161 protein-coding genes and 1 other annotated feature (2 of these 162 only partly in view) are annotated in these 230,686 nt (G+C 66.6%); of the genes, 87 read left to right on the top strand and 74 right to left on the bottom strand.

Annotated features, from left to right (window positions below; genetic code table 11):
• The 3 genes in view from FHW94_RS17995 to FHW94_RS17985 are tightly spaced (at most 21 nt apart) and all read left to right on the top strand, a layout consistent with a single transcriptional unit that may run on beyond the window.
• Positions 1-324, top strand: partial view of a gluconate 2-dehydrogenase subunit 3 family protein gene (locus FHW94_RS17995; RefSeq protein WP_168557194.1) — the 3' portion only. It extends 321 nt beyond the left edge of the window; 324 of the gene's 645 nt are visible here — the last part of the coding sequence; the start codon falls outside the window, past its left edge; it ends in the stop codon at positions 322-324.
• Between the two features lie 21 nt (positions 325-345).
• The gene (locus FHW94_RS17990; protein WP_168557193.1) at positions 346-2,031 is read left to right on the top strand and encodes a GMC family oxidoreductase; all 1,686 of its coding nucleotides are present in this window, start codon (positions 346-348) and stop codon (positions 2,029-2,031) included.
• Positions 2,032-2,033: 2 nt separating this feature from the next.
• Positions 2,034-3,449, top strand: coding sequence for an MFS transporter (locus FHW94_RS17985; RefSeq protein ID WP_349237551.1), 1,416 nt, complete (start codon positions 2,034-2,036; stop codon positions 3,447-3,449).
• Between the two features lie 52 nt (positions 3,450-3,501).
• On the opposite strand, the gene FHW94_RS23380 is transcribed toward FHW94_RS17985, so the two are convergent.
• Complete coding sequence (locus tag FHW94_RS23380) at positions 3,502-7,209, bottom strand: hypothetical protein (protein ID WP_246866239.1); 3,708 nt, start codon at positions 7,207-7,209, stop codon at positions 3,502-3,504.
• A 261-nt stretch (positions 7,210-7,470) separates the two neighbouring features.
• Here FHW94_RS23380 and FHW94_RS17975 point away from each other — a divergent pair, with 261 nt between their 5' ends.
• Entirely contained in the window at positions 7,471-9,378 is a 1,908-nt protein-coding gene (locus FHW94_RS17975; protein WP_168557192.1) for a sialate O-acetylesterase, read from the top strand.
• Between the two features lie 84 nt (positions 9,379-9,462).
• Here FHW94_RS17975 and FHW94_RS17970 read toward each other — a convergent pair whose 3' ends face one another.
• Positions 9,463-11,982, bottom strand: a complete 2,520-nt coding sequence (locus FHW94_RS17970) for a glycoside hydrolase family 3 N-terminal domain-containing protein (protein WP_349237550.1) — start codon at positions 11,980-11,982, stop codon at positions 9,463-9,465.
• Between the two features lie 87 nt (positions 11,983-12,069).
• On the opposite strand from FHW94_RS17970, the gene FHW94_RS17965 reads away from it, so the two are divergent.
• The 7 genes from FHW94_RS17965 to FHW94_RS17935 all read left to right on the top strand — a co-directional run bounded on the left by FHW94_RS17965 (position 12,070) and on the right by FHW94_RS17935 (position 25,599).
• A complete protein-coding gene (locus tag FHW94_RS17965; protein ID WP_168557191.1) occupies positions 12,070-13,137 on the top strand; it encodes a LacI family DNA-binding transcriptional regulator in 1,068 nt (355 codons plus the stop codon).
• Positions 13,138-13,237: 100 nt separating this feature from the next.
• Positions 13,238-14,875, top strand: a complete 1,638-nt coding sequence (locus FHW94_RS17960) for a family 43 glycosylhydrolase (protein WP_168557190.1) — start codon at positions 13,238-13,240, stop codon at positions 14,873-14,875.
• A 554-nt stretch (positions 14,876-15,429) separates the two neighbouring features.
• Entirely contained in the window at positions 15,430-18,354 is a 2,925-nt protein-coding gene (locus tag FHW94_RS17955) for a TonB-dependent receptor (RefSeq protein WP_168557189.1), read from the top strand.
• A gap of 98 nt (positions 18,355-18,452) precedes the next feature.
• Positions 18,453-19,946 carry a tryptophan halogenase family protein gene (locus tag FHW94_RS17950; protein ID WP_168557188.1) on the top strand — a complete coding sequence of 498 codons (1,494 nt, stop codon included), beginning with the start codon at positions 18,453-18,455 and terminating at the stop codon, positions 19,944-19,946.
• A gap of 1 nt (position 19,947) precedes the next feature.
• Positions 19,948-21,486, top strand: a complete 1,539-nt coding sequence (locus FHW94_RS17945) for a tryptophan halogenase family protein (RefSeq protein ID WP_168557187.1) — start codon at positions 19,948-19,950, stop codon at positions 21,484-21,486.
• 148 nt (positions 21,487-21,634) lie between these two features.
• Complete coding sequence (locus FHW94_RS17940; RefSeq protein WP_168557186.1) at positions 21,635-23,959, top strand: glycoside hydrolase family 31 protein; 2,325 nt, start codon at positions 21,635-21,637, stop codon at positions 23,957-23,959.
• A 14-nt stretch (positions 23,960-23,973) separates the two neighbouring features.
• Entirely contained in the window at positions 23,974-25,599 is a 1,626-nt protein-coding gene (locus tag FHW94_RS17935) for an alpha-L-fucosidase (RefSeq protein ID WP_168557185.1), read from the top strand.
• Here the strand turns inward: FHW94_RS17935 and FHW94_RS17930 are convergent.
• The 4 genes from FHW94_RS17930 to FHW94_RS17915 all read right to left on the bottom strand — a co-directional run bounded on the left by FHW94_RS17930 (position 25,596) and on the right by FHW94_RS17915 (position 30,381).
• Entirely contained in the window at positions 25,596-25,997 is a 402-nt protein-coding gene (locus FHW94_RS17930; RefSeq protein ID WP_168557184.1) for a VOC family protein, read from the bottom strand. The two genes, FHW94_RS17935 and FHW94_RS17930, sit on opposite strands and share 4 nt — an antisense overlap.
• 69 nt (positions 25,998-26,066) lie before the next feature.
• On the bottom strand, positions 26,067-27,545 hold the full coding sequence (locus FHW94_RS17925) for a PepSY-associated TM helix domain-containing protein (protein ID WP_168557183.1): 1,479 nt from the start codon (positions 27,543-27,545) through the stop codon (positions 26,067-26,069).
• Positions 27,542-28,108 (bottom strand): hypothetical protein, encoded by a 567-nt coding sequence (locus FHW94_RS17920; protein WP_168557309.1) that lies wholly within the window; start codon positions 28,106-28,108, stop codon positions 27,542-27,544. Before FHW94_RS17920 ends, FHW94_RS17925 begins: the two co-directional genes overlap by 4 nt.
• Positions 28,102-30,381, bottom strand: a complete 2,280-nt coding sequence (locus tag FHW94_RS17915) for a TonB-dependent receptor (protein WP_168557182.1) — start codon at positions 30,379-30,381, stop codon at positions 28,102-28,104. Before FHW94_RS17915 ends, FHW94_RS17920 begins: the two co-directional genes overlap by 7 nt.
• A 229-nt stretch (positions 30,382-30,610) precedes the next feature.
• Here FHW94_RS17915 and FHW94_RS17910 point away from each other — a divergent pair, with 229 nt between their 5' ends.
• Positions 30,611-31,417 carry a FadR/GntR family transcriptional regulator gene (locus FHW94_RS17910; protein ID WP_168557181.1) on the top strand — a complete coding sequence of 269 codons (807 nt, stop codon included), beginning with the start codon at positions 30,611-30,613 and terminating at the stop codon, positions 31,415-31,417.
• The gene (locus FHW94_RS17905) at positions 31,407-32,483 is read left to right on the top strand and encodes a hypothetical protein (RefSeq protein WP_168557180.1); all 1,077 of its coding nucleotides are present in this window, start codon (positions 31,407-31,409) and stop codon (positions 32,481-32,483) included. The genes FHW94_RS17910 and FHW94_RS17905 overlap by 11 nt, the downstream gene beginning before the upstream one ends.
• A gap of 44 nt (positions 32,484-32,527) precedes the next feature.
• On the opposite strand, the gene FHW94_RS17900 is transcribed toward FHW94_RS17905, so the two are convergent.
• From FHW94_RS17900 to FHW94_RS17870, 7 genes are read right to left on the bottom strand one after another with little or no spacing between them, the layout of a single operon-like run.
• On the bottom strand, positions 32,528-34,615 hold the full coding sequence (locus tag FHW94_RS17900) for a beta-galactosidase (protein ID WP_168557179.1): 2,088 nt from the start codon (positions 34,613-34,615) through the stop codon (positions 32,528-32,530).
• A gap of 28 nt (positions 34,616-34,643) precedes the next feature.
• Complete coding sequence (locus tag FHW94_RS17895; protein ID WP_168557178.1) at positions 34,644-35,711, bottom strand: Gfo/Idh/MocA family oxidoreductase; 1,068 nt, start codon at positions 35,709-35,711, stop codon at positions 34,644-34,646.
• Positions 35,708-36,901, bottom strand: a complete 1,194-nt coding sequence (locus FHW94_RS17890) for an extracellular solute-binding protein (RefSeq protein WP_168557177.1) — start codon at positions 36,899-36,901, stop codon at positions 35,708-35,710. Before FHW94_RS17890 ends, FHW94_RS17895 begins: the two co-directional genes overlap by 4 nt.
• Positions 36,898-38,010, bottom strand: coding sequence for an ABC transporter permease (locus tag FHW94_RS17885; protein WP_168557176.1), 1,113 nt, complete (start codon positions 38,008-38,010; stop codon positions 36,898-36,900). The genes FHW94_RS17890 and FHW94_RS17885 overlap by 4 nt, the downstream gene beginning before the upstream one ends.
• Positions 38,007-39,500: a sugar ABC transporter ATP-binding protein gene (locus tag FHW94_RS17880; RefSeq protein ID WP_349237549.1), complete on the bottom strand. Its 1,494-nt coding sequence runs from the start codon at positions 39,498-39,500 to the stop codon at positions 38,007-38,009. Before FHW94_RS17880 ends, FHW94_RS17885 begins: the two co-directional genes overlap by 4 nt.
• Positions 39,497-40,504 carry a sugar ABC transporter substrate-binding protein gene (locus FHW94_RS17875; protein ID WP_168557174.1) on the bottom strand — a complete coding sequence of 336 codons (1,008 nt, stop codon included), beginning with the start codon at positions 40,502-40,504 and terminating at the stop codon, positions 39,497-39,499. The genes FHW94_RS17880 and FHW94_RS17875 overlap by 4 nt, the downstream gene beginning before the upstream one ends.
• Before the next feature lie 4 nt (positions 40,505-40,508).
• Positions 40,509-40,961 (bottom strand): MaoC/PaaZ C-terminal domain-containing protein, encoded by a 453-nt coding sequence (locus FHW94_RS17870; protein ID WP_168557173.1) that lies wholly within the window; start codon positions 40,959-40,961, stop codon positions 40,509-40,511.
• 127 nt (positions 40,962-41,088) lie between these two features.
• On the opposite strand from FHW94_RS17870, the gene FHW94_RS17865 reads away from it, so the two are divergent.
• The 5 genes from FHW94_RS17865 to FHW94_RS17845 all read left to right on the top strand — a co-directional run bounded on the left by FHW94_RS17865 (position 41,089) and on the right by FHW94_RS17845 (position 52,942).
• Positions 41,089-42,180 (top strand): extracellular solute-binding protein, encoded by a 1,092-nt coding sequence (locus FHW94_RS17865; protein WP_246866238.1) that lies wholly within the window; start codon positions 41,089-41,091, stop codon positions 42,178-42,180.
• Positions 42,181-42,302: 122 nt separating this feature from the next.
• The gene (locus FHW94_RS17860; RefSeq protein WP_246866237.1) at positions 42,303-43,904 is read left to right on the top strand and encodes an alpha-L-fucosidase; all 1,602 of its coding nucleotides are present in this window, start codon (positions 42,303-42,305) and stop codon (positions 43,902-43,904) included.
• Positions 43,905-43,961: 57 nt separating this feature from the next.
• Entirely contained in the window at positions 43,962-46,556 is a 2,595-nt protein-coding gene (locus FHW94_RS17855; RefSeq protein ID WP_168557171.1) for a TonB-dependent receptor, read from the top strand.
• A 93-nt stretch (positions 46,557-46,649) separates the two neighbouring features.
• Complete coding sequence (locus FHW94_RS17850; RefSeq protein ID WP_168557170.1) at positions 46,650-50,129, top strand: glycosyl hydrolase; 3,480 nt, start codon at positions 46,650-46,652, stop codon at positions 50,127-50,129.
• Positions 50,129-52,942 (top strand): family 78 glycoside hydrolase catalytic domain, encoded by a 2,814-nt coding sequence (locus FHW94_RS17845; RefSeq protein WP_168557169.1) that lies wholly within the window; start codon positions 50,129-50,131, stop codon positions 52,940-52,942. The genes FHW94_RS17850 and FHW94_RS17845 overlap by 1 nt, the downstream gene beginning before the upstream one ends.
• 21 nt (positions 52,943-52,963) lie before the next feature.
• Here FHW94_RS17845 and FHW94_RS17840 read toward each other — a convergent pair whose 3' ends face one another.
• Both FHW94_RS17840 and FHW94_RS17835 read right to left on the bottom strand, forming a co-directional pair.
• On the bottom strand, positions 52,964-54,169 hold the full coding sequence (locus tag FHW94_RS17840; RefSeq protein ID WP_168557168.1) for an SGNH/GDSL hydrolase family protein: 1,206 nt from the start codon (positions 54,167-54,169) through the stop codon (positions 52,964-52,966).
• Positions 54,170-54,177: 8 nt separating this feature from the next.
• On the bottom strand, positions 54,178-55,125 hold the full coding sequence (locus FHW94_RS17835; protein WP_168557167.1) for an IclR family transcriptional regulator: 948 nt from the start codon (positions 55,123-55,125) through the stop codon (positions 54,178-54,180).
• 171 nt (positions 55,126-55,296) lie between these two features.
• Between FHW94_RS17835 and FHW94_RS17830 the strand changes: the two genes are divergently transcribed.
• The 4 genes from FHW94_RS17830 to FHW94_RS17815 are packed head-to-tail and all read left to right on the top strand — an operon-like array spanning position 55,297 to position 59,826.
• Positions 55,297-56,496, top strand: a complete 1,200-nt coding sequence (locus FHW94_RS17830) for a CaiB/BaiF CoA-transferase family protein (protein WP_246866236.1) — start codon at positions 55,297-55,299, stop codon at positions 56,494-56,496.
• A 30-nt stretch (positions 56,497-56,526) separates the two neighbouring features.
• Positions 56,527-58,146 carry a DUF5597 domain-containing protein gene (locus tag FHW94_RS17825; RefSeq protein ID WP_168557166.1) on the top strand — a complete coding sequence of 540 codons (1,620 nt, stop codon included), beginning with the start codon at positions 56,527-56,529 and terminating at the stop codon, positions 58,144-58,146.
• A gap of 31 nt (positions 58,147-58,177) precedes the next feature.
• Positions 58,178-58,921 (top strand): SDR family oxidoreductase, encoded by a 744-nt coding sequence (locus tag FHW94_RS17820; RefSeq protein ID WP_168557165.1) that lies wholly within the window; start codon positions 58,178-58,180, stop codon positions 58,919-58,921.
• A 59-nt stretch (positions 58,922-58,980) separates the two neighbouring features.
• Positions 58,981-59,826, top strand: coding sequence for a fumarylacetoacetate hydrolase family protein (locus FHW94_RS17815; RefSeq protein ID WP_168557164.1), 846 nt, complete (start codon positions 58,981-58,983; stop codon positions 59,824-59,826).
• A 58-nt stretch (positions 59,827-59,884) separates the two neighbouring features.
• On the opposite strand, the gene FHW94_RS17810 is transcribed toward FHW94_RS17815, so the two are convergent.
• Positions 59,885-61,603 (bottom strand): DUF5597 domain-containing protein, encoded by a 1,719-nt coding sequence (locus tag FHW94_RS17810; RefSeq protein WP_210425737.1) that lies wholly within the window; start codon positions 61,601-61,603, stop codon positions 59,885-59,887.
• A gap of 154 nt (positions 61,604-61,757) precedes the next feature.
• Between FHW94_RS17810 and FHW94_RS17805 the strand changes: the two genes are divergently transcribed.
• The 4 genes from FHW94_RS17805 to FHW94_RS17790 are packed head-to-tail and all read left to right on the top strand — an operon-like array spanning position 61,758 to position 66,000.
• Entirely contained in the window at positions 61,758-62,888 is a 1,131-nt protein-coding gene (locus FHW94_RS17805; protein WP_168557163.1) for a fumarylacetoacetate hydrolase family protein, read from the top strand.
• Between the two features lie 17 nt (positions 62,889-62,905).
• Positions 62,906-63,679, top strand: coding sequence for an SDR family oxidoreductase (locus FHW94_RS17800; RefSeq protein WP_168557305.1), 774 nt, complete (start codon positions 62,906-62,908; stop codon positions 63,677-63,679).
• The gene (locus tag FHW94_RS17795) at positions 63,670-64,566 is read left to right on the top strand and encodes an SMP-30/gluconolactonase/LRE family protein (RefSeq protein WP_210425736.1); all 897 of its coding nucleotides are present in this window, start codon (positions 63,670-63,672) and stop codon (positions 64,564-64,566) included. Before FHW94_RS17800 ends, FHW94_RS17795 begins: the two co-directional genes overlap by 10 nt.
• A 21-nt stretch (positions 64,567-64,587) precedes the next feature.
• Positions 64,588-66,000 carry a sugar porter family MFS transporter gene (locus tag FHW94_RS17790; protein ID WP_168557162.1) on the top strand — a complete coding sequence of 471 codons (1,413 nt, stop codon included), beginning with the start codon at positions 64,588-64,590 and terminating at the stop codon, positions 65,998-66,000.
• 34 nt (positions 66,001-66,034) lie between these two features.
• On the opposite strand, the gene FHW94_RS17785 is transcribed toward FHW94_RS17790, so the two are convergent.
• Positions 66,035-66,694 carry a TetR/AcrR family transcriptional regulator gene (locus tag FHW94_RS17785; protein WP_246866235.1) on the bottom strand — a complete coding sequence of 220 codons (660 nt, stop codon included), beginning with the start codon at positions 66,692-66,694 and terminating at the stop codon, positions 66,035-66,037.
• Between the two features lie 143 nt (positions 66,695-66,837).
• On the opposite strand from FHW94_RS17785, the gene FHW94_RS17780 reads away from it, so the two are divergent.
• The 11 genes from FHW94_RS17780 to FHW94_RS17730 all read left to right on the top strand — a co-directional run bounded on the left by FHW94_RS17780 (position 66,838) and on the right by FHW94_RS17730 (position 79,305).
• A complete protein-coding gene (locus FHW94_RS17780) occupies positions 66,838-68,031 on the top strand; it encodes an amine dehydrogenase large subunit (RefSeq protein ID WP_246866234.1) in 1,194 nt (397 codons plus the stop codon).
• The gene (locus FHW94_RS17775) at positions 68,028-68,516 is read left to right on the top strand and encodes a MauE/DoxX family redox-associated membrane protein (protein ID WP_168557161.1); all 489 of its coding nucleotides are present in this window, start codon (positions 68,028-68,030) and stop codon (positions 68,514-68,516) included. The genes FHW94_RS17780 and FHW94_RS17775 overlap by 4 nt, the downstream gene beginning before the upstream one ends.
• The gene (locus FHW94_RS17770) at positions 68,516-69,106 is read left to right on the top strand and encodes a redoxin family protein (RefSeq protein ID WP_246866233.1); all 591 of its coding nucleotides are present in this window, start codon (positions 68,516-68,518) and stop codon (positions 69,104-69,106) included. The genes FHW94_RS17775 and FHW94_RS17770 overlap by 1 nt, the downstream gene beginning before the upstream one ends.
• A gap of 3 nt (positions 69,107-69,109) precedes the next feature.
• Positions 69,110-69,676: a methylamine dehydrogenase light chain gene (locus tag FHW94_RS17765; protein WP_168557159.1), complete on the top strand. Its 567-nt coding sequence runs from the start codon at positions 69,110-69,112 to the stop codon at positions 69,674-69,676.
• Positions 69,673-70,146: a cytochrome c gene (locus FHW94_RS17760; protein WP_349237548.1), complete on the top strand. Its 474-nt coding sequence runs from the start codon at positions 69,673-69,675 to the stop codon at positions 70,144-70,146. The genes FHW94_RS17765 and FHW94_RS17760 overlap by 4 nt, the downstream gene beginning before the upstream one ends.
• The gene (locus FHW94_RS17755; protein ID WP_169475057.1) at positions 70,143-70,613 is read left to right on the top strand and encodes a cytochrome C; all 471 of its coding nucleotides are present in this window, start codon (positions 70,143-70,145) and stop codon (positions 70,611-70,613) included. The genes FHW94_RS17760 and FHW94_RS17755 overlap by 4 nt, the downstream gene beginning before the upstream one ends.
• A 29-nt stretch (positions 70,614-70,642) precedes the next feature.
• Positions 70,643-72,841 carry a TonB-dependent receptor gene (locus FHW94_RS17750; RefSeq protein ID WP_168557158.1) on the top strand — a complete coding sequence of 733 codons (2,199 nt, stop codon included), beginning with the start codon at positions 70,643-70,645 and terminating at the stop codon, positions 72,839-72,841.
• Between the two features lie 74 nt (positions 72,842-72,915).
• Positions 72,916-74,319, top strand: a complete 1,404-nt coding sequence (locus tag FHW94_RS17745; RefSeq protein WP_168557157.1) for an aldehyde dehydrogenase family protein — start codon at positions 72,916-72,918, stop codon at positions 74,317-74,319.
• Positions 74,316-75,959, top strand: a complete 1,644-nt coding sequence (locus FHW94_RS17740) for an AMP-binding protein (RefSeq protein ID WP_168557156.1) — start codon at positions 74,316-74,318, stop codon at positions 75,957-75,959. Before FHW94_RS17745 ends, FHW94_RS17740 begins: the two co-directional genes overlap by 4 nt.
• Positions 75,960-76,452: 493 nt before the next feature.
• Positions 76,453-77,439 (top strand): sensor domain-containing diguanylate cyclase, encoded by a 987-nt coding sequence (locus tag FHW94_RS17735; RefSeq protein WP_349237547.1) that lies wholly within the window; start codon positions 76,453-76,455, stop codon positions 77,437-77,439.
• 147 nt (positions 77,440-77,586) lie between these two features.
• Positions 77,587-79,305 (top strand): tannase/feruloyl esterase family alpha/beta hydrolase, encoded by a 1,719-nt coding sequence (locus FHW94_RS17730; RefSeq protein ID WP_168557154.1) that lies wholly within the window; start codon positions 77,587-77,589, stop codon positions 79,303-79,305.
• Positions 79,306-79,309: 4 nt separating this feature from the next.
• Here the strand turns inward: FHW94_RS17730 and FHW94_RS17725 are convergent, their stop codons facing one another.
• Positions 79,310-79,822 carry a DUF3237 domain-containing protein gene (locus FHW94_RS17725; protein ID WP_168557153.1) on the bottom strand — a complete coding sequence of 171 codons (513 nt, stop codon included), beginning with the start codon at positions 79,820-79,822 and terminating at the stop codon, positions 79,310-79,312.
• A 121-nt stretch (positions 79,823-79,943) separates the two neighbouring features.
• Here FHW94_RS17725 and FHW94_RS17720 point away from each other — a divergent pair, with 121 nt between their 5' ends.
• From FHW94_RS17720 to FHW94_RS17705, 4 genes are all read left to right on the top strand, one after another.
• A complete protein-coding gene (locus FHW94_RS17720) occupies positions 79,944-80,996 on the top strand; it encodes an alpha/beta hydrolase (RefSeq protein WP_168557152.1) in 1,053 nt (350 codons plus the stop codon).
• Positions 80,997-81,032: 36 nt separating this feature from the next.
• Positions 81,033-82,022, top strand: coding sequence for a LacI family DNA-binding transcriptional regulator (locus tag FHW94_RS17715; protein ID WP_168557151.1), 990 nt, complete (start codon positions 81,033-81,035; stop codon positions 82,020-82,022).
• Positions 82,023-82,269: 247 nt separating this feature from the next.
• Complete coding sequence (locus FHW94_RS17710; RefSeq protein ID WP_168557150.1) at positions 82,270-84,645, top strand: TonB-dependent receptor; 2,376 nt, start codon at positions 82,270-82,272, stop codon at positions 84,643-84,645.
• A gap of 35 nt (positions 84,646-84,680) precedes the next feature.
• A complete protein-coding gene (locus tag FHW94_RS17705) occupies positions 84,681-85,700 on the top strand; it encodes an alpha/beta hydrolase (protein WP_168557149.1) in 1,020 nt (339 codons plus the stop codon).
• A gap of 326 nt (positions 85,701-86,026) precedes the next feature.
• On the opposite strand, the gene FHW94_RS17700 is transcribed toward FHW94_RS17705, so the two are convergent.
• On the bottom strand, positions 86,027-86,548 hold the full coding sequence (locus FHW94_RS17700) for a hypothetical protein (protein ID WP_246866232.1): 522 nt from the start codon (positions 86,546-86,548) through the stop codon (positions 86,027-86,029).
• Positions 86,549-86,897: 349 nt separating this feature from the next.
• Between FHW94_RS17700 and FHW94_RS17695 the strand changes: the two genes are divergently transcribed.
• Positions 86,898-88,082, top strand: a complete 1,185-nt coding sequence (locus FHW94_RS17695) for a GGDEF domain-containing protein (RefSeq protein WP_210425735.1) — start codon at positions 86,898-86,900, stop codon at positions 88,080-88,082.
• A gap of 72 nt (positions 88,083-88,154) precedes the next feature.
• Positions 88,155-89,321, top strand: a complete 1,167-nt coding sequence (locus FHW94_RS17690; protein WP_168557146.1) for a lactonase family protein — start codon at positions 88,155-88,157, stop codon at positions 89,319-89,321.
• 16 nt (positions 89,322-89,337) lie between these two features.
• Here FHW94_RS17690 and FHW94_RS17685 read toward each other — a convergent pair whose 3' ends face one another.
• Positions 89,338-90,456, bottom strand: a complete 1,119-nt coding sequence (locus FHW94_RS17685; protein WP_168557145.1) for a Gfo/Idh/MocA family oxidoreductase — start codon at positions 90,454-90,456, stop codon at positions 89,338-89,340.
• A 189-nt stretch (positions 90,457-90,645) separates the two neighbouring features.
• Here FHW94_RS17685 and FHW94_RS17680 point away from each other — a divergent pair, with 189 nt between their 5' ends.
• From FHW94_RS17680 to FHW94_RS17665, 4 genes are all read left to right on the top strand, one after another.
• Positions 90,646-91,596 (top strand): sugar phosphate isomerase/epimerase, encoded by a 951-nt coding sequence (locus FHW94_RS17680; RefSeq protein ID WP_168557144.1) that lies wholly within the window; start codon positions 90,646-90,648, stop codon positions 91,594-91,596.
• Between the two features lie 66 nt (positions 91,597-91,662).
• Entirely contained in the window at positions 91,663-93,003 is a 1,341-nt protein-coding gene (locus tag FHW94_RS17675; protein ID WP_168557143.1) for a glycoside-pentoside-hexuronide (GPH):cation symporter, read from the top strand.
• Positions 93,004-93,013: 10 nt separating this feature from the next.
• A complete protein-coding gene (locus FHW94_RS17670) occupies positions 93,014-94,669 on the top strand; it encodes a GMC family oxidoreductase N-terminal domain-containing protein (protein ID WP_168557142.1) in 1,656 nt (551 codons plus the stop codon).
• A gap of 65 nt (positions 94,670-94,734) precedes the next feature.
• Positions 94,735-95,763: a LacI family DNA-binding transcriptional regulator gene (locus FHW94_RS17665; protein WP_168557141.1), complete on the top strand. Its 1,029-nt coding sequence runs from the start codon at positions 94,735-94,737 to the stop codon at positions 95,761-95,763.
• Here the strand turns inward: FHW94_RS17665 and FHW94_RS17660 are convergent.
• A complete protein-coding gene (locus tag FHW94_RS17660; RefSeq protein ID WP_168557140.1) occupies positions 95,760-97,046 on the bottom strand; it encodes an amidase in 1,287 nt (428 codons plus the stop codon). The genes FHW94_RS17665 and FHW94_RS17660 overlap by 4 nt on opposite strands.
• A 76-nt stretch (positions 97,047-97,122) precedes the next feature.
• On the opposite strand from FHW94_RS17660, the gene FHW94_RS17655 reads away from it, so the two are divergent.
• On the top strand, positions 97,123-98,415 hold the full coding sequence (locus FHW94_RS17655; protein ID WP_246866231.1) for an MFS transporter: 1,293 nt from the start codon (positions 97,123-97,125) through the stop codon (positions 98,413-98,415).
• Positions 98,416-98,475: 60 nt separating this feature from the next.
• Here the strand turns inward: FHW94_RS17655 and rutA are convergent, their stop codons facing one another.
• From rutA to FHW94_RS17605, 10 genes are all read right to left on the bottom strand, one after another.
• A complete protein-coding gene (gene rutA / locus FHW94_RS17650; protein ID WP_168557139.1) occupies positions 98,476-99,555 on the bottom strand; it encodes a pyrimidine utilization protein A in 1,080 nt (359 codons plus the stop codon).
• Positions 99,556-99,581: 26 nt separating this feature from the next.
• The gene (locus FHW94_RS17645; RefSeq protein ID WP_168557138.1) at positions 99,582-100,997 is read right to left on the bottom strand and encodes an amidase; all 1,416 of its coding nucleotides are present in this window, start codon (positions 100,995-100,997) and stop codon (positions 99,582-99,584) included.
• A gap of 142 nt (positions 100,998-101,139) precedes the next feature.
• Entirely contained in the window at positions 101,140-103,287 is a 2,148-nt protein-coding gene (locus tag FHW94_RS17640) for a TonB-dependent receptor (RefSeq protein ID WP_168557137.1), read from the bottom strand.
• Positions 103,288-103,721: 434 nt separating this feature from the next.
• Entirely contained in the window at positions 103,722-106,817 is a 3,096-nt protein-coding gene (locus tag FHW94_RS17635) for an efflux RND transporter permease subunit (protein WP_168557136.1), read from the bottom strand.
• The gene (locus FHW94_RS17630; RefSeq protein ID WP_349237546.1) at positions 106,817-107,764 is read right to left on the bottom strand and encodes a hypothetical protein; all 948 of its coding nucleotides are present in this window, start codon (positions 107,762-107,764) and stop codon (positions 106,817-106,819) included. Before FHW94_RS17630 ends, FHW94_RS17635 begins: the two co-directional genes overlap by 1 nt.
• A 44-nt stretch (positions 107,765-107,808) precedes the next feature.
• Positions 107,809-109,200 (bottom strand): TolC family protein, encoded by a 1,392-nt coding sequence (locus tag FHW94_RS17625; protein WP_168557135.1) that lies wholly within the window; start codon positions 109,198-109,200, stop codon positions 107,809-107,811.
• A 167-nt stretch (positions 109,201-109,367) separates the two neighbouring features.
• Entirely contained in the window at positions 109,368-111,743 is a 2,376-nt protein-coding gene (locus FHW94_RS17620) for a TonB-dependent receptor (RefSeq protein WP_168557134.1), read from the bottom strand.
• Positions 111,744-111,774: 31 nt separating this feature from the next.
• Positions 111,775-112,467, bottom strand: a complete 693-nt coding sequence (locus FHW94_RS17615; RefSeq protein ID WP_246866230.1) for a phosphatase PAP2 family protein — start codon at positions 112,465-112,467, stop codon at positions 111,775-111,777.
• A gap of 155 nt (positions 112,468-112,622) precedes the next feature.
• Positions 112,623-113,999 carry a HAMP domain-containing sensor histidine kinase gene (locus tag FHW94_RS17610; protein ID WP_349237545.1) on the bottom strand — a complete coding sequence of 459 codons (1,377 nt, stop codon included), beginning with the start codon at positions 113,997-113,999 and terminating at the stop codon, positions 112,623-112,625.
• 10 nt (positions 114,000-114,009) lie between these two features.
• A complete protein-coding gene (locus FHW94_RS17605) occupies positions 114,010-114,702 on the bottom strand; it encodes a response regulator transcription factor (RefSeq protein ID WP_168557132.1) in 693 nt (230 codons plus the stop codon).
• A gap of 162 nt (positions 114,703-114,864) precedes the next feature.
• On the opposite strand from FHW94_RS17605, the gene FHW94_RS17600 reads away from it, so the two are divergent.
• Positions 114,865-116,538 carry a family 43 glycosylhydrolase gene (locus FHW94_RS17600; protein ID WP_168557131.1) on the top strand — a complete coding sequence of 558 codons (1,674 nt, stop codon included), beginning with the start codon at positions 114,865-114,867 and terminating at the stop codon, positions 116,536-116,538.
• 9 nt (positions 116,539-116,547) lie between these two features.
• Here the strand turns inward: FHW94_RS17600 and FHW94_RS17595 are convergent, their stop codons facing one another.
• From FHW94_RS17595 to FHW94_RS17585, 3 genes are all read right to left on the bottom strand, one after another.
• Positions 116,548-118,122, bottom strand: coding sequence for a sulfotransferase (locus tag FHW94_RS17595; RefSeq protein ID WP_168557130.1), 1,575 nt, complete (start codon positions 118,120-118,122; stop codon positions 116,548-116,550).
• Between the two features lie 50 nt (positions 118,123-118,172).
• Entirely contained in the window at positions 118,173-119,054 is an 882-nt protein-coding gene (locus tag FHW94_RS17590) for a sterol desaturase family protein (protein WP_168557129.1), read from the bottom strand.
• 125 nt (positions 119,055-119,179) lie between these two features.
• The gene (locus tag FHW94_RS17585) at positions 119,180-121,627 is read right to left on the bottom strand and encodes a TonB-dependent receptor (protein WP_349237544.1); all 2,448 of its coding nucleotides are present in this window, start codon (positions 121,625-121,627) and stop codon (positions 119,180-119,182) included.
• Positions 121,628-122,357: 730 nt separating this feature from the next.
• Here FHW94_RS17585 and FHW94_RS17580 point away from each other — a divergent pair.
• From FHW94_RS17580 to FHW94_RS17540, 9 genes are all read left to right on the top strand, one after another.
• Entirely contained in the window at positions 122,358-123,440 is a 1,083-nt protein-coding gene (locus FHW94_RS17580) for a putative urea ABC transporter substrate-binding protein (RefSeq protein WP_168557128.1), read from the top strand.
• Between the two features lie 74 nt (positions 123,441-123,514).
• The gene (locus FHW94_RS17575; RefSeq protein ID WP_168557127.1) at positions 123,515-124,330 is read left to right on the top strand and encodes an ABC transporter permease subunit; all 816 of its coding nucleotides are present in this window, start codon (positions 123,515-123,517) and stop codon (positions 124,328-124,330) included.
• A complete protein-coding gene (locus FHW94_RS17570; protein WP_168557126.1) occupies positions 124,327-125,118 on the top strand; it encodes an ATP-binding cassette domain-containing protein in 792 nt (263 codons plus the stop codon). Before FHW94_RS17575 ends, FHW94_RS17570 begins: the two co-directional genes overlap by 4 nt.
• A 16-nt stretch (positions 125,119-125,134) precedes the next feature.
• A complete protein-coding gene (locus tag FHW94_RS17565; RefSeq protein WP_168557125.1) occupies positions 125,135-125,614 on the top strand; it encodes a CopG family ribbon-helix-helix protein in 480 nt (159 codons plus the stop codon).
• Complete coding sequence (locus tag FHW94_RS17560) at positions 125,611-126,450, top strand: urea amidolyase associated protein UAAP1 (RefSeq protein WP_210425734.1); 840 nt, start codon at positions 125,611-125,613, stop codon at positions 126,448-126,450. The genes FHW94_RS17565 and FHW94_RS17560 overlap by 4 nt, the downstream gene beginning before the upstream one ends.
• A gap of 17 nt (positions 126,451-126,467) precedes the next feature.
• Positions 126,468-127,106, top strand: coding sequence for an urea amidolyase associated protein UAAP2 (locus FHW94_RS17555; RefSeq protein WP_168557124.1), 639 nt, complete (start codon positions 126,468-126,470; stop codon positions 127,104-127,106).
• Complete coding sequence (gene uca / locus FHW94_RS17550) at positions 127,103-130,699, top strand: urea carboxylase (protein ID WP_168557123.1); 3,597 nt, start codon at positions 127,103-127,105, stop codon at positions 130,697-130,699. Before FHW94_RS17555 ends, uca begins: the two co-directional genes overlap by 4 nt.
• Positions 130,696-132,468: an allophanate hydrolase gene (gene atzF / locus FHW94_RS17545; protein ID WP_168557122.1), complete on the top strand. Its 1,773-nt coding sequence runs from the start codon at positions 130,696-130,698 to the stop codon at positions 132,466-132,468. Before uca ends, atzF begins: the two co-directional genes overlap by 4 nt.
• A 162-nt stretch (positions 132,469-132,630) precedes the next feature.
• Positions 132,631-133,551 carry a YncE family protein gene (locus tag FHW94_RS17540; protein ID WP_168557121.1) on the top strand — a complete coding sequence of 307 codons (921 nt, stop codon included), beginning with the start codon at positions 132,631-132,633 and terminating at the stop codon, positions 133,549-133,551.
• 4 nt (positions 133,552-133,555) lie between these two features.
• On the opposite strand, the gene FHW94_RS17535 is transcribed toward FHW94_RS17540, so the two are convergent.
• Genes FHW94_RS17535 through FHW94_RS17510 form a run of 6 tightly spaced genes read right to left on the bottom strand, consistent with a single transcriptional unit; the run spans position 133,556 to position 140,978 of the window.
• Positions 133,556-134,191 (bottom strand): N-carbamoylsarcosine amidohydrolase, encoded by a 636-nt coding sequence (locus FHW94_RS17535; RefSeq protein ID WP_168557120.1) that lies wholly within the window; start codon positions 134,189-134,191, stop codon positions 133,556-133,558.
• Between the two features lies 1 nt (position 134,192).
• Positions 134,193-135,380, bottom strand: a complete 1,188-nt coding sequence (locus FHW94_RS17530) for a CoA transferase (RefSeq protein WP_168557119.1) — start codon at positions 135,378-135,380, stop codon at positions 134,193-134,195.
• A gap of 2 nt (positions 135,381-135,382) precedes the next feature.
• Positions 135,383-137,272, bottom strand: coding sequence for a hydantoinase B/oxoprolinase family protein (locus tag FHW94_RS17525; RefSeq protein ID WP_168557118.1), 1,890 nt, complete (start codon positions 137,270-137,272; stop codon positions 135,383-135,385).
• 15 nt (positions 137,273-137,287) lie between these two features.
• Positions 137,288-139,336: a hydantoinase/oxoprolinase family protein gene (locus FHW94_RS17520; protein ID WP_168557117.1), complete on the bottom strand. Its 2,049-nt coding sequence runs from the start codon at positions 139,334-139,336 to the stop codon at positions 137,288-137,290.
• 53 nt (positions 139,337-139,389) lie between these two features.
• Positions 139,390-140,304 (bottom strand): hydroxymethylglutaryl-CoA lyase, encoded by a 915-nt coding sequence (locus FHW94_RS17515; RefSeq protein ID WP_168557116.1) that lies wholly within the window; start codon positions 140,302-140,304, stop codon positions 139,390-139,392.
• Entirely contained in the window at positions 140,304-140,978 is a 675-nt protein-coding gene (locus FHW94_RS17510) for a GntR family transcriptional regulator (RefSeq protein ID WP_168557115.1), read from the bottom strand. Before FHW94_RS17510 ends, FHW94_RS17515 begins: the two co-directional genes overlap by 1 nt.
• 171 nt (positions 140,979-141,149) lie before the next feature.
• On the opposite strand from FHW94_RS17510, the gene FHW94_RS17505 reads away from it, so the two are divergent.
• Complete coding sequence (locus FHW94_RS17505) at positions 141,150-143,669, top strand: TonB-dependent receptor (RefSeq protein WP_168557114.1); 2,520 nt, start codon at positions 141,150-141,152, stop codon at positions 143,667-143,669.
• Between the two features lie 318 nt (positions 143,670-143,987).
• On the opposite strand, the gene FHW94_RS17500 is transcribed toward FHW94_RS17505, so the two are convergent.
• Positions 143,988-147,710 carry an RNA-directed DNA polymerase gene (locus FHW94_RS17500; RefSeq protein ID WP_168557113.1) on the bottom strand — a complete coding sequence of 1,241 codons (3,723 nt, stop codon included), beginning with the start codon at positions 147,708-147,710 and terminating at the stop codon, positions 143,988-143,990.
• Between the two features lie 320 nt (positions 147,711-148,030).
• Here FHW94_RS17500 and FHW94_RS17495 point away from each other — a divergent pair, with 320 nt between their 5' ends.
• The 6 genes from FHW94_RS17495 (at position 148,031) to FHW94_RS17470 (ending at position 156,886) form a co-directional block, all read left to right on the top strand.
• Positions 148,031-149,494 carry a PLP-dependent aminotransferase family protein gene (locus FHW94_RS17495; protein WP_168557112.1) on the top strand — a complete coding sequence of 488 codons (1,464 nt, stop codon included), beginning with the start codon at positions 148,031-148,033 and terminating at the stop codon, positions 149,492-149,494.
• Between the two features lie 75 nt (positions 149,495-149,569).
• On the top strand, positions 149,570-150,205 hold the full coding sequence (locus FHW94_RS17490; RefSeq protein WP_168557111.1) for an FMN-binding negative transcriptional regulator: 636 nt from the start codon (positions 149,570-149,572) through the stop codon (positions 150,203-150,205).
• Positions 150,206-150,244: 39 nt separating this feature from the next.
• On the top strand, positions 150,245-152,473 hold the full coding sequence (locus tag FHW94_RS17485; protein ID WP_168557110.1) for a TonB-dependent receptor: 2,229 nt from the start codon (positions 150,245-150,247) through the stop codon (positions 152,471-152,473).
• Entirely contained in the window at positions 152,473-155,610 is a 3,138-nt protein-coding gene (locus FHW94_RS17480) for an amidohydrolase family protein (RefSeq protein ID WP_168557109.1), read from the top strand. Before FHW94_RS17485 ends, FHW94_RS17480 begins: the two co-directional genes overlap by 1 nt.
• On the top strand, positions 155,607-156,713 hold the full coding sequence (locus tag FHW94_RS17475) for a PepSY-associated TM helix domain-containing protein (protein ID WP_168557108.1): 1,107 nt from the start codon (positions 155,607-155,609) through the stop codon (positions 156,711-156,713). Before FHW94_RS17480 ends, FHW94_RS17475 begins: the two co-directional genes overlap by 4 nt.
• On the top strand, positions 156,710-156,886 hold the full coding sequence (locus FHW94_RS17470) for a hypothetical protein (RefSeq protein ID WP_168557107.1): 177 nt from the start codon (positions 156,710-156,712) through the stop codon (positions 156,884-156,886). Before FHW94_RS17475 ends, FHW94_RS17470 begins: the two co-directional genes overlap by 4 nt.
• Here the strand turns inward: FHW94_RS17470 and FHW94_RS17465 are convergent.
• The 6 genes from FHW94_RS17465 to FHW94_RS17440 form a co-directional block, all read right to left on the bottom strand.
• A complete protein-coding gene (locus tag FHW94_RS17465; protein WP_168557106.1) occupies positions 156,876-158,549 on the bottom strand; it encodes an amidohydrolase in 1,674 nt (557 codons plus the stop codon). The genes FHW94_RS17470 and FHW94_RS17465 overlap by 11 nt on opposite strands.
• A gap of 78 nt (positions 158,550-158,627) precedes the next feature.
• Entirely contained in the window at positions 158,628-160,133 is a 1,506-nt protein-coding gene (locus FHW94_RS17460; protein WP_168557105.1) for a SulP family inorganic anion transporter, read from the bottom strand.
• Positions 160,134-160,200: 67 nt separating this feature from the next.
• Positions 160,201-160,256 (bottom strand) — a sequence feature (sul1 is cis-regulatory element that is thought to sense ions involved in sulfur or methionine metabolism; They are found in Alphaproteobacteria).
• 38 nt (positions 160,257-160,294) lie between these two features.
• Positions 160,295-161,794, bottom strand: a complete 1,500-nt coding sequence (locus tag FHW94_RS17455; RefSeq protein ID WP_168557104.1) for an MFS transporter — start codon at positions 161,792-161,794, stop codon at positions 160,295-160,297.
• Between the two features lie 241 nt (positions 161,795-162,035).
• Complete coding sequence (locus tag FHW94_RS17450) at positions 162,036-163,697, bottom strand: M20/M25/M40 family metallo-hydrolase (protein ID WP_168557103.1); 1,662 nt, start codon at positions 163,695-163,697, stop codon at positions 162,036-162,038.
• Positions 163,698-163,757: 60 nt separating this feature from the next.
• The gene (locus FHW94_RS17445) at positions 163,758-165,242 is read right to left on the bottom strand and encodes an alginate export family protein (RefSeq protein ID WP_168557102.1); all 1,485 of its coding nucleotides are present in this window, start codon (positions 165,240-165,242) and stop codon (positions 163,758-163,760) included.
• A 28-nt stretch (positions 165,243-165,270) separates the two neighbouring features.
• Positions 165,271-166,602, bottom strand: coding sequence for a dicarboxylate/amino acid:cation symporter (locus tag FHW94_RS17440; RefSeq protein WP_168557101.1), 1,332 nt, complete (start codon positions 166,600-166,602; stop codon positions 165,271-165,273).
• Between the two features lie 219 nt (positions 166,603-166,821).
• Here FHW94_RS17440 and FHW94_RS17435 point away from each other — a divergent pair, with 219 nt between their 5' ends.
• The 3 genes from FHW94_RS17435 (at position 166,822) to FHW94_RS17425 (ending at position 170,247) form a co-directional block, all read left to right on the top strand.
• Positions 166,822-168,540 carry an ATP-binding protein gene (locus FHW94_RS17435; protein ID WP_168557100.1) on the top strand — a complete coding sequence of 573 codons (1,719 nt, stop codon included), beginning with the start codon at positions 166,822-166,824 and terminating at the stop codon, positions 168,538-168,540.
• On the top strand, positions 168,537-169,823 hold the full coding sequence (locus FHW94_RS17430) for a sigma-54 dependent transcriptional regulator (RefSeq protein ID WP_168557099.1): 1,287 nt from the start codon (positions 168,537-168,539) through the stop codon (positions 169,821-169,823). The genes FHW94_RS17435 and FHW94_RS17430 overlap by 4 nt, the downstream gene beginning before the upstream one ends.
• Before the next feature lie 127 nt (positions 169,824-169,950).
• Positions 169,951-170,247, top strand: a complete 297-nt coding sequence (locus FHW94_RS17425; protein WP_168557098.1) for a hypothetical protein — start codon at positions 169,951-169,953, stop codon at positions 170,245-170,247.
• 108 nt (positions 170,248-170,355) lie between these two features.
• Here the strand turns inward: FHW94_RS17425 and FHW94_RS17420 are convergent, their stop codons facing one another.
• Positions 170,356-172,272 (bottom strand): NPCBM/NEW2 domain-containing protein, encoded by a 1,917-nt coding sequence (locus FHW94_RS17420; protein WP_168557097.1) that lies wholly within the window; start codon positions 172,270-172,272, stop codon positions 170,356-170,358.
• An 806-nt stretch (positions 172,273-173,078) separates the two neighbouring features.
• Here FHW94_RS17420 and FHW94_RS17415 point away from each other — a divergent pair.
• The 4 genes from FHW94_RS17415 to nagE are packed head-to-tail and all read left to right on the top strand — an operon-like array spanning position 173,079 to position 179,590.
• A complete protein-coding gene (locus FHW94_RS17415; RefSeq protein WP_168557294.1) occupies positions 173,079-174,113 on the top strand; it encodes an SIS domain-containing protein in 1,035 nt (344 codons plus the stop codon).
• Entirely contained in the window at positions 174,110-175,246 is a 1,137-nt protein-coding gene (gene nagA / locus FHW94_RS17410; protein ID WP_168557096.1) for an N-acetylglucosamine-6-phosphate deacetylase, read from the top strand. The genes FHW94_RS17415 and nagA overlap by 4 nt, the downstream gene beginning before the upstream one ends.
• Positions 175,247-175,295: 49 nt before the next feature.
• On the top strand, positions 175,296-177,851 hold the full coding sequence (ptsP, locus tag FHW94_RS17405; RefSeq protein WP_348981787.1) for a phosphoenolpyruvate--protein phosphotransferase: 2,556 nt from the start codon (positions 175,296-175,298) through the stop codon (positions 177,849-177,851).
• Between the two features lie 20 nt (positions 177,852-177,871).
• Positions 177,872-179,590 carry an N-acetylglucosamine-specific PTS transporter subunit IIBC gene (gene nagE, locus FHW94_RS17400; RefSeq protein WP_168557292.1) on the top strand — a complete coding sequence of 573 codons (1,719 nt, stop codon included), beginning with the start codon at positions 177,872-177,874 and terminating at the stop codon, positions 179,588-179,590.
• Positions 179,591-179,616: 26 nt separating this feature from the next.
• Here nagE and FHW94_RS17395 read toward each other — a convergent pair whose 3' ends face one another.
• From FHW94_RS17395 to FHW94_RS17385, 3 genes are all read right to left on the bottom strand, one after another.
• The gene (locus tag FHW94_RS17395; RefSeq protein ID WP_168557095.1) at positions 179,617-180,387 is read right to left on the bottom strand and encodes a FadR/GntR family transcriptional regulator; all 771 of its coding nucleotides are present in this window, start codon (positions 180,385-180,387) and stop codon (positions 179,617-179,619) included.
• A gap of 123 nt (positions 180,388-180,510) precedes the next feature.
• Positions 180,511-181,761, bottom strand: a complete 1,251-nt coding sequence (locus FHW94_RS17390; RefSeq protein WP_168557094.1) for an MFS transporter — start codon at positions 181,759-181,761, stop codon at positions 180,511-180,513.
• Positions 181,762-181,764: 3 nt separating this feature from the next.
• Positions 181,765-184,533, bottom strand: coding sequence for a glycoside hydrolase family 2 TIM barrel-domain containing protein (locus tag FHW94_RS17385; protein ID WP_246866229.1), 2,769 nt, complete (start codon positions 184,531-184,533; stop codon positions 181,765-181,767).
• A 236-nt stretch (positions 184,534-184,769) separates the two neighbouring features.
• Here FHW94_RS17385 and FHW94_RS17380 point away from each other — a divergent pair, with 236 nt between their 5' ends.
• Positions 184,770-187,094, top strand: a complete 2,325-nt coding sequence (locus FHW94_RS17380) for a TonB-dependent receptor (RefSeq protein WP_168557093.1) — start codon at positions 184,770-184,772, stop codon at positions 187,092-187,094.
• Positions 187,095-187,160: 66 nt separating this feature from the next.
• On the opposite strand, the gene FHW94_RS17375 is transcribed toward FHW94_RS17380, so the two are convergent.
• Complete coding sequence (locus tag FHW94_RS17375) at positions 187,161-187,853, bottom strand: peroxiredoxin-like family protein (protein WP_168557092.1); 693 nt, start codon at positions 187,851-187,853, stop codon at positions 187,161-187,163.
• A gap of 148 nt (positions 187,854-188,001) precedes the next feature.
• Positions 188,002-188,835 carry a LysR substrate-binding domain-containing protein gene (locus FHW94_RS17370; RefSeq protein ID WP_168557091.1) on the bottom strand — a complete coding sequence of 278 codons (834 nt, stop codon included), beginning with the start codon at positions 188,833-188,835 and terminating at the stop codon, positions 188,002-188,004.
• A gap of 342 nt (positions 188,836-189,177) precedes the next feature.
• On the opposite strand from FHW94_RS17370, the gene FHW94_RS17365 reads away from it, so the two are divergent.
• The 5 genes from FHW94_RS17365 to FHW94_RS17345 all read left to right on the top strand — a co-directional run bounded on the left by FHW94_RS17365 (position 189,178) and on the right by FHW94_RS17345 (position 194,141).
• Complete coding sequence (locus FHW94_RS17365; protein WP_168557090.1) at positions 189,178-189,954, top strand: ABC transporter permease; 777 nt, start codon at positions 189,178-189,180, stop codon at positions 189,952-189,954.
• A 29-nt stretch (positions 189,955-189,983) separates the two neighbouring features.
• On the top strand, positions 189,984-190,787 hold the full coding sequence (locus FHW94_RS17360; RefSeq protein WP_168557089.1) for an ABC transporter ATP-binding protein: 804 nt from the start codon (positions 189,984-189,986) through the stop codon (positions 190,785-190,787).
• A gap of 4 nt (positions 190,788-190,791) precedes the next feature.
• Positions 190,792-191,427 (top strand): cysteine dioxygenase, encoded by a 636-nt coding sequence (locus FHW94_RS17355; protein ID WP_168557088.1) that lies wholly within the window; start codon positions 190,792-190,794, stop codon positions 191,425-191,427.
• On the top strand, positions 191,424-192,683 hold the full coding sequence (locus FHW94_RS17350) for a rhodanese-like domain-containing protein (protein ID WP_168557087.1): 1,260 nt from the start codon (positions 191,424-191,426) through the stop codon (positions 192,681-192,683). The genes FHW94_RS17355 and FHW94_RS17350 overlap by 4 nt, the downstream gene beginning before the upstream one ends.
• A gap of 93 nt (positions 192,684-192,776) precedes the next feature.
• The gene (locus tag FHW94_RS17345; RefSeq protein WP_168557086.1) at positions 192,777-194,141 is read left to right on the top strand and encodes an FAD/NAD(P)-binding protein; all 1,365 of its coding nucleotides are present in this window, start codon (positions 192,777-192,779) and stop codon (positions 194,139-194,141) included.
• Between the two features lie 109 nt (positions 194,142-194,250).
• On the opposite strand, the gene FHW94_RS17340 is transcribed toward FHW94_RS17345, so the two are convergent.
• The 5 genes from FHW94_RS17340 to FHW94_RS17320 all read right to left on the bottom strand — a co-directional run bounded on the left by FHW94_RS17340 (position 194,251) and on the right by FHW94_RS17320 (position 199,427).
• A complete protein-coding gene (locus FHW94_RS17340; RefSeq protein ID WP_168557085.1) occupies positions 194,251-195,066 on the bottom strand; it encodes a class II aldolase/adducin family protein in 816 nt (271 codons plus the stop codon).
• A gap of 13 nt (positions 195,067-195,079) precedes the next feature.
• Positions 195,080-196,165, bottom strand: coding sequence for an LLM class flavin-dependent oxidoreductase (locus tag FHW94_RS17335; RefSeq protein ID WP_168557084.1), 1,086 nt, complete (start codon positions 196,163-196,165; stop codon positions 195,080-195,082).
• A gap of 125 nt (positions 196,166-196,290) precedes the next feature.
• Positions 196,291-197,256: an NAD(P)-dependent oxidoreductase gene (locus FHW94_RS17330; protein ID WP_168557083.1), complete on the bottom strand. Its 966-nt coding sequence runs from the start codon at positions 197,254-197,256 to the stop codon at positions 196,291-196,293.
• A complete protein-coding gene (locus FHW94_RS17325; protein WP_168557082.1) occupies positions 197,253-198,425 on the bottom strand; it encodes an acyl-CoA dehydrogenase family protein in 1,173 nt (390 codons plus the stop codon). Before FHW94_RS17325 ends, FHW94_RS17330 begins: the two co-directional genes overlap by 4 nt.
• Positions 198,426-198,428: 3 nt before the next feature.
• Positions 198,429-199,427 (bottom strand): ABC transporter substrate-binding protein, encoded by a 999-nt coding sequence (locus FHW94_RS17320; protein WP_168557081.1) that lies wholly within the window; start codon positions 199,425-199,427, stop codon positions 198,429-198,431.
• 176 nt (positions 199,428-199,603) lie between these two features.
• On the opposite strand from FHW94_RS17320, the gene FHW94_RS17315 reads away from it, so the two are divergent.
• The 5 genes from FHW94_RS17315 to FHW94_RS17295 all read left to right on the top strand — a co-directional run bounded on the left by FHW94_RS17315 (position 199,604) and on the right by FHW94_RS17295 (position 208,011).
• Positions 199,604-202,018, top strand: coding sequence for a TonB-dependent receptor (locus tag FHW94_RS17315; RefSeq protein WP_168557080.1), 2,415 nt, complete (start codon positions 199,604-199,606; stop codon positions 202,016-202,018).
• A gap of 133 nt (positions 202,019-202,151) precedes the next feature.
• The gene (locus FHW94_RS17310; protein ID WP_168557079.1) at positions 202,152-203,489 is read left to right on the top strand and encodes an LLM class flavin-dependent oxidoreductase; all 1,338 of its coding nucleotides are present in this window, start codon (positions 202,152-202,154) and stop codon (positions 203,487-203,489) included.
• A 17-nt stretch (positions 203,490-203,506) separates the two neighbouring features.
• Positions 203,507-204,361 carry a TauD/TfdA family dioxygenase gene (locus tag FHW94_RS17305; protein ID WP_168557078.1) on the top strand — a complete coding sequence of 285 codons (855 nt, stop codon included), beginning with the start codon at positions 203,507-203,509 and terminating at the stop codon, positions 204,359-204,361.
• Between the two features lie 47 nt (positions 204,362-204,408).
• Positions 204,409-205,338 carry an ABC transporter substrate-binding protein gene (locus FHW94_RS17300; protein ID WP_210425746.1) on the top strand — a complete coding sequence of 310 codons (930 nt, stop codon included), beginning with the start codon at positions 204,409-204,411 and terminating at the stop codon, positions 205,336-205,338.
• 174 nt (positions 205,339-205,512) lie between these two features.
• Positions 205,513-208,011 carry a TonB-dependent receptor gene (locus tag FHW94_RS17295; RefSeq protein WP_168557076.1) on the top strand — a complete coding sequence of 833 codons (2,499 nt, stop codon included), beginning with the start codon at positions 205,513-205,515 and terminating at the stop codon, positions 208,009-208,011.
• A 49-nt stretch (positions 208,012-208,060) separates the two neighbouring features.
• Here FHW94_RS17295 and FHW94_RS17290 read toward each other — a convergent pair whose 3' ends face one another.
• The 5 genes from FHW94_RS17290 to FHW94_RS17270 form a co-directional block, all read right to left on the bottom strand.
• Positions 208,061-208,441: a ferredoxin family protein gene (locus FHW94_RS17290; RefSeq protein WP_168557075.1), complete on the bottom strand. Its 381-nt coding sequence runs from the start codon at positions 208,439-208,441 to the stop codon at positions 208,061-208,063.
• A complete protein-coding gene (locus FHW94_RS17285; protein ID WP_168557074.1) occupies positions 208,438-210,027 on the bottom strand; it encodes an FAD-binding protein in 1,590 nt (529 codons plus the stop codon). Before FHW94_RS17285 ends, FHW94_RS17290 begins: the two co-directional genes overlap by 4 nt.
• Positions 210,024-211,361 (bottom strand): LLM class flavin-dependent oxidoreductase, encoded by a 1,338-nt coding sequence (locus tag FHW94_RS17280; RefSeq protein WP_168557073.1) that lies wholly within the window; start codon positions 211,359-211,361, stop codon positions 210,024-210,026. Before FHW94_RS17280 ends, FHW94_RS17285 begins: the two co-directional genes overlap by 4 nt.
• A 93-nt stretch (positions 211,362-211,454) precedes the next feature.
• On the bottom strand, positions 211,455-212,432 hold the full coding sequence (locus FHW94_RS17275; protein WP_168557072.1) for an ABC transporter substrate-binding protein: 978 nt from the start codon (positions 212,430-212,432) through the stop codon (positions 211,455-211,457).
• The gene (locus tag FHW94_RS17270) at positions 212,407-214,974 is read right to left on the bottom strand and encodes a TonB-dependent receptor (protein WP_168557071.1); all 2,568 of its coding nucleotides are present in this window, start codon (positions 214,972-214,974) and stop codon (positions 212,407-212,409) included. Before FHW94_RS17270 ends, FHW94_RS17275 begins: the two co-directional genes overlap by 26 nt.
• 277 nt (positions 214,975-215,251) lie before the next feature.
• Here FHW94_RS17270 and manD point away from each other — a divergent pair, with 277 nt between their 5' ends.
• Complete coding sequence (gene manD / locus FHW94_RS17265; RefSeq protein WP_168557070.1) at positions 215,252-216,460, top strand: mannonate dehydratase; 1,209 nt, start codon at positions 215,252-215,254, stop codon at positions 216,458-216,460.
• Between the two features lie 28 nt (positions 216,461-216,488).
• The gene (locus tag FHW94_RS17260) at positions 216,489-217,376 is read left to right on the top strand and encodes a sugar kinase (protein WP_246866226.1); all 888 of its coding nucleotides are present in this window, start codon (positions 216,489-216,491) and stop codon (positions 217,374-217,376) included.
• A gap of 36 nt (positions 217,377-217,412) precedes the next feature.
• On the opposite strand, the gene FHW94_RS17255 is transcribed toward FHW94_RS17260, so the two are convergent.
• The 9 genes from FHW94_RS17255 to FHW94_RS17215 form a co-directional block, all read right to left on the bottom strand.
• Complete coding sequence (locus FHW94_RS17255; protein ID WP_168557069.1) at positions 217,413-218,108, bottom strand: YoaK family protein; 696 nt, start codon at positions 218,106-218,108, stop codon at positions 217,413-217,415.
• 11 nt (positions 218,109-218,119) lie between these two features.
• Positions 218,120-219,544, bottom strand: a complete 1,425-nt coding sequence (locus FHW94_RS17250) for an alginate export family protein (protein WP_349237543.1) — start codon at positions 219,542-219,544, stop codon at positions 218,120-218,122.
• Positions 219,541-219,966, bottom strand: coding sequence for a DoxX family protein (locus tag FHW94_RS17245; protein WP_168557068.1), 426 nt, complete (start codon positions 219,964-219,966; stop codon positions 219,541-219,543). Before FHW94_RS17245 ends, FHW94_RS17250 begins: the two co-directional genes overlap by 4 nt.
• Positions 219,967-219,970: 4 nt before the next feature.
• The gene (locus FHW94_RS17240; protein WP_168557288.1) at positions 219,971-220,855 is read right to left on the bottom strand and encodes a glyoxalase; all 885 of its coding nucleotides are present in this window, start codon (positions 220,853-220,855) and stop codon (positions 219,971-219,973) included.
• 14 nt (positions 220,856-220,869) lie between these two features.
• Positions 220,870-222,717 carry an amidohydrolase gene (locus tag FHW94_RS17235; RefSeq protein WP_168557067.1) on the bottom strand — a complete coding sequence of 616 codons (1,848 nt, stop codon included), beginning with the start codon at positions 222,715-222,717 and terminating at the stop codon, positions 220,870-220,872.
• 4 nt (positions 222,718-222,721) lie between these two features.
• On the bottom strand, positions 222,722-222,976 hold the full coding sequence (locus FHW94_RS17230; RefSeq protein WP_168557066.1) for a XapX domain-containing protein: 255 nt from the start codon (positions 222,974-222,976) through the stop codon (positions 222,722-222,724).
• 65 nt (positions 222,977-223,041) lie between these two features.
• Complete coding sequence (locus tag FHW94_RS17225) at positions 223,042-223,719, bottom strand: hydrolase (RefSeq protein ID WP_168557065.1); 678 nt, start codon at positions 223,717-223,719, stop codon at positions 223,042-223,044.
• A gap of 29 nt (positions 223,720-223,748) precedes the next feature.
• On the bottom strand, positions 223,749-224,231 hold the full coding sequence (dps, locus tag FHW94_RS17220; RefSeq protein ID WP_168557064.1) for a DNA starvation/stationary phase protection protein Dps: 483 nt from the start codon (positions 224,229-224,231) through the stop codon (positions 223,749-223,751).
• A gap of 4 nt (positions 224,232-224,235) precedes the next feature.
• On the bottom strand, positions 224,236-225,066 hold the full coding sequence (locus tag FHW94_RS17215) for an alpha/beta hydrolase (protein WP_168557063.1): 831 nt from the start codon (positions 225,064-225,066) through the stop codon (positions 224,236-224,238).
• 165 nt (positions 225,067-225,231) lie between these two features.
• Here FHW94_RS17215 and FHW94_RS17210 point away from each other — a divergent pair, with 165 nt between their 5' ends.
• Positions 225,232-225,885 (top strand): response regulator transcription factor, encoded by a 654-nt coding sequence (locus tag FHW94_RS17210; protein ID WP_246866225.1) that lies wholly within the window; start codon positions 225,232-225,234, stop codon positions 225,883-225,885.
• Positions 225,875-228,874 carry a sensor histidine kinase gene (locus tag FHW94_RS17205; RefSeq protein ID WP_168557062.1) on the top strand — a complete coding sequence of 1,000 codons (3,000 nt, stop codon included), beginning with the start codon at positions 225,875-225,877 and terminating at the stop codon, positions 228,872-228,874. Before FHW94_RS17210 ends, FHW94_RS17205 begins: the two co-directional genes overlap by 11 nt.
• Here FHW94_RS17205 and FHW94_RS17200 read toward each other — a convergent pair.
• Positions 228,871-229,782 (bottom strand): VacJ family lipoprotein, encoded by a 912-nt coding sequence (locus tag FHW94_RS17200; protein WP_168557061.1) that lies wholly within the window; start codon positions 229,780-229,782, stop codon positions 228,871-228,873. The two genes, FHW94_RS17205 and FHW94_RS17200, sit on opposite strands and share 4 nt — an antisense overlap.
• 160 nt (positions 229,783-229,942) lie before the next feature.
• Positions 229,943-230,686, bottom strand: the 3' portion of a protein-coding gene (locus FHW94_RS17195) for a bifunctional nitrate reductase/sulfite reductase flavoprotein subunit alpha (protein ID WP_168557060.1). 3,051 nt of this gene lie beyond the right edge of the window; the window shows 744 of its 3,795 coding nt (coding positions 3,052-3,795); its start codon lies off the right edge, out of view — the gene reads right to left on this strand; its stop codon occupies positions 229,943-229,945.

Raw genomic sequence — 230,686 nt, 5'->3', positions numbered from 1 at the left:
CGTCCCGATGGCAGCCTCGATCACGCGAGCTGGCTGGCAGCCGAACTTGCCAAGCGCGCCGGGCGTCCGTTTGCCGTGGCAACGCCCGCGCAACGCCAGTCCGCGCTGGCCGCACTCGATCACGATGCCTTTGCCAAGGTGCCTGCTGCGCAGCCCTGGCACCCGATCAAGAACCTGATCCTGACCGGTTACTACACCAGCGAGATCGGCGGTTCCAAGGAACTCAACTACGAACTCGTGCCCGGCCGGTGGGACCCCGACCTGCCGGTCACCCCCACCACGCGCAGCTATTCCAGCGACTGGACGGCCATCGATTTCGGCTGATTTGCGGACAGGATGTTTCCCATGGATTTCGATGCGATTGTGGTTGGCTCGGGCATCAGCGGTGGCTGGGCGGCCAAGGAATTGACCAAGGCTGGGCTCAAAGTGCTGATGATCGAGCGGGGCCGCGAGATCCGCCATCAGCAGGACTATGATACGGAAATGAAAGCGCCCTGGGAAATGCCGTTCCGGGGCGAAGGCGATGCCGCGCTCTATGAACGGGAATATCCCGTGCAGATGCTCAATCGCCATTTCAACGAATTCACCCAGGGCCACTTCGTCAACGACGCGCAGAACCCCTATCAGACCACGCCCGAAACGCAGTTTACCTGGTTCCGCAGCTATCAGCTGGGCGGCCGCTCGCTCACCTGGGGCCGGCAGTGCTATCGCTGGTCGGACTATGACTTTGCCGCCAATGCGCGCGATGGCCACGGCACCGACTGGCCGATCCGCTATGCCGACTTGGCCCCATGGTACGACAAGGTGGAAAGCTTCGTCGGCGTCTCGGGTGCCAAGGAAGGCCTTAAGCAATTGCCCGACGGGCAATTCCAGCCGCCCATGGCGCTCAACGTGGTGGAGCAGCACACGCGCGAAGCGATTGCGGCGCGCTGGCCCGATCGCTGCCTTACCGTGGGACGCACCGCGAACCTGACCCAGGCCAAGGAAGAAGAAGGCCGGGCGCCGTGCCAGTATCGTTCGATCTGCGCGCGCGGGTGTTCTTATGGCGCCTATTTCTCCACGCAGTCGAGCACTTTGCCGGCCGCCATGGCCACCGGCAACCTGACCGTGATTACCGATGCCGTGGTCGAAGCGGTGGACTATGACCCGGCCACGCGCCGGGCTACCGGGGTGCGCTACATCGACACCAAGACCCGCACCCGCAAGAGCGCCACGGCGCGGCTGGTCTTCCTGAACGCCGGGGCGTTCAATTCGGTGCACGTGCTGCTCAATTCCACCACCGAGGCGATGCCACAGGGCCTGGCCAATTCCAGCGGCGTGCTGGGCACGCACATCATGGACCATGCCAACACGCTTTCGGCAGCGGCGATCATGCCCGGCTTCGACGCGCATACCTCGTTCGGCAACCGGCCGACCGGCATTGTCATTCCGCGGTATCGCAACATGGAAACGCTCGACGGCGTCGGCCACACGCGCGGCTTTTCGTTCCAGGGCGGCGCGTTGCAAAGCACCTGGACGCAGGGCAAGCGGATGGAAGGGATCGGTGCGGACTACAAGAACACGCTGCACCGTCCCGGCCCGTGGCGCATGGTGCTGGTGGCCTTTGCCGATTGCGTGCCGCGCGCCAGCAATCGCCTGACGCTCGATCGCAGCAAGACCGATGCCAACGGCCTGCCGCAGCTCAAGATCGAGTTCGCCTTTGGCGCGGAGGAACACGCCGCACTTGCCCAGGCCAAGGCCGAGGCGGCCGAAATGCTCACCGCCGCGGGCGGGCAGGTCATCATGGGCTTTGACCGGCCGGGTGCGGGCGGCACCGCGATCCACGAGATGGGCGGCGCGCGCATGGGCAACGATCCGGCCACCAGCGTGCTCAACAAGTGGAGCCAGGCGCACGATGTGGCCAACCTGTTCGTCACCGATGGCGCGCAGATGAGTTCGTCGGCGTGCCAGAACCCGTCGCTCACCTACATGGCCTTGACTGCACGCGCTGCCGATGCGGCCGTGGGCATGCTGCGCGAAGGCAAGATCTGAGCGTGCCAAAGTCCACCGGTCGAGACCCGCAAAGCCTGACGCATCGCCAGAAAACCTTCGCGTTGATCACCCTGATCACGGCGCTGGTGCTCGAAATCGTCGACATGACGATCGTGAACACCGCGCTGCCGGCGATCAAGGCCAGCCTGGGCGCCGATGCCCAGGCATCGCAATGGATTGTGGCGGGCTATTCCCTGGCCTTTGCCGTGCTGCTCATGGCCGGTGGCCGCCTGGGCGATACTTTCGGCTATCGCCGCATGTTCCTGATCGGGGTGACGGGTTTCACCCTTGCTTCGGCGGCCTGCGGGCTGGCCACGACCGGCACGGCGCTGGTGGCGGCGCGGCTGCTGCAGGGCGCGACGGGGGCGGTGATGGCGCCCCAGGCGATGGCCATGGTCCAGGTCATGTTCTCCCCGCTCGAACGCGTTTCACGCATGGCGTTGTTCGGCGTGATCGGCGGCCTGGCAGCGATCGCCGGCCCGGTGCTGGGCGGCATCCTGATCGAGGCCAACCTGTTCGAACTTGGCTGGCGCGCGGTGTTCCTGATCAACCTGCCGGTGGGGATCGGCGCGGTGATCGCCGGCCTGGTGCTTTTGCCCGAGGCACGGTCAAGCCGGCCGGCCGGCTATGACCTGCTCGGCATGGCATGGTTCGGCCTGGCCATGGCGGCGCTGTTGCAACCGCTGATCGGCGCGGCCGAAAGCGGCCATAGCGGGGTGAACCTGTGGCCGCTGCTCGCCGTGATACCTTTGGGGATCATGGCCTGGCGCCACGCCGGGCGGCGCGTGCGCGAGGGGCGCCCGGCGCTGTTCGATCCGGCCTTGTTCAACATTGCCAGTTTCCGGCTGGGGCTGGCGCTGGCAATCGTGTTCGGCGGGGTGGGATCGGGCTTCCTGCTGGTCTTTGCCTTTGCCTGCCAGGCAGAGCGCGGCCAGACGCCGCTGTTCACCGGCTTGCTGCACATGCCCTATGGCCTGGGCGCGATGTTCGGCATCGGGGTGATGAGCCGCAACCTTCTGCCAAGGCTGGGCCGCTGGGTGCTGGTGCTGGGCGCGGCGACGATGCTGCCCGCCACCGCGCTGGTGCTGTGGGGCATTACCGTTGCGCACCTGCCATGGCTGCTGGTGGTGCTGGCGCTGATGATGGCGGGCGCGGGCATGGGCATGACATCGGGCTGCGTTGGGCCCGTGGTGGTTTCACGCGTGGATCGCGACCACGCCGGGGCGGCCAGTGCCCTGCTCAAGACCAGCCAGCAATTCGGTGCGGCGCTGGGCGTGGCGCTGGTGGGCAGCCTCTATTTCGCCAGCGGCGCACGCCATTATCCGTTTCCGGCCATGGCCGCGCTGGCGGCGATCGTCGTGCTGCTGGGCCTGTGCATGGCGATTGCCTGGCGCCTGCCGCACAAGCTGTTTGATTGAAGCAGCGGGCGGGGGCGCCGCTGCGCCACCCGCCCGCTGGTGAGAACCGGGCCTAGCCCTGGGGTTCGAGCGTGGCGAGCGCCACGTCGTTGCTGTGCATCGGCACTTCGCGCACGAAGGCGCCATCGCTGCCAACGGTAACCGTCTCGCTCGCTTCCGGCTTGTCTTGTGCCTGGGCCTGAAGGCTGGCCAACTGCGCCGGGGTGAGCTGTTCCGGGGCGCCCATGTCGATATAGGCGGAATAGGCATCGTTGGCGCGATAGCCGGTGCGATGCAGGGTATAGCGATAGCGACCCGGCTTGAGGTGGTTGAACGCCAGGCGCACCGGCGCGACCGGCGCATTGGGCACCAGCTTGCCAAAGAAGCTGCGGTTGCTGGTGGGCTGGTCGGGCTGCCGGAAATCCCACACCAGCGCGGTGATCTTGCGGCCATCGCTGGCGATCCAGCTTTGCCCGTCGGCCGAGGGCACGCGGTGGCCCTGCAGGGCATGGAGATACTTGTAGGCGAACCACGCGGGCTTGCGGATGCCGTCCTTGGTCATCAGGCCAAAACCGCCGTGAAACTCGGTCGTCGGCGGGCCGGGTTCCTCGAACAGATCGGAATAGACCCAGTAGCTCATCCCTTGCGCCGCGCCTTCCACGGCTTTCAGCTTGGACAGAATATAGGGCGCGCTGACATAGGAATCGTGCACCAGGTCACGCGGGGTATAGCTGGTGCTCCATTCGGTGAAATAGAGCGGCAGGCCAGGGAAGGGCGAAGCCTCGATCTGCTGGCGCACGCGCAGCACGTCACCCGTGATCGCCTGCGCCGAAGGATCGAGCTTGGTATCGTCCTTGCCCATTTCGTCGAGGAAACCGCCGTTCACGCCATAAGTATGCGTGGTGACGAAATCGATCGTGCCGCCCTTGGCCTTCACATAGGCGAGCAGTTCGGGCACCCACGCCGCGCCTGCCGTCGAAGGACCGCCCACGCGCAGTTGCGGGTCGATCGCCTTGATGGTTTGCGCCGTCTGCAGGTAGAGGTCGAAATAGGCCGGTTGATCGGCTTTTTCCCAGAAGCCGGCCAGGTTGGGCTCGTTCCACACTTCGAAAAACCACTGCCGCACTTCCTCCCGGCCATAGCGCGCAATCGCATGGCGCACGAAGGCGTCGACCAGATCGCGCCACGGCCCCGGCTGGGGGTGCGAGGTGTTGCCCTTCCAATAGAAGATCGTCTGGTCCGAGGTCTTGATCGCATCGGGGGTGAAGCCGAGTTCGACGAAGGGGCGCAAGTTGCGCGCCTTGAGATCGTCGTAGAGCGCGTCGATCGCGGTCCAGTCATAGACGATCTTGCCGTTCACGCGCTTTACCGTGCCCAGCGCATCGTGGAAAATGTCGTGAAAGCGGATGGTGCGGAAGCCCAGTTCCTCGCTCGCGATCTTGAGCTGCGCCATGTTTTCCGGGCGGCGCAGCGTGCCGGGATAGTCCGACCCGATCGAGAGATCGAAGAAGCGGTCGATCGGCCCGCCATCGCGCGCTGCGTCGATGGCGATCTGGCGCACGGCCGGCGGCCCGTCGGGAAGCGCGTTGGCCTGCGGCGCGCCCGGCGCGGGCAGCGCTTTGTTGGCCGGCATGCCGACGACCAGGCCGCGCCCGTGCGGCGCGAGGTAAATCGTGCCGGGATCGAGCATGTCGCCAGCGATCGCGCGCAGCGTGCCGAACTGCTGGTCCGCGCTGTTGATCCGCACCCAGTTGGCGCCGGCATCGTCGGACCGCCACAGCCCTTCCTGGCCCATGACCTTGCCCCACAGGAACACCGCCGGATAGCCATCCTTGACCGTGGGCGCGCCAAAGCTGACCAGCCAGGCCTCGGTCACCTTGCGGTTCTGGGTGACCTTGGTCTTGCTGTCGGGCGAATGGAACAGGCCCATCGGTAGCGCCAGCCACAGATCGCGCACGCGGCCTGGCACCACCGCCAGGCGGCCCTGCTGCCAGGATTCAAGCTTGGGCAGCCCTTCGATCAGCGGCTTGAACGTGGCGCCGCCATCGCCGCTGGCCAGCACGGCGGAGGCCGCACGATCATAGACATAATAGATGCCGTCGGCGGCCTTGTCCGCCACGGGCAGGTAGGAATCATCGGCGCGCGCGGTGATCCCGGACGAAGGCTTCCAGGTGCGGCCCGTGTCGGTCGAGAAATAGAGGCCATCCTTTTGCGGCGCCCAGACGAGCGACGTAGCCTTGGCCGAAATGGCCGCCACGCCCAGCCCGCGCCATGGCTCGCCCGGTGCCGGCGGTTGCCAGGCAGAAGCGCCGAACGGGGTCCAGCTGGCGCCGCCGTCGGCCGAGACATAGCCGTGGGTGGGCGCGCGATCGACCAGGCGGACCAGGCTGCCGGGCTTGAGGCCGGCATAATCGATGCTGAAGTTGGTTTCGCTGGCGGGCGTGAACAGGCCCTTGCGCGGCGGCGTGCGCGCCAGGTCTTCCCAGGCACCGCCGCCGACATCGCCGAACGCGGCGAGGATTGCCGCCCCGCCGGTGGGCGAGACCATTTGCAGCGTGGCGGCCTCTTCCAGGTTGGCGACGGTGAAATCGAATTGCACCGGCTCCTGGCCCTTGGCGCTGGCAAGGTTGCGGCTCATCCACAGGCCATAGCCGGTGCCGTAGACCAGTTCGTCGGGCTTGAACGGATTGAACTTGAGATCGGCCATCCAATGGCCCATCCGATCCTCGCCCTTCATGTAGTCGACCAGCCAGGGATAGCCCTTGGGATCGTGGCGTGCGTGCGCGGACAAGGCGGTCCAATGCGCGCCGCCGTCACGCGAAAGGTAGATATCGTCGCCAGGTGCCCAGCGATCGATGGTCGATACCGCCAGGGTGCCATCGCTCGACAGGTCGATGCCCGAAAAGCCGCCGGGCAGGCCCGGAGCGGGCGGGGTGGGGGTGATATCGTGCCACGCGCCGTCCTTGCCGTCGCGCTTCCACACCGCGCCGGTCTTGACGTTGGCGGGGTTGAGCGTGCTGGCCTGGTCGCCGCCGGCGAACGTCACGTAGAGGCTGCCGTCGGGGCCGAAGACCAGGTGCTGGGGCACCAGCGCGGGCAAACCGGGCACGGGGGCAAAGCTGGCGCCGCCGTCGCGGCTCACCACCAGCGCGCCGGTGCCGTCGGTCGATCCGGCCCAGACCTGGTTGGCCACGGCGGGATCGACCGCGACCAGGCTGAATCCGGCGACACTGGCGCCGGTGCGGGCAAAGCTGCGGCCGCGATCGGTGCTTTTCCACAAACCGTCGCGGTTCGACCCGAAATAGAGCACGTCGCCCTGGCGCGGATCGACGGCCAGCCGCTCGCCCGAGCCGCGGCCATCGCTGTTGCCGCCCACGCCGATCGGCAGTTCGGTTTTCTGCCAGGTGCGGCCGCGATCGTCGGAACGCAGGATCGCGCCCTTGCGGCTCCATTGCGAAAGATAAAGCCCCGTTGCGGCATAGATCCGATCGGGCGCCTGGGGATCGACGGCAAAGCTGAGCACACCCATCAGATCGCCATCGTCATGGCCCAGGTGATCGAGCAGGGGCAGCCACCGCTTTTTTTCGAAATCAAAGCGATACATGCCGCCGATATCGGTGCGGGCATAGAGGATGCTGGGCTGGCGGGGATGATAGAGGAACCCGTCGATGAACCCGCCCGCGCCGAACGGCACGGTCTGCCAGTGATAGGGCCCACTCGCCAGCGGAACGGGCGCTGCGGTGGCGGCGGCGGGTGCCGGTCCCTGGGCATGAGTCGGCATGGATAGGGCAAGGCTTGCGGTGATAGCGCCCAAGGCGGCCATGGTCCTTCGCGCGGGGCACGTTGCGGGCATGTCTCTCTCCTTCCCTGGCCGGCTGCGGGGCACGGCGGGTTATGGTTTTTGCGCTGGATTTCGCTTCCTTGCGGCAGGGCATAAATTGCGCTCGAATTGCCGTCAAGATAGCGCTAACAATACACCATCAAAAACGCGGCGCGCACCCCGTCGGGCGCGTGCCGAGCATCGAGAGGAGCCTTGCCGGGCATGTTCCACCCTGGTTTTTCATTGCGCCTGGCGCCCTTCGGCGCGTCTTGCGGCGCGCTGGCCCTGGCGCTTGCCGCCGCGCCCACGCTGGCGCAGGCGGCGCCCTTTGCCCTGGCACCGATTCTTACCGACAACGCCGTGTTCCAGCGCGGCGTGCCGACACCATTGCGCGGCACGGGCGAGCCGGGCAGCGTTGTCCATGTGCGGCTGGATGATGGCGTGGCCCAGGATGCCACCGTGGCCGCCGATGGCACATGGCAGGTGGCGCTGCCCGCGCATGACGCCGGCACCGGCCATGTCCTGCATTTTGCCGCGTCCACCGGGCAGCAGGCCCACCTGGCCAATGTGGCGTTTGGCGACGTCTTTCTGTGTTCGGGGCAATCGAACATGGAATTCACCCTGCGCCATGCCACCAATGCCGATACGGTGATCGGCAACAGCGCCAATGCCGACTTGCGCCTGTTCAACGTGCCCAAGCAAAGCAGCCTGGCGCCCCAGGCGCAATTTGGCGCGCCGGTGGCGTGGGCAACGGCCGGGCCGACGAGCGTGCCCGATTTTTCGGCCGTGTGCTATTTCATGGGGGCCGATCTCCAGGCGACGCGCAAAGTGCCGGTGGGCCTGATCGCAGCCTCGTGGGGCGGATCGATCATCGAGGATTGGCTGCCGCAAGCCGCTGCCCAGCGCTTGGGCACGTATACCGACGAACTGGCCTTGCTGGCACTGCGCCGGCGCGATCCGGCGGCCGCCCAGGCGGCGTGGAGCGAGCGCCTGGGCCGCTATTTCGCGCGCACGGTGCGCAAGGGAGCGGGCCGCCCCGCCGATGTTTCGCGCGTGTGGGAGGAATGGGGCGATCCCGCGTTCGCCCAGTTCGATGGTACGGCGACCTATACCGCCACAGTGCAACTGACCAGGCAGCAGGCGGGCGCCGTGCAGGCGCTGCGCCTGGGCGTGGCCGACGATATCGACCAGACCCTGGTGAACGGGCGCGTGGTCGGGGCAGACGTGGGTTGGAACAACCAGCGCCGCTATGCCCTGGCGCCCGGCGTGTTGCGCGCCGGGGCCAATACGATCACGGTCAACGTACTCGACAGCGGGGGCGGCGGCGGGCTGCATGGCGCGGCGCCCCCGGCGCTGGAACTGGCGGGCGGCCCGGCGCTGCCGCTCAAGGATTGGACTGTGGTGCAGGGGGCACCGCTGGGCGGTTCCGGCCGCGTGCCGATGCCGCCATGGATCGCCGCGAGCGGCCTTACGACGCTGTACAACGGCATGATCGCGCCACTGGGCGATTATCCGTTGGCGGGCATCGCCTGGTACCAGGGGGAATCGAACGCCGGCGATGCGCAGGGCTATCGCGCTTTGCTGCGCGGCTTGATTGCCGCCTGGCGCAGCCAGTTTTCCACCCGCCGTTTCGGCATCGTGCAGATCGCCGGCTATGGCCCGCTCGCCACTGGTCCGGTTGCGGCGTTCTGGCCGCAGATCCGCGAGGCGCAGCGCGAGGTAGCTGCCACCGATGCCGAAGCCGGGCTGGCCGTGGCAATCGACGTGGGCGATCCCGACGATATCCACCCCACGCGCAAGAAGCCGGTGGGCCATCGCCTGGCCCTGGCGCTTGCCGGCAAGGACGTGGCGGCGCTGCCCCAGGCCGGGCGTGACGGCGCCACGCTGCGGCTGCGTTTCAACCGGCCCTTGCGCGTCATCGGCGACAGTGTGCCGATCGGCTTTGAACTGTGCGATGCGGCGGCCCATTGCCGCTATGCTGAGGCGCGGCTGGATGGGGCGGAAACGGTCGTCTTGGCGACGCAGGCAGGCGATGCCAGTCTGCGCTATCTCTGGGCAGACAGCCCGGTGGTGAACCTGTTCGACGCCGATGCCAGCCCGGTTGCACCGTTCACGATGCCTTTGCCGTGACAGCGAACGCGACCGGCCGGGTGGATGGCCCGGCCGGTCGTGCCTGCGCCCCTCGAGGGAAGGGGCGGGTATGCGTTCACGCGCCTAGTCCTTGGGGCAGACCGCGCCGGTGGGATCGCCCGACAGGCGCGCTTCGGCCAGGGCGATGGCAAAGGGGCCAGTGCTGGCAAGGCCCAGCACTTCGTCCACCTTGCTCATGTCGAGCCCGCGCGCGGCAAAGCACGAGAGCGGCACGCGCAGGGTGTGCCATTGGCCATCGGCGGGGGCGAGCACGCCGTTGAGCGGCACGCCGGCCGCTGAACCATGGGCCGCGAGTTCCAGAGTGACCGGCGCTTGCGGCGCCTGCTCCACCCGATATGTGAGTTGCAGCACCATTTGCGCGTTCAATTCGCGCATCCAGTTCAGCGGTGCGCCACGCACGCGCAGTGCGCCCTCTTGGCCCGCCTTCCAGGCCAGGCGCAACGCGCCTTCCTGCGTGGTCGCGCTATCGACCTTGCGGGCGTCGAGGCCGGGCGCCAGGTCCAGCTTGAACGGTGCGGGCGCCATCGCGCGGCTCAAGAACAGCGTGGTATTGGCCGCCCCGGCATCAAGCCCCGGTGCTTCGTCGAGCGCGCCGACCTTGCCGCCGTGGGCATAGCTAAGGCCATAACCCAGCGGAAACAGCGGATCATAGCCCGGCTTGCCCTGGTTGAGGGTGAACTGGCCTGCCGTCCTGGGCCAGGAAAACGACAGCCGCCCGTGGAAATCGCTGCGCGGCGCCCCTTGCGCGGTGCCGACCAGCACATCGGCAATGCCGCCGCCCTCGCTGCCCGGCAGCCAGGCGGCGACAAAGGCATCGGATTGGTTGAGCTCAGGGTTCACCCACAGCGGGCGGCCCGAGAGGAAGACCGAGACGGTGGGCACGCCCGCTGCGCGCAACCTCTTGAGCAGGGCCAGTGCCTGCTTGTCGCCCGCCTGGAATTCCAGGGTTTTCACATCGCCCACGCCTTCGGCATAGGGGGTTTCGCCAAAGACGACGATCGCCACGTCGGGCTTTTGCGTGAATGTGCCATCGCGGCTGAGCATGGCCGTGCCGCCGCCGGCCTGCACCGCCTGGGCAATCCCGGCATAGATCGATTGGGCATTGGGAAAATCGGCATTGGTGTTGCCTTCGCCCTGCCAGCTCAGTGTCCAGCCGCCCGATTGCAGGCCGATATCGTCGGCGGCAGGGCCGGCTACCAGCACGCGCGCGTTGGCGCGCACCGGCAGCACGCCGTCATTCTTGAGCAGCACGAGCGACTTGCGCACCGCCTCGCGTGCCAGGGCGCGATGGGCCGGCGATCCCAGCACGCCATCCTGCCCCGCGAGCGGCCGGGCCGGATCGAACAGGCCAAGGCGAAATTTCACGCGCAGGATGCGGCGCACGGCGTCATCGACCCGCGCCATCGGAATCTGTCCGCTGCGCACCTCGCGCAGGGTGTTGTCGAACAGGCCTTTCCAGCCGTCAGGTGCCATCGCCATGTCGAGCCCGGCGTTGAAACTGGCGGGGCAATCCACGTTGCTGCAGCCGGGCACCTGGGCATGGCCATTCCAATCGCCCACGATGAACCCGGTAAAGCCCATGCGCCCCTTGAGCACATCGGTCAGCAGGCTGCGATTGCCATGCATCTTCTGGCCGTTCCAGCTGTTGAACGACGCCATGACTGTCATTGCGCCAGCGCGGATGGCGTTGGGGTAGCCGGCGTTATGAATGGCGATCAGTTCGCTTTCGGGCACTTGTGTGTTGCCCTGGTCCGCCCCGTCGGTGGTGCCGCCATCGCCCAGGAAATGCTTGACGCTGGCCGCCACGTGCCCGGTCTGGATGCGGTTGTCGGCGCCCGGCTTGCCCTGCAGGCCTTCCACCATGGCGCCGGCATAGGCGCGCACGATTTCGGCCCGTTCGGAATAGCCTTCGAACGTGCGGCCCCAGCGATCGTTCTGTGGCACGGCCAGCGTCGGGCCAAACGCCCAGTCGATATCGGCCGCCGCCGTTTCGCGCGCCGTCGCCTCGCCGATGCGGCGGACCAGATCGGGGTCGTGCGCTGCACCGAGCGCGATGTTGTGCGGGAAAAGCGTGGCGCCCACCACGTTGTTGTTGCCGTGGACCGCATCGATGCCGAACATCAGCGGGATGGGCTGGTGGCCCGGCCGCCGCTCCATCGCCACGGCGCGAAAGGCGCGGGCGGTGGCCACCCATGGCCCGGCGGGGGAGCGATCGGGCGCATCGAGCGGCGGCGTGCTGCCGCCGGCCAGGATGCTACCCAGGGGGTATCGGCGCAGGTCATCGGGCCGGATGGTGGAAAGATCGGCCTGGATCATCTGGCCGATCTTTTCCTCCAGGCTCATCGCGCGCAGCAACGCGGTGATTTTCCGCTCCGTCGCGGGATCGAGCGCCAGGCCGCTTTTGACCACTGGCCACAGCGCGGGATGGGCCTGCGCGGCAGCAGGGGTTGCCGTGTCTTGTGCAGCCACCACGGCAGGGCTGGCAACCAGTGCGCCCGCAAGCAGGCAGGCGGTGAAACTGATGGTCTTGCGGTGCATCCTGATCCCGATCTCGATGGCGGCGGCGCTTGCTTCGTCCGACACGGAATGCAATAGTTAGCGTTACCAAGCAGACGCGCGCAAGCGTTGTTTTGCTTGCATGGCGCCGGAGCCGCGCGTAGGAGCCGGAAGATGGCAGAGCAGGACAATGGGCGCGCAAAGCGGGGCCAGCGCAGGGGCGCGCGCGGGCCCACCGTTGCCGACGTGGCGCGTCTCGCCCAGGTTTCGCCGATGACCGTGTCGCGGGTCGTCAACAGCGATCCCAAGGTTCACGAAACCACCCGGGCCAAAGTGGAAAAGGCGATTGCCGAACTGGGCTATGTGCCCAACCTGGCCGCGCGCAGCCTGGCCGGCGGGCGGCAATGCCGCATCGGCCTGCTCCATTCCAACCCGAGCGCCGCCTATCTCAGCGAATTCCTGGTGGGATCGACCGAACAGGCCAACGCCATGGGCGCACAGCTTCTGGTCGAACATTTCGAGGAAGAGGCGAGCCGCGATGCGCTGGCTGCCAAGCTGTTGCTGCATCGGGTGGATGCCGTGCTGCTGCCACCACCGCTTTCCGATGACGTGCTGCTGCTGGAATGCATCAACCGGGCGGGCATGGTCATGGCGCAAGTGGCCACGGGTGCGCCCTCGCCGCTGGCCCACGCCGTGACGATCGATGATGAAGCCGCCGCCTTTGCCCTGACGGCGCGCCTCATTGCCCTGGGGCACAAGCGCATCGGTTTTATCGGTGGCGCGCCCAACCAGACGGCCAGCGCCCTGCGCCGCAACGGCTATCGCCGTGCCTTGGAAAGCGCGGGCATCGACGCCGACCGACGCCTGGAAACCACCGGCGATTTCACGTTCCGCTCCGGCATGGATTGCGCGCTGGCATTGCTGGCTTTGGACGAGCGGCCCTCGGCGATCTTTGCCAGCAACGATGACATGGCCGCCGCCACGATCGCGGCGGCGCATCGCATGGGATTGGACGTGCCGCGCCAGCTTTCGGTCTGCGGGTTCGACGATACCGCCTCGGCCACCAATGTCTGGCCTGAACTCACCACCGCGCGCCAGCCCGTGGCCGACATGGCGCGCGAGGCGGTGCGCCTGCTGGTGGACAGCGTGTTCGATGCCAAGGCGCGCACGCCGCGCCACGTGCGCGTGGATTTCTCGCTGGTCTTGCGCCAGTCCGATACCGGCGTTGCCGTTTCGGCCTGACATCGGCCGGCTTGACCGAACATATCGCTGTTGATAGCGCTACCAAGGTAAAAGCGCCCGGCTGGCTGGCAGACCGGGGCGCGCCATGGGAGCCGTGCCGATGACCGATCCGACCCGCCGCGATGCGTTCAAGGCCCTCGCTGTTGCCGGATTGGTTCCGGCTGGGTTGCCCGTCGCCGCCTCGGCATGGGCCGCAGCACCCGGCGCGGCCGCCGCGTGCCACCCTGCCGCTGCCGCACCGGCGTGGGCGCGCGGGCAAGAAGGGCAGCGCCGTGCCGACTTGGGCAACGGCACCTATCGCAATCCCATCCTTGGCGGCGATCATCCTGATCCCACCGTGCTCAAGGATGGCGATACCTATTACATGACGTTTTCGTCGTTCTATTCCTATCCGGGCCTCATCATCTGGAAATCGACCGACCTGGTGAATTGGGCGCCGGTCGGCCCAGCCCTGCACAAGCCGCTCGGGACCGTGTGGGCGGTGGACCTGTGCAAGCATGCCGGGCGCTATTTCATCTACATACCCGCCGCGCCTGATGGCGATCGCTGGTCGATCTATGCGATCCATGCCGAGCGGATCGAAGGGCCATGGAGCGACCCGGTGGATCTGAACATCCCCGGCTGCATCGATCCGGGGCACGTGGTGGGCGAAGACGGTGAGCGCTATCTCTTCGTCAACGGCATTCGCAAGATCCGCCTGGCGCCCGACGGCCTTTCGACCGCCGGGCCGCTGGAGCCGGCCTATGCGCCGTGGGTCTATCCGCAGGACTGGATCGTGGAAGGCTTTTCGCCCGAAGGGCCCAAGCTGCTGCGCCGCAACGGTTGGTTCTATATCACCACGGCCGTGGGCGGCACGGCCGGGCCACCCACCGGGCACATGGTCATCGTGGCGCGTTCGCGCTCGGTGCACGGCCCGTGGGAGCATTGCCCGCACAATCCGATCGTGCGCACGGTCGATGCAGCCGAGCCGTGGTGGTCGCGCGGGCACGCCACCATGGTGGAAGGGCCGGGCGGCGATTGGTGGATGATCTATCACGGCTATGAAAATGGCTATCGCACGCTGGGCCGGCAAACCTTGCTTGAACCGATCGTGTGGACCGCCGAAGGCTGGCCCAAGGCAATGGGGGGCGATCTTTCGCGCCCCTTGCCCAAGCCGCGCGGTGGGCGCGCGGGTCCATCCGGCATGGCCCTGTCGGATGATTTCGCCCACGATCGTTTCGGCCTGCAATGGGCGTTTCACGAACCTTCCCCGCACGAGATGGACCGCGTGGCGCGCCCCGGTGCCGGCCTGGTGCTGGCCGGCAGCGGCAAGACGCCGGGCGACAGCAGCCCGCTGACCATGGTCGTGCCGGATCGTGCCTTTGCCGTGGAGGTGACGATCGACCGGCACGATGGCGGAGAAGGCGGGCTGCTGCTGTTCTACAACCACCAGGCCTTCGTGGGGCTGGGCTTTACCGCCGATGTCGCCAAGCTGTGGCAATATGCGCAGGAAATGGCCTGGGCCCGTGCACCTTTGCCCGCCGGGCCGCTGCGCGTCAGGCTGACCAGCCAGGACCAGATCGTGACGTTCTGGCTGTCACACGACGGGGGACAGACCTGGGCGCAGCACGGTTTGCGCATGGATGTTTCGGGCATGCATCACAACACCTTCGGCGGCTTTCTCAGCCTCAAGGTCGGGCTTTACAGCGCCGGTACGGGCCAGGTGCGCTTCAGCGACTTCGCCTATCGCGCGTTGTAACGCGCCGCGCGCAGCGCGGAAAACCAAATTGGAATAAAAATACAGTTTTGTCCGTTGCTCTTGTGCAACACTTCAAGGCCCCCTCCTGGGGCTCTTTTGCGGGCGTTTTGCGCACTATCGCAATGCACCATGGTGGGGTGCGAAACGCCCTTATCTCATTGATATTATAATTCCAAGATATTGAAAATAAAGAAATGATGCGAAGCAGAAAAATCGCTCGTTTCCGATGCCTTCACACCCACCCTCGCCGCCAGGGGCCGAATGTGTCGATTTGTTGATAATCGGATTTGCGAATCACGCGGTGTAATGGTAGCGTTAACGCAGATGATGTGCACGGAAACGCGGCGCAATCAGGAGAGGAAATCGGGGGTTCAGTTCCAGTTCTTGGCAGAGGTCGTGTCGGGCTTGGGGTTCACGCGGCCTGTAAATGTCTAAAAATTCGTCGAAATTTCAAATATAGCCTGCAATTGGGAGGGGTTATGCACCAAGTTGTTGTGCGCAGCACGCGCCGAAACACACGTAAGATCGGGTTCCTTGTCACCTCCAGCCTGGTGATGGCCGCGTCGCTTGCGGCAGGGTCCGCGCATGCGCAGGAAGCCGCGCAAGCTGCTGCAGACAAGGCCGAAGCGGCCGAAGAACCCAGCGTCCCCTCGATCATTGTTACCGGTATTCGCGGCTCGCTGAGCAATGCGCTCAACACCAAGCGCAATTCGCAGGTGATCGTCGATTCCATTTCCGCTCAGGACATCGGCGCCCTGCCCGATCGTACCGTGTCGGAAGCGCTTCAGCGCGTGCCTGGCATCACCATCCAGCGTACCGGTGACGTCAACACGCTCGAAGGCAGCGACCCCGGCCGTGTCCCGGCCGAAGGCGGTGGCGTGTTCATTCGTGGCCTCTCGTGGACGCGCAGCGAAATCAATGGGCACGACGTATTCTCGGCCAACAGCGGCCGTGGTCTGAGCTTTGAAGACGTCTCGCCCGACCTCATGGGGGCGGTGGACGTCTACAAGACGCCATCGGCCGATATGGTCGAAGGCGGGATCGCCGGTATCGTCGACCTGCGCACGCGCAAGCCGCTCGATTCCAAGAACTTCATCGCCGTTTCGGGCGATTGGAACTATGCCGACAAGCGCAAGGAAGGCTTCTTCTCCGGCAACGCCGTGATCAGCCACCGCTGGGACACGCCCGGCGGCACGGAAATCGGCCTGCAGCTGTCGGCGTCCACCGGCAAGACCGGCAACCGCACCGACGCGATCCAGACCGGTTCCATCAGCACCACGACGCTGACGTCGGCGCAATCGGGCCTGCCCGCCGGCACCACCGTGGCGCTGCCCAGTGGCTTGGGCTATCGCTCGGTGGAATGGACGCAGGTGCGCCACTCCTATGACGCCGTGCTGCAGATCAAGCCTTCGTCCAGCCTGCTGTTCACGTTCGAGGGCATGGTCGCCAAGGTGACGCCGCGCGACACCGAAAACGCTGTGGGGATCAACGACCAGAACGGTGGCTTCGCCCTCGACCCCAGCTTCACCTTTACCGGGCCGCAACATACCCTGGCCACCGGCACGTTGACCAACGCACAGCTCACCTATGACACCCGCGTCGGCCAGCAGGACAAGGTGACGCGCGAATTCTATGGCAGCATGTTCTGGACGCCGACCGATCACCTGACGGTGAGCGTGGACGTCGATCACGTCAATTCGCACGCCAGCGTCTACAGCCTGACGGCGTTCGACGGGTTCGGTCTCAACGGCAATCGCCCCTCGGTGTCATTCGACCTGACCGGCAAGACGCCCAGCCTCAATTTCATCGAAAACGGGTTGAGCCTGAACGATCCGGCGAACTATTTCTGGTATGCTGCCATGCAGCACAACGAGAACAACCGCGCGTCCTCGTGGGCAGAGCGGGCCGACGTGACTTATACGCTTGACGAGGGCAACTTCTTCAAGGCGTTCAAGGTTGGTTTCCGCAACACGTCCAAGGACCTGGTCACGCAGTCGACCAACTATAACTGGGGTCTGCTCAGCACCGCCTATTGGGGTGGCGGCACGCCGGTCTATCTCGACCAGGATCCTGGGAACGTCGGCCTGACCGGCCAGACCACGCGGCTCGCCTTCAACAACTTCATGGGCGGCAATGTCAGCGTGCCGGGCGGCTGGTTCGCCAAGAGCGGCTTGCTCGACAAGGGCGCGGCCAATGCCTACAAGTATCTGGTGACGACGCAGAGCGGCAATGGCGGCTGGTCGCCGCTGACCGACGCTGCGTTCGACGGCAGCGCCGGCTCGAACAACGCCTATGGCACCAACACCCAGACCGAAAAGACTCTGGCCGGCTATGCCATGGCGCGCTTTGGTGACGAAGGTGGCTTGCTCGGCCGGTTTGATGGCAACATCGGCGTCCGCGTGATCCGCACCCGCACCACCGCGGTGGGCGCGATCTTCCTGCCCACGCTCAATTCGTCCTCGTCCAACTCGCAAACGGCGGCCGCGTGCGTCGCGACCAACGGCGCGGCAGCGTGCCAGGCGCTGGTCAATGCCGCCACGTTCGTGGGCGATGGCAGCAAGACGCCGGTCGATGCCCGCAACAGCTATACCGACGTGCTGCCCACCTTCAATTCGCGGTTCTATCTCAACGACAAGACCATCCTGCGCTTTGCGGTGGGCAAGGCGATCTATCGCCCGAGCTTTACCGATCTCCAGGCCAACCAGACGTACAACTTCAGCTTCCAGTCCGACGGTTATACGCCTGCCGTCACGGCGCCGCGCACGCTCACGGGTGGCAATCCCTACCTCAAGCCGATCCGCGCGTGGAACTTCGACGCCAGCTTCGAATACTACTTCGGCAAGGCCAACGCGGTAACGCTGGCAGCGTTCTTCAAGGACGTTACCAACTATATCAGCCCGCAGGCCAGCACCGTTACGTTGACGCGCAATGGCGTGACCCAGGATTTCCAGGTCAACATTCCGGTCAATGGCGGGCATGGCACGATCAAGGGCGTGGAAGCGGGTTACACAATGTTCTTCGACAGCCTGCCGGGCGCGCTGTCGGGCCTGGGCTTCAACGGCAACTATACCTTCATCCAGAGCACCGGCGGTCGCAACCCGGCGAACCCGCAGCTTGCCCCGGGCAGCCTGCTGCCGGGCGACCTGCCGATGCAGGGCCTGTCCAAGCATTCGTTCAACGCGGCGCTGCTCTATGAAAAGTATGGGGTTTCGGCACGCCTTGCCTACAACTGGCGTTCGGAATACCTGGCCAATGCCAACGGCGCCAACGTCAACCAGCCGGTGTGGAACGAAGCCTATGGCCAGCTCGACGCCTCGTTCATCGTGGACGTCAACAGCAACGTGAAGGTGGGCCTGCAGGCGCAGAACCTGCTCAAGGCCAAGACCTATATCGACGTTGGTCCGGCCAGCCTGCACCCGCGCTATGCCTGGGAAGAAACCGATCGCCACATCGCTTTCCTGATCCGTTCGAAGTTCTGATCAGCTAGCATCTTGCCCACGGGCTTGGGCTCTGGTTATCTCCCCGCGCTGCCCCAGGCAGGCGCGGGGATGACCGGCCGAGGCAGGGGGAGGCACCAATGAACAAAGCAGCCATCCGATCGATCACCATCCTGGGCGGTGGAACGGCCGGTTGGATGGCGGCGGCCATGCTGGCCAAAAAGCTCGATCCGCGCACCGTGAACATCACCTTGGTCGAATCCGAAGAGATCGGCACGGTGGGTGTGGGCGAGGCCACCGTGCCGCTGTTCTGCCATTTCAACGCAACGCTGGGCGTGGACGAGCACGCGTTCATGCAGGCGACCCAGGCCAGCTACAAGCTGGGCATCGAATTCTGCGACTGGGGCGTGGCGGGCAACACCCATTTCCATGGCTTTGGCGATTATGGCGAGCCGATCGATGGTATTGCCCCGCACCAGCACTGGCTGCGCCTGCATCGGGCCGGTGACACCGCCCCGATTGACGATTATTCCGCGCCTTATGCCTTGGCGCGACGCGGCAAGTTCATGCCGACCGATCCGCGCCAGCCGCGTTATCTCCACGCCTATCATTTCGATGCCGTGCTCTATGCGCGCTATTTGCGCGGTCTTGCCGAAAGCCGCGGCGTGGTTCGCGTCGAAGGCCGCGTGGTGGATGTGCCGCTCGATGCCGAAACCGGCCACATCCGGGCACTGGTGCTGGCCGACGGGCAGGTGGTGGATGGCGAACTGTTCATCGATTGCACCGGTTTTGCGGCCGAATTGATCGGCCGGCGGCTGGGAACGCCCTATGTCGATTGGTCGCACTGGTTGCCGTGCGACAGCGCGATCGCCGTGCCTTGCGCGAGGGCCGAAGCCCCCGCGCCGTTTACCCGATCCACCGCGCTGGCGGCGGGTTGGCAATGGCGCATTCCGTTGCAGCATCGCGAAGGCAACGGCGTGGTCTATGCCAGCGCCCACATGCGCGATGACGAGGCGGAGGCCACGCTGCTGGCCAACCTGGCCGGGGCGCCGCTGGCAACCCCGCGCCGTTTCCGCTTCACCGCCGGGCGGCGCGAAGCGTTCTGGCGGCACAATTGCGTGGCCCTGGGTTTTGCCAGCGGGTTTCTCGAACCGCTCGAATCAACCGGCATCCAGTTGATCCAGAATGGCATCGGCCGCCTGCTGGAATTTTTCCCCGATCGTCATTTCGATCCGGCGGTATGCACCGAATACAACCGTGTGTGCGGCGCGGAATGGGATCGCATCCGCGATTTCATCATCGCGCATTACTGCGTTTCGCAGCGGCCCGAGCCGATGTGGCAAGCCGCGCGCGCAATGGATCTGCCCGATACCCTGCGTCACAAGCTGGACACTTGGCGCGCCACCGGCCGCGTGCCGCTGCTGGACGGGGAATCCTATTCTGAATCCAGTTGGGCCGCGATCCTGCTGGGCAATGGCTTTCTACCCCGGCGGCACGATCCCCTGATCGACGCGTTGCCGGTCGAGGCCCTGCGCGCCAGCATGGCGCGCCGGCGCGAGGACATGGCCCGGTTGGGCAGGGCCGCGCCCGATCACCAGGTCTATCTCGACCGCAATTGCAAGGCAGCAGCTTGACATGGTGGATAGCGACACCGCACCCCGGCATATCCGTTCGATCGTCATTGCCGGGGGAGGCACTGCGGGTTGGATGGCGGCCGTGGCGCTGTCGCGCACGATTGCGCCGCATCGCTGTGCGATAACCCTGATCGAATCCGAAACGATCGGCACGATCGGTGTGGGCGAAGCGACCATTCCACCGATTCTATCGTTCAACCAGATCATCGGGCTGGGCGAGGCCGAGTTCGTTCAGGCCACAAAAGCGACGTTCAAGTTGGGCATCGAATTTGCCTGCTGGCGCGACCGTGGCCACCGCTATTTTCATCCGTTCGGGCGTTACGGCAACGATTTTGCCGGCACGAATTTTCATCAGCACTGGCTGCGTGCCCAGTCATTGGGCGACACGACGCCGTTCGGGGACTTTTCCTTGAACGAAAAGGCCGCCTATTCGGGCAAGATGGGCAAGCTCGACAGCGATCCACGGTCGGTGTTCTCGACGTTTTCCTACGCCTATCATTTCGACGCCGCACTCTATGCCCAGCATCTGCGCAGCATGGCCGAACAACGCGGGGTGGTGCGCCGCGAGGGGCTGATCGAGGACGTCGTGCTCAACGGCGAAAGCGGCCATATCGAAGGCTTGCGCCTGGACGATGGCGGGTTGGTGGAAGGCGATCTGTTCATCGATTGCACGGGCTTGCGCAGCCTGTTGCTGGGTGAGGCGCTGGGCGTGCCATTCGTGGATTGGACGCATTACTTGCCCTGCAATCGCGCGCTGGCGGTGCCGACCGACAGCATCGACCTGGACCGACCCTATACGCGATCCACCGCGCATGAAGCGGGCTGGCAATGGCGCATTCCGCTGCAGCATCGCATGGGCAACGGCATGGTCTATAGCGCGGCGTTCTGGAGCGACGATCAGGCCCATGACGCGCTGATGGCCAACCTGGAGGGCAAGCCGCTGGCCGATCCGCGCCCGATCCGCTTCACCACCGGGCGGCGCGCGCAAAGCTGGGCGAAGAACTGCGTGGCCATCGGCCTTTCCGCCGGATTCCTCGAACCGCTGGAATCCACCAGCATCCATCTCATCCAGATCGCGGTTGCAAAACTGTTGAACTGGTTTCCCGACCTGGATTTCGATCCGATGACGATGGGTGAGTTCAACCGTCAGATCATCAACGAATATGATCGCATCCGCGATTTCCTGGTGCTGCACTATCACGCCAATGCCCGGCACGACGACGCTTTCTGGCGGCACTGCGCCACGCAGCCGATTCCCGATACCCTGGCCGAGAAGATCGCCATGTTCCGCCGAACCGGGCGGCTGCTTTCCCGCGAGAGCGACTTGTTCCAGGACGCCAGTTGGCTTGCGGTGATGCTGGGCCAGGGGATCATGCCGCACGGCCACGACCCGCTGACCGAAAGCCTGCGCCCGACCGACCTGGACAAGCTGCTACGCGGGATGCGCCAGCTGATCGCCAAGGCAGCCGATGCCATGCCGACGCAGCGCGCCCATCTGGCGCAGATGGGCCAGGCGCCGCGCCAGATGGCGCTGGGCTGAAGCGCCGGGGCTTCGTACGACAATCCGCAGAAGCTGTTGCAAAGCCTCGCGAGGCGTTTTAATGATAGCGCTATCACAACAAGTGCCGCGCGAGCGACGCGGCCAGCAACAACGCAAAGACGCAACGACACGGGAAGGGACCGTTTGCATGAAGGCCAAGGCACGTACTTTCACGCTCGCGCTGCTGCTGCAGGCTGGCTGCGCGATTCCCGCGCTGGCCGCCCCCCTGGCCGTGCTCGATCGCAACGGCGCGGCCGTGAGCATCGAACCATATGCGCCCAATATCGTGCGCGTCACTATCGCCACCGATCCCGACCTCGTCCGCGCGGGCCCGGGTGAAGGCCCCAATGCCAAGCCCGATGCGGCGGGGTGGACGCGCGCCAGCGAGAACGGGGCCGACGTGTTCCGCTCCGGCGACCTGGAAGTGCGCGTGGATGCGCAGCCCTGGCCCAAGGCGCCCACGATGATGGAGCGCTATTTCGCGCCGTCGCTGCCCAATGTCACGATCGGCTTCGGCCGTCCCGGCGGCGCTACGCTGACCCGCATGAACGGCTGGGAAATGAGCCCGCACGACGTGGCGGGCGAGCATACGTTCCGCGTCGGCGCCAGTTTCTCGACCACTGCGGACGAGCACTTCTGGGGCCTGGGCCAGAACCAGCAGGGCTTTGCCGACCTGCGCGGGCGCACCATCGATTGCCGCCACAATTACGACGCGCCCGAGGGCGAAAGCGTCTGCGTTCCGTTCATGGTGACGAGCAAGGGCTATGGCATCGTCTGGGACAATCCCTCGGCCACGACGGTTTCGGCCGGGGTCAATGGCAAGACCCGCTGGCAATCCAACGTGGGCGAACGGGTCAGCTTTTTCCTGATCACGGGCAAGACCACTGACGAGATCTATGCCGGCTATGCCCGCCTGACCGGGGCCACGCCACTGCCGCCCAAGGCCGCGCTGGGCCTGATCCAATCCAAGGCGCGCTATGAGACGCAGGCCGAACTGCTCGATATCGCCAAGGGCTATCGTGCGCGCAACCTGCCGCTCGATGTCATGGTGCTCGACTGGTTCTATTGGACCGCGCTGGGCAACCTCGATATCGATCGCGCTGCCTTTCCCGATCCCAAGGGCATGAACGCCCAGCTCAATGCCATGGGCATGCGCTCGCTGATCAGCGTGTGGCCGCGGTTCGAAAAGGTTTCCAAGAACTTCGATATGCTCGCCGCCAAGGGCTGGCTGCTGCACGACAAGGACGGCAAGCCGGTCGATGGCCTGCCGATCCGCGCCGATCGCGCCGGTGCCCTGATCGACCCCACCGTGCCGGCCGCGCGCAAGTGGTTCTGGAGCCAGGTGCGCGACAATATCCTGAGCCAGGGCTTCGACTGGACCTGGCTGGACGAGACCGAGCCGGATCTGGTGCCCGACGGCTATTTCTATTCGATCGGCTCGGGCGACCGCTATCACAACCTGTTCCCGCTGCTGCATACGCAGAGCGTGGCCGAAGGGTCTGCGCAGGACCGCCCCGACAAGCGCAACCTGATCCTGTGCCGCGCGGCGTACCTGGGGGCGCAGCGCAATGGCTGCCTGTTCTGGTCGAGCGACGTGGACGCAACCTGGGAAGCCCTGCAGCGCCAGATTCCCACCGGCATCAACGCTGCGGCTTCGGGCCTGACGTATTGGAGCAGCGACACCGGTGGCTGGCAGTGGCCGGGCGGCGCGGGCGAAGCCACGACCGCGCCGTTGGTCGATCCGGCCGGGGCCACGGCCATGGCGCCCGATTACAAGGACTATCCCGAACTGTTCGTGCGCTGGTTCCAGTACAACGCCTTTACCCCCACGTTGCGCATCCATGGCCAGCGGCCGGGCACCGCGCTGTGGCAATATGGCCCTGCGGCCGAGGCGATCCTGGCCGACACGCTGCGCCTGCGCTATGCCTTGCTGCCTTACACCTATGCCGCCGCGCGCCATGCCTATGACACGGGTGCGCCGATCATGCGCGGGCTGTTCATGGATTTTCCGGGCGATGCGCAGGCCCTGGCCGTGAAGGACCAGTACATGTTCGGCCCCGCGTTCCTGGTGGCGCCGGTCACGAAGCAGGGCCAGACGCACCGGCCGGTCTATCTGCCCGGCGGCACGGACTGGTATGACTGGTGGACCGGACGCAAGTTCAGCGGCGGCCAGACGATCGAGGCGGATGCGCCGATCGCGCATATTCCGCTGTTTGTGCGCGCGGGCAGCGTGGTGCCGCTGGGCACGCCGATCCTGTCCACCGCCGAAAAGCAAGGCATCGCCAAATTGCGCGTGTTCGCCGGGGCAGATGGCGAAGCCATGCTTTATGATGACAATGGTATCACAAACGACTATAAATCATCTTCATCTGGAAAGACCATTTTGCACTGGAACGACAAAGCCGGCAATCTGGAATGGCCGCAAGGTGTGGGCAAGGGTGCTCGCCCCCCGATCGAGGTGATACACGGATGACGCAACGAACCCTGATGGCGAGCCGGCGAACCATGCTGAGCGGCAGCGCCGCCGCGCTCGCTGTCGGGGGCATTTCCAAAGCGCAAGGCAGAAAAGCCGGCACGCTCAAGGCCGACTGGAACACGCTGGCGGATGGCTATCGCGTGCCGGCGTGGTTTGGCGTCGCGCGCTTTGGCATCTGGGCGCATTGGGGGCCACAATGCCAGCCCGAACGCGGCGACTGGTATGGCCGGTCGATGTATATTCCGGGCACGCCGGCCTATAAGCATCACGTCAAGACTTATGGCCATCCGGCCGACCATGGGTTTATCGACGTGATCGGCCAATGGCGTGGCGAGCATTGGGACCCTGATTTCCTGGTGCGCCGCTACAAGGCGGCAGGTGCGCGCTATTTCATGGCGATGGCCTGCCACCACGACAATCTCGACCTGTTTGCCAGCGATCACCATGCGTGGAACAGCACGCGCGTGGGCCCCAAGCGCGATCTGATCGCCGGCTGGGAAAAGGCCGCGCGCGGCCAGGGCCTGAAATTCGGCGTATCCAACCATGCCAGCCATGCCTGGCACTGGTGGCAGACGGCCTATGGCTATGACGCGGAAGGGCCGCGCGCGGGGCAGCGCTATGACGCGTGGAAGCTGCGCAGCAAGGATGGTCAGGGTACCTGGTGGCAGGGGCTTGATCCGCAGGCGCTCTATACCGGCCCCAACATGGCCCCGCCCGATGGCATCACCACCGAGGCCGCGATGGGCAAGTGGCACGATGCCAACGACGGGCAGTGGTTGGAAAACATTCCCCCCACCAATCCCGCCTTTGCCGCGCGCTGGCTGGCGCGGCAAAAGAACCTGGTGGAGCGCTATCGCCCCGACATGGTCTATTTCGACGATTACAGCCTGCCGTTCGGGCAGTACGGGCTCGATGCGTTGGCGCATTACTACAACCAGGCGACGGCCTGGCACGGTGCGCCCGACGTGGTGCTGACCGCCAAGCGCCTGAGCGATGACCAGCAACGCGCGGTGGTGGAAGACGTGGAGCGCGGCTTTGCTGCCGACATCCGCCCGCGCCCCTGGCAGACCTGCACCTGCATCGGCGATTGGCATTACAACCGCGACCGGTTCGAGCAGAAATCCTATGTGCCAGCCCACCAGGTGATCCAGCGCCTGCTCGACGTGGTATCGAAGAACGGCAACCTCCTGCTGTCGATCCCCCTGCGCGGCGATGGCACCTATGATGCTGAGGAAGACAAGATCCTGGACGGCATCACGGCGTGGATGGCCGTGCATGGCGACGCGATGATCCACGGCAGCCGCCCGTGGCGCCGCTATGGCGAAGGGCCGACCAAGCTGGACACCGGCCTGATGGCCGAAGACAAGGCGGGGGCGTTTACCGCACAGGACATTCGTTTCACCACCAAGGGCGGCGCGCTGTTTGCCGCGATGCTGGTGTGGCCCGATGCGCCCGTGCGCATCGCATCGCTGCCGCGCGCGCAGGGGCAGGTCGTCTCGGCCCGCCTGCTGGGCGGCGGGGCAGTGCCGTTTCGCCAGGATGACGATGGATTGACTGTGACGTTGCCGCCGCGTCCGACTGGCGGGATCGTGCCAGTGGTGCAACTGGACGGGCCGGGGCTGGTGCGCGGCGCTTAAGGATAGGACGCGATCTCGATCAGGTTGCCATCGGGGTCGCGCACATAGACCGAACGGATCGGGCCGCGCGCGCCCGCCCTGGTCACCGGGCCAAGTTCCACCGCGACGCCGTGCTGGGCCAGATCGGCGATCACGGCTTCCGGGCTTTGCTGGGTGAGAAAGCACAAGTCGTCGCTGCCCGGACAGGGCGAAAGGCCGGTAAACCAGTCTTCCTGCGTGGCCGTGATCGGGCGCAGGTTGATCTTGTTGTGGCCGAAATGCATTGCCGTGCGGGTGGCGCCGCCGGGCGCGGCACGATCTTCGCGCGCCATGCCCAGCACTTGGCCATACCAGCGGGCAGCGGCGTCCACGTCGCGAACGTTGAGCACGATGTGGTCAAAGGCATCGACAAGCGGCATGGGCGTGGCTCCGGCTGCGAAAGGATGGCCCTGTCCCAACGTGGCGCTGCGCGCAAGGTTGCCACGATCTTACGCTGCGCTGCGCCGTGCTACCGGCCAGGTCAAGGCGAGCAAGGCTGCGCCGCCAAGGCATAGCACGCCGTCGATCGGCCCGAGGCCGACCGTGGCCGCATGGACAAAGCCGAGTGCGACCAGCCCGGCCCCCAGCGCGCGGCGCAGGCCCACAGCCAGTCTGGCGCCGTCGATGCGGACCAGCGCCGCGCCCGCCACGATGGCGATGGTCAGAACGAGCCAGGTGATGGGCAAAGGTGCGCGGGGTGCCACCATGGCGATCATGGCCGTGATCATCAGCACCAGCGGCTGGCCCCAGCACACGGCGGCCCAGATGCGTTCCCACTGCGGCGCCGCGCGGCCGCGATCGCGCCGCCGCGCCAGCCAGATGGTCACCCCGCTGGACGTGACGACGCACAGCGCCAGCCCCAGCAGGCCATAGGCCACGCGCACCGCCGCGCCGCCGAACCAGCCGAAGTGCACCTGGCCGATGCCGCCCAGCACTTTGGTGCCGAGCGCGAGATCGGCGGGATGTTCTTCGGCCAGCACCGTGCCATGCGCGTCGAACTGCACTTCGTCTTGCGGCACCAGCAGGCGTGGCCGGGCGCTGTTGACCGTGATGCGCATGTCGGCGCGGCCGTGGCGCGCGATCGACACGGTCTGGGGCGCGGCCTCAGGCGTCCTGGCGCGCGCAATCGCCAGCAGGGCGGCGATATCGGGCATCGGCACGGCCCGCGCGTCTGCCGGCGGGGGCGGATCGATGAACAGGCCATAGACCTTTTGCGTGTCGCCCCGATAGAGCAACAGCGCCAGCGCGGCGACGATCAGCGTGCTCAGCCCCAGCAACGCACCGGTGAGCGCGAGGGTAAAATGAAACGGCAGCGCCCATACGCCCAGGCGGTTGTGCAGGTCTGCTTCCTGCAACCGGCGCGATCCGCCCAGCCGCAGGTGAAACGCATCGCGCACCACGCGCGGGTGGGCAAGAATGCCCGACACCAGCGAAGACAGCAGCGCGACGCCGGTAAGCCCGACGATGAACCCGCCCCAACTGCGCGGCAGATGGAGATTGACGTGGAGGTGGAGGAGAAATTCGGTCCACGGCGCATCCATCGGTACGAGCGCGCCATCGGGCGCCACGGCCCAGGTCTGCTCTGCGCGCTTGTTGCCATAGGCCATCAGCGTGGCGCCGGCCCTGGCCGGGCCCGGCAGGCTGAGCGAGAGCGTGGCATCGGGCGCGGCCTGGCGTTCGGCCAGCAACACGGCGCGCCCGGCGGCGCGATCCGACAGGCTCGGCACCACGGGTGCCTGGGGTACTTCCCAATGCTGCAGATCGGGCGAAAACACCACCAGCGTTCCGGTGAGACAGACCAGGTAGATCACGGCGGCAAAGGCCAGCCCCAGCACCGAATGGCTGCTCAGCACGGCGCGCACCGTTTCGGGTGAGAGCGGCCAGCGCCATTGCTTGCTGCGTGTGTTGCGCGGCGTCTGCTCGGTCATGCTGCCCCTCCCAATGCGGCGATGCCCAGGCCGAGCAGGCTGGTGCCGACCAGCACCGCCAGGGCCCGCAACAGGCGGCGGTCAGCCAGGGTCCAGGTCATCGCCAGGCCCCACAGCACCGGCATCAGCAATCCGCTCAGCACGATGCGGGTGCGCGGATCGCCCGGCAGGTAGACCGCCACGCACAACGCCACGGCGAGCGCGGCGACCATGCCCAACGGCCCGGCGAGCAGGGCGCGCAGCACGCCGCGCCATACGCGGCCTGGCTGTTCCAGCGGTTCGGGTGCGGCTTCCCCGGCGCGCGGGCGCGCGGCCTTGCGCTGCACCCGGCCCTGCCAGACAACACCCAGCGCGCCGATCGCCTGCATGGCGAGGGCAAGGGCCATGCCCTTGACCGGGCCAAAGGCCTGGATCGCCAGCGCCAGGGCAATGGCCGGCAGGCCCCATCCAGCAGCCACCAGCGCCAGGGCCATGCCATCGCGCCGTTGCCAGGATCGCCGCAACAGCGCCGCCCCCGCCGCGCCCGTGGCCAATAGCGCCAGGCTTGCTGGCGCGATCACCAGTGCAGCCCCGCGCCGACGCCGAACGTCTGTGGATCGCCCAGGATCGCCAGGCCCGCCGCGGTATAGTTGTACTGCCGGTATTTGGCGTTCAGTAGATTGCGCGCAAAGACGAACAGATTCCAATGATCGGCCTGATAGCCGATCTGGCCGTTGACCACAGTGCGCCCGCCGACGCGCGAACTGGCCTGGCTCTGGCCCACCCCGGTGAACACCGCGCTGCGATAGTTGGCGTTGAGATTGCCGCTGATCGGGCCGCGGCGGGCATTCACCCCCGCCGCCAGCGTCCAGCGCGGGGCATAGGGAAATTCGGTGCCATCGAGTTTGAGCGAACTCGTCGCCCCGGTGGGCAGGGTGAAATCATCGAAACGGGTGCGCGTGTGCCCAACCGACGCATAGAGATCGACCGCTGGCGAAAGGCGGCCGCTGGCCTCGATTTCAAAGCCATAGAGATGCGAACTGGCCGCGTTGACGGTGTTGTAATCGTAATTGTTGTCGCTGAAATAGGCGATGACCTGCTGGTTCTTCCACGTCATGTAGAACGCATTGGCGTTGATCAGCAGTTTGCCACCGAACCACTTGGACCGCAGCGATCCCTCGTAATTCCAGCTGAATTCGGGATTGTAGGGCACCAGGGTGGCGCGTGCCGGGTTCTGGCTCGACCCACCCGAACGATAGGCGCGCTGCACGGTAAAGGCGGTGGTCAGGCGCGGCGTCCAGTCCATGCTGATCCCCGCCTTGGGCAGGAAGGCGTGGAACGTGCGCGTGTTGGAGGCCATGGCCGAACTGGCGTCGTCGACCAAGCCCAGTACGCCGCTGTTCACCGCCGCAACCAGCGGGGCATAGCGCGTGCCGAGGAAATTGACGTCAGGCAGCGTGCCGGTGAACGTGGCCAGGGTTTGCGCGGCATAGCGGTTGCGTTCGCGGTCGAGGCGGAAACCACCAATCAGCGTCAACCGGTCAGCCACCTTGAAGCGCGCGTCGCCGAACACGGCCATCGTTTCCACCCGTTCCGGCTGGTAAGAGGTGTAGGCGACCGGAATGACGGGCAGAGCCTGGGCATAAGCGGCGGCGATGGTCCCGGCGGCCGTGGCGCCGACATAGGGCGTCAGCAGGCTGGTGATCGTGCCGGTGGGCGTGGTCACATTGACCTGGCTGTTGGCATCGAGCGCGCCGGTGCGGCGATAGTACCAGGCCCCGAGGAGGCCGCTCAGGCGATCGTCTTCGTAATTGAGGCGAAGTTCCTGCGTCAGCGTCTTGTAGCGATAATGGTTGTCGATCGCCGACAGGTTGACGGGCGTACCGTCCGAATCGGCGAGCGAGCGCACATCCGACCGGTTCCACGAGGTGGCGCTGGACAGCTTGAGATGATCGGTCAGCCGATAGCCGAGCTGGACCACGGCAATATCGCTCGCCACCCATCCCCGGTTGGGCTGATCAGAGGTGGACGTGCGGTTGTCATAGTAATCGGCCACGTCGGTGCGGGCATATTGGTAGAGATAGCCACCTTCGCGGCGGACGCGGTTGTAGCTGGCTGTTGCCTCGAAGCCGGGCAGGGCGGCCGGCGTCCACTTCAGCTTGCCGCGCAGGTTGAGCGATTGCATGGCATCATCATAGCCGCCGCGCGTGATGTTGCGGATCACGCCGCGGTTGGCGCGGCGCTCGGCCGAGAGGCGCAGGCCAAGTTCGTCGGTGATGATCGGGCCACCCACGGCCGCCGAAAAGGTGCGGTCGTTGCGGTCGGTCCACAAGACGCGCGCGTCACCGGTCCAGCTTTCGAGCGATGGGTCCTTGGTGGTTATGACAATGCCGCCCGCCATCGCATTGAGGCCTTGGATCGTCGATTGCGGCCCGCGCAGCACTTCCACCTGCTGTACATCCCACAGATCGGTGGGGCCGCCATAGAGCGCCTGGCGCGAGACCGGCGCGCCATCGACATAGACCGTTGCGGTATCGGATTGCCCGCCCCCGCCAACGCCCGAATTGGTGATGCCGCGAATGGTAAAGCCGGCCGCACCATAGGTGTCGGAAAGATTCGCGGTGCGCGCATAGACATCCTGGATCGACAGCAACGTTTCGCGCGCGATCTTGTCCGCAGCGGTCACGGCGATGCTGGTCGGCGTGTGCTGCAAGGTGCGCGCCGCCTTTTCCCCCGTGACGACGATTTCGCCGGGCGCGAACGCCGGCGGCGCCTCCGGCTCTTCGGCACGCGCAGCGGTGGGGATGGCAAGCGCGGCGAGTGCGCCACCGGCGAGCAAGGCGTGAATACGGATCAAAAAAGCCTCCCTGTTGCGGTTCGGCTCCTGACGCGAATAGTAATGAGAGTCAATCGCAATAAACCAAGGGCGGAAAATTCCGTGGTGGCGGATGTTTAGCCGCTTGGCGTGGCGCCGGCGGATTTCTGTGTGACCTCCGCGCGCTCGCACACATCGCACGGCAGCTAAAATATCATATAATCATATAATATGACTATTCGTCGGTCGCCGGTTGCCGTAGTCTGCTGCCATGTCGATTCTGGACAACTTGCTGGCGGATTCGCTCCAGCCGCGGCGCAACAACCATCTTGCCAGCCGCGGCGGCGCGCAGGCGTTGCGCAACAGCCATGACCAGGTCGTTACAGCGCTCGGCAGCGCGATCGTATCGGGCGCCTTTGCCCAAGGTGCTCATCTTCCCGGAGAGGACGCATTGCTTGGCCGCTTCGGGGTTTCGCGCACGGTGCTGCGCGAAGCGCTCAAGACGCTTGCCGCCAAGGGCCTGATCGTCTCGCGCACGCGGGTGGGCACCCGCGTCCTGCCGCGCCAGCACTGGAACCTGTTCGATACCGACGTGCTTTCCTGGCATGTGGTCGAAGGTGTCGAGAGCAGCCTGCGCGCCGAATTGACCGACTTTCGCTTTGCCATCGAGCCGGCCGCCGCAGCCTTGGCCGCGCGGCATGCCACGGCCGGGCAGATCGCGCAGATGCGCGAGCTGGTCGCTGCGATGGCCGCCGCGCAGGATTCGCGCCTGGCCTTTGCCCAGGCGGACCTGGCGCTTCACCAGTTGATCGGCCAGGCATCGGGCAACCGCCTGATGGCCGGGACCGGAGCCGTGATCGAGACGGCGCTGTTCGCCTCGTTCACGTTGAGTTCGCCGGTGGACGACCGGGCCGACCACGCCGCGAGCGTGCGCGGCCACGCGGCCATTGTCGAAGCCATTGCCGCGCGCGACGGCGTCGCTGCGGCAGAGGCTGTGCGCGGGGTGATCCGCCACGGCCAGGAGAGGATCGACGCTGTCGAACAGCGCCAAGGGGAGATCAAAAAACATGAACGATAGCCTTTCCCGCCGCGCCCTGCTGGCGGGGACTTCGGCCACGGCCGGCACGCTGCTGCTGCCGGGGGGCGCCAAGGCCACGGCGCGCGGTGCGCGCGACGCGGTCGCGCCCTTTCGCACGCCCTACAAACTGGGCCGCCTGGTTCTGGGCGGGTCCAAGGTGGCCGGCAGCTTTGATGAAAAGGCGGTCGATTGCCCGTTCGTGTTCCGGCACGATGGCCGCTTCTATCTGACCTATGTGGGCTTTGACGGCACCGGCTATCAAACCGGCATCGCCGTGTCCGACGATCTGGTGCATTGGCAGCGCCAGGGCGTGATCCTGGCGCGCGATCCCCAGGATCCGGTGACGCGGTTCAACGTGGCATCGGCGTCGATCCTGCGGGAAACCGCGATGGACGCGCCGGGCGCGCTGATCAAGGTGAACGGCGAATATGTCTGCGCCTGGCACGCCTATCCCAGTCCCGGTTATGAAGAGGGGGCGGCGGTGATCGGCCTGGCGTTCAGCCGCGATCTCAAGACCTGGCGGCGCGGCCCGCCGATCTTGCGCTCGGAAGACGGCGCCCCGTGGGAGCGCGGCGGGTTGTACAAGCCCTACCTGGTCAAGCATGGCGACCAGTTCCTGCTCTACTATAACGCCAAGACCGCCGAGAAGGACTGGCACGAACAGACCGGGGTGGCGGTTTCGTCTGACCTCAAGACCTGGCGCCGCCATCCGGGCAATCCGATCCTGCGCAACGGCGCACCGCCGGCACCGGATTCGCGGTTTGCCAGCGATCCGGTGGTGATGACGCACCAGGGCAAGTGGGTGATGTTCTACTTCGGCCTGTCGGGAACGGACTTCAAGGCGCGCGAACTGCTGGCGATCGGCGACGATCCGTTCACCTTCCGCAAGGTGGACGAAGTGCTGGTTGATGTCGGCAAGCCGGGGTCGATCGACGATGGCTATGCCCACAAACCGTCGGTGATTGTCTGGAAGGGAGACCTCTACCACTTCTATACCGCAGTGGGCGGGCCCTATCCCAACGATGTGCGGGGCATTTCGGTGTGCCGCTCGCGCCCCTGGGGTTGACCTGAAGCCTGGCGGCGCGCCAGCGATCGGGCGCGCTGCCGGGGTCACGGCACTTGCGCCACCAGCACGCCGTGCCCGCCCAGTTGCCCGCTGTCCAGGCGGCCGACCAGTGCCTTGGCACCGGCGGGCAGGGTGAGCGGCCGGGCGGCATCGGCATGATTGATCGCGATCAGTAAAGTGCGCCCGGCGCCGCGGCGCAGCCCGATTTCCACGTCCGACGCTGCCCACGGCACGATCGGCGCGACGCCCGCCTGCGTCACGAGCAGGCCGGCCAGGCGCGAGAGTGCATCGGGTTCGAGCCAGGCGCCGACATAGACCACGCGCCCGCGCCCGACCTTGCGCGAAACGACGGCCGCCTTGCCATCAAGCCAGCCGCCCGGTTGGGCATAGCGCGCCAGGATTTCCACGCCCGGCGCGTCGGGCACCAGTGCCTCGGCCCAGATCGCGGCCTTGGCTTCGCCCGATGGACCGGCCAGTGGACCGGTCAGCGCCACCGTGCCGTCCTGGACATAGAACTGTTCGACATGGGCGCCGAGCAGATCGCGCAAGGGGCCAGGCTGGCGCGCGTCCCACAAGGCGTTGGCATCGTCCTTCTGGCCTGTGCGCGGGCCAAGCACGAGCGTGCCGCCGTTGCGCACATAGGCGGCGAGGTGCTGTGCCTCGGGCGCGGTGAGCACGTTGAGGCTGGGCGCCACCACCAGGCGATAGCCGGCCAGGTCCGCCATGGGCGAAACCACTGCCGCCCCTTGCGCGGCGATGCGGAATGGGCGGTAGAAATCGGTGAACTGGCGGATCGGATCGAAATCCTTGTGCATGCGCTGGAGATCGATTGCCCAGCGGCTGTCATAGGAAAAGAGAAAGGCCATGTCCGCCACCGGATCGGTGCCGGCCAGCGCCTTTGAGGCCTGGGCCAGTTCGCCACCCAGGCCGGCGATTTCCGCAAAGATCGGCGCCGGTGTGCCATCGGGCGCCAAAAGCGTTCCGTAGTTGGTTTCCTGTCCGTTGGGGGCGGGGCGGAATTCCCAATAGAGGATGGCGTCGGCGCCGTGCTGCACCGCTTGCCAGCCCATCTCGCGCACTTGGCCCGGCTGCATCGCGCGGTTGACCGGCACCCAGTCGATCCGCCCGGCCTGCGTTTCCATCAGCCAGAAGTTCTTCTGCTTGTAGCCGCGCACCAGATCGTGATCGGCGCCGTTGGCGATCCAGTCCGGCTCGGCATCCTGGATGTAATTGTCCCAGGCTGCGATATCGAGGCCCTGGTGCAAGGCGAAATGATCGAAACCATCGTTCCAGAACATCGTGTTGGTGGTGATGAACTGGCGTGGATCGGCCAGGCTGCGGATCGCATCGGCCTGGTTCATGACGTAGCTGGTCCAGGTGGCGGTCAGGAAATGGCGGAAATCGAGCAGCAGGCCGGGGTTCTGCTGGCCGGTCAGGTGCATGGGCACCTGGTCGAACCGCTGGTAGCTCTGGCTCCAATAGGCCGTGGCCCAGCGCTGGTTCAATGTGTCGATCGTGCCATAGCGTTGCGCCAGGAACGCGTGCCAAAGCTTGGCCGCTTCGGGATCGAACGAGGGCAGGCCGATTTCGTTGTCGATCTGCCAGCCGATCACGGTGGGATTGTGGCCATAGCGGCGGCCCATTTCCGTGGCGATGCGCCGGGCGAACTGGCGATAGCGCGGGCTGGCGAACGAGAAATGCCGGCGGCCGCCGTGACCGGCGCGGGTGCCATCTTCATCCACGCGCAGGATATCGGGATAGCGTTCGCTCATCCAGATCGGCGAGGCGGCCGTGGGCGTGCCCAACACCACGCGAATGCCGTGCCGCGCCGCCGCGGCAATCGCGCGATCGAGCCAAGCGAAATCGAACCGGCCTTCGTCGGGCTCCATCCGGCTCCAGGCGAATTCGGCAATGCGCACGGTGTTGATGTGCGCCTGCTGCATCAGCACCAGGTCAGTGTCCCAGCGGCTTTCGGGCCACTGTTCGGGATACCACGCCGTGCCAAAGGCGATGCCGGGCGCTGCGGGCAATGATGCGGCAGGCGCAGGGGCCGCGCTGGCGGACGTGGCGGCGGCGCCAAGGGGCGATAGCAACAGGCCAAGCGCCAGGATGCGGTGGGCAAAGGTGATCATGATAACCCCGTGTTTGCAGGCGGGTGATTCAATCCTGCGGGATGGGAAAAGCGGGCTGGCGCGCCGCGGCATAGCAGGCCTCGACCAGCGCCATCGTCTGCCAGGCATCATCGACCTGGGTGGCAAGGCGGGTGTCTTCGCCGCTGGCAAAGCGTTGCAGGTTGCACATCGGACCCAGGAATGCGTCGGGAAACCAGCCGCCGGCCAGCGGCACCTGTTGCCAATCGCCGCCGCGCCGCACGATCCACAGTTCGTCGGGCTCTCCCACCGGATAATCGAGCAGCAGGCCAAGCTTGACCATCGCGGCGCCTTCGGTCCCCTCCACGCGGAAGGCGGCATCCTGGAACCGCCGCGCGAAATCGTGGTGATGGTTGATCGACAGCGTGACGCGCAGCGGCGCGGGGTAATCGAGGATGATCGTGGTGCGCGTATCGGCGAGCGGGCTGCCGGGATAGCCAAAGCCGCGCGCAAAGACGCCGCGCGGATTGCCGGCCAGCGCGCGGATCGCATCGAGGTAATGGATCGAGTGCGACACGATTTCGACGCGCGGGTTGGGCACGAGGTGCGGAAACAGGTGCCAGGGCGTAGCCAGGTTGAGATGCACTTCGATTTCCAGCAGCATGCCCAGATCGCCGCGCGCGAGGCAGTCTGCCAGGGCCAGCATCATCGGCGCATAGCGCAACTGGAAATTGACGGCGGCGGTCTGGCCCCGCGCGTGCACCGCGCTGCGGATGGCCCGCGCGGCGTCGAGGTCAAGGCCCATCGGCTTTTGCAACAGCACTGTGGCGCCCGGCGGCAGCGCTTCCAGGATGGCAAGGTGCGCCATTGGAGGTGCGGCCACGTCGAACACGGCGTCGGCTTGTGCGGCGGCGCTGGCGAGCGTGGGATAGACGTGCGCGACGCCGAATTCCGCAGCGAGGGCAGCGGCGCGGGCCTGATCGGGATCATAGACGCCGCACACCGGCAGGCCAGCCTTGCGATAGGCGGGAAGATGGGCATCGCGAGCAATGCCGCCCGTGCCGATCACCACGATCGGCCGGGGATTTGCGGGCCGATCCCATGCCTGGCGCAGCGGCGGGGCCGATGGCGCGGTCATGCCAGCGCCTCCGCCCGGCGTTGCGCCTGCGCCAGCAGATCGCCGGTCGGCCGATCGCCGGTGACCGCCTGGCCCAGGATATCGTCGATGATGTGCGAGATATCCGCCAGGCGCGTGGTGCAGGGCAGGGTGCGCGCGCAACTGTGCAGCCATTCCAGGCGATGGTAATAGGGAATGGCGGCGTTGACGGCCGGATCGGCCCAGGTCGATCGCCGCGTGCCAATTGCGCCATGGGTGGTGGTGAGCAAGTCCATCTCGGGCCGGGTGCAATGCCGCATGAAATCCCAGGCCAGGGCCGGGTTGGCTGACCCGCTGCCCAGGGCCAGCACCCAGAACACGTTGAGCGAAACGGTGCCGCCGCCCGGTCCGGCCGGCAGCGGCGCCACATCGACCAGGCCGCGCACCGCGCTGTCGGGCGCGGTGTCGGCATAGGCGGCAAAGCCGAACCAGTTGGCCATCATCGCCACCTGCCCGGCAGCGAACATCATGCCCGATCGCACGCTGTCGGTGGCGCGGGCCTCGGCCGCGACCGCCTGATCGTCTCGCGCCAACGCGCGCAGGAAATCGAGCGCGGCGTGGGCCTGCGGAGAGGCGAAATCGGGCCGGCCTGCGGCGGTGAACGGCTCCCCGCCGCGCGACCAGATGTGGATGCAGAAATCGTAGAAGCCGTTGTGGCCATCGGGAAACAGCGCCAGCACCGAGCCGTTGACGCCCCGCGCGGGATCGTGCAGCCGCCGTGCGGCGGCGTGGTATTGCGTCCAGGTTTGCGGCACCGCAAGGCCCGCCGCCGCGAGAAGATCCTTGCGATAGACCAGGCATTCCGGGCCATCGTGATAAGGCAGGCCCCAGACGCCGCCCGCGAACGCCTGCATCGTGGTGAGCGAGGGGCTCCACCCTTGGGGATAATCGCAGGCCGGGCGCCGGGCCATCCACGGGGCCAGGTCGGCGAGTTGGCCCATGGCCTGCGCCTGTGCCAGCCAATCGGTACACAGGAACGCGATGTCATAATCCCCACGCGCCAGGCCGCCCTGCGCTATGGCGTTGTGATGCAGCGCGTTGAGATCGAGCACGTCCAGTTCGATCCGGGCGCTGACGCCGGCGTGGCGCGTAAAATCGGCGAACTGGGCGGCAATCGCGCTTTCGAACGGGGCGAATTCCCGCACGGCAATGCGCAGAACGGTTTCGGTCATCGTGTTTCCCCGCGTTTGCGGTTGCCCAGGGTATAGATCGCGGCGGCAATGATGATCACTGCCCCTTCGATGATGCCCTGGTAGTTGGCGCCCAGGTTGAGAATGTTGAAGCCGTTGGTCAGGGTAAAGAGGATCAGCGCGCCCGCAACGGTCTTGATCACGCTGCCTGCCCCGCCATAGAGCGAGGTGCCGCCCAGGATCGCGGCGGCAATCACGGTCAATTCCGCGCCCTGCATCGCGGTGGGATTGATCGCGCCGAGCCGGCAGCCGAACAGGCACCCGGCAAAGCCGGCGGCCAGGCTCGACAGGACGAATGCCCCGATGCGATAGGCGCGCACATCGATGCCGGAAAGGCGCGCCGCTTCGGCATTGCCGCCCACGGCCTGAAGCCGCCGCCCCATCATGGTGCGCTCCATCACGAACCAGGCCGCGGCAGTAAAGGCAATGAGGTAGGCCACCGGTGCGGCCACCGTGAAGCCACGCCCCACCACGGCGGCAAGGCCGAGCAGGGCCGCCCCGGCGAGCGCTATTCCCCAGGCCCGCCGCAGCGTGGCGAGGCCAAGGGCCACCGCGCCCAGCACCAGCAGCGCCCAGAACAGCGGCACCCGCGTGCTTTCGAACGCGAGCATCTGCGCCAGCACCTGCGGATCTTCCACCATCAGCGAGCGTCCGTCGGTGACCACCAATACCAGCCCGCGCACGGCAGTCAGCGTGCCGAGCGTGACGATGAAGGCGTTGATGCCAACCAGTTCGACGATCACGCCGTTGAATATGCCGATCATCGCCGCCGTGCACAGCGCGCAGCCGAGCGCCGGAACAAAGCCAATCTTCCCGGCCAGGCCGACCAGCACCGCCGCCGCTAATGCGGCGACCGATGCCACGCTCAGGTCGAATGCGCCGGTGATCAGCATCACCGTCATGGCCACGGCCATGATGCCGACGAGCGAGGCCTGATAGGCGATATTACCGAGGTTCGAGGGCGCGAGATAAGGCGGCAGGCCGCGGCTTGCTGCCAGGGCGGCAAGAATACCGAGCAGAACCAGCAGCGCATAGAACACACCGGCCTGGCGCAGGCCCAGGCTCTGCCGCCAGGGTGAAGAGGCGATCATGCAGGTGCTCCATCGCAAGGCGGCGCACTGCCGCTTGCCAAAAGGGTAAGGTCGATTTCGCTCGTCCGCGCCGGATCTGCGCAGGCCACCACCGCGCCATCGCGCATCACCAGGATGCGATCGCTCAAGGCCAGCAGTTCTGCAAAATCCGACGAGACCAGCACGACGGCGAGGCCCTGGTCGGCCAGCCGCCGCACTTGTTCGAGGATATCGATACGCGCACCGATATCGATGCCGGCAGTCGGCTCGTCCAGCAGCAGAACGCGGGTTTGCGGCGTCAGCCACTTGGCCAGCACCACTTTCTGCGCATTGCCGCCCGAAAGCGTGCCAACCGGCCGCTGCGCATCATCAGCCTTGATGCCCAGCGTGGCGATCGCATGATCGGCCCGCTGCCGTTCGGCGGCGCGGTCGATACGCCAGCCGGTGCCGGGCAGGGCGATGTTGTCGGCAATGCTAAAACCGGCCACGAAGCCCTGGCGCTTGCGGTCTTCGGGCACCAGCGCCAGGCCAGCGGCGACCGCCGCGCCGGTTTCCGCCACAACCGGCACGCCATCGACCAGCACTTGCCCGCGCGCTTGCGGATCTGCGCCGAACACGGCGTGCAGCAGTTCGCTGCGACCCGCGCCCAGCATGCCGGCGATGCCCAGGATTTCCCCCGCACGCAGATCGAACGTGGTGGGCGAAAGGCCCGCGGGCGAGGCCAGGTCGCGCACGGCCAGCCGGACCTCTGTTCCCACCTGGCGTTGCCGCCGTGCCAGCATGGCAACGTCGCGGCCGCTGATCGTGGCGGCGAGGCTGGCTTCGTCCAAGTCGCCGGTGGCGCGGTGAAGCACGTCGCAGCCATCGCGCAGGATCGTGACGTGGTCGGTCAGGGCCAGGATCTCGTCCAGGAAATGCGAGACAAATACGATCGCCTTGCCTTCCTGGTAGGCCAGGCGACGCACCACGTCATACACAGCGGCCCGGTCACTGGCGCCAAGCGAAGCGGTGGGTTCGTCCATCACCAGCACTTGCGCGCCGCCAAGCAGCGATTGCGCGATGCCGACCATCTGCCGCGCGCTGATCGGCAGGTGGGCGACAAGGGCATCTAGCGCGAAGGGATCGCCCAGCTGCGCCACCACCGCGCGGGCGCGGGCGCGCTGGTCACGGTCATGGCGCTGCCAACCCGGCGCATCCAGCAGGATGTTTTCCAGCGCGGAAAGCGTCGGCACCAGGGGGATGTGCTGGTAGAGCGTGGAAACGCCGCTGCGCCGCGCATCGGCCGGGCGCCGCCAGCGGACGGGCTGGCCCTGCCACACGATCTCGCCCTGCGTAGCAGCGGTGGCGCCGGACAGGATAGCGATCAGGGTCGATTTGCCCGCGCCGTTCGCGCCCAGCAAACCGTGCACGGCGCCCGCATGGATTTCCAGCGACGCATCGACCAGCGCCTGCGTGCCGTTGGGATAGCGCTTGGCGATATGGCGCAGCGCAAGCAGGGGGGACGCGCTCACCATTGTCCGGTGCAATCGCTGGCGGTGGCGCGGGTGACGGCGTGGATCGGATAAGTGCGAAACCGTGGCGTGCCCGGCGCGGGCGGGCGCTGCAGAGCCGCAAAGGCGAGCGCGCCCAACGCCTCTGGCTGAAAGCACACCGTGCCATTGATCGCGCCGGCCTTGAGCGAGGCGATGGCGAGGCGCGAGCCGCCGATGCCGATCAGCCGCGCTTTCGAACCGGCCGCCCTGACCGCTCGCGCGCAGCCGATCACCATGTCATCGGCCTGGTTGAAGAACAGGTCGATGCGCGGATTGGCGGCAAGCATGTTCTGGCAGACGGCCTCGCCCCCTTCGGGTGTCCAGTTGCCGGGCTGGGTTGCCACGATGGCGTAGGGAATTCGCCGCGCCGCAAGGCCGGCCAGAAAGCCGCGTGTGCGCTGCTCCACTTCGGGAAAGCCGGCTGCCCCTTCGACGATGGCGATCCTGGCGGTTTGCCCGGCGGGCAGGATGTCTGCCGCCAGATCGCCTGCCGCGCGCCCGGTGGCGACCTCGTCTTGCGAGACGAGCGCGGCAAGGCCCGGATAGACATCTGTCACAGCCCGGCGGCGGGGATCGCCCACCAGGGCGGCAACCGCCACGACCGGCACCTGGGCCGCCTGGGCGCGGCCGACCCAGCCTTGCGCGACGATCGAATCCAGCGGCATGATTGCCAGGCCCTGCGGGCGCTGGGCGATCAGGTCGTCGATATCGTTGGCCTGCTTCTGGATATTGGCCTTGCCATCGAGCACGATGGCCTGGGCACCGGCCTTCTGCGCAGCCTGGCGAAACCCCTTGGCGATCGCGGCGGCGAACGGAAAGCTGATGCCCACGGTGGACAGGGCATAGCGCGGCGCGCCGGGCGGTGGGGCGACAAGGCCGGTGTCGCCGGCATCGCCATGGCGCGCCAGCGCCACCAGCGAAAGACCGCCCACCGCGACGATCGCGGCTGCCACCAGCAGGGGGATGGGGCGAACCGGGCGCACCGGATCAGGCCGCAGCCTGGCGGCGGTTGACGAGGTAGAGATGCTCGCACGCCAGCACGGTCTCACCGCGCTGGTTGCGGATGTCCACCGCCTCGGTCACCACGCCCTGCGCCGCGCGCTTGGGATGGTCGCGCTTGTCGGTAATGCGGGTGATCGTGGTGATCGTGTCACCGATATGGACCGGCCGGATGAAGCGGAGCCGGTCATAGCCATAAGACATCGCGCAAGGATTGATCACCGTGGCCGTCAGGCCGATGCCGATGCTGAATATCAGCGTGCCGTGGGCGATGCGCTGGCCGATGTCTTGCGTGGCGCACCAATCGGCGTCCATGTGATGTGGAAAAAAGTCTCCGGTGTGGCCGGCGTGAACGATGAAATCGGTTTCGGTGATCGTGCGGCCAAAGCTGCGCCGTTCCGTGCCAAGAACATAATCCTCGAAAAACTGCTCGACTACCATCTCTCGACCCTCTCCGAAATCTATTTTGTCATTTTTATAATATTTATATTATGAATATGCTGTAGCATATCGCGAGTCAACCAGTGTTGTTGATGGCAACATCGAGCAGGAGGATGGGATGAAAGGCATGACCTGGGACCACGCGCGCGGGTTCGAACCGCTGGTGGCCGCATCGCGCGAATGGGCGCGCAAGACTGGCGTGGCGATCACGTGGGAACGGCGCTCCCTCCAGGATTTCGAAACCCATCCGGTTGAAGACCTGGCGCAGGCGTATGACCTGGTGGTGATCGATCACCCCCACGTCGGCATCGCGGCGCAATCTGGCGCGCTGCTGCCGTTCGATGGCGGTGATGCCGACGCTGCCGCCGGCAGCGTCGGCGGCTCTTACGAAAGCTATGCCTGGGATGGGTGGCAATGGGCGCTGCCCATCGATGCGGCGGCGCAAGTGCAGGCCTGGGTACCGGAACGGATCGCGGCGCCCTTGCGCGATTGGGACAGCGTGTTGCGCCATGCCGAAGCAGGCCAGATCGGCCTGCCGCTGCGCGCGCCGCACAGCCTGATGAGCCTGATGACGCTTTGCGGCCTGATGGGCATCGCCTTGCGGCCAGAGCCGCGCGTGCTGTTTCCGCAAGCGGCGGTGCGCGCGGTGGAGCACCTCTATGCCCTGGCGGAGCGCGTGGCGCCCGGCGCGGACCAGAGCGATCCCATTGCGGTGCTGGAGGATATGGCTCACCCGGATTCCCCGCTCGTCGCCGCGCCGCTGATCTACGGCTATGTCAGCTATGCCGAGGCGGATTTTCGCCCGGTTCGACTGGCATTTGCCGATCTGGCACCGATCGCCGGCGCCGTGCCGACCGGCTCGGTTCTGGGTGGCACCGGGATTGCCGTGTCCCGCCTGAGTGCCGATCCTGCAGGAGCGATGGCGTTCGCGCGCTGGCTGGCAAGCGGGCCCGTTCAGGCCGGCATCATTGCCACTTGCGGTGGCCAGCCGGCACACGCCCGGGCCTGGGACGATGGTTGGGCCAACGCGGCGACGCGGGATTTCTACCGGGCGACTCGGGCCACGCTCGACCACGCGTGGATACGCCCGCGCCACCCCGGATACATGCCGTTCCAGGACGAGGCGTCGGGCCTGATCATGGCCGCCATCGCCGGCAAACAGCCCGCCGAATCGCTGGTTCGCGCGCTCAATCACCGCTTTGCGCAAAGCCTGCGGTAACGTTTGGCAACGTGTGAATGTGTGTTCGGTAAAAAACATCTTGTTCATATACGAACAATCTGCCAAATAGTCCACAGCCCGCGCAGAGGGGCGACGAAAGGATTGAGGATATGGCTACGGCCATGAAGGGTCTCTCTCGCATCATGCTGGTGTCCGCGCTTGCCGGGGGATGTGCCTTGGCCGCGCCGGCACAGGCGCAGCCGGGGATTTCGTCCGATCCCAAGGCGGCAGCGGCGCAAATCGCGCGCATGGATCGGGAAGTGGCAAAGGGCACGTTCAAGGCGGACTGGCAGTCCTTGGCTGCGTATCGCGTGCCGGAATGGTACCGTGATGCCAAGTTCGGCATATTCGTCCATTGGGGCGTCTATGCCGTGCCTGCGTCCGGCAGCGAATGGTACTCGCGCAATATGTATGTGCCCGGGCACGCCGATTTCGCGCACCAGCGCAGCGTGTTCGGTGACCAGACAGTGACCGGATACAAGGATTTCATCCCGCAGTTTCGCGGGCAGCGCTTCGATCCCGCCGCATGGGTCGCGTTGTTCAAGCGGGCGGGCGCCCGCTATGTCGTGCCGGTTGCCGAACACTGCGACGGATTTTCGATGTATGGTTCGGCCATCAACCGCTGGAACGCGGCGGCGATGGGCCCGCAGCGCGACGTGGTGGGCGAACTGGCCAAGGCGGCCCGTGCGGCCGACCTGCATTTCGGCCTGTCGTCACACCGGGCGGAACACTGGTGGTGGTATGGCCAGGCGCCGGCCGGCAGCGACGTGTGGAACCCGGCCTATGCCGACCTCTATGGCCCCGCCGCCTCGCGCACCCTGGCCGGGGCCGATCCGGGCGTGGAGCCCGATCCCAACCACCTGGAGCAGTGGAATCCGCCGTCCAAAGCGTTTCTCGATGATTGGCTTGCCCGAACCGGCGAAGCGATCGAGAAGTACAATCCCGAATTCGTCTATCTCGATTGGTGGATCAACCAGCCGGCTTTCACGCCTTATCTGCAACGGCTGGCGGCCTATTACTATGATAGCGCGGCGCGACGCGGCGTGGGGCCGGTGCTGAGTTACAAGGAAGAAGCGTTTCCGGCCGGTTCGGCGCTGTTCGATATCGAGCGCGGCCGCCTCGATGCGCTGCGGCTGCTGCCCTGGCAGACCGACACTTCGATCAGCATCAAGAGCTGGGGCTATGTCGAGAACGACAATTATCGCACCGCGTCCAGCCTGGTGGCGACGCTGGTGGACGTGGTGTCCAAGAACGGCAACCTGTTGCTCAATGTCGGCCCCAAGGCCGATGGCACGATCCCTGACCAAGCCACCAAAGTGCTCAACGAGATCGGTGGCTGGCTCGCCGTCAATGGCGAGGCGATCTATGGCACGCGGCCCTGGGTGATGTTTGGCGAAGGGCCTACGCGCAACGCTGTCGGCTCGCTCCAGGAAGGCGGCGATCCTGCCTATACGCCGGCGGACATCCGCTTCACCACGCGCGCCGGGCGGCTCTATGCCCTGGGCCTGGCGCATCCGGCCGATGGCAAGGTGCGCATCGGCGTGCTCTATGCCGGCAACCCTTATGCACCGCCGATCGCGTCCGTGCGCCTGCTCGGCAGCGAGGCACCGGTCGCCTGGCACCAGGAAAAGGACGGGCTGCACCTGACCTTGCCGGCCACCTCGGCAAAGCCCGCCATGCCTTATGCGCTGCGCATCGAATTCACGCCCTCGAAGCAGACCTGACGGGGCCATCGAACACCACAAGCTGACACAAGTTTGGGACAATGGGGAGGTTATGCAATGAAGAACGTGGGAGCCTATCTCTGCACCGCGGCGCTTGGTGCGCTGATCGTGCCAAGCGCATCAGCCCTGGCGCAGACCGCGGCGGGCACGGCCACCGATGCCACTGCCGCTGCTTTGAACACCGACGATAGCGGCATTGTGGTCACCGGCGTGCGCGCCAGCTTGCGCAGCGCGCAGGAACGCAAGGCCAACGCGAGCCAGATCGTGGATTCGATCGTGGCCGAAGATATCGGCAAGCTGCCTGACCAGAACACCACCGATGCCCTGCAGCGCGTGACCGGCGTACAGATCGAGCGCGATTACGGCGAAGGTTCGACCGTCTACGTGCGCGGCCTCGCCCAGGTGAACACCACGCTGAACGGGCGTGAGATCTTTACCGCGCAGGGTTCGCGCGGCCTCAACCTACAGGATATCCCCGCCGAACTGCTGGCCGGGCTGGACGTCTACAAGTCGCCCTCGGCCAATCTCATCGAAGGCGGGCTGGGCGGGTTGATCGACCTGCGCACGCGCCGTCCGCTCGATTTCAAGGGGTTGACCGTGGCCGGCAACGTGCGCGGCATCTATTCCGATCTCGCCAAGGAACTGACCCCAGCCATATCGGGCCTGATCGCCGATCGCTGGGACACCGGCGCGGGCGAGATCGGCGCCCTGGTCAGCGTATCGTACCAGCAGCGCAAGTTCCGTTCCGACCTCATTTCCACCGGCACGCCGGCCAGCAGCACCACGATCGTGCCGGGCCAGACAGTGGTTGCCCCCAACGGCGCCTATGATGTGACGCCTTACGGCGATCGTCGGCGCCTGGGCATCAGCGGAACGTTGCAGTGGAAGCCGTCACCCAATCTCGAAATCTATTTCGAAGGGCAATATGCCCGCTTCAACAATCTCAACGACAATTACGGCGGTTCAGTGGGCCTGGGCGGGCTGACGGCGGAACCGGGCGCCACCGTGGCGGCCAATGGCGATGTGACCAAGGCGACCTATCTCAACGCCCCGCTCACCGTGCTGTCCTATGCCTATGACACGCGCGACCGCATGACGCAGTTTGCTGGCGGCGGCAAATGGACCAACGACAAGCTGACCGTGTCGACCGACATCAGCTATACCAAGGCCACCGGTTCCGTGGTGTTCAACAGCGGCTTCACCGGCGCCACGATCCCGCGCTTCTCGGTGGACAACACCGCGTTCGTGCCCGGTTCGAGCGCCAATGGCTATGACCTGCTCAGCCAGTCCAACACCAATTTCCAGTTCCTGCTCTACCAGGGCACGCAAAATAAGGCTGACCAGTTCGCCGGTACGCTCGATGCGTCCTATGCCGTGGATGGTGGCTTCCTCAAGGCGATCGATGTCGGTTTCCGCTATGGCAACCGCTCGGCGCAATCCAACCAGACCAGCTTCTTCCTGTTCAGCGGCGCACCGGGCACGGCGGCTCCGTCGATCCTGGCGGCTAACCCTGCCAGCGATTTCTTCAGTCGCGCCTCGCAGGGCACGCCGCTGCTCTCGAACTACTTGGTCATCCCCGTGCCCATGCTGCGCGATCACCTGAGCGAAGTGCAGACGGCGCTGGGCTTTACCGCCACCGATCCGGTCGATGGGCCGCTGGCGTTTTACCGTGTCACGGAAAAGACCACGGCGCTGTATGCCATGGCGCGCTTTGGGACGCCCAATGGCCTAGTCGATGGCAATGTCGGCCTGCGCTATGTGCACACGCAGACCGCGCTCAATGGCAATCGCACGCTTTCGGGCGGCGGGGTCGGGCCGATCTCGGTCAATTCCAGCTACGACGATTTCCTGCCTTCGGCCAATATCCGCTTCAACCTGACCGACAAGCTCAAGCTGCGGCTGGCCGCGTCGAAAGTGGTCACACGGCCCAACTTCAGCGATCTTTCGCCCTCGCTCACGCTCAATTCGGTGCAGCAGAACGGATCGGCCGGCAATCCCTATCTCAAGCCGCTCAAGGCCGACCAGCTCGACGCCTCGCTAGAATACTATTTCGCGCGCGGCTCCTCGCTCTACGGCGCACTGTTCTACAAGAAAGTGCGCAACTTCATCTCGGTCAATCCGTCGGTCGAAGTCTATGACGGCATCACTTATACGATCAGCCGACCTGACAACAACCAGGGTGGCGAGATCAAGGGCGCCGAAGTGGGCTACCAGCAGTTCTTCGATTTCCTGCCTGGCGCGCTGTCGGGTCTGGGTCTCCAGGCCAACTATACTTATGTCGACAGCAAGACGACCTCGTCGATCGTGGGGCAGACCACGCCATTGCAGGGCCTGTCCAAGCACACCTACAACTTGGTGGGGATGTACGAGAAATATGGCGTTTCCGCCCGCGTCGCTTATAACTGGCGTAGCACCTATTTCGACAGCACCTATCTGTTCAATGGGGTGGGGCAGCCCAGCTTCCGGCGCGGCTATGGCTGGCTGGCCGCTTCGATCGGTTATGACGTGACGCCCCGCGTGACGATCAGCCTGGAAGGCAACAACCTTACCCGCGTGATCCGCCGGTCCTATTACAACAATATCGACAGCCGGCCGCACGAAACCCAGATCGACGATCGCCAGATCATCTTCGGGGTTCGCTTCAAGTTGTGATGCGCACCTCTATCGGGCAGGCTTTCGCCATGAGAGCCTGCCCGTGCGGAGCGCCGGCAGGCGCACGAGCTTTGGCCCAGACAAAGGCAATTCATGTCAGCAACGCCTGAATTCCAGAACCCAGGGCGCGGTATCAACCTGGATCGCCGGTCTGCCCTGGTGGGTGGATCGGCGGCGTTGCTTTATGCGGGCACAAGCCATGCCGTACCGGCCAAGGCGGGCGACGATGCGGCAGCGCCGGCCGGCGATTGGGCCAGAGCCTTTGATACCCCCCCGCGCGAGGCGGGGCCGGGCGTCTATTGGTACTGGCTGGACGGCGCGGTGACCAGCGCAGGCATCACTGCCGATCTTGAAGCGATGCACGCCAACGGTATTTCCACCGCGATGGTCTTTGCCATTGGCGCATCGCCCAAGCCGCCGCTAGTCGATCCTCCCGCCGATGCCCTGACCCCGCAATGGTGGGGCTTGATCGACCATGCCGTGGCGCAGGCCGAGCGGCTGGGCATCACCCTTTCGCTCAATATCTGCGATGGCTGGGCCACGGCGAGCGGGCCCTGGATCACGCCCGATCTGTCGATGCAGGTGCTGACGTTCTCCGAAGCGCGCGCGATCGGCCGGCAGCAGGCGATCCGGTTGGCGCCGCCGCCGATGCGCCGCAACTGGTATCGCGACGTCGCCGTGCTGGCCTTTCCCTGGCCCGAGGCGCTGGACGAAAGCAGTATCACCCGCAAGCCGCGCGTGCGCGCAGACCTGCCGCTGGCCGGGCCAGACCTGTCGCGCATCCTGGATCCTGGCAACGACAAGGATATTTTCGACACGACCGAGGCCGGGCACGTCGATTTCGCTTTCGACCGGCCCTTTACATTGCGCTCCGTCACTGTGCGGACGCCATCGCCGTGGGGCTATTCGCCCGGTGTCTATCGCGCGGCCAATTCGCTTTGGGTTGAAGCGAGCGACGATGGCGTGGCGTTCCGCCCGGTCGGTCGCCTCGAATATCCGCAACACGGCTGGCAGACCGACCTTACCACGCTGACCCACGCGCTGCCCGAAACCACCGCGAAGATCTTCCGTTTCCGCCACGAACCGCAGGCACCGGGCCCCTATTTCGAGAATTACGATTTCGGCCAGGACGTGCGCCTGCGTCTGTTCAGCCTGGAGCTTTCGGCGCGCCCGGAAATCCACCAGATCGTGGGCAAGACGGCGGCGCAATGGTCGATCAGCCGCCGCACCGATGCGCGCGACGTGCCCGATGCGGTGTGCGTCGATCCGGCCACGATCGTAGATCTCAGCGATCGCATGGCGCCAGACGGCACCCTGGATTGGACGCCGCCACCGGGACGTTGGCGGATTCTGCGCCTGGGGCACACCAGCAATGGCCGCGAGAATTCCGCGGCCGGCGGCGCGCAAGGATTGGAAGTGGACCGGTTCAACCGCAACGCGGTTACCATGCAGTTCGATCGCTGGTTCGGGGCGGCGCTCGATCGCATCGGCCCGGCGCGGGCTGGCAAAGTGCTCGACACTGTGCACGTCGATAGCTGGGAGGCGAGCGGGCAGAACTGGACTGCCGATTTCCCCGATCGGTTCCAGGCGCTGCGCGGTTATACCCTGATGCGCTGGTTGCCGGTGTTGGCCGGGGTGCCGGTGGCGAGCGCGGCGCGCAGCGAAGCGGTGCTGCACGATTTCCGCCAGACCGTGGCCGATCTTACGCAAAGCGAATTCTTCGCCACGGTGGCGAGCCTTGCCCATGCACGTGGCTGTCGGTTCAGTGGGGAGCCGGCCAGCCCGACGTATGCGGTCGACGGCTTGCGCTGGGCCGAGGCGACCGACGTGCCGATGGGCGAATTCTGGCTGCGCACGCCGCGCAACGACAAGCCGACCGACGTGGCGGACGCCGTTTCGGGTGGCCGCATCTATGGCAAGCGCATCATCGCCACGGAAAGCTTCACTGAAAACGACATCCGCTGGGACGAACATCCCGCGATGCTCAAGCCGCTGGGTGACAGGCATTATTGCCGGGGCATCAATCGCTTCATGCTGCACGTCTATACCGCGCAGCCGTTTCTCGATCGCGCGCCGGGCATGACGCTCAACGGCATCGGCACGGTGTTCAGCCGCACGCAGACCTGGTGGGCCCAGGCGCACGGTTGGTTTGATTACCTGCGGCGCTGCCAGGCGGTGTTGCAGCGCGGTGTGCCAATCAGCGACGTGGCGGTGTTCACGGGCGAAGAAGTGCCCAACCGGGCGTTGCTGCCCCATCAACTCGATGGGCCGCTGCCCGATGGCATCGCCTATGATTCCATCAACCGCGACGCGCTGGTGCGGCTGGCTGGCGTGGAAGACGGTGCGATCGTATTGCCCGGTGGCATGCGCTATCGCCTGCTCGTGCTGCGCACCGGCGCGCGCTATTCCAGCGTGTTCCTGGCCGCGTTGGAACGGCTGGTGCAGGCCGGCGCCACGGTGCTGGGGCCAAGGCCGCTTGGCCCGGTGGGGCTGGAGCCGGACGCCGGGCAGTTTGCCAGCCTGTGCAAACGGCTATGGCCTGGCAGCAGCGACCAGGGGGAAACGCGGCTGGGCGCGGGGCGCGTGGTGTGGGGCCAGACGCCAGCACAAGTGTTGCAAGATATGGGCATTGCCGCAGACCTTGCGGCTCCGGATGCGGCAGGGCTGGAGTGGACCCACCGGCGCGACGGCGCGAGCGACGTTTATTTCGTTGCCAATACCGGCGCGGCGGTGGTGGACACCGATCTGTCGCTGCGCGCCAAGGCCAGCCACGTGGCCATCTGGGATGCACTGGAAGGCGAGCGCATGGCCGCGCCGGTCTGGCGGCAGGACGCTGCGCGCACTGTGCTGCCCTTGCGATTGGCGCCGGGCGAAAGCCGCTTCATCGTGCTGGGCCAGCAGGGGATGGCGCCGCATCTGGCAGATGCGCACCTCGATCGTGGCCAGCGGCTGTGCTGGCAGGCCGGGCGGCTTGCGCTGGCGGGTGGCGGCATTGCGGCCTTGCGCCGTTCCGATGGACGCGCACTGGCGCCGGTGGTGCCGGCACTGCCGTCGATCCTGCTGGATCAGCCCTGGACTTTGCGCTTTGCCGGTTGGCGGGCGCCTGCGGACCGGATCGACCTGGCCCAACCCGCACTGTGGAGCGACCTTGGCCCCGACCGCGTGCGGTTTCATGCCGGATCGGGGTGCTATGTCACGCAGGTCGATCTGCCGCGCGGCCAGTTTGCCCGCGATCGCCGCTTGATCCTTGAGCTTGGCACGGTACACGAGATAGCCGAGGTGACGGTAAACGGCCGCCGCGCCGGCGTGCGCTGGATGGCTCCGTTCCGGCTGGACATCACCGATTTCCTGCATCCGGGCCGCAATGCGATTGGCATTACCGTCACCAACGTGTGGCACAATCGCCTGGTCGGTGATCGCGCCTTGCCCGAGGCAGAGCGCATTGCCTGGGTCTATCCCCGTCTGCGCGGCACCAAGGACTGGCTGCCTGCGCAAGACGCCGCGCTGTTGCCGGCGGGCCTGGCGGGACCGGTGCTGATCGTCCCCGAAGTGTTGGTGGAGATACCCGCCTGATGGCGCTGGACCGGCGCACGGCGATGGCGACCATGGGCGCGCTTCCGTTCACCGCCGCGCATTCAAGGGCCGGGCTGGCGCCGCCCGGTGATCTCCGGGCGCAAGACCTACGGGTCGAAGGGCTGGTTGATCCATCCGGGCTCGACCGGATGCGTCCGCGCTTTTCCTGGGCGCTCGCGGCGCGCGAGGCGCGGGCGCGGGGCCTTGTGCAGGCAGGGTTCGAGATCGTGGGCGGCACCGACCGCGCGGCCGTTGCTGCCGGCCGTGGCGCGCTGTGGTGCGGCGCGCCCAATGCGGGGCCCCAAACCCTGGCGCTGCCCGCGCAGCCGCTGCCGCTGGAAAGCCACCGCGCCTATTGGTGGGCGGTTCGCGTCTATGACGCGGCGGGCCGGCCAAGCCCATGGAGCGCCCCGGCGGCGTTTCTCACCGGCATGCTCGCCACCTCGCAGTGGCCGGCGGCCTGGATTGCGGCCAGGCCCGATGTTGCCGTGCCGCCCCATCGCCAGGGGCAGGCGCGCGCAGACATGGTGCCTGCACGGCCCTTGCCGATCATGCGGCGCGTGTTTCGCCTGGCTGCTTCGCCGCGCCGGGCGGTGGTGTCCGTCTGCGGGCTTGGCCAATATGGCCTGGCCATCAACGGCCAGCGCGTGGGCCGGGCGGCCTTGGCGCCAGGATGGAGCAACTATCGCCGCAGCGTGCTTTACGACACCTATGACGTAACCGCGCTGCTTGCCGCCGGGGAGAACGTGCTTGCCATGATGCTGGGCAACGGCATGTACAACGTGGAGGCAAAGACCGGGCGCTATACCAAGTTTCTCGACAGCTTCGGCCAACCCAAGGCGATCCTGGCGATGACCATCGAACACGCCGACGGCCGTGTCGAACAGGTCACCAGCGATGCGCTGTGGCGTTGGCTGGAAGGACCGATCCGCTTCTCCTCGGTCTATGGCGGCGAGGATTGGGACGCGCGGCTGGTGCCGCCGGGCTGGATGGAGCCCGGCTTCGACGATCGCGGCTGGCAGCCGGTGCACCAGGTGCCTGGGCCGGGCGGTGCCTTGCGCGCAGGCATGGTGCCGCCGGTGGTGGCGGCGCGCAGCCTGGCGCCCGTTTCGATTGCCGAGATTGCGCCGGGTGTCGTGCTGGTCGATTTCGGCGTGAACTTTGCGGGCCGGCCGCGCATCGTCGTCGATGCGCCTGCCGGCGCCACGCTGACCGTGGTGCCGGGCGAAGCGCTGGACGATCATGGCCGCGTGAGCCAGCGCAGCTTCAACGCCGGGCCGGGCAACGGCGTGCAGTTCACCTCTGTCTGCGCCGGTCGTGGGCCCGAGCGTTTCGAGCCGCTGTTTACCTATCACGGCTTTCGCTGGCTGGAGCTGCGTGGCTTGCCCCGCGCCGCGATCAGCGCGGTGGAAGGTTTGGTGCTGCATGCCGATCTGGCTCGGGTGGGCCAGTTCCATACCGATGATCGGCTGCTCAATGGCATTCACGGCCTGATCGACCAGGCGGTAACGAGCAACATGGTCTCGGTCCTCACCGATTGCCCGCACCGTGAAAAGCTTGGCTGGCTGGAGCAGACCTATCTCAACGCGCCGACCGTTCTCTACAACCGCGATGCCGCACCGCTTTATGACAAGCTGGTGTGCGATATTGCCGAGGCGCAGCAGGATGATGGCATGGTGCCGGGCATCGCGCCTGAATATGTCGCGTTCCAGGATGACCAGGGCCGGGATCAGGTCTGGCGCAATTCGCCCGAATGGGGCGCCGCGGCCGTGCTGGCACCCTGGGCTGCCTATCGCCTTGGCGGCGATGCCACGCTGCTGGCGGCCGCCTGGCCTGCGGCGCAGCGCTATTGCGCCTATCTCGCCGCGCGCGCGGTTGAGGGCACTGTTGATTTCGGCATCGTCGATTTCGGCATGGGTGACTGGTACGATCTTGGCCCCAACGAGCCTGGCGAAGCGCAACTGACCTCGCGCGCACTGGTGGGCACGGCCACGCGGATTGCCTGCCTCCAGGCCATGGCGCGGATTGCACCGCTGGTTGGCCAGGGTGCGCAGGCTGCCGATTTTGCGGCGCAGGCGGCGCGGGTCACGCGGCAGTTCAACGCCCGTTTCCTCGATCCTGCCACGGGCCGCTATGAACGCGGCAGCCAGACCGCGCAGGCCATGCCGCTGGCGCTCGATCTCGTACCCCCGGCGCAGCGCCAGGCCGCGCTGACCGCGCTGATCGCAGCCATCCGGCGCGAGGGCAATGGCGTGACGGCGGGCGACATCGGCTATCGCTACGTGCTCGATGCCCTCGCCGCCGCCGGGCGCGACGATGTGATCCTCGCTATGCTCAAGGTCCGCGATCGCCCCGGATACGCGATGCAACTGGCGCGCGGCGCCACCGCCCTGACCGAGGCGTGGGACGCCAATCCGACGAAATCGCTGAACCATTTCATGCTGGGGCAGGCCGAGGACTGGTTCTATCGCCGGCTCGCCGGGCTCGATATCGATCATGGTCGCACACACGCTGCGGCGTTGCGCGTGGCGCCACAGATCCTGCCGGGCCTGGGCAGCGTCGCCGCCAGCCACCGCCTGCGCGAAGGCGTGCTTTCGTGCGCCTGGCGGCAGGAGGCGGGTATCTTGACGGTGGAGGTGGTGGTGCCTGCCGGCCGGCAGGCGCACCTGGTGCTGGCACGCGCGGTGCCCGGCACTCTGCGCGAACAGGGCCGTCCGCCGGCGCGTGTGCCCGGCGTCAAAGGATTTGCGGCGGGCCCGGCGATCGTGCTCGGTTCGGGCCATTACCGCTGGACGGCCCGCGCGGCAGATTGAGCGCACGGGCCGCCGTGCCGATCAGTGGCGCGCCGGTTCGAACAGCGATGGGCTGATGGTGCCGGCCAGCGCGGCATAGCCGGCGTCGTTGGGGTGAAGGTGATCGCCTGGCTCAAGGCGGGGATCGATTCGTGCCGGATCGGTTGGATCGGCCGCAGCCTTTTCGAAATCGATCACACCGTCAAACAGGCCGCCGGTGCGGATGAAGGCATTGACCGCCTGGCGCATCGCTTCGCCTTCGGGGGTGAAATAGACCGCGCCCTTGTAGGGCAGGATCGTGCCGCCGATCACCTTGATGCCGCGTGCGTGCGCGCGCATCACGATTTGGCGATAGGCCGCGATCACGCGTTCGGCGGTTGCGTCGCTGTCCGGCTTGTTCCACCAGCCGATATCGTTGATCCCCTCCAGCAGCACGATATGGGTAACGCCGCTCACCGCCAGGGCATCGCGATCGAGCCGCGCCAGCGCGGGCAGGCCGAACCCTTCGTGCAGCAGGCGATTGCCGCTCATCCCGGCGTTGACCACGCTCCACCCGCGATAGCGCGGATCGGCCGCCAGGCGCGCCGCGAACTGCTGGGGCCAACTCATGTCCTTGCCCGGCGTCGATGCGGCGCCTTCGGTGATCGAATCGCCAAAGGCCACGATCACCGGGCCATGCGCGGCACGCGCCACTTCCACTTGCGAAACCACCGCCGGCCCGCGCAGCGGCCGGGCGCCGGCCATGGCATCCGCGGCCATCTGCTCTCCTGGCGCCACGATCAGGTCGGCATGGTGCGCCGCCGGCATCGCGCTGTCCTTGTAATAGACCGAGATCGCGATGTGTTGCAGCGCCGCGATCGGCAGATCCACCGTGTCGCTGACCAGCGGCGCGCCAGTGGGTATCCATGCTTCGGCCGCGCCGGCAAAGGTGACGGCGTGATCGCTGCCCGCCGCGATGTGCCCATCGGCCCCCACCAGCGCAATGTGGATGCCGGCGATGCGGATGGGCGAAATGCCCAGTTCGTTGGTCAGCTTGAGGCGGATGGCGCTTCCCGCGGCATCGACGCGCAAGACCTGGCGCACCGTCTGGTTGGCAAAGATCGCGGGCGTGCCGCCCGGCTGGCCGGCAATCGGCGCGAAAGGCGCGCTGAACCATCCGGCGGCCCAATCAGCCTGGGGTGGCGGGCTGGCCGCCAGCAGCAGGGGCGCGCCCAGCAGGGCCAGTGCGGCGATGGGCCTTGGGATCATGGTCTCTCCTATTTTGACGTCTTGCGGGTCTTGGACGGCTTGGTCGCTGGCGGTGGCGGTTCAGCACTGCCGGCACGCGGCAGGCCGTCGAGCGTCAGCCCTGCGGCCATGCCGATCGCCGTGGCGGTGCGCTCCAGCGGTTCGAGCAGCGGGTCGAGGCGCGCGTCGCCATTGGCGTCGATCAGCGTGGCGATGGTCAGGGCCGCGTTGAGCGGAGCTCCCGGTGTGCCGACCAGCACGCCGATGTCTGCCCCGCCCAGAAAGCGTTCGCCCAGCGACCGGGCATGGCCGCGCTGGCGCACATCCTCGATGCGGGCCAAAAGCTCTTGCCGCGCGGCCGGCGCGGTGGCCTGCCATTCGCGCGAATGGGCAAGCCAGGCGTCGAGTGCGGACGGCGCCAGCCCGGCCAGCAGCAGGCGCCCGGAATTGGTGCGCAAGGGGGAATGGGTAGAGCCGACTTCCACCGACAGGCGAAACGGGTTGGGGCTTTCCTCCTGGGTCAGCACCAGCACCTGGCTGCCCTGCAGCACGGTCAGATGGCAGCTCTCGCGCACTTCATCCGACAGCGCGCGCATCAGCGGCCGTGCCGCGGCAATCAGCGTTTCGTAGGGTGAGTGGATGCGTGCCAGCTGGAACAGCTTGAGCGTGAGGGCATAGCCGCCATTGGTGGGATCGCGACGGACATAGCCACGCCCTTCCAGGCAGGCGAGCATGCGGAAAAGTTCGCCGGGCTGGCGGTTGAGCGCGCGCGCCAGTTGCGACTGGGTCATCGGCACCGCCTGGTCGGCCAGATACTCCACGATATCCAGGCCCTTTTCAAGGGCAGGCACGGCATATTTCCGCCGGCGTTCGTCGGTCGACAAGGTGCTGTCCGACAAGCTTTCCGACTCTGGATTGGCAACCATCATCTCTCCCTCCGCGGCTGGTCCGGCGATCTCGATGGTTCCGTAACCCATGGTCGAGCGAAGTGCCATCATCGCCTGCCGGCGCACGTGCCGATGCGCGGTCTGGCGGTGCGATCCGGCAGGGCGGCGCAAGCAGCGTGAGGGGAGATCAGAAATTGCATTGAATGTTTATATAGAGACTGTATGTTTGCCTGTAAACAATGAGTGAACTGGAGGACGGGATTGGAACAGCGGCTCAACCACGCGGAAACGGCAACGAACACCGCGCCGTCTGCGGGCAACCAGGGGCCGCTGAGCGATCTGCTGGTGCTGGACATGGCCCAGTTCCTGGCCGGGCCATCGGCCGCCCTGCAACTGGCGGACCTGGGCGCGCGGGTGATCAAGGTAGAGCGGCCGCAAAGCGGCGACTTGTGCCGCGATCTCTATCTGAGCGACACCGACATTGCCGGCGATTCCACGCTGTTCCACGCCATCAATCGCAACAAGGAAAGCCTTGCGGTCGACCTCAAGGACTCGCGGCAACTGGCCGAGTTGCGCCGCCTGGTGGCGCAGGCCGACGTGATCATCCAGAACTTCCGGCCCGGCGTGATCGAACGGCTGGGCCTGGGCTATGACGACGTCAAGGCGATCAACCCCAGCCTGATCTATGCCAGCGTTTCAGGCTTCGGCAGCGCCGGCCCTTGGGCGGCGCTGCCGGGCCAGGACTTGCTGGCCCAGGCGCGCTCGGGCGTGATGTGGCTGACCGGCAGCGCCGATCACGGCCCGATGCCGATCGGGCTTTCGGTGGCAGACATGCTGGCTGGCCATGTCCTGGCCAAGGGTATTCTCGCGCTCCTGGTACGGCGCGCGCGCACGGGGCTGGGCGGGCGGATCGAAACCAGCCTGCTCGAAGTGCTGGTCGATTTCCAGTTCGAGCTTTTGACCACTTATCTCAACGACGGGCGCCGCTTGCCCACGCGGGCGGCTGCGCACGGCGCCAATGCCTATCTTGCCGCGCCCTATGGTGTCTATCGCACGGCCGACGGGCATCTTGCCTTGGCTATGACGCCGCTCGCACGGATCGGCGAATTGCTCGACCTGCCAGGCCTGGGGGATGCCGGCAATGGCTTCGATGGTCGCGACGCCCTGCTCGACCGGATCGCCGCGCGGCTGGCCAGCCGCACCACGCAGGAATGGCTGTCCATCCTGGAGCCGGCCGGCATCTGGACGGCCGCCGTGCTCGATTGGCAGCAATTGCTGGACGCCGAAAGCTTTCGCGCGCTCGACATGCTCCAGGCGATCAACGGACGCGGGCGCAGCATCCTGACCACGGCGAGCCCGATGCGGATCGATGGCCAAAGGCCGGGTTCGGCGCGCGGCGCGCCCCGCGTAGGCGAGCACAGCGCCGCCATTGCCGCCGAATTCGGCCTCGCGCTGGCCTGACGCATGGGCCGGGGAACGTGCCGCACGGCGATGGCCATCCTGTTGGCGGCAGTTGCGGCGCCAGCCTTGGCGCGCCCGGCGCCGCCGCCGCTGCCGCGCGTTGCCACGTCCGATGGGCGCCCGGTGCTGCTGGTGGATGGTGCGCCGTTCCTGATGCTGGGCGCGCAGGCCAACAATTCTTCGAATCACGCCAGCGTCTTGCCACAGGTTTGGCAGACCATGGCCGAACTGGGTGCCAACACGCTGGAAATGCCGGTGGCCTGGGCGCAGATCGAACCGCGCGAGGGGCAATTCGATTTCGCCTTCGTCGATAGCCTGATCGCGCAGGCCCGCGCCCGCAACGTGCGGTTGGTGCTCTTGTGGTTCGGCACGTGGAAGAACGGTGGGCCGGGCTATACGCCGCTATGGGTCAAGACCGACCTGGCGCGTTTTCCGCGCAAGCGCGATGCCCAGGGCCGCCCGCTCGCCGCGCTGTCGCCCTTTGCCGAGACCACGCTGACGGCCGACCGCACCGCGTTCGTGGCCGTGATGCGTCATCTGGCGCAGCATGATCGCGATCATAGGGTGATGATGGTGCAAGTGGAAAACGAGCCCGGCGCCTTTGGCATTGCGCGGGATCGCAGCCCGGCGGCCGACACACTGTTTGCCCAGCCGGTGCCCGCTGCCTTGCGGCTGGCGATGCATCTGTCATCGGGGAACTGGCAGCAGGCGTTCGGCCCACTGGCGGACCAGGCGTTCATGAGCTGGTACACCGCGCGCTATATCGATGCGATTGCGGCGGCGGGCAAGGCGATCAAGCCGCTGCCGATGTATTGCAATGCCGCGCTCAGCGATCCCGTCGCAAAGACGGTCGATCCGCAATGGATTTCGAGCGGGTCACCCGATTGGAACATGATCCCGATCTGGAAAGTGGCCGCGCCGCATCTCGATTTCGTCGCGCCCGATATCTACACGCGCGATTGGTCACAAGTGCGCGCTTACCTTGCCACCTATGCCCGGCCCGATAACGCGCTGATGATCCCCGAAATCGGCAACGATGCGGCCTATGCGCGCTTTTTCTGGCCGGCCCTGGCCCATGGCGCGATCGGGTTCGCGCCGTTCGGAATGGATGCCACCGGCTATGTCAACTATCCGCTGGGTGCCAAGCGGCTCGATGCCGCGACGATCGGTGCCTTTGCCGCCAAATTCCGCATCATGGCGCCGATGGCACGGGGCTGGGCGGCCTTTGCCGCGCGCCATGCCGGGTGGGGTGCTGCCAAGGATGACGATGGCGCGGACCAGGCCCACGCGTTTGGCGATTGGCAAGTGGCCGTGCAATTCGATCGCTGGATGATCGGCGATGAAAGCTGGACGTTTGCCCATCCCGATCCAGCGCCCACGCAAGGGCGCGCGACGGGCGGCGCGGCGATTTTCCCGCTCGATGCCAACAGCTTCCTCGTGGTGGGCAGCGATGTACGCCTGCGCTTTTCCCGCCGCGCGCCACAAGACGCCGCGTCATGGCAATACCTTTCGGTCGAAGAGGGCCGGCTCGATAGCGGCGGCAACTGGGTGGGCCAGCGTCCCTGGAATGGCGACCAGACCGATTATGGCCTCAATCTTCCCGAACATCCGGTGATGTTGCGCGTGGTGCTGGGCGCGCTGGCCCCATGACCGCCGACCGCCATCCCAGCAGGAGCATCGCATGACGACACCGTTCACCCTTTCCGGCAAGCGCGCCATCGTCACCGGCGCAGGGCAGGGCATCGGCCGCGCCAGCGCCGAAGCGTTCCGCGATGCAGGCGCGCAAGTCCTGGCGCTTGATCGCAATGCGCAGGCGCTGGCGGAGCTGGCAGCAGGGTGCCGCACACAGGTGCTCGATGTGACCGATCGTGCTGCCATCGCGGCGCTCGCCGCCGCCGAAGAGGGTTTCGACATTGTCTTCAACTGCGCCGGCGTGGTGCACGGCGGCACCGTGCTCGATTGCAGTGACGAGGATTGGGCCTTTGCCTTCGAATTGAACGTGACCGCCATGTTCCGGCTGATCCGGGCGTTTTTGCCCGGCATGATCGCACGCGGGGGCGGATCGATCATCAACATGGCTTCAGTGGCCAGTTCGGTGATCGGCGTGCCCAATAGGTTTGCCTATGGCGCGTCGAAAGCTGCCGTGATCGGCCTGACCAAGGCAATCGCGGCGGATTTCGTGCAGCAGGGGGTGCGGTGCAACGCGATCTGTCCTGGCACGGTCCATTCGCCCTCGCTCGAACAGCGCCTGGCCGCCAGTGGTGATTTCGATGCGGCGATGCGAGCCTTTACCGCGCGCCAGCCAATGGGGCGCATCGGCCGGCCGGAAGAGATTGCTGCGCTTGCACTTTATCTTGCCAGCGATGCGTCTGGCTTTACCACGGGGCAGTGCCACGTCATCGATGGTGGCTGGTCGAACAGCTGATGCCATCGGCGCGATCCGCCCGCCTTGCGGGCCCCCCGTTTCCCGGAAAAGGACCGATCATGAAATTGCTGCGCTATGGAAACCCTGGGGCGGAACGGCCGGGTCTGCTCGATGCCGAAGGTGCGGTGCGCGACTTGAGCGGCCATGTTGCCGATATCGACGGCAGCGCGCTCGATCCCGCCACGCTGGATCGGTTGCGCGCGCTCGATCCGGCCAACCTGCCACTGGTGGCGGCGCCGGGGCGGTTGGGCGCCTGCGTGGCCAAGGTCGGCAAGTTCGTGTGCATCGGCCTCAACTATTCCGACCACGCCGCCGAAACCGGCGCCACCGTGCCACCCGAACCCGTCGCGTTCATGAAAGCCACCAGCTCCATCTGCGGGCCGAACGATCCGGTAATCCAGCCGCGCGGCAGCACCAAGCTGGATTGGGAAGTGGAACTCGCCTTCGTCGTGGGCAGCCCGGTCAGCTATGCCGACGAGGACACCGCCCGCGCGGCGATTGCCGGATACTTCGTGTGCAACGACGTATCGGAACGGGCCTTCCAGCTTGAGCGCCAGGGCCAGTGGATGAAAGGCAAGGGTTGCGACAGCTTTGGCCCGATCGGCCCCTGGCTGGTCACGGCCGACGAAGTGGGTGACCCTGGCCAGCTGGTAATGTGGCTCGACGTCAACGGCACCCGCTATCAGGATGGTTCCACCCGCACGATGGTCTACCAGCCGGCCTTCGTGCTCAGCTACATGTCACAGTTCATGAGCTTCCAGCCTGGCGACGTGATCACCACCGGCACGCCTGCCGGGGTTGGCCTGGGCTTGACCCCGCCCAAGTTCCTTCAGCCGGGGGACGTGATCGAACTGGGCATCGAAAAGCTGGGCACGCAGCGCCAGGTCGTGGTGCCCGCGCCCTGAAGCGCAAGGGCAGGGGAGCCGGGCCGGCCTGGGGTCGCCGGCCAGGTCCTCCCATGGCTCAATGGTCGGCGCCGACCGGGATCACCGCATTGCCCTTGATACGGGCATAGCGCACGCGCAAGACCTGCGGCAGGCCGGAAAAATTGAAGCCATAGTCGATCTGGTCGCCATTCCACACCCGATCGAACACCCAGCGTTGCCCGCCTTCACCGTCGGGCTCGTAATGCCCTTCCTCGGCGCGCAGCAGCAGCAGCGATTCCCCCGGTGCCGGATCGGCCAGGGCGAGGGTGACGCGGGTATCGAACCCGGTGATCAGGAACTCGTCCGGCCCCAGTTGCGCCAGTGCAGCGCCGCCGGTTGGCTGGGTGTTGCCGGCCGGGGGATCGAACCCGAACTGATGCTGGCCAAAGCCGAGCGTCGCCTTGTAGCGCCCAAGCGTGAGTTCACGGGTGTGCTTGGCGGCCGGGTCGATCGGTTCACCCGCGGCGCGCACCAGGCCTTGCGCTCCGGCCTTGGCCCAGACCGACTGCATCGGCGCAAACAGGCGATAGATGCGGGCAAAGCCGTTGAGCGAACCATCGAGCGCGCGGGCGCCGAGCGGATAGTTGAAGTAACCGGTCTGATCCATGCCGAACGGCGAAAAGCCGATCGTGCCCTTGCCCAGCGCATCCCAGAAGAACCGGGCATATTCGGTGGAATTGCCGATTTCGGGCACCATCAGCGGATTATCCGGCCGCCCGTAGAAGCCCAGGTATGCGGCCACGGCCTTTTCATCGTGGTTGTAGATATCGGGTGCCACCAGATCGAGCGCGGGCGCTGCCAGCTTGTAGATGTCGATCACATGGTGGACCGGTCCACCGCTGGAATAAGTGGTGGCCGCCTGTCTGCCGAAAGCCGAGGCGAGGGCGGCATTGGCATACATCGGCAATGCCTTTTCCGCCTTGCCGGCGAGCGCCACGGTGTTGATGTAGCTGGCCACGTACCAGGCCTGGAAATACTCGTCGGCATCGCTGCCAAAGGCCTTGGCCCAGCTTTGCCCGGCCGGCTTGCCGTAATGCTTGAGCAGGGTGGTTGGCGCCGGCCCATCGAACAGCTTTTGCGCCTGGGGCGAAAAATCGCGCACATTGCCATAGCTGCCCACTTCGTTTTCCACCTGGACCATGATCACGGTGTTCTGTGGATCGGCTTGGCGCAAATGGCGCATCAGGGTGGCAAAAGCGCGGGTATCGGCCTTGAGCGTTTCGGTGCCGAGCGGGCTCATCGCATAGTGCACCTCGCCCTTGGAGGTGAGCATGTGGGGAAAGCGCACAGGGTTGAGCTTGACCCATTCGGGGGCATAGGCCGGCGCTGTATTCTTCCAGGTTGCAAACCACAGCAGGACCAGGCGCTTGTTATGCTGGCGCGCTTCGCCCAGCAGATGGTCGACCCAGGAAAAATCGAACTGGCCTTCGCGCGGCTCGATCTGTTCCCACGCCACGGGGATTTCCAGGGTGTTGGCGGACATGGCATCGATCGTGGGCCAGACCTGCTTGAGCGGCGCGGGATAATTGCTGGAGTTGTTGGCTTGCGCCCCCAGCATCAGGAACGGCGCGCCATCGACCACCAGCATCGCACCGGATTTCGTGCGTTCGATATGGGGAAGCGGTGCGGCCGTTTTGCCCTGCGCGATGGCCGGGCATGGCGCGGCCAGTCCTGCGGCCAGCGCGGTTGCCATGGCCAGTGGCAAGGCACGGCGGCATGCGTGGTGGAACAGCCCGAGCGGTGCGGCAAGCGGCATCGTCATCTCCCTGGTGGCAACTGTGGCCTCGCCCTGCGCGGGCAGGATCGTTGTTTGCCCGGCCGTGCCAAAAGCACTTGACAGCCGATGGGTTTGCATGATGGTAGCGCTATCAGAATTTGTCAACGATTGCCCGACGGTTGGGGGAGATAAAATGGACGGGGTTTCGTCAATCACAGCGCTGTTGCCCGACGATTGGGAATCGGGCCGGTTTCTGGGGCGGGTGCAAACGCCGGCCGGGCCCAGCCCCATCCTGGTGCAAGACGGCATTGCCTATGACATGGCAGCCGTGGCGCCGACCGTTTCGCAACTGGTTGAAATGCTGCCGCTCGATCCCGGTGCCGGCATTGTGCTGGGCCGGCTCGATGCGCTCGACCTGCCGTTGCTGAGCCCGGTGGACCTGCAATGCGTCAAGGCTTGCGGGGTCACGTTTGCCACCTCCACGCTCGAACGCGTGATCGAGGAACGCGCCCGCGGAGACTCGAGCAAGGCGCTGGAAATTCGCGCCCGCATCGAAGAGCGCGTGGGCGGTTCGATCCGTTCGGTCGTGCCCGGTTCGGCCGAAGCCGAAGCGCTCAAGGCCTTGCTGATCGAAGACGTGCTGTGGTCGCAATACCTGGAAGTGGCGATCGGGCCCTATGCCGAAGTCTTTACCAAGGCGCCGGTGCTGGCCACCGTAGGGCCGCTGGCGGCGATCGGCGTGCGCAGCGATTCCACCTGGAACAATCCCGAACCCGAAGTGGTCCTGCTGGTCAACGCCACGGGCACCGTCGTGGGCGCGACGCTGGGCAACGACGTCAACTTGCGCGATATCGAGGGCCGCAGCGCGCTCTTGCTGGGCAAGGCCAAGGACAACAACGCGTCCTGCTCGCTCGGCCCGCTGGTGCGCCTGTTCGACGAGGGGTTTACCCTTGATGACGTGCGCCAGGCCGAAGTGGACCTGGTGATCGAGGGCACCGACGGCTATCGCCTGGAAGGCCATTCGAGCATGAACGAGATCAGCCGCGATCCGCTCGACCTGGTGCGCCAGACCTTGAGCGAGCATCAGTATCCCGATGGCTTTGCCCTGTTCCTGGGCACGCTGTTTGCCCCGGTGCAGGATCGCGACGATCCCGGCCGCGGCTTTACCCACAAAGTGGGCGACGTGGTCACCATCGCCACGCCGCGGCTGGGCAAGCTGGTCAACACCGTCGTCACCTGTCCGCAGGCGGAACCGTGGACCGTGGGCATCGGCGCGTTCTACGCCAACCTGGCCGCGCGGGGCCTCTTGGGGGAAACGGCGTGAGCGGCCTTAACGGAGCAATGAACGGCAGCGACAAGCGCGCGATCTATCCCAGCCTGATGGGCAAGCGCGTGTTCATCAGCGGCGGCGGCAGCGGCATCGGCGAGGGGCTGGTCGAGGCCTTCGTGGCGCAGGGCGCGCATGTGGTATTTTGCGATATTGCGGCCGAACAGGGCATCGCGGTGGCAACGCGCCTGGGCAACAGCCATGCGCCCGCCCCGCTGTTCCTGGAATGCGATTTGCGCGATGCCGAGGCGATTGCCGCCGTGATGCGCGCCGCCGAAGCGCATCTGGGCGGCATCGACGTGGTGATCAACAACGCCGGCAACGATGATCGCCATGCCGTGGAGGAAGTGACGCCCGCCTATTGGGACGAGCGCATGGCGGTCAATCTCAAGCACCAGTTCTTCGTGACGCAGGCCGCCGTGCCGGCGATGAAGCGCGCGGGCGGGGGCGCGGTGATCAACCTGGGGTCGATCAGCTGGCACCTGGGCCTGCCCGATCTGGTGATCTACCAGACCGCCAAGGCCGCGATCGAGGGGCTTACGCGCGGCCTGGCCCGCGAACTGGGCCGCGACAATATCCGCGTGACCGCGATCATCCCCGGCAACGTCAAGACGCCCCGCCAGGAACAGTGGTACACGCCCGAGGGCGAGGCCGAGATCGTGGCTTCGCAGTGCCTGGATGGGCGGCTGGTGCCGGCGGACGTCGCCGCCCTGGCGCTGTTCCTGGCCTCGGACGATGCGCGGCTGATCACGGGTCACGAATATTGGGTGGACGCGGGATGGCGCTGACCATTCCCGGCGCAAAACCAGAGGCAGTCTGGCCGCTGGGCGCCACGCTGGGCGAAGGTCCGGTGTGGGTGGCGCGCGAAAACGCCCAGGATTCGGCCCTGTGGTTCGTCGATATCAAGGCACCGGCGATCCATCGCTTCGTGCCGGAAACCGGGGCAACCGCCAGTTGGCCGGCGCCCGCGCAAGTGGGCTGGGTGCTGCCCTGCGCCGATGGCACGATGCTGACCGGTCTGCAAAGCGGGGTGCATCGTTTCGATCCCGCGAGCGGGGCATTCAGCCTGCTCGCGGCTCCCGAAGCGCATCTGCCGGGCAATCGCCTGAACGATGCGACCGTCGCCGCCGATGGCGCGGTGTGGCTGGGTTCGATGGACGATGCCGAAGCGGCCGATACCGGGCGCATCTATCGGCTGCACGGCGCAGGCTGTGCGGACAGCGGCCTGCCACCCGTTTCGATCACCAATGGCCCGGCGTTTTCGCCCGATGGCACCACGCTGTATCACCACGATACGCTGGGCCGCCGCATCTGGGCGAGCACGGTGGCCGATGGCGTGGTCACGGAGAATCGCCTGTTCGCGCAGATCGAGGATGGCGCGGGCTATCCCGATGGGCCGGTGGTAGATGCCGAGGGCTGCCTGTGGGTGGGCCTGTTCGCTGGCTGGGGCGTGCGCCGCTATGACCCGGCGGGTCAATTGATTGGCACCGTTCCATTTCCCGTGGCCAACGTGACCAAGATCGCGTTCGGCGGGCCGGGCTTGCGCACCGCTTATGCCACCACGGCTTCCAAGGGCCTGGGGGCGGCAGAGCGCGCGGCCCAGCCCCTGGCGGGGGCCTTGTTTGCTTTCGACCCCGGCGTTGCCGGGCTGCCCTGCCATCTGGCGCAGGTATAAGAACAAGTGGGAGAGGGAAGGATGACAGATACGGCAGGAGGCGCAGTGAACATGCGCCTGATCGGTGCCATCGTGGCCGTGGCCACGATCGGCGGGTTCATGTTCGGGTACGATTCCGGCGTCATCAACGGTACGCAAAAGGGGCTTGAGGCGGCGTTCGACCTGGGCAAGGTGGGCATCGGCGTGAACGTCGGCGCCATCCTCGTCGGTTCGTCGATCGGCGCGTTCGGGGCCGGGCGCCTGGCCGACAGCATCGGCCGGCGCGGCGTGATGAAGCTGGCGGCGATCCTGTTCCTGGCCAGCGCGCTGCTGGCCGGCGCGGCCGGGTCTTCGGTGATCTTCATCCTCGCGCGCATCGTCGGCGGGCTGGGCGTGGGCGCGGCCAGCGTGATCTCGCCGGTCTATATTTCCGAAGTGGTGCCGGCCAACGTGCGTGGCCGTTTGTCGAGCGTGCAGCAGGTGATGATCATCACCGGGCTGACTGGCGCCTTTGTGGTCAATTACATTCTGGCCCAGGTGGCCGGGGAATCGACCGCGATCCTGTGGGCGGGCCAGCCGGCCTGGCGCTGGATGTTCTGGCTGCAGGCGCTGCCGGCGGCGATCTATTTCCTGGCGCTGCTCGGCATTCCCGAAAGCCCGCGCTACCTGGTGGCCAAGGGCGATGAAGCCGGCGCGCAAGCGGTGCTCACCCGCCTGCTCGGCGCGGCGAGCGCCACGCGCACGGTCGCCGAAATCCGCGACAGCCTGGCGGCTGACCATCACCGTCCCAAGTTGTCTGACCTGATCGACCGCGCCACCGGCCGCATCCGGCCGATCGTGTGGACCGGGATCGGCCTGGCCGTGTTCCAGCAACTCGTCGGCATCAACGTGGTGTTCTATTACGGCGCCACGCTGTGGCAGGCGGTGGGCTTTTCCGAAAGCTATGCCCTGCAGACCAACATCCTGTCGGGCGTGGTTTCCATCGCCGGGTGCCTTGCCACGTTGCTGCTGGTCGATCGCATCGGGCGCAAGCCGTTGCTGCTGACCGGCTCGGCCGGCATGGCCGTGACGCTGGGCATCGTCGCCTGGGCCTTTTCCACCGCGGTGCACGGCGCCGATGGCGGCGTGTCGTTGCCCGGCCACAACGGCGTGATCGCGCTGTTTGCCGCGAATGCCTATGTCGTGTTCTTCAACATGAGCTGGGGTCCGATCATGTGGGTCATGCTGGGCGAAATGTTCCCCAACCAGATCCGCGGCTCTGGCCTGGCGGTTTCCGGCTTTGCCCAGTGGATTGCCAATGCGGCGATTTCGGTCAGCTTCCCGGCGCTGGTCGTCTCGCCGGGCCTGGCGATCACCTATTCGTTCTATGCCGCGGCGGCGGCGATCTCGTTCTTCTTCGTGCGCGCCATGGTCAACGAAACCAAGGGCGTGACGCTGGAGCAGATGCAGGGCTGATTGGGCCACTTCGGCCCTGGCCCGTCATGGCGGGTCAGGGCCGGTAGGTGCGCACCAGATCGAGGAACGACTGCACCGCGATATGCTCGATAGAGGGCATGCGCGGCTCGAACGGCTTGCCGTGGCCGGCAAACACGGTCATCCCTTCCATGCTCGCGGAAATGAACAGCGCCACGTCCTCGCGCACGTCAGGGGGCAGATCGGGCCGCATTTCGTCGATGATCGCGCGAAGCGGCGCGCGGGCGCGCACATAGAGCGCGTGCATCAGATCGAACACGAAGGGCTCGTGGTTGGACAGAGCCCAGATCTCGGGAAAGAGATGCGTGGTCTTCTTGGTGCGAATGTCTTCCAGAATGAACAGGCACACGCGGCGCAGGCGGTCTTCGGGAGAGGCACCGGGCATGTGCGCGATGGCCGTGAATTCCACTTCGTAAGACCGGATCACCGCTTCGAGCAGTTCGCGCACCAGGTCTTCGCGGCTGCGATAGTGGTAGGTGAGGTTGCCGAACTTCATGCCGCAGGCGGTGGCGACTCGGCGCATCGACATGGCCGGATAGCCATGCTCGATCAGGATGGTCAGCGCCGTGCGCAGGATAAGTTCGCGCGTCTCCTGCCCCTTGAGATACCCCCCCTCACGCTCTGGCACGATCAGGTCGGTCACCAGGCGTGGCACGCTATCCATCTGATTTTTCATCGTGTCTCCCCGGCTTCGGTCAGGTTGTAACACGCTTTTAAAAATAGGTCACTCGACAAATTTAGGTCAATTGACAGTTTTGTGTCTGAAAGATCATCTTGTGTTGCACAAGGCGAGCCCATCGGCCGCCATTGGGGGGACACATGATGCGATCCTTCGCCCTTGCAGCAGGGCTTTCCCTATCGGTTCTGGCGCTTTCGATTGGGGGAAGCGGCACCGCGATTGCCGCGCCGGCTTTTCCCACTCCCTTGCCCGAGGAAACCCTGCCCAGCGTGGCCAAGCTGCCGGCGCAATGGCCGGCAAGCTGGGTGCTGATCCACGATTTCCGTTTCATGTCGATCGTCGACGGGCGAATTGCCGTGGTCGATACCGCCGATCCGGTCAGGCCGCTCAAGGGCCTGGTGCGCGCCGCGCAGTTCGCCAACATGCTGGTTTCGCCCGATCGCGGCGAAATCTACACCGCCGAAACGTTCTATACCCGCCTGTCGCGCGGCGAGCGCACCGACGCGATCACCATCTGGGACATGGCCACGCTTGAACCCAAGGGTGAGATCGTGCTGCCGGGTGGCAAGCGCCAGCAATCGGTCACCTATCCCCACTTGTTCCAGTTCACCAACGGCGGCAAGTGGGCGCTGATCGCCAATTTCACCCCGGCGCAATCGGTGACGGTGGTGGACCTGGCGGCGCGCAAGATCCTAAACGAGATCGACCTGCCGGGCTGCGCGCAGATCTATCCCACCGGGGAACGCGGCTTTACCAGCCTGTGCGCCGATGGCTCTGCCTTCAGCGTAACGCTGGATGAAAAGGGCGCGGCGGCCAGTTCCAAGACCGTGCTCAAGGTGCAGGACATCGATCGCCAGCCGCTGTTCGGCACGCCGGCGATCGTGGGCAAGACCGCCTGGTTCGTGAGCTTTTACGGCATGATCCAGGGCTTTGACCTGTCGGGCACGGTGATCCGTCCGCTGCCCGGCAGCTTCAGCGTGGGCAGCGCCGAAGGTGGCCAGCCCGAATGGCGCCCGGGCGGCTGGGAAGTGATCCACGCCGATGCCGCCGGCCGGCTCTATGTGCTGATGAGCCCCTATGGCAAGGAAGGCAGCCACAAGGATGGCGGCACCGAAGTTTGGGTGGTGGACCCGGTGAAGAAGGCCCGCGTCCAGCGCATAGCCTTGAAGGGCCAGAGCGTGGCCATTGCCGTGACGCGTGAGGAACAGCCGCATGTGGTGGCCGCGCGCGCCGATGGGGTGGTTGACGTCTATGATGCCGGCACTGGCGCTTTCGTGCGCACGCTGGGGGCCAATGTCGGCGCCAATCCGATCATGATCACGGTGCCGCGATGATGGCGCTCAACCTCTTTTGCGCCATGCTGCTGGCCGGATCGGCCGTGCACAAGGCCTTGGCCCGCGATCGGCTGGCGCCGGTGGCGGCGCGGCTGGCGGGTACCAGCGCCGCGCTTGGGCCCGTGGTTTTGCTGCTCGCCGGTGCTGGCGAGATGGCCGCCGCCGTGTTCCTGGTAACCCTGCCGCTCCACGCCGTGGGCGCGCTGCTCGCGGCGACGATCTGGGCATCCTATGCCATCGCGTTGTGGCGCAAGAGCGGGCAGACACTCGATTGCGGGTGCGACCTGGCCGCCCGCGCCAAGCCGGTGAGTCCCGCCATCGTGGCGCGCCCGGCGGCGCTGAGCGCGCTGGCCCTCATCCTTTCCACCCTGCCGGCAGCGCCGCTCACGCTTGATGCGCCGTTCGCCGCTGCCGGCTTTTTGGCACTGTATTTGGGCCTGAGCGAACTGCTCGCCACGCCCCGCCCTGCATGGAGGACCGCGTGATGCTGACCAGCCAGATCCTGTTGTGGACCGCCGTGATTATCCAGGCGCTGTTGATTGCCGCGCTCGCCCGCCAGGTGGGCGTGCTGCACGAACGCATTGCCCCGGCCGGCGCGCTCACCTTGCACCAGACCGTGGCCGTGGGTGAAAAGGCGACGCCGATGACGCTGGCCGATGTGGATGGCGCCCCGGTGGCCATTGGTGGCGCGCGCCAGGGCCGCAGCCAGCTGCTGTTCTTCGCTTCGCCCGAATGCCCGATGTGCAAGTCCCTGCTGCCGGTGCTGCGCAGTTCGGCGCGGGCCGAGGCCAACTGGCTTGACGTGGTGGTAGCCGGCGATGGCAGCAAGAGCGCCTATCGCGCCATGGCGCGCGAGCACGGCCTCGACGCGCTGCCGATGGTCTTGAGCGAAGCGCTGGGCCGCGCGTTCGGCGTCGCCAAGCTGCCCTATGCCGTGCTGCTGGACGAAGAGGGGCGCGTCGCCTCGCTCGGCCTCATCAACAGCCGCGAACATCTTGAAAGCCTGTTCGAAGCCAAGGAGCGGGGCGTCGCCTCGATCCAGGACTTCCTCGCCCGCCGCCACAAGGAGGCCTGAGCCATGCGGTTCGACAAGTTGACCGAAACGTTCTCCCGCCGCGTGGCGCGCGGCACCAGCCGCCGTTCGCTGTTGGCCCTGCTGGGCGCGGGCATGACCGGGGCCGCCGCCTTTCCGGTGCTGCCGGTGGCGCGCGCGGCCAGTAGTGAAGGGGGCCACGGTGCCCACCCCGGCGGCCCGGCGCGGCCGGCGATGGCCAGCGGGCTGGAACAGGACCCGGGCGACCAGGCGAGCTGCGATTACTGGCGCTATTGCGCGATCGACGGGTTCCTCTGTTCGTGCTGCGGCGGCAGCGTCAACACCTGCCCGCCGGGCACGGAAATGAGCCCGATCACCTGGATCGGCACGTGCACCAATCCGGCCGATGGCCGCGCCTATGTGATCAGCTACAACGATTGTTGCGGCACATCCTCGTGCGGGCAGTGCCTGTGCAACCGCAACGAGGGCGACCGGCCGCAAGTGCGCCCGCAGTCCAACAACGACTACAACTGGTGCCTGGGGTCGCAAAGCAGCGTCTACAACTGCTCGGTCGCGGCCGTGATCGGCGTGGCGCTGGAGAAAACCAAGTGAGGCGCGGGGCGATCCTGGCGGCGGCGGCCGCGCTGGGCGGCGTGGCGCTGATCGGCGCCTATCCGCTGCGTGCGGCGCCCGATGGCGCCACGGTCTTTGCCCGCTGCGCCGCGTGCCACACCCGCACCGGGGCCGGCGTGCCGGGGGCCTATCCCCCGCTCGGCGCCGATTTCCGCAGCCTGGCGGCCAAGGATGCCGGGCGGCGCTATATCGTGCTGGCCGTCACGCGCGGGCTGATGGGGCCGATCACCGTGGAGGGCAAGCCCTATGCCGGGGTGATGCCGGCGCAGGGCGGGCTGGACGATGGCGCCGTGGCCGCCGTGCTCAACCACGTCGGCACGCAAGTGGCCAAGGCCGGTCCGGCATTCCGCCCGTTCGCCGCCGAGGAAGTGGGCAAGCTGCGGCAAAGCGGGGCGGGCCTGGCCCCGGCCGACGTGGCGAAGCTGCACGCCGGGGCTGGCGGCAAATGAAGGCTCGGCCGCTTGCCCTGGTGCTGGTGGCCGGCAGTCTTGCGGCCACGCTGGCCACCGTTTCCACCCGCGCATCACCGGTGCCGGCAATGCGCGGCGTGGCCGATCCGGTGCAGGCGCGGACCGATTACCAGTTGAAATGCCAGGGTTGCCACCGCCCCGATGGCAGCGGCGACGGGGTTTCCAACCCGCCCATGCAGGGCGTGGTGGCACAGTTCCTGGGCGTGCCGGGTGGGCGCGATTTTATTGCCCGCGTGCCTGGCGTTGCCACCACCGATCTGGATGACCGGCGCCTCGCCAATCTGGTCAACTGGACGCTCTACACCTTTGACGCGCGGCACATGCCTGCCGATTTCCGGCCCTATACCGCGCGCGAACTCGGCGCACTGCGCCAACATCCCCTTCGGCTTGAGCGTGCCGCGACGAGAGCGCGCCTGGTCGAGGGCTTTACCACCAAGCAGGACTGAACAGGGAACCAACCAGCGGAGGGAAGTCCATGAGGAAGCACGTTTTCGGCGGGGTGGCATTGGCCGCGATCGCCATGGCAGACCCCGTGCAAGCACAAACGGCGCCACAACCCCAGGATGCCGCTGCGGCGCCGGGCGAAATCGTGGTGACGGCGGCCAAGCGATCGGAAAACCTGCAATCGGTGCCGATTTCGGTTTCAGCCGTTGGCGGCGATCAGCTGGCCAAATCGCGTATCACCAATGTGGATAGCCTGGTGACCAAAGTGGCCAACCTGCAGTTGACCAGCATCGTGGGGGACAACACGCCGATCTTTGCCCTGCGCGGCGTTTCGATGTCGGACTACAGCCTCAACCAGTCCAGCCCCGTGGCGACCTATTACGACGAAGTCTACAAGGGCAACTTCGCGTTCCTGGGCGTGGCGATGTACGATCTGGAACGGGTGGAAGTGCTGCGCGGGCCGCAGGGCACGCTCTATGGCAAGAACACCACCGGCGGGGCGGTCAATATCATCAGCCGCGATGCCAAGCTCAATGACACCAGCGGCTATTTCAACGCCGGCTATGGCAATTACAACCGGGTGGACCTGAACGGCGCGGTCAATGTGCCGCTGGGCGACAAGGCTGCGCTGCGCGTGGCGGGCACGTTCGCCCGTGCCGATGGCTGGTTCAAGAACGTGGTGCCCGGCATGCCGGACCTGGCGGAAACGCGCGAATGGGCGGTGCGCGGCACTTTGAAGTGGGAGCCGCGCGATGGCGTGCGCTTTACCCTGCGCGCGTCGCACTCGTTCCAGAACCCCCACAACTATGGCATCTATGCCCAGCCCGAGGCGAGCAACCGGGCCGGGCTTTCCACCTGGCAGATCGCCAGCGACGTGGCGACGCGGCGCCGCGCGGTGACCAATTCGGTGGCACTGACCGCCAATATCGATCTTACCGATGCGCTCGCGCTGACCAGCATCACCAGCTATGACGCCGGCACGCTGTTCTTTCGCGAGGATACCGACGGCACGGCCACGCGCCTGCTGGAAATTCCCTATTACGACAAGGCCAGCCAGTTTGCCCAGGACTTGCGCCTGACCAGCAATTTCGGCGGACCGTTCGATTTCATCCTCGGCGCCTATTTCAACCGCGAGAAAGTGTTCAACAGCACCTCGTTCGAAATCGCCACGGATGACGACGTGAACGGCGATGGCGCGATCACCGCCGCCGATTGCGCTGACGGTTTCCCGCTGGCCTGCAAGGTGAGCAACCGGTTCGACCAGGTGAAGAAGAGCGTCGCGCTCTACAGCGACCTCAAGTACAAGCTGACCGATGCGCTGACCTTGCGCGGCGGCCTGCGCTTTACCCACGATACCGGCTCGCAAAGCGGTTTCACGTCGAACGCCTATGGCTATGACGACGTGCTGGTCATGAACCTCATTCCCAATTCCACCCTGCGCTTCAAGACCGACAACCTGTCCGGCAAGATCGGGCTGGATTACAAGCTGGCGAGCGGCGCGCTGCTCTATGCCAGCGTCAGCCGGGGCTACCGCGCGCCCAGTTTCAACGCCCAGGCCTTCTTCGATCCCAGCGAATTGAGCGTGGCCAAGGCCGAGCAGGTGACGTCCTATGAAGTGGGCGCCAAGACGCGGGCGTGGGACCGGCGCATTACGCTCAACATGGCGGCGTTCTATTACGACTATCGCAACCAGCAGTTCATCAACGTCGATCCCAGCACGGCCGCGCAGACCCTGCTCAACATTCCCAAGAGCCGGATCTATGGCGCCGAAGCCGAATTGAGCGTGCGCGCCAGCGACGCGCTTTCGCTGCGCGCCGGGTTGGGGCTGCTGTCTGCCCGCATCCAGAAAGGAACGGTCAGCGGCACGGATGTGGCCGGGCGCAAGCTGTCCAACGCGCCGGACCTGACGTTCAACGCAGGGGTAGACCTGACGGTGGCCAAGGGCGGTTGGGGCGCGGTGTCGCTGCATCCCGAAGTGGCCTATCAATCGAGCCAATATTTCGAGGTGATCAACATCGCCCGGCTCGAACAGAAGGGCTATGCCCTGGTGAGCGGGCATATCGACTGGGAAAGCGCGGATGGGCGCTATTCCGCGTCAGCCTGGGCCAAGAACCTGGGCAACAAGCTCTATTTCACCTCGCGCGTCGATCTGCTGGCGGGGTTCGGGTTCGATTACAACCACATCGGCAATCCGCGCACCTACGGTGTGACGGTGGGCGCCAAGTTCTGATAGACTGCGGGCCGGGCGAAGGTGACGCAAGAGCGCCCGCCCGGTCAACGCGACAAGCGATGACGGAGAGAGCGATGCCTGAGATGAAAATGCTGATCGGCGGCGCCCTGGTGGCGGGCGACATGACGATGGACGTGATCAACCCGGCCACGGGGGAAGCCTTCCTCACCGTGCCGCGCGCCAGCGTGGCGCAGGCCGATGCCGCGATCGCGGCGGCCAAGGCGGCGCAGCCGGCCTGGGGCGCCACGCCGCTGGCCAAGCGGCAGCAGGCGCTGCTGGACCTGGCCGATGCCATCGGCGCGCGGGCCGATGAATTTGCCCGCCTCTTGACGCAGGAACAGGGCAAGCCCCTGCCCGAGGCGCAGGGCGAAGTGGCCTGGACGCAAGGCTTCCTGCGCCACTATGCCACGCTGGGCCTGGAAGATCGGGTCATCCAGGACGATGCCGCCGGGCATATCGTGGTCAAGCACCGGCCCCTGGGTGTGGTGGTGGGGATCATCGCGTGGAATTTCCCGCTGCTGGTGGCGCTGTGGAAGATCGGCCCGGCGACGCTGGCGGGCAATGCCATCGTGCTCAAGCCCGCACCCACCACGCCGGCCAGCGCGCTGCTGCTGGGCGAAATCTGTGCGCAGGTATTTCCCGCTGGCGTGGTCAACGTGATCACCGATGCCAATGACCTGGGACCGCATCTGACGGCGCATCCCGACGTGGCCAAGATCGGCTTCACCGGATCGACCGCCACGGGCAAGCGCATTGCCGCCAACGGGGCCGACACGCTCAAGCGCGTGACGCTGGAACTGGGCGGCAACGACCCGGCCATCGTGCTGGATGATGTTGACGTGCGCGAGACGGCCAAGGCGATCTTTGCCAATGCCTTCCTCAATTGCGGGCAAGTGTGCCTGGCAATCAAGCGCGCCTATGTCCACGCCGATATCTATGATGCCATGGCCGCCGAGCTGGCGCGGCTGGCGCAAGAGGCTGTGGTCGGCGACGGGTTGGAGCAGGGCACCCAGATCGGCCCGATCCAGAACGCGATGCAGTTCGACAAGATCAAGGGTTTCCTGGATAGCGCGCGCGCCGATGGCGTCATTATTGCCGGGGGCGCGGCGATGGAACGCGCCGGCTATTTCATTGCGCCCACGATCGTGCGCGATGTGACCGACGGGATGAAGATCGTGGACGAGGAGCAGTTCGGCCCGATCCTGCCGCTGGTGAAATTCGATGACGTGGAAGACGTGATCGCGCGCGCCAATGCCAGCGACTATGGCTTGGGCGGCTCGGTCTGGTCGGCCGATGTGGGCCGCGCCGCCGATATCGCCGCGCGGATCGACAGCGGGCAGGTGTGGGTGAACCAGCACCTGGCGATCGGCCCGCACATTCCCATGGCCGGCTTCAAGCAATCGGGCCTGGGCGTGGAGCAGGGCGTGGAAGGCCTGGCCGAATATGCCCAGGTGCAAGTGGTGAACATCAAGCGATGAGCGCGCTATCCCATGCCGTGGGGCCGACCGACGAGCCCCTGCTGAACCTGACCATCGGGCAGGCGCTGCGCCGCGCTGGGCAGGAATGGGCTGATGGCCTGGCGCTGGTTTCGCGCCACCAAGGCCTGCGCTTGACCTGGGCAGAGCTGGACGCCGAAGTGGACCAGGTGGCCACCGGCCTGTTGGCGCTGGGCATTGCCAAGGGCGATCGGGTGGGCATCTGGGCACCCAATGGCGCGGAATGGACGGTGATCCAGTTTGCCACCGCGCGGATTGGCGCGATCCTGGTGACGATCAACCCGGCCTATCGCACCAGCGAGGTGGAATACGCGCTCAACAAGGTGGGCTGTCGCCTGCTGGTGCTGGCGCCCCGGTTCAAGAGCAGCGACTATGTGGCGATGCTGCGCGAACTGGGGCTGGAGCGCCTGCCGTCCCTGGAACATAAAGTGGCGCTGGGCGCCGAAGCATTCGATGGCTTCCTGCCTTGGCAGGCCCTGCGGGCAGAGGCGGACCGGGCGGCGCTCGACCTGGCCGAGGCCAGGCTCGATCCGCACGATGCGATCAACATCCAGTTTACCAGCGGCACCACCGGTTTTCCCAAGGGCGCCACGCTGACGCATCACAATATCCTGAACAATGGCCTGTTCAGCGGCCGCACCATGGGCCTGGGGCCGGCAGACCGGCTGTGCATTCCGGTGCCGCTGTACCATTGCTTTGGCATGGTGCTGGGCAATCTGGCGGCGCTGACCAGTGGGGCGGCGATGGTCTATCCAGGCGAAGCGTTCGATCCGCGCCTGGTGCTGGAGGCGGTGAGCGCCGAAGGCTGCACCGCACTGCACGGCGTGCCCACGATGTTCATCGGCGTGCTCGCCCAGCTGGAGGCAGGCACCTATGACGTTTCCACCCTGCGTACCGGGATCATGGCCGGATCGCCGTGCCCGGTCAGCGTGATGCGCGCGGTGATGGAGCGGCTCAATATGGCCGAAGTCACCATCGGCTATGGCATGACCGAAACTAGCCCGCTGACCACCCAGACGGCCCGGACCGATCCCGTGGCAGAGCGCGTGGAAACCGTGGGCCGCGTGCATCCCCATGCCCAGGCCAAGATCGTGGACAGCGATGGCGCCGTGGTGCCCGTGGGCGTGCAGGGCGAATATTGCTCGCGCGGCTATGCGGTGATGCGCGGCTATTGGGGCGATCCGCAAAAGACCGCCGAGGCGATCGACGCCGATGGCTGGATGCATTCGGGCGACCTCGCCACGATGGACGCCCAGGGCTATATCCGCATCACCGGGCGCATCAAGGACATGATCATTCGCGGCGGGGAAAACATCTACCCGCGCGAGATCGAGGAATTTCTCCTCAGCCATCCCGAAGTGCTCGACGCGCAGGTCTTTGGCGTGGCGGATGACCGGTTCGGCGAGGCAGTGTGTGCCTGGATCATCCCGCGTCCGGGGGCAACGATCGACGAAGCCGCCGTGCGCGCGCATTGCCAAGGCCGCATTGCCCATTTCAAGGTGCCTGCGCATATCCGCATCGTCGAACGCTTTGCCATGACGGTGACGGGCAAGGCGCAGAAATTCGAGATGCGCAAGATCATGGAGGCGCAGTTGCGCGGTGTCGAGGCCAACCCGGCTTAGGTCGTGAACGCATAAATGGCGCCCCCGAGGTTTGAGGCCAAAGGCCCCGTCGCGAGGAGAAAGCGCGCAGGAATATCTTACATATTTCAAGTGCTTTCGACGCTGCGAGGGGGCCTTTGGGTCAAATCCCGAAGGGGCGCCAAAATGGCTTCCATCTCAGCCCAAAGTGCCCTTGCAAAGGCTGCCAGCCTTCGCGGCGGGCACTTTGGCCCGATATGTTCGCCATTTTGGCGCCTCGGGGGCGCCATTTATGCGTTCACGACCTAGCCGGAGCCCGCCCGGAACGCCCCGTAAAGGCACGATTGTGTTGTGGCAGGCCAGGTTCTATGGCCATCGTAACGACCGCCGATCACGAGGAATGCCGAAGGCCCGTTCTACGGTTCGGCAAGGTCGATGCGGTAGACATCGGGAAGGGTTTGCGCGCAATGAATCTCGCCCTGTTGCAGACCCTGGCGCCGGCGGCACGGGGATCGAAACGCATGAGGGACTTGTCGTGAAGCCTATTCGCACGGTGCTGGGGGACGAACCTGGGCGCATTGCCGCGCTGCATCGCCTCGACATTCTCGATACCGAGGCGGAGAGCGCGTTCGAGGATGTGGTCGCACTGGTGCGCGCGGCATTGCATGTGCCGATCGCAGCGGTCTCGCTGATCGATGCCGATCGCCAGTGGTTCAAGGCCAGGGTCGGGCTCGACGTCAGCGAAACCCCGCGCAGCGTCTCGTTCTGCTCCCACGCGATCGAGGACACCGAGCCGTTCCTGATCGCGGACGCGTTGGAAGACGTGCGCTTTGCCAACAATGCACTGGTCAATGGGCCGCCGAATGTGCGCAGTTACGCCGGCATCCCGATCCGGACGGCCGAAGGCTATAACGTTGGCGCGCTGTGTGCGATCGACCATCGCCCGCGCCAGTTCACGCCCACCGAAGTGGCGATGCTGTGCAACCTGGCCCGCATCGTCGAAAAGGAACTGGAACTGCGCCGGATTGCCGATCGCGATGCGCTGACCGGTTGCCTGACCCGCCGCGCCTTTGCCGAGCGCGCCGTGGTGGAGATCGACCGCTTCCACCGCTACGGCCGTCCGTGCAGCCTGGTCATGGCCGATATCGACCATTTCAAGGCCGTGAACGATACGCACGGTCATATTGCCGGCGATTGCGTGCTGCGCGAAGTGGCGCAACTGGTCATGCAGCTCAAGCGCGACGGCGATGTGCTGGGCCGGCTGGGCGGCGAGGAATTTGCCGTGTTGCTGCCCGAAACCAGCGCCGGCGCGGCGCGGGCGGCGGTGGATCGGTTCCGCCGCACGCTGGAACAGCACACCATGACTCTGCCCGGTGGCGAGCGGCTTCGCGTCACCGCCAGTTTCGGCATTGCCGAACTGATCGGCGGCATCACCATGCCGGACGAATGGCTCGCCGCTGCGGACCAGGCGATGTATGCGGCCAAGCGCGGTGGCCGCAACCGCTGCGAAATCTGCGCCTGATTTCCCCAAGGGAGCGCCGCAGCCGGATCGGATTATCCTTGCTGGGCACGCACATGCGGTTGCAATCGTTTGCGCGAATGTTATACCGCATTGCTATCTGGATCGTAACGATCGGATGGGAGAGGCGTGGCCTTATGGAGGATTTGCGTGGCCTGTAAGACGAAAAGCATGCGCCGCATGGCGCTGGCCGGCATCGCAACGGGCGCGCTGCTGGCGCCTGGCATGGTACTGGCCAAGACCGGCGCCGCCGTGCCTTCTGCCCAGGCTTGCGCGGCTTTGGCGCAGCCAGGCCGGGTGGCCTGGCCCGATACCACCACGCGGATTGTGGCGGCCACCTGGCGCGCGGCGGGATACGCGGTTCCCTTGCTTGGCCAGCCCGATGCACCCCCGGTCCAGGCGGCGCTGCCCGCCCATTGCGAGATCGAGGGCCTGATGCACGAGCGGCGCGGGGTAGACGGGCAAAGCTATGCCATCCGCTTCCGCCTGCGTCTGCCGGCGCAGTGGAACGGCCGCTTCCTCATGCAGGGCGGCGGCGGCACCAACGGCACCGTGGGCGACGCCATCGGCCAGGTGGGCGTGGGCCAGCCCTTTGCCCTGGGCCAGGGCTATGCCGTGCTCGCGCAGGATTCGGGCCACGACAATGCCACCAACACCGATCCGGCCCGCGGCGGCATGGTGGCCTTTGCCCACGATCCGCAGGCGCGGGCCGACTATGGCGGCGCCTCGCTGCGGCCGGTCACGCTCGCGGCCAAGGCGCTCGTTGCTGCCTATTATGGGCGTGCGCCGCGTTTCAGCTATTTCTATGGCTGTTCCAAGGGCGGGCAGGAAGGCATGGTCCTGGCCCAGCAGGAGCCCGACCTTTACAACGGCATCGTGGCCGCTGCGCCCGGTTTTGCCCTGCCGCGCGCCGCCCTGGCCGAGGCGTGGAACACCAAGGCGCTGGGCGGTGTGCTGACAGCGCAGGGCCAGGCGCCCACCGTGGCCGCGCTGGCCGGCAGCTTTTCGGTGGAAGCCGGGGCCAAGGTGCGCCAGGCGATCCTGGCGGCGTGCGACGGATTGGATGGGGCCAGCGACGGGATCGTGGCCGATGGCGCACGTTGCTCCTCTGCGCTGGTCGTGCCGCAGCTGCGCCAGGCCGGTCTTTCGGCCGCGCAGGTAGATGCGCTGGTGGCCATCCACGATGGCGTTCGGGACAGCGCGGGGCACCAGATCTATCCTGGCTTTGGCTGGGATGGCGGCTGGTTCGATCCGGGTTGGCGTATCTGGATGATGGGCAGCGCCGATGGGCGTGTGCCGCCGCTCAACGTCGTGCTGGGTGCGCCGTCGCGACTGGTGCTGTTTGCCACGCCGCCGGGCGCCGTGCCGCCCGCGCCAGACGCGATGCTGGCCGCACAACTGGCGTTCTCGCCCGACAAGGACGCTGCCGCGATTACCGCCACCGCGTCGGGCTGGCCGCGATCGGCCTGGGCCGATGTGGGCGCCCATCTGCCCAATCTTGACCGGTTCCGTGCCCGAGGCGGCCGCCTGATCGTGCCGCATGGCGCCTCTGACCCGGTGTTTTCGCTGAACGATACGCTGGCGTGGTGGCGCGCGCTCGATCGCCACAGCGGCGGTCAGGCGGCCGGATTCGCGCGGGTCTTCCCGGTGCCGGGCATGGCGCACTGCGCGGGCGGCCCGGCCACTGACCGCTTTGACGCGTTCCGCGCGCTGGTGCGCTGGGTGGAGCAGGGCCAGGCGCCCCAGGCGTTGCAGGCCAGCGCCGGGCCCGCCACACCCTGGCCAGGCCGCACCCGGCCGCTGTGCCGCTATCCCCTGGTGGCCAAGGGGAAGGGCGGCGCATCGGCTTGCGTGATGCCCAAGGGTTGAGGGGCTAGCGCACCTTGTAGAACGCGATGTCGACCGCAGGGTGGGCCGGATCGGTGCCACCCTCGATCGTGGCGACATAGGCACCGCCGTTGAGCCAGGTGAGGGGGCCAAGCGGCGCTTCGAACGTGGGCATGCTGTAGATCGGCGCGCGGGTGCCATCGGGGCCGGGGCACATCTTGCCGTGGTTGACCACGTTGAACACGGTGCCATCTGCGGCCTTGAGCATGTAATCGGCATGGAGTTCGGCGCAGCCCCCCGCGCCGTGCAATTGCCAGTCCCACCCGCCAGGCACCACCGTGCCGCGCAGCATCGGCCCTTCGAACGTGCCGCCGGTGATGCGCACCAGGCTGCGACTACCACGCGGCGTCTGCCCCACGTCGCGTTGCTCGCCCAGCAGGACATGGGCGCGAAACATGAGATCGAGCGTGGGTGCCGGCGCGGCGGCCCGAACCGTGGCCGGGGCTGCGAGCGTGCACAGGGCGGCCAGCAGTGCGGGCACGGCATGGATACGTGACATGGTGAACCTCTCCGACGGATTGTGAATGCGTAACCGATTGCGCAATTGCTTTTGGCATGCCACGAGGGCAGTGCAAGATGATTGTGCGCCAAGGCGCAATCGGGTGAGGGAAAATCAAGCGATGATCGATCGACGCAAACTCCTGTGCCACGGCGCAGCCAGTGTGGGTGCGGGGCTGGGCGTGGCCTTGGCCGGGCCTGCTGCCTGGGCGGCCGATCCGCTGGCTGGGGTGGACCCGGCGCTGCGCGCGGGTGCGGATGTCGTGCTCAAGATGGGAGCCCAGCTTTCGCCTTTGACGGCTGCCCGCCTGCCGATCCTGCGCCAGGGCAGCGCAACGATGGCAGCGCCGCTGCGTCCCGACGTGCCGGTGGAAGAGCGCAAGGTTCCGGTGGGTGCCGGCATTCCCGATGTGACCGTCTTCGTGATCAATGCCGGTGCCCGGCCAGGGCGCGCGCCAAGGCCGGCGATCCTGCATACCCATGGCGGCGGCTTCGTGGCCGGCGCGGCGCGCGCGGAACGCGGCTATCTGCAGGACTTTGCCAAGACGCTCGATTGCGTGATCGTGACGGTGGAATATACCTTGGCGCCCGAGGCGCGCTTTGCCCGGTCCACCGCCGAAACCTATGCCGCGCTGCGCTGGCTGCACGCGCAGGCCGAAACGCTGGGTGTGGACCGGCGGCGCCTGGCCGTGATGGGCGAAAGCGCGGGCGGCGGCCATGCCGCGCTGCTGGCGATCATTGCGCGCGATCGCGGCGAAGTGCCGCTGGTGCTGCAGGTGCTGACTTATCCCATGCTCGATGATCGCACCGGCAGCACCGTTACCCCGCCGCCGGGCGTGGGCAAACTGGGCTGGGACGCGCAGGCCAACCGCTTTGGCTGGGCCAGTTTTCTCGGGGCAACGCCGGGATCGCGCGCGGTTCCGGCCGCCGGCGTGCCGGCGCGCCTGGCCGATCCGCGTGGACTGGCGCCGGCGTTCGTAGCGGTGGGTGGTATCGATCTGTTCGTGGACGAGGATATCACTTATGCTCGGCGCTTGACCGATGCCGGTGTCCCGACCGAATTGCTGGTGATCCCCGGAGCCTATCACGGGTTTGACCGCGTCGTGCCCGATGCCGGCCCTTCGCGGCGGCTGATCCAGGCGCGGTTCGACGCTTTGCGCCGGGCCTTTGCCTGACCCCGGCTGCTGCGCCACGATCATGAAGCGGAACGCATGAATCTCAAGGAATTTGCGGAACTGGCAGGGGTTTCCACGGCAACGGCATCGCGGGCGCTGAGCCGGTCCGGCCGGGTAAGCGAGGAAACGCGGCAACGCATTGCCGTGCTGGCGGAAAAGCTGGGTTATCAACCCAATGCCATTGCCCGCAACTTGCGCACGCAGCGCACCATGACCGTGGGCGTCCTGGTGCCGATGGGCCACGATGCGTTGCAGCACCTGTCCGACCCGTTCTTCAACACCATGATCGGCTTCCTCGCCGATGCCCTGGTCGATCGCGGTTATGACCTGCTGCTCTCGCGCGTGCTGCCCAGTGACGAGCGCTGGCTCGATCGCTACATCGGCAGTGGCCGCGTGGATGGTATCATCGTGATTGGCCAATCCGATCAATATCATGTGATCGAAAGCGTCGCGCGCCGCTATCACCCCATGGTGGTCTGGGGCGGGCAGTTGCCCGGGCAGAAGCATTGCGCGGTGGGATCGGACAATTTCCGGGGCGGACAAATCGCGGCCGAGCATCTCGTGGCGCAAGGGTGCCGCAAGCTGGCCTATGCCGGGCCGGACCGGGGCGCCGAATTCGGCGAACGCCTGGCCGGGGTGCGCGCGGCATTGGCCGCGGCGGGCCTGCCCGAGCCGGTGGAGCTGCCATCGCATTTTGAACCCGATGCGGCCTATCGCGATCTTGCCGCGCACCTTCTTTCCCTTGGCCACATGCCCGATGGCATCGTTGCCGGCGCCGACGTGACGGCTGCCGGCATGATCAAGGCCCTGACCGAACTGGGCCACGACGTGCCCGGTGCCGTGCGGGTGATCGGCTACGACGGCCTGCCGCTGGGCGAGCAGCTCACCCCCACGCTCACCACGATCGACCAGCAGTTGCGCGAGGGCGCCAGAATCATGGTGGACTTGGTGTTGCGCCGGATCGCGGGCGAAGACACGCCATCGGTGCGGATCGCGCCCCGCCTGCTGCAGCGCGCGTCCACCTGATCGGGGCCCCGGCCGGCCTTTCATTTCCCTGCTGCACGAGCTTGATTCGCGCGGTTCAGCCGCGGCGAAGGCCTGGGCACGCCATTTCATGCCGTCCGGAATCTAATCGATTGCAATAAATTCGCGCCGCGCCATTGACGGTGCGTGGAAATGTGTGCAATCGATTACGCAACACACGAGGAACGGCGCGGGGTCTGCCCCATTCGCATCGGCGGGCACCGGCATCCTTGGCATCAGGGAGAGTGACATGATGAATCGCACCCAATGGCTGATTTCCGCCGGCGCATGCGCGGCTGCCGCGCTTGCCACCGCCGCGCATGGGCAGGCCGTGGAACAGGCTGCCCAGCCGTCAGACTCGCAGGCAGCGCCCGCCGAGCAGGCCGTGGGCGAAATCGTGGTGACCGCGCAGAAGAGCAGCGAAAAGCTCAGCAAGGCACCGATCGCGGTGAGCGTCGTGGCGCAGGGATTGCTGGATCGCCAGGGGCTGACCACGGGCGAGCAGTTGGCGACCACCGTGCCCTCGCTCAAGCTGTCGCAGAACGGTTTTGCCATTCGCGGCATTGGCAGCAACAACAGCTTCAGCGGCTATTCCACGGTCGCCACCCAGTTCGACGGGATCTACAATCCCTCGTCGGCCGCGCTGTCGATGGCGGTGTTCGATATCGCCTCGGTGGAAGTGGCGCGTGGGCCGCAGGGCACGGTCTATGGCCGCAACGCCACGGCGGGCGTGGTCAACATCAACACTGCCGATCCGGGCAAGCTCTATGGTGGCAGTGCCAGCGTGCAATATGGCCGCTTCAACGATATCCGCGCCCAGGCCGCGGTGGACCTGCCGGTATCGGATACGCTCGGCCTGCGTGTGGCGGCGTTTCGCCAGGTCAACGATGGCTATGGCCCGCAATTCAAGGCCGATCGGTTCGATCGCGCCGATCTGGCCGCGGTGCGCGTGACCGCCAAGTGGCAGCCGACGTCCTCGTTCAGCTGGCGCCTGTCGGGCAGCTATGGCGAGAACCACAGCACGGTGCCGGCTGTCTACCTGCGCAACTACACTTATTATCCGCAGGCCAACCTGACCACCGGCACGTTCGGGCCCGGCACGATCGTCCAGTCCGACGCCATCAATCCAGGCCTCGATCTGGTGACCGCCAATCGCCAGTCGATCAAGAGCTATGATTTGCGCTCCAAGGTCGTCTGGCAGATTTCCGCGCCGCTGACGGTGACCTGGCTGGCCGGCTATTCGCTGCTCAAGAACGATGGGGTGGTGGCCGCGTCGGGCGTGTTCTCGCAGGAATACCTGGGCCAGCGCACCCGCACCTGGTCCAACGAAGTGGACGTGAACTACGAAAGCGGGCCGCTCAAGCTGGTGGCGGGCGCTTATCTCTATGAAGACAAGCAGCCTTCGGGCCAGCGCCTGCTGCACGCGGGCAATACCGCGCCCGCGCCGTTCAACACCGTGTTCAACGCCTTTGGCCCGATCGTGGCGGGCACCGGCAACCAGATTTCGACGATTGCCGGGGTGGACGTGGTCAACACCTATTCGGGCACGGGCAGCCGTTCGCACGCGCTGTTCGGCCAGGCGACGCTCAAGCCGCTGCCCGGCCTGCGCCTGACCGCCGGGGTGCGCTCCACCTGGGATTCGGTGTTTTCGCGCGAACAGCAGCTGGTCTGCGCGGGCAATACGGTGACGCGCGCCACAGTCAGCGCCGATACCTGCCCGGTGGGCGGCACGCTTGCCTATACCGATGACCGCAACCGCGCGGCGGTGGACTTCAGCAAGGTGAATTGGAAGCTGGGCGTCGATGCCGACCTGACCCACGATGTGGTCGGCTATGTCACGGTTTCGACCGGGTACCGGGGCGGCGGCTTGCAGGCCAGCACCAACCCGGCCGGCTTCCGCCAGTATGCGCCAGAAACCGTCACCAACTATGAAGCGGGTCTGCGCGGCAATTTCTGGGGCAATCGCCTGTTCGTGGGCCTCACCGCCTATCAGATGGACTATCGCGACTTGCAGGTTTCGACGATCATCGTCGATCCGGTGCAGGGGCCGATCGCGGTGACGACCAATGCCGCCAAGGCGCGTATCCGCGGGCTTGAGCTGGAAACCACGTTCCGTCCCACGTCGGCCGATCGCCTGTCGGGCTATGTTTCGTTGATGGATGCGCGCTTCCGCAGCTTTGCCGACACGCCTGACGGCCTGCTTTATGCCGATACGATGTACAACATCTTTGCCCCGCTGCTGGGCTATGCATCGATCACGGCGGCCACCACCGACAATTCGGGCAAGCGTCTCGCCTTTGCGCCCAAGTTCAGTGCACGGGCCAGCTATTCGCACGCGTTCACCCTGGCATCGGGCGCCCGGATCACGCCGGCTGTGGATTTCTTCGCCCAGTCGATGAGCTATGCCACCGCGCAGAACATCGCACAGGGGCGCCTTGCCGGCTATACCAAGACCGATCTCAACCTGCAGTTCGACGACGCCTCAGGCCACGCCTATGTGAACCTGTTCATCAACAATGTGGAAGATCGCCGCATTCCCACCACCGTGGTACCGGTGTGGAGCTCGACCACGGCAAGCTATGCCCCGCCGCGCACCTATGGCGTTCGCGTCGGTTTCAAGTACTGATCGAGGCCGGACTCGGGAATGGGAAACGACAGGAAATGGACCAGGGTATCGATCGGCGCGGCGTGCTGGGCATGGTGGGTGGCGCGATGATCGCTGGTCCATTTCCGGCCGCGGCCACGGCGGCGCAGGCCACGGCGCGCGTCAGCGTGCCGCCGCCATTGCAAACCCTGATCGGGGCGAGCGACCTGCCGGCGGCCTGGCGAGAAGCAGAAGTGGTGCCGCTGTGGGACGGGCCGCCGCCGGGCGGCACTTTTGCTCCGCCGCAGCGCCCGGCCGGCCTGGCCGCCACGTTCATTACTGGCGTGAGCGCGCCGGCGCTGCACGTGTTTCGGCCCCGGCAGAGCAATGGCCGGTCGCTGCTGGTCATTCCCGGTGGCGCCTACAGCTTTGTCTCGGTTCGCAACGAAGGGCTGGACGTGGCGCAGGCTTTCACCGCCCTGGGTTATACCGTCCATGTCCTGGTCTATCGCCTGCCGGGCGAGGGGTGGACGGCGCGAGCCGATGTGCCGCTGGCCGATGCGCAGCGCGCCATGCGCCGCATCCGGGCACTGGCTCCGCGCCATGGGCTTGATCCGGTCCAGGTGGCCGTCATGGGCTTTTCGGCAGGCGGGCATCTGGCCGCGTCGCTGCTGACCGGGTATCGTGAGCCGTTGTTTGCGCCGGGCGATCATCTCGATACGCTTGATGCGCGGCCCGCATGCGGCGTCCTGGTCTATCCGGTGATTGCGATGCGCGCCCCTTATGGCCATGCCCTTTCGCGCGAACTCCTGCTCGGGCCCGATCCCGATGCAGCCCTGGTCGCCCGGCGTTCTCCGGCCGAGCATGTCGACGCACAGACGCCGCCGACGATGCTGGCCCACGCTTTCGACGATCCGGCCGTTCCCTGGCAAAACAGCACCGCGTTCATCGAGGCGATGCAAGCGGCACGGCGACCGGTGGAAGCGCACTTCTTCGAAGAGGGTGGCCACGGCTTTGGCACCGGGCCGGCCAATGCGCCGGCCGGGCAATGGCCGCGCCTTGCAGCAGCCTGGCTCGACCGTCACTTGCTGGCTTGATTAAACGCTGCGGCGGTTTGCGATCTTGCTGGTCGGCTGCGGCGAGGGCGGAAATTGCCAGTTTTGGCGTGCATTGGCGGTGACTTTGCCAAGAGGACGAGCCGACGTGATGTGAGCCGTAAAGTGCATAATAAAGGTTATGTTAAATGAGATTGAGCGCATAGTTGCAAACCGCGCAACTGTCCTTGCTCCCTTCGCACTTGCACCAAGCCCCGATTTCACCCATTTGGAGCAGGCCTTTCAGGCATCCTCTCCCAAACTCAAAACGGCCAGCCTTCGGGCTGGCCATTTTTTTGCCTGTCGTTTGCGCTTGCGGCCGGTTCGGTTCAGATTGTCTTGCCCAGTGCGCGCTTGACGGCAGGGATAATAGTATAAACCGCTTCACGCTGGGCACCGCGGTTTTCATGATCCACGCAATAGCCTTGGTAATGCCTGCGGATCAGCCCGGCGCGAACCAGGTCGGACACCGCACGGCTGACGTTGGTGCGCCCGGAATGGCGCAGCCGCTCGCGCAGTTCGGTGGCGATCGCCTGCTCGGCCAGGGCCGGATCATTGGGCAAGGCGCCGCGTGCCACGAGCTCGGCACGTACTTGCTCCACCACGGCACGGCGCCGCGCATCGCGCTGGGCCATCGGCATCAGCGCGTCGCTCAACCAGTCACGCACCGGGATCGCCTGGCCGCCTTCACGCACATAAGGTCCGGCGCTGTCTGACGCGCCTGCGGCCCTGGCGATGAGGTTGAGGACCATGAACGTATAACGCGGCCTGGCAGAGACTTGGGCCAGTTTTTCGAGCACGGCCGGCAAGTCCATGTCGTGATCTGCGGGCGGCGTTGGCATTGGCTTCATGCCCGGCTTGGCCATGCCCCCTGCTCCGGCGCGCAGGCGGCGTGGTCTGCGCGGGGCGACGGGCAGATCCGTTGCGAAGAGGTCAGGCTGAAACATGCGAACATTTCAAGCACAAACCGACTCTCTTGTGAATCCCCTCCAGGCCATGGGCACGCTTGTCGCGTCGATTAGTCATGCGTGACACTTTACCCGAGCGCTGCGGTAAAGTGTCAGCCGTGACTTTCGCAAACCACCCGAATGGGATATTAGCAATCCGCTCAGTCACTGGCGGTATGGTTTAACGACAGGCAGATACCCAGGCCGGCGGCGCTTTGTGCCGCCGTGGCGAAGGATGGCGGGGCGCTATGCGATGATGGTGATTTCGCAACTCCTCGATATCGGCACGTTGCTGATCATCAATGCGCTGATTGCCACCATGTCGCTGGTGGCCTTGGCGGTTGCCACCCGCCATATCGGCAATCACGATGACCAGCGGGGGGCGGCGTACCTTGCCGCTGGCTATGGCTTGATCGCCGCGGGTTTTGCCATCCTGTTTGCGCCGGGCTTCATTCCCGTGCTGGAGAGCGGGGCGTTGTGGGGCAACGCCCTGCTCGACCTGGGCACGATTGCGCATTTCCTGGCGCTCAATGCCATTTGCCAGCGCCATGGCGCCGAATTCTGGGTGCTGCCCGTGGCCCTGGCGCTGGGCCTGTGCGAATTGGCGCTGGTGGCGCGCATCGGGCCCGATATGCGGATGATGGTGGCGCTGGGCGCCGGACTGCGCGCTTGTGTGGCCATGGCCACGGTGTTTGCCCTGTGGCGGTGCCACGATCCGGCACGACGGCCGATCGCACTGATCCTGGCGGGGTTTCACATTGCCTGGATCGTCATGCTCGTCCTGCGCATCACCTGGTGGCTGGGCAGCGATGCCAGCGGGCGCGGGTCCGATCCCACGTCCAGCTTCGGCTTGACGGCGCGCCTGCTGCTCACCTGGGCGATCGCGCCGTGCTATCTGTGGATGATCAAGCGCGAAGTGGATGCCGAACTGATCCGCCATGCGCGCCAGGACCCGCTGACCGGCGTCGCCAACCGCCGCGTGATCTGGCAACTGGCCGAAGCGCGCTGCGGCCGCCCGCGTGGCAAAGTGGGCGTGATCGCGATCGATATCGACCATTTCAAGCAGATCAACGATCGCTATGGCCATGGCACCGGCGATGCCATGCTGATGCTGGTCGCCGAGGTGCTGAACCGCAACTTGCGCAGCGGCGACGTGCTGGGGCGCATCGGGGGCGAGGAATTCCTGATCCTGCTGGCCGACGACAAGATCGATGCGCGTGCCGGCTTGGCCGAACGGCTGCGCCAGGCCGTGGCCGATGCGGCGCTCACCCTGCCCGATGGCACGCCGCTGTCCTGCACGATCAGCCTGGGCCATGCCGCGATGGCCCTGCCCGGCAAGGGGTGGGAGGCCGCAGTCCAGGCGGCGGACCGGGCGCTTTACGCTGCCAAGCACGGCGGCCGGAACCGCGCGATGGGCGCCGAGGAGCTGGCCGCCTGATCGCCGCTTGACGGCGCGCGGTGCAACGGCCACTGCCACGGCGCATTGCCGGCAAGAGAGGGCGTCGACCACATGGATTTCAAAGTCTTCGCGCAGGGTATCGCGCTGGCATTGGGTGCTGCCGTGCTCGCCCCCCTGCCCGCATCCGCGCAGCCGCTGTTGGTGGGTGGGTACACCGGCCAAGGCGGCCAGGGCATCGCCGTCTATGATTTCGATCCGCGCACCGGCACCATCGTCGCGCGGCCCCTGCAGGTGGAAGCGGCCGGCAATCCTTCGTGGCTCACGCTTTCGGCCGACGGCCGCCATCTCTACGCCGTCAACGAAAACGGTGACGGGCAAGCTGACCCGGTCGGGCGGGTTTCGGCCTATCGTCTCGATCCGCGCAATGGGCGCCTGGCGTTTCTCAACCGCGTCGCGTCCCTTGGCGCGGAGCCAACGCATGCCAGCCTCAGCCGCGACGGGCGCTTTTTGTTCATTGCCAACTATTCGGTATCGGCCGATCCGGGCGGCACGCTCGCGGTAGCACCGGTTCTGGCCGATGGCCGCCTGGCGCCGGTCATCCAGGTCAAGACGCACCATGCCAGCCTGGTCGATGCCGATCGCCAGGCGTCTGCCCATGTCCATTCGGCGGTGTCCTCGCCAGATGGCCGCTTCGTCTTTGCGCAGGATCTGGGGGCGGATCGCATCTATGCCTATCGCTATGATCCCGCGCAGCGCGAAAATCCGCTGTCGGCCGTGCCCGGGCAGCCCTTCCTGGCATTGCCTCCCGGTTCGGGCCCGCGCCATCTGGTCTTTGCGCCGGGCGGCCACCAGGCCTATGTGACGCTGGAAATGGCGGGCGCGGTGGCCGTGCTCGATTACGCCGAAGGGCACTTGGCGGTGCGCCAGGTGGTGCCGCTGGCCCCCGCCGGCTTTGCCGGCAAAGTGGGGGCGGCGGCACTGCATCTTTCGCCCGATGGGCGTTTCCTGGCAGTGACCGACCGCGGCACCGACAATCACCTGGTCAGCTTTGCCATCGATCCGGCCAATGGCACGTTGACGCAGGTGGACCGGCGCGCGGTGGAGGGCATCCAGCCACGCGAATTCGCCTTCGCCCCCGATGGCCGCTTCGTGCTGGTGGCCAACCAGGGCAGCAACGCCATTGCCGTGTTCCGCCGCGATCCGCAAACCGGCGTGGTTGGCGAAAAGGTGCAGACGCTGGCATTCAGCCAGCCATCGGCGCTGCTGTTCCCGCGCTGACGGCCAGGCACCGCGATCAGGGGGCAAACTCCACCCAGCCCGCGCCAGCGCGGCTGGCGGCCACGCTCGCAGCGATGAAGGCCATGCCGCGCAGGCCCTGGCCGGCATCGGGCACCAGGCTGCCTGGCTCGCCCGCCAGGCTGCCGGCAAAATCGCGATAGAGATTGCCCAGCGCTTCGATCAGGCCTTCGGGATGGCCACCCGGCAGGCGCGTCGCGCGGCGTGCTGCGGCGCCGAGCGACGGGTCGCCCGCGCGCACCCGTTCCAGCCCGCCATCTTCGCGCAACCAGTCGAAATGGTTGGGCTCTTCCTGGCTCCAGCGCAATCCACCCGTGCTGCCATAGAGCCGGATGGCCAGGCCGTTGCCCTCCCCGGTCATCACTTGCGAGGCCATCAGCAAGCCGCGTGCCCCATTGGCAAAGCGCAGGAAGACCTGGCAATCATCATCCAGCGCACGCCCGTGCACCACGCTGCCCAGGTCTGCGGCCAGGCGCACGACGGGCGTGCCGCCAATGAATTCGGCCAGGTGAAACGCATGCACGCCGATGTCGGCAATGCAGCCGCCCTCGCCCGATCGCGCCGGATCGAGCCGCCATTGCGCCTGGCGGCTTTCAGCCGCACCGGCCAGCCAGCCCTGGCTGTATTCCACCGCCACCTTGCGCAGCGTGCCGATGGCGCCGGCGGCCACGCGCGCGCGCATTTCGCGCACCAGGGGATAGCCGGTATACGTGTAGGTCAGCCCGAATGGCACCGGGTTGTGCGCCAACCGCGCCACGATCTGCTGCGCTTCGGCCAGCGTTGCGGTCATCGGCTTGTCGCTCAGCACCGCCACGCCCGCATCGATCGCTGCTGTCGCCGCGGCGGCATGGTGCGCGTTGGGCGTGGCGATGGTGACGAAATCGATGCCGTCGGGCCGCAGCGCTTCCTGCGCCAGAAGCGCCTCGACATCGGCATAGGCGCGTGCCGGATCGACGCCATAGCCTGCCGCCGCCAGCGCATTGCGCGCCGCGTCGCGGCTGAACACGCCCGCGACAAGATCGATCTGCCCATCGAGCCGCGCCGCCATGGCATGGACCGGGCCGATGAAGGAACCCGGCCCGCCACCGATCAGCCCCATGCGAATGCGTCGTGCCATGCCAGTCCTTCCGCCACCTAAATGAAAACGTTACCATCATCATCTAGCTTCGAAGCGCCGGGCCCTGCAAGCGGTTCTGCGCAGTGCTTGACAAGCGGCGCGGATTCGGGCTTTTGCAAAACGTAATGGATTACATTTGGTGTGCGAGCCCTCGGCTTGATGCGCCGATTCTGCAAGGTGCCTGCGTTCATGCTCTCGTTCGGTGTCGACCTGATCACGTTCTTCCATCCCGGTTTCTGGGACCTTCCGACCGAGGAAGCGGTGGTGGCGCATGGCAAGGCCGATCCACGCGCGTTCTGGGACCGCATGCTCGACACCCTGGCACAAAGCGGCGTGCGCGGCATCGAATTGACCTTTTCCCCGTTCGGGGCCGACGATCTCATTGCCGCTTATGGCAGCCATGCCGATGCGGCGGCGCAACTGGCCGCGCGCGGCCTGGCGATTGCCGGCGGCTTCTTTGCCGATATCGCGATCGAGCCTGGGCTGGGTGATCCGCACGTGGAGGCGCGCTGGCTGGAACGGGGCGAAGCGCTCGCTGCGCATCTCGCCGGCTGGGGCGCGCAGTCGATGGTCATCGGCTTGCCCATGCGCACGAGCTGGGACGCCCAGCCTCCGGTCTTTGCCGACCTTGCGCTGATGCAACAGGCCGCAAGCCTTGCCAACCGGCTCGGCGCGCGCACCCTGCACCACGGCGTGCGCCTGGCGCTGCACACCGAGGCCCATTCGATTTTCAGCCAGCCGCGCGATATTGACCTGCTGCTGCTGTTGACCGATCCGGTCTACGTCGGGTTCTGCCCCGACAGCGCGCATATCCTGCTTTCGGGCGGAGACCCGGTGGCGATTGCGGCGCGCCATGCCGAACGCATCGCCGCCGCCCATTGGAAGGACGCGCGCGGCACGATGCCCTTGCGCACCACCATCGACCACGACATCCACCGCGCCCATCGCCCGTTCTTCACCGCGCTGGGCACCGGCAAGGTCGATCTGCCGGGCTGGGCTGCTGTTCTGGCAACGCGCACCGATCTCGAATGGGCGATCCTGGAAATCGATGCGGTGGCCGATCCGCTGCGCGCCATTCGCGCTTCTTTGGCTTATGCCGGAACGCTGGCATCGCCGCTTGCCACCGGGGCAAGCGTCTGAACCGGCGGGGACACGACAGGGATTGGCAGCGCGGGAAAGGCTGATGGACATGGGCGGGACACGGGCATGAACGAAGCAGCACTTCCGGGGCGGGAAACCCTGCGCTGGCGTGAAAAGCTGGGCTATGGCTTCGGCAATTTCGGCATCAACCTGTCCTTTGGCATGACCAGTGCCTACCTGCTCTATTTCTACACCGACGTTTGCGCGATCCCGGCCGGGACGGTGGCCACCGTCTTCCTGGTGGCGCGCTGCCTCGATGCCGTGTTCGATCCGCTGATGGGCTTGTTGATCGATCGCACGCACACCCGTTGGGGCAAGCATCGCCCCTGGCTGATCTGGGTGGCGCTGCCCTTTGCGCTGTGCGGGGCGCTGGTGTTCTGGGTGCCGCCCTGGGCGGGGACCGCGCGGATTGCCTATGTCTTTGCCAGCTACACCTTGCTTGGCATTCTCTATTCGGCGGCCAGCCTGCCGTTCAATTCGATGCTGCCCACGCTCACCCGCGATCCGCGCCAGCGCAACACGGTCAACGCCTTGCGTGAGTTTCTCGGGTCTTCGGCAACGGTCGGGATCAGCTATGCCGCGCTGCCGCTGGTGCGGCTGATCGCGCCGGCGAACGAGGCGCGCGGGTTTTTCGTGCTGGCGGTTGGCCTGGCGCTGGTCACGCTGCTGGCGATGCTCAATGCCTTTGCCACCACGCGCGAACGCGTCGCCGTGGCCCACGACGTGGCCCGGCTGACCACCGCGCAATCGCTGGAGGCGGCGCGCGGCAACGGGCCGTGGATCGCCACGATGCTGGTCAATTTCTTTTTCTGGATCGGCTTTGCCGGGCATCTCCAGTCGTTCGTGTTCTATGCCGAGCGGGTGCTGGCGGCGCCTGCGCTCACTTCGTGGCTGATGCTCACGATGCTGGCGGTGCTGGCCGGCACCGCCATTGCGGGGGTGCTAGCCAATGCGATCGGCAAGCGGCGCACCGGCGCGATCGGTGCGGGGCTGGCTGCACTGTTCACCGCGCTGATCCCACTTTCGGCCGATCCTTCCTGGGTGCTCGTTGCCAACATCCTGGCCTATTTCGGGCAGGGGCTGATCGGCGGGCTGCTGTTTTCGCTGATGGCCGATGCGGTGGATTATGGCGCGTGGCGTTCCGGCTATCGCGCGCAGGGCTTCCTGTTTGCCGCGTCCAGCTTTGGCGTGAAGCTGGGCATGAGCCTGGGTGGTGCCGCCGGTGCATGGCTGTTGGGCCGCGCCGGCTATGTGCCGGGCGCAGCCACCACCGCGCCGGTCGCGGCTGCTGTCGTCGCCGGCCATGTCGCCATCCCGGCCGCAAGCTTTGCCGCCATGGGCCTGAGCCTGCTGCTGTTCCGCTTTGCCCCCGATTACCGCCCCGGATCGGCCCCTGCCGGCGCGTGAGGAGTTTGCCATGAACCCGCCATACGACACGATCATCGTCGGCGCCGGATCGGCCGGCTGCGTGCTGGCCGACCGGCTGAGCCGCGACGGCACGCGCCGGGTGCTGCTGCTGGAAGCGGGCGGCCGCAACGACGAACTGTTCGTGCGCATGCCGCGCGGCATGGTCAGGATGTGGACCAAGCCGCGCTGGTACTGGCCCTTTCCGGCCGAGCCACAGCCCGGCCGCCCGGCGGGCGAAACCTGGTACTATGGCAAGGGCCTGGGCGGATCGAGCGCCGTCAACGGCACCTGGTATTTCCGTGGCCAGCCGCGCGATTTCGACAGTTGGGAGGCGCAGGGCAATCCCGGCTGGAACTGGGCGGCGATCGAGCGGGCCTATGTCGCGCTGGAAAACTATGTCGGGCCGGGCAGCGCGCCTGGCCGCGGGCGCGGCGGCCCGATGGAAGTGACTTGCGTGCCGCCGCATCCCCCGCTCAGCGCCGCGATCCTGGATGCCGCACGCCAGGCGGGCATTCCCGTGCTCGACGATGTCAACACCCCCGCCACCCCGGTCGCGGCCGCCACACAGCAGACGGTGGACCGGCGTGGCCGGCGCGTCACTGCCTTTACCGCGTTTCTGCGCGATGCGGCACGGCGGCCCAACCTTGCAATCCGTACCGGCGCGCTGGTGCGCAAGGTGGTGTTCGAAGGGCGCCGCGCCACCGGCGTGGTCGTGGCCATCGACGGACAGGAGCAGACGTTTTCTGCCGATCGCGTGATCCTGGCCGCCGGTGTGTTGCAAAGCCCCAAGCTCTTGCAGCTTTCCGGCGTCGGCCCGGCCGAGGTGCTGGCCCGCCATGGCATCGCCCCGGTGCACGTCAACCCTGCCGTGGGCCGCAACATGAACGAGCACATGATGTTCGCGATGAGTTGGCGCTTGCGCGGCGTGCGGGGCCTCAACCACCAATTTCGCGGCTGGCGCCCCTATTGGCACGGGCTTCGCTATATCTTGACCGGCAAGGGCCTGATGGCCTCGCTTTTGCCCGAAGTGTCGATCATGACCGCGATCGATCCCCAAGATCCCGCGACGGTCGATTGGCCCGATCTGCAGATCGGCATTTCGCCTTATTCGATGGGCGGCAGCGGCGATGACAAGCCCGAGGCCGGGCGCGGCCAGACCGATCCCGTCCCGGGTATCACCGCCACGGCGTTTTGCCTGCGCCCGGCCAGCCACGGCCATGTCGAGCTGGCATCCACCGATCCGGCGGCGCCGCCGCGCCTGGTGCCTTGCTGGTTTGCCGATCCGGCCGATCGCGCCACCGTGGTCAAGGCGCTACGCCGCGTGCGCGCCATCATGCAGGCCCCGGCGCTGGCCCCCTGGCTGGGCGAGGAAGCCGTGCCCGGCCCTGCGGTGGAGAGCGACGAGGCCATCATCGCCGCTGCAGACTGGATGGTTTCGACCGGCCTGCACGGCACCGGCACCTGCCGCATGGGGCCAAGCCAGGACGCGGGCGGCGGCGCGGTGGTCGGGCCCGATCTCAAGGTTCATGGTCTGGAGGGGCTCTACGTGGCCGATTGCGCGGCCATGCCCACGCCGATTTCGGGCAACACCAATGGCCCGGCGATGGCCTTTGCCTGGCATGCGGCCGAAGTGATCGAGCCGGCCCTCGCCCGCGCGCCGGCGTGATCGGATGAACGGCGGCTGCCGGGGTGGCGCTTGCCGCCGCCCCTGCCGCTCTGTATCGATCGACCATGGCAAACATCAAGGACATCGCCCGCCACGCCGGCGTTTCGGTCGCCACCGTTTCGCGCGCGCTCAGCACTCCGTCGCTGGTGCGCCCGCGCACGATCGAGCGGATCGAGGCGGCGATCGTCGATCTCAACTACGAACCCAACCATCTGGCCGCCGGCCTGCGCCGCCAGCGCAGCGACAACGTGATCGTTGCCGTGCCCAGCATCTACAACCCGTTCACCTCGGCGTTCGTCCAGGGGATCGAGAACGTGGCGCGGGCCAATCGCATGCGCGTGCTGCTGGGCATTACCGAAGGCGATGTCGAAACGCTCAACAAATACACCGCCATGATCGCCGGCAAGCAGGCCGATGGCATGATCCTGCTGGAAAACAGCCTGCCCGACGTGGTGCGCCGCCCGCCTGCCGGGGGCAAGGTGCCGCCGCTGGTGGCCGCCTGCGAATATCCGCCAGACCTGCAATTGCCGCGGGTGCGGATCGACAATCATGAGGCCGCGGCCCTTGTCGTCAGCCACCTGGCCGAACTGGGCCATCGGCGCATCGCCACGATCACCGGGCCACTTGCGCAGTTCATGTCCAAGGATCGCCTTGCCGGCTATCGCCTGGGCCTGGCGCGCAACCGCCTGGAATTCGATGCCGCCCTCGTTGCCGAAGGCGATTTCTCGCTGCAATCGGGGCACGATGCGATGGTGTCGCTGCTGGAAAATGGCGACGAATTCACCGCCGTGGCCTGCGCCAACGATGAAATGGCGCTTGGCGCACTCAGCGCGTTGCAACAGCGCGGCATTGCCGTGCCCGATGAAATGTCGGTGGTCGGGTTTGACGACTTGCGCTTTGGCGCCTTTGCCAGCCCGCCCCTCACCACCATTCACATCCCCACGATCGAACTGGGCGAAGCGGCGATGCGGCTGATGCTCGATTCCCTGCTGCCGGCCGAAGAGCAGCCGCCAGCGCGCGAGGTGGTGCTGCCCCATCGCCTGATCGTGCGCCAATCCACCGCCGCGCCCCGGCGCAGGCGGCGCAAAAGCTAGGCCGGCAGCGGCCCGGCATCGGTGGGCTGCACGCCCACGGCCGCCAACCTGTCTTCCAAAGCCTGGGCCACGGCGATCAACCGGCGGTCGGCATAGCGTGGCGCCACGAGCGAAACGCCGATCGGCATGCCCTGCCCGCCGCGCGCCAGCGGCAGGTTCAGCACGGGCACCTGCATCAGCGTCCAGGGCTGGTTGAACAGCGGATCGCCCGGCCCGCGGCCGAACGGGGCGATGCCCGGTGCGCTTGGTGCCAGCACGGCATCGAGCCCGTTCGTTGCCCGCTCGAACGCGCGTGTTGCGGCGCTCGCCCGGTCGCGCGCCAGGCGTAGGCGTTCGTCGTCGAACTGGTCGAGTGCGGCCACGCGCAGATGAAAATCGGGATGAAGCAATGCGCCGCGGGTGTGGGCCAGATCGCGGAAACTGGCCGCGCCTTCGCGAAACAGGATGGCGCGGTGATCATCGTTGAGATGGGCAAAATCGGGCAGATCGTCGATCCGCTCCAGCGCCACCCCCGCGCGCGCCAGGCCCGCCACGACGACATCCTCGAAGGCGGCCTGGGCATCGCTGGCCAGCCTGTCCCACCACGGCGTGCGGAAAACGCCGATGCGCAAGGGCGCGTCCGCCGGCACTGCCAATGCCGGGGCCAGTCCATATGCCGCGCAAAGTCGGTCGATCAGGCCCAGATTGCGCGCGTGCCAGCCCACCGTATCCAGGCTGTTGGCATAGGTTTTCACCCCTTCGCGGCTGACCAGGCCCCAGCTGGGCTTGAACCCGTGGATGCCGCAATAGCTGGCCGGGCGAATGGTGGAGCCGCCGGTCTGGGTGGCCAGCGCCACATCGACATGGCCATCGGCCACCGCTGCGGCTGATCCGGCAGAGCTGCCGCCGGGCGTGCGGGCAGGATCGTGGGGATTGCTGCTGGCCGCGTTGCGACCGGCGGCGGCAAATTCCGTGGTATCGGTCTTGCCCAGGATCACGGCGCCCGCGGCGCGCAGGATCGCCACGCAGGGGGCGTCATGCGCAGCGACCTGCCCGGTAAAGAGCGGCGAATTGTGCGTCAGCGGCATGCCTGCCACCGCGATCACGTCCTTTACCCCGATGATCAGGCCGTGCAGCGGTCCGCGCGCGTCGGCCGCCAGGGCATCGAGCGTGCGCGCCGTTGCCAGCGCGCCGGTGTCATCCACGTGCAGCCAGGCCCGCACCGTGGCGTCGCGGATGGCGATGCGGGCCAGCGCGGCTTCCACCCGCGCGGTCACCAGGGGCGCAGAATGTGCGTAATTCATCACCAACTCCGTCGGATAGCGGCACTGGTGTGACTTGCCGCTTGGCAAATGTAAAGCATTACATTATGGCGCCGGCATGATCGACCCGCATCCGCCGGCTGCCAGCTTGCCGCCGCCCAAGCCCATGCTGTCCCCCGCTTCCGCCCCCTGCCGCAGCGTGCCGGCCAAGGGCCTGGCCAGCGCACTGGCGACGACCACGACGATCCAGATCCTCTCCACGGCCACCGCCCTGGTGCTGACCGGGATCGCACCGCTGGTTGCGCGCGATTTCGGGCTGGTGCCGCACTGGGTCGGCTACCAGATCAGCGTGATCTATGCCTCGGGCATGATCGCATCGGCCATGGCCGGGGCCATGATCGTGCGGTTTGGCCCGGTTCGGATCGAGCAACTCGCGCTGTTGTGCTATGCCCTGGCGCTCTTGCTGCTGACCACCGGCAACGCCTGGATTGCCGGCCTGGCTTCGCTGGTGATCGGCGTGGGCTATGGCGTGCAGAATCCCGCATCGGCCCAGATCCTGGGCAAAGTGACGCCGCCGGCACGCCGTGCGCTGATCTTTTCGATCAAGCAGGCCGGCGTGCCGCTGGGCGGGGTGATTGCCAGCCTGGCCTATCCGGCCCTGGCGCCGGTCATCGGCTGGCGGATGGCGCTGGCGCTGACTGCGGTGCCCTGCCTGGCGATGATCGCCGTGCTGGCCAGCCATGGTGATGGCCCGCGCGGGCCGGCCAGCCGCGCGGGCGGCAGCATGGTGGGGCGCCTGGCCGGCAGTTTCCTCTACGAACAGCGCCTCGTTTGGGGGCATGCCTCGCTGCGCGTGCTGGCGCTGCTCGGCATGCTCTATTCCTCTCTGCAGTTGTCGTTGTCGGCGTTCACCGTCTCGATGCTGGTCGATCATGGCTGGCCACTGGTGGCGGCCGGCATGGTGGCCGGCGTGGTCCAGGCGTGCGGCGCGGTCGGTCGTATCTCGTGGGGGCTGGTTGGCGACCGCATCGGCGGCTTTCGCGTGCTCTGCGCCATCGGCCTGATCGCCATGGCCTGCATGGTGGCGTTGTGGCGGCTCGATGCCATGCCTGCTGCGGTGCAGATCGCTGTGCTGGGCCTGTTCGGCTTTTGCATGAGCGGGTGGAACGGCGTGCTGATGGCCGAATGCACCCGCCACTGCCAACCCCGTGATGCGGGCCGGGTGATCGGCGGGGCGCTGGTCTATACGTTCCTGGGCGTGATGATCGGCCCTGCCGTGGCTGCCCTGGTCTATGAGGCCTGCGGCGATTACGGCACCACGTTCCTGTTGATGAGCTGGGTGGCGGGGCTTGGCGCGGTCATGGCCGGGTGGATGGCCTGGTCTGACCGCGCCGCCACTATCAAGACGTAGATTATCGTGCACGGCACGTGGCTTGAAAGGCGATCTTCAAGCCACGTCCCAGGTATCGTTTTACGCGTCGACCAACCGGTCGGCGCGGCATGCCATCTGCGGCTGGATCTTCTGGCCAAAGGCTTCGATCCCGCTTTCGAAATCATCGAACGTCAGCATGATGCCCTTGGTGCCGGGAATGGCGGCGGCTTCGTCCAGCATCCGCGCGACATTGGCGTAAGAGCCGATGAACGTGCCGATGTTGAAGTTCACCGCCCCCTCGGGCAGGTTGATGTGGCGTGCCGTGCTGTCGCTGCCTGCGGTGGTGTCGGCCTGGCCCTGGTCATACATCCAGGCCAGCGCATCGACATCGGCCCCGGCGCGGTAATGCTCCCAGCGGGCAAAGGCCGCTTCGTCGGTTTCGTCGGCAATGACCATGCACAGGATATAGGCGCCCACATCGCGCCCGGTCTTCTGCGCGGCCTGCATCAGGCGTTCCACCTGGCCGGCGTGCTGCGTCGGCTGGTTGATGCCGCCGGCGGTAACGAAGTTGTAGTCCCCGTAGTTGGACACGAATTCCATGCCCCGGTCGGATTGCCCGGCACCCACGATCGGGATCGCGGCCGAAGGCTTTGGCCCCAGGCGACAATCGTCCATCTGGAAGTGCTTGCCCTTGAAACCCGATTGGCCCTGGTCCCACAGGTCTTTCATCACCTGCACGTATTCGCTGGCATAGTCATAGCGATAGCCGAAATAGGCGTCACCCGGCCACAGGCCCATCTGGTCATATTCACCCTTGGCCCAGCCGGTGACGATGTTGACGCCAAAGCGGCCTGGCGCCACCGAATCCGCCGTCACCGCCATGCGCGCCACCAGCGCGGGCGGCAGTGTGAGAATGGCGGTGGAGGCAAACAGCTTGATCTTGCTAGTCACCGCCGCCAGCGCGCTCATCAAGGTAAAGCTTTCCAGGTTGTGGTCCCAGAACTGCGTCTTTCCGCCAAAGCCACGCAGCTTGATCATCGAAAGGGCAAAGTCGAAGCCATAGCCTTCGGCAGCGAGCACCAGTTTCTTGTTCAGTTCAAAGCTCGGCATGTATTGCGGGCTATTGGCGGAAATCAGCCAGCCGTTGTTGCCGATGGGAATAAAGAGACCGATATCCATGGACGTGCTCCTGAAAGATGGACGGTTTAGGCAAAGGGGGAGAGATCGGGGCGTCGCGCCAGGAAGCCGGTTGCGCGCTCGTGCGCATCGCCCGCGCGCAGCAAGGTGGCTTCGGCCAGAGGCGCACCGATCAGTTGCAGCGCCAGTGGCAGGCCACGCGCATCGAACCCCATCGGCGTGGCCAGCGCGGGAAAGCCGAGCATGGAAATCGGCCGGGTCAGGGCGGATATTTCGGCAATCATCGCCTGCATGGCGGGCCCGGCGGCTGTCTCGACCGTCGCAGCCAGCGGCACCGGCTTGCGCATCAGCGGCGTGAGCAGGAGATCGGCCTCGGCCAACGGTCCGCCCAGCATGGCCGCCCGCGCCGCATCGCGTGCCAGCAGCGCGGCAGCATAAGTGTCGGCATCGACGCGGGCTCCGTCCAGCAACCGGTTGCGCACTTGCTCGCCATAATCGTCAGGCCGCGCGGCCAGCGTACGCTGGTGGACGCGCGCGGCCTCCGGTGCCCAGATTTCGGCGGCGATGCGCGCATGGTCGGCCTGGTCGGGCATGGTGACGGTGCGTACACGCGCCCCCGCGCTTGCCAACAGACCGGCCGCAGCATCGAGCGCCGCAGCCACTTGCGGGGCGAGGTCTTGCAGGAAATGGCGATCGGGCAGCCCGATGGTAAGGCCATTGAGATCGTTCGTGCCGCAGCCCAGCGCGGCTTCATAATCGGTGTCGTTGGCGGCCAGCACGGTAAGCAATCGTGCCAGCGCGCGGCTGGACGTGGCGATCGGCCCGGCGGTGTCGAGCGTGTGCGACAGCGGCATCATGCCGGCGGCGGGCAACAGGCCGTTGGTCGGCTTGAGCCCCGCCACCCCGCAAATGCCGGCCGGCAGGCGGATCGATCCACCGGTGTCCGATCCCAGCGCGCCCGTCACGATGCGTGCGCCGACCGCCGCGCCGGAACCCGACGACGATCCGCCCGAAATCGCCGGACCATGCCACGGGTTGCCACACCGCCCGAGGTGCGCGTTGTGCCCGGTGGGCCCCAACGCGAATTCGGCCATGTGCAGCCGGCCGATGGTGATGGCGCCGGCCTTTTCCAGTCGCGCCACCAGCGGGCTGGTGTGGTCGGGCCGGTGGCCGCGCCAGATGCGCGATCCCGCCTCGGTCAGGGCGCCGGCACGATAAAACATGTCCTTGTGGGCCAGGGGCAGGCCATGCAGCGGCCCGCGCACATGGCCTTGGGCGTGTTCGCGGTCGCAGGCATGGGCTTGCGCCAGCGCGCCGGCTTCATCGAGCTCGACCACGGCATTGAGGCCCGGCACGGCCCGTGCCCGGGCGAGTGCGGCTTCCACGGCATCGACCGCGCGCACCCGGCCGGCCACCAATGCCTCGCTCAACGCGACGAGATCGTCGGCGATCGCGCGGTCCCCGCAAAGCACTTCACCAGTCATGCCACACTCCGCCAGCAATGCGCCCGGCGCGCACGGTGTCGCGCCCCGTGCGCGCGATGGCGTCGCCAGGTGCAACCGGGTGTGTGCGGGCAGGCAAGGCGCGCGGGGCAGGCCAAAGGCGGCCTGCCCCGCGCGCAAGGGATCAGAACTTGTAGGCGATCCGCGCGCCGTAAGTGCGCGGCGCGGCGAACTGGACCAGATAGCCCCCGGCATAGCTGGCTTCGCCAACCGATGTCAGGATCGTGTTGTTCTCGATGTTCCGCACATAGGCGGTGATCGTGTAGGGGCCGTTGTCCGGCGTCCAGGTCAGTTGCGCGTCGGTCTTGAAATAGGGGTCCTGGCGCTCGGCCGCGGTGTTGTAGACCGTGAAATAGGTGCGCGTGACATAGCGCGTCTGCACACGCGGGGTCAGCGTGCCGCCCGGCAGGTGGATGTCCTGCTGGATCCCGCCGGCCAGTGTCCACTTCGGCGCCTGGGGCAGCGTGTTGCCAGCCAGATCGTTGGCCGCCGGACACGGATCGGTGGTGATCGTGCAGAAATCGACATAGCGGGCATGGAGATAGGCCGCGTTCAGATCGATCTTGGTGCCGGGCGTGGCCAGCCAGACCACTTCCGCTTCCCCGCCATAGACATGTGCCTTGCCGGCGTTGAGCGTATAGACCAAGGCCGTATCGGGGTCTTCCACCTGGGCCTGAAGCCCCGAATAGTCATAGTAGAAGCCGGTCAGGTTGACCTGCAGGGCATTGCCCAGGAAGCGGTTCTTGCTGCCCACTTCATAAGCGATGATCTTTTCCGGGCCAAAGGAATTGGTGGTGGTATAGCCGCCGGCCTTATAACCCTTGTCGACCTTGGCATAGAGCAGGTGGCCGGGGCTGATCTTGTAATTTAGGCCGAAATGCCAGGTCACCTGGTTGCCCGAATAGACGTTGTCGAGATCGGAATAGGTCCCGGCGATGATGTTGTAGCCGCGCTGGTACTTGTCATCCTGGGTATAGCGGATGCCGGCCTCGGCCTTGAGGCTATCGGTCAGGTCATAGCCGACCTGGGCAAAGGCAGCCTTGGACCGCGAACCGACGTTGTAATCGAACGTGTAGAAGTTGAACGGATCGGGGCTCAACCCGTGGACCTGGAAATAGGTGTTGAGCGCGTCGGTTTCCTTGAACGCATAGGCACCCAGTTGCCAGGTCAGGCCGTGGGCGTTGTTGGAACTCAGGCGCAGTTCGTAGTTCTGGTCCTTGACGTTCTCGTTCTGCTGGAAGCCATAGTTGTAGCTGGTGCCGCCATCCTGGTCGTTGTCGCGATGCAGGACCGACTGCTGATAGCCGCCAAAGAAGCTGAGCGTGGCAAAATCGAGGTCATAGGAAATCGCCGTGCGCACGGCCTTGGCGGTGATATCGGTATAGCCCTGGTGGTTGACGTTCCAGGTCTTGGCCGATCCGATCGTCAACGTGCCGTCGCTGTTGAGGCCGGAATAGGGCACGCCCTTGATCACGGCGCCCACGCCGCCGACGTCCACATACTCGCCGGTGACCAGGATCGACAGGCGCGGCGTGGGCTTCCACAGCACGTGCAGGCGCGCGCCGCTGGTATCGTTGTCGTCGCCGCCGCGATAGCCGGGATTGGTACGATAGCCGTCACGGGTCTGCCGGGTACCGGCCACGCGCACGCTCAGCGTGTCGGTCAGCGGCACGGTCATGCCCGCTTCCAGGTTGAGCGTGCCGTAGTTGCCGATTTCGCCTGCCGCGTTGAGGCTGAACTTGTCGCCGGGCTTGACCGACTGGATGTTGACCGCGCCGGCCGTGGCGTTGCGACCATAGAGCGTGCCCTGCGGGCCGCGCAGCACTTCCACGCGCTCCACGTCGAACAACGCGGCGTTGAGCGCAAAGGCGCGCTGGAGGTAGAAGTTGTCGATGCTGACGGCAACGGCCGGATCGCCCGTTTCCGAATAGTCGCGGCTCGAAACCCCGCGAATGGTGATCATGGTGTTGGCGTTGTTCTGGGCGATGTTGACGGTGGGCGCCACGTTGGCGAGGCCGTTGACATCGCTGACCCCGTTCCTGGCAAGATCCGCGCCGGTGGCCACCGTCATGGCGATCGGCGTGTTCTGCGCCACGGAGGGGCGCTTTTCGGCAGTGACGACGATTTCGCCCAGTCCGGCCGCCCCGGGCGCCGGGGCTTGCGCATCGGCTGCAGCGACGGCAGGCGGCGCGGTGTCCTGTGCGAAAGCGGTTTGCGCCGCTAGGCCAAGTGCCAGCGTGCTGACGGTGAAGAGCGCGCGAGTATGCAACATCTAACCCCCCTTATGGTCGGGCCCTGACCCGAAATGCGTTTCGTTTTCACTAGAATGTCTGATTCGCGCGCGATTGCAAGCGGTGTTCAAGTGCAGTGACTGAAGGGAATATATAAGGCATTGAATCATAGATGTAATAATGCTGACAAAAAATGAGCATCGTTTTCATTGGCGTGGCATGGCCCAGGCGTACGAGCGCCGGCTGCGCAGCAAAAGCACGCCAATTCAACGATTTGTGCGGGTGAAGCAAGAATGGCCCGGCGAGCGCCACGCCGGATGCCGATTCTCGCCCATACCATAGACGCGGAGGGTGTTTCGTGGCCCGCATCCCAGGCCGCGCCGCCGGCAAGCCTGCGACGAGAGGTGCCAGATTATTGACAATTTATGTAATCGTTACCATCGCGGCGGTAGTGAGATTGGCGGCCGCCAGTACGCTATGCTGCTGTCTTGCGCCCGGCAAAGCGCCAGCGCCAGATCAGTGCCGGCAGCAACAGCAGGGTCAAGAGCAGGGATGAGGCCAGCCCGCCCAGAATGACAACCGCCATCGGGCCCTGGATTTCGCGCCCTGACTGCCCGGTTTCGATCGCCACCGGCAAAAGCGCAAAGGCGGTGACCAGCGCGGTCAGCAGGATCGGCGTCACGCGTTCCCGCGTGGCTGCGAGCAGGGTTTCCAGCGTCCAGGGCCGCCCCTCCCCCAGCACCAGTTGATCGACATGGGCGACGAGCAGGATCGCGTTGCGCGCGGAAATGCCGAACAGCGCGATGAACCCAACGAGCGCGCCCAGCGAAACCACGCCACCGGTCAATGCCACGGCCAGCACGCCGCCCGCCATGGCCGGCGGCATGCCCGCCAGGATCAGCAAGGCAGGGCGCACCCCGCCAAAAGCCAGGACCAACAGCGCCACCATGGCAACGCCCGCCAGCACGACATGGGCGAGCAACTGGCGTTGCGCGGCGGCTGCGCCTTCGGCCGTGCCTGCCCATGACAGGAAAACGCCCGGCGGCAGGTGCACGTTCTGGCCGATGCGCGCTTGGGCATCGTGCACCACATCGGCCACGGCATGGCCGGGCACCACATTGGCAGTCACGATCTGCCGGCGCAGCCCGCCTTCATGCGCGATCAGCGCGCGCGCTTCGCCCGGAGAGATCGTGGCGATATCGGCCAGGCGCACCGCCCCGCCCGCTGCGCCACCGGCCGAGGCGCGCACCAGGGTATCGCCCAGCGCCTCGGGATCGCGGCGCAGTTCGGGCGGCAAAGTCACCGCCACGTCGATCGCACGATCGGCCAGGACCACCTGCCCCACCGTCTGCCCGGCAAAGGTGGCGCGGATGGCGTCGCCCGCGTCCGCCGCCGTCACCCCGTGCAGCGCCATGCGCGCGGGATCGAGCGTCACGCCCAGCATCGGCGTGCCCGGCGCGGCTTTCATCGTCACGTCGGTGGCGCCCGGCGTTGCCCGCAGCGCCGCTGCAATGGCCAGGCCGGTGCGATCGAGCGTGTCGAGATCGGCGCCTTGCACGCTCACCGCAATCGCGGCGGTTTCGCCCGACAGGCTCTCGCTGATGCGGTCGCCCAGGAATGTGGTCACTTCGCCCTGCAAGGCCGGTGTTGCCGCCAATGCGCTGCGGATTTCCGCCAGCGCCGCATCCTCGCCGCGGCCGCCCACCGATTTGAGGCGCAAGTGAAACTCGCCCTGGCTCGGCGGCCAGGTGTCTTCGCCTGCCTCCGCCCGGCCCATCTGTTCTTCCACGCTCAAGACTTCGGGAATGGCCATGAGCCGGCGCGACAGTTGCATGCCTGACGCGCGCATCCATTCGAGCGAGGCACCCGGCGGCCCGGATACTTGCAGCACGTAATGCCGCTCGCGAAAGGTGGGCAGCAGTTCGCTGCCGAACGACAGGGTGCCGGCCAGCGCCAGCGCGCCGAGCACGCCGATGGCCCCGGCCGCCAGGCCCGGCCGCGCGCACAGCCGCCGCATCAATCCGGCATGCCAATCCTTGAAGCGTTCCAGCAGGGCCGGCTCTTCCACCGGCGTGCGCCCGCGCAACAGCATCAGCGCCAGGGCCGGCGTGACCGATAGCGCCACCACCAGCGAGGCGAGCGTTGCCAGCAGGAACGAAAGGCCGAGCGGGGCAAAGAACGCGCCCTGCAGCCCGGTGAGCAGGATCACCGGCAGCATCGTCAGCGCCAGCACGAACGTGGCGTGGACCACCGGGGCGCGCACTTCGATCGAGGCGGCGGCGATGATCGCGCGGCGATCGGCTTCGTTCGTCACCCCGCGCAAGCGGCGCACGATGTTCTCGATATCGACGATCGCATCGTCGATCACCACGCCCAACGCCACGGCAAGGCCACCCAGCGTCATCGTGTTGATCGTCTGCCCGGTGCGATCCAGCACGATCAGTGCCGCCAACAGCGACAACGGGATCGACACGAAGGCAATGCCCACCACGCGCAGATCGCGCAGGAACACCAGCAGCACCACCAGCACCATGACCGCGCCGATCGCCAGGTCGCGGCCGATGCCGGTCAACGCCACTTCCACGAAATTGGCCGGGCGGTGCAGCGCGGGGTAGAGCGTCACCCCTTGGGCGCGCAGCGCCGGGGCGAGGTCATCGAGCGTGCGTTCCAGTGCGCGCGTGGTGTCGAGCGTGTTGGCGCCGTACTGGCTCGACAGCGTCATCAGCACGCCGGGCTTGCCCATGATCAGCGCATCGCCCACCGGCGGCGCGGCGCCATCGGCCACTTGCGCCACGTCGCCAATGCGCACCGTGCCGCCCGGCCCGGTGGCCAGCACGGCAGCCGCGATCTGTGCGGCACTGGTGGCGCTGGGGCCAGGATCGACCAGGATGCGCTGGTTGGGCGTATCGGCAAAGCCGCCGCCATTGACATTGACCGCTGCGCTCACCGCCTGGCCCAGATCGGCAAACGTCAATCCGCGCGCCAGCAGGCGGGCAGGATCGGCGCGCACTTCGATCCGGCGCTGCTCTCCGCCAAACACATTGGCGCGCGCCACGCCCGGCACCGACAGGAGCCGCGGGCGGATCGTCCATTCGGCCAGATCGCGCAACTGCATCGGGGAAAGCCGCGTGGACATCAGCCCGATCTTGAGCAGGTCCATGGTCGAAGATACCAACGGCGTCAGGCGTGGGGTATCGACGCCAGGGGGCAGGCGCGGAATGGCATCGGCCAGCGCTTCGGACACCTGCTGGCGCGCGCGATAGGCATCGTTGCCCTCGCGGAACGTGATGTCGATCACCGACAGGCCCTGGATCGATTGCGAGCGCACCGTTTCCACGCCATTGGCACCGTTGATCACCGCCTCCAGCGGGCGGGTGACGAGCATTTCCACCTGTTGCGGGGAAAGGCCCGGTGCTTCGGTCTGCACGCTGGCCTGTGGCGGCACGAATTCGGGAAACACGTCATAGGCCGTGGTGCGCAGGGTCTGCACGCCCAGGGCCAGCAGCACCACCGCGCCCAGCAGCACGAGCCAGGGGTGGCGCAACGATTGCCGGACCAGCGCGGACAGCATCACTCGTCCCCGGTGGCTGGCGCAGGAGCGGCATGGTCAAGGCCCAGCAGCGTGCCCGCGCCGGAAACCACCACGCGATCGCCCGGCTGCAGCTTGCCCGATGGCACGAACCAGCCCTGCGGCCCGGCTTTGCCATCTTCCAACGGCACGCGTTCAAAACGGTTTTGCGCGCCCGCCCGCCACACGAAAAGCCCGGCATCGGCGCGCACGATGGCGCTGCGCGGCACCATGACGCCGGCGCGCACCGGCCCGGCCTGCGCGGTGCTGGCGGCCAGGATGCGCCCGACACCCACCCGCGCGGCCTGCGGCCCTGTCAGCAACGCCAGCGCGCCGCCACTTTGCAACTGCGTGTCGCCGGCCGCCGCCGGCCCCAGTACGCGCACTTGCGCGCTACCGGGCGCGAGGTCCACTTGCACGGCAGCGCCGGCCTGTGGCGCGCCGCCCGGAAAGTCGAGCCGGAGGATCGCCACTTGTCCCGCCGCCGCGCGCCGGGCCAGGCTTTCCGCCGCGGCGCAGCCCAGTTGCGCCAATCCCGCGCCAAATTCGAAGGTCACGCGCTGGCAGGCCAGATCGCGCCGGGCGGCATCGGCGCGTGCCTGGGCCCGCGCGCTTTCCACTTCGCGTTGCGCGGCGCCTGCGTCTGCCCCGGCCAGCGCGGCCAGGCGGGCCGCTTCGCGGGCAGAAGCATCGGCCGCCGCGCGCGCACTTTCGATTTCCGCGCCGATCGCCGCCAGCGGCCCGGCATCGAGCGCGCGGGCATAGCCGGTTTCCCCTTGCGCTTGGGCAGCGGCCACAAGTTGCGCCGTGGCGATCCCGGCGCGCGTTTGGGTGGCGGGATCGACTAGCAAGCCAGTCGCGTCGCTGGTCGCGGGCGTGGCTTGCGCCGCGGCTTCATCGGCGTCGGGCGTGGCATGGCCGGCCAGGCCAGCGTGAACCAACGCGCCCACGGCGCCCCCCGCCAGCAGAAGCGCGGCACACGCGGTCCAGCGGCCTAGAGCCATGGTTGCACCAATGCAGGGTCGATCACGGTTTCGGGTCCATCCAACGGGCGCCGCAGCGCATCTTCCAGGGCGAGATCGGCGCTGCGCACGCGCGCCAGGGCGTCCACTTGCGCCAGTTGCGCTTCGGCAGCGGCGATCTGGGCGGCGGCCCAATCGGCCATGCCGATCGCGCCTTGCTTCAACTGTATATCGGCCTTGGACGCGGCGCGCGTGGTGGCGGGCAGTTCCTCGGCCCTCACCCGGGCCAGCGCGGCCAGGGCCGCAGCGCGCTCGGTCTGGGCGGCCTCGATCGCGGCTTGCGCGTTGGCCAGCGTCGATTCCAGCGTGGCGCCCGCTTGCGCGCGGTGCGCTTCTGCCGCGGCGATCCCGGCGCGGTTGCCATCCCAGGCCGGCAGCGAAAGGTTGAGCGCAAAGGGCAGCTTCACCAATCCACGCTCCCAGGTATAGCCCGGCCCCAGGCTCAAGGCCGGCATGCGCTGTGCCACCTGGGCGCGCAGATCGGCTTCGGCCTGGTCATAGGCGGCCAGTGCGCGCAGCACATCGGCGCGTGCGGCAATCGATCGCGCCCGCTCGCCCGCCGGCAGATCGGGCACAGCGGCCATGGGACTGGCGAAATCAGGCCAGATCAGCGCCTGGCCGGCCAGCGCCTGCAACGGCACGCCCAAGATGCCCGCCACTGCCGCGCGTCCACCTTGCGCGCGCGCCTGGGCATCGGCCAGGGCGCGGGCGGCAGCGGCGCGCGCGGCCCGATAGGGATAGAGATCGAGCGAGGCGATTTCCCCTTGCCGCGCCCGGTTCTCCAGAACGGCGAATTGCCGGTCGCGCAGGGCCACGATGATGGTGCCCAGGCGCGCCTGTTCGGCCCCGGCCATGGCATCGATCAGCCCGCGATGCAGGGCCACGCGTTCGGCCCACACGGTTTCGGCCAGGTCCTGCCGTGCCATCAATATCGCGAGGTCCGCCTTGGCCAGTCGCGCTCCTTTCCGACCGCCGAAATCGAGTGGCAGATTGGCACCAGCGCCCAGCAACCAGGGCGAAGAGGTGGACGGATCGTTGGCATATTCGCTCGACAGCGTGAATGTGGGCGCTGCCACCTTGCGCGCGGCACGCGCGTCTGCCTTGGCAGAGGCCACGGCCGCCCGCGCCTGCGCCACGCGCGGGTCTTGCGCCAGGATCGCTGCGAACAACGACAGGCGATCGAGCCCGTCGGACGCCGTCGGTGCGCCGGGCGCAACCGCCACGGCAATGCGCCGCACGGCGGCCAGGTCAAGCGGGGCTGCCACCCGGGCCTGGCTGCGCGCGGGCAGATCGGCCGGTACGGGCGGCACCGGCGCGCAGGCTGTCAGCACACAGGCAGCCAGCGCGCAAAGCCCGCCGGCCATTGCCATCCTGCGCCAGAAAAAGCGGCTCACTGCATTCCCCCCTGCCTTGCGGGGTAACCCGCGCCGGGGCGCAAGGAAAGTGAGCATTGTGCAATGTTGTGTGCAGGGGGCCACCCCGCGATGCGTCCCTTCATCCCTCGAAACGGCCCCCTGCCATGCGCATCGCATCAGAACGTGATGCGTGCGTCAACCATGAAAGAGCGCGGTGCCAGGAATTGGAACTGGTCATCCACGCCATAGGTCTTGCCGTTGGAGATCGACGTGATCGCGCGGCTGTTGAACACGTTGGAGACGGTCGCCCCGATGCGGAAGCGTTCGGCGATCATCTGGCTGATCGCGAATTCGCCCACGCTGTAGGGTGCCATGCGGTAGCTGCGCGGTCCGGTGGCGCCGACCGTGGCATCGGTGGCGTATTGCGGGCCGGTAAACTTCTGGTTGAACGACACCCGCGTGCCGTTACGGTTGTAGAACGCACCCACCGCAGCGGTGGAGAACGGCGCGTTGGCAATCTGCGCGCCGGTCGTCACCGAATGGGCATAGTTGTAGGATGCGTTGGCAAACAGCGTCAGCCCCGCAACGGGCATCAGGCTCACTTGCCCTTCCACGCCCTTGTAGCGGACCTGGCCAATGTTGACCAAGGCATTGGCCGGCGCCCCGGTCGACGTGTCGCTGGCGATCTTGTTGTTCACGTCGATGATATAGCCATCGACGTCCACCGACACATGGCTGCCGTGCCACACCGTGCCCACCTGATAGTTGGTGGAGGTCTGCGGTTGCAGCTTTGAAAGGTTCTGCTGCTGCACCGCCTGGTCGTTGGCCGTGCCGCTGCTGGTGTAGAAGCTGGACAGGTCGGGCACATACATGCCCTGGGCATATTGGCCGTAGAACGCCCAGTTGCTTGTCGCCTGCCAGTTGATCGTGGCAAACGGCAGCGTCTTGGTCCAGGTCGCCTCGGTGTCGATCGGGGTGCGGCTCTTCTGGTTGACCGGGCCACTGATCGCGCGGTTGAAATGCACGTATTTCACGCCCGGCGTAATCGCCAGCGCCTCGATCGGGTGGAACTCGAACTCGGCAAAGAGCTGGTACTGGTTCCACTTCGAATATTGCAGGTAGTTGACGTTGGCGAGCGCCACGCTGGGCAGAGTGGCCGTTGCGGTCACCGGCGCAAACTTTTCGTTGTAGGAAGGCAGCCCGGTGGTGCGGTCCAGATCGAGCCGGGCGCGATCGGTATCGGCATATTCATACCAGCCGCCCACGCGGATCTTGCCGAGCGAGAAATCGTAGTTGAGCTGGCCGATATAGCCCAGCACGCGATACTTGTTGAGCTTGTAGTAGCCCAGCACATCGGCCGGCGCGCTTACCGCCTTGTAGGGCGAAGCCGTCGTGCCCGCGCCGGTAAAGCCGGTCACCACCGTGCCGGTCGTGCCCGAAAGCGTGTTGTTGGTATAGCCATACATATAGGCGCGGTTGTCCATCGACAGGCCCGGCGCCAGCTTGCTCTGCAGGCGGATATACGAAAAGTCCGTGGTCTTGTCGGTGCGGTTGTACTTCCAGTAGTCCTGCTTGGTCGGATCGCTGCCCAGGCCATAGTTCAAGCCATAGGTTCCGATCTGCGAGGCGGCCGTGCAGTTGTCGGCCGTCAGCTGCGTGCCGGCAGCCAGCGCCGTGCCGCCGGTGCCGCAAGTCGCGCCCTTCTGCGAATCCGACTGGTAATAGAAGTTGCGGTTCCACGTGCTCAGCAGCGTCAGCGTATGCGCGCTGCCGATGGGGATCACCGCCTTGGCAAACAGGTTCTTGGAATTGACCGGCGAATTGGTCAGCGCCCCGTCGGAGCGCAGGAACTGCCCGGCCAGCACGAACTTGGCGCCGCCCAGCTTGTCGATCTTGCCGCTCTGGAATTCGGCGCGGCCGATGAAGGTGTTCCAGTTGCCCAGCAGCCCCTGGACCTGGCCGCCCATCTCGTCCTTGGCGGCGCGGGAATACATGTTGATGTTGCCGCCATAGGTTGCCTGGCCCAGCTGGCTGGCGTTGCCCGGCCCACGATCGACCACCACGGTTTCTATCGTGGTGGTGGGGAAGAACGCGGTGGAATGGTGCGTGGGGTTGTTGGTGTCGGCAAAGGGGATCGAGTCATAGGTGACGTTGTAATCGCCATCCTGGAAGCCGCGGATCGTGGCCTTGCTTTCGGTAAAGCCGGTGCCGTTGTTGTTGCCCGAAATCGAAACGCTGGGCGTGATCGCGATCAACTGGTTGAAATCGGACGCGGCGTTGGCGTTGTCGATGAATTCGCGGCTCACCGCGGCCTGGGGCTGCGTGGTGGTGAGCGAGGCGGCGATCGGGGCCACTTCGGCGGCGCGGCTGCCGATCACGAGGATGTCGGACGAGGTCAGCGACTGCGCGTCGTTGGCCTGGCCGGCCTGATTGGCGGTGGTCGATTGCGGATCGGCAGAGGCGCTGGCAGCCGCAGCATCGGCGGCATGGGCGGTCGTCGCCACCAGGCTGGACGCGGCGAGCAACGCGGCGCGGAAGGGGTGCTTGGTCATGATGTTTCCTCTTGGGACGCGGGGAAAGGATTTACGGCCGGGGCCATTCGGCGCGCGCGGCAGCGACCATGGCGGCCAGGCGCGGATCGGTAAGCAGGGCTTGGGCAGCGGCGGTGGCCATGCCGTGGCTGGCTTCCACGTCGCTGGCATAGTGGACGCCGCATATCTCGCGGCTCAGGCCATAATCCTGCGCGCGGGCCATCACCGCGGCGGCATGGACCGGGGTCAATTGCGCCAGGGTCCAGGCCGTGGCCCAGGCGAACGCAGCGTGCCCGCTGGGATAGGCTTTCAGCGCGTTTTCACCCTTGCCGCAGTGGGGCAAGGCAGGATCGACCATGAACGGCCGCGCGCGGCGGAAATGATGCTTGGCCTGCGCGACCACGCGTTCCACCTCATCCTGCACCAGCGTCAACAGCGCCATGGTGTGGGGCAGCTTGGCCAGGTCCTGGCCCAGCGCCTGGTCGAAGATCGCCGGTTCTTCGTGCTTGCCGTCCCAGTCGGCCTGTTCGCGCCGCGCCGGTGGCGTGGCGGCAATCAACGCGCGCAGGCGATCGAGATCGAGCCGCTCCTCCACCGAACCAGGTGCGGGCGGCGGGGCAAAGGCGTGGGTGGGCGCAAAGACCTGTGCCGAAAGCCAGCGCGGCGCCGGATCGGGCGCATCGGCTGCATAGGCGGCGGGCACGGCCAGGCAGGCAGCCGCCAGCGCGGCCGCGGACCGGAACATTCGCATCGTGTGAAACCCCATGGGCGCCGGGGCCATCCCCTTGCGCCTGCCGTCCCGCTAGGCAGCGGGCATGACAGTTGTGCGACAAGCCCGGGGGGCCCGCCGCGATTCCCCGCAACATTGCAAATTGAGAATGTTGGAACCGCCGTGGCCCTTTAACCGGGGAAGGTCATCCGCACTTCCAGCCCCGGCGCATTGTCGGCCAGCGCCAGAGTGCCGCCGTGAAAGCGCAGGATTGCCTGGGCGATCGACAGGCCAAGGCCGCTGCCGCGCCGCCCGGCGCTTTCCGCCCCCCGTTCGAACGGGCGCACCACGCGGCTGCGATCGGCCGCCCCCAGCCCCGGTCCGTCGTCGGCCAGGATCACCACGGCGCCAGTGTCCGCGCGCTCCACCCGCAGGGTGGCGGTGGTGCCCGGTGGCGTGTGCGTGGCCACGTTTTCCAGCAGGTTGACCAGCAACTGGTTGACCAGGCCGGCATCGGCCCGCACCACGGCATCGTCCAGGCGGGTAAGGCGCAAGGTGCCGCCATGATCGGCCAGCACGGGCTCCATCGTTTCGGCCACATCGGCCACCAGATGCCCCAAGTCCAGCGGCGCAACCGCCGTGGGATGGCGGCCGGACTCCAGTTCTGCCAGCCGCAGCAAGGCATCGAAAATCGCGATGACCGAGGCGCATTCGCGCTCGGCCCGCTCGATCAGGCCATCGCTTTGCGCCTCGTCACCGGGCCGGGCAGCGGCGAGCAGCCCGCGCAGCCGGGCCAGCGGCGTGCGCAAGTCGTGCGCCAGCGCGCTGGAAAACTGGCGCTGCGCATTGACCAGCTCCGCCATGCGATCGAGCATGCGGTTGAGGCTGGCCGCCTGCTCGGCAAACATGCCGTCCAGCCGGTCGGTGGCAATACGCCGGGAAAGATCGCCTCGGGCAATCGCGTCGGCGGCGGCCTGCGTCTCGGCCAGGCGCAATGCGGTCTGCCGGGCGAACAGCGTGGTCACCGCCAGCCCCGCCAAAAGCGCGCAGGCAAAGATTGCCAGCACCATCCAGGGCAGCATGGCTTGCAGGCTTTCGGCCGCTTCGCTGTGCTGAACCACGGCAAACAGCGCGCCGTCGGGCAGGCGCGTTGCGAGCGCCCGTCCCTTGTGCACCACATGCGCGCGGCTGACATAGCGGACTTGCGAAAAGCCTTGCGGCGGTGGCGGAATGCGCAGGCGCCCGGCCATCAACCGGCCATCGGGGGCGAACAGGATATAAGTGCGCTCGCTCAAGGCCTTTTGTCGTTGCCACGCCTCGATCCGCCCGGCCACGACGGCACTGCTGGCCACCTGGCCGTGCTCGGCCGCCAGATACTTGGCGCTGTGATATTCCAGCGCGTCGTCGATGCGGCGGGAAATGCGCTGTTGCGCCACCAGGAAGACCACCAGGCCCATTGCCAGCATGGCCAAGGCAAACAGCGTGCCGAACTGGATCGCCAGGCGCCCGATGCCCAGGCGCGCAATGCCCAGTCGCGCCATGGCAGAGGGGAAAAGGCGGCCCTTCACGTGCGCGGCTTCAGGCACACAGGCCGCTGCGCAGCACATAGCCATGGCCGCGCTGCGTTTCGATCGGGTCGATGTCCAGTTCCAGCAATCGCGTGCGCAGCCGGCTCATGTTGCTTTCCACGATGTTGGTCGTGGGGGCAAAGGCATAGCCCCAGACATGCTCCAGCAGCATGTCGCGCGTCACCACTTTGTCGGCGTGGCGCATCATGTGCGCCAGAAGCGAATAGAGCTTGCGATTGAGCAGCGCCTGCCGCCCATCGAACCCCGCGCAGTGGCGCGAGGGATCAAGCACCAGGCGCCCCACCGCCAGGCCCGCGCCTTCGGGTTGGACCGGGCGGCGGCGGGTGATGGCGTTGAGCCGGGCAAGCAGTTCTTCCATGGCAAAGGGCTTGGCCAGGTAATCGTCGCCGCCCGCTTCCAGCCCCTCGATCCGGTCGGCCAGCGAACCCAGCGCGCTCAACACCAGCACCGGGGGCCGCGCTTCGCCCGCCGCGCCCAGTGTGTTCAGCGCGCGCAACACCTCGAGCCCGCCCAGGTCGGGCAGCATGCGATCGAGCACCACCGCATCATAGCGTGCCCGCGCCATGCAATCGAGCGCCGCCTGCCCGGTGGCCGCATGGTCGGCCGATCGCCCGGCACCACGCAACCCGTCGAGCACATGGGCCGCAATCACCGGATCGTCTTCCACCACCAGGCAATGCATCGCCACACCCTCACGCAAAGCGCAGGGATTACGGCAGCAATGTTGCAACAGGGTGACGAACCACGGGCCCCGCCGGCTTTGGCACTGGCGCGTCTGCGCGCTTGCCAAGCGGCGCGCCTCGCGTCTAAAGTAGAGTATAAGTTCTAATTAGGAGAGGCTTTGATGGAATCCCGCCGTGCCGCGATCAAGATCGCGCTTGCCAGTGCCGCCGCGGCCTGTGGCACCCAGGGCACGCGGGCCATGGCGGCCCCTGGCGGCCGCAGCCAGGCTGCCGACGCCGCGATCCCTGGCGCGACCGGTGCCCCTGTCTGGCCGCGCGGAATCGAAGGCCAGCGCAAGGCGGATCTGGGTAACGGCTTCTATCTCAACCCGATTCTCTCGGGTGACTATCCCGATCCGTCGGTCCTCAAGGACGGCGACGACTACTACATGACGCATTCCTCGTTCGATGGGGCGCCTGGCCTGCTGATCTGGCATTCGCGCGACCTGGTGAACTGGCGCCCGCTGGGGCCGGCACTGGCCAAGCCACTGGGCACGGTCTTTGCGGTCGACATCGCCAAGCACGGCGATCGCTATTTTATCTATATCCCTTTCATGAAGGCGCCGTGGTCGCCGCCGTTGCGTGGCTTTGCCAATATCTACGTGATCCATGCGCCATCGATGGAGGGGCCGTGGAGCGAACCGATCGACCTGGGCGTGCAGGACCTGATCGATCCCGGCCACGTGGTGGGCGAAGATGGGCAACGCTACCTGTTCTTCAACGAAGGCAAGCGCGTGCGCCTGTCCGCCGATGGCCTGGCCACGGCCGGCCCGGTGGAAAAAGCCTATGAAGCCTGGCACTATCCCGATGACTGGATCACCGAGGCGTGGTCTCCCGAGGGACCCAAGCTGTTCCGCCGCGGGCCCTGGTTCTATCTGGTCAATGCGGTGGGCGGCACCAGCGGCCCGGCCACCGGCCATATGGTGGCTGTGGCGCGCGCGCGCTCGGTCAACGGTCCGTGGGAAAATTGCCCGCACAATCCGATCGTGCGCGCCCGTTCCGACGCAGACCTGTGGTGGTCGCGTGGGCATGCCACCTGCGTGGAAGGGCCGGGCGGGCAATGGTACATGGTCTATCATGCCTATGAAAACGGCTATCAGACGCTGGGCCGGCAGACGCTGCTCGAACCCATCGCGTGGACCGACGATGGCTGGTTCCGCGCCACCGGTGGCGATCTGTCGCGGCCCCTGCCCAAGCCTGCCGGCACGGCAGTGCCCCACGGCATGGCGCATTCCGACGATTTCCAGCATGAGGCGCTCGGCCGGCTGTGGACACTCTATGCCAGTGCGCCATCCGACAGCGCGCGGGTGCGGATTGCCGACAAGAGCCTGGCACTCCAGGCCAAGGGCAGCGGCCCGCACGATGGCACGGTGTTGACGCAGCAAGTGGGCGATCGCGCATTCGAAATCACCGTGGATGTGGAGCTGGTGGGCGAGGTGCAAGGCGGGTTGCTGCTGTTCTTCGATGACCGCCTCTTCCTGGGCATGGGCCTGGATGGCCAGCGCATGATCACCTATCGCGGCGGCAAGGCGGCCTATTGGCAGGAACCCGCCCCGCCTGCACGGCGCATGCAGTTGCGCATCACCAGCGCGGACCAGGTGGTGACGTTCCACTACAGCCTCGATGGCCGCACCTGGACGCGCCACGCGGTGCGCACATATGTGGCCGGCTATAATGCCAACACGATGGACAATCTGTTGAGCCTGCGCCCCGCGCTGTTCGCCGCCGGCAAGGGCCAGGCCGTGTTCCGCGCGTTCCGTTACCGCGCGCTCGATCCGGCTGCGCCGCCGGTCTGAGCCGCAAGCTCAGGTAATGCTGATGCCCTCGCCGGCAAAATAGGCGGCGACCGGGGCCAGCGCCGCTTCGTGCCGTTTCCACCGCGCCAGGGCATCGCGGTAGAGCGGCCGGCGGACCTGGGCCGCGCTGGGCGTGGACACCGGCGCGGCATTGCGATGGAAATCGAGGCAGGCGGCATCCCATTCCAGGCCACAGTGTTCCAGCATGCGGCGCGTGACGCCTTCCTGGTCGGCCACCAGGTCTTCATATTGCACGTCGAGAATCCGGCCCGGCAGCGCCTGGTGCCAGAATGCCATCAGGCGGTCGAAGCGCACGTAATACCGCGCGATGTCCATCAGGTCATAGCTGTAGTCGTAATAGCGCGAGGTGATCGCGAAGAGGTTGCGAAAGTTGCTCAGCACCGTGTCCATCGGATGGCGGCGCAGGCATATGATGCGCGCGTTGGGAAAGCAGCGGGCCACTATCCCGGAATAATGAAAATTTCCGGGAAATTTATCGACAAAGCGCAGATTGGGATTGCGGCGGTGGTGGTGCGCGCGCGCAAGGTAATCATGGCCCACGGTGCCCAGATCGGCCTGCGCCAGGGCCGCGATGGTTTCGGGATCGAGCACGGTGCGCGTGCGCGTGCCTGCCGCGTGCTTTACCGCCAGCGGCATGGCCTGCAGTTCGCCCGCGCTTTCCACTTGCGCGTGTGAAGACGCGATGCGGTCGACCAGCGTGGTGCCGGTGCGCGGCATGCCGATCACAAAGATCGGCGCCTCTGCGGGCGGCGCGGAAACGCGCGCACGCGCCAGCGCCGGCCACGTGGCCACGATCGCATCGAAATTGGCCGCGTCCGTCTCGAAACGATAGGGCAGCCGGGCGCGATGCTCGGCATTGGCTGCTGCCAGCGCGGCAAACGCGGCTTGGTCTTCGCCCAGATCGTCCAGTTCCTTGGCCAGGGCATAGCCCAGCAGCAAGCGATCCTGCGGGTCTTGTGCGGCCGTCAAGCGCGCGCGCAGGCGTGGCACATGGTTGGCGCCCGCGCTGTGCCGCTTGAGGCCGGCAAGCAGATGGTGCGCGCGGCCGTGGCCCGGGGCCAGCGCCAGCAACGCTTCGAGCGCGGCCTCTGCCGCATCGACCGCGCCCACGAAATTGAGCGCGGCGGCGTGGTTGTAACGGTATTCGAGATTGTCCGGCTCGCCCGCCACGGCATGCGCAAAGTGGGGCAGCGAAGCGGCGTGATCACCCAGGCGCGCATAGACGCAGCCCATGGTATCGCGGCTCAGCGCATCATCGGGCAGCGCTCCTTCGGCATCGGCCAGCACTTGCGCTGCCGCGCTGTCCTGGCGCGTCATGATCAGCAACCGCGCCAGTTGCGCGCGGTACTCGCCTTGCGGATCGCGCGCGACGGCCGCCATGATCTGCGCGATGCCATGGCGCACCTGGCCCATGCCGGCCAGCGCCAGGCCCAGCAGGAATTGCGCCTCGGCGTGATCGGGCGCCACGGCCAGAACGGCCTGCGCGGTGCGGGCCGTGGCGGGCAGATCGCCACGCGCAAGGGCTTGGCGTGCCGCAGCGATCCCAGGGTCGGTCAAAGTCATTCCGCGCTGTGCCATGTTCGGCACGGCCGTGGCAAGCAAAGCGCCCCGGTTCAGCCCCGCACCTCTTCGCGGCGCTCGCGGCGCGCCTTGATCGCGTCGATCACCGGCACGAAGGGAAACAGGAACTGCTCCTTGATCGACAGCCGGCGGCGCTCGTCCTGCCCCACCAGCACGCCCTCGCCCTCGCGATAGGTGCCCAGCACGCGGTCGATCAGGATCATCGAGTTGGCATAGTTGCAGCGGGTTTCTTCATAGCCGACCGAGTGGTGCAGGCTGTGATGGCGGATCGTGGTAAAGAAGAACGAATAGAACGGCGGCGGATCGGCACGCACGTTGGCATGGGCAAAGCCGGCCACCACGTTGCCCACGCTGGCTGCGCACAGGATCGCCACCGGGCTGAAATCGAGCAGCGCGATCACGCCCAGGCTGATCAGGAACAGCTCCAGCGGATTGCCGACATAGCCCTTGAGCGCGTTGAGTTGGGTGATGTGGTGATGCGGCGCATGGGTGAGCCACAGCGGATGCCAGTTGTGCATCGCGCGGTGCATCCAGTACTGGCCGAATTCGAACAGGAAGAAGATCAGCGCCACTTGCGCCAGGAACGGCATTTCCCCAAGCCACGGCGTGGCCAGGCCGACGCTGGCCTTGGCCGCCTTGAGCGGGGAATCGGCAAAGTATTCGGTGGCCCAGGAAATCACCGTGGAACTGAGCACGACATAGAACGAATCCGTCCAGAACTCGCGCCAGTTCATGCGCCAGCCCTCGTGACGCTCGAACAGCCATTCGAGCAGCAGCAGCCAGGCTGAAATGGCCGTGGCCATGATCGTGAGGGTCCAGGGATAATCGACCACGCTTTTGGGCGCAAAGGCCCAGAACAGCACCACCGCCACAAGCGTGGCGGGCGGGATCAACCCGGTCAGCCGCTGTTTCATGTCTGTCCCATCCATTCCAGTTGCTTGCTCAATCTGGGATCGCGGAGAAAATCGCAGGTGCACATCGCGTGGTGGCCCGGCCCCTTGCGCACCGTCGCGCAACGGGGCCGGGCCCGATCACGGCATCACTTGTAGTGGAACGTCATTTCAAGCCCGACGCGGCGCGGCGTCAAGACACCATAGGCGTAATAGCGCTCCACCACACCGGTCCGCGTGCGATTGTAGGAACTGCGGTCGTTCTCGACCGCCGTGACGGCATACTTGTCGAAGATATTGTCGGCGTAGACGCCAATGTCGAACATATCGCTGTGATAGGTAACCGAGGCGCGGTGCGTGGTATAGGCCGGGATGACCTCGCCATTGCCGCGCAGGCCGACGCGGGAATATATGTTGCCGGTATAGGTCGTGGCCCAGCTTGCCTCGATATCCTTCCCATCACCGATCGGATAAGTATAGGTCGCGCCCAGACTGCCGGCATGCTTGGTGGAGCCGGGCAGGCGATCGCCGGCATAGGCATCGTAATTGACGCCGCTGCTGACCACGATCCCCGGCGCGTCGGCCGTCAGGTGCGCATCGTTGTAGGAATAGGTGCCATCGATCGTCAGGCGCGGCGTGATCTTGAGGTGGCTGGAAAAGTCGATGCCCTTGGAAACGGCAGTGCTGCCGTTCACGGTAATGCCCACCGCGCCGTTCACCGTCTGGCTGGGCACCTGCACGCCCGACCAGGTGACGATGAAGCCGCTGAGCGTGAATTGCAGCTTCTTGTCGAAAAGCGCGCCGCGCAGGCCCAGTTCGCGGTTGCGCGTCTTGTCCGGGCCGAACGACAGCTCGTTGGGCAGCGCGCAGACATTCTGCACATCCGGGTCAAGCGGCAGCACGCAAGGCGCCACGCGGTTCACGTTGCCGGTGCGATAGCCGGTGCTGTAGGTGAAATAGGCCATGAGATCGGGGCTGAACTTGTACGAGGTGTTGGCTTTCCACACGAAGCCATCGTCACCCGTCGCGCCCGACTTGATGCGCTGCGGGGCAAAGACCACCAGCGGATAAGGCGTGTAGCTGCTGAACAGCGGCGTATCGGTGCCGCCTTCGGCAAAGGCGTCATACTTGAAATAACGCAGACCGCCGGTGACCTGCCAATCCTTGGTGATGTGGAACGTGCCTTCGCCATAGACCGCCTTTTCCTTGGTGCGGGTGTTGACGAACGACATGTATTCCAGATTGTCAGGGCGATAGATGCCGGCAAACTCGGGATAGCCGGGCACATATTCGCGATACTGCGACCCATAGCGCTGGTTGTTGTAGAACCCGCCGATCACCCAGCTGAACGGGCCGCCGTGGGTCGAAACCAGGCGCACTTCCTCGTTGAACTGGCGATACTTGGCCGTGGAGCGGTTGTACGACGAGAAGTTGGGGAAGGCTTCATAGCCATAGTCGAGGTCCAGCAGCAGGTCGGTATTGTCGCGCTGGGTAATGATCGTCTGGTTGGTGAACGCGGTCGTCGCCACCAGCTGGGCCACGTCGAACAGGTTCACGTTGAATTCGGCCGAATAGAGATCCGACTTGCGGCTGGTCGGTTCGAGATAGCGCCACGGCGCTTCGTAATTGCCGGTGCCCAGCACGCCCGCGCCGTTGGCCTGGCGGCCGCCGGTCTTGGTGATCTGGTGGGCATACGTCAGGTAGAGCTTGAAGTCCGGGCTCGCCTGCAGCAGCAACTGGTTGCGCGTGGTGAAGGTGTGTTCGTAGTTCACATCCTTCTTGGAATAGAAGTTGGCTGCCCGCTGCGAGGCGCTGCCGAATGACGCATCCGATGCATCGGTGCCGCGCACCGGCTGCGGGTTGGAAACGCCCGGTTCGCGCAGCAGGTAGTTATAATCGATGAAACCGGGATTGTCGTAATAGCCCACCGTGCTGCGCAGCGCGATGTGGTCCTTCACGATCGGGATGTTGACGGTGCCATCGGCATTCACGCCAGCCTGGCTGCTGTGGCTTTCGCCAAACCAGCGGCCATGCAGGTCTACCGTGTAGTGGTCCGTATCCGGGCGCTTGGGCATGTAGCGCACTGCGCCGGCCAGCGTGCCCAGGCCATAAAGCGTGCCCTGTGGCCCCTGCAACACTTCGACGTGATCGATGTCGAGCAGCTTGAGATCGAGGTAGAGCGGCACTTCGCCCAGGTAGACGCCCACCGCGCTGTTGGCATTGGCGCCTTCGACGCTGGAATCGCCCGAATTGATGCCGCGCAGCACGATCTTGCCGGAAGAGCCAGGGCCGGTGTCCGACACCGTCATGCCGGGGGTGAAGGCCGAAAGCGACTTGATGTCGTCGATGCGCTGGCGGGCGAGTTCCTGGGGGCTGACCGCGCTGATGTTGATCGGCGCATCCTGCAGCGTGGTGGCGCGCCGCGTGGCCGTCACCACGATGTAGTTGGCGTCAGGCCCGCTGTTGGCATCCGCGCCAGCATCGGCCCCGGCATCACCAGCCGGCGCCGCCTGGGCGTGGGCCATGGCCGGCATCGCAGCACAACCGAGCAGCATCGTGGCGCCCAGCAGGTTCGTTCGGAAAGATCGCTTGGTCACTTCAGCCCCTCGTTTTGTTATCAGAAAGCCTGTGCTCCGTGACATCCCCTCCCAAGGGATCAGCCCGTTTGCCGGGCACGCACCGGCCGATTGCCGGCCTGGCACCTTGCATCGCGTCGTTGACAAGAGGGGTCGGGCTGCGGACCTTGCCGGATGCGGCGTGCCCCTGCGCCAAAGGCGCAAGGCCGCCTCGCCGCGAGGCGTGTGGAAATCCGCAGACTGTCCCATTGCCAAGCCGCGACTGGCTTGGCCAAAGGTGACCCACTCGTTGTGTTTTTATTGTGTCGCCCTGAACTATCGACACCCAACACGGTACCGATATTACATATTCGGTCAAGCGTAATAATTTTCGTGTCGTTCAGTATGATTCACCCACAGGAAACATACCGGAAAGTGCCGATTTTCTCGCACTTGCGGCACGCGCCTGGCGGGCCAGACCGGCTTCTGACCAAGTGGTCATCGCATTGCCGCTGCATATTCGCGCTTGATTCGCGAATCGCGCATGCGCAAAGTGTGATCTCGGCGGGGCGCAGATCGGCGCCAGTCTCGCGAAATGCCTTTGATAACGGCGCTTGCCGCCAGAGCCCAGCTCCTCCCTGCGCGATGCCAGTGCCCGCAGGCGGCGATGTCACGTCGATCGGCCGTTATTACAAAAATGAAGATGTGTAATATTTGCCATGGACAAGGGTGCGCTTTGCAGCGATGGTGCAGTGCGAAAGGGGCGCGAATCATGATGAAGATGATTGGCACGGCGGGTAAGATCGCACTTCTGGCAAGCACGCTGATGATGGCGTCATGCTCTTCGGCACCCGATGCCGGGGCGGCCAAGAAAACCGAATTCAACATCGGCTGGTCTATCTATGCCGGCTGGATGCCCTGGCCCTATGCCCAACAGGCGGGCATTGTAAAGAAATGGGCTGACAAGTACGGCATCAAGATCAATATCGTCCAAGTAAACGACTATGTCGAGTCGGTGAACCAGTACACCGCCGGCAAGTTCGATGGCGTGACGGTCACCAACATGGATGCGCTGACCATTCCTGCCGCCGGGGGCAAGGATACCAGCGCGATCATCGTGGGTGACTATTCCAACGGCAACGACGGCGTCCTGCTCAAGGGTGCCAATTCGGTTGCCGCGCTCAAGGGCAAGCAAATCTACCTGGTCGAGCTCTCGGTGTCGCACTACCTGCTCGCTCGTGCCCTCGGTTCCGCCGGCCTTTCGCTCACCGATGTCAAGACAGTCAATACGTCGGACGCGGATATCGTGAGTGCCTTCTCGAGCCCCGACGCCCAGGCGGCGGTGGCCTGGAACCCGCAGCTTTCGGTCATGCGTGGTCAGGCCGGTGCCAATCAGGTTTTCTCCTCGGCGCAGATTCCGGGCGAAATCCTCGATCTCCTGGCGGTCGATACCAACACGCTCAAGGCCAATCCCGCGCTGGGCAAGGCACTGGCGGGCATCTGGTATGAAACCATGGCGCTGATGAAGCGCCAGGACGAACAGGGCCGCCAGGCGCGCGCCGCGATGGCCAAGCTTTCGGGCGCCAGCCCCGAAACCTTTGACAAGCAGCTGACCACCACGTTCCTCTATGATCAGCCTGCCGCCGCCGTGGCCGCGGCGGACAGTCCCGCGCTGATCACCACGATGACGCGGGTGCGCGATTTCAGCTTTTCCAAGGGCCTGTTCAAGGGCGCCAGTTCGGCCGATGCGGTCGGGATGGCGTTCCCCGGTGGCAAGACGCTGGGCGATCCGGCGCACGTGACGCTGCGTTTCGATGACAGCTTCATGAAATTGGCCGCCGCCGGCAAGCTTTGACATCGGGCGGCGCCTGCGCGCGCCGCCTCATCCTCTGGCCGCGTCGATCGGCCGTTGCAACAGGGATGCACACCATGCGGTGGGTCAACCGAAACATGCGCCGCAACGACAGGATGATCGCCGGCGCCCTGCCGATCCTGGCCTTGCTGGTGGTCTATCTCGTCCTGGCGGCGCAGCGTCACGCGCTCAACCCGTCGGACAAGATCCTGCCCTTGCCCGATGCCATGGCGCGCGGTCTTTCGGCCCTGCTGTTCCAGGCCGATCCGCTGTCGGGCCACTTCCTCTTCTGGACCGACACACTGGCCAGCCTGGAACGCCTCGGCCTTGGCCTGGGCCTTGCCACGCTGGGCGCGCTGGTGGCCGGCCTGGTGCTGGGCGTGCTGCCGCCGGTGCGCGCCACGCTCGGGCCGCTGGTCACCGCCATCGCCGTCATCCCGCCGATCGCGCTGCTGCCCATCCTGTTCATCGCGCTGGGCCTGGGTGAAACGGCCAAGGTGGCGCTGATCGTGGTGGGGATCGCCCCGGCCATGATCCGCGACATCACCGACCACATCGCCAGCCTGCCACGCGAACAGATCATCAAGGCGCAGACGCTGGGGGCCAGCAGCTGGCAGATCATGATCCGCGTTGCCCTGCCCCAGGCCATGCCGCGCCTGATCCAGGCGGTGCGCCTGGCGCTTGGGCCTGCATGGGTCTTCCTGATCTCGGCCGAAGCGATCGCGTCGGACACCGGGCTTGGCTATCGCATCTTCCTGGTGCGGCGCTATCTCTCGATGGACGTGATCATTCCCTATGTGGCGTGGATTGCGCTGTTGGCCATCGCCATGGACTTTGCCCTGTCCCAGGCAAGCCGCCGCGCCTTCCCCTGGGCCTATGGAGCAAGCCATTGACCACGCTCCTTTCGCTTCGCAATGTCTGGGTTGAATTCGGGGACAAGATCGTCCTGGAAAAGATCAACCTCGATGTTGCCGCCGGCAGCTTCGTTTCGATCGTCGGTCCCTCGGGCGCGGGCAAGAGCAGCCTGCTCCGCCTCGTGCTGGGCCAGGAAGTGCCCACGCGCGGCACGATCAGCCTGGATGGCACGGTCCTGCCGCCCGAATGCGGCCCCGATCGCGGCGTGGTGTTCCAACGCTATTCGGTGTTCCCGCACCTCACCGCGTTGCAAAACACCATGTTCGGCCTGGAATGTGCGCAATCGCCGCTGCTGGCCCGCCTGTTCGGCGCCGCCCGCCGCGCCGCGCAGGAAGAAGCCACCGCAATGCTCGAAGCCGTGGGGCTGGGCGATGCGCTGCATCTCTATCCCGCGCAGCTTTCGGGCGGCATGCAGCAGCGCCTGGCGATCGCCCAGGCCCTGCTCAAGCGGCCGCGCATCCTCTTGCTGGATGAACCGTTCGGCGCGCTCGATCCGGGCATCCGGGCCGACATGCACTTGCTGATCCGCCGCTTGTGGCGCGAACATGCGCTGACCGTGATCATGGTCACGCACGACATCCGCGAGGCGTTTTCGCTGGGCACGCGGGTGCTCGCGCTCGACAAGCGCCGCCATGATCCCCACGCGCCGCATCGCTATGGCGCCACCGTGGTCTATGACCTGCCGTTGCGCCCGCGCGAAGACGACGAGGCCGCACCTGCCCAGGCCGAAGCAGAACAGGCACCGCCGCAAAGGCTTGCCGTATGACAAGAGAGAACCGCCCATGAGCAGCGAGACCGCCACGCTCGCCCGGTTGAGCATGAGCTTGCCGGCAGACTTGTTCCGCAAGCTCGACATGATGGTGGAAGAACGCCAGTTGCCCTCGCGCTCGCAACTGATTGCCGAACTGATCCGCCATGCCCTGGCCGAGCACGAAGCCCTGACCCGCCCCGACGAGATGCTGGCCGGCACGGTCACCCTGGTCTATCGCGGCGACCGCGGCCGCGTGCGCCACCAACTGGCGCAGACCCAGGCCGATTACCTTAAGGAAGTGATTTCGGCCCAGCACGTCTTCCTGGAAGACGACCAGAGCCTGGAAGTCCTGCTGGTGCAGGGCCCGGCCGTGCGGCTCAAGGAACTGTCCGATGCGCTACGCCGAGTGCGCGGCGTCCAGCAACTCGAACTTGTCACCACCACTGCCCTGCTGCCGCCGATCTATGTCCAGGACGACGGCAAGGACGCATCCGATGGAGCGGCCGCATGACCGATACGCTCATTACATCCCCCCTCGCCAACCCGCTGGCCGCGCGCGATCATGCCCGCAGCATGGGCGGCACCGTGGTGGAAACCATGCCCGTGCTGCCGCCCAAGGCGGATGACCTGCCCGAGGGCGTCGGCCCGGCCGACCTGCTGTGGGAAGAAACCATTGCCGCGGGCGGCTATGCCACGCGGGTTCTGGCGCGCGGCACGCGGCTGCGCCTGATCGACACGCGCGGCGATGCCTGTGCCGGGCTGCAAGTGTTCAACGCCACCATGCCCACCGAACGGCTCAACGTGGCCGATACGGTGAAAGTGCAGTGGAATGCCTATCTCGGCGCGGGCAAGCTGCTGCTGTCCGATATGGGCCGCGTGCTGCTGTCGATCGTGGAAGATGGCGCGGGCACGCACGATTGCTTTGCCGGCACGTCCAACGCGGCCACCAATGCCGCCAAATATGGCGAAGGGCGCAACAGTGGCGCCTGCCCCAACGGGCGTGACCGCTTCATTCTGGGCGCGGCCAAGCACGGCCTGACGCGGCGCGACGTGCACCCGTGCATCAACCTGTTCAAGGGCACGCGGATCGAGGAAGACGGCACGATCACCCCGCTGGTCGGCCCCTTTGCACCGGGGCGCGAGATCTTGCTGCGCGCGGAAATGGACGTGATCGTGGTGATCGCCAACGTGCCCCACGTGCTCGATCCGCGCGGCGAATATACCGTCACCCCGCTGCGCGCCACGGCCTGGCGCGGCCCGGTGACGCTGGGCAACGATCCCATCCGCAATGCGACGCCCGAAGGCCTGCGCGCCTTCCTCAATGTCGAAGACTATTTCCGCCGCTGAGCAAAGGACGGATACCCATGTCGAGCGATCTTCATCTCGCCGGGCTGCCGGCCACCATCGTGCACGACGAGATCGTGCCCGCCCGCGCGCCCTGGCTCTACCATGTTGCCAAGGGCCAGACGCTGCGCATCGTCGATCTGGAAGGCAACCAGGCGGTCGATTTCCTGCTCTATAGCGCGGCCGACGATGCCGAACGCTATTCTGCGCAGGATACCGTGGCGGCACAAGGCAACCTGTTCCTGCGCACCGGCACCGTGCTGCGTTCCAACGAAGGGCGCGCGATGATGACGATCACGGCCAGCGCGGTGGAATATCACGACACGATCGGCGGGGCTTGTTCGTGCGAATCCAACACCTTGCGTTATGGTCATCACACCAAGTCGCAACATGCCTGCGTCGAAAACTTCCTTGAGGCAAACCTTTGGGAAGGGCGCGGCAAGCGCGACATCGTTTCCAACATCAACTTCTTCATGAACGTGCCGGTGGAAGCCGATGGGTCGCTGGGCATTGTCGATGGCATTTCCGCGCCGGGCCTGACGGTGGACTTGCGCGCAGAGATGGACGTGATCGTGGTCGTGTCCAATTGCCCGCAGATCAACAATCCCTGCAACGCGTTCAATCCCACCCCCGTGCGCATGATCGTGGCCGCTGCATGATGTTCGATACCGTTCTCATCGCCAACCGCGGCGCCATCGCCACCCGCATCATCCGCACGCTGCGCCAGATGGGCCTGCGTTCGGTGGCGGTCTATTCCCAGGCCGACGAAGGCTCTGCCCACGTGGCCCTGGCCGACGAGGCGGTGTGCATCGGCCCGGCGCGCGCCAGCGAAAGCTATCTCAACATCCCCGCGATCATCGCGGCGGCCAAGGCAACCGGCGCGGGCGCGATCCATCCCGGCTATGGCTTCCTGGCGGAGAACGTCGAATTTGCCGATGCCTGCGCGGCGGAAGGGATCGTGTTCATCGGGCCGACGCCCGATAACATCCGCACTTTCGGGCTCAAACACAGCGCGCGCGACCTGGCCAAGGCCCATGGCGTGCCGCTGGCGCCGGGCACGGACCTTTTGACCAGCGAGGAAGAGGCAGTCGCTGCGGCCGCCACGATCGGCTATCCGATCATGCTCAAGGCCACGGCTGGCGGCGGTGGCATCGGCATGCGCGTGTGCGAGGGCGAGGCCGACGTGCGCGAGGGCTTTGCCACCGTGGCGCGCCTGGGGCAAAGCAATTTCGGCGATGCCGGCGTGTTCCTCGAACGCTACGTGCGCCGCGCGCGCCATGTCGAAGTGCAGATCTTCGGCGACGGCGAGGGTCGCATCGTCGCCCTGGGCGAGCGCGACTGCTCCCTGCAACGCCGTAACCAGAAAGTGGTGGAAGAAGCCCCTGCCCCGCTCCTGCCGCAATCTGTGCGCGAGGCGCTTTATGACGCGGCCATCCGCTTGGGCCAGGCGGCGCACTACCGCTCCGCCGGCACGGTGGAATTCCTTTATGACGCCGATGCCCAGGAATTCTTCTTCCTGGAAATGAACACCCGCCTTCAGGTCGAACACGGCGTCACCGAAGAGGTCATGGGGATCGACCTGGTCGAATGGATGGTGCGCGGCGGCGCGGGAGACTTTGCGTTCCTCGATACGTCGCCCACCGTGCCGAGTGGCCATTCGGTCCAGGTGCGGCTCTATGCCGAAGATCCCGCGCTCGATTACCGGCCCACTTCGGGCACGCTGACGGCGGTGGAATTTCCCGCTGACATCCGTACCGAAACCTGGGTCAGCGCCGGCACCGAAGTGAGCGCCTGGTACGATCCCATGCTCGCCAAGCTGATCGTGCATGGCCCCACGCGCGAGGCGGCGGTGGCGGCGATGCAGGAGGCGCTGGCACGCGCACGGGTCGACGGGATCGAGACCAACTTGCGCTGGCTGCGCCGCGTGGTGGCAAGCGAGGCCTTCGTCACGGGCGCCGTATCCACCCGCGTGCTCGACGCGATCACATTCGTGCCCGACAGTTTCCGCGTGATCAGCGGCGGCACGGCCACCACCGTGCAGGATTGGCCGGGGCGCCAGCACTTGTGGGCCGTGGGCGTGCCGCCATCGGGGCCGATGGACGACCAGTCGTTCCGCCTGGGCAACCGCCTGCTCGGCAATCCCGAAGGCATGGCGGGCCTGGAAATGACTCACACCGGGCCGACCCTGGCGTTCACCGCGCCGGCCCGCATCTGCCTGACCGGGGCCGATTTCGGCGCCACGCTCGATGGCCAGGCCGTGCCGCTGGGTGAGGCGGTGGACATTGCCGACGGGCAGACTCTGGCCATGGGCCGCACGCGTGGCGGCGGCATGCGCGGCTATCTGCTGATTGCCGGCGGGCTCGATATCGCGCCCTATCTGGGCAGCCGCGCCACGTTCGAGCTGGGCCAGTTCGGCGGCCATGCCGCGCGGCGCCTGGTGGCGGGCGATGTGGTTCATCTGGGCCAGCAGGATACCGCCGCGCCGCTGCCCGCCGTGGCCCTGCCCGCGATGGGCAACGAATGGACCCTGCGCGTGCTTTATGGCCCGCACGGCGCGCCCGATTTCTTCACCGATGAAGATATCGCCATGGTCGTGGGCGCCGATTGGCAAGTGCACTACAATTCCAACCGCACCGGCGTGCGCCTGATCGGCCCCAAGCCGCAATGGGCCCGCGCCGATGGCGGCGAGGCCGGGCTGCACCCGTCGAACATTCACGACAACCCCTATGCCATCGGTGCGGTCGATTTCACCGGCGACATGCCGATCATCCTGGGCCCCGATGGGCCGTCGCTGGGCGGGTTCGTCTGCCCCTTCGTGGTGATCGCGGCAGACCGCTGGAAGATCGGCCAACTCGTACCCGGCGACCGGCTCCGCTTCGTGCCGGTGTCCATTGCCGATGCCCAGGCGGCGGACGCGGCGCAACGCGCGCTGGTGGAAGACGGCACCGTGCCCGCTCCCCGCCCCGCGCGCGAAATCGAGACGCTTTCGCCGATCCTGGCCGAAATCGCCGCGCAAGGCGCGCGCCCGCGCACCGTCTATCGCCAGCAGGGCGATCGCAACATCCTCGTCGAATACGGGCCGATCACGCTCGATATCGAGCTGCGCATCCGCGTGCACGCCTTGATGACCGAACTGGAGCGCATGGCCCTGCCCGGCGTGATCGACGTGGTGCCCGGCATCCGCTCGCTCCAGGTCCATTTCGATGGCCTCGGGCTCAACCAGCAGGCGATGCTCGCCGCGCTGATCGCGGCGGAAGAGCACTTGGGCGACTTGGAGGATTTCACCATCCCCTCGCGCATCGTGCACTTGCCCTTGAGCTGGCGCGATCCGGCCACGCTTGAGACCATCCAGAAGTACATGGGCGCGGTGCGCGACGACGCGCCGTGGTGCCCGGACAACATCGAATTCATCCGCCGCGTCAACGGCCTGGCTGATGCAGCGGCGGTCGAGAACCTGATTTTCGAGGCCAACTACCTCGTCATGGGGCTGGGCGATGTTTACCTGGGCGCGCCGGTCGCTACCCCGGTCGATCCGCGCCATCGCCTGGTCACCACCAAGTACAATCCGGCCCGCACCTGGACCCCGCCCAACGTGGTCGGCATCGGCGGCGCCTATATGTGCATCTATGGCATGGAGGGGCCGGGCGGCTACCAGCTGTTCGGTCGCACCATCCAGGTGTGGAACACCCACCGCCAGACAGACGCCTTTATCGAGGGCAAGCCCTGGCTGCTGCGCTTCTTCGACCAGATCCGCTTCTATCCGGTTAGCGCCGAAGAGCTGGTGGAATGGCGCCGCGATTTCCCCACCGGGCGCCGTTCGATCCGGATCGAGCCGTCGGAATTCCGCCTGGCCGACTATCGCCAGTTCCTGGCCGACAATGCCGCCGAAATCGCCGCGTTCGAAGCGCAGCGCGTGGCGGCGTTCGATGAAGAACGCGCTGACTGGCAGCGGCGTGGCGAATTCGACCGCGTGACCGACCTGGCCGATGCCGATGCCCCGGTCGCCGGTAGCGTCGATGTGCCCGATGGCGCGGACCTGGTCGAGGCGCCGTTCGGCGGCAGCGTGTGGAAGCTGCTGGTGGCCGAAGGCGATGAAGTGAAAGCCGGCGATACCATCGCCGTGCTGGAGGCGATGAAGATGGAATGCGCGGTGGAAAGCCCCGGCAGCGGCGTGGTCGCCGCGCTCTACATGCAGGAGAAGCAGGCCCTGCAACCCGGCGCCCCGATGCTCGCGCTGCGGAGGCACGCATGAGCGCGCCGCGTCTCTCCGCCAGCAACCTGGCCGCCGCAGTCCACGATGGCGAAACCACCGCCCACGCGGTGATGGAACAGACCCTGGCGCGCATTGCCGCCTATGAGGCGGTCCAGCCCCAGATCTGGATCAGCCGCGCCGCGCCCGAAACGCTGCTGGCCAAAGCTGCGGCAGTGGACGCGCGCGTGGCGGCGGGCGAGCACTTGCCACTGGCCGGCGTGCCCTTTGCCGCAAAAGACAATATCGACGTGGCCGGCCTGGCCACCACGGCGGCCTGCCCGGCCTTCGCCTTCGATCCGGCGGCGTCGGCCACGGTGGTGGCGCGGCTGGAAGCGGCGGGCGCGATCTGCGTGGGCAAGACCAACCTGGATCAGTTCGCCACCGGCCTGGTCGGCACGCGCAGCCCCTATGGCATTCCGCGCAATGCCAGCAACCTCGCCTATGTTTCGGGCGGCTCCAGCTCCGGCTCGTCCATTGCTGTGGCGGCGGGCCTCGTGCCCTTTGCGCTGGGCACCGACACCGCCGGATCGGGCCGCGTGCCCGCCGCGTTCAACCACCTCGTGGGCATGAAACCCACCAAGGGCCGCTGGTCCACCTCGGGCCTGGTGCCGGCCTGCCGCTCGCTCGATTGCATATCGGTGTTCACGGCCGATACGGCCGATGCGCGTTTGGTCGATCATGTCGTGGCCGGCTATGACGCGGCCGATCCGTGGTCCAAGTCGCTGGCCGACAAGCCCATCGCTGGCCGGGTCATCGGCGTGCCCAAGCGCCAGCAGCGGCAATGGTTCGGCGACGCGGAATCCGAATATTGCTATGATCGCGCGCTGGAACACCTCAGCCAGATCGGCACGCTGGTGGAAATCGACTACGCCCCGCTGCAGGAAGCGGCGCAGTTGCTCTATGGCGGGCCATGGGTGGCAGAGCGCACGGCGGCGCTGGCCACGTTGCTGGCGGAAAACCCCGGTGCGATCGATCCCACTGTGCGCGCCGTGGTGGAACCGGGCTTGGACAAGAGCGCGGTGGAGTTGTTCAACGGCATCTATCGCCTGGCCGAATTGAAGCGCCATGCCGACCAGCTGTGGGACGAGATCGACGCGCTCGCCTTCCCCACCACCGGCACCGCCTATCGCGTGGCGGAGCTCGCCGCCGCGCCCATCGCGCTCAACAGCAACCTTGGGTTCTACACCAATTTCGTCAACCTGCTCGGCATGGCCGCGCTCGCCGTGCCGGCGGGCGTGCGCGCCAATGCCACCGGTTTCGGCATTACGCTGATCGGCCCGGCCGACAGCGACCGCGCGCTGCTTGACCTCGCCGATGCCTATCTCTCGGTGGCCAATTTGCCACCCCCACCCCCGCTCGATCTGGAGGGCAAGATGCAGACCGTGAAACTCGCCGTTGTCGGCGCGCACCTGAAAGACATGCCGCTGCACTGGCAGCTGGCCAGCCGCAACGCCACGTTCGTGGAAGCGACGACCACCGCCCCCACCTATCGCCTCTATGCCATGGCCGACAGTGTGCCGCCCAAGCCCGCGCTGATCCACAGCGAAGACGGCGCCGCCATCGCGGTGGAAGTTTATGAATTGGGCGTGGCCGAATTCGGCAGCTTCACCGTGGAAGTGCCCGCGCCGCTGGCCATCGGCACGGTGACGCTGGCCGACGGCAGCAGCGTCAAGGGCTTTGTCGCCGAACCGCGCGCGATTGCCGGGGCGCAAGACATCACCGCGCTGGGCGGCTGGCGCGCCTTCATCGCGCAGAAGGCCACGGCATAAAGTCCAAAAGCCTCATCCGCCACTTCGTCATCCCAGCCACCCACCCGTCACCCCGGACTTGATCCGGGGTCCAGCTTTCTTTCGGCGGCGGGAAAAGAAGAAGCTGGACCCCGGGTCAAGCCCGGGGTGACGAAGGTGGAGATCATCAGGGAGTATTCGCCGATGAAACGCTTGCTTACCGCTACGCTGCTCGCTCTTACTCCCTTTACCGCCCACGCCGCGCCCAAGCCGGTGGTGCTGCAAGTGCCCGGCTTTGCCGATTTCCTCGCGGTGGATGGCAACACCGTCTGGGCCACCAATCGCGGCCGCGTGGAACAATGGTCGCTCAAGGGCATGAAGGCGAGCGTCCCGCTCGCGCATCCCTGCGGGGGCATGGCGATTGCCGATGGCGCGTTGTGGGTGGCGAACTGCGCCGATCGCACTGTCAACCGCATCGATACCAAGACCGGCAAGCTAGTCGCGACTATCGCCACCGGCATTGCCAACCAAAAGGAAGGTGAACTCAACGTGGTGGCCGGCGCCGGCTCGGTGTGGATCGCCAGCGACCCCAAGGGTGTGGTTGCTCGCATCGACCCAGCCACCAACAGCGTGGTCGGCACCGTCGCGGTTGATCCGGGCACATGGTACATGGCCTTTGGCGAAGGCGCGGTGTGGGTGGTGAGCGCCCAGCAGCAAAGCCTGCAGCGCATCGATCCCGCAACCATGACCGTCACCGCGCGCACTCCGCTGGGCAACGCGCCGGGTTTCCTCGCGGCGGGCGAAGGCAGCGTGTGGGTGCAGGAACAGGGCGATGGCACCCTGGCGCGGATCGATCCGCAGACCGGCGCCCTGCTCGGCCGCGTCAAGGTGGGCGACAACCTCAAGTGGGGTGACATCGACACCGGCGAAGGCAAAGTCTGGCTGCGCACCACCGACGACCAGGTCTTTGCCGTGATCGACGCCAAGACCATGGCGATCGACGCGCGCGTGGGCAAGCCGGCCGGCAGCGGCGGCCTGCGCTTTGCCCCGCACGGCATCTGGACCTCGGCCCACGATGCCCACACGCTCACTTGGTGGCCAAAGCCCTCCGCTTACGGCAAGTAAAGCGTCAGCGCAGGCCCGCGATCAGCGCCAGGGCCTGCGCTTCGCTCACCACTTCGGCATATTTGGCCTGGAGATCGAACAGGTTGGCTTCGTGGGGAGCCAGGTGCCGGTCGCCACAGGCATCGGCCACCACGAAGGGCAGGAAGCCGTTCTGGCAGGCATCGAGCGCGGTGGCGCGTATGCAGCCTGAGGTGGAGGTGCCGCAGACCAGCACGGTATCCACGCCCAGCGCCGTCAACGTGGCGGCCAGGTGCGTGGCGAAAAAGGCCGAGGCGTAGCGCTTGGTGATCACCACATCGCCGTCCTGCGGGGCGAGTGCGGGAGGAAAAGCGCCAAGCGGCGAGCCCTTCTCGAACACCTTGAGCGCGGGAACCTTGCGGTAGAACACGCCGCCATCGGCGCCACCGGGCTGGTATTCCACGTTGGTGAAAATCACCGGCAGCCCAGCCGCGCGCGCCGCCGCCGTCATCCGCACCGCACTGTCGAGCGCAGCCTCGATCCCGGCATAGAGCGGCGAGGTGGGCTGGAAATAGGCTTCCACCAGGTCGATCAGCAAGAGCGCGGGGCGCGTGCCGAACGGCAACCGCCCATCGAAGGCGCCGGCATAGTTGTCGGCCAGGTCGGCTTCGTCCTTCGCCACGTCAAATCACCCCGCGCGCGGCCATATCGGCCAGCGCCGCATCGTCCAGGCCCAGCAGTTGCCCATAGATTTCGGCGTTGTGCTGCCCCACCTGCACCGGCGCGGGCCGTCGCACCCCGCCGGGCGTGGCGGAAAACTTGGGGAACGTGGACTGCATCTTGAGCGGGCCGAAGCGTTCGGTCTCGACTTCGATGATCGCTTCGCGCGCCTGGAAGTGCGGATCGTCCAACATGTCGGGCGCGCGATAGACGCGCCCTGCGGGGATCGAATGCGCGATCATCAGCGCGTCCACTTCGTCCATGGTCAGCGTCAGCGTCCAATCGTTGATCAGGTTGTCCAGCTCGGTCTGGTTCTCGCCCCGCGCCAGGTGCGTGGCATAGCGCGGATCGTCGCCCAGTTCGGGCCGCCCCATGGCCGTGGCAAGCCGCTTCCACAGCGAATCCTTGTTGGCCCCGATCATGAATTCCCCGTCCTTGCAGGAATAGACGTTGGACGGGGCAATGCCCTTGAGGATCGAGCCGGACCGCTCGCGGATCAGGCCCATGCGATCATATTCCGGCACCAGGCCTTCCATCACCTGCAGCACGCTTTCATAGAGCGCGGTGTCGATCACCTGGCCTTGCCCGGTCCTGTCCTTCACATGCAGCGCGGCCAGTACGCCCATGCAGCCATAAGTGGCAGTCAGCGTGTCTCCGATGGAAACGCCCATGCGGCTGGGCGGACGATCGGGTTCGCCCACGATATAGCGCCAGCCGCCCATCGCCTCGCCGATCCCGCCAAACCCGGCGCGGTCGGAATAGGGGCCGGTCTGGCCATAGCCAGACATGCGCGCGATGATCAGGTGGGGGAATTCGGCCAAGAGCACATCGGGCCCCATGCCCCACTTTTCCAGCGTGCCCGGCTTGAAATTCTCGATCACCACGTCGGCATGGGCGATCAGCCGCTTCACCAGCGCCTGGCCTTCGGGCACGCGCAAGTTGGCGCTGACCGAGCGCTTGTTGCGCGCGATCACTTCCCACTGCACCTTTTCGCTGCCCTGGCCCCATTCGCGCATCGGGTCGCCCGTTACCGGCGGCTCCACCTTGATGACGTCGGCGCCCATGTCGCCCAGCAATTGTCCGCAGAACGGGCCAGCCAGCAGCTGGCCCAGTTCCACCACGCGAATGTCCTGCAATGCACCGTTGTTCATGATCACTCCGCCGCCTCTGCATGCGGCCACACCGGCTGGATCGGCGCCGGCAGCCCGGTTTCCGCCTGGCAGGCCGCGCGCAGGGCATCAAGCCCCGGCCCGGTGTTGAACACCGGCAGGTCTCCGCCCCGGCCCTCGCGCATCTGCGCGCGCAGGGCAGCCGTGGCGGCTTCGTTCACCACGCCCCCATCATCGGCCACCACGCCATAGGCGCGTGCGCCCTTGGGCGTGACCAGCCCCTGCACGATTTCCTTGCCCACCAGCGCGGGATCGCGGTCCAGCGGATCGCCCCAGCCGCCGCCACCCCAGGTGATGAAGTGCAACTGGTCGCCTTCCGCCACCGCCACGTCTTCCACCTTGTTGCCTACGATCACCATGGTGCCGTCGGCCTTTTCCAGGATCTTGCGCGCACGCTTGCCCGGATCGCCGCCGTTGACGCCCCAGGGCGGCACGAACCAGCGGTCGTCGTGGATGGCAATCGTCCCGGCGCTGAGAAAGCGATAGGTCATGTGGATGCCGTTGCCGCCGCGATGCAGCCCCGCCCCGCCCGAATCCGGCTCGGTCGAATAGCGTTCGATGATCATCGGGAAATAGCGTTCCAGGAACTCGTTGGGCACGTTGGTGAACCCCGGCCACAGCGAATGGCCATCCGGCCCATCGCCCAGCGGGCGGCCGGGAATGCCGCCAAAGCCGATCTGGAACAGCTGGAACCAGGCATTGCCCTGGCCGGGCCGCGTATCGTTGCCCGAATAGAACAAGTGCGGGCTGGACGAAAAACCGGCGGCATTGAGGAACTGCGGCGTCTTTTGCCCCAGCAGCCCGCCCAGAATGTCGAAAATGCGGCCCAGCGCATGGGTGCGGCCCGAAAGCGCGGCGGGAAAGCGGGGCTTGAGCAGGCTGCCTTCGGGAATGCGCACGTCGATCAGGTCATAGAATCCGTCGTTGAACAGGATCTGCGGATCGAAGACCATGATCATGTAGATGCCGAAGAACATCTTGAACATGTTCTCGTTGAGATAGAAATTGATCGAGGCCACGCTCTGCGGATCGGTGCCATCGAAATCGAGCACGACCTTGTCGCCCTCGCGCCACATCGTGCACTTGATGCGATAGGGGCCAAAGCCCATGCCATCGTCGCAGATATAGTCTTCGAAGCTGACCGGTTCCTCGCTCACCGCCTGGGCCAGCAGGGTCTTCATCGCGCGATGGTTGCGCGCCAGCAATTCCTGCGTGGCCGAGACATAGACATCGTCGCCAAACCGCTCGGCCATCTCGACCACGCGGCGCGCGGCCACGCGGCACGAGGCAATCAGCGCATTGAGATCGGCCGCGCACCAATCGGGCTTGCGCGTCTGGTGCATCACCAGCTTCATCAGATCGGCGTTGTATTCGCCTTTCTTCCAGATCTTTACCGGCGGAATGCGCACGCCTTCCTCATAGATCGAGCGCGCGTTGATCGGCATCGAGCCGACGACTTTGCCGCCGATATCGCTCTGGTGCCCGAACATCGAGGTATAGGCGATCAGCCGCCCGTCCTTGAACACCGGCAACAACACCAGCCAATCGTTGGAATGGCTGATCGCGCCATCCACCGAATATGGATCGGACAGGAAGATCATGTCGCCGTCTTCCAGCGTGCCTTCGTAATTGGCCAGGAAGCCGCCGATGAAGCTGCCGAACTGGCCCACGATCATCTTGCCGGTATGGTCGGCAATCAGGGGAAAGGCATCGCCCTGTTCGCGAATGCCGGGCGACATGGCAGTGCGCACCAGCGTGGCATCCATTTCCACGCGCGCGTTGCGCAGTGCGTTCTCGATGATGTCGAGCGTGACGGGGTCGATCGCCACTTTGGCAAAGGGCGTCGGGTTGGTCTGAACGATTGTTGCAGGCATCGCTTTTCCCTTTCGTCAGGCCAGGTTGATCAGGATGTTGCCGACCTTGTCGACCGTGCCCACGCACCCGGTCTCGATCAGCGTGGTCGAATCCATTTCGCAGACGATGGCCGGCCCGGGGATCACGTCCCCCGCCTTCAACCGCGCACGGTCATAGATGACGGCGGCGTGTTCGGCCCCGTCCATCCACAGCACATGGTCGCGCACTTTGGCCGCCGATGGATCGCCGTTGCCCTGCTCCAGTTCGGCGGCGGGCAGATCGAGCGCGCGGCCCAGCGCCACCGCGCGCAAGTTCACGATCTCGTGCGGGGTATCCATGTTGAACGTGAACAGCCGCTTGTGCTCTTCGTCGAAGCGGGCGAGCACCCCGGCAATGCCATCCTCGGCCAGGATCTGCGCGGTGATCGACAGCGGCACTTCGAAGGCCTGCCCGGCATAGCGCACGTCGACTTCGAAACTCGTGGCAATCTCGCTTTCGGGCACGCCATCGGCCAGCAGTTCGGCCCGCACGTGCGCCGCCATTTCGTCCAGCACGGCCACCAGGTCATGCGCCGCCGTATCGCGCGCCAGGCGCGACCACGAACGCGCGGTTTCGGTGCGCATGCGCGTGGTGGCATCGCCCAGCGCGCAGAGCACGCCGGGGCTGACCGGAGAAACCGCCGGCCAGCTGCCCATCAGCCGCGCCACGGCATTGACGTGCAGCGGCCCTGCCCCGCCAAAGCCCATCAGCGCAAAATCGCGTGGGTCATAGCCCTGCTGCACCGAAATCATCCGCAGCGCGCCGAACATGTTCTCGTTGACGATGTCGATGATCCCGCGCGCGGCTTCCATCAGGCCAATGCCCAGCGCATCGGCAATGGTCTGCACCGCTGCCTTGGCGCCTTCCCGGTCCAGCTGGAACGTGCCACCCAGCAGGTTTTCGGGCAGATAGCCCAGCACCACGTTGGCATCGGTTACGGTGGGGGCCGTGCCGCCTTTGCCATAGGCGACCGGCCCCGGCACCGCTCCTGCGCTCTGCGGCCCGACCCGAAGGGCTCTGGTCAGCGCGGGAACATACGCGATGGAGCCGCCGCCGGCGCCCACCGTCTTCACATCGAGCGCGGAGGCGCGCACCGAAAGATGGCCCACTTCGGTGGTGCGCTGGCGGCGCGGCTCAAGATTTTCGATCAGCGCCACGTCGGTGCTGGTGCCGCCCACGTCAAGCGTCAGGATATTGCGGATGCCGGCATTGCGGCCCACCCAGATCGCCCCCGTCACCCCGCCCGCCGGGCCGGACATCAGGATGCTGACCGGGTGCTCCTCGGCCTTCTGCGCGCTCATCAGCCCGCCGTCGGACCGCAGCAGCGAGAGCTTGCCGGTCATCCCCTCGGCGGCCAGGCGGTTGCGCAAGTTGGAAACATACTTGCCCACCACCGGGCGCACGCTGGCATTGGCCACCGTCGTCAGCGTGCGTTCGTATTCCTGCATTTCCGGCAGCACTTCGTGGCTCAGCGAAATCGGCAGGCCGGGCAACACGTCGGCCGCGATCTGCCCGATCCGCGCCTCGTGCGTGCCATTGGCATAGGCGTTGATCAGGCTGACCGTCACCGCTTCCACGCCCTGCGCCTTCAGCTTGGCCAGTTGCGCACGCACATCCGCTTCATCGAGCGGGCGCACTTCCTGCCCTTGCGCGTCCATGCGGCCTTTTACCGTCACGGTGTCTTCCAGCGCGGCCAGCGGCTGCGGCTTGGGCCAGATGATCCAGCCGGCCAGGCCCCCGGGCACATAGCTGCGCGCGATCTGCATGATGTCGCGATAGCCTTCGGTCGTCACCAGGCCCACGCGCGCGCCCTTGCCTTCCAGAACGGCATTGGTGGCGACGGTGGTGCCATGCAGGAAATAGTCGATTGCGCCCGCGGCAATGCCCGCCTTGGCGCAGATCGCGGTCACGCCATTCAAGATGCCTTCGGAACTGTCGTGCGGCGTCGATGGCGTCTTGTGCCGCCAGAACGCGCCGCTGTGCGTGTCGAACAGCAGAAGGTCGGTAAACGTGCCGCCGACATCCACGCCAAGCCGATAACCCATCGTCCAACAATCCCTTCAAGAAAGCGTTTGTGCGTGCCGATGCTAAGGTATGTTCAAGCCTGCGCTGGCTTGGGGAACGGTGGCGCCTTGGCCACCATGCCGGGCAAAGTGCGGTCCATCACGCTGCCCAGCCAGTGGTTGGCCGCCACCAGCGCGGGCAGGTTCAGCCCGGTGCCGATCCGCGCGCGCTCCAGCATATAGGCCACGTCTTCGGTCGAAACGTTGCCCGCCGCGCCCGGCGCAAACGGGCAGCCGCCCAGCCCGCCGATGGCCGCGTCCACGCTGACGGCCCCCGCGCCGATCGCGGCCCAGACATTGGCCAGGCCGGTGCCGCGCGTGTTGTGGAAATGCACCCGCACGGGAATGCGCGGCACGGCGGCGCGGATCTTGCCCACCAAAGAGATGACATGCGCGGGATTGCCCACGCCGATCGTGTCAGCCAGGCCGATTTCCACCGGGTCTGCTTCTGCCAGTGCGAGCGCCATGGCCACAACGCGGTCTTCGGCCACTTCACCTTCGAACGGGCAGCCGAACGCGGCGGCAATGGTCACCTGCCCGGTCTTGCCCGCCTGGCGCGCCATGGCGATGATTTCCTGCGCGGCGGCCACCGAGCCGTCGCTGGTCTGGCCCTGGTTGGCCCTGGCAAAAGTGTCCGTCGCCACCGCAACCGCGCCAAGCTGGTCGATCCGCCCCGTATCGATCGCCCGCGCCGCGCCACGCGCATTCATCACCAGGCCGATATAGGTTACATCGTTGCGCCACGGCAGGCCGGCGCAGACCGCCTCGGCATCGGCCATCTGCGGCACGGCCTTGGGATTGACGAAGCTCGTCACTTCGATCCGCCGCGCGCCCGCCGCAATCGCCCGCTCCACCAGCGCGATCTTGTCGGTGGTGGAAATCAGGGTCTTTTCGTTCTGCAGCCCGTCGCGCGGGGAGACTTCGACCATCTCGACAGATTCTGTATACATTACTCGGCAGCCTCTCGCTGGTCCCGTTCCGCCAGCCCGCGATGCGCATCGGCATAGGCGTGATAGGCGCGCAGGATGTGCCCGGTCATGATCGCTTCCGCCCAGGGGCCATCGCGCCGGGCAAAGGCGGCGATCAATTCCTCGTGCTCGCCATAGGATCGATTGAGCGCCTCGCGGCCATAATGATGCGCCGTGCGCCACACCACCGGCTGCTCGATCAGCGTGGCAAGCAGCGCTGCCAGACGGCGCGATCCGGCCACGTCCAGAATTGCTGCGTGGAAATCCCGATTCGCGTCGAGAAACACCGCAACATCGGGCACCGGCCGGCGAATAGCATCGCCCAAGCGGTGATTCGCATCGCGAATCCGCGCAAGCGCCGCGTCCGTCATGCGTTCGGCCGCCCGCCGTGCCGCCTTGCCTTCCAACAGGGCGCGCAGTTCGAACGCGTCTGCCACATCGTCGATCGACCAGTCGGCCACAAAGCTGCGCTGGGTGTCGGTCCGCGTCACCAGAAGGTCGGATTCCAGCCGTCGCAGCGCCTCGCGAACCGGGGTGCGCGAAACGCCGCAGCGCTCGGCCAGGGCTTCTTCCGCAAGCTGCGCGCCGGCGGGCAATTCGCCCGACAGGATCATGCTGCGGATGGCCTCATAGGCACGGTCGGAAGCGCGGGACACAGCTTTCTCCAAATCCCCTGGTCTGGGCGGTTTATATCTTGACCTGCGGTATTTGTATACAATACTCTTTGTTTCCATCAAGCCGCGTCAGCCATGGGGGCACGAAAAAGACCGGCGGGTGACATCGGCACCGCGATGGATTCGCGGGCGCCACCGAACAGGGAGAATGCAATGCGACTTTCCCACTCCGCTTTCCTCGCCACGGCCTCGGCGCCTGCCGCCATGCTTGCCGCCGCGCTCGCCACGCCCGCCCTTGCCCAGGAAGCGCCGCAATCGGGCGCCGTGCCGGCGGATGACAGTGGCATCATCGTCACCGCTCGTCGCCAGAACGAACGCCTGCAGGATGTGCCCGCCTCGGTTGCGGTGCTCACTGCCGATGCGCTGCAACGCACCGGCGCGGTCAAGGCAGAGGATTTCGTCAAGCTGACGCCGGGCGTCACCATCGTCACCGGCACGGCCGAAGCGGGCGATACCCAGATCAACATTCGCGGCATGAACGGCGCGCGCGACGCGGAAAGCTCGGTCGCGCTGGTCGTCGACGGCATCCTGAAGACCAACACCGCGCAGCTCAACCAGCCGCAGGGCACACTGCAGCAGGTGGAACTGCTCAAGGGCCCGCAAGGCGCGCTCTATGGCCGCAACGCCGCTGCCGGCGCCCTGGTGCTCCAGTCGATCAAGCCGACCGACAGCTTCACCGGCGCGGCCAAGCTGTCCTATGCCGATTACAACACCTGGGAAGCCAGCGCCCACGTCGCCGGGCCGCTGGCGCAAAACGTGGGCTTTGTCCTGGCGGGCTATTACTACAAGACCGACGGCTTCTACAAAAACGTCTTCACCAATTCCAAGACGGTGGACGACAAGGAAAACTGGGCGATCGACGGCCGCGTGATGGTGGGCCAGGGCAGCCCCACGCAGCTCGATATCAAGGCGCGCTACAGCGAATTCCACGGCGCCTCGCTGCCGTTCAACGCTGCGTTCCACCTGCCCAATTTCGGCGGCGCGTTCTATGAAAACGTCAACAGCCACCCGTTCAATTTCTACAGCAACATCCGCCCCACCAACGACCAGACCAGCTTCGACATGTCGATCAAGCTGGACCACCAGTTGACCGACACGATCAAGCTGGTCGGCTGGGCGCTCTATTCCAACGTCAACCAGGATCTGGTGGCCGATGGCACCTCGGCCGATTTCGGCCGCTTCCTCAGCGCTGCCAACCCGCAGGCGCAAAGCGCGGTCAACTCCTGCTTTGCCAGCACTGCCGCGCTCACCGGCTACAAGGTCAACCCGCCCGGCTTCATCGGGCAGACCCCGGTGCCGTTCATCTTCGCGCCCACCACCGGCTCCACCTTCGGGCCCTACAGCCCCACCACCTGCGACGGCACGCAATACCAGCTGCGCAAGCAGCAGGACATCAGCACCGAATGGCGCCTGATCGGCGATCTGGGCCAGATCAACTGGCAGTTGGGCGCCTATTACCTGCACATCAAGCGCACCGTGGGCGTCAGCCTGGGCGCCGACACCGGCAATGGCGTGATCAAGCAGCTCTACAACGCGCCGAACACCACCAACCCCACCACGCTGCTCTTGGCCGATCGCTTCAAGACCAACGTCTATGCCGGCTTCGGCTCGGTGGAATGGAAGCCCAACGAGAAATTCGATGCCGGCCTGGTGCTGCGTTACGATATCGAGGATCGCAAGTCGTCCTCGCTCGTGCCCACCGCCACCGATCCCTTCACTGGTGGCCCGATCAACCCCGGCCAGGCGTTCGGCCCGCTGACCGACAAGCACGCCCGCTTCGAACAGTTCGAACCCAAAGTCACGCTCAGCTACAAGCCCAGCCGCGAGTTCAACCTCTATGCCAACTGGGGCATCGGCTTCAAATCGGGCGGGTTCAACAACCAGGGTTCGGCCCAGATCATCAAGGACAATTTCGTCAACGCCTTTGGCGCCAACGTCACGGTGAACGACCAATACCGCAAGGAATGGTCGAGCGCGTGGGAAGCGGGCCTCAAGGGCAACCTGCTCAATGGCGCGCTGACGTTCGACCTGGCCGGCTATTACACCCAGGTCCACGACATGCAGTTCTTCGAATTCTTCGTCGGCAGCTTCGGCCTGCTGCGCGTGGTGTCGAACATCGACCGCGTGGACCTCAAGGGGATCGAGGCCAGCGTCACGGTCAAGCCGATCAAGGGCGTCAAGCTGTTCGGCTCGTTCAACTACACCGACAGCGAGATCAAGCGCAATTCCTCGCGCCCCTACACCGTGGGCAACAAGTCGCCCTACACCGCCGACTACACGCTCAACCTGGGCGGCGAATTTGAGCAATCGCTCAGTGGCGACTTGCGCTTGTTCACCCGCGCCGATTATCGCCTCACCGGCCCCACCTGGTTCCACACCGTGCAGAACCAGTCGGTGCCCACGGTGTTCTCCGGCCTCCTCCCGATCTCGGCCCTGCAACTTCCGGCTTTCGTGGGCGACGGCAAATACGACGTGGCCCGCCGCAACGCCTTCGGCATCGTCAACCTGCGCGCCGGCCTCCAGACCGACCGCTACACCCTCGCCGTCTTCGCCAACAACCTGCTCGACAAGCAGTACCTGAACGAAGTGATCACCGCCGTGGAATTCGGCGGCTCGTTCATCACGCCCGGCACGCGGCGCCTGGTGGGTGTTGAGGCGAGCGTGAAGTTCTGAGGTTTCCCCAACCCTTCACGCTGACTTTACAGGAGCTCGGCCGTGCCATTGTGGCCCGGCCGGGCTTTTGGGACATTCCTGCCGTCCCCTCGCGACCTGTCAAGCGGCTGATCTGGCCAGCAGCGGACAGCCAGCGTTTACCACCACGAGACCACAGAACGACAGAGACAAAGCTGATTGTGGTCAATCGGCAAATGTGAAAAGACGAATCTCGGCTCAGAGGTTTGTCTCCGGGCCTGCGGTGCGGATCATTCGATCTGGTTGCGCCATGCTTAGATGGATAATTGGCCATTGCTTAAGGGCTGTGGCCCACATCCCTTAAGCGCCAGCGGGAGGGAATTTCCACCCGCGATTTCCGGTGCGGTCGAGGCGGCCTAAACTACGTCGATCCTTCATCTCGCGAACGTCTCTTATTTCCAAGAACGATATCGTTGCCTGTGGTTGACCATGCGTATGGAAGACTTGGCGCTGGAAAGCTTCTCCACGCGGAATGTGAGCATTGCTCCCCCCAAAAGCACCATTGTTCGCGACCAGCACCAGTTGATACATGTGATAATGAAGCGCCTGCGCCATTTGATCGAAGGTACCAACATCCTGATTTAAAGCTGGGATTGCGAGCACGTCAGATTTGTCTCTGAGGTCGGAGGCTAGGCGTAAATCAGTAGCATCATAGCATATGGCAGCAGTTAGCCAGAGTGGATCTGAGTCCCTTTCGTGACACCAATCGTATCCGATAAGCCATTGGCAGGGGCGGAAGCCCATCACTCTCTGCACGGGATCGTTTAGTGTCTCTTCAAGCTTAGCGAGATTGCCCTTTCCCTGTCTCCGCACAGAAATTTGCAGACCACGCCCTTCAACGTATCTCGGAATTATCCAGAGAGCAGAGTTGACCAATGGCTCCCCTGAGAACAGTTCTTCATAAGTCATTCCAACCAGGATCAGCGTCTTATAGGCGCGCGCAAATGGAACGAGATGAGTTTGCACATCATCCGGGTGGATGGAAAGTTCAGGGAATATGAGCCAATCGAGCCGATTATCGTGACTGGCATGGGTTTCTCGTAGCTCAAGCATCTTGACCACAGCAGCCAAGGCGGTGGATAGATGGTTTCTGTGTTTCCGCCTGATGGCGCTTCCAGAAACGGTGAGATCGCTTAGAATCTCGCCTGCTTCCGGCGTGATCGATTGGACAACGCAAGCGCGCAAAGGCCGATCACGTTCCGCCTTGCCGGGGTTGGGTGCGGGCACGCGAAGCATCAGCAAGTTAGTAGCCGCGCCCGTTGCAAGCTTGGCTTCGCTCAGCCTGCTTTCTACAGTCTCAAGTAACGCGGATGGAGATTCTATCCCTTCAACCTTTGAGTTCGCGCGACAGCCCGGCCACGCCAACAGCGAATAAAGCAGGTCCTGTGTGAATTGCGAGATCGGGAGCCAGTCATCTCCAAAGGCATCATGACCGTTGTAGAAGCCATACAGTCTCTGCATCCAGTGGCTTGTCGCGGGGCGATAAACCGGGGCTTCCTCCTTCCAACTCGGAGGCCTTGCCACCTTGCTGAAATCAACTTGGCCGGTGAGAATGAACCTCACAAGAAAGCCTAGTTGGAAACGCCAGGCGTCTGGCCCGGCCCAAGCGGGGGGGGTGTAGATCGACTGATAACCGAGGCCTACCGGTACAGCATGACAGACTGCCTCGGAAACGTGAGAGAACCCACGCCAATCTTCAATCTGAACATGCACGCTCGAAGGTGTTGCAATCACGGGGACTGTACCCGCTATCACTCTTTCAAGGAATGCCGCCGCGAAGCTAAGGACACCAATCTCATTGCGAAGGGGATTCTTGAGGCCCCCATGCGAGACCAAATCCTTGAGGAATATCGCGCCCGCTTCGTGCGCCCAAGCCGTCGCTCCAAGATCGTTGGCTAAAGGCGATCCGTCGATGGCCAAGTGGGGTGAAACCGCATACAGTTCGCGCGCAAACTCCAAATCTCGAGCTGCAATTTCCGAGAATACGCGGCTATCAATTCGATCACCCAGCAATGCGATTGCGTCCGCCCGCGCTAAAAACGATCGACGTGCGACTACTGCCTTTATGGCAATATCGGAGCTAACTTCGTCTCCCGCTTCCCCAGCAAGGAAACGGATCATCTCATGATAGTGAGACAGGAGGCGTGGATCTCTCTGATTGCTACGATGCGAAGCGCGGCGATCATGGATCATCAGAAACAAGAGCGCTTGTTGACGCAGATACCATGGAAAGCGCTTTCCACTGCTTGAGGCTATAATTCTAGCAGTATCACCTAGCACGCTGCGGTAACCCTCCAAGTCAATCCCCAGCGGCAGCGTCTCGTCGTCATTAACTATCCCAGTTTCAGTTGCTCCCGCTCTGAACAGCTCTGACAAGCAATAAAATGCCACCTTTCGAGCCGCCCCCCTGAGCGTGCCTTTCAGGTAAGGATCGAAGAGATGTAGAATCTCTCTTATGACTTGGGGTGTCGGCCACAAGTCCACTGCGACACGCAGTAGCCTTACGTTTGAAGGGTTGCGTATCCAAGTGTTCAAGAGGCTGAATGCAAAACTTCGGGCCTCATCATCAAGCTCTGCTTGCGAGAGGCGATCCCGCTTAAATAGTGACGTTTCCACCGCATCGCCCGCATCGGACGAGCGATCACCCTCGGGTCGATTGTCGAGCAACGGGCGTAGGGATCGAAAAGTTGATCGGAAACGTGCGGCTGCAAAGCGGCCGATCGTCTCGTCACGTACATCGGGAACTGCGGTGAATGGCCGCAAGCCACCTTCTTCAGCTGCCGATATGAGTGCTGTTTGTGACCGTACAAGACCCTGAACTGCCTGGATGACTTCCTCACCGCCAGCGGCGTCAAAGCCTCCAGAAATAGCAGTTTGGATGCGCTGCATTTTCCGTGCTTGTCGTGCTAGCGGTTGGTCATCGCCTCGATAAAGCGCCGCCTGCGTTTTGTCTGGGGAAAGTAGTAAGCCGGGCGCTAAAGGTTCGAGCACGCCGCCCAGCCACGCTGCGACACGCGAGCCTATTTCTTCGATCTGAACGCCCGACACTGCCGAAACGGTCAAACGCAAATCATCCACGTATCGGCAGGCGTCATGTAGCATTACACCGGGCGCGATTTCGGACCCGAGCGCAACCCTCAGTGCCTCGTCGAATTCTACGAGCACGATATTTGAGAAGAATCCGGCTGAAACCAGCCCCTGCGGCAATGCTATTTGGTCAAAACCGGGGATTTCGGATTCTCGTGCGTATCGATGAGCTTCATTTGCGTCTTCGGAATCCCAGCGCCAATCAAAGAGCTGAGAGAATGCATTGAAAAATTCATCGTCGTCTTGTTGTTGATGAAACGAACGCACCTTGTCGCGGAGCAAGGCCGGGCGAACTCTATCATAAAACTGCCGCAAATCCGCTTGAACGATCGCGACGCCTCCAGTTCCAGCGCGATCCTGTTCGCCTGCGACCTGCTCGGGCCTTGCGACAAAAGCCCGGTAATCCTGGTAGAAGCCTCGATAGAGCTTCGACGAGCCCCACCGATGTATCAGAACTTTGTCTTCTGGCTCATAATCGCAAAACAGGCGGTTGCCGTATGACGTTACTCTTCTTCGTACCGTCTGCGACGTGTAAGATCGCGATGGATCGCCTTGCCGTGTCTCGACTCGGTCAGCCAGGCACAACATCATCGCCGTGGCTAGAACCTGATCCTCAAGCGATGCATGGGCTAACGGCCTGATTTTTGATGCACGAAGGGTTGTCGTCGGGGTCCAATGTCCGCTGGCTGGGTCAACGCGCCAAGGCTGACTTTTCGGGGCAGGCACAAGTCGCAGCGGAGTTGGCGCCCAACGCCTGTCGCGGATGCGTTGAGTCAGGCGGGATATGAAGCGCGGCAAATCGGCCGTTGTTTTGTCAAGCTCAAGAGTGTCAGAAAACCAGTTATGGTATCGGATATAGGCCGATGTTTTCTTCCACGCCTGTACGAGAACGAATTCTTCGGCGAGAAGTGTGGTCGAAGGGCGAAGTCTGTCCATTTTTTTATCTCAGCGCATATTGCTACGCGGCGCCAGACAAAAATCGCTGAAAGAGAGAGCTGTTAGCAGTCCTCCAAAAATCAGTTGTCCGCTTTCAGGTCCTGCCATCCGAACCTGAGAACGGCTAGATTCGAGGCGCGCAGGTGCCGGTCGGCTCAGTAAGCGGGAATGGCTGATTTCGGCGATAGCAGCCTTGCTGGTGCCGGCCCTGCAACGGCTCGAGTTGGTCGCTACTTGCCATTTCACCGCCCCTTGACCCCCAGCCCCAAAACCCCGATTGGACCCCACAGCACCCCTTTTGTGGAGTCCATGACAGGTCCATGCGCCGCGGCTGGTCCCTTACCCTGCAACAGCGCATTCGTGGCGATCAGGCCACGCCGCTCTATATGCAGTTGGCCCATGCGCTGATCCACGAGATCGAGCGCGGGCGGCTGCAGCCTGGCTCGGCGTTGCCGAGCAGCCGGGAGCTGGCGGCCGAACTGGGCTTCAACCGCAAGACCGTGGTGACCGCTTACGAGGAACTGGTGGCGCAGGGTTGGCTGGAGGCGGCCGGGCGCAAGGGCACGGCGGTGGCCACGCGATTGCCACGCAGCCGGCCCGAGGCGGTCGAGGCCAGCCCGCCCATCGGCCGGCGCCCGATCTATCGCTTCGTGCCGCCGCCCGATCGGCCGATTGCCGTGCCGCCGGGCCGGGTGATCAAGCTGGACGAAGGCAGCCCCGATGGCAGCCTGTTCCCGCCCGAGGCGCTGGCCCGCGCGTTTCGCACCGCCGCGCTCTATGCCGCGCGGCGCCAGCAGCTGGGCTATCGCGATCCTTGCGGCAGCGACAAGTTGCGCGCCAGCCTGGCCACGATGCTACGCGAGGAGCGCGGCCTGGTGGTGGACGCGGAAAACATCTGCGTCACACGCGGCAGCCAGATGGGCATTGCGCTCGCCGCGCGGCTGCTCGCCCGCCCCGGCGCCGTTGCCCTGGCCGAGGCGCTGACTTATGAACCCGCCGTCGCCGCGTTCCAGGCGGCCGGGGTGCCGGTGCTGCCCGTGCCCCTTGATGACGAGGGCATCGATGTGGACGCGGTGGAGCGCGCCTGCCGCACCCGCAAGGTCTGCGCCGTGTTCCTTACACCGCACCACCAATTCCCCTCCACCGTCTCGCTGGCGCCCGAGCGGCGGCTGCGCCTGGTGGAACTGGCCCGCCAGTTCGGCTTTGCCATTATCGAGGACGATTACGACCACGAATTCCGCTTCGGCTCGCAACCCTTGCTGCCCATGGCCGCCTATGCGCCCGATGTGGTGATCTATGTCGGCTCCCTGTCCAAGCTGCTGCTGCCGGCGCTGCGCGTGGGCTATATCGTGGCCCCCACCCCGGTGATCGCGGCAGCCGCGCACCAGGTCTCGATCGGCGATGGCATGGGCAACAGCCTGACCGAGGATGCCGTGGCCATGCTGTTCGAGGAAGGCGAAGTGCGCCGCCATGCGCGCAAGGCCACGCGCATCTATGGCCAGCGCCGCGATGCGCTGGCCCAGGCCGTGCAGGCCGAACTGGGCGCCATGGTCAGCGCCCGCCTGCCCGCCGGCGGCCTGGCAATGTGGCTGGAATTCCAGGATCTTGCCGCGCTCGCCCGGATCGAGGCGGGCGCGGGCGCGGCGGGCATCACCTTTGCCCAATCGGCATCCTATCGCCTGGCCGAAAATGCCCCCCATGGCCTGCGCCTGGGCTTTGCCAGCCATGCTGCCGATCGCACCGTGCAGGCCGTGCGCGTGCTGGGCGCGCTGGGCCGGGGGTGACACGGGCGCACTGGTCCCCTGTGGATTGCAGATCTGGCACTTCTACCGGGCCAACCATGCGGCAAGATGGCGTGCATGGACTTTCCCTCTGGCACTCCCGCCGATCTGGCCCGGCTCATCGCGGAATATCCGCTGGCATGGCTCATCAACCATGGCGCTGCCGGCTTCTTCGCCACGCCCCTGCCGCTGGTGGCAGAGCTGGACGAAGCCGGCCAGGTCACGGCGCTGATCGGCCATTGCTCGCGCCGCAATGGGCAAGTGGCCGCCTTGCAGGCCGATCCGCGTGCGCACGTGCTGTTCATGGGGCCGCAGGGCTATGTCTCGCCCGCGCTGGTGTCGCGCCCGCACTGGGCTCCCACCTGGAACTTTGCCGTGGCTGCGTTCGACGTGACCGTGGCGTTTGACGAAGCAGGCACCCTGCCCGCCGTGCGCCGCCTGACCACCCATGTCGAGGCGAGCCAGGCGCAACCCTGGCAGGTGGAAGACGCCGGCGCGCGGCTGCCGCAACTGATGGCGCGGATCATCGGCTTTCGCGCCATGGTCACCGCCATCGATGCGCGGTTCAAGCTGGGGCAGGAGGAAGACCTGCCCGAACTGCGCGAAATCATTGCCGCCCATCCCGATCCGGTGCTCGCCGGGTGGATGTGGCGGCTCAATAACGACCGCCTGCAGGCCCATGCGGCGGCACACGGGGAAGAAACCACAGGATAGCCGAACCGGGCAATCCATGACATGCACAGGGGAAAGACCATGAGGACCACACTGAATCTTGCCTGCCTGGCCGGCGTTTCCGCGCTGGCGCTGGCGGCCCAGCCCGCGCTGGCCGCCGATGAACCGGCCGCCGAAAGCGCCGGCAGCATCGTCGTCACCGCCACCAAGCGCGCGGTCGCGCTGGACCAGACGCCGATCGCCGCCAGCGCCGTTTCGGGCAAGGACCTGGCCGCCGCCAACGCGCAAAGCCTGGGCGACTATATCGCGCGCCTGCCCGGCGTGGTGTTCAACGATTACCAGCCCGGCGTTTCCGAAGTGGTGATCCGCGGCATTGCCGCCACCACTTATCACGAACAGGGCCAGACCACGGTCGGCTATTACCTCAACGAAGTGCCGCTGGTCGAACCGGGCTTCCCTATCGCCATTCCCGATGTCGACACGTTCGATCTCAACCGGGTGGAAGTGCTGCGCGGGCCACAGGGCACGCTGTTCGGCTCCTCCACGCTGGGTGGCCTCGTCAACTATGTGGTGAACCTGGCTGATCCCACCAAGATCGATGCGGCGGCCTCGGGCCTGGTCGGCACCACCAAGAATTCCCATGGCGAGGCGAACTATGCCGCCAAGGCCATGGTCAACGTGCCGCTGATTGCCGACAAGCTGGCCGTGCGCCTGGTCGCGCTGCAGCGCTTCGATGCCGGCTATCTCGACAATCCCGGCACGGGCGTGAACGGCAGCAACGATTTCCGCACGCGTGGCCTGCGCGGCTCGGTGGTGCTGACGCCCACCACCGCCACCAAGCTCAGCTATCTGTCTTCCTGGCAGGATACCTACCTGGAAGACCAGACCTACCTCGATCTCGATCACCCCTACACGCGCAACACCGCGCGGGCCGAACCTCAGCGCACGCGCTTCTGGATGAACTCGCTGCGCCTGGACCAGGACCTGGGTGGGGCCGAACTGACCGCGATCGGCTCGATCGTGGAAAAGCACAATTTCACCCAGTTCTCCTATCCCTATTACTATGTCACCGGCGTCACTACCGGATCGGGCGCGGCTTATTCGGCGGGCAATGCCGATGCCAATATCAAGACCGCCGAAGTGCGCCTGGCGTCAAAGGGCAATGGCCCGCTGCGCTACCTCATCGGTGCCAGCTATATGGAAGCGCGCAAGCACAGCTATGACCAGATCTTCCAGAACGGGGCGGAAGACTATATCAATGCCAATCCCACCCTGTTCGGCGGTTATTCCGGCAGCGTGCTGACCCCCGGCGACCGGCTCTATGGCTACATCTCCGATGCCTACAACCAGGACGTGGGCGTCTTTGGCGAACTGACCTATGCTCCGCGCCATGATATCGAATTGACTGTGGGCGGCCGCTATTTCTGGAACCGCTACAATGCCACGGTGGTCAACCAGGCTGGCGCCCTCGGTGGCTATGAAGGCGGCTATCACGCCACCGATGCCACCGGCTATGTCTCCAACAAGGAAGACGGCTTCACCCCCAAGGTGACGCTGACCGCACGCCCCACCAAGGATTTCCTCGCTTACGCCACCTATTCCGAAGGCTATCGCGTGGGCGGGATCAATCCCAACGCCGGCCTCTTGCCCACCATCCCGGTCAAGTACAACAGCGACCGGGTCAAGAACTATGAAATGGGCGTGAAATTCCACGCGCTCGACAACCGCCTCTATGTCGAAGCCACGGTGTTCAACATCGATTGGAAAGGCATCCAGGCGCGCCTGTTCGGCCCGGCGCCGTCCTACTATTCCTATGTCTCCAACGCTGGCAGCGCCAATATCAGCGGGGTCGAACTGGCCGCCACGGCGCAACTGACGCGCTTTGCCAGCTTCAGCACCAGCGCCACGTTGCAGGATGCACGCCTTACCGCGTTCCTGCCCGATACCTTTGCCGTGGGCGGCGGCTATGCCTCCGGCTCGGTGCTGCCCGGCTCGTCGCGCTGGTCCGTGGCCAACAACCTCAAGTTCGAATTTGCCGATGCCGCGCTCAAGCCTTCGTTCGAAGTGGCGCACCGCTATCTCTCGTCGGCCCCGGTTGCCTTTGGCAACACGGCCACGCGCGGCAATTTCAACATCTTCGATCTGCGCGCCGGGGTGACGGTGGGCGAAAAGCTGCGCGTGCTGGTCTTTGCCAACAACGTGTTCGACAAGTTCGGCATTCTCAACGCGCCGTTCACCTCGCAGGCCACGCCGGCTGGCTCGATCGTCCGCCCGCGCACGCTGGGCCTGCGGGTGGATTGGTCGCTCTGATGCGCCAGGCCGCGCCCGTACTTGGCCTGATACTGGCGCTTGTCCATGGGGCTGCTCAGGCTGAGCAGCCCCGGCAACTGGCCTATCAGGCCCATGAAGCCACCTGGGCGCAGCCAGCGCTTTCGCCCGACGGCGCCTGGCTGTGGTTCGACTTGCTGGGTGACATCTACCGCATGCCGGCGGCCGGCGGCGCGGCGCAAGCCGTGCTGACCGGCACCGCGTTCGAACGCAATCCGGTGCCCTCGCCCGATGGGCAATGGGTGGCGTTCCTGTCTGATCGTTCGGGCGTGACCAACCTGTGGATCGCGCGCGCAGACGGCAGTGGCGCGCGCCAATTGACGCACGAGGGATCGCTCGTGCTGATGACTTCGCCCGCCTGGGCGCCCGATGGCCGCAGCGTCTATGTCAGCCGCGCGGTGCATTCCATTCTGGCGTTCGAGCTGTGGCGCGTGCCCTTCGATGGCGGCGCGGCGCAAGTGCTGGTAAAAGCGCAGCCAACGGGCAACGAAGGTTGGGACGATCGCGTCAACGCCCTGGGCGCGGCGCCCTCGCCCGATGGCAAGGCCGTGTGGTATGCCACCAAGCGCGGCCACACCTGGACCGAGAAAGACCCGCCCACCTGGTCCATCGTGCGGCAGGACCTGGCGACCAGCACGGTGGAAACCGTGGTGGCGGGCGGCATGCGCCCGGTGCTTTCGCCCGATGGCAAATTGCTGGCCTATGCCGCGCGGCGCGATGGCACCACCTCCGCCAGCAGCGAAACCGGCCTGCGCCTGCGCAACCTTGCCACGGGAGAGGACCGCTGGATTGCCTGGCCGATCGATCACGATGGCCAGGAAGGCGGCTATTACTACGATCTCACCCCCGGCTATCGCTTCACCCCCGATGGCCGCGCGCTGATCCTGGCCAAGGACGGCGGCTTCGTGCGGATCGACCTGGGCAGCGGGGCGCAGACGCCGATCCCGTTCACCGCGCCGGTCAAGCTGACGTTGGCCCCGCAAAGCCGCGTGCGCCAGCGCGTGGAAGACGGCCCCACGGTACGCAGCCACCTGGCCGAAGGCGCGGCGCTGTCTCCCGATGGCAAGACCATTGCCTTCACCGCGCTGGGCACGCTCTATCTGGCCGACCGCGCCGGGGGCGCGCCGCGCGCGCTGTTTGCCGGCAATGCGTTCCAGCCGGCCTGGTCCCCCGATGGGCAAACCCTGGCTTTCGTGCGGTGGAGCGCGGAAACCGGCGGCGGCGTGTGGACCATTGCGGCCAAGGGCGGCGCGCCGCGCCCGCTCGGGCCGCAGGGCGCCTATTGGTCTGAGCCGCGCTGGAGCCGCGACGGCAGCGGCGTGGTGGCCCTGCGCGCCGCGCAGTTCGACCGGCTGCACGCGGAAAACGAACTCGATCCCGCCTGGCCGGTGGATGTGGTGGCGCTGGGCCAGGATGGCAGCGCGCCGCGCGTCATGGCGCATGGCGCCGGCCTCAAGCATCTGCAGCAGACCGATGATGGCGCCTGGTATGTGAACAGCGGCGGCGCCCTCGCCCGGGTCGAAGCGGATGGCGCTGTGCGCCCGCGCGCCCGCATCGTGGCGCGTGCGGCCGGGCAATATGTCAAGGAACCGCGCCCGGTCGATGAGCTGCGCCTCTCGCCCGATGGCCGCTGGCTGGCCGCGCGCACCGCGTTCGAATTGCACGTGCTGCCCCTGCCCGCCAAGGACCAGCCGGTGAACCTGGCTGACGCCGCCACCGCGCAGCGCCAGATCACCCGCATCGGCGCCGATACCATGCGCTGGGATGGCGATGGCCTGTCCTGGACCACCGGCCCGTTCTGGCGCCATGCCAATGCCGCCGCCCTTGCCGCAGCCGACCCTGAAAGCGCCGCCGCCCCGCGCGATCTCTCGGTGCAGGTGCCGCGCGCGTTGCCGTCCGTGCCACAAGTGCTGCGCGGGGCCACGGTGCTGACCATGGACCATGGCGCGGTGATCGCCGATGCCGATGTGGTGGTGGTCGGGGACCGCATCGCCGCAATCGGCCCGCGCGGCACTGTGCCGCTGCCCGCCGGCGCGCAGATGCGCGATCTGGCCGGCAAGTTCATCATCCCGGGCCTGATCGATGCCCACGCGCATTTCTTTCCCATTCCGCGCACCATCCACGATGGGACGCATTGGGAATTTCCCGCGCTGCTGGCCTATGGCGTCACCTCCGTTCTGGAAGTGCAGCCGTTCACGCCCGATATCTTTGCCTATGCCGATCGCATGGATGCCGGGCTTTCGGCCGGGCCGCGCCTGTTCAGCACCGGGCCGGGCGTCTTCGTCAACAGCGCGATCACCAGCCAGGCCGTGGCGCAGGACGTGCTCACCCGCTATCGCGATGCCTATCGCACGCGCAACATCAAGAGCTACATGGTGGGAGACCGCGCCGGGCGGCAAGACATGGCCAATGCCGCGCGCAAGCTGGGCATGATGCCCACCACCGAAGGCGCGGCGGACTATGTGCTGGAACTGACCCACGCGATCGATGGCTTTTCCGGCAACGAACACAACCTGCCGATCACGCCGATCCATGACGACGTGATCCGCCTGTTCGTGGCCAGCCAGATTGCCTACACGCCCACGATCACCGTGCTTTATGGCGGCGCGCCCCTGCTCTTCGACGAAATCGAGAACCACGCGCCGCAAGACGATGGGCGGCTCACCCGCTTCACCCCGCCGTTCGTGCTGGCGGCCAAGCTGCGCGACCGGCACTGGACGGCCGCGCCCTGGCAGACATGGTCCCGCTTTGCCCGCGATGCCATGCGCCTGCGCCGCGCCGGCGGCCTGGTGGGCGTGGGCAGCCATGGGGAAATGCAGGGCCTGGGCGTGCACTGGGAAATGGGCGCCTTCGTGGCCGGCGGCGCCACCCCGCAAGAGGCACTGGAAATGGCCACGATCGACAACGCCCGCATCATCGGCCGCCCGGATGACCTGGGCAGCATCACGCCGGGTAAACTCGCCGACCTCGTCGTGCTGGATGCCGATCCCCGCGCCGATATCGCCAATGCCCGCGCCATTGCCCTGGTCATGCGCGGCGGCGTGGCATTCGATGGGCAGACCCTGGCCCGTGATGGCCAGGCACCCGTGGCGCCCTGGTGGCAGGACGCCGCGCCATGAAGCCCGCCACCCTGCGCGCGTGGAGCAAGGTTCACACCTGGTCGAGCCTGACCTGCACCCTTTTCCTGCTGATCCTGGCGCTCACCGGCCTGCCGCTGGTCTTCCATGACGAGATCGACGGCCTGGCCAAGCCCAGCCAGCCGCAACGCTGGCGCGCGCAAGAACTGCTGCCGGTGGACCATGCCATGGCCACGGCGCTCGCGCGCAATCCCGGCAGCGTGCCGATCTACCTCAGCTTCGATGAAGACCGGCCGGTGATCAACCTCACCACCGGCCCCACCGGCGATGCGCCCGAGGCGGCGATGCGGTTCAATCCCGTGGACTTGCGCACTGCCGCGCCGCCCCAGGGCGATGCGCCCGGCCACGGCGTGATGGATACCGTGCTCGATCTGCACAAGGATCTGCTGCTGGGCAAAGTGGGCGAGTATTTCCTGGGCGCGATGGGCCTGTGCTTTGCCGTGGCGCTGGTTTCGGGCGTGGTGCTCTATGCCCCCTTCGCGCGCAAGCCCGGCTTTGCCACGGTGCGCCGGGGCAAGTCCAACCGCTTGCGCTGGCTCGATTGGCACAACGTGATCGGCGGTGTCACGCTCGCCTGGGCCATGGTCGTGGGCTTGACCGGCACGATCAACACGCTGGCCGATCCGATCACCGCATGGTGGCGGGGCGATGCCCTGGCCCGCCTGGCGCATGACAGCAGCGGGCCGATCGTGCCCTATCGCCCCGGCATCGCTGCGCTGGCGCTGCGCAACGCACAGGCCGCCGTGCCGGGCATGAGCGTTCAGTTCGTGGCCTTTCCCGGCGCCGCGTTCAGCAGCCACGATCACATCGCGGTCTATCTCAAGGGCGCCACCCCGCTCACCGCCAAGCTGCTCACCCCGGTGATGGTCGATGCGCGCACCGGCCAGGTCGATGGCGTGGCGCCGATGCCGTGGTACATGAAAGGCCTGCTGCTGGCGCAACCGCTGCACTTTGGCGATTACGGGGGGCTGGCGATGAAAATCCTGTGGGCGCTGCTCGATGTGGTCAGCATCGTGGTGCTGGGCAGCGGGCTTTACCTGTGGCTGGGCAAGCCGCGCCCGGCCCGCAAGGCGCGCGCCGCATGAAACAGGCGCACCCCTTGTGGCCGGTGGCGATCATCGCCGTGGTTTCGTTGGCGGGCATGATCGCCGGGTTGGCGGGCGATGGTTGGGAAGACCTTGCCGCCGCGCTCGGCCTCACCGCCAGCGTGGCGCCCATCGCCTGGGCGCTGCGCCGCGGCGGGCCGATCAGGCGGTAAAGCGCTCCACCCCGCCCACCACGGTGCGGATCACCTTGGCCTGCTCGATAGTTTCGGGATCGATGCGGAACAGATCGCGGTCGAACACCGCGAAATCGGCCTGCATGCCGGGCATGATCGCGCCGCGCAGGTGCTCCACCTTGCCGGCATAGGCCGCCTCGCGGGTATAGCCGCGCAGCGCCTGGGCCATGGTGATCCGCTGCTCGGGAAACCAGCCCTTGGGGTTCTTGCCGTCGATCGTCTCGCGCATCACCGCGGCATAGATGCCGGTCAGCGGATCGAGCGGCGCCACCGGCCAGTCTGACCCGAAGCAGACATGCGCGCCGCTGCGCACCATCGATCCCACGGCAAAGCTGGTGCGCAGCCGCTCCGGCCCGATCCGCCGCACCGCCCAGCGGCCATCGTCGATGGCGTGATAGGGCTGCATCGAGGCGATCACCCCCTGGCGGGCAAAGCGCGGAATCGCTTCCTCGCGCAAGTGCTGGGCGTGCTCGATGCGAAAGCGCCGGTCGCGCGCGCCATTGGCCTTGGTCACCGCCGCCATGGTATCGAGCACGATGTCGTTGGCTTCATCGCCGATGGCATGGGCGGTCACCTGCAGGCCCGCCTTGTCGGCCCCGGCAATCCACGCCTTGAGATCCTTGGGATCGGTCACCACGATGCCGTGCGCGCCGGATTCATCCTGATAGGGCAGATACATCAGCGCGGTGCGCGACCCCAGCGAGCCATCGAACACCACCTTGCACGCGCCCCAGCGCACCCAGTCGTCGCCGTGCCCTTCCTCGGCCACGATCCGGGCCATGCGCTCCCAGTCCTTGAGCGGGGTGAACTGGTAGAACCGCATTCCCGTCTCGCCCTGCTGGCGCAAACGGTGGGTGATTTCATACGTCGACCAATCGAGATCGGGCACGTGCACTTCGGTCACGCCCTTGCTCAGGCCCAGGGCGATCCCGGCGCGCACCGCCGCGTCCAGCCGTGCCGGGCTGGGCTGGGCGATGGCGCGCAGCACTAGGTCCTTGGCTGCGTCCTTGACGATGCCGGTCGGCTCCCCTTGCGCATCGCGCACGATCACCCCGCCCGGCACATCGGGCGTGTTGCGATCGATCCCCGCCAGCTTGAGCGCCAGCGAATTGCACAAGATCATGTGCAGGTCATAGCGGATCACCGCCACCGGCGTATCGGGGGTCACGGCGTCGATCCATTGCCGCGTGGGCAGCGTGCCGCCCCAGCGATCCTGGTCCCAGTTGCCGCCTTCCAGCCACTCGCCCTTGGGCAGGGCGCGCGCCGCCTTGGCGATCTGCGCCACGAATTCATCGGGGTTGGCCGCATCGCGCAGCGATGGCTGGGTCAGCGCCAGCGAACCGATAGTGAAATGGGTGTGGCAATCGACCAGCCCGGGCGTGACGAAGGCGCCTTGCAGATCGACCACGCGGGTGCGCGGGCCGGATCGCGCGCGCACCGCCTCGCGCCCGATCGCCACCACATGGCCGCCGGCCACGCCGATGGCATCGCTGCGCACCTCCGGCCCCGCCCCGGTCCAGACGGCGGCGTTGACATAGGCCACCTCCACCCGGCCTTGCCCCGCCGCCATGGCGCGCACCGGTAGCGCCGATGCGGCCACGGCATTAAGCGAACCCGACACGAAAGCGCGACGCGTGACCATGGCCTTGTTACCCCGTTTGATCCTTCAAGACTCGCACTTTGCGCGGCCCAGGCCAAGGGGCAGCGTCCAGCTTGGAGATCAGGCGGGGTCCAGAGCGGGGGCCAGGCCAGCGCCGTCGCGCAGGCGCGGGGCATGGCGGTCAACCAGGCTGGCGCTGGCCTGGTTCAGGCCCACCACGGTCACCGCCGTGCCATGGCGGCGCAGCCGGGCCACTACGTCTTCCAGCGCGGCCACTGCCGTCACGTCCCACAAATGCGCGCGCGTCAGGTCGATGCGCACCTGCGGCGCAGTTTCCCGCAGATCGAAACGCTGGGCAAAGACATCGGCGCTGGCAAAGAACACCTGGCCCGAAACGGTGTAGATACGCGTGTCGCTGCCGGGATCGTGGCCCACGCTCACATCCATCAATCGCGTGACCTTGAAGGCAAAGAACACGCCGCTCAGCAGCACGCCCACCACCACGCCGGCGGCCAGATCGTGCGTGGCCACCGTGACGGCCACGGTTGCCAGCATGACCACGCTGGAAACCTTGGGATGGCGCACCAGATCGGCCAGCGATCCCCACGAGAAAGTGGAGACCGACACCATGATCATGATCGCCACCAGTGCGGCCACCGGCACTTGCGCCACCCAGGGCCGCAACGGCACCAACACCACCAGCAGGAACACACCTGCCGTCAGCGTGGAAAGGCGCCCCCGCCCGCCATAGCGCACATTGCCCACCGTCTGGCCGATCATGCCGCAACCGGCGATCCCGCCAAACAGGCCGGCCGCCATGTTAGCGAGGCCGAGCCCGGTGCATTCACGGGCCTTGGAACTCGCCGTTTCGGTCAGATCGTCCACCACGGTGGCGGTCATCATCGATTCCAGCAGGCCCACGGCGGCCATTGCCAGGGCATAGGGAAACACGATCCGCACGGTTGCCAGGCTGAACGGCACATCGGGCAGCGCCAGATGGGGCAGGCCGTCAGGCAGCCGGCCCAGATCGGCAATGGTATGGACCGGCATCGGCACGGCCATGGTGATGGCGGTCAGAACCACGATGCACACCAGCGGCGATGGCACGGCGCGGGTCAACCGGGGCAGCAGATAGATGATCGCCAGGCCCGCCGCGATCAGTGCCCAGGTGTGCCAATCCACGCCCACCATCTGCGGCACCTGTGCAGAAAAGATCAGGATCGCCAGGGCATTGACGAACCCCGTGCGCACCGAGCGCGAGACATAGCGCAACAGCACGTCCAGCTTGAGCAGGCCGAACACGATCTGGAATGCCCCGGCCAGCACCGTGGCCGCCAGCAGATAGGCCAGCCCGTGCGCCTGGACCAGCGCGCCCACCACCAGCGCCACCGAACCGGCCGCGCCCGAAATCATCGCCGGCCGGCCGCCGGCGAAGGCAATGACGATGCCGATCACGAAAGAGGCATAGAGCCCCACCTGTGGATCGACCCCGGCGACAAAGGAAAAGGCAATGACTTCGGGGATGAGCGCAAACGTGCCGACCATGCCGGCCAGCACATCGCGCCGCGCCGCGCCCACGCCGCGAAACCACGACGCGCGATATTCTTGGGAAAACAATGACAACATAGAAAAATCCGCGAAAATCGCAGAGCAGCCTGCCCATCCGGGCGGCAATCTCGAGGCCTGCGAAGTGCGTTGTCCGGCGGATCGGCGGCCGGAATAGCCACCCGGAATTGCACCGGGTCCATGCGAATGCCCGCGCCTTTAACAGCCCCTGTTGCGGTGCGTCAATCGGAATGCCCGCTGATCTCCGCGCCCGCATTGGTGGCAAACTGGCGGTTCCAGATCGTGGCGCCCAGCGAGATGGCAGTCACCACCCAGAACGCAGCCGAAAAATCATCGAGCAGCGGCCGCGTGTGGCCCCGCAGCAGCATCGCCAGGTGCAGCGCCACCGCCGCGATGCAGATGCCAAGCGACAGCATCAATTGCTGGAACGTGGCATAGAAGGCCGTCGCGCTGCTCATCTGCGGCGGCGATATGCCGTCATAGGCAATGGTGTTGTAGGCGGTGAACTGCAACGACATGAAAAAGCCCGACAGCACCAGCACGGCAAACATCGCCCACACCGGCCAGCCCGGCGCGAACAGGCCGCACACGGCATAGCCGGCCGTGCCGATCACCCCGTTCCACACCAGCGTGCGGCGAAAGCCGAAAGCGCGCAGCACGCGCGGCGCGGCGCCTTTCATCGCCAAAGAGCCAATCGCGGTGGCCACCGTGATCATGCCGCTGTGCACCGCCGAAAAGCCGAACCCAACCTGCATCATCAAGGGCAGCAGGAACGGCTGCGCCCCTTGCGTGATCCGCGTGACCGAGCCGGCGATGACGGAGAGGCGGAACGTGCGATCCTTCATCAACGAGAGATCCAGGATCGCCCCTTCGCGCCCGCGGGCGTGGCGCACATAGAGCACGCCGGCCACTGCGCCCACCACCAGCAGCCCTGCCGCAAGCGGCCCCTTGCCGGCGCGGCTCGCCATTTCGAAGCCGAACAGCAGACAGCCCAGCGAAACCCCGCTCAGGGCAAAGCCTGCCCAGTCGATCGTGCCGGGGTTGTCCTCGCGGAAATTGGCAATGAAGCGCCCCACCAGCCACAGGCCGAGCAGGCCGACCGGCAGGTTGATGTAGAAAATCCAGCGCCAGTCGAGATAGGTGACGATGAACCCACCCAGCGGCGGTCCCACCACCGGCCCGATCAGCGCGGGCACTAGGAGCCACGACATGGCACTGACCATGTCGTGCTTGGCCACGCTGCGCAGCAGCACGAGGCGGCCGACCGGGATCATCATCGCCCCGCCCATTCCCTGGACAAAGCGCGCCAGGACCATGAATTCCAGGCTGGGCGCCTGCCCGCAGGCAAAGCTGCCCACCATGAACAGCCCGATCGCCGCGCGGAACACGGTGCGTGAACCAAACCGATCGGCGAGCAGGCCAGAAGCAGGAATGAACACCGCCAGCGCCAGAAGGTAGGACGTGAGCGCGATGCTCATTTCCGGCGGCCGCACGCCGAAATCGCGCGCCATCGTCGGCAGGGCGGTTGCCAGCACCGTGGCGTCGACGAATTCCATGAACAGCGCGCAGGCAACGATCAGCGCGACCAGGCGATAGCTTGCCGTCGATTGGGGTGGTCCGCCCGGACGATGGGCCGGGGCATAGATGCTGACCGCAGGAACGATGCCATCGCGGCTTTCGGCGTTGGCCACGGCAATGCCCCGCCGGCGGGGCACTAGCATGGGCGCTCCCATGGGCAGGGCCGGGCGAGGGAGGAATGGGTCATCGACAACGATCGCTTCCGGTTGGGCGGTGCCATGCATGGCACGCACAAAGAACGCACGGAAAATGCGCGAATAAAGGGCGGCGCCGCAGCACCGTGAATTGATCCGCGATATAGAGACGGGGGCAGGATTTGAAACCCTGCCTCCGCGTGCAATTCTGCGCCGGGCGATTGAATTTCAAGCAACCGCGCGCGGCGGTTCAGCGTTGCCCCGGCGGGTCGGCCACGAAAGCCGGCGGCGTTGCCCCATCGGCAAAGCGCCAGGCCGAAAGGTAGGACAGTTGCAGGATGCGCGTCATCTTGGCGTAGTTGATCTTGTCGGCCGTGTCGGTGGTGTGGTGATAATCGGGGTGGAACCCGGTGAAGAACCAGAATGCCGGGATATTGTTGAGAACAAAAGGAAACTGGTCGCTGCGGAAAAACACGTTGAGCGCGTTTTCGTGGTCGAAGCGATCGTCCAGCACCAGCCCGACGCTGCGATTGGCCTCTGCTACGGTGCGCGCGTAATCGGGGCTATAGGCTGCGCCGATCAGGTTCAGTCGGTTGGTCGTGTCGGCCGGGATCTCGATCAGGCCGGTGGTCTGGTCGCTGGGCGCCTCGTTGCGGCCGATCATGTCGAAATTGATCATCGCGCGCGTGGTGGCCAGCGGGCGCAGCGGATGGGCTGCCATGTAATAGGCCCCGAGCAACCCGCGCTCTTCGGCGGCAAACACCGTGAACAGGATGGAGCGGCGGGGTCTCGCACCATTGGCCACGAAGGCGCGGGCCAGTTCCACCACGCCTACCGTGCCCGAACCATTGTCGTCGGCGCCGTGCCAGATTTCCGGCCCGCTGGACCCGTCGTGATCGTGATGTGCGCTGATGATCACGGTTTCGGGCGCCAGCGCCGGGTCCGATCCCTTGAGCAAGCCCGCCACGTTCCATGTCACCCCGCGCGAACGCACGGTGTTTTCCAGGTGCAAGGTGACTTGCGCACCCGCCAGCAGGCGCGATTGCGGCACCAGCGCCTTGTCGATCGCGGCTTGCAGCGCGCTCGGGCTCTGCCCGCTGGCCGCCAGCAGTGCCGTACCGGTTTCGTCGTCCACGGTGATCACCGGGATGCGCAACGCATCGTCCACCAGCGCCTGCGCCGGCAGGGGCGGCGTGCGCTTGGCGCTGCCACCGATGCGCATCACCCGATCAAAATTCGACGGATGCTTGCGGTTGGGTTCGGCCATCACCACCACGGCCAGTGCGCCATGGGCCTGGGCATTCAGCGCCTTGACCCGGTTGGTGGCATAGCGGGTGTTGCCCGTGCCGCCAAAGCGCGAGGCCGGATCGTTTTCCTGCGGCTCGTGCTCGAACACCACCACGATCCTGCCCTTGGCGTCGAGCCCGCGATAATCGTCATAGCCCACGCCTGGCGCGGTGATGCCATAGCCGGCAAAGGCGAGCGGCGCGGTGATCTCCACATCGTCGCGATAGCCGCCCATGATGTGTGGTGCCTGCCAGCGGCGCGTGGTCCCCCCGCTGATCAGCGCCAGGAAATTGGCAGCCGCATTGGGGCGATATTCCACCAGCGGCACGGCCTGCAGAAAGCTGGGCGCGCCGCTGGCGTCGGTCGCTGCCGGTTCCAGCCCGGCCTTGGCAAATTCGGCCGCCACCCATTGCACCGTGGCATCATCACCCGGCTGCAACGACATGCGCCCCTGCAACGCGTCCGACGCCACCAGGCCCAGGTCCGCGCGCAAGTCGCTTTCGCGGATGCGGTCAAAGCCGGCTTTCTGCGCGGCAGGGATCGGGGCCGATTGCGCCACCGCAGCGGTCGGCGCTGAGATCGGCAGGGCAACCGTCAACAGCAGGGTGATTGCGGCCTTGTTCATGGCGGGCGGGCTCCATCGCGGCAGGGGAAAGACGCTGGCTATAGCCAGCCCGCGTGCCGGTCAAAAGCGATAGCTGATCCACCCCGCGATAAAATCCGAACTGCGATAGCCCGCGTCGGTCAAGGCCGCGCGCGCCGCCAGGTGTTCATAGCGCCCGGTCAGCGTCAGGCGCGGCGTGGCATTCCACACCAGTTGCGCCCGCATCACGTCGGCAATCTTGCGGCCGTGATAATTCTGCGTGCCGGCAAAGGGTTGGCCATTGGCGCGATAGACTGCGTCATAGACATTGTCACGCCACACCAGTTCGTATTCGGCGCTCAACCGCGCGTTGCGGAACGGGGTGAAACTGGCGTTGGGCGTCACCGCCACGAGGTTGGATGGCGTGAGGTACAGCTGATAGCTGAAATAGATGTTGTTGCCGAACGGGGCATATGCATTGCGCAGCTTGCCATCGCCATAGCCGCCCCCGCCGCTGGCATAATCGACATGCACGCCCACGCGCGGCGCGGTCTTGGCCGGGCCCTTGCCGATCCGCCAGGTCTGCGCCAGGAATGCCTGCCAGGCGTCGATACCCTGGTTCATGAACGTGCCCCACTGGTGGTTGACCGACCAATCCAGGCCCAGCCGCCCCACATCGCCGCGCAGCTGCGCCCCGGCGTAAAACCGCGTCGCCGGGCCGATCCGCCCGCCCCAGGTGCCCACCAGGTTGCGCCGGCGCCAGGCAAACAGATCGAGCGTCAGCTGCGATCCCCCCAGCATGCTCTTGGGCAGCACGAACCCGGCAGTGACACCGGAAAAGCGCCGGGCCGGATCGACCACGTCGTCATCGGTGCCCAGGTCGCCATAGGCCGTCGGCTTGAGATCGAACAGCGTCAGGCGCGCATTGCTGGTGCGCACCCAGCCGCGAAACCCGTTCAGCGTGTAGCGGATGGTGTTGTTGTCGCGCTGCGACACCAGGATATTGGGCCCATCGGTGAATTCCTGGCGGCCATAGCGCGCGCCCACGTCGGCCGCGCCGATCGTGCCGTCCACTTCCACGAAGTGCTGGAGGAACACCAGGTCGTTGCGCAGCGTCGCCGCCGGGGCGCCCAGGTTGCGCCCGCCGATCCCGCCATGCGAGATTTCACCATAGAGCCGCAAATGCGGGCCGATGTGCAGGTCTGCGCCCAGGGTTTCGCGGTTGATGTCCTGCCGCTGTGCCTGCGCGTCGCGCAAGTTGGGATTGGTCGTCATGTTCATGCGCAGGCGCAGTTCGCCCGACAGCGTCAGGTAGCTGTCGCCGTCGGCGTCGAGCGGAATGAACTTCAACCGGTCAAGCGGATCGTCGCGCTTGGCCGGGTTGCGCATCCCGCGCCAATCCTCGGCCCAGCGCGACAGGGCATAGCTGCCCGGCGCGGCGGCGGCATCGCCGTTGTAGGCCAGCGGATAGCTCTTGCGCTCGCTGCCAGCGGTGGGTTCGGGCACGGTCTCGGCAAGGGCGGGCGTGGCGGTAAGCAGGCAAAGCGGGGCCGTGGCGGCCCGCAGCCGCGAAAAATTCAGGTCCATGATGAACTCTCCCTTGGTGCGCCGCTGCTTAGGCAGCGTGCGCCTGTTGTGCCGGCGGGGGCAGCGCCTTGCCGTGCAGCGCTGCATCAAGTGCCTCGTGGTCCAGCGCATTTTCCCAGCGCGACACCACGATGGTGGCCACCGCGTTGCCGACGAAGTTGGTCAGGCTGCGGCATTCCGACATGAAGCGGTCGATCCCCAGGATCAGCGCCATGCCCGCCACCGGCACCGAAGGCACGATCGACAGCGTCGCTGCCAGGGTGATGAAGCCCGCGCCGGTTACCCCGGCTGCGCCCTTGGACGACAGCATCGCCACGCCCAGCAGCAGGATTTGCTGGCCCAGCGTCAATTCCACGTTGCAGGCCTGGGCAATGAACAGCGCGGCGAGCGTCATGTAGATGTTGGTGCCATCCAGGTTGAAGCTGTAGCCGGTGGGCACGACAAGGCCCACCACCGTCTTGGAACAGCCGGCGCGCTCCATCTTCTCGATCAGCGCGGGCAGCGCGCTTTCCGAGGAAGACGTACCCAGCACCAGCAGCAGTTCCTCGCGCAAGTAGGCAATCAGCCGCAGGATCGAAAAGCCCGCCAGCCGCGCCACCACGCCCAGGACCACCAGCACGAACAGCAGCGCGGTGATGTAGAACGCAGCCACCAGCTGCGCCAGGTTGGCCAGGCTGCCCACGCCATACTTGCCGATGGTGAAGGCCATCGCGCCAAACGCGCCGATCGGGGCGGCCTTCATCACGATCGACACCAGCTTGAACACCACGATCGAAACGTCGTCGAGCAGGCTGAGCACGCGTTGGCCACGCTCGCCCACCGACGCCAGCGCGATGCCGAACAGCACCGCCACCACCAGCACTTGCAGGATATTGCCCTGCGTCAGTGCCGAAAGGAACGTGTCGGGGATCATCGCCGAGAGGAAGCCCACAATCGTGCTTTCATGCGCCTTGGCGGCGTAATCGGCCACCTTGCCGGCATCGAGCGTGGCAGGATTGATATTGAGGCCGGCACCGGGGCGCATCACGTTGCCCACGATCAGCCCCACCACCAGCGCGAGGGTGGAGAAAAACAGGAAATAGGCAAAGGCCTTGGCCGCCACGCGGCCCACTGCCGCCAGATCGCGCATCCCGGCGATGCCGGTCACGATGGTCAGGAAAATGACCGGGGCGATGACCATCTTGACCAGCTTGATGAACATGTCACCCACCGGCTTGAGCGCTTCGCCCGCCGCCGGGTGGAAATGGCCGAGCAGGACGCCTGCCGCAATCGCGGCCACCACCTGGACATAGAGATGGCCATACCAGCGCCGGGCCGGCTTGGCTGCGGGCGCAGATGGATCAGTCGCGGCAACGATCATCGGAAAATGCCTTTCGTCCTCTCGGCAGGTCGCGTTGCTTGGCCCTGCTTGATCCCTACCATAGGCGGCTGCAGCGCGCGTCAAAAGGGTTTGGGATCACTTATTTTACCAATAGTATTCAGTGCTATAACTGCATCCTTGCCATTCTTATGTGCAGATTTCGACACATCTTTCTGCAGAGATGTGCAATTTTCGGCTCAGCCTGATAGCATCCCGCCCATGTCATCACTCCGCCGATTCTGGGCCCTTGCGGCCGTGCTGCTGCTGGCGCTTGGCGCTGCCGCGCTCGCCGGGGCGATTGCCCGGCAGGTGATGCTGGCGCGCGTGGAAACCCAGGGGCGGCAGGACCTGCGCTTGCGCCAGGCGCTGCTCGCCAGCGAGATTGCCCGTTTCCGCCTGCTGCCTCGCGCGCTGGCCGATGATCGCGATCTCGTTGCCGCGGCGCAGACCCCAGCGCCTGCCGCCCGCGCCGCGCTCAATCGCAAGCTGGAAGCGCTGGCGCGGGAATTCGGCGCTGCAGCCATCTATGTGATCGATCGCGGCGGGTTTGCCTTTGGCGCGAGCAACTGGCGCCAGGCGCAAAGCTTCATCGGCCGCGATTACAATTTCCGCCCCTATTTCCGGCAGGCGCTGCAAAGCGGCCAGGCGCAGCAGTTCGCCTTGGGCACCGCCAGCCACAAGGCGGGCCTGTACCTGGCCACGCGCGCGGCGGGCGGAGCGGCCGTGGTCGTGGTCAAGCTGGAATTCGATGGCATCGAAAGCGCGTGGCGCGCCGCGCCCGGCATCACGTTCGTTACCGACCCGCAGGGCGTGGTGCTCGTGGCCAGCCGGCCCGACTGGCGCTTTGCCGCCACTGCGCCGCTCGCGCCGCCCGTTCGCCAAGCCGAGCAGCAATCGCTCGGCGTGCCCGCCCTGCCACCGCCGCCCTTCGCCCGCCCCTCTGCCGGGCTGCTGGTGCCGGTGGGCACGGCGACGCCGCATCTGCTGGTCCAATCCGCGCGCGATGCGGCGGGCTGGCGGCTCAACCTGGCGCTGCCCTTGGCGGGCACGGTCGATCCGGCGGTGCGCGTCGCCCAAGGCACCACCGCGCTGATCGTTTTGCTGCTTTGCGCCGTGGCCGCTGCCTTGGTGGAGCGCGCGCGCCAGCGCCGGCGCCGCACCGCCCAGCTGGAAAGCGCGGTAGCGCAGGCCACGGCCGAACTGCGCAGCGAAATCCAGGAACGCACGGCGGCAGAGGCCCGCGCCGCCACGTTGCGCGAAGGCCTGCGCCAGGCCAATCGCCTGGCCACGCTGGGCCAGGTCACGGCCAGCGTGGCGCATGAAACCGCCCAACCGGTGGCCGCCATCCGCAACTATGCCGCCAGCGCCGCGCTCCTCCTCGATCGTGGCGAAAGCGCAGAGGCGCGCGAAAACCTGGCGGCGATCACGCGCCTGGCCGACCGCATCGGCGCGATCACCCAGCACTTGCGTGGCTTTGCGCGAAAGGGCAGCCGCGGCGAAAGCGCGATCGTGCTGGCAGAGGCACTCGACGGCGCGCGCCTGATCCTCAAGGAGCAGCTGTCACGCGTGTCGCTAGCCCTGCCCCCGCTCGATCCCGCGCTGCGGGTCCGGGCGGAAAAGACCCGGCTGGAACAAGTCCTGGTAATCATCCTGCAAAATGCGATCGAGGCGCTGGCCGGCGTGCCCGATGCGGCAATCACCATTGCGGTGGCCGAAACGCCAACGACGCTCGACCTGACCATTGCCGACAACGGCCCCGGCCTGGACCCCGAAATCGCCGCAAGGTTGTTCACCCCGTTTGCCACCAGCAGGCCGATGGGCCTGGGGCTGGGGCTGGTGATCGCCAAGGATATCGTGGAGGAATTTTCCGGCAGCCTGGTGCTGGTGCCCAGCGCGCAGGGCGCCGCGTTCCGCGTGACTCTGGTGCGCGCGGCATGAACGACGCTGCCCGCCGCATCGCCCTGGTCGAAGACGATGCCGATCTGCGCGCCTCCACCGCGCAACTGCTCCGCCTTGCCGATTTCCAGGTGCGCGAATTTGCCGATGCGCCCGCCGCGCTGGCGGTACTCGACGCCACCTGGCCCGGCGTGGTGATCAGCGACGTGCGCATGCCCGGCCTTTCGGGGATCGACTTGTTCCGCGCCCTGCGCGCGCGGGACGAGGAACTGCCCGTGATCCTGATCACCGGCCATGGCGACGTGGACATGGCAGTCGATGCCCTCAAGGCCGGGGTCTGGGATTTCCTCACCAAGCCCTTTGCCGCCGAAGCGCTCATCGCCGCGGCCGAGCGCGCCGCCCATGCCCGCGCCCTGGCTTTGGAAAATCGCCGGCTCCAGGCCCAGGCGCAGGATGGCGCCGCTGCTGCCGCGCTGATCGGCACCTCGCCCGCGATCCGTCGGCTGCGCGACATGATCCCGACGCTGGCCGACGCCGATCTCGACCTCCTGATCGAAGGGGAAACCGGCACCGGCAAGGAACTGCTCGCCCGGTTGATCCACCAGGGGGGCAAGCGCCGCCGCCATCGCTTTGCCACGGTCAACTGTGCGGGGCTGGGCCCGGCGCTGGAGGATGAAATCCTTTCGTTGTCGGGCGGGGCCAGCCTGGTCCATGCCAGCCGAGGCACGCTGCTGCTCGACGATATCGATGGCGCCAGCCCGCGCTTTCACAGCCTGCTCGTGCCGGTGCTGGAAGACCGCGCGCTGGCCGTGCCCGGCAAGGACGCAGTGCCGCTGGACTTGCGCGTGATCGCCACGGCGGGCAGTGCCGATGGCCTGCCGCCCGCGCTGCTCCATCGCCTGGCGGGCATGCGCATCGCCATTCCGCCCCTGCGCGCGCGGCGGGAGGATATTCCGGCGCTGTTCGCCCATTTCGCTGGAGAAGCGGCAGCCCGCGCCCGCCTGCCGCTGCCGCGCCTGGTCCCGGCGGTGCAGGACCGGCTGGAGCGCCACGACTGGCCCGGCAATGCCCACGAACTCGCCCGCTTTGCCCAGCAATGGGTGCTGGGCCTGGTCACGCCCGAGCTACCGCCGGCGCCGGGCGAAACGCCGCTATCGCTGACCGAACGCGTCGATGCCTTCGAACGCGCGGAAATCATCGCCGCCGTGCGCGCCGCGCAAGGGCGCATTGCCACCGCGATTGCCACGCTGGGCCTGCCGCGCAAAACGTTCTATTACAAAGTCAACAAGTTGCAGATCGATCTTCAGGCGCTTCGGCAGGTTTAGGCGCGGACAAATTCGAATGGCCGCTAGCGCCCAGCAGTGGACGCTGATAGTTCTGCCAGATCGTAAACTATGTTATGCCGACCACGTCCAACGAGGTTCTGGGTGCACTGTGAAAGATCGGCGATTAATGTGGGTAGCGCTGGGCGCTGGATTAGCGTCCGTCGCGTTTACACTCGCTCAATTTTTACCGATAGTGAAGCAGGACACCCGCTTTCTCGCTATCGATTTCTCTCATGACGATGAAAAGGAAGTGATTATGACAGTCGGCGAATGTCTTGGTAGTTTCAAAGTGCTTTCTTCAAGCGATGGAGCGATGATCAAGGTGCCGCTTAAAGCACTTGATTCAAAAAATTTTATTTGCCTCATTGATAAACTTGGGGATGTTAGACATTCCATGGTCATCGAGGCACACGAGGGGTTTTGATCGTTAGGCCACCCTATTCGCCCGTCGCAAAAATCTATTCAGCTCCAACTTTGCCAACGCCCCCTCCTCACCAATTTCCACCGACCCAAAATCGCTGAATCGCGGGCTCTAATTGCGCAGCGCGGCCTCGCCCCAGACAACCGGATCGGGTGCGGCGCTCGCCTGGGCAGGCCGGGCAACCAGCTCGATCAGGCGAACGCTGCGCACGTCCGCGCTGATCGGCACCAGGGCCGCGCCCGCGCGCAGCGGCACAGAGCGGGCCAGCAGGCGCCCGTCGCCATAGACCAGGAACGTCACCGCCCCGCTGTTGCCCCAGGCGGCATCGTCCACCCCCACCCGCGCGGTAAAGCGGGCATGACCGGCATTGCGCACTTCCAGGCGCGATCCGGCAAGAATGCCGATCCCGGTGTCGAGCTTTTCGTGGCCGGCCTGCAGTTCCTGGCCATAGGGGCCAGTGTCCACCGCCGCGCCGCCCCAACCGCCATAGCGCGGATGCTCGCCCGTGCCGCGCGTGTCGTTCCACGGCGACAGCCCGAGATGGACCTGCGGATCGGGCTGGGGCTGCACCACGCCGTCCACCGCCGGGTTGACGCTGCCCGGCATTTCCGAAAGATAGATTCCGTCGGGCAGGCGCCGCGCGCCCGCAACCTTGAGCAGCACGGTCTCGTGCGGGGCGAGCGGAACCGTGGTTTCGTTGGCAAAGCGGCTGGCCTTGCCGGTCCACAGGTCGGTGGTGGCAATTTCCCCGGTCATTTTCAGATGCGCGGCGGTCAGCGTGGCATGGGTTGGCGCGGCACTGCGGTTGAACAGCGCCACGGCCTTGGTGCCATCGGCCAGGGTCTTGACGTAGATCTGCACTTCGGCGCTATCATGGGCGAGCACCGCCTGGTTGCCCGCCGGGTCCTGGTTGATGGCGATCGCGGCCTGCCAGCCCAGCAGGGCAATCTGGTCGGCATTGGCCTCGCGCAAATCCATGCCAATGAGCAGCGGCGCGTTCTCGATCGCCCACAGTGCCAAGTGCGAGCGCGCCTCGGTCATGTGCGCGGCGTCGAACTCGCCCTTGCCGATGAACAGCATGTCGGGGTCGTTCCAACTGCCGGGATGGGCATAGAGCGCGCGCCGCGCCGTGGTGTCGAGATTGTGCAGCATGCGCGGCCAGGTGGGCGAGATATCCTCGCTGGTGCGGCTCATGTTGCCCAGGTCCTTGCCCCAGGCGCGCACATTGGCCGATCCCCACAGACACAGCGAGAATACATAGTCCCCCGCCGGGCGGGTGCGCGCCAGGGCATCGGCCACCGTGCCATAGAGGCGGCGCACTTCGGCAATGTCGGTGCGGGGCAGTTCGTCGAAATCGATCACCGGGCCAAGCGGGCGATAAAGGCCGGCCTTCACGCGCGGGTTGTCAGGCCCCAGCCCGCGGATGCCACAGCCATCCACTTTGATGAGGTCGAACTTCCACTCCTGGAAATAGAGCGCGATGTCCTGCTCGATATGGCCGTAAAGGCCAACCTCGCGTTCGGCCTGCGTGCCTTCGGGCAGATTTGGCGCGTCGGCCCCGCCGAACACCTGGCTACAGCTGTTGCGACCGATGTCGGAATAGATGCCGGCCTTGAGGCCCATGGCATGCAACCGGTCGGTCAACGGGCGCAGCGACGTGGCGCCATCGGGCGTTGCGGCCGAAGGAAACATGGCCGTGCGCACCAGCATGCGGCCATCGGGCATCCGCCGCTTGAGCCACCAGCCATCGTCGATATCGACATAGCGATAGCCCTTGGCCGCCAGCCCGGTATCCACCAGCGCCTGGGCCGACGCCATCAGCTTGGTCTCGTCGATCGCTGGGCCAAAGGCATTCCAGCTGTTCCAGCCCATCGGCGGCGTCGGCGCCTGTCCGCGCGCATTTGCGCTCCACCGCCCGGTGGGGGCCAGGGCATCGGCCGGTGTGCCGGCTGCTTGCGCCAACGGGGCAAGAGCCAGGCTGGCGGCAATAGCGACGAGGGCGGCGGCAGGCGCGGGCAAAAAGCGCATGGTCTGGTCCTTTCGGGGCAGTCCGGGCGGGGGCAGCGGACGTGCGGCGGCAAACCGATGGTTGCGCAACCATCCTGCGGTGCGCCGGGCTGCAAAGCAACCGTGTGGCCAGCGCGCCCTGTGCAAAAATCCGCAGGGAGAGGCCACATCGCCCGCCTGCTCTCCCACGCCGCGTGCCGGGCCCTATGTCGGAAATTGGTATCGTCCCCGTGCGTCCGCGGGGTGGAACCAAGCCCTCCAGAAATCCGCAGAATCTGGGCCCTTCCGTCGTCGCCAGGCGCCTCGTTGCGGCGCGCTGCCTTCGTAAAGATAGGACAAAAACAAAACGTGCTATGCCGGCCGCTGCGACCGGCGGGGCGGCACGGCCAGGTCGCGTTGGCTGGCATCATTCCCCGCGCGCGGAAAGGCGCCGATGCCCGCTTGCGTTGCCGCCACTATCTTTCACCAAACCTTGATGATAATTGACAAATTATAAATTCTCATAGGTATGCGGCGTGATCGCGCCCGTGCTGACGCTCTCCGGCTGATCGGGGCTGGTCCTGCTCGCATCGCGCCAGGTGTCGCGCGCCACAGCATAGGGCAGCGCCGCTTTGCTCCGACTAAAAAAATACCTATTTACTACCATTGCATCAACTCTCCCGAGATGTATAACCAACCTGTCTTGCTGCGCGGCGGCATGACACGGTGCCCATCTCGTCGTTCAGACCCACCGGAAAGGTTAATGCGTGGAGGCCAAGTTGATCACGCCCTCAAGTTCCCCCGAACCGGGTGCCAGCCCTGCCACTCCCGCAACGGCAACCACCTGGATGCATCGCGAAGCGGCAGAGGCTGGCGAGGCGGTGTCCCGTTTCCTTGCGCGCAATGCGCAAGCGCTGGCCGATCTCGGCGCGCGCCTGCGCCAGGCCCCGCCGCCCCTGGTCCTGACTTGCGCACGCGGTTCTTCCGATCACGCCGCCACGTATGCCAAGTATATGATCGAGACAGTGCTGGGCATTCCCACCGCATCGGCGGCCTTTTCCACCGTCTCGCTCTATGATGCGCCGATGCGTGCGGCCGCTGGCGCCGCGCCGCTGTGCATCGCCATTTCGCAATCGGGCCACAGCCCCGACATGCTCGCCACGGTGGAACGCTACAAGGCTGCCGGCGCGCTGGTCGTCGCGCTGGTCAACAACGACGATTCCCCGCTCGCCCACCTTGCCGATGTGGCCCTGCCGCTTTGCGCCGGGCCGGAAATCTCGGTGGCGGCAACCAAGTCGTTCATCACCTCGCTCGCCGGCATCGCCGCGCTGGTGGCGGCCTGGAGCCAGGACGAAGCCCTCGTTGCGGCCCTGCCTGGCCTGCCCACCGCGCTCGACCAGAGTTTCGCGCTCGATTGGTCGGCCGCCCAGGCCGGCCTGCAGGATGCGACCAACCTGTTCCTGATCAGCCGTGGCTATGGCCTGTCGATTGCGCAGGAAGCCGCACTCAAGCTCAAGGAAACCAGCGGCTTGCATGGCGAGGCGTTCAGTTCGGCCGAAGTGCGCCACGGCCCCATGGCTATCGTGCGCGATGGCTTTCCGGTGCTGGGCTTCGACATCGGCGGCCAGACCGGGGAAGACGTGCGCCAGGTCTGCCGCGATTTTGCACAGCGCGGCGCGCAAGTGTTCCTGGCCACCGCCCAGCCAGAAGCGATCCCGGCCGACAGCGGCGTAACCGTGCTGCCCGCGCTTGCCGCAGACGAAGCGATTGCGCCGCTGCTGCGCATTGCCAGTTTCTATCGCATGGTCAATGCCCTGTCCCTGGCGCGCGGGTTCAATCCTGACGAGCCGCCGTTCCTGGCGAAAGTGACCCGCACGCGATGACAGTCCTGGCCTTTACCAACGGGCACATCCTGCTGGGCGATACGGTGGCAGGATCGGCCGCGTTCACCCTGGCCGATGGCCGCATCGTGGCCGTGGCCCCCGATGTGGCGCCTGGCGCGCCAGCGATCGATCTGGGCGGCGGCTGGCTGTTGCCCGGCTTTGTCGATACCCAGGTCAACGGTGGCGGCGGCGCGCTGCTCAACAACGATATCACCGTTGCGGGCTTGGCGACGATCGCCCGCGCCCATGCCCGCTTCGGCACAACGGCCCTGCTGCCCACGCTGATCACCGACACGCCCGATGCCATGGCCCGCGCACTCGATGTGGTGGACGAGGCCATCGCGCAAAGTCAGCCCGGCATCGTCGGCCTGCATATCGAAGGGCCGTTCATCAATGCCGTGCGCAAGGGCATTCACGATCCCGCGCTGATCCGCCCGCTGGACGATGCCCTGCTCGACCAGTTGTGCCGCCCCCGGCGTGGCAAAGTCATGCTCACCATCGCGCCCGAGCAGGTGAGCATCGAGGCCTTGTCCCGCCTGGTGGCTGCCGGCGTCATCGTCAGTGCTGGCCACACGAACGCCACTTATGACCAGGCGCGCGCCGGCTTTACGGCCGGCATCACCGGGGTCACCCACCTTTACAACGCCATGTCGCCGCTCTTGCATCGCGCGCCCGGCATGGTCGGCGCCGCGCTGCTGGACCAGGGCGTGTGGTGCGGCGTGATTGCCGATGGCGTGCACGTTGCCGCCCCGGCACTGGAAATCGCGCTGCGCATGAAGGGGCCGGACCGGCTGATGCTCGTCACCGACGCCATGCCCAGCGTGGGCATGAGCGACGGCACCTTCGAGTTGAACGGACGGACGATCACCGTAACCGATGGCGTGTGCCAGGATGGCAATGGCACCCTGGCTGGCTCCAGCCTGGACATGGCCGGCGCGCTGCGCAACATGGTGGCGATGACCAGCGCCGACGTGCCCGCGGCAAGCCGCATGGCCAGCGCCACGCCGGCCCGGTTCCTGGGCCTGGCCGACGAGATCGGCACGCTTGCCCCCGGCCATCGCGCCGATCTGGCATGGCTCGATGCCGCGCTCGCGCCGGTGCAATGCTGGATTGGTGGCGCCGCGATGATCTGACCGCGCGCGGTCGTTTCGTTTCCCTGTTCTGGACGCATTACGAAAGTCGATGAAGCCGATGTCCAGCCTGATCCTTGGCGCACCGTTCGACGGTTGGCTCTCCCCGCTTGACGATGTTCCCGATGCGGTCTTTGCCCAGCGCCTGCTGGGCGACGGGCTGGCGATCGATCCGCTGGACGCGACGCTGCATGCCCCGGCCGATGCCACGGTGGTTTCCGTGCACGCTGCCGGCCATGCCGTGACCCTGCGCTTTGCCGGCGGGGTGGAGGCCTTGATGCACATCGGCCTGGAAACCGTGCGGTTGGGTGGCGAAGGTTTTACCGCGCACGTTCGTGCCGGAGACCGCGTGGCTGCCGGCGACCGGCTGATCTCGGTGGACCTTGCCCATGTTGCCCCGCGGGTCAAAAGCCTGATAACGCCGCTGGTGCTGACCGAAACCGCCGGCCATGCCATCGTCCAGCGCGCCGCCACTGGCCGCGTCACCCTTGGCGCCCCGCTGCTGGTGCTGGCGCCCGAGCAGGCCGCCGCACCCGCTGGACCGGGCGAATTCGCCGCCACCGCGCGCACCACACTGCGCATTCCGCTGGCCCATGGCCTCCACGCCCGCCCCGCCGCCCGCCTGGCCGAACTGGCGCGCACGTTTGATGCCGAAGTGCGGATCGTGCCCGAAGCCACGCCGCAGGCAACGCCCGTGCGCCTGCGCAGCCCCAGCGCGGTGATGGCGCTCGGCCTGCGCCATGGCGATGCCATGGCCCTGCTGGCCAGCGGCCCGGCGGCGCAGGCGGCGATCGATGCCCTCGCCGAACTGATCGGCACGGGCATGGGCGAAGGCCGCCCGTTGCCCGATGCAGCGCCCGCGCCCGTTGTCGTCACGCCAAACGAGCCTGCCGTTGCCGCCCCCGCCGCGCTGCAACCGGGCGAACGGCTGCACGCGGTAACCGCGGCGGCCGGTTATGCCATTGGCGCGGCCGCCTGGCTGGAGCGGCCAGAACCGCCGCGCGCAGCGCATGGCCAGGGCGCTGACGCGGAAAGCGCCCGCTTTGCACGGGCCATCCAGACGCTTGGCGCCGATCTCGATCGCCGCGCCCAGGCCGATGCCAGCGGCGAACAGGCCGCCATTCTCGCCGCGCACCGCCTCTTGCTCGACGACGAAGACATCCTGGCCGATGTACATGCCGGAATCGCCCGTGGGCAAAGCGCCAGCCTGGCGTGGCAGCACGCGATGGAAACCCGCGCCGCCGCGCTGCGCGCCGCGCCCGATCCGCACATTGCCCAGCGCGCCGCCGATTTCATCGATCTGGAATGGCAGTTGCAGTGGCATCTGGCCGGCCAGGAACCGCCGGCCGCCACGCTGCCGGCCAACGCCATCATCATCGCGCCCGATCTGGTGCCTTCGCAAGTGGCGGCGCTGCCGGTGGGCCAGGTGGCGGGGATCGTCACGGCCCAGGGCGGTCCCACCTCGCACGTGGCGATCATTGCTGCCAGCAAGGGCATACCCGCGCTGGTCGCCGCCGGGCCGCGCGTGCTGGATATCGCGCCGGGCACGCCGCTGCTGCTCGACGCCACGGGCGCCATGCTGACCGTTTCGCCCGATGCGCCAACCTGGGCCGCTGCCCAGGCCGAAGCCGCCCGGCGCCAGGCGCGCAAGGCCGCCGCGCAAGCCGCGTCGGGCCTGGAGGGGCGCACCCGCGATGGCCAGCGGATCGAGGTTTGCGCCAACTTGGGCAAGCGTGCCGAAGCCGCGCCGGCCGTGGCCGCCGGGGCCGAAGGCTGCGGCCTGCTGCGCACCGAATTCCTGTTCCTCGATCGCGCCAGTGCGCCCGATGAAGACGAACAGGCCGACGATTACAGCGCCATTGCCCAGGCGCTGGATGGACGGCCGCTGATCATCCGCCTGCTCGATATCGGCGGCGACAAGCCCGCGCCCTATCTGCCCATGGCGGCAGAGGAAAACCCGGCGCTGGGCCTGCGCGGCATTCGCGTGGGGCTGGCGCGGCGCGATGTGCTGGTGCCGCAATTGCGCGCCGTGCTGCGCGCCGGTGCTTTTGGTGACGTGCGCGTGATGGCGCCGATGATCGCCCGCGTGGAAGAACTGCGCGCGGTGCGCGCCGCGCTGGACGGAGAGGCCGCGAGCCTGGGCCTGCCCACGGTGCCGCTCGGGGTGATGGTGGAAACGCCGGCCGCCGCGGTGATGGCCGATGCCCTGGCTGCGGAATGCGATTTCCTGTCGATCGGCACTAACGATCTCACGCAATATGCGCTGGCGATGGATCGCGGCAATCCGGCTGTGGCCGGCAGCATCGACGGGCTCGATCCCGCCGTGCTGCGCCTGGTCGGCCTGTGCTGCCAGGGCGCGGCGGCCCATGGCAAATGGGTCGGCGTGTGCGGCGGCCTCGCGTCCGATCCGCTCGCGGTGCCGATCCTCATCGGCTTGGGCGTGACCGAACTGTCTGCCGCGCCCGCGATGGTGCCGGAAATCAAGGCGCTGGTGCGGGCGCTGTCGGCGCAGGATTGCCGGGCCCTGGCCGAACAGGTGCTTGGCGTTGCCACCGCCGCGCAAGTGCGCGTGCTGGCGGCCCAGATGATCGAGGGAGTTGCCCTGTGACAAACGCCGTGACAAACGCCGTGACGAACGCGCTGCAACACCTGCAAAGCCTGGGCCGCGCCCTGATGCTGCCCATTGCCGTGCTGCCGGTGGCGGCGCTGCTGCTGCGGCTGGGCCAGCCCGATCTGCTCGGCCTCGATTTCGTCAGCGCGGCGGGCAATGCCATGTTTGCCAACCTGGGCCTGCTGTTTGCCATCGGCGTTGCCACCGGCTTTGCCAAGGATGGCAATGGCGCCGCCCCTCTTGCCGGCGTGGTCTGCTTCCTGGTGGCGAGCGAAGGCGCCAAGGCGCTGTTGCAGGTGCCGGCTGACGTGGCGCCGGGCCTGGCCGATGCCGCCCGCACCGCCGTGGTTGCGGCCTGGCGCAGCGCGCAAGTCGATCACGTCGCGGTGCCGCTCGGCATTGTTTCGGGCATTGTCGGCGGGCTGGGGTACAATCGCTTTTCCACGGTCAAGCCGCCCGAATACCTGGCGTTCTTCGGCGGGCGCCGCTTCGTGCCGATCGTCTCGGGCCTGGCAGGCCTGGCGCTGGCGGGCATTCTCGGCTCCAGCCTGACGGCAATCAACGCCGGCGCCAACGCCGCAAGCCAGGCCGCGCTGGCCAGCGGGGGGCTGGGCCTGTTCGTGTTCGGCGCGCTCAACCGCCTGCTGCTGGTGACCGGGCTGCACCACATCCTCAACAACATCGCCTGGTTCGTGCTGGGCGATTATCACGGCACCACAGGCGATCTGCGCCGCTTCTTCGCGGGCGACCCCACGGCCGGGGCCTTCATGAGCGGGTTCTTCCCGGTGATGATGTTCGGCCTGCCGGCCGCGTGCCTGGCCATGTATCATGCTGCCCGGCCCGAACGGCGCAAGGCCACCGGCGGCATGCTGCTCAGCCTTGCCGCCACCTCGTTCCTCACCGGGGTGACCGAGCCGATCGAATTCAGCTTCATGTTCCTGGCGCCGATCCTCTATCTGTTCCACGCCTTGCTGACGGGCGCCGCCATGGCGCTGATGGCGGCGCTGGGTGTGCACCTGGGCTTTGGCTTCTCGGCCGGGCTGTTCGACTACGCGCTCAATTTTTCCAAAGCGCAGAAGCCCTTGCTGTTGATCCCGGTTGGCCTGGCCTATGCCGCGATCTATTACGGCGTGTTCCGCTGGGCGATCGTGCGGTTCGATCTCAAGACGCCAGGCCGCGACGATGCACCACCTGCGTCCAGCGACGGCCCGGTTCCGGCCCGCGAACGCGGCCAGGCCTTCGTGCTGGCGCTGGGCGGCGCGGCCAACCTGGTGGAAGTGGGCGCCTGCACCACGCGGCTGCGGCTGGTCGTGGCAGATCAGGCCGGCGTGGACGAAGCGACGCTGCGCAGCCTGGGCGCCAAGGGCTTGATCCGCCCCTCCCCCCGCGCGCTGCAGGTGGTGCTGGGGCCGCAGGCAGACCAGGTGGCCGTGGAAATCCGCGCTGCCATGACCGCTCCGGGTTCAGCCACGGTGCCGGTGGCGCCGGTGGTCGAAACATTTGCCCACCGCATCGATCCGGCCGCGCTTCCTGCGAATCTGGCGGCCGCGCTGGGCGGTGCGGCAGTGCTGGCGCAGGCGCGTGCCGTGCATGGCCGCCTGCTGCTGCCCGCCGGAACTTTGCTCAACGAAACCGTGCTGGTGGGCCTGGGCGCGCGCGGCCTGGTGGCCACGCCGGCCGGCCCGCAAGTGCTGTTTGCCGAAGCAGACCTGGCCGGCTGGCGCGTCGCTCTTTAGGGCGTGTGGAGATTTAGCCACGCACCCTAGGCCGTGGCGCGGGCGTAGCGATCGCGCTTGGCCTGGATGGCGCGGCGCGCCTCCTGCAGGGCGCGTTCCTCGGTGGCGAACAGCAGGCCTTCGAGCACGGCAGACAGATGCGCGCGCATGGCGGCCCGGGCCGCGGCGGGATCGCGCGCGCGCAGCGCATCGAGAATGGCGGTGTGTTCTTCAACCACCGGCTTCACATTGGCGTGGCGCGCCTTTTCATGCATCAGCGCCGCTTCGGGCGATGACGCGCGCAGCGCCCACAGGTTCTCCACCGCCTTGAGGACCGCGGTGTTGCGGGTGGCGCGGGCAATGGCCAGGTGAAACGCGCGGTCCGCCTGCTCGGTGCCGTTGGGATCGAGGTTCTCGGCGGCGATTTCGTGCACCAGGCGCTCGATCGTGGCGATGTCCTCATCCGTGACTTGCGTGGCCGCCAGGGCCGCCGCCTCGCCTTCGAACAGCAGGCGCGCCTCGGTCACTTCGAACGCGGTGGCGTTGAAGCCGGGCTTGTCCTCGTCTCCGGGCAGGCGCAGCACATAGGCGCCCGATCCGATGCGCACTTCCACCAGCCCCTGCACTTCAAGCGCAATGATCGCTTCGCGCACGGTGGGGCGACTGACGCTGAAACGCGCAGCCAGGTCGCGCTCGGCCGGCAGGCGCGTGCCGGGGGGATAGCGGCCGCTGGCGAGTTCCTCGATCAGCAGGCGGGCCAGATCCTGATAGAGCCGATCGTTGCCCTTGGCGGCCTGCGTGTCTTCACCTTGTGCCATTACGCTGTTGTTCGCCTTTCGCATCCCGGCAAACCGGCATGACCACTATATTGACAATCGACAGGCCGAATTGGTCGATCAATCCGGTCCTACCACATCCGCTTGGCGATGCGCTAGGGCCGTTCACCGCGGCTCGCGCAGCAAGCGCCACAGCACTGCGGCGGCGGCCAGGTCCAATCCGGCCAGCGCCACGAACAGCGGGTCATAGCCCAGCACGTCCGCGCTCTGGCCAATCAGCAGGGTGAACAGCATGCCGCCGATCCAGGCGGCAGAGCCGGCCATGCCGCTTGCCGTGCCCACCGCGCGCGGCGGAAACACGTCGGCGCACAAAGTGATCAGCGCACCGCTGAGCAACTGGTGGGCAAAGCCGCCCACGCAGAACAGGGCGATCGCCATGCCCGGCGATCCCGCCAGGCCGATGCAGGCCGGCCCCACCATGCACAGCGCGCCCAGCGTCATGGTGATCTTGCGCGATGGCACCAGGCCCGCGCCCCGGCGCATCAGCCAGGCCGGCAATACACCCGCGGCCAGGCTGCCCATGTCCGCCGCCAGGAACGGCAACCAGCTCCACACGGCAATGGCTTTGAGATCAAGCTTCCACACCGCGACCAGGTAAAGCGGGATGAAGAAGTTGAAGGTCTGCCACGCCGGTTCGGACAGGAAGCGCGGCACCGCAATGCCCCAGAACGCGCGGGTGCGCAGCACTTGCCCGCGCGAGGCGTCGCTGCCCGCCACCACCGGCGGTTGCCCGGCCACGATCAGCGCGCGCTCTGCATCCGAAAGGCGCGGATGATCGGCCGGGCTGCGATAGCCCCACCACCACAGCGCCGCCCAGGCCAGGCTGAGCACGCCCGTTGCCAGGAACGCCGCCTGCCAGTTCCACGCCAGGATGCAGAACGCCACCAGCGGCGGGGCAATCATGTTCCCCAGGCTCGTGCCCATCTGGAACACGCCGGTGGCCAGCGGCCGCTCTCGCGCGGGAAACCATTCCGACACCGCCTTGGCCCCGGCGGGAATGGCCGCTGCCTCGGTCGCGCCCAGGGCGCCGCGAAACAGCGCCAGGCTCTGCCATCCCGTGGCCAGGCCATGCGCCATGTTGGCCAGGCCCCAGCCCACGGCAAAGACCATGAAGCCCACCCGCGTGCCCAGCGCATCGAGCACCGCGCCCGCCACGCTCTGCATCACGGTATAGCTGCCCTGGAACGCCAGCACGACCCAGCTGTACTGCTCGGTGGTCATGCCGAATTCGGCCTTGAGCGTGGGCGCGGCCACCGACAGCGTCGAGCGTGCCAGGTAATTGAGAATGGTGCCCAGCGTGACCAGGCCGATGATGCGCCAACGCAGCGCCGGCTTTGTGAACAGCGAACGCAGCATCGGTCAGCGCGTCCGCGCCAGATCGATCAGCGAGACCCGCGCCGGCCCGGTGCCGGCGGCAAAGTCCAGCGTCACATCGCCACGCGCCTTGATCGTGAAGCTGTGTGCTTCGGCCCGTCCGTCACTGGTTGGGCCGTCGCTTGCCGGGATCGCCGGCTGGAAATCCTGCAACACCGGCTTGCCATCCACCTTGACGGTGAACGTGCCGGGCCGGGTCGTGGCCGCGCTGGCGAACCACAAGGTCAGCTTGTAGGTGCCGGGCCGGGCCGGCAGGCGATAGGTGAAGGTGCCTTCGCGATAGCTGGCCATCGCATCGCGTTCGGCGCTGCCGGCAATCGGCGTGGCGCGCGCCGGGCGGCCATAATCGGCCGGAACGTCGAGCGAGGCCGCCGCGCCGCCTTCCACCCACTTGTCGGACCCCAGCAAGCGCGGCGCGCCCGATGCGTCCCGCCCGGCGCCGGCCACCAGTGCCCCGGCATCGATCAGCAGCCGATCGGCATTCTGGGCCGGCAGGGCAAGGCTCGCGGTGTCCTGCGTGGCGGCCATGGTGCCGGTGCCCCGCGCCACCAGGGCATTGGCCCCCGCGTCTAGCGCCACGGCCGGCCACACGCAGACCTTTTGCGGGCAATCGCGCCGCACGCCCAGCGAACGCCCGTTGAGCAGCAATTCGGTTTCGGGCAGGTTGCTGTAGACCTTGATGTCGTTCAGCCGATAGGCGCGCGTGTCATACCGCTTGCCGGTGATGTACACCATCGGCGCCGGGTTCCAGTTGGCCTTGTAGAAATACCAGGCATCCTTGCGGGTATGGTGGTCATAGGCGACCAGGCCCTTGGTATTGATATCCTGCGCGTCGCCTTCGTTGCGGATCGTGGTGGCAAAGTCGAACGCGTTCCACAGCCAGGTGGCATAGAGCCAGGGCCGCGCTTCCAACTGCGCCAGCGCGGTTTCGTGGATATAGCTTTCGTATTCCTCGGGCTGGGCACGGCCACGCGAATCCGGGCGCCCTGCGGTCACATCGTCGGTGTGAATGCTCAGCGCGCCGCCCGCGCCATATTCGGTCACGGCCAGCGGCTGGCTGGGCCGCGCCGCGTGGATGCGGTCGAGCGCGCCGCCCAGGTCGCCGGGCTTGCCGAAGTACCACCCGAAATAGCGGTTCGCCCCGCCCAGGTCGGCAGCGGTGGCGGTGATCGGGATGCTCACCCCCGGCGCGAACAGGTTGCCTTCGCAGCAGGTGGCAAGCGCGGTGGGGCGCGAAGGGTCCTGCTGCTTGGCCAGGGCGTTCAACTGGTGCAGCAGCGGCATGGGATCGGGCACCGCGCCATCCTTGCCCCCGGTCAGGAAGATCGGCAGCGAGTTGCCGAAATCGACTTCGTTGGCAATGCCCCACATGCCGACCGAGGCATGGTTGAAGTTCTGGTGGATCAATTCGGTCAACTGCTGCCGGGCATTGGCGACCAGCGCCGGATCGGGCTCCATCTTGCCGCCCAGGGTCCACGACGAGACCAGCGGGATTTCGTCCCACACCACCAGGCCCACCCGGTCGGCGATCTCGTGAATGGCCTGGCCGTGCTGGTAATGCGTGAGGCGAATGGAGTTTGCCCCCATCTCGCGCAAGGTGGCCACGTCTTCCTCGATGTCGGCCCGGCTCAGCGCCCAGCCCTTGCCATCGCGATCCTGGTGATAGCCCACCCCGTGCAGGCGATAGGGCTGGCCGTTGAGCAGAAAGCCGCGGTCGGGATCGACCACCATGGTGCGCAAGCCATAGGCCTGCTCGATCCGGTCGAGCGGCCGGCCGGCTGCATCGCGCAGTTCGGCCACCAGGCGATAAAGGTAGGGATCGCTGGTTCCCTGCCACAAGTGCGGCGCCACCACGCGCAAGCTGGCGGAAGCTTCGCCGGTGGTGCCCGCCATCAGCGTGGCAGGAACATCGGCGCTGGCCGCGATCGCGCCGGCGCGATCGACCAGGGCAAGGTGGAGCGTGGCCGCAGCCTTGGCCCGCGTGGCGTTGGCCAGGCGGGCGCGTACGGCAACCGTTGCCGCGCCATCGGCGCCGATCGCGGTCGTGGCATAGACGCCCGGCCCACCCGAATCGGCCAGATCGAAATGCACCGGCGCGGTCGAAACCAGGCGAACCGGGCGATAGAGCCCGCCATGGACGAAGAAGTCACCCACCAGCGGCAGCACATCGGCGGTAGAGTTGCCGGCGGCGGGCTGGGTGTTATCGACCCGCACCACCAGCACATTGTCCTGCCCCGGAAGCAAGGCCGCGCTGGCGTCAAGCCGGAAGCGCGAGAAGCCGCCGCGGTGCTCACCCAGCAGGCGCCCGTTCAGCCACACTTGCGCAGTGCGGCTGGCCGCGTCGAATTCCAGCCAGTTGCTGCGCCCGGCAAGGTTGGCAGGCGCGATAAAATGCAGGCGGTACCACCCGATGCCCTGGCGCTTGGCCACGCTCTCGGCGCGATTGGTGCCGCCTGCGCCGGTGCGATAATATCCCACGCGGTTCCACGTGTGCGGCACGCTCACCGTCGCCCAGGATGCATCGGGGAAAGCCACGGCCGCAGCGTCGGGCGCGTCCCCGTCAAAGAACCGCCATCCCTGCTCGAGCGCGATCTCGGCGCGCGGCTCGGCCACGCCCGGCGCCTGCGGCGCGGCCCGGGCAGGCACGGTGCAAAGGGCCGCAAGCGACACCGCCAGCAGGGCCGATGCGCGCCAACGCGGCATCAGACCGCAACCGTCGATCTGCGCCCGATGGCGCGTGAGGCGTTCGTTCATGGTATCTCCCAGAGCGGCGCCGCCTTGGCACGGTCACCGTCATAATTGGTCTGGCCGATATTAGGCAGGGCGAGCGCGTGAAGACAAGCTAAATCCTTGCTGGCCCATCTTTCGCGGCGCGCGCACGGCTCTGGCGCAAGAATCTCTGACCAATTCGGAAAAATTGGCTTGACAGCGCAAGCCAATTTGTGGATTCGGCCTGACCAATGCCCAAAAAAGCACAACGGGAGGATACCATGTCTGTTTCCAGGCTTCTTACGTCCGCAGGCGCCCTTGCCATCACCGCATGCCTCGCACCGGCTGCCGCCCTTGCCCAGAACGCCGCAGAACCGGCCACTGCCGCCGCGCCGCAACCGGCCAATGCCGCGCCGACCGAAGGCCTCGCTGAAATCGTCGTGACCGCGCAAAAGCGCGCGCAGAACCTGCAGGACGTGCCCGTGGCGGTCACCGCGTTGAGCGCCGACACCCTGGTCAGCCACAACGTTTCAACCGTCGCCGATCTTCCCCGGCTGGCACCCAGCCTGACGCTGACGCAGGGCAACGTGCCCACCAACAACTCGATCAACCTGCGCGGTATCGGCACGGTGGCCTTCAGCACCGCGATCGAGCCTTCGGTGGCAGTGATCGTCGATGACGTGGCCCTGCTCCAGCAGGCCCAGGCCTTTTCAGGCTTGAGCGATGTCGAGCGGATCGAAGTGCTGCGCGGCCCGCAAGGCACCTTGTTCGGCAAGAATGCATCAGCCGGCGCAATCAACATCGTCTCCAAGGCCGCCACCGACACGCTGACCGGATCGATTACCGGCACCGCCACGACCGACGAGGAATACCGCCTCGACGCCTCGCTGTCCGGCCCCCTGGCCCAGGGCGTGGGCTTTCGCATCAACGGTTTCGTGGGCGATCGCAAGGGCTATATCCGCAACCTGCAAGACGGATCGAAGCTTAACAACGACAAGAGCTTCGGCCTGCGCGGGCGCCTCGATCTCGATCCTGCCGCCGGCGTCAAGGTCAACCTCATCGCCAGCCATTCGGAAAGCGAAAGCAACGGCTTTGCCCGCACCTTCCGCGCCGTGCCGGCCGGTGCCGCCATTTTCGGCACCCCGGTTGCGCCCAGCGTTGTGGGCATCACGCCGGGCACCGACAACTATTCCGTGCGCCTGGACAAGCCGCTGTTCAACAAGAGCATGCAGACCACGGTTTCGGGCCGCGCCAGCTTCGACCTGGGCTTTGCCAACCTGGTTTCGGTCACCAGCTACCAGGACTGGAAGTTCCGCTTCAACGAGGACTTCGACTATACGATCTCCAACGTGCTGGGCATTCCCGGCGGGATCGTGGCGGGTAGCACCTATCACGCCACGCAGTTCGCGCAGGAACTCCGCCTCGTTTCGCCCGGCCAGCGCCGGCTGACTTATGTGCTCGGCCTGTTCTATGCCGACGGCAAGACCGATCGCACTTTCGCGCGTGGCCCGTCCGGCCCGGTCGTGGCCGGCTGGACTTCGCGCAGCGGCACCCGCAGCTATGCCGCGTTCGGGCAGGCGACCTATGACATTGCCCAGGGCACCCACTTCGATTTGGGCCTGCGCCTCAACCACGAAAAGATCTCGGCCGACTTCCTCAACACGGTGACGCCAGCCACCATCCCTGCCAACAACGCGACCTGCCTGTCGACCTGTTCGGGCAAGTCCGACGACACCGCGCTGACCTGGAAAGGCGCGCTGCGCCAGGACCTGACGCGATCGGTCATGGCCTATGCCTCCTATGCCCGCGGCTACAAGGGCCAAGGGTTCGATATCAGCACCGGCTTCACCCCGCGTCGCGCCGCCAATCCGGTGCGCCCGGAAAAGTCCGATGCCTATGAACTGGGGCTCAAGTCCCGCTTCCTGGACAACAGGGTCCAGCTCAATGTCGCCGCGTTCTGGAGCAATTTCCGCGACTTCCAGGCCCAGTCGGGCGTTCTGCTGCCCGACAACACGATCCAGTTGACGCTCAACAACGTGGGCCGCGTGCGCACCCGCGGCGTGGAAGTGGAACTGAACACGCGGCCAATGCCGCAACTCACCATCGACGGTGCGTTCAGCTATACCGACACCCGCATTCTCGAATATTCCGGTGCGCAGTGCTACACCGGGCAGACCGTGGGCTGCTACGATTTGGATGGCAGCGGCCCATCGACCACCACCGGCCAGAACCTTGCCGGCAAGGGCCTGCCCAATGCGCCCAAGGTCAAGTTCAACATCGGCGGAAACTACAAGATCCTGCTGCCCAGCCTGCCCTTCGATGCCTTCGTGCAGGCGGACTATTCCTATCAAAGCAAAGTCAACTTCGACCTGCTCGGCAACCCGGCCACGGTGCAGGCGGGCTATGGCATCGTCAACGCCAGCCTGGGCATCGACCAGAACGACCGCGGCGGACTGCGCGTGACGCTGTTCGTCAACAATCTGTTCGACAAGCATTACGCCTCGAACGTGTCGATTGCCTCGGGCGGCAGCGCGGGCCTGCTGGCCCAGTCGCTCGATCGCAACTCGCGGCGCTACTTCGGCCTGCGCGCGCGCTATCAGTTCTGAAAACGAACGCAGCCGGCAGGCCCAGGCCTGCCGGCTGCGTGTTGCCGGGACGGGAACGGCAAGCGGTCAGCCCAGGTGGTCCACCTCGTGCGCGCCCGCTTCGGGCAGATGCGCAAGGATCGCGTCAGCCTCTGGCCGGTCGAGCCAGTCGGGGCTCACCGCCAGGAACCGCACGCTGTGATCGGGCGCGATGATCACCACGGCAGGTTCGGTCATTTCATAGCTGTTCGTGCCCAGCGTCGCGCCGATCCAGGATTCGCCCGGCGCCACTTCGGGCTGCTCTTCGGGATAGAACGTGATGCCCAGTTGCCGCGCCAGGGCATAGCCAGGATCGGCAAAGGTGGGAAACCGCAGGCCATGGCGCTGTGTCGGGCCGGGATCGACCGGGTTCTGTGCGCTGACCGCCAGCAGGGAAATGCCCGCCGCATGCAGCGCCGGCCACAAGGTTTCGTCATAATAGGGCAGCGCGATGTTGCATGCCGGGCACCCGCCAAAGCGGAAGAACACCAGCACTGCCGGCCCGTGGGCCAGGAGTTCGCTGCTGGCGTGGGCTCTGCCGTTCGCGTCCACCAGCGTGAAAGGCGCCAGCCGCGTGCCGGGCGCGGGGTGGGCCGCCGGATCGTGCCGCTCCACCAGCACGCGGCGCTGATAGGCGTTGCGGGCCAGCTGCTCGGGCGCCCAGGTGCGCGCGCGCTCGGCCGCCAAATCGGCAAAGCGTCCAGCAAGACTCTTGTGGGCAAGGCTGGTGGTCTGGGTCATGGCGGGCGCTCCTTGGGCAGTGTCACCTTGGGCGTAACCTGCCCCCGGCACGCCGACCATCGAGATCGGCGCGCCCGCGCATGAGAGTTTGCAATATCACAGGCTCACCCGAAGGTCGGGCGACCTGCAGGACTTTCGGGTCAGGCTCTCAGAGCGCGGCGACGGTCTGCCGCGCCAGCTCGGCAAGCCGGGCCGTCGCGCCATCGAGCACGCTGGCGGTCTGGAGGATGCACGACACGCGCGGCAGCGCCGGCAAGGTGCCCGCTTCGAGCAGGGCATCGGGCAGGAACAGCGGCGTGCGCACCGTCAGGCCCAGGCCCGCCTGCACGGCGGCACGCAACGTGGTGAGGTTGGGTGTTTCGACGGTAATGCGAAAGACCCGGCCGGCATCTTCGAGCGCGCGGATCGCGGCCTCGCGAAAGCGGCATGGCTGTTCGAGCACGGCCAGCGGAATGACCGGCCGCCCCGCCAGGCCCGCTTCGCCGAACCAGGCCATATCGGCCGTGGAGACGGCGCTTTCGTCATTGGGCAGGCCATAGCCCAGCACGATGTCGAGCTGGCGCCGCTCCAACTGGCCCAGCAGTTCGGCCGTGCCGGCGATCCGCGAATAGATCTGCGCTTCGGGATGCAATTCGGCAAACTGGGCAAGCAGGCCCGACAGCAGCATTTCGGCAAAATCCTGGACCATGCCGATGCGCGCGGGGCCATTGAAATGGCCGGCACTGACCGCGGCAACGGCCTCGTCATGCAAGGTGAGCACCTTGCGCGCATAATCGAGCATCAGCTCGCCGGCCGGGGTCAGCGTCAGCCGGCGCCCGTCGCGGTGGAACAGCGTCTGTTGCAGCAGTTCTTCCAGGCGCTTGATCTGCAGGCTGAGCGCCGATTGCGTGACGAACACCTTTTCCGAAGCGTTGAGCATCGAACCGGTGTCCACGATGGCGACAAAGCTGCGAAGCAGGTTGGTAGGCAGATTGACCGGCATGAAGGCACCATCAACAACGGGTTACAAAGGATTGGCCCGGCGAAACCGCGCCGGGCCACAAAGAGGCAGGCTGGCGCGTTCGGGTGCGGATGTCCGCCGGCCGTTGGAATGCGCTTCGTGTCGGTCTGCTACCGCTCCCGAATTTATCTATCAAAATAGTAGACATTTAAAATGCTAAAGCAAGTGTTTGTTTGCGCGCCCTGCCGCAGGAATCGGGGGCTTGGCAGCCATCTATGAGCCATGCTTATGGGTGGCAAACAAAACTCAATTGATTGCATAGACAATGCACGGTCTGCTGCTGCCACGTCTTGCCCCGTGTCACGTCATGCAGGTTTGCCTTTCATGTCCACCCGTATCCTTGCCCGCCTTGCCCGCTCGCGCTGGTCCTCGCCGCTGGTGCTGCTTGTCGTGTGGGAACTCGCCTCGCGCAGTGGCTTGATCCCAGAACGCACGCTGGCCGCGCCTTCGGCGGTGGTCGCCACCTTGTGGACGATGCTGGTGTCGGGCGAACTGCCACAGAACCTGCTGGTGTCCTTCTGGCGCGTGGGCCTTGGGCTGTCGATCGGCGTGGCCGCCGGCGTGGTGCTGGCGCTGGTGGCCGGGCTGTCACGCCAGGGCGAAGCCGCGGTCGATCCGATCATGCAGATCAAGCGCACCATTCCCACGCTGGCGCTGACCCCGCTGTTCATCGTGTGGTTCGGCATCGGCGAAACCCCCAAGGTGGCGCTGATCGCCTTCGCGTCGATGTTCCCGGTCTACCTCAACCTCTATAGCGGCATTCGCGGGGTGGATGTGCGCCTGCTGGAAGGCGCACGCAGCTTCGGCCTGTCGCAGGCAGAGCTGATCTGGCACGTCATCCTGCCCGGCGCCCTGCCCGCGCTGCTGACCGGGCTGCGCTATTCGCTCTCGATTGCCATCCTCGTGCTCGTCGTGGCCGAACAGATCAACGCGTCGGCCGGGCTTGGCTATCTCATCAACAACGCGCGCGATTTCATGCGCACCGATATCATCGTGGTGTGCCTGATGGTCTATGCCGTGCTTGGCCTGGGTGCCGACGCGCTGGTCCGCACGATCGAGCGCCGCGCCCTTGTCTGGCGCCCTTCCCTCATCAAGGCCTGAGCGCCGCATTGCCTCAAGGAGTGAGCCCCATGGACGCCCGCCTCCAGTTCCTTGCCGATACGCCTGCCGCGCCGGCCAGCCCCGCTGCCGATCCGATCGTGCGCCTCAACCGCTTTACCCGCCGCTTTGGCGATGTGACGGTGATCGATGGGTTGGACCTGGCCATCCAGCCGGGTGAATTCGTCGCCCTGCTCGGCCGCTCGGGTTCAGGCAAGACCACGCTGCTGCGCACGCTGGCCGGGCTCGACAGCGCCGATGGCCAGGACGTGACCGTACCCACCGCGCGCGCCGTGGTATTCCAGGATGCCCGCCTGCTGCCGTGGAAGAAAGTCTGGCGCAACGTGGCGCTGGGGCTCAAGGGCGCCGACATTCGCGCCCGTGCGCAGCACGCGCTCAAGGAAGTGGGCCTGGGCCATCGCCTCGATGCCTGGCCGCTCACGCTTTCGGGTGGCGAAGCGCAGCGCGTGGCGCTGGCCCGCGCCCTGGTGCGCGAACCGCAACTGCTGCTGCTCGACGAACCCTTTGCCGCGCTCGATGCGCTGACCCGGCTGCGCATGCACGAACTGGTGCTGGCCCTGTGGCGCGCCCACGGTTGCGCGGTGCTGATGGTCACGCACGACGTGGACGAAGCGGTGGCCTTGGCCGATCGCATCCTCGTCCTCGACGGTGGGCGCATTGCCGCGCAAGAGCGGATCACGATCGCGCGCGGCGCCCGCGCCGAACTGACCCTGCCACTCAAGGAAAAGCTGCTGGGTATTCTGGGCGGCACGCCGGCGCATTCCGGCCTGCCCGATCATGTGATACCCTTCCCCCACGCCGCTGCCGGAGCCTGATTGCATGGCCACGCTTGCCGTTCCTCCTGCGCTTGTTCCTGCCGAACCACGCGCCGGCATTGCCCGCCTGCGCGGCTTCGTCACCAACCTGGCCGAACTGGTCAGCGCCACGCGGGACGAGACCGAGATCCTGCAGACCGGGTCCAAGCTGCTCGCGCGCCTGATCGCGCAGGACGACTGGTTGCCCCCCGCCTTCGCCATTCCCCATCCCGAACGCTATCAGCAATACCTGCTCCACTGCGACAGCCGCGAGCGCTTCAGCGTGGTTTCGTTCGTCTGGGCGCCGGGCCAGGGCACCCCGATCCACGATCATCGCGTGTGGGGCCTGGTGGGTGTGCTGCGCGGGGCGGAAACATCGGAACGCTTCGCTCGCCAGAGCGATGGCAGCCTCAAGGCCGATGGGCCGGCCCAATTGCTGCGCGCGGGCGAAGTGGAAGCGGTGAGCCCTCGCGTGGGTGACATCCACCGCGTGCGCAACGCGCGCGCCGATGGCCCTTCGGTTTCCATCCATGTCTATGGCGCCAACATCGGCGCGGTCGAGCGCGCGACTTATGCGCTCGACGGCACGGCAAAGCGCTTCGTCTCTGGCTATGCCAGCTCGATGGTGCCCAACTTGTGGGATCGTTCGCAAAATCCATGACTACTTTGACCAAAGTTCGCACCACCAGCCCGCTTGGCCTGCGCCAGGCGCTGCTCGCGCGCCAGGAAATAGCCCTGATCGATTTGCGCGAAGAGGCCGATTTCGCGCGGGGCCACCCGCTGTTCGCCGCGCAGATTCCCTTGCGCCGGCTGGCGCTGGAAGCGCGCTGGCGCCTGCCCCGCACCGCTGTGCCGGTGGTGCTCTATGACAATGGCGAAGGGCTGGTCGAGCCTGCCGTCGAAATCCTGGAAAGCCTGGGCTTCAGCGATGTTTCCGCGCTCGAAGGCGGCCTTTCGGGTTGGCGCGATCAGGGATACGAACTGTTCGAGGATGTGAATTCCTACTCCAAGGCCTTTGGCGAACTGGTCGAGCATTACCGCCACACGCCGTCGTTGCCGGCGCCCGACGTGGCCGCGCTGATCGAGGAAAAGGCCGACATCGCCATTCTCGATGCACGGCGGTTTGAAGAATATGCCACGATGAGCATTCCGGGCGGGGTCAGCACGCCGGGCGCGGAGCTGGTCTTGCGCGCCCGCGCCGTGGCGCCCGATCCCGATACCACGATCATCGTCAACTGCGCCGGGCGCACCCGCTCGATCATCGGTACCCAGTCGCTGATCAATGCCGGCCTGCCCAACAAGATCTATGCCCTGCGCAACGGCACGATCGGCTGGACCCTGGCAGGCCAGGGGCTGGATACCGGGCAACAGCGCCGCGCGCCGCTGCCCGAAACCGGCCATGACTGGACCGACGAAGCGCGCGCCCGCGCGCGCGACGTGTCCTATCGCGCCGGCGTGCGCCACATCACCTGGGACGAACTGGCCCATCTGCGCGGCGACGCCGCGCGCACGCTTTACCAATATGACGTGCGCCTGCCCGAAGATTTCGCCGCGGGGCACCTGCCCGGTTTCCGCAATGCCCAGGGTGGGCAACTGGTGCAGGAGACCGACCATTTCGCCCCGGTGCGCGGCGCGCGCGTGGTGCTGGCCGACGATCTGGGCCCACGCGCCGACATGACGGCATCGTGGCTAGCGCAATTGGGCTGGGACGTCGCCGTGCTCGACTGGCCGCAAGGCGTGGCGCTGGAAACCGGCAGCGACGGCGCACCGCCGCCGCGCGGGCCCGAAGGCCGCTACAAGCGCCCCTATGAAGGCACCGACAATGCCGCAGCGGCCATGCAGGCCTACCTCGATTGGGAATTCGGCCTGGTGGAGCAGCTGCGCCGCGATGGCACGCATGGTTTCTACGTGATCTGAGAGGCGCGGCGCCCGCACGCCACGCCTCAAAGATTGGCTATTGACCCCACAGGAAAAACTTGTCAGCCTAAATTCAACTTGAAAGGTTGAGTTATGGCAAATGCACGTGTGCTCAATGATTTGCCGGTTGCAATTGTCGGCGGTGGATTCAGTGGCACGTTGCTCGCAATCCACCTGGCGCGGCGCGGGGCCCGCGTGGTCATCGTGGAGCGCGACCCCCAGGCCCTGGCCCATGGCCTCGCCTATGGCGCCTGCGGCCCGCAGCACCTGCTCAATGTGCGCGCCGGGAACATGAGCGCCTTTCCCGACGATCCGGGCCATTTCCTGCGCTGGCTGGGCCTGGCCGAAGCGGACGCTGCCAATCACTTTGCCACGCGCGCCAGTTATGGTGCCTATCTCGCCAGCCTGCTGGCCACCGCGCGCGCCATGATGCCCGATCGCATCGCCATTGCCATCGCCGCCGCGCAAGGCCTGGTGCCGCAGGCCGATGGCACGCTGCGACTGGCGCTGGACAATGGCGCGTCGCTGCATGCGCGCGCCGTCGTGCTGGCCCAGGGCAACCTGCCGCCGCAGCGCCACCGCGCGCTGGCCGGGTTCGAACCGCCGCAGGTCCTGCCCGATCCCTGGGCGCCCGGCGCGCTTGACGCGATTGCGCCCGATGCGCGTGTGCTGCTGGTGGGCACCGGCCTGACGGCGATCGACGTGATCCAGTCCCTTCAGGCGCGCGGGCACAAGGGGCCGATCCTGGCGCTGTCGCGGCGAGGCCTGGTGCCACGGGCCCATGCCGACAACGGACCCACCGTGACGCCGCAGCCGATGCCGACCGCACGGGGCAGCGCGCTGCTGCGCCAGATCCGCGCGCGCGCCCGCGACGTGGGCTGGCGCCATGCGATCGACGAACTGCGCCCGCACACCCATGCGCTGTGGCAGGCGCACGATGCCACGGCCCAGGCGCGCTTCCTGCGCCACGCCCGCCCCTGGTGGGACGTGCACCGCCACCGCATGGCCCCGGCGATCGCGCAGCGTATTGCCGCCTTGCGCACGGAAGGCCGTTTGACCGTGGTGGCGGGCAACCTGCAAGCGGTGGAACGCCGCAGCGACGGCAGCCTGGTGGCGCAATGGCGCACGCGACGCGACGCGCAAACCGTGACGCGCGCGCTCGATCACGTGGTGGTGTGCACCGGACCGGGGGGTGATCCCACGCAAAGCCGCGATCCGCTGCTGCGCGCCTTGCTCACCGCCGGCCATGCCCGGCCCTGCCCATTGCGGCTGGGGCTGGATGTGGACGGACACTGGCGGCTGCGCGATGGCGCTGGCCGTTCGGCCCTGCCGATCCATGCGATGGGCGCGCTGTCCAAGGGGCTCAATTGGGAAATGGTGGCCGTGCCCGATATCCGCCTGCAAGCGCAGCGCCTGGCAGAATATCTCACCCCGGTGCGGGAAGCGGTGGCGGCCTGAACATTGCGCCAGGGCCTTCGGCAGGCTCAGGGCGAACGGATTGAAAGAACAGTTTTCTCAATTCCGATCGGGCTGAGCTTGTCGAAGCCCCATGGCTGCAACGCGCTATCTAGACATCATACCCCGGCAAGTCGCGGTTCACGCGGCGCAACACCGCTTCCCATGCCAGCTGGTGGTGTGGCTTGCGCCCTTGCGCGGCGCGGGCGGCGGCGGGTTGTTCGGCGATCTGGCGCAGCGCCTCTTCCTGCGCTTCGGCCGGGGCGAGCAGCACGTGGTCGCGGCCGCCGGCCAGCGCCGCCACTTGCGCCGAGCACGCCTCTTCAAGCTGGTAGATCGCGGCCCAGGCTTCGCCCGGCGTGCGGCCCAGCGCCAGCGTGCCGTGGTTGCGCAGCAGCAGGAACTGCTTGTCGCCCAGATCGGCCACCAGCCGCTCCCGCTCATCCAGGTTGAGCGCGACGCCTTCGTAATCGTGGTAGCCCAGGCGCGGGATGATATAGAGCGCGCGCTGCGACAAGGGCAGCAGGCCTTCCTTGTGCGCCGAGGCGCCCATCCCGTCGCGGGTGTGGAAATGCGCGATCCAGTGCGCATCGGGGCGGGCGGCATGGATCGCGGAATGGATCACGTAGCCGGCATAGTTGATGCCGTATTCGCCCTCGCCGCCGATCACGTTGCCGTCCAGATCCACCTTGACCAGGCTCGACGCGGTGATTTCGTCAAAAGCCAGGCCGAACGGGTTGATCAGGAAATGGGCATCGGGCCCCGGCACCCGCGCGGTGACGTGGGTATAGAGGAAATCGTCGTAATCGTAGATCGCCGAAATGCGGTAGAACGCAGCGAGATCGACGCGCGTGGCCCATTCGGCCTCGCTGATGCCATCGGGGCGTTCCTGCGGGTCGGAAACGGGACGTTCGAGAACGGTGGCCATGGAAAAGGCTCCTTCAACCGGCCAGGGCGACAGGGCGGTCCTGGCGCGCGGCGTATTTAGCATGAACCAGCGGAATCAGATGCTCGCCATAGGCGATAGCATCGCCAAGCGGATCGAACCCGCGGATAAGGAAATGATCGATCCCGAGATCGGCATAGGCCAGCATGGCATCGGCCACCTGCTCGGGCGTGCCGACCAGGCCGGTGCTGTTGCCCTGCGCGCCGGTGAGCGCGGCCACTCCGGTCCACAGGCGCGCATCGCGGCGATTGCCCGTGGCGGTTTCGAGCAGGCGCAGCGAGCCTGCGTTGGGTGGGCGATGGCCGCTGACCGGCAGGCCAGCCGCTTCGCGCACGGCCCGCACCTGGTCCTCGATATCGCGCGCCTTGGCCCAGGCCGCTTCTTCGGTATCGGCGATGACCGGGCGCAGCGAGAGCGAGAAGCCGGGCTTGCGTCCATGGTCGGCCGCGGCGTGGCGCACCTGGCGCACGGCATCGGCCACTTGCGCCAGGGTTTCGCCCCAAAGCGCATAGACATCGGCGTGGCGGCCGGCGACGGCAATCGCCTCGGGCGAGGAACCGCCGAAGAACACCGGCAGATTCGACGGCTTTACCGCGCTGAACCCCTGGCGCACTTCATAGAAGCGGCCCTTGTGATCGAACGGAACGGTCGCGTTCCATTCCTGGCGCAGCACGTCGAGGTATTCGTCGGTGCGGGTATAGCGTTCGGCCTTGGTCGAGCCGACATCGCCGTCACGGGCCATTTCCTCGTCCGCGCCGCCGGTGATGATGTGCACCGCCACGCGCCCGCCCGAAAGCTGATCGAGCGTGGCAAGCTGCCGCGCGGCCAGCGTAGGCTGGGTAAAGCCGGGACGATGTGCGACGAGAAAGCCGAGCCGCTTGGTCAGCGCCGCCGCATGGGCCGCGACGATCTGGCTTTCGGGCGAGTTCGACCCGAACGGGATCAACACCCGGTCAAAGCCGCCAGCTTCCTGCGCTCGCGCCGCGTCTTCCACATAGGCGCGATCGAGGATGCGGCGCGCCGGGCCGTGGATTTCCGAGGTATTGTTGAAGCCGATATAGCCGATGAACTTGAGCGTCATGGCCTGGTGCCCTTTTTCGTTGAAATGCCGGAAACAATCTCGGCACGAATGTCTATCTTGGCAATCGAGTTATCCGCGCGGCCTATTGGCATTGCTCAATAGGGAGGGGCTCAATAGCGAGGGGCTCAATAGCCACGCGCCGGCTCCACCAGATCGCGCGGCGGCTCCCCTTGTGCAAAGCGGGTGATATCGGCCAGGATCTTGGCCAGGAGCTTGTCGCGCGCCACGGTGTAGTTGGACGAGAGGTGCGGCGTGAGCCTGACGCGCGGATGGGTGTAGAGGCGGTGACCGGCCGGAAGCGGTTCGGGATCCGTCACATCGAGCGTGGCGAAACCCAGGTGCCCGCGATCGAGCGCTTCGAGCAGGGCCGCCTGGTCAACCACGCTGCCGCGCGCCACGTTGACGAGGTGCGCGCCCGGCTTGGCCCGCGCCAGCAACGTGACGTCAACGAGATGGCGGGTTTGCGGCGTGGCCGGCACGGCCAGCACGATGTGATCCGCCCGCGCCACCACGTCTTCCACGCGGGCGACCAATTCCACGCCGGAAAGCCCCTCGGGCAAGGCGCCGGTGCGCCGCACCGCCACGACCCGCGCGCCCAGCGCCAGCGCCCGGCGCGCCACGGCCTGGCCAATGGCGCCCAGCCCGACCAGGCCGATGGTGCTGCCCAGGACCTGGCCCAGCGCGGAATAGCGCCAGCCTTCGGGCCCGCGCGCGGCCACGCCATCGAGATCCTTGGCCTGGCGATAGATCGCGCCGATCACATAGTCGGCAATCTCTTCCGAAGCGGTGCCGCGGGCGCAACTGACCAAAGGCCCGTCAAGGAGCCAGGCCGGGTAGAAATCGATGCCGGCAGACGCGCTGCACACCCAGCGCAGCCGCCCCGGCCAGACCGGCGGCGCCGGCGCCGCGCGGGCCGGCGCCCAGGCGGGAGATGGCCGCACGACCAGGACATCGGCATCGGCCGCCGCGCGCCAGGGTTCATCCTCGGGCGCCGCGATCACTCGCGGGCGCGCCGGGTGGCTGGCCAAGGCATCGTTGAGCGCCGGTTCGAGCTGGCTGGCGATGACAAGGCTGTTGGGGGCAAGGCTCATTGGCCCAGCCCCGCCCGGCCAGCGCCGACCAGCACGGTATCGGCCTGGGGCGAATGGATCCGGCTGCACAGCACGTCGCGATAGTGCCGCTCCAGCGGGTTGGCACGGCTGATCCCGGGATTGCCGGTCAGCTCCAGCCCGATTTCCACCGCGCGGATGGCATTGGCATTGGCAAGGTGCTTGATCAGGTTGGCTTCGTGCGGCGACGTGGACAGGCCGGCATCGGCGGCGCGCGCCGCATTCTCGATCAGCACTCGGTTGGTCAGCAGCAGGCCTTCGATTTCGCCGAACTTTTCCTGCACGCGCGGCAGGGTGGCAAGCGCGGCGCCAAGGTTGGCCGGCTTGCGCGCGTTGAGATAGCCGACCAGCCAATCGCGCGCGGCGCGGGCCACGCCATCATAGATCGTGGCGATGGCCAGGGCATTCCACAGGAACGCGCTGGTATCGTCACCCGGCTTGGGCGCCCATTCCTCGGGCGCGCGCAAGTCAACCGCCAGGGCCGGCGGCACCGGCGTATCGGCAAAGACCACCTTGTGGCTGACCGTGGCGCGCATGCCCAGATGATCCCATTCGGGCACGATGGTGATGCCATCGCTGTCCGGCCGCACCAGGAACAGGCCCAGGCGCAGCGGCGTCTCGTCCGTCTTGGCCCAGACGGCGAACCAGTCGAGCCCGGTGGAACCGGTGGAATAGATCTTCTCGCCCGAAATGCGCCAGCCATCGTCGGTGCGGCGCGCCACCGTGGCCGGCAACCCGCCGCGCACCGGGGTCCCCAGTTCGGGCTCCACCCGGAAGGTGCCGACCAGGCCCTTGCCCGCCACCGCTTCGCGCGCCAGGCGTTCATACAGCGCGCGATCCCAGCGCCGGCCCTTTTCCGGCGCGGCGTGGAACGCATACGTCATGAACAGGATCAGCGCGGTCGACGGCTCACCCTTGGCGACCGCGCCAAGCACGCGCAGCGTATCGAGAAAGCCGGCGCCCGCCCCGCCCAGGCGCGGGGCCACGGTCAGGCCGATCAGCCCTTCGCGCGCCAGGATGTCGAAGTTTTCGCGCGGGAACCGGGGATTGCGGTCATAGTCTTCCGCCCGGTGCGCCAGTTCACGGGTCAGGCGATCGAGCGCGGCATCGGACAAGTCGGGATGGTCGGCGGAAAGGGCATGCGTGGCCATCGCTCAGGCCTCCTTGATCTGGGCATTGAAACGGTTGTCCCACAGCGGGCGCATGTCGACCCGGCGGCCGATCAGGCCCGCCTTGGCAAAGACATCGGCCACCCCCTGCTGCGAAGCGATGGCAGCATCGCTGACGCGGCGCAGCGTGAAGGGATCGCTGCGGCGGGCGAACTGGTCGTTGACCAACGCCACCGGCACGCCGATGGCATCGGCCACCTTGCCGGCCCAGACGTTCTGGTTTGCCGCCGTCCAGGCATAGCCTTGCTGGGTCAGGCGCAAGTAGCGCGCGATCCAATCGGCACGCAGCGGATCGGCAATCGCATCCTTGTGCGCGGCCACGATATAGTTGCCCGAAAGAAACCCCAGCGCGGTGCGCAGCACGCGCGCGCCTTGCGTGGCCAGCGCGCGCTGGATCGGAAAGCCATAGATCGCCCAGGCATCGAGCGAACCGTTGCCGAACGCGGCAGCGCCATCGGCCACGGTCATCGCCACGGGCTCGATGTCGCCCCAGGCGAGGCCGACAGATTCGAGCATGCGGATCAGGAAATACTGCGTGGTGGTGGCACGGACATAGCCCACCCGCTTGCCCTTCAGGTCGGCCAGGGTGCGCAGCGCCGATCCGCGCGGCACCAGCACGGCCTGGTTGTTGACGTCGCCATGGTAGACCGCGATCTGCCGGAAGCTCTGCACCGTGGACGCTGCCGCGAAGACCGGGGGAATTTCGCTCATCCCGCCAAAGTCGATCGCGCCGGAATTGAGCGCCTCGACCACGAGATGGCCGGATTCGAATTCGGAATAGTGCACGGGAAAATCGGGCACGATCCCGGCCGTGGCAAAGATCAGGCGGTTGTCGCTTTCGCCCTTGCCGGTGATGGCAACGCGCAGGGCGGTGGGCTTGGCCGTGCCGGAACAGCCGGCCAGCAGCGCGGCACCGGCCCCGGCCAGGAACGAACGACGGGCAACGCCGGGCACGGCACGGCGGGTATCGAATGGAACAGACATAATCTCAACCCTATCCGTTGAGTTTACCGTCGACCAATGAGATTTCCTTTGCCGTGATGAGCATCGGCAATGCGTTCGGGGCCATGACGATAACTCAACCATTGAAGTTGAGTTTCAATAGGACGGGCTGGTGGCCGCTCTCTAACCGGGCAGACAACAAGCCTTGAGGGGAAATCATGACTCGTTCCGCATTCGCGCTGGCCCTGTTGGCCAGTGCCGCCGCCGCGCCCTTTACACCCGCGCTCGCCGCGCCCGCTGCCGATGCCCCGGTGCCCGATGCGGCCCCAGCCGCCGACCCGGCCGCCGACGCGGGCAGCAAGGATGACATCGTCGTCACGGCCACGCGTCGCGAAACGCGCCTGCAGCAGACGCCCGTGGCGGTCAGCGTGATCGGCAACGAATTCCGCGCCCAGCAGAACGTGATCACCGCCCGCGATCTCGCCGGGCAGATCCCCGGCCTCTATACCGCGCCGAGCGGCATCACCCCGCTGACCAACACGTTCTTCATTCGCGGCATCGGCAACAGCGACCCGATCTTCGACCCAACCGTTGGGACCTATATCGACGACGTGTACCTGGCGCGCGCGATCAACGGCATGTCCGACCTGACCGACGTGGCGCGGGTGGAAGTGCTGCGCGGGCCGCAGGGCACCTTGTTCGGGGCCAATTCGGCGGGCGGCGCCATCCGCTATGTCACCAGCACCCCCACCGACCGTTTCAGCCTGCGCGGCGACATCGGCTATGGCAATTACAACACGGTCAATGCCCACGGCTATGTGGCCGGCACGCTGGTACCCGGCCTGCTGGTGGGCAGCGTGGCCATCGCCCACGACCAGCACGACGGCTATACCTGGAACCCGTCGCAGAAGGACCACGTCAACAACCAGAACACCACCGGCGGGCGGATCAAGCTGGTGCTGACCCCGGCAGCAGGGCTGAAAGTGACGCTGACCGGCGATGGCACGATCGACCATTCGCAGGCCGCGCAATATGTTGCCACCACCTATAATCCCACCAATGCGGCGTTGAGCGGCCTGGGCGCGATCACGGGCGGCACGCTGTATAGCCCGACCTCGTTCTCGCGCTACAAGGCCAATGTCAGCTATGCCGGGCGCTATCCCACCAACACGTCGCGCACCGGCGGGCTGACCGCGCGGATCGACTATGACGTGAACGCCCACCTGGCCCTGCACAGCATCACCGCGCTGCGCGCGTTCAGCCAGAACCCGGTGAACTACAACAACGATGGCCAGGCGCAGTTGCCCTACAATTCCGCGCAACCGCGGGCGATCGACATTTCCGACAACTACATCACCTATCGCCAGCACCAGTTCACCCAGGAACTGCAGTTGCAGGGCACGTGGCAGAGCTTCGATTTTACCGGCGGGCTCTATTACCTGTTCGAGAATTTCGCCAGCGACCGGCTGGGCTATGTCACTGGGCTGCCGCAGTCCGACACGGCCCTGCCCGCCGCGCCCTTCGACCAGATCGGACGGACGCGCAGCTTCAACTATTCCGCCTATTTCCAGGGCAACCTTCATGTCACCCCGCGCCTGACGTTTACCGCTGGCGGGCGCTATATCATCCAGCGCCGCACCTTTGCCTTCCGCGGCGTGAACTATGACCTCGACGGCAACCCCATCGATCCCACGCTCTATCCCCAGGTCCTGACCGGCGGGGCGATCCCGGCGCTGGGCGTGAGCGTTTCGGCCGCGCAGGTGAACTTCACCAATGCCGGCATTCTCAATGCCAAGACCTGGCATGCCTTTACGCCCAAGGCCGGACTGTCATGGCAGGCCACGCCCGACGTATTCCTGTTTGCCAGCTATGCCAAGGGATTCGACGCCGGCGGTTTCAACAACCGCGCGCTCAACCTGGCAACGGCGCTGCCCTATGACCCCGAAACGGTGAACACCTATGAAGCGGGGATCAAGACCGACTGGTTCAACCACGATCTGCGCCTGAACCTGACGGGGTTCTATAACGACTACAAGAACCTGCAGACGTCCGTTTCGGCCTATAGCCCGATTTCGGGCACGTATGTCAGCACCCGCGGCAACGCGCCGTCGGCCCACACCGAAGGGTTCGAACTGGAAACCGCCGCGCAGCCCTGGCGCCGCCTGGCGCTGGTGTTCAACGTGACGTACCTGGCCACGCGCTATGACGATTATGCCGCGCCGGCCTATGGCACGGTGCCGGCCTATACCTACACCGGCAACCAGTTCCCCTTCCAGCCCAAGTGGCAATATTTCGCCTCGGCCACCTGGACGGTGCCGGTGGGCGTGCCGGGTGAAGTGAAGCTGGGCGCCAGCGGCAATTTTCAGACCTCGTATTTCTCCAACCAGCTCAACACCCCGGCCTACCAGATCCCGGCGCATGGCTATGCCAATGCCTTCATCAGCTATGCCACGCCCGATGAACGCTGGACCTTCACGCTGACCGGCCGCAACCTCACCAATTCGTTCTTCTTCACCTCGCTCAGCCCGGTGGGCGCGGCGATCAAGTCCGGGCCCTATGCCGGGACCATCCTGTTGCAGGGCGCGCAAAATCCGCCGCGCACGGTGTTCCTCAAGGCGGCCTACGCCTTTTGATCGGCGCGGCGGCCGACCGGCGGGCATTGGCAATTCTTGAATTGAATTGAGCAGCTCTCGGTCGCCCCGCCGCCGCCAAGGCCTATCATGGCAAAAAACAAGCAACCGCCGGGGAGATGGAAAGGACCATGACATGACGACCAAGAGAGAACTTCGCCTCGGTTTCATTCTCCACGGCGTTGGCCCCGGCTGGGACGACTGGCGCCACCCCGATGCGCTGGTCGACGCCAGCACCAACTTCGCCTTCTACAAGCGCCAGGCCCAGGCGGCCGAGCGCGGCAAGTTCGACTACCTGTTCGTGGCCGACAGCGTTTCGATCAACGCACGGTCGAGCCCGCACTACCTCAACCGGTTCGAGCCGCTGACCATCCTTTCGGCGCTGGCCGCCGTGACCGAGCATATCGGCCTGGTCGGCACGGCCACGGTTTCCTATACCGAACCCTATAACCTGGCACGCCAGTTCGCCTCGCTCGACCATATCAGCGGCGGGCGCGCGGGCTGGAACGTGGTGACCAGCTGGCTGGAAGGCAGCGCGGCCAATTTCGGCAAGGACGAGCACCTGGCGCACGACACGCGCTATCGCCTGGCGGCCGAATACCTCGACGTGGCCAAGGGCTTGTGGGACAGCTGGGAAGACGACGCGCTGGTGCGCGACAAGGCCAGCGGCCAGTTCCTCGATCCCGACAAGCTGCATGAACTCAACCACAAGGGCGAGTTCCTGAAAGTGAAGGGCCCGCTCAACATCTCGCGCAGCCCGCAGGGCCAGCCGGTGATCTTCCAGGCCGGATCGAGCGAGGACGGGCGCAGCTTTGCCGCCGCGCAAGCCGAGGCGATCTTCACCCACCAGGAAGACCTGGCCGAAGCGCAGAAGTTCTATGCCGATATCAAGGCCCGCGCGCGCGGCTTTGGCCGCGATCCCGAAAAGGTCTTCATCGTGCCCGGCGCGCGGCCGGTGATCGGCGGCACCGAAGCGGAAGCCGAGGCCAAGTATCGCGAGCTGGCCGAACTGGGCAACCTGGAAAACGCGCTGCGCGCGCTGGGCCGTGGCTTCAACGACCACAACTTCAGCGTCTATGATCCCGATGGGCCCTTCCCGCGCGAAGTGGCCGCCGAAGGGCTCAAGAGCAACCAGAGCCAATCCGCCCGCGTGCTGGCCCTGGCCGACCAGGGGCTGACCCTGCGCGAGATCGCGCTGCGCAGCGCCACGCCGCGCGGCCTGTTCGTGGGCACGCCCGACCAGATCGCCGACAGGTTCGAGCAATGGCTCGAACAGCGTGGCGCCGACGGGTTCAATTTGTTCGAAAGCCTGCCCGGCCAGCTGGAAGCGTTCGTGGACGAAGTGGTGCCGATCCTGCAACGGCGCGGCATCTACAAGACCGACTATCCCGGCAGCACGTTCCGCGACACGCTGGGCCTGGATGTGCCCGTCAACCGCCACACCGCCGCGCGCACGGCGCGCAGCGCGGCCTGAGCGAGGGAGAAAACGCCATGAGCACCGACATTCTGGCACGCAACGACCACGGGCTGGCTTTCACGCGCCTGCAGCCCACCATCGGGGCCGAAGTGAGCGGCATCGATCTGTCTGCACCGATCACCCCGTTGCAGCGGGAAGCGATCCGCGCCGCGGTCTTGCGCTACAAAGTGATCTTCTTCCGCGACCAGGTGCTGACCGACGCGCAACAGGCCGCTTTTGCCGGCCAGTTCGGGCCGCTCTACACCCACCCCACGACACGGCACAACGCCGGGATCACCCCGATCCACGCGATCGCGGCTGAAGACCTCAAGCACGCCGGGGATCGCTATCTCGATCACCTGGACAAGGGCGAGGCCTATCACACCGACACCAGTTGGCGCCTGGTGCCGACCTGGGGCGCGGTGCTGCGCGACGTGCGGCTGCCCGAAGTGGGCGGCGACACGATATGGGTGGACGCGCACCTGGCGTGGAAAAGCCTGCCCGAAGCGCTGCAGGCGCGGCTGGAAGGATTGCACGTCACGCACAATTTCCTCGGCGCGCTCAAGGCCGTGGGCCACGAATACCCGATCGTGGCGCATCCCGTGGTGCGCACCCACCGCGAAACCGGCGAGAAGATCCTGTGGGTCAATTTCTCGCAGCAGCCGCAGATCCTGGGCGTGGAACTGGCCGAAAGCCGCGAGTTGCTGGCGCAGATCCTGCAGCAGTACAAGCGGCCCGAACTGCAGGTGCGCTTCAGCTGGCGGCCCAATTCGGTGGCGTTCTGGGACAACCGGGCCGCTGTGCATTATGCCGTGCGCAACTATGGCGATTTCCCCCGTGAACTGCATCGCGTGCTGATCGCCGACGAGCCCTTATGGTCCGATCTGTGAACGAAACAGGCATTGTCCATCCGTCCCTCACCCGCCGCAATGCGATCATGGCAGCAGGTGGCCTGGCGGCGGCTGGTTTCCTCGCCCTGGCCGCCTGCGGCCGGGGCGGGGCCACATCGGGCACCCTGCGCGTGGGCAACCAGCGCGGTAGCACCAAGGCCCTGATGCTGGCCGCCGGCGTGCTGGACGGCGCGCCGTATCGCGTGGAGTGGTCGGAATTTCCCGCCGCGCAAAACCTGCTCGAAGCGCTGGGGTCCGGCGCGGTGGATGTGGGCCTGGTGGGCGACGCGCCGTTCCAGTTCGCCTATCAGGCCGGCAGCCCGATCGTGGCCGTGGGCGCCATGGCAGTGGTGCCGCCCACGCCCGAAGGCGCGTTGGCGATCCTCGTGTCGCCACGCTCGGCCGCACGCTCGATCGGCGACCTGGTGGGCAAGCGCATTGCGTCCACCCGTGGCTCTATCGGGCATTACCTGGTGCTGCGCGCGCTGCAACAGGCCGGGCTCAAAGCCGATGCCGTGCACATGGTGTTCCTTTCGCCCAGCGACAGCCAGGCCGCACTGCAGACCGGGGCCATCGATGCCTGGGCCACCTGGGCGCCCTATACCGTGGCCGCGCTGGCCCAGGGCGCGCACATTGCCGTGGATGGCCGGCCGTTTTCCAACGGCACGGGTTTCGATGTGGCCTATGCCGGGGCCGCCAAGGCCAAGCGCGACCTGCTGGCCGATTTCCTGGATCGCGAGACCAAGGCGCTGGCCTGGGCGGCCAGCCACGTGGAGGAATACGCCGCCCTCCTCTCGCGCGAGACCGGGCTGCCGCTCGCCATTGCCCGCGCCACCGCGCAGCGCAACGGCCGCGTGCGCACCCCGATCGATGCCGGGCTGATCGCGGCGCAGCAGAGCGTGCTCGACACCTTCCGCCAGGCCGGCGAAGTGAAAGCGCCGCGCCCGCTTGCCCAGGCCTTTGCGCCAATCGTGTAGGGCGAACAAGCGGGGCCCCGGATCAGGTCCGGGGCCCCCCTACTTTTTAACGCCCATCCCGTTTGGCCTATTGCCAGACATCATAGGCCACCAAACAAACTCAATTGGATTGATAGAGTATAATTCCGCAAGGCAACCCCACGTTCAGAACCGAATATGACGGGGGCTTTTTCCATGCGATCCACTCTCCTTTCCACCGCCCTGGTGGGCGTGCTGGCCACAGCGCCAGCGCAGGCGGCAGAAAGCCCAGCTGCTGCGGCAGCAGAAAGCAATGCCGACGCAGGCGAGGTTGGCGGCAACGCGATCGTGGTGACCGGCACGCGTGGCGGCAGCCCTCGCACCGTGGCCGACAGCCCGGTGCCGATCGACGTGATCACCCCGGCCGATCTCAAGCAGACCGGGCGCACCGGCCTCAAGGAAATCCTGGGCAATATCATCCCCTCGCTGTCGATGCCGGCGCTGGGTGGCGGCGGCACGTCGGCCAGCGTGCGGCCGATCTCGATCCGCGGGCTTTCGGGCGATTATCTGCTGGTGCTGGTCAACGGCAAGCGCCGCCACACCACGGCGCTGATCAACAATCTCAGCCGCGTTTCGGGCGGCTCCACCCCGGTGGACGTGGACCTGATCCCGACCAATGCCGTGGGCCGGATCGAAGTGCTGCGCGATGGCGCGGCGGCGCAATATGGGTCTGACGCGATTTCCGGCGTGATCAACCTGATCCTGGACGACGCGCCGCAGGGCGGGGAATTCACCACGACCGCCGGCCAGCTTTATGAAAAGGGCGGCGCGCTGTTGCAACAGACGCTGTCCTATGGCGCGCGCCTGGGCGACGATGGCTTTGTCCGCGTGGCAGTGGAGGGCAAGTATCACGACCGCGCCAAGAGCTCGGCCGATCCGATCGCGCGGATCTATCCGCTGGTCAACGGCCAGCCCGACCCGCGCGAAGCGAACGCCGATCATGTCATCGCGGGCGGCTATGGTCGATCCAACCGCGACAAGATCATCAACAGCAGCGTGAACGCCGAACTGCCGCTGTCGGACACCACGCGCCTCTACAGCTTTTCGACGCTGAGCTATCGCAACATCAAGGACGCGCGCGGCGCCTATGTGCCGGCAACCTCGATCGGGTCGTTGCCGCAGCTCTACCCTTCCGGCTTCCAGGCCTATCGCCGGCTGTGGGAATGGGATTACCAGACCACATGGGGCCTGCGCAGCGACCTGGGCGGCTGGGCGGCCGATCTTTCCAGCAGCTTTGGCCGGGATTCGGTGAAGCTGGGGGCGGAAAACACGCTCAATCCCTCGATCGGGCCAACCAGCAAGACCAGCTTTTACATGGGCCGCCAGGTGCAGACGCTGTGGGTCAACAACCTTGACCTCTCGCGCGGGCTGGACGTGGGCCTGGCCGACAAGCTGAACCTGGCCGTGGGCATCGAGCACCGCTTCGAACAGTTCGCCAGCCGCGCCAGCGAGCCCGACAGCTATCGCGACGGCGGCTATGTCGTGCCCAAGGACGGCACGCCGTTCGGCAATCTCTATGGCGGGCTTTCGCCCTCGCCCGGCCTCGTCTCGTTCACCGGCACGTCGCCGGCCGATGCCACGCAGGTTTCACGCAACAACGTCGCCGCTTATGTGGACGTGTCCACCAAGATCACCCCGGCCTGGTTCGTGGGGCTCGCCGGGCGGTTCGAGCACTATTCCGACAGCGCCGGCAACACCGCATCGGGCAAGTTCAGCACGCGGCTTGAGCTGGCGCGCGGCCTGGCGCTGCGCGGCGGGGTCAACACCGGCTTCCGCGCCCCGTCGCTGGCGCAGACGGCCTTTTCCACCACGCAGAACACCGCCACGGTGGTCGGCAACGAACGCGTGCTGACCACCTCGAAATTCCTGCCGGTGGATTCGGCCGCTGCCCGCGCGCTGGGGGCGCAGCCGCTCAAGCCCGAAAAGTCCTTGAGCTTTACCGCCGGCATCACGTTTGAACGCGGGCCCGTGCGCCTGACGGTGGATGGCTATCAGATCCGCATCGACGATCGCATCGTCAAGACCGACTTCCTCGGCACCGCCGCCAACGGCGGCAGCGCGATCAAGGCGATCCTGGTTGCCAATGGCGTGACCGGGGTGGACAGCGCGCAGTTCTTCACCAACGCGATCGACACGCGCACGCGTGGGGTGGACGTGGTGGGCGAATACAGCCTGCACACCGGCAACCTTGGCACCGTGCGCCTGAATGCGGCGTGGAGCTATTTCGACACCAAGATCCTGCATGTGATCGCCAATCCCACGCAGCTATCCTCGCTCAACGTGGTGCTCTTCGGGCGGCAGGTGCAGCAGGACCTGCTGGTGGCCGTGCCCAAGAGCAAAGTGGTGCTGTCGGCCAACTGGAGCCTTGACCGCCTGACCGCGCTGGTGCGCGCCACGCGCTATGGCGAATATACCGAAAGCAGCACCACGGCGGCGAGCGACCGCACCTTTGGCGCCAAATGGGTGGCCGATCTGGAAGTGGGCTACAAGCTTTCGGACAAGGTCACCTGGTCGGTGGGGGCCAACAACCTGTTCGATGTCTACCCCGATCGCAACGGCATCGTCGCTTCCGATGGTTCGGGCGCCTATGGCAACTTTGCCCCGTTCGGGCTTTCCGGCGGGTTCTATTACACGCGCGTGGGCGTGACGTTCTGAGCCATGCGCGCGCCGCCATCCCGCTGGGGGGTGGCGGCGCGCGGCATAGTCAACGTGCGGCGATCAAGCGGTGGTAGTGCCGGTCGGCAATCTCCACCCCTTCGCCCAGCAGCGGGCCAAGCAGGCGATAGGCATCGAGCTGGCCGGCATCGAGCGGCGCATCCCAGCCATGATCGCGCTTCACCCGGCCCACTTGGCCCGAGGCGAGCAGATCGGCAAGCGGGGGCGCGGTGGCGTCGTGCGCATCGGGATTGACCCAAAGTGCATCGACCGGGCAGGCCAGTTCGCACAGATAGCAGGTCTGGCAGGCATCGGGCGCGGCGATCACCGGCACGCCGCCGGGCCCACCGGGCTCGAACACGCGCGTCGGGCACTGCTCCACGCAGGCGTTGCAGCCGGTGCAGCGTTCGGCAAGCAGAGCGGCGATCACAGCACCGCCTCCAACCCGCGCAGGGCGGGCGCTGCCGGCCGGGTCCACACCTTGTCCAGTCCACCGACCAGCAGGCGCCGCGCCTGGGCGGGATCGGTGGCGGGCAGATCGGTGCGCACGGCAATGCCGCGCGTCTCGCGTCGTTCCGCCGCCGCCGCCGTGCACCATCGCGCCGTCGCGGCCATCGCCGCCGTCGCGCGCAGTTCCACGCGGCCGCGAGGGTCGGCAGCAAGGCCATGGTCGGCCACTGCGCGCCACGCTTCATCGAGTTCGTGCAGCGATGCCGCCAAGGTGGAAGCACGGCGCCACAGCGCACGATCGAGCCCGTGGATGGCGTGCTCGATCGTCTGTTGCAGTGGCGCCGTGGCAACCGGCCTGGCGCTGCCACGCGGGCGCAGGCCGGCCTTGCCCAAGGCGCGCGCCGGGCCGGCACGACCGCCCTTGGCCGCGCCATAGTGCGCCGCCGCCGCGCCGGCGATCCGGCCCGAGGCGAGCGCCCAGGCGGAATTGACCGCGCCGCCGCCGCTGATCGCGCCAGCCACCAGTTCGCGCGTGGCCGCGTCTCCTGCGGCATAGAGGCCCGGCACCCCGGTGCCGCAATCGGCATCGGCGAGCGCAATGCCGCCCGTGCCGCGAATGGTCCCTTCGCCAAACAGGCGCACGGGAAAGCGCTGGCGGAACAGATCGATGCCGCGCCGCTCGAACGCGGCCACGGTCAGCGGCTGGATCTGCCGCAAGACCGCCGGCAGCCCGGCCGGCGCGGCGGAAAGATCGGCCAGGACGGTCCCTTGCAGCAACGCGGCGCCCAGCGCCTGGTAATGCGCATGCCCGGCCTTGAGCGAGGGGATCGCCAGTTCGCTGCCATCCTCGCGGAAAAAGCGCGCGGCGGTGAACGGCAGCGTGCGGGTGGAGGCCCAGGCCGGCGAGAGCGACCAGGATATCGAAAATTCCATGCCCGAGAGCATAGCGCCGGCTTCCGCCGCCATCAGCAGCCCGTCACCGGTCTGGGTGTGGCTGCCGATCAGGCCAGAGCGGAACGCACAGCCGCCGGTCGCCAGGATGGTGGCGCCGGCGCGGATTTCCCAGTCCTCCCCACTGCCCAGGGCCAGGCCGCGCGCACCAACCACGGCGCCGTCGCCATCGGCCAGCAGTTCGAGCGCGGGATGATGATCCAGCACGGCAATGCCCGCGCCCACGCACATGCGGCGCAACGCGCGCATGTATTCCGGCCCGCGCACGCCCTGGATATAGCGCCCGCCCTGCCCGTCGCTGCCGAACGGATACCACGGGGCGATCGTCGGCAGGTGGCGCCAGGTCAGGTCCATGACCCGTTCCATCCACGCCGCCTCGGCCAGGCCCTGCGTGCGCGCCACCTGCCGCTCCAGCGCGGCGGCGCGGCCCTCGGGCGGCACGAACCAGTGGCCCGGCCCGCCCGTGGCCGTCACGCCGCTGGTGCCCATGGCGCCTTTGTCCACCACGATCACCGCAGCGCCCGCTTCGGCGGCGGCCAGCGCCGCCCAGGCTGCCGCCATGCCACCGCCGATCACCAGGACATCGGCCCGCAGCGTCAGCGGCGCCGCGCTCATTCGGCGGCTTCGGCCAGAAGCTGCGCGCCATGGCGATGGGCGGGAACAGGCACGCCGAGATGCTCGCGCAGGGTCTGCCCGGCATAGTCGGTGCGGAACAGGCCGCGCTTCTGCAGGATCGGCACCACGCGTTCGCGGAACAGGGCAAATTCACCCGGCCGCGTGACGCGCAAGTTGAAGCCATCGGCGGCGCGGCCTACGAACCAGCGCTCGATCTCGTCCGCAATGGTTTCGGGCGAGCCGACGAAGCTGCTGCGCCACTGGCCAAAGCGCCAGGCCGTGGCACGCAGCGTCAGCCCTTCGGCGCGCGCGGTCGCCACGATCCGTTCGGCATGGCCCTTGTAGCTGTTGAGCGAGAGGCCCGAGACATCGGGGAACGGCGCGTCGGGATCGTATTGCGAAAAATCATGATAGTTGAACGCGCGGCCCAATTGCACCAGCAGCTTGTTGAAATCGAGCGCTTCTTCCTGCGCGCGAGCAATGGCCTGGGCTTCCTCGTCGGTGTCGGCCAGGATCGGCGAGAGGCCCGGCAGGACCTTGATGTGTTCGGGATTGCGGCCAAGGGCGGCTGCGCGCGCCTTGAGATCGGCATAATAGGCCTGGCCCGTCGCAATATCGGCCGCCACGGTGAACGTGCCATCGGCGATTGCGGCACCCAGGTTGCGGCCTTCGTTGCTGTCACCGGCCTGGAAGATCACGGCCTGGCCCTGGGGCGAGCGGCTCAGCGCCAGCGGGCCGGAGACCGAAAAGAAATCGCCCTTGTGGTCAAGCCGGTGCTGCTTGGCCTTGTCCAGGAACACGCCGCTGGCCTTGTCGGCCACGAAGGCATCGTCTTCATAGCTGTCCCACAGGCCCTGGACCACATCGACGAATTCGCGCGCGCGGGCATAGCGTTCGGCATGCGGGAAATGCGCGTCGCGGCCATAGTTCCCCGCAGCCCCTTCGAGGCCGGTGGTCACCACATTCCAGCCCGCGCGGCCCTTGCTGATATGATCGAGCGAGCCGAACTGGCGGGCAACGTTGTAGGGCTCCCAATAGGACGTGGTCAGCGTGCCGACCAGGCCGATGCGGCTGGTAGCCAGCGCCAGGGCGGACAGGAGCGTGAGCGGCTCGAGCCGGTTGAGGAAATGCGGCGCCGTATCGGGCGTGATGAACGGGCTGTCGACAATGAACACGAGGTCGAACTTGGCCGCCTCGGCCAGGCGCGCCTGCTCCACATACCAGTCGATGCTGATGCTGGCGTCAGCCGGAACGGCGGGATCGCGCCAGGAATGCTGATCGGTGCCGACGCCTTCGAGAATGGCGCCCAGATGCAATTGGCGGGGCTCTGACATGAAATGGACCTCCTGTTGGCGCACAGTCTAGGGTCGGGCTGGGCGTGGGGGATAACGAGCATTGCTGATAGGGCGATTGAACCCGCTCAAGCCTCACGCGGGCGGCAGCAAGGTGAAATCGCAATAGTCGGGCAGGTGGACGCGGCGGGGCAGCATGCCATATTCGGCAAAGCGATCGGCCGCGCGCTGCACCGCGCTGAGGAAAGCATCGTCGGGCGGGGCAAGGTCGGGCCGCTCGCGCGCCACCAGCGTGCGGGCCAGCGCCAGGTCCACGCCGGTCTGCCGGGCATAGACATGGGCATAGTCCTCTGCATGCGCGCGCGCCCAGGCATTGGCGCGGCGCAGGCGGGCCAGCACGTCGCCGATCGCACCGCGCTTTGCCGGATCGGCCAGGGCAGCCTCGGTGGCCGTGATCAGGGTATAGCCCGGCCCGATGCCGCGCCCGTGGCGCAGCACGCGCGCGCCGGCCGCCTCGGCCCGCGCCTGGAACAGGCCGAACGTGGCCCAGGCGGCAATCTGCCCGCTGGCAAAGGCGGCGCTGGCCTCGGTCGGCAGCATGAAGCCGATCTTCACCCGCTCGACCGGCACGTCTGCCTCGCGCAGCGCTTCGAGCAGCAGGTAATGCGAAATGCTGCCCCGGGCGCTCGACACGATGACCTGCCGCCCGGCAAGATCGGCCACGTCCTTGATCGCCGAACCGCGCGGCACGATGATGCCCATGCTTTCGGGCGCGGACTGGCTGACCGCCACGATCTTGAGCCGGCAGCCGGCCGCCGCGGCCAGCACGACCGGCAGGTCTCCGGCGATGGCGGTATCGACCGCGCCGGCGTTGAGCGCTTCGAGCAAGGGCGCCGCGCCGGGGAAGCTGGCCCAGGTATAGCGGTAGGGCACGCCATCGAGCGCGCCCGCCGCTTCCAGCTTGGCCTGGAGCAGATGGACCTGATCGCCCAGCACCAGGGCGGTGCCGGCCTGCCGGTGTCCGCAGGCGGCCAGCGCCGGCACCACGACCAGGCTGGCCGCCGCGCCGGCAAGGAACCCGCGCCGATCAGAACGCAACGGAAATTCGCCCATAATAGTGGCCGCCATCGGGGTTGAACGGAGAAGGCCCGTAATAGCCCTGGCCCGTCTGCGGGCTGCCCGGACCATTGGTTTCGGGGCGCACGTTGAACAGGTTGGTGGCACCGACCTGCGCCGTGGCAAAGCTGGTCAGGCGATAGCTGACGCTGGCATCGGTAATCCACTTGTCGGCAAAGCGACGGTCATCACCGGCGGCGGTGCGCTGCACATAGTTGCCATAGCGGCTGACCGTGGCCGCCAGGCCCAGGCGGCCGCGCGTCCAGTTGCCGTTGAGCACCAGTTTGGTGGTGGGGTTGATCACGGTCAGTTCGCCCTGCTTGTCCCCGCCGAAAAAGGCGGAACCGGCGCCCAGCAGCGATGCGCCGCCTGCCCCGAACAGTTGCGAGGGGACGGTGGGCAGGCGATCGATATGCGTCTTGTTGTAGTTGAACGCGGCGCTCAGATCCACGTCACCCCAGGCGCCCAGGCCATGGTGCCACTGCGCCACCGCATCGAGCCCCCAGGTCGAGGTGTCGGCCGCGTTGAAGAAGTATTCCACCTGCTCCACGCCGGAAAGGCCGTTGGCATTGAGGATCGCGGTGATGCCGCTGCCATAGAGGCGCCCGGTGCGCTCGATCCGGTCCTTGATCTTGATGTAATAGCCATCGACCGTGAGGTTGAAGCCATGACCGGGGTTGACCACGAAGCCCAGCCCGGCGTTCCAGCTGCGCTCGGCCTTGAGATGCTTGGCTCCGAGCAGCCCGCCCAGCTTCGAATCCGGCGTGACCAGCTTGGCCACGGTCGGCACGGCTTCGGTCAGGCCAGTGGCGGGGTTGAGCACCAGCGCGGTGCGGCCATCGGTCTGGGCATAGGCCGATTGGGTGAGCGAAGGCGCACGAAACCCGGTGCCGACCGTGCCGCGCAGGGCAAAGACCGGGCTGACATCCCAGCGCGCGTTGAACTTGACGCCCACCGGGCTGCCCGATCCGTCGCTGTAATGTTCGGCGCGGACCGCCAGGCCCACATAGACATCCTGCACCGGATAGAACGCCAGATCGACATAGCCGGCATAGACGCGGCGCTTGGCATCGGCCTCGTCGGCTGGGGAAAGCACGATCGCGCCCTGCACGACCGGCGAGGCGGCCAGGCCCACGTTCCAGTCATACTGCTGGTCGCCGGGCTTGATGATATAGCTGGCCGTCTTCCACGCCAGTTCCTGCCCGGCAAAGGTCTGGAAGCGATCGAGCCGGTATTCCGCACCGAACGAAAGCTGGAGCGGCTTGGCCAGGCCCAGGTCCACCTCGCGCGTCACGTCGAGGTTGTGAGTCCATTCGGTGAAGCGGAAATTGGCCAGGCTGTCCCACGAAGTCGGTCCGGTGGGGCCGAGCGCAGGGCGGATCGAGAGCTTGGAATATTGCCGGCTGCGGTTCCGGCCAAAGCTGCTGGAGGCATCGATATGCCATTCGTCCAGCGTGCCCTTGAACCCGCCCGTAACCTGCACATCGTTTTCGGCGATGTTGTTGACCGGGTAATAGCCGTTGGGGAACAGCGCGGTGAAATCGGCCGTGCCGTTGGGGCGGCGGAAATTGTTGCCGATCTGCACGTCACGGTGGCCGAACGTGCCGAAGGAATAGAACGTCCAATCGGTGCCGATCGGCACTTCGCTGTTCCAGCCCGCGTTCCACGCCTTGACCTGCGGATCGCCGTTGTGCGCGCCATCGCGGTTCCACTGCGCGTTGCGGGCATTGGCCGCAGTGATGTTGGCCTGCACTTGCGCTTCGGACAGGCCGCTGGTGGCAGCCACCTGGGCCACGGTGCGGTTGGACGGGATCGAGTAGAGATTGGTGTCGGTGGCCGGCAGGTTCCACCAGTTGCCGCCACGCTCGCGATATTCGGCCGACAGGCGCAGGAATCCGCCTTCGCCCAGCTTCACGCCATAGCCGCCCTGCACGCGCCAGCTCTGGCGATCGCCGTTGCCGATGTATTGCCGGCCCAATTGCGCCGTCGCATCAAAGCCGGTGCGCTTGTCGAGCTGGATGTTGACCACCCCGGCGATGGCATCGGTGCCATATTGCGCGGCTGCGGAATCCTTGAGCACTTCGATCCGGCCGATCGCGCTGGTCGGGATCATGTCCAGGTCCACCGCGTTGACGCCGCTGGTATCCTGGGTGGTGTTGGTCATGAACGCGCTGTTGTGGCGGCGCTTGCCGTTGACCAGCACCAGGGTATAGGCCGGGCTCAGGCCACGATTGCTGACCGGGCGGACCACGGAAAAGATGCCGGCATGCGTGCTGGCGAAATTCATCGAGGGCAACACGCGCGTGAGCGCTTCGCCGAATTCGGCAGCGCCGGTGGTCTTGAGCTTGTCGGCCCCGACCACGTCGATCGGTGCCGGGCTTTCTGCCACCGTGCGCTGCGGCCCGCCGCGCAGGCCGGTGACGATGATCGCCCCTGCGCCGCTTTCGTCAACGCCTTCGGCCGCCGGCGCCGATGCCACGGCGCCCGCGCCTTGCGCATGGGCCGCGCCCACCTGGGCCACCCCGAGTACAGCGAACACGGCCCCGCCCCGCAACAGGCCCGCGCGAAAACCCCCATTGGTCATTGTCTAAACTCTACCGCTTTGGTTGAAAATACCGCCGCGAGTTACGGAGCGCGACCGCGCCTTGCCAATGATTTCACGGTCGCCACCCATGAGCATTGCCAATATGTGGCCTGATCGGCACAAACTGGCATTACCAATCCTGTAAAACTTGACAGGCCGATATCGGTCGGCCAATTCGGCAAGACCACATTCGCCTGCCACCATCCGTCAGCCGACACGCGAGGACCATTTCATGAAGATCACTGCCGCACGGGTCATCGTCACCTGCCCCGGCCGCAATTTCGTCACGCTCAAGATCGAAACCGACCAGGGCGTCTATGGCATCGGCGATGGCACGCTCAATGGGCGCGAACTGGCAGTGGTTTCCTATCTGCAGGATCACGTGGCGCCGTGCCTGATCGGCATGGACCCGCGCCGGATCGAGGATATCTGGCAATATCTCTATCGCGGTGCCTATTGGCGGCGCGGCCCGGTGACGATGCGCGCGATCGCCGCGGTGGACATGGCTTTGTGGGACATCAAGGCCAAGATGGCGGGTATGCCGCTGTACCAGCTGCTCGGCGGGCGCAGCCGCGACGGCGTGATGGTCTATGGCCATGCCAACGGCTCTGACATTGCCGAAACCGTGGAAGCGGTGGGCCACTATATCGACATGGGCTACAAGGCGATCCGCGCCCAGACCGGCGTGCCCGGCATCAAGGACGCCTATGGCGTGGGCCGGGGCAAGCTCTATTACGAGCCGGCCGATGCCGCGCTGCCCTCGGTCACCGGGTGGGACACGCGCAAGGCGCTCAACCACGTGCCCAAGCTGTTTGAAGAACTGCGCAAGACCTATGGTTTCGACCATCACCTGCTGCACGACGGGCACCACCGCTACACCCCGCAGGAAGCGGCCAACCTGGGCAAGATGCTGGAACCCTACCAGCTGTTCTGGCTGGAAGACTGCACGCCTGCGGAAAACCAGGAAGCCTTCAAGTTGGTGCGCCAGCACACCACCACGCCCCTGGCCGTGGGCGAGATCTTCAACACGATCTGGGACGCCAAGGACCTGATCCAGAACCAGTTGATCGACTATATCCGCGCCACCGTGGTGGGCGCGGGTGGCCTGACCCACTTGCGCCGCATTGCCGATCTGGCCAGCCTTTACCAGGTGCGCACCGGTTGCCATGGCGCAACCGATCTTTCGCCGGTGACCATGGGCTGCGCGCTGCATTTCGATACCTGGGTGCCCAATTTCGGCATCCAGGAATACATGCGCCACACCGCTGAAACGGATGCGGTTTTCCCGCACGATTACCATTTCGAAAAGGGTGAGCTGTTTGTGGGCGACACCCCCGGCCACGGGGTGGACATCGACGAGGAACTGGCCAAGAAATACCCCTACAAGCCGGCCTACCTGCCGGTGGCCCGTCTTGAAGACGGCACGATGTGGAACTGGTGATCATGGGTCGAACGACCGGGGGGATCGAATGACCGGGCGGATCGTCTGCCTGGGCGAAGGCATGCTGGAATTGTCCGGGGCGGGAGAGACTTTCCGCCTTGGCCATGGCGGCGACACGCTCAACACCGCGATCCACCTGGCGCGCGCCGGGCATGACGTGGCCTATTTCACCGCGCTGGGCCGCGATCCGTTCAGTGCCAAGCTGCGCGCGGCGTGGCGGGACGAAGGGGTGGACGATAGTCTGATCCTGACGCACCCCACGCGGGGCGCCGGGCTCTATGCCATTTCCACCGATGCGCAGGGTGAGCGCAGCTTCACCTATTGGCGCGAGGCGAGCGCCGCGCGCGCGATGTTTGCCCTGCCCGAAACGGCCGGGGCCACGGACCGCGCCGCCCAGGCGGCGCTGCTCTATTTCTCGCTGATCTCGCTTGCCATCCTGCCCGACGAGGGGCGCAGTGCCTTGCTCGCCCTGGCCGCGCGCGTGCGCGCCAATGGCGGGGAAGTGGCGTTCGACAGCAACTATCGCCCGCGCCTGTGGGAAAGCGAAGCAGCCGCGCGCGCCTGGCACGCCCGCGCCGTGGCGGCGGCGAGCATCGGCCTGCCCACCCTGGAAGACGAAACCGCGCTGACCGGCGAGACCGACGCGGCCGTCGTGGCCGCGCGCTGGCAAGCGCAGGGCTGCGCGCGCACGGTGGTCAAATCGGGCGCGGAGGGTGCCCGCCTGCCCGGCGGCGAGACGATCCCCCCGCCCGCGCGCCTGCAACCGATCGACACCAGCGGCGCGGGCGACGCGTTCAACGCCGGGTTCCTGGGTGCCGTGCTGCGCGGATCGGACGATACGGCAGCGGTACTGGCCGGCCATGCCTGTGCCGGGTGGACGATCATGCGCCCCGGCGCCATCCCCGCGCGCGACTAGAGCCCGTGCAATTGGACTGACCGCTTTGGGCCAGGCTTATGGCCGATGCGGCAGCGCCATCAGCGGGTGACGGACGCAGGCGAGCGTGCCGCCCAGCACCAGCACGGCGGTGAGCGCCAAGGGCAGCGCCAGGCCCGCATGCAGCACCAGCAGCGCCCCAGCCACCGCGCCGGCAAAGATCGCGGCGATCGCGCCCAGGCGGGTGCGCAAGTTGGGTGCCCCGGCATCGGCGGCGATGCCGGTGATGGTCAGCGTGAGGACCGTGGTGGTCAGATCCGGCACCTTGAGCTGGCGCACCGTGGCGTTGCGAAAACCCATGGCCCCGGCCGTCAGCGCGATCATGGCAAACACCGCCCAGGCCGGATGCGGGCGATCGACGCCAGGCACCAGCGCGACCCCCGCCGCGACCAGGAACAGCACGGCTTCGAGCAAGGCGGCGCGCACCAGCCAATAGCGCAGGGGATGGCTGGCGGCGTGGCGCCACAGCCGCCCCGCCACCAGCGCGCCAGCCATGAACAGCGCCAGCGCCACCACATAAGGCAAGGGCGTGAAGCCGGGTGCCCGCGCCAGGGCAAAGGCCAGGAACACCACGTTGCCGGTCATGTTGGCGGTGAACACCTTGCCCAGCCCCAGCACGCTGACCGCATCGACCAGGCCGGTGGTGGCAGAGAGCAGCAACAGCAAGCGCGGCAGCGGCGACGCGGGACGCACGACAACGGGCGGGTCTTCCATGGCACTCTCCTTCAAAACCGGAACACGGCTTCACCCGCGAAAAGATCGATCGGCCGCGCGGCGCCGGCCTGCACCAGGAACGCGCCCGGCGCGAAATGGCTGGCCGACGTGGTCAACGTGAGTTCGGGCGTGGTCTGCCAGGATAGCACCGCTTCAACTTGCTTGCCCAGAAAGCGGCCCTGCCCGGCGCCTGCGGCGTGCAACTGGCGGCCGGGCACATCGTAAACCCCATCGCCCCGGCTGTGCCGCCAATAGGCCATGGCCGAAAGCCCCAGCTTCACCCCCGCCAGCGGCGAGAGCACCAGCGCGGGGTGCACGTCGATCAGGTTGCGCGGGCCAAGGGGAGACAGTTCGCCGAAATACTTGCCTTTGGGAAACAGCGGGTTGAACCCCTGCACCCGTCCATCGCCAGGCGCCTTGTCGCCACTAGCCAGATCGGCATGAACCGAAAGATCGGGCTGCATCGGCAAGGCGGGAAAGCGGCGCCCGGCGCGCAGCGCCACCGACCAGGCGCGGATCGCGCGGCCAGCCAAGTGCCCACGCTGCACCATCGCCTCGCCATCCCAATAGAGCCGCCCTGCCTGCCCCGCCGCGCGCAGGCCCAGCGTGGTGCGCCGCTCCTCACCAGTGCCGCCGGCCAGCCCGGCCTGTTGCAGCGATGCGGCGCGATCGTGATAGGCCATGGCATAAGCATCGATCCGCGCCTTGTGCCCTGCGCCCAGCCAACGCGTGGCATAGAGCCCCCACAGCGCCTTTTGGCGGGAGCGCCGATCGTCCAGGCTGCGCGGCCCGGCGACCACGGGCACCAGGTAAAACACGCTGGCGGTGTATGGCCCCACATCGAGCAGCGCGCGCGTGCCATCGAAGGGCAGCGGCGTATTGGGGCCATAGCGCGTGCCGACCAGCCGCTCGCTGCCCAGGCTGACCAGTTGCCGGCCGCCTTCCAGCCGCAAGCTGGCCTGCGTGCCCAGCGGCACGGTGTAATCGACGAAGGCTTGCAGCAGATCGATGCCGGTGCGATCGACCGGCCCCGGCCCGCCGGCAACGCCGCCCGCCGTGTTCGCCACCCCCTGCACGAAAGCGCGGAGCCGGCCCCAATGCAGATCGGCATGGGGCATCGCGCGCCAATAACTGGCGGTCTGCCCCTGGCCGGATTCCACCCGCGCGCGCAGTTCGAGGCCGGTGGACAACCAGCGGTCCGCCTCGCCCAGCGGGATATATTTGAACGGCACCGTCCAGCGCCCGGTGCGCTTGGCCGGATCGGCCAGGGCAGACCAATCCTCGGTATAGCGGGTGATCGTCAGCGTGGGCGGGCGCCAAGCCTCGATCACGCTGCGCTGCAGCACGTCCTGATCGGACGATTGGTCCGCTGGCGATTGGGCCTGCGCCGGAACCGCCGCCAGCATGGCCCAGAGCGCGGGCCAACAGCGCCTCACATGCGGCCTTCGCGCCGCGCATGTTCGGCCACCAGCGCCGCCAGCACAAAGCCGCCGGCAAGGCCCAGATGCTCGAAAAAGGCGTTGGTCGCGGCAAAGCGTTCGGCGCCTTGCATGGTCCAGAACGCATTGGCCGTGCACGCGGCCAGCACGGTGAACACGCCCAGCATCCCGGCGCCCAGCCACACCAGCCGCCCCGCCAGGATCAGCGCCGGGCCAAGCAGTTCCACCGCAATCGTGATGCCTGCCCACAGCGCGGGCGGGTGCATCCCGAAATGCGCCTGCTCGGCCACGGCGCCCGGCCAATCGGCCAGCTTGGCAAGGCCTCCCACCAGATAGGCGCCCACCAGCAAGAGGCGGGCGACAAACCACGTGGGCGGCCAATCCAGCACCGCGTCGACAAAGCGGGGTTCGCGCACCACCGCCTTATCGCATTGCGTTCTGGTGGATTTCGGCGATATAGCCGCCGGGGAAGCGCACCAGCGCGGCCATGCGCCCGCCCACTTCGCGCGGGGGCACCAGCGTTTCGACGCCCGCTGCCGTGGCCTTGGCCAGGGTGGCGGAAAGGTCCGGCACGGCATAGCCGGTCATGTCCCGGCCCCAGGGCCAGGGCAGTTGCCCGTTGGAGACGAGTACGGTCAGCTTGCCATAGCCGCTGTCGATCATCACCCGGCGGATCGGGGCGGCCTGCCCCACTTCGCCGCCCGGCGCGGTCTTGTCGTCCGACACCACGCGGCCATGGGCAAAGCGCGTCCACGCCAGGATAAAGGTGTCAGCCGCGTCTGCCGTCAAATAAACCCTGTTTTCCGGCACCGTGGCCAGGGGGGCATAATGCGGCGTGGCGGTGTGCCAATAGAGCTGCATGTTCACCCCACCCGGCCATTGCACCACCACATCGCGGCCGATGGGATCGGGGAAAGTTTCGATCAGGCGCGTGGCCCCGGCGGCGCGCGCCGCGTTCACCGCCGCGTCCATGTCGCTCACCAGATAGCCGGTCCGCTCCGCACCGAACGGATAGGGCACCGGCGTCTTGAACCCGAACACCGAAACCGTGCCGGCGGGGGTGAGCACGAGTTGCGACTTGGTCAGGCTGGGCGTGGGCGTCACCTGGAATTCGCCCTGCTTGCTGGTGGTGCCGCCAAATGTCGCCTGGAACGCGGTGACGAAGGCGTCGAACTGCTCCTGCGGCACATAGACGTGAGTGGTATCGTATTGCGCGCCCACCGAAAAATCGGGCGTGGCAACGGGCTTTGCGGCCAGCGGCGCTGAGGCCAGCAGGGCCGCAAGGGCAAGGGAAACACGCAGCTTCATCATGAATTCTCCTGTCAAACCGCCCAGCAGCCGCAGCCCAGCGCGCCCCAGAACGTCTGGACATCGGCCACCGGGGCGGCCTGGCCCAAGGCGGCCGCGTGATCGTGGCCATGGACGCCGCAGGCGCTGGCGCAGCCGCAGGCACTGGCCAGCATCGCGCGGGCTTCGCTGGTCTGGTGATAGCCGCCGAAGGTGTTGACTGGGGACCAATCGGGCATGGCCGGGGGCAGTTGCGGCGCGAGCGGCGCAAAGTCCCCCTCGCCGTGCACCACTTGCCCGCCCAGCAGGGTCAACACGCTGCGGATATGGGCAATGTCATGCTCGGGCACGGCAAAGAAATCGGCGCTCAGCAACGCGCAATCGGCCAGTTGCCCGGCCACGATCTGGCCCTTCTTGCCCACTTCGTTGGAAAACCAGGTGTTCTCGTGCGTCCACATCGCCAGCGCCTTTTCGCGGGAAACGCGGTTGGCGCCGGGATAGAGCGCCATGCCGCCCACCGTGCGCCCGGTGACCAGCCACGAGAGCGACACCCAGGGGTTGTAGCTCGCCACCCGCGTGGCATCGGTGCCCGCGCCCACCGGAATGCCCGCCGCGATCATCCGCGCAATCGGCGGCGTGCGCTCCGCCGCGCGGTGGCCATAGCGCTCCACGAAGTATTCGCCCTGATAGGCCATGCGATGCTGCACGGCGATGCCGCCGCCCAGCGCGGCGATGCGGTCGATATTGCGGTCGCTGATCGTCTCGGCATGGTCGAAGAACCAGTTGATGCCGGTGAGCGGAATGTCGCGGTTGACCTTTTCATAGACATCGAGCGCGCGGCCGATCGTCTGGTCGTAAGTCGCGTGCAGGCGCCAGGGCCAGCGATGCTCGGCCAAGAGGCGGATCACCGGCTCCAGGTCGCCTTCCATGCTCGGCGGCATGTCGGGCCGCTCCACCCGGAAATCCTCGAAATCGGCGGCGGAATAGACCAGCATCTCGCCCGCGCCGTTGTGGCGATAGGTATCGTCGCCTTGGCCGGGCGATACCTGCTTCACCCAGCCGGCAAAATCGGCCAGCTCTTCCTTGGGCTTTTGCGTGAACAGGTTGTAGCTGATCCGCACGGTGAGTTGGCCATCGGCGTGGAGCTTTTCGATGATGGCATAGTCATCGGGATAGTTCTGGAAGCCGCCGCCCGCGTCGATCACCCCGGTCACGCCCAGGCTATTGACCTCGCGCATGAAATGGCGCGTGGAATTGACCTGGTAGTCTTCCGGCAGCTTTGGCCCCTTGGCCAGCGTGCTGTACAGGATCGTGGCGTTGGGCTGCGCCAGCAGCAGCCCGGTAGGATTGCCGGCCGCGTCGCGCACGATTTCTCCGCCCGGCGGGTTGGGCGTGTCCTTGGTATAGCCCACCACCCGCAGCGCCGCCGCGTTGAGCAGCGCGCGATCGTAGAGATGCAGGATGAACACCGGCGTATCGGGCGCCACGGCGTTCAATTCCGCCAGCGTCGGCAGGCGCTTTTCGGCAAACTGGTGCTCGGTAAAGCCGCCCACCACGCGCACCCATTGCGGCGCGGGGGTGCGGTCCACCTGGGCTTTCAACATGGCCACGGCATCGGCCAGCGTGGGCACGCCGTCCCAGCGCAGCTCCATGTTGTAATTGAGGCCGCCGCGAATGATGTGCATGTGGCTGTCGATCAGGCCGGGGATCAGGCGGCGGCCGCCGGCGTCGATCACCCTGGCATCGGGTGCGGCGGCGGCGCGCACTTCACCCTCGCTGCCCACCGCGAGGAAGCGGCCATCGCGGATCGCCACCGCCTGCGCTTGTGGGTTGGCGCGGTCGAGCGTGGTGACCTTGGCGTTGACGATCAGGGTATCGGCCATGATGTCAGGCGTCCTTTTCCGGCGCCGTGCCATCGGGCAGGCGGCCAAAGATGTGGCTGCGGCAATCGGTGCGCACGAAGGCGACCAGCGCGTGACCGGCAGCGGCATGGCGCACCAGCGGCACGACCTGTTCGCCCACCAGGATGCCGAGCAGGCCGACCAGCGCGATCACCGGCGGCGCGGGTGAACGCACGCCCATCAGCGAATAGACGATGCCCACGAGCAGGCCTGCCGCCAGCGATGCAAGATAAGCCTTCATGGGGGGTTTCCTTGGGGAAACGGCCCGCCTCGATAGAGGGAGAGGACGGGCCGCCGGGGGGATAATCAGTGCTCGGCGCCGCCAACCACTTCGTGGGCGAACTGGCCGCGCTGGGGGGCGCCGTGGAGCATGGTGTAGGCGTAGTCCACGCCCATGCCATAGGCGCCGAAATGCTCGCGGGTGATCGCCATGACCCCGTCATAGGTATCGCGCCGCGCCCAGTCGCGCTGCAGTTCCAGTACCGCGTTCACCGTGGTGAGCGATTGCGCGCCGGCCTGCTCCATGCGGCGGATGGCCACGTCGTGCGCTTCGGGCGAAGTGCCGCCCGAAGCGTCAGTGATGATGTAGACCTCGAACCCTTCCTCGATCGCGCTGAGCGTGGGGAACAGCAGGCAGGCCTCGGTCCACAGCGCGGCGATCACCAGCTTCTTGCGGCCGGTGGCCTTCACCGCGGCAACCAGTTCCGCGCTGTCCCAGGAATTCATCGAGGTGCGCTCGATCGGCGTCTGCTGCACCACGTCGAGCAGTTCGGGCCAGATATAGCCGGAGAACGACTTGGTCTCCACCGCCGTCAGGATGATCGGCGCGCCGAACAGCTTGGCCGCCTTGGCCAGGGCCACGGTGTTGTTCTTGAGCAGCTGGCGGTCGATGCTGGTGACGCCGAACGACATCTGCGGCTGGTGATCGACGAACAGGAACACGGTGTCGTCAGGGTTGATCAACGACTTGGCGTGAAAGGTCATGGGATCGGTCCTTTGAAGAATGGAAACGCTCAATCCGCCAGCAGGTGGGCTTCGAGCAGCCAGAGCTGCTTGTCGCTCTCGCGCGAGATCTGGGTGAAGAGGTCGGCCGTGGTGGCGTCGCCCTCGGCTGCCGCTGCGTCGATCGCGGCGCGCACGGCCTTGGCGAACAGCGCCAGGCTGGCGGCCAGCGCGCGGATATGCGCGTCGCCGCCATGGGCGGCGAGCGGGTATTCATAAAGCGTGGTGGCGCCCGCCGTGGTCTGCACCCGCCCGTCTGCCACATGGCCCAGCGTGGTGATACGCTCCGCCAGGAGATCGACGAAGTCCTCGATCTGCCCGTGCACGGCGTCGAACAGGCCGTGCAACTGCAGGAAATGGCGGCCGCGCACGTTCCAATGCGCCTGCTTGGCCTGCGCCTCCAGGTCCAACGCGTCGGACAGGCGCGCCTGGAGCAGCGCGACCGAGGCCTTGCGCACGTGGGCCGAAAGATCGATGCTGGTTTCGTAGGTCATCGGATCAAGCCTTGAAGAACGCGAGCAAGTCGGCGTTGATGACGTCAGGGTGGGTGGAGGCCATGCCGTGGGGCAGGCCGGGATAGGTCTTGAGCGTGCCGTGCTTGACCAGCTTGATCGCGAGGTGCGCGGAATCGGCGATCGGCACGATCTGGTCGTCCTCGCCGTGCAGGATCAGCACCGGCACATCGATGGCCTTGAGGTCGTCGGTGAAATCGGTTTCCGAAAAGGCCTTTATGCAATCGTAGTGCGCCTTGGCGCCGCCCATCATGCCCTGGCGCCACCAGTTGTCGATCAACCCTTGCGAGACATTGGCATCGGGGCGGTTGAAGCCGAAGAAGGGGCCTGCGGGCACATCGCGGAAGAACTGCGCGCGGTTGGCCAGCAGCGCGGCACGGAACCCGTCGAACACTTCGATCGGCAGGCCGCCGGGGTTGGCCGGGGTCTGCACCATGATCGGCGGCACGGCGCCGATCAGCACGGCCTTGGCCACGCGGCCGGGCCGGGCGCGCGCCACATAGTGCGCCACTTCGCCCCCGCCGGTGGAATGGCCCACGTGGATGGCGTTCTTCAGGTCAAGATGATCGGCCAGCGCCGCCACGTCGGCCGCGTAGGTGTCCATCTCGTTGCCTTCGGCCGTCTGGGTGGAGCGGCCATGGCCGCGCCGGTCGTGCGCGATCACGCGATAGCCTTCGCCCAGGAAGAACATCATCTGCGCGTCCCAGTCGTCGGCGCTCAGCGGCCAGCCATGGTGGAACACCACGGGCTGCGCGGTCTTGCTGCCCCAGTCCTTGTAGAAGATTTCCGTACCATCGGCGGTGGTGATCGTGGGCATGACGTGAAGGCTCCCCTTCCGGCGGCGCCATGGGCAACCTTGCCCACGGCGCACGGCCAGCGTTTCGTTCGCCCGGCAGTGTGCGCGCGGGCTCCACCGCTGCCAGCCCCTGCATGGGGGGCAACCATCCCCCCATTTCGGGTGACTACCCTTGGGCCCAAGCCCATGGTATCGGCTGGCGCCATGCCCGCGCGCGACGATACCATGATAGGCATCCTGATTGCCGACGATCACCCGATGCTGCGCGAAGGGGTGTCGGCAGTGATTGCGATGCAGCCAGACATGGCCGTGGTGGGCGAGGCTTCCACCGGGGAAGAGGCGGTTGCACTCTATGATGCGCTGCGCCCCGGCGTGGTGCTGATGGACTTGCGCATGCCCGGCATGGGCGGCCTGCCGGCGATAGAGGCGATCCGCGCGCGCCATCCCCAGGCGCGCATCCTGGTGCTGACCACTTATTCCGGCGATGCCCAGGCGCTTCAGGCGCTGCGCGCGGGGGCCGCCGGGTTCCTGCTCAAAAGCAGCCTGCGCCGCGAATTGCTGGGCGCGATCCGCACCGTTTATGAAGGCCAACGCCACCTGGCGCCCGACGTGGCGCAGGAAATCGCCCTGCACGCAATCGACGAGCCACTGACCCCGCGCGAAACGCAAATCCTGCAACTGATTGCCTCTGGCCATGCCAACAAGCAGATCGCCTGGGCGCTCAACCTGGCCGAAGAAACGGTGAAATCGGGCATCAAGAACATCTTTGGCAAACTGCACGTCAACGATCGGACCCACGCGGTGACCAAGGCGGCACGGCGGGGCATCATTGAACTTTAGCCGCTGGCGCAAGGCGGGCGGGCTGGCGGCCGGCCTGCTTGCCCTGGCGGCAACACCGCTGGCCGCGCAGCGCCCGGAACCCGCGCTGGCCGGCTACAAGCACGAACACTGGACGCTGGAAGAAGGGGCGCCGGGGCGGATCAACGCACTGACGCAATCGAGCGACGGCTTCCTGTGGATCGGCAGCGTGGAAGGGCTGTTCCGCTTTGACGGGCTGACGTTCGAGCCGGTGCAGCCGCCGGGCAAGGACGCGGCGCGGCTGGTGGTATCGCAACTGGCGGCCACGCACGACGGCACGGTTTGGGTGGGGCTGGGGCGCGGTCGCGGGGTGATGGCCTGGCGCAGCGGACGCCTGGTGGACATGGCCATGCCCCACCCCTCGCGCCAGGTGACCGACATGGCCCAGGCGGGCGATGGCGCGATGTGGGTGGTGCGCGGCGGGCGCAGCGAAAGCACGCTGGCCCGCTATGCCGCCGGGCGCTGGCAGGAATTCGGCAAAGAGGCCGGCCTGCCGGCCGAACCGGCGTGGAGCACGGCCTTTGCCGCCGATGGCACGCAATGGCTGGCCACCGAAACCCGCGTGCTGGTACGGCAGGCGGGCGCGACACGCTTTGTCGATACCGGCATTGCCGTGACCCCGCGCGCCAGCCTGGCGCCAGGGCCGGGCGGTGCCATGTGGTTGTCCGACGCGGCCGGCACGCGGCGCATCGCGGCCGAACGGGGCCACTGGCGCGCCGGGCCGCCGCTGGCGATCAATCCCGATCCGGTGGGCGGCACGCGCATGCTGTTCGATAGCGGCGGCACCTTGTGGGAAACCACCTGGAACACCGGCGTGCTGCGGCTGGACAACGCAGGGCGTGGCGCCCCCGCGCTACGCCGCTTTGCCTTCGATGCCACGCAAGGACTGACGTCGGACCAGACCCACGCCCTGCTGCAGGATCGCGAAGGCAACCTGTGGATCGGCACGGAACTGGGGCTGGACAAGCTGCGCCGCGTGCCGGTTGTGGTGGAAACCGCCATTCCCGCCAATTCCCCCACCAGCTATCGCCTGGCCGCCGCCAGCGACGGCACGGTCTATGTGGCCGACGCCCGCGCGGCCTATGCCATCGCGCCAGGCCGGGCCGCACGGCCGATCCTGGCGTTGCCCAGCCCGGCCACGGCGCTGTGCCCGGCGCATGCGGGGGGCGCCTGGCTGGTGCGCAAGTCGGCGATGGTGCGGCTGGGGCCGCAGGGCGCTGCCGGCGCAACGATCGCCTTGCCGCCGGGGTTGGCGCCGCTAGCCTGCGGAGAGGATGGCGCCGGGCGCCTTTGGCTCGCCGCGCTGGACCAGGGGCTGTGGTGGCGCGCGGGCGGGGCCTGGCATGCCGTGCCGGCGCCGGGCAGCCTGCCGGCCAATATCGCCATCGGCGCGGACGGGCGCGCTGTCGTCGTGTTTCGCGGGCCGCCACCGGCAAAAGGCGCGGCGCCGTTCGATACCCCATTCGTTGCACTGCCCGACAGCCAGTCTCGCGTCGGCGGGATCGAAGGCCTGTTGCCTGGCGACGCGGCCAGCGGCCCGCTGATCAGCGGCGCACGCGGCATAGAGGCGCCGCTGGCTGCAAACATGCACCCGCTACCGGCCACGCGCTATCCCTGGGCCGCTTCGCTCAACGGGCTGGTGCGCGCCAGCAATGGCGATGTGTGGGGAATTGGCGATATCGGCATCGTGCGGCTGCGCGCCGCCGACCTCGCCACCGCGTTGGCCCGGCACGGCACGGCCGTGCCCTGGCGGCTGTTCGATTTCCGCGACGGGCTCAACAGCTTCGTACAGAAAGCGGCCGGCGCGCAAGTGGCCCAAGGCGGCGATGGTCGCATCTGGTTCCTCACCCGCCGCAACGTGGTTTCGATCGCGCCCGACGCCTTGCGCGGCAATCCGCTGCCGCCCGCCGTGCTGGTGCGCGCGATCGTTGCGGGCGGCGCGGCGCGGGCACCGTTGCCGGGGCTGCGCCTGCCGGCAGGCACCCACGGCGTGCGCATCGATTTCACCGCCACCAGCCTTACCGTGCCCCAGCGCGTGCTGTTCCGCACGCGCCTGTCGGCCGGCAGCAGCAGCGGGGCCTGGACGGCGCCATCGCCCGAACGCAGCGCCGTGTTCACCGATCTGGGGCCCGGCGACTATACCTTCGAGGTGATCGCCGCCAACGAAGACGGGGTGTGGAACCCGGTGGGCCAGCGCGTGCGCTTTGCCATTGCCCGGCGCTTCTACCAGACCTGGTGGTTTCCACTGGCCGCGATCCTGGCGGTCTCGGCCGCGCTCTACCTCGTCTATATGGCCCGGGTGCAATACCTGGGCCGGCTGATCCGCGATCGCATGGCCGAACGCGAGATGGAGCGCGCACGTATTGCGCGCGAATTGCACGACACGCTGATCCAGGGCGTGCAAGGGCTGCTCATGCGCTTTCAATCGGTGGCCGACCGGCTGGCCCACGATCCGGCCGCGCAGGCCGTGCTGGTTCCGGCGCTGGACCGGGCCGAAGCCATGCTGATCGAAGGGCGCGACCGGGTAAAGGGGCTGCGCCGGCTGGAAGACCGCCACTTGCGCCGCGAGTTGCAGCGCCTGCTCGACAGCCAGGTGACCGATGCCGCCCTAACACTGACGGTGAAAGGCGCGGTACGGCCGCTGCACCCCGATATCGTCGACGAAATCGTCGCGATCGTGGGCGAAGCGGTGTGCAATGCCGTGCGCCACGCCCAGGCGACGGCAGTGGACGTGCACGTGGACTATGGTGCGCGGGCGCTGGCGTTGTTCGTCAGCGACGATGGCATCGGCATCGCCACCCTCCCCAGCGATGCGGACGGCGCCGATGCGCTGACCAAGGGACACTATGGCCTGATCGGGATGCGCGAGCGGGCCCGGCGCATCGGCGCATCGTTCTCGATCGAAAGCGGGCACCATCTGGGCACCCTGGTGCGCCTGGCGGTGCCGGCGCGCCTCGCCTATGCAGCCTAGGGCCGGTCACCCTCGTGCGCAGGCGGCGCGGCGTCGTCCTTGTGCGGATGGCGCAGCGCGTCGATCTCCGCCTGGCGGCGCTTGAGGTAGAAATCGCGCGTGGCGTTATAGGGATCGGGGGATTCCTCGCGGAACTTCTTGAGCTGCCCGTCGATCGCGGTGCGATCATCGAGGCCGCCGATCACGGTCACGGCCAGGCCATAGGGCACGGTGTCGAGCGGCTTGCCCACGGCGAGCGGGAACCACGCGCGGTCGATCGTGGTGCCGATCAGATCGCGCAGCGTGGTCGGCCCGATCAGCGGCAGGAACAGGTAGGGGCCCGACTTGATCCCATAGAACCCGGCCACGTCCGCCAGGCCATTGGGACGATAGGGAATCTTGAGCGGCTTGGCCTTGGCCACGTCGATCAGGCCGGCCAGGCCCACGGTGGAATTGACCGTGAAGCGCACCAGCACCTGCCCGGCCTTGCCGAACTTGTGCTCGAGCAGGAACGCCACGAAATTGCTGGGCTCGCGCAAGTTGTACAGCGCATTGTGCAGCCCCCGGCGCAGCGGCGACGGCAGGGTCTTTTCATAGGCGCGCGCGACCGGGGCCACGACCAGCTTGTCCCCCTTCTGGATCGCCTCGAACGATTTCTGGTTGATCGCGTGGGCCGGATCTTGCCGGGAAAAGCTGTCACCCTGCACCACGATGCCCGGCGCTTCGTCTGCTTCGGCCGGTGGAGCGGGCTCGGCCGGGGCGGATTCGGCCGGAGCGGGCGTTGCCGTGGCCTGCTCGGTCGCTGGCGCGGGTGGCGCAGCGGACGCGGGCAGCGTGGGCAACTGGATCTGCGGGGCGGTCTGATCCTGCGCCTGGGCGCGGGCGGCGCCTGGCAGGGCCGCCAAGGCAGCGAGGGCCGAAGCGGCCAACCATGCTGCCGCCCTGCGGCGCGACGCGCGCCCGCCGCTCTTGTCCATCGCCATAGTCACCATAACCCGCCAGTTGGCCGGGAATGCTGTATGCACGATGAACCTGGGCCTCAGTTACCCCATCGTATCGCAATATTCCAATGCCTTGCGCAAGGCTGCGTCAATAGACATCGCGGCAATAGCGGCCCTGTTCGCGCAGGCCGTCGACAAAGGCGCGCGCGCCGTCTGCATCCATGCCGCCATGGCGCATGATCACCTGCACCAGCGTTTCTTCCACGTCGCGCGCCATGCGCGCCGCGTCGCCACAGACATAGAGGCACGCGCCCTCTGCCAGCCATTGCCACAGCGCCGCGCCTTCTTCGGCCATGCGATGCTGGACATAGATTTTGGCCGCCGTATCGCGCGAAAATGCCAGGGACAGGCGCGCGAGATGGCCTTGCGCGTGCCAATGCGCAATCTCGTCCTCGTAATAGAAGTCGCTCGCGCGGTGCTGCTCGCCAAAGAACAGCCAGTTGCGACCCACGGCCCCCCGCGCCTCGCGCTCCTGCAGGAAGGCACGGAACGGCGCGATGCCGGTGCCCGGCCCGATCATGATCACCGGCACGGCATCGTCGGCCGGCAGCACGAAGGCCTGGGTCGGCTGCACGAAAATCCGCGGGGATGCGTCGATGCAGCGGTCTGCCAGATATGTGGAGCAGGCACCGTGGCGCGACGCGCCGCCTTGCGCCCAGCGCACCGCGGAAACGGTCAATTCCACCCGGTCGGGGCCTGCCAGCGGGCTGGACGAAATGGAATAGAGCCGCGGCTGCATCGGGCGCAGCGCATCGACCAGCGCCTGCGCGCCGGGGCGCACCGCCATGGCGGCCAGCACGTCGATCATCTGGCGGCCCCATAGCCATTGATC

It is taken from the genome of Novosphingobium sp. SG720 (genome assembly GCF_012275365.1).
In the GTDB taxonomy this organism is placed as follows: domain Bacteria; phylum Pseudomonadota; class Alphaproteobacteria; order Sphingomonadales; family Sphingomonadaceae; genus Novosphingobium; species Novosphingobium rhizosphaerae.
Note: the sequence above shows the minus strand (reverse complement) of the source record. Positions and strands in the feature narration are given on the sequence as shown.

Coding starts and splice junctions, on each gene's coding strand:
- FHW94_RS17990 (WP_168557193.1), top strand. CDS start 346: ATGGATTTCGATGCGATTGTGGTTGGCTCGGGCATCAGCGGTGGCTGG.
- FHW94_RS23380 (WP_246866239.1), bottom strand. CDS start 7,209: ATGCCGACTCATGCCCAGGGACCGGCACCCGCCGCCGCCACCGCAGCG.
- FHW94_RS17975 (WP_168557192.1), top strand. CDS start 7,471: ATGTTCCACCCTGGTTTTTCATTGCGCCTGGCGCCCTTCGGCGCGTCT.
- FHW94_RS17965 (WP_168557191.1), top strand. CDS start 12,070: ATGGCAGAGCAGGACAATGGGCGCGCAAAGCGGGGCCAGCGCAGGGGC.
- FHW94_RS17960 (WP_168557190.1), top strand. CDS start 13,238: ATGACCGATCCGACCCGCCGCGATGCGTTCAAGGCCCTCGCTGTTGCC.
- FHW94_RS17955 (WP_168557189.1), top strand. CDS start 15,430: ATGGCCGCGTCGCTTGCGGCAGGGTCCGCGCATGCGCAGGAAGCCGCG.
- FHW94_RS17950 (WP_168557188.1), top strand. CDS start 18,453: ATGAACAAAGCAGCCATCCGATCGATCACCATCCTGGGCGGTGGAACG.
- FHW94_RS17945 (WP_168557187.1), top strand. CDS start 19,948: ATGGTGGATAGCGACACCGCACCCCGGCATATCCGTTCGATCGTCATT.
- FHW94_RS17940 (WP_168557186.1), top strand. CDS start 21,635: ATGAAGGCCAAGGCACGTACTTTCACGCTCGCGCTGCTGCTGCAGGCT.
- FHW94_RS17935 (WP_168557185.1), top strand. CDS start 23,974: ATGGCGAGCCGGCGAACCATGCTGAGCGGCAGCGCCGCCGCGCTCGCT.
- FHW94_RS17930 (WP_168557184.1), bottom strand. CDS start 25,997: ATGCCGCTTGTCGATGCCTTTGACCACATCGTGCTCAACGTTCGCGAC.
- FHW94_RS17925 (WP_168557183.1), bottom strand. CDS start 27,545: ATGACCGAGCAGACGCCGCGCAACACACGCAGCAAGCAATGGCGCTGG.
- FHW94_RS17910 (WP_168557181.1), top strand. CDS start 30,611: ATGTCGATTCTGGACAACTTGCTGGCGGATTCGCTCCAGCCGCGGCGC.
- FHW94_RS17905 (WP_168557180.1), top strand. CDS start 31,407: ATGAACGATAGCCTTTCCCGCCGCGCCCTGCTGGCGGGGACTTCGGCC.
- FHW94_RS17900 (WP_168557179.1), bottom strand. CDS start 34,615: ATGATCACCTTTGCCCACCGCATCCTGGCGCTTGGCCTGTTGCTATCG.
- FHW94_RS17895 (WP_168557178.1), bottom strand. CDS start 35,711: ATGACCGCGCCATCGGCCCCGCCGCTGCGCCAGGCATGGGATCGGCCC.
- FHW94_RS17890 (WP_168557177.1), bottom strand. CDS start 36,901: ATGACCGAAACCGTTCTGCGCATTGCCGTGCGGGAATTCGCCCCGTTC.
- FHW94_RS17885 (WP_168557176.1), bottom strand. CDS start 38,010: ATGATCGCCTCTTCACCCTGGCGGCAGAGCCTGGGCCTGCGCCAGGCC.
- FHW94_RS17870 (WP_168557173.1), bottom strand. CDS start 40,961: ATGGTAGTCGAGCAGTTTTTCGAGGATTATGTTCTTGGCACGGAACGG.
- FHW94_RS17865 (WP_246866238.1), top strand. CDS start 41,089: ATGACCTGGGACCACGCGCGCGGGTTCGAACCGCTGGTGGCCGCATCG.
- FHW94_RS17860 (WP_246866237.1), top strand. CDS start 42,303: ATGAAGGGTCTCTCTCGCATCATGCTGGTGTCCGCGCTTGCCGGGGGA.
- FHW94_RS17855 (WP_168557171.1), top strand. CDS start 43,962: ATGAAGAACGTGGGAGCCTATCTCTGCACCGCGGCGCTTGGTGCGCTG.
- FHW94_RS17850 (WP_168557170.1), top strand. CDS start 46,650: ATGTCAGCAACGCCTGAATTCCAGAACCCAGGGCGCGGTATCAACCTG.
- FHW94_RS17845 (WP_168557169.1), top strand. CDS start 50,129: ATGGCGCTGGACCGGCGCACGGCGATGGCGACCATGGGCGCGCTTCCG.
- FHW94_RS17840 (WP_168557168.1), bottom strand. CDS start 54,169: ATGATCCCAAGGCCCATCGCCGCACTGGCCCTGCTGGGCGCGCCCCTG.
- FHW94_RS17835 (WP_168557167.1), bottom strand. CDS start 55,125: ATGGGTTACGGAACCATCGAGATCGCCGGACCAGCCGCGGAGGGAGAG.
- FHW94_RS17825 (WP_168557166.1), top strand. CDS start 56,527: ATGGCCATCCTGTTGGCGGCAGTTGCGGCGCCAGCCTTGGCGCGCCCG.
- FHW94_RS17820 (WP_168557165.1), top strand. CDS start 58,178: ATGACGACACCGTTCACCCTTTCCGGCAAGCGCGCCATCGTCACCGGC.
- FHW94_RS17815 (WP_168557164.1), top strand. CDS start 58,981: ATGAAATTGCTGCGCTATGGAAACCCTGGGGCGGAACGGCCGGGTCTG.
- FHW94_RS17810 (WP_210425737.1), bottom strand. CDS start 61,603: ATGCCGCTTGCCGCACCGCTCGGGCTGTTCCACCACGCATGCCGCCGT.
- FHW94_RS17805 (WP_168557163.1), top strand. CDS start 61,758: ATGGACGGGGTTTCGTCAATCACAGCGCTGTTGCCCGACGATTGGGAA.
- FHW94_RS17800 (WP_168557305.1), top strand. CDS start 62,906: ATGAACGGCAGCGACAAGCGCGCGATCTATCCCAGCCTGATGGGCAAG.
- FHW94_RS17795 (WP_210425736.1), top strand. CDS start 63,670: ATGGCGCTGACCATTCCCGGCGCAAAACCAGAGGCAGTCTGGCCGCTG.
- FHW94_RS17790 (WP_168557162.1), top strand. CDS start 64,588: ATGACAGATACGGCAGGAGGCGCAGTGAACATGCGCCTGATCGGTGCC.
- FHW94_RS17785 (WP_246866235.1), bottom strand. CDS start 66,694: ATGAAAAATCAGATGGATAGCGTGCCACGCCTGGTGACCGACCTGATC.
- FHW94_RS17780 (WP_246866234.1), top strand. CDS start 66,838: ATGATGCGATCCTTCGCCCTTGCAGCAGGGCTTTCCCTATCGGTTCTG.
- FHW94_RS17775 (WP_168557161.1), top strand. CDS start 68,028: ATGATGGCGCTCAACCTCTTTTGCGCCATGCTGCTGGCCGGATCGGCC.
- FHW94_RS17770 (WP_246866233.1), top strand. CDS start 68,516: ATGCTGACCAGCCAGATCCTGTTGTGGACCGCCGTGATTATCCAGGCG.
- FHW94_RS17765 (WP_168557159.1), top strand. CDS start 69,110: ATGCGGTTCGACAAGTTGACCGAAACGTTCTCCCGCCGCGTGGCGCGC.
- FHW94_RS17755 (WP_169475057.1), top strand. CDS start 70,143: ATGAAGGCTCGGCCGCTTGCCCTGGTGCTGGTGGCCGGCAGTCTTGCG.
- FHW94_RS17750 (WP_168557158.1), top strand. CDS start 70,643: ATGAGGAAGCACGTTTTCGGCGGGGTGGCATTGGCCGCGATCGCCATG.
- FHW94_RS17745 (WP_168557157.1), top strand. CDS start 72,916: ATGCCTGAGATGAAAATGCTGATCGGCGGCGCCCTGGTGGCGGGCGAC.
- FHW94_RS17740 (WP_168557156.1), top strand. CDS start 74,316: ATGAGCGCGCTATCCCATGCCGTGGGGCCGACCGACGAGCCCCTGCTG.
- FHW94_RS17725 (WP_168557153.1), bottom strand. CDS start 79,822: ATGTCACGTATCCATGCCGTGCCCGCACTGCTGGCCGCCCTGTGCACG.
- FHW94_RS17720 (WP_168557152.1), top strand. CDS start 79,944: ATGATCGATCGACGCAAACTCCTGTGCCACGGCGCAGCCAGTGTGGGT.
- FHW94_RS17715 (WP_168557151.1), top strand. CDS start 81,033: ATGAATCTCAAGGAATTTGCGGAACTGGCAGGGGTTTCCACGGCAACG.
- FHW94_RS17710 (WP_168557150.1), top strand. CDS start 82,270: ATGATGAATCGCACCCAATGGCTGATTTCCGCCGGCGCATGCGCGGCT.
- FHW94_RS17705 (WP_168557149.1), top strand. CDS start 84,681: ATGGACCAGGGTATCGATCGGCGCGGCGTGCTGGGCATGGTGGGTGGC.
- FHW94_RS17700 (WP_246866232.1), bottom strand. CDS start 86,548: ATGAAGCCAATGCCAACGCCGCCCGCAGATCACGACATGGACTTGCCG.
- FHW94_RS17695 (WP_210425735.1), top strand. CDS start 86,898: ATGATGGTGATTTCGCAACTCCTCGATATCGGCACGTTGCTGATCATC.
- FHW94_RS17690 (WP_168557146.1), top strand. CDS start 88,155: ATGGATTTCAAAGTCTTCGCGCAGGGTATCGCGCTGGCATTGGGTGCT.
- FHW94_RS17685 (WP_168557145.1), bottom strand. CDS start 90,456: ATGGCACGACGCATTCGCATGGGGCTGATCGGTGGCGGGCCGGGTTCC.
- FHW94_RS17680 (WP_168557144.1), top strand. CDS start 90,646: ATGCTCTCGTTCGGTGTCGACCTGATCACGTTCTTCCATCCCGGTTTC.
- FHW94_RS17675 (WP_168557143.1), top strand. CDS start 91,663: ATGAACGAAGCAGCACTTCCGGGGCGGGAAACCCTGCGCTGGCGTGAA.
- FHW94_RS17670 (WP_168557142.1), top strand. CDS start 93,014: ATGAACCCGCCATACGACACGATCATCGTCGGCGCCGGATCGGCCGGC.
- FHW94_RS17665 (WP_168557141.1), top strand. CDS start 94,735: ATGGCAAACATCAAGGACATCGCCCGCCACGCCGGCGTTTCGGTCGCC.
- FHW94_RS17660 (WP_168557140.1), bottom strand. CDS start 97,046: ATGAATTACGCACATTCTGCGCCCCTGGTGACCGCGCGGGTGGAAGCC.
- FHW94_RS17655 (WP_246866231.1), top strand. CDS start 97,123: ATGATCGACCCGCATCCGCCGGCTGCCAGCTTGCCGCCGCCCAAGCCC.
- rutA (WP_168557139.1), bottom strand. CDS start 99,555: ATGGATATCGGTCTCTTTATTCCCATCGGCAACAACGGCTGGCTGATT.
- FHW94_RS17645 (WP_168557138.1), bottom strand. CDS start 100,997: ATGACTGGTGAAGTGCTTTGCGGGGACCGCGCGATCGCCGACGATCTC.
- FHW94_RS17640 (WP_168557137.1), bottom strand. CDS start 103,287: ATGTTGCATACTCGCGCGCTCTTCACCGTCAGCACGCTGGCACTTGGC.
- FHW94_RS17635 (WP_168557136.1), bottom strand. CDS start 106,817: ATGCTGTCCGCGCTGGTCCGGCAATCGTTGCGCCACCCCTGGCTCGTG.
- FHW94_RS17625 (WP_168557135.1), bottom strand. CDS start 109,200: ATGGCCGGCGGGCTTTGCGCGCTGGCTGCCTGTGTGCTGACAGCCTGC.
- FHW94_RS17620 (WP_168557134.1), bottom strand. CDS start 111,743: ATGACCAAGCACCCCTTCCGCGCCGCGTTGCTCGCCGCGTCCAGCCTG.
- FHW94_RS17615 (WP_246866230.1), bottom strand. CDS start 112,467: ATGTTCCGGTCCGCGGCCGCGCTGGCGGCTGCCTGCCTGGCCGTGCCC.
- FHW94_RS17605 (WP_168557132.1), bottom strand. CDS start 114,702: ATGCATTGCCTGGTGGTGGAAGACGATCCGGTGATTGCGGCCCATGTG.
- FHW94_RS17600 (WP_168557131.1), top strand. CDS start 114,865: ATGGAATCCCGCCGTGCCGCGATCAAGATCGCGCTTGCCAGTGCCGCC.
- FHW94_RS17595 (WP_168557130.1), bottom strand. CDS start 118,122: ATGACTTTGACCGACCCTGGGATCGCTGCGGCACGCCAAGCCCTTGCG.
- FHW94_RS17590 (WP_168557129.1), bottom strand. CDS start 119,054: ATGAAACAGCGGCTGACCGGGTTGATCCCGCCCGCCACGCTTGTGGCG.
- FHW94_RS17580 (WP_168557128.1), top strand. CDS start 122,358: ATGATGAAGATGATTGGCACGGCGGGTAAGATCGCACTTCTGGCAAGC.
- FHW94_RS17575 (WP_168557127.1), top strand. CDS start 123,515: ATGCGGTGGGTCAACCGAAACATGCGCCGCAACGACAGGATGATCGCC.
- FHW94_RS17565 (WP_168557125.1), top strand. CDS start 125,135: ATGAGCAGCGAGACCGCCACGCTCGCCCGGTTGAGCATGAGCTTGCCG.
- FHW94_RS17560 (WP_210425734.1), top strand. CDS start 125,611: ATGACCGATACGCTCATTACATCCCCCCTCGCCAACCCGCTGGCCGCG.
- FHW94_RS17555 (WP_168557124.1), top strand. CDS start 126,468: ATGTCGAGCGATCTTCATCTCGCCGGGCTGCCGGCCACCATCGTGCAC.
- uca (WP_168557123.1), top strand. CDS start 127,103: ATGATGTTCGATACCGTTCTCATCGCCAACCGCGGCGCCATCGCCACC.
- atzF (WP_168557122.1), top strand. CDS start 130,696: ATGAGCGCGCCGCGTCTCTCCGCCAGCAACCTGGCCGCCGCAGTCCAC.
- FHW94_RS17540 (WP_168557121.1), top strand. CDS start 132,631: ATGAAACGCTTGCTTACCGCTACGCTGCTCGCTCTTACTCCCTTTACC.
- FHW94_RS17530 (WP_168557119.1), bottom strand. CDS start 135,380: ATGAACAACGGTGCATTGCAGGACATTCGCGTGGTGGAACTGGGCCAG.
- FHW94_RS17525 (WP_168557118.1), bottom strand. CDS start 137,272: ATGCCTGCAACAATCGTTCAGACCAACCCGACGCCCTTTGCCAAAGTG.
- FHW94_RS17520 (WP_168557117.1), bottom strand. CDS start 139,336: ATGGGTTATCGGCTTGGCGTGGATGTCGGCGGCACGTTTACCGACCTT.
- FHW94_RS17515 (WP_168557116.1), bottom strand. CDS start 140,304: ATGTATACAGAATCTGTCGAGATGGTCGAAGTCTCCCCGCGCGACGGG.
- FHW94_RS17505 (WP_168557114.1), top strand. CDS start 141,150: ATGCGACTTTCCCACTCCGCTTTCCTCGCCACGGCCTCGGCGCCTGCC.
- FHW94_RS17500 (WP_168557113.1), bottom strand. CDS start 147,710: ATGGACAGACTTCGCCCTTCGACCACACTTCTCGCCGAAGAATTCGTT.
- FHW94_RS17495 (WP_168557112.1), top strand. CDS start 148,031: ATGCGCCGCGGCTGGTCCCTTACCCTGCAACAGCGCATTCGTGGCGAT.
- FHW94_RS17490 (WP_168557111.1), top strand. CDS start 149,570: ATGGACTTTCCCTCTGGCACTCCCGCCGATCTGGCCCGGCTCATCGCG.
- FHW94_RS17485 (WP_168557110.1), top strand. CDS start 150,245: ATGAGGACCACACTGAATCTTGCCTGCCTGGCCGGCGTTTCCGCGCTG.
- FHW94_RS17480 (WP_168557109.1), top strand. CDS start 152,473: ATGCGCCAGGCCGCGCCCGTACTTGGCCTGATACTGGCGCTTGTCCAT.
- FHW94_RS17475 (WP_168557108.1), top strand. CDS start 155,607: ATGAAGCCCGCCACCCTGCGCGCGTGGAGCAAGGTTCACACCTGGTCG.
- FHW94_RS17470 (WP_168557107.1), top strand. CDS start 156,710: ATGAAACAGGCGCACCCCTTGTGGCCGGTGGCGATCATCGCCGTGGTT.
- FHW94_RS17465 (WP_168557106.1), bottom strand. CDS start 158,549: ATGGTCACGCGTCGCGCTTTCGTGTCGGGTTCGCTTAATGCCGTGGCC.
- FHW94_RS17460 (WP_168557105.1), bottom strand. CDS start 160,133: ATGTTGTCATTGTTTTCCCAAGAATATCGCGCGTCGTGGTTTCGCGGC.
- FHW94_RS17455 (WP_168557104.1), bottom strand. CDS start 161,794: ATGCTAGTGCCCCGCCGGCGGGGCATTGCCGTGGCCAACGCCGAAAGC.
- FHW94_RS17450 (WP_168557103.1), bottom strand. CDS start 163,697: ATGAACAAGGCCGCAATCACCCTGCTGTTGACGGTTGCCCTGCCGATC.
- FHW94_RS17445 (WP_168557102.1), bottom strand. CDS start 165,242: ATGGACCTGAATTTTTCGCGGCTGCGGGCCGCCACGGCCCCGCTTTGC.
- FHW94_RS17440 (WP_168557101.1), bottom strand. CDS start 166,602: ATGATCGTTGCCGCGACTGATCCATCTGCGCCCGCAGCCAAGCCGGCC.
- FHW94_RS17435 (WP_168557100.1), top strand. CDS start 166,822: ATGTCATCACTCCGCCGATTCTGGGCCCTTGCGGCCGTGCTGCTGCTG.
- FHW94_RS17430 (WP_168557099.1), top strand. CDS start 168,537: ATGAACGACGCTGCCCGCCGCATCGCCCTGGTCGAAGACGATGCCGAT.
- FHW94_RS17425 (WP_168557098.1), top strand. CDS start 169,951: ATGTGGGTAGCGCTGGGCGCTGGATTAGCGTCCGTCGCGTTTACACTC.
- FHW94_RS17420 (WP_168557097.1), bottom strand. CDS start 172,272: ATGCGCTTTTTGCCCGCGCCTGCCGCCGCCCTCGTCGCTATTGCCGCC.
- FHW94_RS17415 (WP_168557294.1), top strand. CDS start 173,079: ATGCATCGCGAAGCGGCAGAGGCTGGCGAGGCGGTGTCCCGTTTCCTT.
- nagA (WP_168557096.1), top strand. CDS start 174,110: ATGACAGTCCTGGCCTTTACCAACGGGCACATCCTGCTGGGCGATACG.
- ptsP (WP_348981787.1), top strand. CDS start 175,296: ATGAAGCCGATGTCCAGCCTGATCCTTGGCGCACCGTTCGACGGTTGG.
- FHW94_RS17395 (WP_168557095.1), bottom strand. CDS start 180,387: ATGGCACAAGGTGAAGACACGCAGGCCGCCAAGGGCAACGATCGGCTC.
- FHW94_RS17390 (WP_168557094.1), bottom strand. CDS start 181,761: ATGCTGCGTTCGCTGTTCACAAAGCCGGCGCTGCGTTGGCGCATCATC.
- FHW94_RS17385 (WP_246866229.1), bottom strand. CDS start 184,533: ATGAACGAACGCCTCACGCGCCATCGGGCGCAGATCGACGGTTGCGGT.
- FHW94_RS17380 (WP_168557093.1), top strand. CDS start 184,770: ATGTCTGTTTCCAGGCTTCTTACGTCCGCAGGCGCCCTTGCCATCACC.
- FHW94_RS17375 (WP_168557092.1), bottom strand. CDS start 187,853: ATGACCCAGACCACCAGCCTTGCCCACAAGAGTCTTGCTGGACGCTTT.
- FHW94_RS17370 (WP_168557091.1), bottom strand. CDS start 188,835: ATGCCGGTCAATCTGCCTACCAACCTGCTTCGCAGCTTTGTCGCCATC.
- FHW94_RS17365 (WP_168557090.1), top strand. CDS start 189,178: ATGTCCACCCGTATCCTTGCCCGCCTTGCCCGCTCGCGCTGGTCCTCG.
- FHW94_RS17360 (WP_168557089.1), top strand. CDS start 189,984: ATGGACGCCCGCCTCCAGTTCCTTGCCGATACGCCTGCCGCGCCGGCC.
- FHW94_RS17355 (WP_168557088.1), top strand. CDS start 190,792: ATGGCCACGCTTGCCGTTCCTCCTGCGCTTGTTCCTGCCGAACCACGC.
- FHW94_RS17350 (WP_168557087.1), top strand. CDS start 191,424: ATGACTACTTTGACCAAAGTTCGCACCACCAGCCCGCTTGGCCTGCGC.
- FHW94_RS17345 (WP_168557086.1), top strand. CDS start 192,777: ATGGCAAATGCACGTGTGCTCAATGATTTGCCGGTTGCAATTGTCGGC.
- FHW94_RS17340 (WP_168557085.1), bottom strand. CDS start 195,066: ATGGCCACCGTTCTCGAACGTCCCGTTTCCGACCCGCAGGAACGCCCC.
- FHW94_RS17335 (WP_168557084.1), bottom strand. CDS start 196,165: ATGACGCTCAAGTTCATCGGCTATATCGGCTTCAACAATACCTCGGAA.
- FHW94_RS17330 (WP_168557083.1), bottom strand. CDS start 197,256: ATGAGCCTTGCCCCCAACAGCCTTGTCATCGCCAGCCAGCTCGAACCG.
- FHW94_RS17325 (WP_168557082.1), bottom strand. CDS start 198,425: ATGGCCACGCATGCCCTTTCCGCCGACCATCCCGACTTGTCCGATGCC.
- FHW94_RS17320 (WP_168557081.1), bottom strand. CDS start 199,427: ATGTCTGTTCCATTCGATACCCGCCGTGCCGTGCCCGGCGTTGCCCGT.
- FHW94_RS17315 (WP_168557080.1), top strand. CDS start 199,604: ATGACTCGTTCCGCATTCGCGCTGGCCCTGTTGGCCAGTGCCGCCGCC.
- FHW94_RS17310 (WP_168557079.1), top strand. CDS start 202,152: ATGACGACCAAGAGAGAACTTCGCCTCGGTTTCATTCTCCACGGCGTT.
- FHW94_RS17305 (WP_168557078.1), top strand. CDS start 203,507: ATGAGCACCGACATTCTGGCACGCAACGACCACGGGCTGGCTTTCACG.
- FHW94_RS17300 (WP_210425746.1), top strand. CDS start 204,409: ATGGCAGCAGGTGGCCTGGCGGCGGCTGGTTTCCTCGCCCTGGCCGCC.
- FHW94_RS17295 (WP_168557076.1), top strand. CDS start 205,513: ATGCGATCCACTCTCCTTTCCACCGCCCTGGTGGGCGTGCTGGCCACA.
- FHW94_RS17285 (WP_168557074.1), bottom strand. CDS start 210,027: ATGAGCGCGGCGCCGCTGACGCTGCGGGCCGATGTCCTGGTGATCGGC.
- FHW94_RS17280 (WP_168557073.1), bottom strand. CDS start 211,361: ATGTCAGAGCCCCGCCAATTGCATCTGGGCGCCATTCTCGAAGGCGTC.
- FHW94_RS17275 (WP_168557072.1), bottom strand. CDS start 212,432: ATGGGCGAATTTCCGTTGCGTTCTGATCGGCGCGGGTTCCTTGCCGGC.
- manD (WP_168557070.1), top strand. CDS start 215,252: ATGAAGATCACTGCCGCACGGGTCATCGTCACCTGCCCCGGCCGCAAT.
- FHW94_RS17260 (WP_246866226.1), top strand. CDS start 216,489: ATGACCGGGCGGATCGTCTGCCTGGGCGAAGGCATGCTGGAATTGTCC.
- FHW94_RS17255 (WP_168557069.1), bottom strand. CDS start 218,108: ATGGAAGACCCGCCCGTTGTCGTGCGTCCCGCGTCGCCGCTGCCGCGC.
- FHW94_RS17240 (WP_168557288.1), bottom strand. CDS start 220,855: ATGAAGCTGCGTGTTTCCCTTGCCCTTGCGGCCCTGCTGGCCTCAGCG.
- FHW94_RS17235 (WP_168557067.1), bottom strand. CDS start 222,717: ATGGCCGATACCCTGATCGTCAACGCCAAGGTCACCACGCTCGACCGC.
- FHW94_RS17230 (WP_168557066.1), bottom strand. CDS start 222,976: ATGAAGGCTTATCTTGCATCGCTGGCGGCAGGCCTGCTCGTGGGCATC.
- FHW94_RS17225 (WP_168557065.1), bottom strand. CDS start 223,719: ATGACCTTTCACGCCAAGTCGTTGATCAACCCTGACGACACCGTGTTC.
- dps (WP_168557064.1), bottom strand. CDS start 224,231: ATGACCTACGAAACCAGCATCGATCTTTCGGCCCACGTGCGCAAGGCC.
- FHW94_RS17215 (WP_168557063.1), bottom strand. CDS start 225,066: ATGCCCACGATCACCACCGCCGATGGTACGGAAATCTTCTACAAGGAC.
- FHW94_RS17210 (WP_246866225.1), top strand. CDS start 225,232: ATGGTATCGGCTGGCGCCATGCCCGCGCGCGACGATACCATGATAGGC.